The organism is Aliterella atlantica CENA595 (assembly GCF_000952155.1).
Classification (GTDB): domain Bacteria; phylum Cyanobacteriota; class Cyanobacteriia; order Cyanobacteriales; family Chroococcidiopsidaceae; genus Aliterella; species Aliterella atlantica.
On record NZ_JYON01000003.1, the window covers coordinates 1 to 230,686 of the forward strand.

The window sequence follows — 230,686 nt, forward strand, 5'->3', positions numbered from 1 at the left end:
GGACTATGAGCTGCTAGTGGAAATGAGTGAGGCAATGATTTATGGCGCAATGATTCACACCATGTTGCGTCGCTTGGCGAAGCTGAAACCGAACCATTCATAATTGTTTAGAAACAGGCTCTAAGAAATATTCAGCATTGCTTATATTGGTATTTTAAAATGCTAGACAAGATAAGAATACTTAAGTATAAGTTGTTTTATTGATATGCATAAGCTAAGATTTTAGTCACAAATTATAGAAAACTTAGCTCTAATAATTACTGCTGTTTTTTCAAGGATTGACTAAAATAATTCGTAATTCGCGCACTACAAAAAATTAATAATTAATTCATTTAAGTTTCAAGCCTCTCTTAATTTATTATCAGAGAAGGTAAAAAATGCATAGCATCCTTGTTTCAAACCCACGCCTAAAGGCAGGGTCCATTGATGCGCGAATGCGCGAATTGCCGCTTTGCGGCAGCTAGTAGGGACAATTTGAGCGAGAATTGTTAGAGAAACTCAGTTGTAGGGGCTAGGTAGTGGTAGCTTAAGTATTATGTATGACGAGGAAGATTTAAGCCTACTTGATGGGGAATTCGATTTAGAAAGTCCCCTCGATCGTCTAGAACCCCTAACTGCGGAAGTTGAGGCTTCTAGACCAAATCCGGATGCAATGTTGGCGCTACTAGAAGATCCGCAAACCCAACAAAGGATGCTAGCAGCACGAGCTTTTTGCGAATTAGAGGACGAACGAGCTACTCCCCATCTGATTCATCTATTGACCGATACTTGTCCTTTAGTCAGGGTCAGCGTAGCCTACGCCATTGGACGCAACCCCCACCCCGATGCTGTAGAACCACTGATCGCCCAGCTAAATAAAGATTGGAATGGTTATGTCCGTAAAGGGATAGTCTGGGCTTTAGGCAACTGTCGCGATCGCCGCTCGTTAGTACCTTTAGCAGAAGCATTGAAAACTGATATTCCTGCGGTGCGCCTGTGGGCAGCTAGCGCTCTTGCTCAAATGGCAAGCGTAAGCTATGAGGCAGTTTTAGGAGCAATACCACCGCTAATTGAAGCTTTGGTCAGCGATCGCGTAGCAGCGGTACGAAGCAACTGCGCTTGGTCTATTGGGCAGCTATGCCGTGAATTGCCATCTAACGTTGTTTACGCTACAGCTATTGATGCTTTAATTCAAGCTTTTGCTGAAGACGAAGACTTGGGAGTGCGCGAGGATGCCAAAGCTGCCCTTTTGGGAGTAGGCGATCCGCGCGGCTTGCAACTGATTGAGACGTTAGAGCAAGAAGGCTGGTTTTAACAGTGACCAGTGACCAGTGACCAGTTTTGAGTGGGCTTTAGGTGCTATGGGGATAAGGGGGACTACAGGGGGATCTGCCAATAAGTAACCTCCCAGCCTTTGCCTTCTACTGCTACTGTGGCAATGTAATTAGGAGCAGGCGTAAAGCCTTGGAGGAACCAACGATCGCCTGTCCCCTGAATTTTTGCCTCCTCGCTTGCTACCGAGGCATCAAAGCGATCGCAATTGGCACTTAAGCCTTCTCCTTCAGCTTTTAGGTATGCCTCCTTGCGCGTCCAGTGGTAGAAAAAGCCAGCTTGCTTGTCGCTATTTGGCAGTGCTTGAAAGCTAGCATTTTCTCGCGCTGAAAAGTAGCGTTTGGCAATTTGTTCGGCTTCGGTAATCGGGCGGATGAATTCGACATCAACTCCAACTTCGCGATCGCGCGTTATTGCACATACAGCTAGTTCCTCGGAATGAGATAAGTTAAAGCACAGCCTAGATTGAGCGTGAGTTTGGGCTAAAGCTGGTTTGCCACGATGTCCGTAGCAAAACTGTACTTTGTCGGCGGCAATACTCAAATAGCTACCTAAAATAGCTCTGAGTGCAGCGCGAGCAACGATAAATCTATTTTTATCCCGCTCGAAGTAAAAGCGTTCAGCCCTCGCATACTCGTCAGCAGACAGAGTTTGTGCCAACTGGTTAATCGATCCTGCTGGGCGATCGAGGAAAACGCGCCAGATATGAACTTCACTTTGGGAAAGCGATAATTTTTGGGGTGGCATTTGCCACATGAGATCGACCTTGCTTGTGACCATTGCCTAGCTTACCTCAATCAAGCTGTCGCTATTCTCTATAGCCATACCTGATGAAGGGGCCAAGACGCGATTTTGAGTTGCACGCTTGAGACAGCCACTACGCGCCAAGTAAGATAAGTAGGTAAAGAGCAAGCGCCCGTCTAAAGTAGGACAAGCAATGTCACTATTGGCAACTCCAGCAAGAGTATTTTGACAGTCGAAGACTTGCAACACCATTGAGGATAATTCAAAGTAAGTTTGTTGAGCTTCAGTTACTTTTTCTGTAAACATAGAAGCGATTGGACTTAAAGCATTATCTTCAGAATTGGCATTAACTAATTCGACTTGCCAGCGATCGTAAGCCATTTGCTGGACTGAATAACCAAACTTGTCGATCTGCGCTATTAGTTCGCTTAAAGGCAGTGGTTGAAGATTGACTAAGTGGAAAGCTTTACCTATAGATGATGGCTGCCTAGACAAATGTACGATCGCGCTGCTGACGTAATCTACAGGTGTGAGACTGAGCTTTACATCTAAATCTGGAGCGCTACCCATGTAGACAAAACCCTCAATCATTCTACACGCCAAGTCATCAGTTTTAGAAGCACCTGTTTGGCTGTGTCCTGTAATCATCCCTGGTCTGTATATACAGATAGGTAGACCTCTAGAGCGTGCTGCCATCATTAACTTCTCTGCTACCCATTTACTTTGAGAATAACCATCGCTAAGTCCTTCACAGCTTGGTAATTCATCTGCTTCCCAGATTTGATTTGCCTGAGCGTACATTGAGGCTTGGAAGACATCAAGAGTAGAGATGAAATGTACGGGCTTGATTTTGATTGACGCAGCCAATCTCAAAATTTCTTGAGTACCAATAACATTAGCTGCACGCAGCGCAGTGTAAGGATAAATTAAGTTAACAGATGCGCCAGCATGATAAATAACATCGAGCATACCAGCCAACTGTCTAAATTGTTGTTCCGCTAGCCCGAAGAACGGCTTGGACAAATCTCCCAGGACGGGAATAATTCTCGGATCGAGCTTGCGATCGCTAAGTAGGTAGCGCGTGAGGTTATTGCAGATTTTCTGCTTGCCTTCCTCTAAGCTAGCAGCACGGACTAGGCAATAAATATTTGCCTGGGTTTGCTTGAGTAAATCGTCCAGCAAGAAAGCTCCCAAAAAGCCAGTAGCTCCAGTCAAGAAAATTTGTTTTGGTTCGCTAGGAAGCTGATAAGCAATCGAACCAGGGCAAATCGTCGGATCTAGGTTAGCATCGGCGTACAAATCAATGCTAGTGGTGCTATCAATAGTAGCGTCTACTCCCAAACATCTAGCAACATCAATTGCTTTAGCAAGTCCAGCTATAGTTGGTGCTTTGAATAAACACAGCAGCGGCAAATCTACTTGAAAAGTTGCTTTGATACGGCTAAGTAACTCGACTGTGAGTAAAGAGTGTCCTCCCAAATCGAAGAAATTATCGTGTATTCCTATTGGTTCTACACCAAGAACTTGGATCCAAATTTGCGCTAATTGCTCCTCAACAGAGTTGGTTGGGGCAACAAATTGCCCTATGTCGGGGCGGAAGCGATGGGGAGCAGGTAGCGATCGCCGATCGACTTTACCATTGGGTGTCAGTGGCAAACTATCGATGACAACAAAAGTGCTGGGAACCATGTAGCTAGGCAGGCTTTCTGTTAAGAAAGTACGCAATTGAGGTATGAGAGTATTAGTAGTTTGTGCTACTCCAGGCGTATTAGCATAAGCACTCCAAGGTTTGATTTGAGTAGGTATTGCTGGGATAAAAGCTGGGAGCGCTTGACTGTGGCGATCGCCTTGCTTGTAGAAAACAACATTGTAATTGCCATTAACGCCGCTTGACCAATTGATATAGACGGTATATGGCAGTTCGTTGCTTAAGTTCCAGAATTCTTCTGGATCGATACCTATAGGATTAAATTCAACTTCTGCCAAAACGGCACGCAAGTCGCCTACTGTAGCTATGCCGCTATTTTGATGAAGTAATTCTACGGCTTTTGCCTCGAATGCAACTCGTGGATTAGAAATATTGGCAATTCCGACAACATCGGATTCTGCATCTAATAATAGTTGGCGAATTGCTGGAATTGTCATGTGCTGCCAATCTTGCCATGTAGGTAAAGCAGGGCTAACCTCTGCTCCAACGTGCAACACTACATCGTAACGGAACTGATTTAGCTCGTTACGATACTGACCGCGCTTGAGTTGAATTTCAACGTTGTTAATTTGCGGTATATGCTCAGCTAAAGCTGTAAAGAACTCTGGAGCAATAGATAGTTCGTTATCTTGCGCCATGCGCTCTTGAATGCGCTGTTGTAGCTCGCTGGTAGTTAAAGAATTAGGAGCTTTATGCAGTTGCACGGCGGTATGGAAAGCAGCTAATAATGGCAGGCTGCGGACATCGCCAACAAAAATGCGACCGCCTGGCTGGATTTTTTCTACGGCGCTTTTTAAGACTTGCACTAGATAGTCCATACTGGGAAAGTATTGGACTACCGAATTCAACACTACTGTATCAAAAGAACCTGGTGCTTGCGCTGCTAATGATTCTACAGCAGCTTGATTTGCCAGTTGAACTTGAGTCCAATCTTGAGGATTGGTTTGCAAATTTTTGCTGATATAGTTTACCGCTTCGGCAGAGATGTCAGTCCCCATGTAGCGATCGCAGTAAGGAGCAACTCTAAACAGTAGCAAACCCGTACCGCAACCAATTTCTAGCAAGCGCTTGGGTTGCAGAGCTAAAATTCGTTTGACGGTATAGTTAACCCACTCGCGCATTTCCTGCATGGGCGTGAGCGAACCTGTATAGCTATTATTCCAACCATTGATATTAAATGTCGGATCTACCATCTGTGTAGGCTCTTTGTACGCAGCGTTCCAAATCTCTTGCCACTGCATAGCCCGCTCGTTGTTAGTTTCGTGCGACGATTCTGGCAACTGTAGTTCTGGCACTACATAGGCAACTAAACTTTTTTCCCCAGATAAATCTTCACGAGCAATGACTACAGACTCTCTGACGGTATGATGAGAGGCGATCGCAGTTTCAACGTCTCCTAACTCAATGCGGAAGCCGCGAATCTTGACTTGGTTATCAATTCTGCCAATAAATTCAATTGTGCCGTCTGGTAGATAACGAGCCAAATCGCCAGTTTTGTAAAGGCGGGCATCAGGATCGTCGCTAAAGGGGTTAGGAATAAATTTTTCCTGGCTCATTTCTGGGCGGTTGAAGTAACCGCGTGCTAAACCAGTGCCGCCAATGTACAGTTCTCCAGGTACGCCGACGGGGACAGGCTTGATTGGGTCTGACTTGCGGCGCAACAGGTGATCGATTAAATATATTTGGGTATTGGCAATTGGTCTGCCAATAGAAATTGCTTCTTTGCCAGGTTTGACTTGGGCAACTAGCGACCAAATAGTAGTTTCTGTAGGACCGTACATATTCCATAGCGAACCAACTTTGGCTAATAACTGATTTGCTAGTCCTCTACTGAGGGCTTCGCCACCGCAGAGAATTTTTAGTTGTTTATTGCCATGCCAACCAGATGCTAGGAGCAATCGCCAAGTTGCGGGAGTTGCTTGCATAATTGTTGCCCCAAATCGCTCGATGCTTTGGGCTAGCTGCACTGGATCGAGCGTCACTTCGCGGCTGACTAAGACAACGCTAGCGCCTACAATTAAGGGCAAGTAGATTTCTAAAGCTGCAATATCAAAACAGATTGTAGTTACAGCAAGTAACGTATCTTGCTGTGTCATTCCTGGTTGCTGACGCATGGAATAGAGAAAGTTGACTGCAGCTTTGTGTTCGATTTGTACGCCTTTGGGTTTGCCAGTAGAACCGGAAGTGTAGATTGTATAAGCTAAGTTGTCGGCAGTTACATTGCTGCGCGGATTTTGGTCGCTAGCTTGAGCGAATAATTGTTCGTCGCTGCCCAATAGCACAACATTTGCCTGGTGTTCGGGTAGCCGTGTGAGGAACTGTCTTTGAGTAATTAGTACAGGCATTTGCGAGTCTTCTAGCATAAATGCCAAGCGATCTAATGGATAAGCTGGATCTAATGGCACGTATGAGCCGCCAGCTTTGAGGACTGCCAATAGAGCGATGACTAAATTAAGCGATCGCTCTAAGCAAATTCCTACCATTACGTCAGGTTTGACATTAAGCGTTTGCAGGTGATGGGCTAACTGATTTGCTCTTTGATTTAGTTGCTCGTAAGTCAGTTGTTTGCCTTCAAAACTGACAGCGACTTTATGCGGGTTTTTGGCTACCTGTGCTTCAAATAACTGATGAATGCAGATGTTTTGGGGATAATCAACTTGAGTGTTATTCCATTCTCCTAATAGTTGCTCGACTTCGCGCTGGCTCAATAGCGATAAATCTAATGATTGTTGTGTATCTGTATTTTCGTGGCGTGTAGAGTTATGCATTGAAGTATTCCCTAGTATTTGTAGATAGAAAAATTTGTAGTTGTAAGCTGTAGATGAGAGCGACAAGTTATTTGCTGTCTCAATTTCTATAAGATCGATATGCGCGATCTAATTTGTTGCCTTGCAATCAAGCCCGATTGACATTAAGGCTGTAGCGGCATCGCTATTTAAAGGCTTAGAAAATAAATATCCTTGCCCTAAATATTCCTGACTGGTACTGGATTTAAGAGCGTTGAGTTGGGTTATTTGCTGTTCGGTTTCTACACCTTCAGCCACTACTTCCATTCCCAAGTTCCAGGCAAGGTTAACTATTGCTCTGACGATTTCCACTCCATCACCGTCTAAGCCGTTGATAAACGAGCGGTCAATTTTTAACGTATCGACAGGAAAGCGATGTAAATAAGCTAAAGAAGAGTAACCAGTGCCAAAGTCATCAATAGCTACTTGAATACCCAAAGCTTGCAGGTTTGACAGCATGGTTGCTGCAGATTTGATATTTTCAACAACGCAGCTTTCAGTGATTTCTAACTTCAAGCTGCTAGCAGCTAAACCTGTTTCTTGGAGTATTTGTTGCACTTTCTCAATTAAATTTACTTGCGTAAATTGCTTGCCTGATAAGTTGACGTTGATAGTTAAAGGTGGCTCAACTACAAACTGCAACTGCCAAGCCCGCATTTGCCGACAAGCTTCTTTAAGCACCCACCAGCCTAAAGGAACAATTAGTCCTGTATCTTCGGCGACAGGGATAAACTCTGCTGGTGAAACCAGTCCTCTTTGGGGATGCTGCCAGCGGACTAGCGCCTCAAATCCAGTAACAGTTTGATCTTTGAGGGATACTATCGGCTGGTAGTGCAACTGAAATTCTTGATTTTCTACCGCTCGGCGCAAATCGTTTTCTAGGTGCAATTGAGCGATCGCTCGATCGCGCATATCGATGTTGAAGACTTCGTAGCAGCCTTTACCTTGGGCTTTGGCTCGATACATGGCTGTATCGGCATCGCGCAAGAGTTCTTCTGGGCGATCGTAGTCGTTTGAGCCTAAGAGGATGCCAATACTAGCGGCGGCAAATACTTCGTGTCCGCTGAGGTTAAAGGGTAACTTCAACTCTTGACCGATCCGCTCGGCTACATAAGTTGCATCTTCTTCATTCTGCACGTCCTCAATTAGAATGGCAAACTCGTCTCCACCTAGACGGGCAAAAGTATCGCTAGCTCGCAGGCATACTCTTAATCTTTGGGCGATCGCATTGAGTAACTGATCTCCAATAGAGTGTCCTAAGCTATCGTTAATAACTTTAAACCTGTCTAAATCGATAAAAAGAACGGCAAAGTTGTAGTCGCGGCGGCGTTTGGCAAGGGAGAGGACGTGAGCTAGCCTGTCTGAGAACAAAACGCGATTGGATAAACCTGTCAATGAATCGTGCAAGGCATCGTGAAGCAATTGCTGTTCGGCGGCTCTTCTTGCTGTAACATCAGTTTGCGACCCAGCAACGCGGTAAGCTTTACCTGCAGCATCGCGTACTACCTGCCCGCGACTGAGCATCCAACGGTACGTGCCATCTTTATGCAACAAACGATGTTCGTTCTCAAAGTAAGGTGTCAATCCTTCCAAATGAGCGGATAGTTCTACTCTGACTTGTTCTAAGTCGTCGGCATAAACGCGGTTGAGCCACTCGTAGAGATTGTTTTGAATTTCGTCTTCTTGATAACCTAGCATCGCCTTCCAACGCACCGAGTAATAAATTTCGTTAGTTTGCAAGTTCCAATCCCACAGCCCATCATTTGCACCTCGGACTGCTAGGGCATAACGTTCTTCGCTTTCGCGCAGGGCTTCTGCGTGCTTGCGCTCGGTAACATCGCGCAAAATTATTGTGTATTCTTGGAGCGTTTGATTGGAGTTTCCAGAAACAGATACTTCAAGAATTCGGGATTTGTCGGTATGGGAAAATAAAGTTTGTTCGCTGCGGCTAGACCACTGCTTGGGCATACCAACTAAATGCGAGCAGAAGCTTTGTAAGTGTTGTCCAACCAAAGCCTCACCAGACATATTTAACAGAGCAGCGGCAGCAGGGTTAGTTTTGACAATTACGCCAGTGTCATCCACCACCACAATAGAATCTAGAGCATTGTTAAATAGATTTTCAGCTTGTTCGCGGGCATCATCGATACTGGAGATTTGCGGTAAAGTAGTCCAGCAAGCGATCGCAACTCCCACAAAGGAGAGCGTTACTAGCAACACCACTAACAGGTCTAAGCTGTGCTGAGATGCAGATTTAACTAATTCATAGCTAAACAACCAGCCAATACCAGCAGAACTACAGATTAAGAGCAGCAGCACTACTACTTGGAGAAAGACAAAGTCTTGATGATAAACTTTGCTCCTACTGTAATAAAGCTTAATCCACCACTGGGGCTGAAACACGGGCAATTTAGCGCGGCGTATTACCCGATCGATAGCCAAAATTGCTAGAGGCAAAAGTAAGCCAATAACTAGCTCTTGCCAGCCCCAGGTAAGTCCCCCGACGAGCAAAACTGCAATCTCTACAAGCAAGAAGCCCAAAGACCAGTTAGACCACAATACTTCGGGGCTACCCCGACGCAACCACAACCCCAAATGCAAGCCCATGATTGAGATTAGATAGCCTGTGCCTGTAACCATCACGACGTGAGATAAATTGCCGATCGCCAGACACAGAATGCTGAGAATAAAAGTAAAGAGCAAAGCTGGCCCCAAAACTCCGCGTCTGGAGACAACAGCAAAGAGCGGGGAGAGATGTCCATCTAAGGACAATTGATACAAAATGCGCGAGGTATTAGAAACTGTAGTTGCACAACTAAGCAGACAACAAAAGGAAATTAATAAAGTAATAATAAACGAGGCTGATTTACCCCAAAATGGTGTAGCTGCTGTCAATAAGTTGAGATATAAGTTATCGCCTACTTGCCCGTCTGCTAGCTGCATCAATACCCAAGAACCACCTAAGAAAACTACTGGAATTAGCCAAGCAGCAAATTTAAGAAACTGGGTAGTTTTAGCTGGTTTGCGGCTATCGGCAACAAAGGAAGAAGCAGTTTCGCAAGAGTAAACTGAGTAGGTGGAGATGAAAAACCACTTTGCCCATTCACTAAAGCTAGGAACTGAAAGCTCGGTAGGAAAAAAACCAGGGCTTTCAGGAGATATGGCTAACCAACCGATGCCTTGGATGCAAAAGGCAAGTAGGGAGACAACAGCAGGGACAACAAAAAATAAGTGGAGAATTCCTAATGTGCGGGTTCCGCTCAAGCCGACAATAAAAGCGATCGCTGTAAAGCCAAATTTTAAAGCTGTTTCTGGGCAAGGAATACCTGAATATTCCAAACTTGTTTTGATTAAGTCCGTTAGGACGATCGCATACACAGCCGGAGCCGCTACCCAACCGAGAAAGTAACCAATTGCTGTATAGCGAGCTAATAATGGATATTTACTTAATAATCGCGCCGCATAATTGGGCGTACCACCTGCCATATTAGACCAGCACATTCCCAAGCGCTGCACTTGCAAATTCAGCACTACGGAGACAAATACTCCAGGTAGCCACACAAATATTGCTTTAGGTCCTAAAGCAGCATGAATTACTGGCGCTGTACCAATCCAGCCGACATGACCTGTAAGACCAAAACCCCAAGTTTCTAAGACTCCCAAGCTCCGCTGTAGATGCATTGCAGGGTGTTGTCTATCCTTGGCAACAGTATTTAGTTTTAACGCTCTACCTAAGTTAGAAAAATTTATAGACATTATGGCTCGCTACATATATCAAACAGGCAATAAAAGCTAAATCTAGGTATAATTTTTTCTACTCATACAGATTAGCTGTACGAACATTGCTAGTTTTTTATTTTTAGATTTAGAGTAGTTCTGCTAATGAATGCCATCTTTAGCTACCTACATTAGCTTTGTAGCAAACATTTTGAGACAGCCGCAATTGGTACAATTACAGACTTTCAACCGCTATTTTGCGATTTTTTTCCTAATGTCCAGTATTTTTCCTGATATTTATCTGTCGCTTAAACTTTAAGTAAAAATAGTGTAAACTTAGACCAGTTATTTATAAACTTTTAACAAAACTGAAGTATCATAATATACACTGATACTATCTCTACATCAAATCTTTAGATATTCTCAGTAGATGAATAGCGATCGCTAACGCTCGAATGCAGTAAGATTTGCTCTAACTGAGTAGCTGCAGCTTTGACAAGCTCAATCAATTGTGGATTTTCTGCCTGAGCTTGGCGCATAAAAAAGACTATTACTGCAATAACTTCATCATTAGTAGTAATTGGTATGCCAAATCCCGCCTTCACGCTGCAAGCTTTAGCAATTTGATTGCGTAAAAAGTATGTTTCTGATGTAGCTCCGACATCTTCTATCCATTCTGGCTGCTTTGACGACCAAACTCTACCTGGCAATCCTGTATTTGCAGATAAAATAAATGCTTCGCTACAAAGGCGAAATTTCTCTAAGGCTTCTATATCGGGGTCGCTATACCAAACTGGGCTAAGTGCTAAAATACCGTCTGAAGTAGGAATCCAAGCTTCTCCATATTCCCAAGCGCTAGATTCACAAACTTTTTGGAGCGTAACTTGCAATGCATCCTGAAAATCTGATGCTTCCCTAATAGCCGTCTCGATTGTTTGTAGCTGATTAGTTTTTGCTTTGCTCTGGCTCATATTAAGTCTGCTGACTAAATAATTCGTAATTCGTAATTTAAGAAACTTACAAGCCCCTTAATTTATTAATTGATAAACAAAATGCGTATCTTATTGTTCCAATCCCCTATATTCATGCATATATGAAGCATTAATGCGCGAATTGCCGCTTTGCGGCAATAAATTTCAAATCAGGTGAAATTCTTGCAGCGCAGGGAGAAAATTTTTATTTTCATGACTGGGGCGACTGAGTTTAATTAAGGCAAAACGTTGTAAAGGTGTTAATGCTATCCACTGTTGCAAGCTGATTTTAGCACCAATTTCCTCAGCCTTGATTTGCAAATCTGCTGGAATGCGATCGCTCTCTAACCAAGCTGGATTTGCTGATACCTCCAATTCTTTAGCTTTAGCACCTGCATACTTTTCTACTAGCTGTTGCAGCAAGTCTCGATAAGCTTGAATGTCGGTTGGTGTAGTGCAGGGGTGTTCTACAACTACTTGACGTTCGCTAGGGCTAAAACAATTCCAGTCACTTAGCTTGAGCTTGATTCCACAAGTATCTAGCTTAAAACGTACTTGCATAGGGATACAGCGGAGGTTATCGACAAAATCTGCTTCAAATTGAAAAAATACCATATTTTTTTTAAGGCGATTGTCTAGTATTGCTGCGACGTACAATCCAGTAACTAACAGATAAAGCAAAAATTGCGATCGCAAGTCCAATAAGCTGAATACCCGAAGTTTTGGTTAAATCTAAAATAATCAGTTTACGAGCAACTGCAATTAATGAAGTAACTATAACAAGTTCTACTTGAATAATATGCTTTTTTAAATACGCGCTGATATTTTCTAATAATTCTAATGCAATTAAGATATTTAAAAACAATCCAAAAAGTTCAATTAATGTGGTGTCAAAAAAACCAACTGGTTCGCTAAATAGCTCTTTAGATAATAAGATAGCGAGGTCTACTACAGAAACTATAATTACAATCAACATGGCAATAGAGAGGACTTTGGAGATAACCCCCTCTAAGATGTGAACTAAGTTTAAGAAGTTTTCATCTCTACCTGCTGCTGTTATTTGCCTAAGTAAGTTTTTGATGGGCATATATTCAGATCTGCCATAATTAGCAAGATTATGATGAGAATACTAGATTAGGGCTAACAAAACAATAGATTTTTGATAGCTTAGACTTCATGCAAAGGCAGGCAATAGGGTCTTTTTCTACCTCATCTATCAAACTACGAACTTATGCAAGAGGTTTCTTGTAGATAGGCAAGTGCTTGTTTCTGCTGTGCTAGCGTGCAGCCTCAAAGCCAAGTTAGTTAGCCTCTTGGATATTACCTAAGTTAAATAGAAATGGTACGCTGCTATTAGAGTCTTTATCCATTACTAAAACTTTGGGCATCTGTGCGCCACCCGTTCGCCAAGCCTCGATAGCTTCTTTTTGTAAAACAAGCTGTCCTCCTTGTGCCTTAAGAGTTTCCGCTAATAATCTTTGTGCTTCTGCTCTACCTTTAGCTCGGTTGATATCTGCTTGCGCTTCTTGTTCGGCTTCTTGCGCTACATATACCGCTCTTTGCGCTCGTTGTTCGGCAATTTGCTTTTCTTCGACTGCTCTGGCAAATTCTGGGGAGAATGTTAAGTCAACAACACTTGTATCTAATACCAGGATGCCGTATTTATCTAATCTATCGCCCAAAGCTTGGTCAAAATCTTGCTTGAGTTCGTTCCTTTTGGTAATTGCTTCTTCTACAGTTCTTCTCGCTGCGGCAATTTTAAATGATTCTTGAGTCTGGGGAGCAATAATTTTGGAGACAATATTTTGCAAAGTACCTTGTTTTCTTCTGACTTCTACTACTTGAGTAGGATCGAGACGAAAGTTAATTGCAAATCTAGCTGATAAATCTTGTAGATCCTTAGTAGAACTTTGTGCTGGAACTTCAAACTTTTGGACTGTCAAATCGTATATATCAACCACAGAGACAAAAGGCGGCTTGATATGGATACCTTCTAATAGCGCTCCATCTCTAGCTTTACCCAAAATGCTCAAAACTCCCGCTTCACCTGGGTTGATGATAATAAAACTGTTGAGAGCAATCAACAGGACTATAGCAGCGATCGCACCTCCAACTATACCTTGCCAATTTTGAAGATCGTCTTTCACTTTTCGCTTCCCCAACTGCTAACCACTCAATCTATATCTTCCCGCACAACATCAGGAAATTCTAAAATGAAGTCTGCACCATAAGCCAAAGATGGTGTTTGAAATCCGCAAGTATATTCTCCTGCTAGTACCTTTTGGGCGACTTTTAAAGCAGTTAAAGTTGTAAGTGTATAACCTTCTGAGCATTGCAACCTAGATACCAATCGTTTACCTGTAGTATCTTTTACTTCTCCCCATAAATAGCTTTTACCTTGAGAACGTTCAATTTCCGTAGGTCCTGGGGGTTGGTTTTGAATTAGACTTTGTTGTAAATTCTGTACGGCTGGTAGTTTCAGCAACCAGCCAAGATAGCGAAGTGCGATCGCGCCTACACGCATAAATGTCCCAAATGCAGCATAGACTTCTATATCAGGAATACCCGTACTGTAAAAAGCTGTAGAGACATCACCCCAAGGAATTGTTATTGCCTGCACCGCCCCTTGTCCAAAATCAATAGAGCGAGTCTTAAAAGCGGCAGGAACAGGGGTCAAAGCTCCATTACTACGAATTAGACCTCCTCGATCTTGAGCCTCTAGCATTGTCTTGGCAGTGCCTCTAGAAACTCGTCCTAGTGCTTGAAATCCTAGCGCCAACCGCGTTGCAGTTGGCAATCGTCTTTTGAGATGTGCGGCTAGACAGTCAGAAGGTACGACATCAAAGCCAACCCCAGGAAGCAACATTACGCCTGCTGCTTTTGCGGCGGTATCTTGAGATGCAACCTCCTCAAATACGGCAACTTCGCCTGTAATATCCAAGTAATGCGTTTGAGTTCGCAAGCAACTAGCAACCATTGGGGCGGAAGTTTGGGAAAATGGACCAGCACAGTGCAAAACTACTGTTATATCTGCCAAAGCTGCATCTATAGCAGTTTCATCATCTAAAGCAAAAGCACGATAGTCTAACCCTAGTTCGCTGGCAAAAGGAGCAATTTTTTCTGGCTTGCGTGCTGCTAAAATTGGGCGCAATCCTCGCTCTACAGCTAACCTAGCAATCAAATTACCTGTATAGCCATTAGCACCGTACAACAAAAATTTTGCAGACATATATATTATCGTCGCAACTATTTTTAGTTTTAACTACTACGATCTTAAGTATTCTACGTTTGCTTACAGTTTCTCATGCGATCGCCCAAAAAGCACTCAGCCAAAGCTGCAACTCGTTCCAATCAACCGCTTCAACGTCTACTCAACTACAGCAGCAACTATCGACGGCAAATTTGGCTAGCAAGTATCTACTCAGTTCTCAATAAACTCTTCGATCTCGCACCACCAGCTTTAATCGGGATTGCGGTTGATGTAGTAGTCAAGCAACAAGATTCAATTATTGCCCGTTTTGGAATCCGCGATGTCTTCCAGCAATTTTTAATTCTCTCTATTTTGACGGTAATTGTCTGGATACTAGAATCAGTGTTTGAGTATGCTTTTGCGCGTGCGTGGCGCAATTTGGCGCAAAATATTCAGCACGACTTGCGTTTAGATGCTTATCAGCATTTGCAAGAATTAGAACTTGCATATTTTGAAGAACGCAGCACTGGCGGTTTGATGTCGATTTTGAGTGATGACATCAACCAACTAGAGCGATTTTTGGATGTAGGTGCAAATGACTTGATTCAAGTTACAACCACAGTAATAATTATTGGCGGTGCATTCTTTATTTTGGCTCCTAGCGTAGCTTGGATGGCGATGCTACCAATGCCATTTATCTTATGGGGTGCTGTGGCTTTTCAACGCCTATTAGCGCCGCGTTATGCTGTTGTACGGGAAAAAGTAAGTTTGCTCAACGCGCGACTGACAAATAATCTTACAGGTATTACTACAATTAAAAGCTTTACTACCGAAGAGTATGAAGCGGCTAGGCTAAGAAAAGAAAGTAATGCTTATCGGCAAAGTAACCGCCATGCGATCGCACTTAGTGCTGCTTTTGTACCATTAATTCGCATGATTATTTTAGCTGGTTTTACGGCTTTACTTTTATATGGCGGTTTGGCAGCAGTCAGAGGCGATATTTCTGTAGGTACTTACAGTACGTTGGTATTTCTCATTCAGCGCTTATTGTGGCCCTTAACTAGATTAGGCGAAACCTTCGACCAATATCAACGCGCAATGGCATCTACTACGCGGGTAATGAATTTACTCGATACGCCGATTGCTATTCATACAGGTAATGTTTCCTTACCCTCTGTACGAGGTGAAGTTGCATTAAATAATATAACTTTTGCCTACAACGACCGCCACCCAGTAATTGAAAACCTGTCTTTACATATTCCAGCGGGAAAAACAATCGCTATAGTTGGTTCTACAGGTTCCGGTAAAAGTACGTTAGTCAAGCTGTTATTGCGGCTATATGAGGTGCAATCGGGAACTATAACTTTAGATGGAATTGAGTTGCGCCAATGGAATTTGCGCTCTTTGCGATCGCATATTGGTTTAGTTAGTCAAGATGTATTTTTATTTCACGGTACGGTAGCGGAAAATATTGCTTACGGTAGTCCTGACGCAACCGAGCATGAGATAATTGCCGCAGCTAAAGTAGCAGAAGCGCATACATTTATTACCGAACTGCCCCAAGATTATGAGACGATTGTAGGGGAGAGAGGACAAAAGCTATCAGGCGGACAAAGACAAAGAATTGCGATCGCTCGTGCTGTACTAAAAAATCCGCCTATCTTGATTTTAGATGAAGCAACATCGGCAGTAGATAATGAAACTGAAGCTGCTATTCAGCGCTCTTTAGAGAAAATTACCGTCAATCGGACAACAATTGCGATCGCTCATCGTCTCTCTACAGTCCGCAATGCCGATCGCATATATGTAATGGAATATGGCAAATTAGTAGAACAAGGAACTCACGAGCAACTATTAGAGCAACAGGGAATTTATGCTAGCCTTTGGCGCGTACAATCTGGTTTGAAATATATTGAGCAGTAACGGAACAATTGCAGCATGATGTTTGGTAACAATCAACCCGATGGGGAAGAAAACAACTGGCGTTACCAGTTAAATAGATTTGTCAAAGCAAACCAGCAAGAATTAGCTGCCTTAGCTTGGGGGTTTTGGCAGACAAATAGCGATCGCCAAGAGGTATTACTAATCGATCTTAAGCCAACGCCACATTTTATCGCTTGTCCCAAACAAGAGTTAGAAAAACTCAACGAAAAAATCGATAATCACATTCAGGAAATTTTGGGAGTAGTAGACAACTATCAAGCTGAAAAAGAAGTTGTCATGATTGGCGTTGGTAACAGTCAGCTAAAACTCATCCAATTTGCACCAGAACCACCGCCACCTATATGTTACGAACAATTAGCAGCAGATATGAATGCCTTAGTTGAGTTGTTAGAAAAGCGGATGTTCGAGCAAATTAAAGTTTAGTAGTTTTGGGGTTTGAGGCGATCGCACTGGGCGAGTAAATATAATTAAAATAAACATCAATTATGCGGATTCTTCAGATTGCTTTGCCAGATGATGTCGCTCATACTTTAGAAACAAAGTGGGGTAGCCTAGAGCGAAAACTGCTAGAAACGATTGCGATCGCTGCGTACCAAGAAGGCTCAATTAGTGCTGGTAAAGTGCGGGAACTTCTGAGTATGGCTACTCGCTTAGAGGTCGATGCGTTTTTGCAAGAGAAGGGCGTGTACTTACATTACGATGAAGCTGATTTTGCGGAGGATCGTTCTGCTCATCAGCAATTGCGACAATCGGGAAAGTTGAAGTAGTTTATATGATTGTCGTTGCGGACACTTCGCCTATTTGTTATCTATTGCTAATTGGAGAGATAAATCTGCTAAACCGTTTGTATGGGCAAGTGTTGATTCCCCAAGCCGTACAATATGAGTTGTCCAATGAAAGAGCGCCCAATGTAGTACGAGATTGGATTAGCCAGTCTCCCCAATGGTTAGTAGTTCAACCAGTAGATATTCCATCTGAAAACGATTTAAACGACCTAGATGTAGGTGAAAGAGCCGCAATTGCGTTAGCCGAAAAATACTGAGCAGATTTGATTGTCATCGACGATTTAGCAGCCCGAAAGATTGCCAAGTCTCGTAAGCTGATAGTTACTGGAGTGCTTGGCATTTTAGATGAAGCAGCTAGGCAAAATTTGCTAGATTTTCCAGAGGCGATCGCTCGTTTGCAACAAACTACATTTCGAGCTTCATCAAAGTTAATTCAATCGCTCTTACAGCAATACCAGCAAAAAGAGTTATGAGTTTAGTTGACTTAAATTCCCGAACCATCAAAAAACTGCTGAATTGCCTTATCTCTAATCTGACAACTTGAAGCAATTTTGTCCGAAACATCTTTTGCCTGCAAAATCACAGCGTGAGAAGATGACTGTTGCTGCTGGAGATTTTCCACGTGTTGTTCTAACATTTCAATCCGATCCAACAAAGCACGAATCACTTCCGCTTCCGAATCTGGCAAACTGCCGTGTTCTAGCGGATCTACCCTTACGCCAGAACGATAAATAATTCTTCCTGGTACGCCTACAACTGTGCAATTAGATGGTACATCTCGTAGCACCACCGAACCCGCACCAATTCTGACATTACTGCCAACTTCAATATTACCTAGTACCTTAGCGCCAGCACCAACGACAACGTTATTACCTAATGTGGGGTGACGCTTCCCGCTTTGTTTTCCCGTACCGCCAAGGGTAACGCCTTGATAAAGTAGCACGTAGTCACCAACGATCGCTGTTTCCCCAATTACAACACCCATCCCGTGATCGATGAAAAATGCTTTGCCTATAGTTGCGCCAGGGTGAATCTCAATTCCAGTGACGAATCTGGCGATAAATGAGATAAAGCGCGGGATAAAGGGGATACCAAGGCGATAGAGAAAGTGAGCTACACGGTGCAACAAAATTGCTTGCAAACCAGGATAGAAAAATAATACTTCTAACCAGTTACGCGCAGCAGGGTCGCGCTCAAAGATAATGCGAAAATCAGCTTGCAGTGTTGATAGCACGCTACTATACCCACCTTGGGTAAAACACATTATTTTTTATTTTAGCGCTCAATTGCTACTCTGTTACAGAGAGAGTGTATTTATGCTTTTCACCAGCATTAATCGTACCTACCCAAACGCGATAAGTCCCAGATTGCCACTTTGTGCCTTCCACACTAGCATCTTTGCTGTTGCCGCTATCATCGCCGCAAGCAACTATATTGTCTTTTGGTCCTTGAATGACTAAGGTAGTGTCATTTCCGCCGCTGTCTACTTGCACTTTTAAGCGCGTAAAGTCTCTTTCCAGCTTGATAATATGGTCGGGATTGGTATCGCCAAAGCCGATGCAAGAATTATTATTGCGATCGCGGTTAGAAATAGTAGATAAGGAATAAGAACCGCCTGTATAGCCTGTAACTCTACCTGCTGACGATGCAAAGCCAGGCGCTAATGATACAGAACCAAAATTAGGTTTTTGTGCAGCTACAGGTATGGCGATAATTACACTTGCTATTGCCAACAAATAGCTGCTTTTAAATTTAGTTAAGGGGCGAATAAGTTTTAGCATAGCTGTGTTGTTAATTAATAATAGATTTTTTAGCTATCTTTACTCTAGCTAAGACATACAGCCTTTAGCTTTTGGCTGTGACACACCTTTAGCTGACACACATTATTGTTTAGAAAGCAACCTTTTTTTAAAAGGTAAAGGCTAAAGGAAAATTCGTACCGCCGATTAGCTATTTATGGTAATAAATAGACGGAAATTGAACGATTGTTGTTCCTGTTTGTAAACTACAACAGAACTTGGGCAAATTTCTGAATTGTTAAAAAATAGGACTTTTAGCTGATGTAACTTGCGATCGCGTAGGCGATGACTATCAAATAAGTCTCTTAGAATAAAAAAGGCGCACGTAAGTACGCCCATACCCTAACTATACTTTAGTTTCATGCCTCCATTTATTTTAATTATTCTGCTACTAATCGTAGGTACTTTCTGCGTGCAAGAGTTTGTCCTACTTCCCCTAGAATTAATTAGAAACTTTAACTTGCCAAGCAGTCTAACTATGGCTTTGCTAGTGGTAGTAATAGCTTGGTGCTTTGGAGAATAATTATTTAAGAGTTGAGTTTGAAGAAAATACCGCCCTTAAGTAGATTATCTTCGTTGCCGTAACTACTAATAGTAAGCGATCGCAAGTTACTGAAAAATGGCTTACCTGCAATTTCCAGCAGCCGAATAACTGGTAATTGGCGTTCTAACATAGGCTGATTTGCCAGCCAATCTACATAAACATATCCCTCATTAGGTTGCGGAATCGCATTTACACTAGCTTTGAATTTGCCGTCGTTAACTAAAGCACCATTTTTGCTAGCTTTAAAGGCTTGTTCCATTGCGTCAATTGAAGTTGCAAAAATCTCGTAATTATCTACAGTAGTATGCAAACCTTGGACTTTTGCTGTGAGGTTAATTGCAGCTTTATCTGGATTTTTAGGATCGGCTGGAATAGTAGTTAATTGCGTCCAAGCTGAGGTTTTTTGCTCTTGTAAAGGTAGGGGTGTAATGCTAAGTCCTTTGGTAGACGCGATCGCATCTAACTGACTAATTCCTTGTTCTGCGGTGGGTGACTTTTCGACGACAAAAATCCAATCGTTGTTAGGTAACATTCCTAAAGCATATTCGCCCTGTACCCAACTAAATACGTCAGATTGCAAGTCAAGTCCCCAACGTTGTTGGATCTCAGTTACAGGTTGTTTGATTAAGTTAGATACAGACAGCGCTGGCGAAACTTGCTGCCACAATTGCTGCAAATTACTATTTTCCAACTTACTCAAATCGCTACCAACAATTGCTAATCTTACACTTGCAGGTAAATATTGCAACGTCTTAGGGCTTTGCGGTAATGCAGGCGGGGAAGGCAAAATTTCTTTTTCTGGTGCTGCGACAAGGGTAGTTTCAGCGAATATCCCTTGACGATTTAGTTCTAAAGCTACAATTTGGCTTTCATAGGTTTGTGGCGGTGGTTCTAATTCCTTCCAACCAGACAAACTAGGATAATTGAGAAAAGCTAAACCAATTTTCTGGGCGGGTAATTGCGTCAGCGCTTGCTGGTACTTGCTAGAACTACCCAAATTGAGTTCTGGCGCTTGAACGTTGGTAATTGCTTCCTTGAGAACTTGGGGATGATTGGCAAATAAAACAAAGCTATCGCCAACTACTGCACCAGAAAGGGTTGTTTTTGCAGTGCTATTTGACGATTTTAGTTGGGGACGTGGGTTTTCGCCAATTAGTTTTATGCCGTTGTACTGTTCTATTGTTAATTCTGTACCTGCGATCGCCCGTTTGGTAAATAATAACTCCAAAAACTCGCGGCTTTTTTGAGCGTCTTTAGTTGCTACTGCCATTAAATACCCTGGCTGTTGCCCATTTTTAGCATCGCGGTCAATATCTAGGGTAGTTACAGCAGCAGTAATTTCATCGCCTACCCAAGGCTTGACATCGCGATCGTAGTCGAGGCTAGTGTTAGCAAGTACGCTGGTTTTTAATTGATTTAGTTCGCTGCGCGTTTTGCGTCTGTCTTGAGGGCTAGCTAGTACCTGCGCCAATTTATCTAAGTTTTCTGGATTTACTAGCATCGATACCATTAAAGGCGCTTGTTTGGAGACAAATATCGCCGCTTCTGGAGTTTTTTGGCTACCACCCAGCAAATTGTTGCTGGTACAACCGCTGATGCTAGTTAGCAAAAAGATTATAGTTGCTGCGATCGCAGCATAAAATGACCTTTGATTCATAATTAATTTACACAGGTCGCCGTTCTAACGATTTATCTTGACAACAAACCAACACTATACAATCCCATATAAGAGAGATATAGCAGCCTCCAGGAACGCTAAACCTTAAGTCCATTATCCCAGTAATAGGAAAATGTCAGCCCAATACCAACCGATCGCTCAAATTAGTGTCGAAGAACTTGCCCAACGTCTCAATGATGGGGATACCGAAAGCTTACAGCTTATTGACGTGCGGGAAATACCGGAAGCTGCGATCGCTCATCTTCCTGGTTTCGATATTCTACCTTTAAGTCAGTTCGACCAATGGGCAGCCCAAATCCAAACTCGTTTCGACCCTCATGCCGAAACATTAGTCCTTTGCCATCACGGTATTCGTTCCGCCCAAATGTGTCAATGGTTAAGCTTGCAAGGTTTTACTAATGTAAAAAATATTACTGGTGGCATCGCTGCTTACGCAGAGCGCGTAGATGATAGTATTGCTCAGTATTAGCAGAATAGGTAATAAGTCACTACCAATATAGATAAGTTATTTGTTATCTTGTATAAATAAATTCAAATCATTCGTGAATTTATATGCAAAATCTTTAAATTAGATTGTGCTGTACTTTTAATTGACTATGCAAGTTCAGCTTACTAACAGACAACAACACATACTTTGGGCAACGGTACGCCACTACATTGCTACCGCCGAACCTGTGGGTTCTAAAGCTTTAGTAGAAGAATACAAATTGCGTGTCAGCCCTGCAACGATTAGAAACGCTATGGGCGTATTAGAGAAAGCTGGCTTACTCTATCAACCCCACACGTCAGCAGGTAGAGTTCCGTCTGATTCTGGCTACCGCATTTATGTCAACGATCTAATTAGTCCTTCTGACGTATCAACGCGCCAAGTAGAACAAGTCTTACACGATTTGCGGAAATGGGAAGATTGGAGTTTGGAAGCTTTGTTGCATGGCGCAGCCCAAATTTTGGCAACAGTTAGCGGCTGCATTACTCTCATTACTATGCCGCAAACTAATACAACTACTTTGCGTCACCTGCAACTGGTACTGGTAGATCCAGGAAGGGTGATGGTAATTGTCGTTACCGATGACTACGAGACGCAATCGGCGTTGATGCAATTACCCTCTGTTGAGGATACTCAGCCCGATCCAGAAGTAGTAGAACGAGAGTTGCAAATTCTGTCTAACTTTCTAAATAGCCAACTGCGCGGGCGGAGTTTGGCAGAATTAGCCGTACTAGATTGGACGCAATTGGATCGAGAGTTTCAAAGTTACGGCGATTTTTTAAAAAGCTTTTTGGCAGATTTGACTCGGCGTAACAAGCCAACGGCTACTACGCAAATTATGGTGCGCGGTGTGTCGGAAGTATTGCGCCAACCAGAATTTTCTCAGTTGCAGCAGGTACAGACGATTATTCACTTATTGGAAGAAGAACAAGACCAACTTTTGCCTCTGATTTTTGAGGAACCAGAAGTAGGTAAGCGACGAGTAACGATTAGAATAGGCTCAGAGAACCCCTTAGAACCTATCCGTAGTTGTACTTTGATTTCGTCTACCTATCGTCGGGGTGCTGTTCCTGTAGGGAGTGTGGGAGTATTGGGACCTACGCGGATGGATTATGAAACGGCGATCGCAGTAGTTGAAGCGGCGGCTGATTACTTATCGCAAGCTTTAAGTTAATCGAGCGTTTGCAGTTATTAGAAATTATATCTATAAACATAAGTCAATACACAGATAGACTAATTTGTTACCAGCTGCGAATTATAAAATAAGTTAGCCCATTTGATTTATTAATTTCAAAAATAATAGTAGGCATGATTAAAAAAATTGGATTTATAGTTTTGTGGCTGGGATTTGTTACTTATGCTTTCTTTCTATCACCCCCAGAGCAACCAGGTACATTTGAATTAATTAAAAATCTATCTACTGGGAGATGGGAAGGCATTAATCCTTTAATAGTGTCTTTATTCAATATTATGGGCGTGTTCCCCATGATATATAGCTGTGTATTATTTATTGATGGTAGAGCGCAAAAAATATCTGCTGCACCTTTTGCTTTAGTATCTTTTGGCGTTGGAGCTTTTGCAATTTTACCTTACTTATTTTTGCGAGAACCGAATGCAGAGTTTCCTGGACAAAAAAATTGGTTAATTAAGATATTAGATTCTCGCCTAACTGGAGTATTACTGTTTATTGGAGCAGCAATTTTAGTTAGTTATGGCTTAGTAAATGGTAATTGGGGAGATTTTGCCCAGCAGTGGCAAACTAACCGTTTTATTCACGTTATGAGTTTAGATTTTTGCTTGCTTTGTTTATTGTTTCCTGCACTTTTGGGGGATGATATGGCGCGTCGAGGGATACAGAATCAAGCGTTATTTTGGACGGCAGCATTAATACCGCTTTTTGGTGCTTTGTTTTATTTGTGCGTGCGATCGCCTCTACCAGAAAAAAACCAAATATCCACCCCACAACCAGCATCTACATAATTAGTCTGACGTTGTTTGAGTAGGTTCTTCGCTTTAATTGCAGTAGCCTACTTACACTCTCAAATTTATGCTCAGAAAATTTGCTCTATGGTCAATATGGGTAGGATTTATTGCCTATATCTTACTGCTATCTCCACCGCTCCACTTACCAGAAACGATCGCTTTACTGGTAAAGATATTAACTTTCCAGTGGGGAGATGTTAACGCAGTTATTCTCTCTTTATTTTCTTTAATTGGCGTGTGGATCGGGATATACAGTTGTCTGCTGTTTTTTGATGGCAGAATGCAAAAAATACCCTTTTGGGCTTTTGCTGTAGCTTCATTAGGATCGGGAGTAATTGGCTTAATCCCTTATTTGGCGCTGCGCGAGGCAAATCAGGAGTTTAGGGGGGAAAAAAATAGCTTTCTCCGACTGCTAGATGCTCGCTCTACGGGTATAGCTATCACCTTATTTACGATCGCAGTAGTAGTTTATGGCATATTCGCTGGAAACTGGGCAGACTATATCCAGCAATTTCAAAGCGATCGCTTTATTCACGGTATGAGTTTAGCATTCTGCTTATTTGGCTTATTATTCCCTACTGTGCTGGGCGATGATATGGCGCGTCGCGGTTGGCTAAGTAACTCGCAACTATTTTGGATAATCGCCTTGATACCGCTGTTTGGACCTTTATTTTATCTGTGCATTCGTCCTACTTTGCGTGCGGATACGGCGTAAACAGCGATCGCTTTAGTACCTGTGTACTATGAATATAGGTAGATTGAGGAAATGCGTAAAAGTGACCAGTCAAAATAAACGAAATATTGCAAGCGTAATTAGGCAAAGCCTGCGTTCGGTATTTGCAGTATTTCAGTATAGTGGGAGGGCGGTAGGATTGGTGTGGGACACCAGCCGCACTCTTACAGTAGTCTTAGCAATTTTGACAATACTTGCAGGTTTATTGCCTGCAGCGATCGCCTACATTGGTAAATTAATTGTTGATAGTGTAGTTTTAGCTTCTCAATCTGGATTAGCAAGCGATCGCCATCGAGCTTTTCTTTACCTTGGATTAGAAGCAATTATAGTTGCCATTCTTGCAGGTAGCCAAAGAGGGTTAACTATTTCTCAGTCTTTACTGCGGGTATTACTAGGGCAAAAAGTCAACGTCTTAATTTTAGAAAAAGCTTTAACATTGGATTTAGCTCATTTTGAAGACTCCGAATTCTATGACAAAATGAGTCGGGCGCGGCGTGAAGCTTCTAGTCGTCCTTTGAGTTTAGTTAGCGGCACATTTAAGTTAGTCCAAGATACTATTTCTCTAATCACCTACGGCGGTTTGTTGCTGCAATTTTCTGGATGGGTGGTAGTAGTGCTGATTTTGGCTGCTGTACCTGCTTTTATTGCTGAAACTAAATTTGCTGGCGTAGCTTTTCGCTTATTTCGTTGGCGTGCGCCAGAGACGCGAGAACAAACTTATCTAGAAACTTTAATTGCTAGAGAAGATTTTGCTAAAGAAGTGCAGCTATATCAATTAGGTCCGATGCTGCTGCAACGCTACCGGAATATATTTAATCGCCTTTACGCCGAAGACCGCGATTTGACTCTAAAACGGGGTGTATGGGGATATTTACTAGGCTTACTTAGCACTGCTGCTTTTTACGTTGCTTATCTGTGGATTATTACCGAAGCGATCGCCGGACGCATTTCTTTGGGCGATATGACAATGTATTTAGTCGTATTTCGCCAAGGACAAACTACTTTTGCCAGTTTCCTAAGTTCCATCGGCGGGATGTATGAAGACAACCTATATCTATCAAATCTCTACGAGTTTTTAGAACAAGATATTCCTCAACCCCAAGGTAAGCGCACGCAAGGCTTAATTCCTGGCGATGGATTGCGGTTTGAGAACGTTTCATTTACATACGCAGGTAGCTTGGAACCTGCCCTAAAAAACGTCTCGCTGCACCTAAAACCAGGGCAAAAGCTAGCTATTGTGGGGGCAAATGGTTCGGGTAAAACTACGTTAATTAAGCTGCTCACACGCTTATATACCCCTAGTAGCGGACGCATTCTCCTAGATGGGTTGGACTTGCAGGATTGGGATATGGACGCGCTGCACAAACGTATTGGGGTAATTTTTCAAAACTTCGTCCGCTACCAATTTACAGTTGGTGAAAATGTCGGCGTTGGCGACGTGCAACACTTAGATGATGCAGCAAGATGGAATGCAGCCGCCGAAAAAGGCATGGCGTTACCATTTGTGGAAAAAATGCCCGATAAATTTCACACTCAATTAGGGCGCTGGTTTAAAGATGGACAAGAACTATCAGGCGGTGAATGGCAGAAAATAGCTTTGTCGCGGGCTTTTATGCGGACTAAGGCTGATATTTTGGTGCTAGATGAACCCACAGCAGCAATGGATGCTGAAGCTGAAGTCCAAATATTCGATCGCTTCCGCAGCTTGGCAAAACATCAAATGGCTATACTCATTTCTCACCGCTTTTCTACAGTGAGGATGGCAGATGCGATCGCAGTTTTAGCAGATGGCGAACTGATCGAACAAGGAACTCACCAGGAGTTATTGGCTGCTAATGGGCGTTATGCGCGGCTGTTTTCGCTGCAAGCAGCAGGATATCACTAAATATTTATACTAATTGTTTAAATACCTTGACTAATTGCTTGTTGAGTCGCTCGATATCGTGATAATTTTGGACAAATTCCCTGCCTGCTTTGCCCATTTCTCCCCAAATTCGCGGGTGTTCGATCAGATATTTCAGCTTTTGCGCTAAAGCATCTACATCTCGTTCGGGGACTAAAAACCCCGATACACCATCTTCAACTAATTCGGGAATACCACTGTGCAACGTGCTTAAGATTGGCAAACCCATAGCCATTGCTTCCATTAAAACAACGGGTATGCCTTCTTTATCTCCTTGTCTACTTGTAACGCTGGGAGCTAAAAAGATATCTGCTGTATCTAATATTTCCTTTACTTCTTCTTGCTGCTTCCATCCTAGTAGCTGCACTTGGCTAGCAACGTTTAGTTCGTGTACGAGTTCTTCTAGTTGAGTTTTCAACATTCCATCGCCGACAATTTGATATCTAATGTTGGGATAGAGTTTGGCTAGCTTGGCAACAGCACGAATACCGTACTCTACACCTTTTTTTTCCACAAGTCGGGCGATCGTTACAATCCGAACTGAGTTATCTGCATGGGGAACTCGCAAAGTAAACGCAAATTTTTGACAATCTATGCCCATCCGATGCACTAAAATTTTGTTGGGAGCGCAATTTAATCTAATTAGTTGCTGTCGCCAGAGTTCGCTGATAGGTAGTGCTAAATCTAATTTTTGCAGTAAATCGTCGTAAACGCGATCGCCAGCTTCTTGCAGGTACAAGCTAATATCTATACCATGAAAAACTGTAATTATTTTGCCGCGAATCGCACCAATGTCTTTTAATCCAGCAGCTTTTAATCCGCTCCAACCAAAATGACAGAGCAAAATATCATAAGATGAGCCTTTCTTTAGCCAAGGTCCTACTTCATAAAGTAGCGTGAACGGTCCTAGTCGTTTACCATGCTTAAAAACGTTTAATGCTCTAAGAGTAATACCTGGAGCTTTAAGAAAATTGGTTGCAAATAAATTAATAGCTTTGAGGATGCGCGGTAAGCGAGCTTTTGGCATTGGCACTGCGTAGTGAGTGCGTGCTAGCAGATGATATTTTTCTACATCTGGATGCACTTTAGGATCGCTTCTGCGCGTAGATGAATAAATATCAACCTCGTATCCTAACTCGATCAGTCCGACTATTTGGTTCAAGATGAACGTTTCGGACAAAGTTGGAAATTCGCTAACAACAAAAGCAATCTTCATTGATTTGGGTTGAAATTTATTAGTAAACTGCTTGCAAGCATGGATAATTTAGTATTTCCTAGTCAAAGAGGGCATTTGGGCAATTTTTCCTGAAGCAAGTAAAGATTGAGCCGAGCGCTTTTTAAAACTTTACGTGCAATCTTGACTTAGTTTAATATCGTTCCTCTGTGACAAGTAAAATTTATCTTTGATTACAGCTTTGAGAGATTAATGCTTTTATCTCCTATTTTTTAAAAAATGCCAATAAACTTTTAGGCTACATCGGCTGAAATTGTTAACTGGTAAATTTGCAATCAGTCTAGCTTTCCCAAACGATACAGACAAAACTCAGCGATCGCAACTCCTAAACTAAGTAATCATAAAAAAAGAGGCATTTTGCCTCTTTTGGAAACATCTAAGTGACACGCAGTCTTTTATACAAGTTTTAGGTCAGAATACTCTGCAATCAAGTCATCTGCCGTAAGAGTATCGCCTTCTGCTTGTGGTGTCCACAATACTTCAATTGCTAGCAATCTATCGCTCGATATGCCACCTAAAGCCCGCAATGCTTGATGCAAGTCATCAGCGCTATTGATAGGTGGTAGATCCAAATTACCCAAAGTAGCAGCTAAGAGAGTAACAATAATGTATTCTCCAGGTCCTTCAGTAATTAGGCGAGTCGGATTATCTAACGCGCCACCTTCACTAGATGCAGGTAAAGCAGCTTGAGGATTTGCAGATTTTAGCTGATTGTTGACGTTAGAAAGAGTTTCACCGCTAAACTTGCTCCGTTCAGCTAAAGATAAACGATTGAACTGAGATTCAGCAGCACCTAATAAGCTTTTTTGGGTATTGCCTCCAGCATAAACCCAATGTTCGGGGTGGCGTAGCAGCGCTAAAGAGGTTTCTTGGAGAATTTCTGCTCTACCTTCTGGAGAATTGGTATCAGCAGTTTCAGCAATGTGGTTAAGTTCCGCTTGCAGTTCGCGAGCATTTGCTAGCATCCCCACTTGTAAGCGAGTAATAGATACATTGGGATTGCTGCTATAACCTGCGTCGTCTACATCAGAGCTACTAGCACGACGGAAACTTTGCAGGAGGAAATTACCAACTGCTAAGAAAATCAAGATCGTAAATAAACCGCCAAATCCGCCGCCAATCCCAAAGAAGGGGAACACAAAGGGAAACCCAAACCCACCACCAGGGTAGCCATAGCCATATCCACCAGGATAGCCATATCCACCACCAGGAGGTGCATAAGTCCGGCTAGGAGGTGCATAAGTCCGGCTAGGCGCTCTAAACGAACCACCACCAATGCGTCCTCCACCAGCACGAGCCGCTAATGCTCCATCAGCGTGACCTAGTGCTAAAGTAGCGACAAGACCGAGGACAAATAATGGTTTTAACAGGGGTTTTATTGCCGAAAGCAGTTTGTTACGCATAACAGAGTTCCTAAAAAACAGTTTGTCGGCTCTAGTCGATTCCGATATCGGAAAGACATTTTACTTACTTGTGTCTACAAGTAGAATCAAGCCTAATTGCGATCGCTTCTTTGTAGAGCTACTGCAACTACATTTACCTTTTCTTCATAGGCTACTCTTATAATCTATCGCTTCTCATCCCTCCCAAGCAGCAAGCTAAAAGAGGGATTGCTGGGCGAGATAACCGAACATGGGAAAAGAGAGCAAGGGGGTTAGGGGGATCGACCGCCGCCGACGATGGTTACTACTTCTAAGCGATCGCCTGCTTGTAATATTGTTTCTGTCCAATACTGACGGTGTAAGATTTCGCCGTTGTATTCTACTGCTACTAAACGCGGATTAAAGCCTAGTTGTGCTAGTACGTCTGGGAGGTTAGTTTGTGGAGGACAAGTCGCAACTTCGCCGTTTACTTGCAGAGCGATCGCATCAGCCATGATTGTTGTTGTAATCTCCTTGCAATGCTTTGACGCTTTGACGGCGATTCAGTTGGGCGAGAAAATATTGGACGATTAAGGTAGGATGCTGTGCTTGCATCAAACTCCGTACTACTGCTACGCGCTCTGCGCCTGCACCAATTACATCGTTAACATTATTGACACTAATTCCCCCAATTGCAAACCAGGGAACTGTGGCATATTGAGCCGCATAACGCACGTAATCTAATCCTGCTGCTGCTTTACCTGCTTTAGTTGGTGTCTCGTAAACAGGACCAACGCCAATATAATCTGCTCCTTGTTCGAGGGCTTGCTGCATTTCTTCAGGGTTGGTGGTAGATGAGCCTACAATCCGCTGTCCTCCTAGTAGTTCTTTAGCTACACTTACAGGCATATCTTGCTGCCCTAAATGTACGCCATCGGCATTTGAGGCGATCGCGATATCAATGCGATCGTTCACTATAAATAGCGCCTCGTATTGATGGCACAATTGACACAATTTGGCTGCTGTCGCTAAACGCAGGCGATCGTCTGTATTTTTGTCTCGGTACTGAACGAGCGTCAATCCTCCTTGTAACGCCGCCTCAACTACGTTAAACAGCTGATTGGAGGGAGAAGTAACTAAATATAATTGCGCCGCTGCTAAGATTTGTTGCCGTTGGTTGCCCAAAAGCTGACTTTCTAAGGTATAAACTCGATAGCGCATTTGCTTGAATGCGCTGCCCATTGTCGGATGGTATAACTTGCCGTATTCTTCTATCACCCGCAACGCTTCTTGAACGCGCGAGAAATTTGCTTGTAATAACTGCTCAATACTGGCGCGTTGTTCTTCTTGAGGATGAGTCAGTTCTGTTCCAGGATCGCCTGGTGTATCTCTTGCCGAGCGTAATTCTAGGCTATGCCAACTAGCTAGCTCTTGACGTAATTGCTTGCACTCATCAGTGAACGGGGCGCTATTGAGTCCAAAGCGACACCATTCTTCTACTATTCGCAGCCCTTCGCGGGCGCGATCTAAATTGGCATCCAAGATGCGACAAACAGTTGCCTGCACTTGTACTCCTTGGTTATACAATCTGACCACCGGAACCAACGCATTGATTTTTTAATCGTATCAGTCAGCGTTCATATTTTCCCAATGTAACTATTACTTGACAAAAAGAAAGTAATAGCTGCTTCAAATTATCAGCTAGCCAGCAGTAAAGACAAGGCAAAATCTGTCTATATATAAGTTTTAATAATTGCTGGCTTCAGCCATTGATTTTAGGCAACATCGGCTGTATAACCGAAGCAAAATAGGTTGATTAGTACGTGAATTTGTAAAACTAGAGTGTGGTGGGAGGCTTGCTGTGAGGGAGACAAGGAGACAAGGAAACGAGTGGACAAGGGGGATATGGGGGATCGCGATCGCTTTGTTGTGTTTTAGCGATCCGGGGATGGCACAATCATCGTTAGGCGGTACAGTAGTTCCCGTCAGCACAACTACTTCGTCAGCTAGCAATCGGCTATTTGTTAATTCTGGTGGCAATAGTGCCAACGCTGATGGCAGTCAAAACGCACCTTTTAAGACTATTACTCAAGCTCTCCAGGTAGCACCGCCAAATAGTGTAATTATGCTTGCTAGCGGCACTTATAGCGCTGAATCTGGCGAGAAATTTCCCTTATTACTCAAGCCTGGTATATCTATTCAAGGCAATCCCCAATCAAAGGGACAGGGCATTATCATCCAAGGGGGCGGTACTTATATGAGCCGTACCTTTGCCAGGCAGAATATTACAATTTTAGGCGCTAATAATGCGGCGATTTCTGGGGTCACAATTACCAATAATAATCTTCGCGGTTACGGTTTATGGATTGAATCTACTAGCCCTGTTGTTACTAACAATACTTTTACAGGCAACAACCACGACGGGATCTCGATTACAGGCAGTAGTTCGCCTCAAGTTAGCAACAACTACTTTTATCAAAATGGCGCTAACGGGATGACGATTTACGGCACATCTCAACCCAAAATCCAGGAAAATGTATTTGAAAAAACTGGTTTTGGAATTAATATTGCTCAAAAATCAGCCCCAATCATTATAAATAACCGCATAGTACAAAATAGGTCAGGAATAGTAACTCAAGCTAGCGCCCGTCCCATATTACGCGGAAACGTAATTGAAGGAAATACTGAAGATGGGATAGTTGCGATCGCCCAAAGTCAGCCAGATTTAGGCACTCAAGCCGAACCAGGCAAAAATGTATTTCGCCAAAACGGGCGCTATGACATTAACGGTAGTGCCTCAAAACAAGTATTAGTAGCATTTGGCAACCAGCTAGCTAGCGATCGCATTAGTGGCAACCTAGACTTAAGCGGTACAGTTAGTCCACGCACCCAAATTGCCCAAAATATACCTGTAGCGCCACAGACACCGAGGATTGTACCTACAATCAATCGCTCGGCTGCTATGCCCAAATCGCCAAGGATTGTACCTACAATCAATCGCTCGGCTGCTATGCCCAAACCACCTGTAGTTAGCAACCCAATTGTCACGCCTAAACCACCAAGCAGCAATTCTCAACCTATAGTTGTGGTAAGAAATCGCCGCAATCCTATCGCGCCCACTGCAACTACTAACAACACAAGCGAGAGCGCAATTAATATTCCTGTTCCCCTTCCAGACTCAAATAGCGAACTACCAAGTGCAGAACCAGTTGAGATTGCAACTGTTCCCCAAGGTAGCAATTTAGGTAGCGTTGCTATTAACGATCTGCCCCCACAGCCAACAGTATCAGATCCACTTTCACCCCCGCCCATAGATAGAAATCTACCAGTGCTGGAGTCGGCACAAATTAGCGAAGCTGAACTTTTACCTGTTCCTGGAGGCAATATTCCAGTAGGAAACAGCCGCAAGTTACCCAAACCTACAGTAAATCGCAGTGCGCCAACTTCAACAGCCGGAGGTCCTCCTACACCCCCTACACAGGCGACTATTCTTGGTTTTCGCTATCGAGTAGTAGTAGAAGCAGATAGTAAAAGCAGGCAAGATTTCGTGAGATCGGTTGTTCCTGGCGCTTTCCGCACTTTTGCTAATGGCAAAGTGTTGATGCAAGTAGGAGCATATAAAGATCGCGCTGAAGCTGATGCCATGATGCAACTTGTTGGTAGTAAGGGCTTGAGAGGTGTTCTTGAGGAGTTAAATTAACTCGCAGGTATGGAATTAGTGATATTCACTGGCTTACAAGCCTCTGGAAAGACTACTTTCTACCGCGATCGCTTTGCTGCCACTCACGAACACATTAGTAAAGACTTATTTCCCAACAACAAAAATAAAAATAGAAGGCAGGAACAGTTAATCAAAGCCGCATTAGATGCAGGAAAATCGATAGTAGTTGATAATACTAACCCTACACCTGTAGAGCGTACGCCATTAATTGAACTTGGCAGCAGTTACGGCTGTGAAATTATTGGCTACTATTTTGCATCGCAATTAAGCTGTTGTTTGCAGCGAAATTCTGCGCGTACTGGTAAAGCCAGAGTACCGGATGTAGCTTTGTATGCCACTGCGAAAAAACTGGTAGTTCCCTCATATAGTGAAGGATTCGATCGGTTGTTTTGCGTCAAATTCAATCAAAACTCTCAGCAAGTTGAAGAGGTAGAACGTGGATAGCGATAGTTTTGATAAGAAAATGCGATCGCTAGAATATTTTCACAATCTGCGGCTGTTACCTGGCGCTTGGGTAGTTATTCGCGTCGATGGCAGAAGTTTTTCTAAGTTTACCGAACCGCGCTTTGATAAACCGTTCGATCTTAAATTTCATCAAATGATGGCTTTAACGGCTGAGGCGTTGCTGCAAGAACTTCAAGGCATTTATGCTTATACAGAGAGTGACGAAATTTCTTTGCTATGTGCGCCAAATTGGGATTTTTGCGATCGCTCTTTAGAAAAAATAGTCTCAATTTCTGCTGGTATCGCTAGCGCTACATTTACTCAAGCTTGTCAGCATATAGTGCATTTTGACAGCCGCGTTTGGTTAGGTGCAAACAAATCTCAAGTAATAGATTACTTCCGTTGGCGACAAGCAGATGCTACGCGCTGCGCCTTAAATGGTTGGTGTTACTGGACTTTACGCAAAGCAGGTAAAAGTATCGGACAAGCAACAGCTATGCTAGAAGGCAAGTCAGTAGCTTTTAAGAACGAGTTATTATTTCAACACGGCATCAATTTCAACGAATTACCAAGCTGGCAGCGACGTGGAATCGGCTTATATTTTGAGGAGTATGAAAAAGAAGGCTACAACCCTATTTTGCATCAAGCTATTGTAGTTAAACGCCGCCGGATTAAATGCGATCGCGATTTGCCGATGAAAGAAGCTTACGGAGAATTCATTAGTCAGATTTTAGATTCTGAGTCTAGCTCGTAGGGTGCGTTCTGCAGAACGCACCCTACAGTGCGATCGCGCTCTAGCTATATTTTGGGGTTAATAACTGAGGCACAGAATGCACCGCTTTTATAGAGATGCTTTAGCTAGATGGTAGGGTGCGTCTTCAAAACGTACCCTACAAACATACCTAGTTAGCCGTTGACTAAAACTGAATCGCCTTCAATTTTGGCTTGATAAGTTTTTAAGGGTTTAGCTGCTGGACCGTTGAGTACCTTACCATCTGCGCCAAATCGCGAACCGTGACAGGGACAGACGAATTGTTGCGATTTAGCTGCCCAGTTTACAGCACAACCTGCATGAGTACAGGTAGGATTTACCGCACTTAGCTTGCTGCCTGAAGTTGTCCGAACTACTAATACAGCACCTACAGGCGAATTTTTATTTAGCAATTGCTTATTTTTGTCCAACTGCGCCACAGTCCCTACAGCTTGGAACCCGCCTTTGTTAGTATTCGACTCTGCTTGCGTTGTATCGGACGAACAAGCCGCGATCGCAACAGGTAAAGAACTCGCCAACCAACCTACACCTACCCAGTTTATAAAAGCCCGACGGTTCATAGATTGCTTTACTTAACTTGCTTACTAACTTAATACTAATGCTGCTATTTCTGGCTACTTCAGCTTTTCATCTGTCTTTTGAGCGATCTTCATGAAAAATTCACATAACTTCTATGCATTTTCTTCATGTAGCGCAACAATTTGTTACTTAAGATACGAATTTACTTGCTAGTTAATCATAACTTGAATACTAACAAAGCATCCAAACTAGGCACGAGCGGTTGACCAAACTGGTATAACATCCTCCCCACAAGTATCTCCGTTAGCCAACATCAAATCTAAGTTAAGTGTTGGTGTAGTCAAAGATACGAATTTAGTTATCAAAGTTGAATAACGTAGCAAAACACAGCAACTTTATTTACTTCACTAATCTTTACCGAATTTATTCCTATACCCAGTCAAGTCCATGACAGAAGCAACTACTAAAGTAAGTCAAAATAAGTTTGAGAAATTTAAGAGTGAAAAAGATGGTCTTGCTGTCAAAGCAGAGTTAGAACAATTTGCGTCTATCGGCTGGGAAGCTATGGACGAAACAGATAGAGAACATCGGCTTAAATGGTTGGGCGTGTTCTTTCGTCCGGTGACACCAGGCAAATTTATGATGCGCCTGCGTTTACCTAACGGAATTATTACCAGCGCTCAAATGCGGGTACTAGGTGAAGTAATAGAACGTTATGGTGATGATGGTAGCGGCGATATTACAACTAGACAAAATATTCAACTGCGCGGTATACGGATCGAAGACTTGCCCAATATATTTAATAAATTTAAGGGCGTTGGTTTAACTAGCATTCAGTCAGGGATGGATAATGTCCGCAACATTACAGGCGATCCGGTTGCTGGGCTTGATGCAGACGAACTATACGACACGCGCGAATTAGTCAGTCAAATTCAAGATGCGATTACCAATAACGGCGAAGGTAATCCAGAATTTACTAACTTACCGAGGAAGTTTAATATTGCGATCGCAGGCGGACGCGATAATTCAGTTCATGCTGAAATCAACGATTTAGCATTTATTCCCGCTTATAAGAGGGTAGGGGAAGCAGGAGCGCAAGAATTTGGCTTTAACGTGCTAGTTGGCGGCTTCTTCTCAGCTAAACGCTGCGATGCTGCTATTCCTCTTGATGCTTGGGTAGCACCTGAAGATGTAGTTGCTGTATGTATAGCAGTATTGGAAGTTTACCGCGACAACGGACTGCGGGCTAATCGGCAAAAATCGCGGCTGATGTGGCTAATAGACGAATGGGGTGTGGATAAATTCCGCACCCAAGTAGCAAAGCAAATGGGTAAACCCTTAGCTAATGCTGCCCCAGAAGATGAAATAGATTGGGAAAAACGCGATCATATCGGCGTATATCGGCAAAAACAAGCGGGACTAAACTATATTGGCTTGCATATCCCTGTGGGTCGCCTTTACGCCCAGGATATGTTTGAACTAGCGCGGATGGCAGAAGTTTATGGCAGTGGTGAAATTCGCTTGAGCGTCGAGCAAAATGTAATTATTCCCAACGTTCCCGATTCGCGCTTAGAAACGTTGCTCGCCGAACCACTATTAGAAAGATTTTCCATCAATCCCGATACTTTGACACGAGGCTTAGTTTCCTGTACTGGCGCACAATTTTGTAACTTTGCCTTGATTGAAACAAAAAATCGTGCCTTGGAAGAAGTCGCATCTTTAGCCCAAGAAGTGCAACTAACGCGCCCAGTCCGCATTCACTGGACAGGTTGCCCCAACTCTTGCGGACAACCGCAAGTTGCAGACATTGGATTGATGGGAACCAAAGCCCGCAAAAACGGCAAACCTGTAGATGGAGTTGACATTTATATGGGCGGCAAAGTCGGCAAAGATGCCCATTTAGGTACTTGCGTCATCAAAGGCGTTCCCTGCGAAGACTTGCAACCAGTATTGCGTGACTTATTAATCGAGCATTTCGGCGCAACCCTCAAAAAATCTGAAGCTTTAGTTGCTACCTAACTATAGGAACTACTGTACCAACGCCCTCACCCTCACAACAATCATCAAATTCTCCCCAAGAACATGAACAAGTTTTCCAGACGGCAATTCATTATTACAGCAGGCGCGGCTACAGCAGGTTCTCTTCTAGCTCACGGCTGTAGTTCCGGTTCGACGAATACAGCTGATGGCGGCGGTAGTGCTAGCCCTGTTGCCAATGTCAGCACCGCAGCTAATGCTCCCAAAGTAGAAACAACCAGCGCTAAATTAGGATTTATTGCCCTCACTGACTCTGCTCCCTTAATTGTTGCTTTAGAAAAAGGCATCTTTGCCAAGTACGGCATGACTGATGTCAAAGTTGAAAAACAAGCATCTTGGCCCGTAACCCGCGACAACTTAGTATTAGGTTCTGCTGGCGGTGGTATTGATGGAGCGCATATATTGTCGCCCATGCCTTATTTGATGGCATTAGGTACGATTACTCAAGGCAAACCCGTACCAATGTATATCTTGGCGCGGTTGAACCTCAACGGGCAAGGAATTTCTGTTGCCAATGCATATAAAGAGATGAAGGTAGGGACAGATAGTGCGCCTTTAAAAGAAGCTTTTAGTAAAGCTAAAGCTTCTGGCAAAGACCTTAAAGCTGCAATGACCTTTCCTGGCGGTACTCACGACCTGTGGATGCGCTACTGGTTAGCAGCAGGTGGAGTAAATCCTGACTCAGACATCTCTGTAGTTCCCGTACCACCTCCACAAATGGTTGCCAACATGAAAGTAGGCAACATGGAAGCATTCTGCGTAGGAGAGCCTTGGAATGGTCAACTTGTCAACCAAAAGCAAGGTTACTCGGCGATAGTTACAGGCGAACTGTGGAACGATCACCCCGAAAAAGCTTTCGCCATGCGTGCTGATTGGGTAGATAAAAATCCTAACGCTGCTAAAGCAATGTTGATGGCAGTCCAAGAAGCTCAACAGTGGTGCGAAAAGGCTGAAAACAAAGAAGAGATGGTAGACATCATCTCCAAGCAAAAGTGGTTTAAAGTTCCAGCCAAAGATATTATTGAGCGCTCCAAAGGTAATATCGACTACGGCGACGGTCGTACTGTCCAAGACTATCAATACAAAATGAAGTTCTGGGCAGATAACGCTTCTTATCCTTATAAGAGCCATGACTTATGGTTCTTAACTGAGAATATCCGTTGGGGAACTTTGCCCGCAGATACAGATACCAAGAAGATTATCGACCAAGTAAACCGCGAAGATTTGTGGAAAGAAGCAGCTAAAGCGCTTGGCGTTCCCGATGCCGAAATTCCTAAGAGTACCTCGCGCGGCGTTGAGAAGTTTTTTGATGGTGTTACCTTCGACCCAGAAAACCCCCAAGCTTACTTGAAGTCTTTGAAGATTAAAAAAGCCTAAGTACATACAGGGGAAAGGAAAACGCTTCTTTAACCTTTCCCCTTTATCCAGTGTCTAAGAAAATACTCCAGGAGAAATTAGAGAATGACCGCAACGCTTGCCAGTCGTAGTAAAAAGAAAGCTTCCCAAAAGGCAATTTCTGCAATCGTAACTAAGAAGATTATCCCGCCCGTAGCAGCGATCGCTATATTTCTAATTATCTGGCAGTTACTTACTTTAGGCGAAAGTCCCAACATCCCCGCACCTTTAACTGTGTTGCAAGAAACTTGGGACCCATACATCATCAATCCTTTCTTTGACAACGGCGGTACAGATAAAGGACTCGGCTGGCAGCTATTTGAGAGCTTAAAACGGGTAGCAATTGGCTTTTCCTTGTCAACTATTGTCGGGATTACACTAGGTATTTTAATCGGTGCAAATGTCTGGGTATATAACGCTGTAGACCCCCTATTTCAAGTATTGCGGACTGTTCCACCCTTAGCATGGCTGCCAATTTCTCTAGCAGCATTTCAACAGTCTAACCCTTCAGCAATTTTTGTAATTTTCATTACCTCGATTTGGCCAATTATCATCAACACAACTGTAGGCGTTCAGCAATTACCCCAAGACTACAGAAATGTCGCCAGAGTGTTGAAACTGTCTGGTTCTAAGTATTTCTTTAAAATTCTCTTTCCTGCTACTGTTCCTTACATATTCACAGGCTTAAGAATTGGTATCGGGTTATCTTGGCTAGCGATTGTAGCTGCGGAAATGTTAGTCGGCGGTGTTGGTATTGGTTTCTTTATTTGGGATGCCTATAACAGTTCTCTTCTTAGCCAAATTATCTTGGCACTGATTTATGTCGGCATTGTCGGACTACTCTTAGATCGCTTAGTAGCATTTATTGCTAGCAAAGTAGTTCCTGAAGAACAGAAATAAATACCAATTGTGAAGTATGAAGGATGAATAATTCAGCCTTCTATCTCTTGCCTTTATCCTTCAGCCTTAAACTAAATCATGTCAGTATTTGTTGAAGTAGACCACATCGATCGCATATTTCCGCTGCCCAACGGCAATACTTACACTGCGCTAAAAAATATCGATCTCAAGATCCAGCAAGGAGAATTTATTTCCTTAATTGGACACTCTGGTTGCGGCAAATCTACCTTACTCAATATTATTGCTGGACTAGATCGCGCTAGCACTGGCGGCGTAATTTTAGAAGGGCGCGAAGTCAAAGAACCAGGTCCCGATCGCATGGTAGTGTTTCAGAACTACTCTTTGTTGCCTTGGCTAACCGTATCAGAAAATATCACCTTGGCAGTAGATGAAGTATATAAAAACAAACCCAAGGGCGAACGCAAAGGCATTGTCGAACATCACATCGACTTAGTAGGGTTGCGCCCTGCCTCAAACAAGCGTCCTGGCGAATTATCCGGCGGGATGAAGCAACGAGTAGCGATCGCGCGGGCGCTGGCAATTCGTCCCAAGTTATTGCTCTTAGACGAACCATTTGGGGCGCTAGACGCTTTAACGCGCGGTGGTTTGCAAGAACAACTAATGAAAATCTGCAACGAAAGCAACCTGACTTGCGTGATGGTAACGCACGATGTCGATGAAGCATTGCTACTAAGCGATCGCATTGTTATGTTAACCAACGGACCAGAAGCGCAAATTGGTCAAATTCTCGACGTTCCTATTCCTCGCCCCCGCCAAAAACTAGAAGTAGTCAATCACCCTAGTTACTACGGCTTGCGGAACGAAATTATCTACTTCCTCAACCAGCAAAAACGCGCCAAGAAGCGCCAACAAGTAAAGCAGCCAGCAGTTATCGCCGCCAATGGTTTAGAGAAAGTAAACCTAGAACTTGGTTTTATTCCCTTAACTGATTGCGCCCCTCTAGTCGTAGCCAAAGAAAAAGGCTTCTTTGAAAAGTACGGTTTAACTGAAGTAACCTTAAGCCGCGAACCGAGTTGGAAAGAAATAGCTAAAGGTGTAGGCACAGGTAGACTAGATGCGGCACAAATGGTTGCGGGAATGCCCCTTGCCCTAACATTAGGCGCTGGTGGGAAAACGCCAATTCCAGTAGTTAGCGCCATGAACTTATCGCGCAACGGTAACGCCATTACATTTAGCAAGAAACTGTATATCGAAGGCGTAAGAACGCTGGCAGATTTTAAAGCTGCGATCGCCCAAACTCCCGATAAAATTCATACATTGGGCATGGTACATCCTGCTTCAATGCACAACTTACTGTTGCGCTACTGGTTAGCTTCTGGCGGTATCGATCCCGATAAAGATGTCAGCCTCACTGTAATTCCCCCGCCGCAGATGGTATCTAACCTCAAAGCTGGTAATATTGACGGGTACTGTGTTGGTGAACCTTGGAACTCCCGCGCCGTTTACGAAGACCTCGGCTTTGTGATGGCGACCGATTTGGAAATTTGGGCAGGACACCCAGAAAAGGTACTAGGCGTAACTGAAGAGTGGGCAAACAAATATCCTCAAACTCACCTAGCATTAGTCAAAGCCCTACTAGAAGCCTGCGAATACTGCGACGACAGACGCAACCGCGACGAAATTATCGAACTTCTCTGTCGTCCTGAATATGTAGGTACTGCGCCAGAATACACTCGTCCTGGATTTATCGATCCTTACAATCGCGGCGATGGTTCCGAACCTGAGCAATTATTCTCCTTCAACCAGTTTTATGTCAATAAAACTAATTACCCAGACCGTGCCGAGAAGTTGTGGATTATGACGCAGTTAGCACGTTGGGGATTAGTACCCTTCCCCAAAAACTGGGTGGAAATCTTAGGTAGAGTTTGTCGCCCTGACATATTTGGCGAAGCAGCAAGAGAGGTAGGTTTCTTAGATATTGGACGCGACCCGAAAACAATGATCTTCGATGGCATCGTCTTCGACCCCGACGAACCAATTACATACCTCAAGAGCCTAGAAATCAAGCATCCCCTCCGCATCGAAGAAGTAGGCATAGATTTAGTCGCCAGTCGGTAGGCAATTCCGTAGAGACGTAGCGGTGCTACGTCTCACCCACCACATCTAGCAGAGAAAAACAAATTAAATCCATCTCCAAAATTCCCGTTTTTGTCAATAAGCAATATTTCCATTAATCATCACCAAAACTATGCAAACATTAGGCACAACCACCGCAGTTAGCACATCAACAAAATCAACTTACAAAAACGATCCATTCCTCGTAATTGAAAATGTATCCAAAATTTACCCCACGCCTACAGGTCCTTACACAGTATTAGACGGCGTAGAACTTACCGTTCGTGAAGGTGAATTTGTTTGCCTGATCGGTCACTCTGGTTGCGGCAAATCAACATTGCTAAACATGGTTGCAGGATTTAATACTCCCTCAGATGGCGAAGTGAGACTGCAATCAAAAGCAGTCAAAGAACCTGGTCCCGATCGCATGATGGTGTTTCAAAACTACTGCTTGCTGCCTTGGCTAACAGCATTTGAAAATGTCTTCTTAGCAGTTGATTCCGTTTTTCCAGACAAACCTACAGCACAAAAGAAAGCAATTGTCAAAGAACATTTGGCAATGGTAGGGCTAACAGAAGCCGCCGATAAAAAGCCTACTCAGCTATCGGGAGGGATGAAACAGCGGGTAGCGATCGCTAGAGCATTATCAATTCGTCCGCAAGTATTGATTCTAGATGAGCCTTTCGGTGCTTTAGATGCGATTACCAAAGAAGAATTGCAAGAAGAACTATTAAAAATTTGGCAAGAGCATCAAGTTACAGTCTTGATGATTACTCACGACATTGACGAAGCCTTATTTTTAGCCGATCGCTTAGTAATGATGACCAACGGACCATCAGCAAAAATCGGTGAAGTATTAAATATTCCCTTCTCTCGTCCTCGCAATCGCGCTCGGATTATGGAAGATCCTGAATACTACAACTTGCGTAACTACGCCCTTGACTTTTTATTCCGCCGTTTTGCTCACGAAGACGAAGTATAAAACTAATGGCAATTTTAGAACTTACGCAAAAGTTATTAGCTGCCAAAAAAGCTAAAAACATCAGCTTCGACGACTTGGGAAACTTACTCGGTCGCGATCGCGTGTGGGTAGCAGCATTAATCTACGGTCAAGCTAGCGCTTCGCCAGATGAAGCCAGCAAGTTAGTTCATGCCTTAGATTTACCTGAAGAAATCGCTGAAGAATTAACTCAATTTCCCCTCAAAGGCTCGTTAGAACCTGTAATCCCCACAGATCCATTAATTTATCGGTTCTATGAAATTATGCAGGTTTATGGAATGCCCTTAAAAGCGGTAATTCATGAAGAATTTGGCGACGGGATTATGAGCGCCATTGATTTTACAGTCAATGTCGAGAAAGAAACTGACCCGCAAGGCAATCGCGTCAAAATCGTCATGTCAGGTAAATTTCTACCCTACAAAAAGTGGTAGTGCAAGCGTAGAGGGGTTATAAGACGGTGACAGATAGTAGTATCAAAACGCAATGTCCCTACTGCGGTGTCGGCTGCGGTTTGGAAGTGTCGCCGCCCGCCGCTCCTGGAAAAGCAGTTAATCGCGATAGCCAAGGCAATCCAGTGTGGAAAGTCAAAGGCGATCGCCATCATCCTTCTAGTCAAGGGATGGTATGCGTCAAAGGAGCAACAGTAGCCGAATCTATAGACCGCGATCGCTTGCGCTACCCAATGCTCCGCGAGTCTCTAGACCAGCCTTTTCGCCGCGCTAGTTGGGATGAAGCCCTAGATTTAATCGCCAATCGCCTCAAAACTGTATGTGACGAGTCGGGAGCGAATGCTACTTGTATGTACGGTTCTGGGCAAATGCAAACAGAAGAATACTATGTTGCCCAAAAACTGCTTAAAGGCTGTCTTGGTACGAACAACTTTGATTCTAATTCCCGCCTGTGTATGTCATCAGCGGTAGCAGGTTACGTGCAAAGCCTCGGTTCTGACGGACCGCCCTGCTGTTATGAAGATTTGGATTTAACTGATTGTGCTTTTATTATTGGCTCTAACACTGCTGAGTGTCACCCAATAGTATTTAACCGTTTGCAAAAACACCACAAACGCAACCATCACGTCAAGCTAATAGTTGTCGATCCTCGCCGTACCCCTACAGCGGAAGTTGCAGACTTGCATTTAGCCATTCAACCAGGTACAGATATTGACTTGCTCAATGGCATTGGTTACTTACTATTGCAATGGGGAGAAATAGATAGAAGTTTTATCGACGAATGTACTAGCAAATTCTCAGATTTTGCTGAAGTTGTCCAGCACTATCCACCCCAGGAAGTTGCTAAACGCTGCGGCATTTCTGCTAAAGAAGTTGAACTTGCAGCGCGTTACTGGAGCGAATCTAAGCGCGTTTTATCCCTGTGGTCGCAAGGAGTCAACCAGTCCTCTGAAGGTACTGCCAAAGTATGTAGCTTGATTAACTTGCACTTGCTTACAGGACAAATTGGTAAGCCTGGGTGCGGTCCTTTCTCCCTTACAGGTCAGCCGAATGCTATGGGCGGAAGGGAAGTAGGCGGGTTAGCGCACTTATTACCTGGGTATCGCTCGGTAAGTAATGCCCAACATCGGCAAGAATTAGAACACTTGTGGCAACTGCCCCCCGGACAAATTTCCCCATCCCCTGGTCGCACTGCTTGGGACATAATTAGAGGGCTAGAAACGGGCGAAGTACAATTTCTGTGGGTTGTAGCGACAAATCCAGCAGTTAGTTTGCCCGATTTAGAACGAGTAAAAGCAGCGCTTGCTAAGTCGCCTTTTACAGTTTGTCAAGACGCTTACTACCCTACTGAAACTACAGCTTACGCCCATGTTTTGCTTCCTGCGGCACAATGGGGTGAAAAAACTGGGGTAATGACAAATTCAGAGCGAGTAGTAACGCTATGTTCTGCTTTTCGTTCTCCTGTCGGCGAAGCAAAACCCGACTGGGAAATTATTTCTCAAGTAGCTAGGCGAATTGGATTTGGCAATAAGTTTGCCTTTACTAGCTCCGCCCAAGTATATGCCGAGTACGTGCAAGTAACGCGCGATCGCCCCTGCGATATGACTGGACTTAGCCACGAACGTCTGTTAGCTGATGGTCCGACTCAATGGCCCTGTCCCGATCGGGGCAATGCTTCCCCAAAAAGGCTTTATACAGACTTGCGTTTTCCTACTGCTGACGGACGCGCTAAGTTTTCAGCTTGCCACTCTCAGGGACTTGCAGAACCCGCCGATCCAGAATATCCTTTTGTCTTGACTACAGGCAGACTTTACGGACACTGGCACACGCAAACTCGCACCGGACGCATTGATAAAATTAAGCAAATGCATCCCGAACCATTTATGGAAATTCATCCCCGCGATGCACGTACGCTAGGAATTGAAGACAATCAATGGGTAGAAGTACGCAGTCGTCGAGGTATAGCCCAGTTTCCAGCTAAAATTACCAGTGCGATCGCTCCTAATACAGTTTTTGTGCCTATGCACTGGGGTTATTTATGGGCAGACAAATCGGAAGCCAACGCCCTAACTCATCCCAAGTCTTGCCCTCATTCTCTGCAACCAGAGTTGAAAGCTTGTGCTGTGCAAATTGTGCCTTTAGCTGTGAAGTCAACTGACGAGCGTCGCCTGAGCGTCCTGCAAAACTCTTGATGGAAAATAGACAATATCAGATTTAAAATGCTGTCTTGAATAACTCATAATTTATATAGTATGGGTTTGCACTTACTACTACTTGAAATCTGCATGGGCGTAAAGATTGTTGTGAGGGCTTGTAGCAAAAATGTCTGCGATCGCTATTAGTACCGAAAATCTCAGCCGCAGTTTTGGCAGCATCCAAGCTTTGGAAAATTTATCTTTAGAAGTACCTAGAGGCATTGTTTTTGGCTTTTTAGGTCCCAATGGGTCGGGAAAAACGACGACAATTCGGCTACTATTGGGTTTATTAGAGCCGACAAACGGACGCGCTGAAGTATTGGGATTTGATACGCGATCGCAAGCTCGCAAAATTCGCCATCGTACAGGTGCTTTATTAGAACATCCAGGATTGTACGAAAAACTCAGCGCTGCAGATAATTTAGAATTTTATGGGCGCGTGTGGCGAATGCCAACAAATCAAAGGCGATCGCGCATTAAAGAATTGTTGAGTAATTTGGGATTATGGGAACGCCGTCACGAAAGTGTCGGTAGTTGGAGTCGGGGAATGAAGCAAAGACTCGCAGTAGCAAGAGCAATGCTACACTATCCACCGCTAATATTTTTGGATGAACCTACAGCAGGACTAGATCCCATTGCAGCGGCGGCTTTACGCGACGAGTTGCAACAAATAGTAGCAAGAGAAGGTGTAACTGTATTTCTAACTACCCATAACTTGGCAGAAGCAGAAAAATTGTGCCAGCAAATAGGAGTAATTAAGCAAGGAAAATTACTTGCAATTGGTCATCCTGACGAGCTACGCAATCGAGCTAGCACCCCGCGCATAGAGGTAGTAGGGAGTGGTTTTACTCCTAAATTGCAAGATTACCTAAAAGCAGAGCCATTCGTTAGTAATGTTACAGTGGCAGGCGATCGCCTGACAATTACATTGCACAAACCCACTAGCGCCGCACCATTAGTTAATTTATTAGTGCGAGAAGGCGTACAAATAGAAGAAGTCCGTAAGGGTAGCGCCACTTTGGAAGAAGTTTTCCTGACTTTGATGGCGAATTAGTAGAGTTGGGGACAAGGGGGATAAGGAGGGACAATATATAAATTTTTTCTTTTCTCCCCCCTCTCCCTTACTCCCATAGTGCTTTAGCCGTTGTATTGGATGCGATAGATGCGTCCGTTGGCTTCTTCTGTTACCAGCAAACTACCGTCGGGTAGTACGAGTAAGCCTACTGGTCTTCCCCAGGTGGTAGGTCCAGCAGGATCGGTTAAAAACCCTGTCAGGAAGTCTTCGTAGTAACCTTGAGGTCGTCCGTTATTGAAAGGGACAAATACTACTTTATATCCCGTACCGCGATCGCGATTCCAAGAGCCGCGAAAGGCTACAAATGCCCCGTTGCGGTATTTTTGGGGGAAAGTTTGGCGATCGTAAAATTGCAGCCCTAAAGCTGCGGAATGTGCCTGAAATAGCACGTCTGGAGTCTTAGTTTTACTAGCTAAATCTGGACGTTTGCTCTTGCCGTTATTTACTTGCCGGGGGTCGAGATTATTCGGTGTCAGGTAAGCGTATGGCCAACCGTAGAATTCGCCTTGTTGGATGCGCGTCAAGTAATCTGGAACTAAATCGTCGCCAATGGCATCGCGTTCGTTAACTGTAGTGTAGAGTTCGCCAGTTTGGGGATGAAAGTCTAAGCCGATAGGATTGCGTAAACCAGCAGCAAAGGTTTGGCGATTGGAACCATCTAAGTTCATGACCTGAACTGAGGCGCGGGGTAAAGGTTCTTCATCAACGTTAGTCTTGGAACCAACAGAGACATATAACTTTTTGCCGTCAGGCGACGCAACAACATTGCGCGTCCAGTGTTGATTGTAACCGCCACCAGGAAGTTCGGTAATTTTTTGACCTTTGCCGCTAATTTGCTGTTGTCCTTGCTGGTAGGGAAAACGCAATACAGCGTCGGTATTGCCAAGGAAAAAGGAACCACCAGCAAAGGTCATACCGAAGGGAATATTTACGCCATTTCGATTGGTAGCAAAGATTTTATTGGTATCGGCTGCGCCATCGCCGTTAGTATCGTTTAGCAGGCGAATGCGGTTCCACCTAGTTTCAGTTACTAATACTTCTCCACTAGGGGTTAGAGCTAGCCAACGGGGACTATCCAAATTATCAGCAAAAACGTTGACTGTAAAACCTTGAGGAACTTGCAGCGTTGGGTTTTGCGGGATGGGTACGACATTAGGTGACTTGGAAGCACTATCGCTAGCAAAGGGTTCGGGTAGGCTAGCTACGTTGATACGGATAGGTTCGGGTGATAAGTTTTGAGTTCTCAGCGCATTTTTTGGCTGGCTAGGACTTGCAGCTACTTGGGTAGGACTGCTTTGTGAGGCGCTAGGTGCAGGTTCTTCAAGAGCAACGCTAGTAGTGTTACAAGCTGCGATCGCACTCATCAATAACGGTAGCAGCAATAAGTGTAGGAATTTCATATTCATTTAGTTAACCTAAGCTATCTCTAGAGTAGTCAATAGCTGCTGGTAGTTGCTAAAAGGTGCGGCTTAGGTTAACTGCTTTAGGCTAGATATTCTGCTAAAACTCAACATTTTCATATAAGTCTGCAAGGTTAATTTCTACTGCAACTGTCGCCAGTGAAATTGCCTCTTGACCGTTGTACTCGGTAAATAGCCATTGATTGGCGCTTTGTTTCACGTATTGTTCTACGTGCAAACGCGATTGGTCGATGAGCAAATATTCTCCAAATGTAGCAATTGTCCGGTAGGCGGCAAACTTCTCATCGCGATCGTAGGCTTTGGTAGAGTCAGACAGTACCTCAGCAATTAAAATTGGATTGATGACTGTATCTTTGCGCCCTGGTTGTAGTTCTATAGGGCGCGGTACAATCATCGCGTCAGGATATGCGTATATATTGCGCTCTGGAATCGAAAGCCTTTGATCGGTAACAAATATACTGTATGGTTTGCCCTTGAGAGCAGCCTTGAGTATAAAAATCAGATTGCCTATGATTTCATTATGAGCAGGTGTACCGCCAGTCATGGGGACAATTTCTCCGTTGCGATATTCATTGCGAGTTTCTGACTCTACCTCCAAAGCTAGGTATTCTTCAGCAGTATAGATTTTGGGTTCTATTACAGTAGCAGTCATTTGGCGATCGCTCCTTTCTTAACAACATTCAACCAGCGAAACTGATAAGGACGCTCTTTTGCTCCCCATATTTGCTTCCCAGCAGCATCATAGCCGCGATCTAAAGTATCCATACCTGTTTGATGCAGAATGATGCGATTGGTAATTCTCGCTGCACCGCGAAACTTGCTCGGACAACCGCCTGCTGCTGTTTCGCCCACATAGTTTTTACCCGTACGTTGCAAATATACGCTACAGGTAGAAGGTGATAAATCGCCTTTGCTGATAACTCTCTCTTGGTGAGGTTTACTACATAAACCAGTCCAATTTTCCGGCGTTCTCGGTCTAAATGCTGCCGATTCAACTTGACGATTATCTTGTGTAGGCGCAATTCGCAAAAATCGCTGGCGGTAAGGCTTGTTAAGTTGCTTTGTTAATGCTTGTTCTTGATAAAGAAAAACAGCTTGAGGACGGTTGATATCTGCGGCTTGCAGTTGAACTTGACAAGTTGTAATGCGGACATTGGGAGCGCCTGGAGTTGCTGTTGCTTGTGCTGATGTATCCATTACGCCTACTAAATGCGTTACTACCTCCTTTACTTGCTGCCCAATAGGAACGCTAACATTAGCTTGAGCGTAACTAGGTGTTGCTGTAGCTACTAAGAAAGTACCGATTAATATAGTTGTCTTATTCACAAGTGCTGAAAAATTGCTTTATTCCATACTAGACACTTCTACCTGCTAAATTGGCGATCGCAACAGCTAATTCTGCTGGATCTACAGGCTTGGGTACGTGCAACCCAAACCCTGCAAGTAAAGCTTTGGTGCGATCTTCGGCTCTAGCATAAGCCGTTAAAGCAATGGCGGGAATTTTTCCTTTTTGTGCTGGGTTTAGCGCCCTGACTTTTTGCATTAAAGTATAACCATCTTCCTCTGGCATCCCAATATCGCTAACTAATACATCAAAGTTGGATTGGGTAATTTTTTCTAATGCTTCGCTTGCTGATGCTGCTGTTGTTACTTCTGCTCCATACTCTGATAGGGCGATACTAATTAAATCTCGCGCATCCGCTTCATCATCTACAACTAATACTTGCAACTCACTTAACGAAGGTAAACAGAATATTGGCTGTTCTCTAATGACAATTGGTTGTTCCTGCTCTAACTCTTGGCTAGGATTGAGCATTGCTCTAATTGGCAAATTGACAATAAAAGTCGCTCCTTTGCCTACACCTGGGCTTTCTGCTCGTACTGTACCGCCATGTAGTTCTACCAAGTGACGGACAATTGACAAACCTAATCCCAATCCGCCATAATTTCTTGTTGTTGTGCCATCCTCTTGGCGGAAACGCTCAAATACATACGGCAGAAAGTCGGGTTCGATCCCTTGTCCGCTGTCGCTAACGCGAACTTGGATGCGAGATTCTACTATTTCTAGTTTGACTTTAATGCGCCCATTATTGGGTGTAAATTTGACAGCATTAGATAGTAAGTTCCAAAATACCTGTTGCAGGCGACTAGCATCGCCAAATACTTGTTTGATGGCAGGATCGAGAATTGTTTCTATCTGAATTTTTTTCGCTGATGCTGCTGGTTGTACCGTTTCAATCGCTGCGGCGATTACTGGCTGAAGTTCTATCGTTGAGAAGTTTAAGCGAATTTTTCCAGTAATAATCCGCGATACATCTAAAATATCCTCAATTAGTTGCTTGAGCGATTTTGTATTGCGGTCTATCGTCTCCAAAGCGCGGGCTGTAGTATTTTCATCAAATTTGCGGGTGCGTAATAATTGCACCCACCCTACCATTGCATTTAAAGGAGTACGCAGTTCGTGAGAAAGAGTAGCTAAAAACTCATCTTTCATGCGATTTGCTGCTTCTGCTGTAGCACGTGCTGTTTGTTCGGAGCGCAAAAGCTGTTCGCGTTCCATTTCTGCAGTTTTGCGATTAGTAATATCGTGGGCGACTGCATACAACAAACCTGCTTCTACTACAGGTACAACAGTCCATGCTAGCCATTTATAACTGCCATCTTTACACTTGTAGCGATTCTCGAAATAGGTAGTAAGTTCGCCAGCAGCTAGCTTTTCTGCTTCGGCATGGGTTGCATCTCGATCTTCAGGATGAACGAAATTAATATACGGTTGCGTCAATATTTCTCGTTCGCTATAACCGAGGATTTTTTCAAAGGCGGGATTGATGCGTTTGAAATAACCATCAACTCCAACTATACAAAGCAAATCGAGCGAAAGCGTAAAAAAGCGATCGCGTTCTTCTTCGGCTAGTTTACGATCGCTTATATCTAAGGTAATGCCTACTAATCCCGTAACTTCTCCTTGGGAGTTTACATAGGGAGTTTTGGATGTTGACATCCACCTTGTTTTACCATCTGCGCCTGTTACTGCTTCTTCAATATTCCATTTGGGTTTGCCTGATTCTATAACTTCGCGATCTTCTTGGCAAAATGCTGTTGCTTCTGCATAGGGAAAAAAGTCGTAGTCTGTTTTTCCCACAATCTCATCTTGCGATCGCTCGATTAGTTCCGCAGCTTTGCGATTCATAGCAATGTATTTTAAATCTACATCTTTGTAATAAACCATTGCTGGAATAGAACTTAGTAAGACTTCTTGTTCTACTGCTTTTTGTTTTAGTGACTCTTGGAGTTGTTTGCGATCGCTTATATCTAACTGGGTTCCCCAAGCTCTTACTAAATACCCATTTTCGACAATTCCCACCAGATTGTTTAAAAAATACTTTGCTTTGCCTTGGGCATCTACCTCACAAGACTCTGCGGCATTTAGCTTGTATCCCGAACGAATAAAGCTCCGCAGGTATTCAATATTTTGTGTTTCTGATTGTGGTAATAATTCTCCTAGTTTTACTCCTACAAGCTCTGCAGCAGAATTAAAACCATACATCTGCGCCATGACATCGTTGCATTCAGCTAAATAGCCGTATTGATAAAATTGCTCGATCTGCTCTTCTTCAGGAGTTTCTATAGTAATTGGCTGTTTTAGTTCAAAACGCCAAATCCCTTCTGAGCTTTGGCTAATAAATGCTCGATAGCGTTCTTCGCTAGCTTTGATAGCAGCTTCAGCAAGCTTGCGATCGCTAATTTCCTTGACTATTCCGATCAGCCGAATGGGATTACCATGAGCATCGCGATAAACGCTTCCTGTTGCCCAAATCCAATGAATGCTTTTATCTGCCCAAATTACTCTACACTCAAAGTTCCAATCTTCATTGGTTGCTAAGGTATGTTGAAACTTGCGATCTACATACTCGCGATCTTCAGGATGGACGTGCTGTAAGAAAATTTCATAGCTCCAATCTGGTAGTAATTCTTCATGACCAAAGACGCGATCGTGCCTTAAACTGCGTTTGGCAGTTTGCGTTGCTAATTCTAGCTCCCAGTCGCCTAATTGTGCCGCATCAAGGGCAAATCTCAAACGGGTACTGCTTTCTCTGAAGGCTTCTGTCGATGATTCTGCGGTGTTGCGGGCGGTGACTAGACTGCGAGTGATACCAAACAAAATTAAAGCGATCGCTATACCAGCAAAGCCAATATAGGGTACGAACCTGCTTTCCGAACTTGAGGCAAATTCTGGTAGCGAATTAAAAACAATACTCCAAGCAGTTCCAGCTATATCTATGGTTTCTACTGCTTGAAAAGATGGTTGGTAAGAAGAGTTATCAACATTTGCTGTTGAGCGATGCAGCAAATTTTCGGAGTTAATATCTTTCCCTGCATAAATTTCCAAGGCAATTCCCTGATATTGTTTGGCTGGAATAACCCCTTGGATCAAATCGTCAGCGCGAAACGGGCTATAAACGAAACCAATTAAATTTGCGCGTCGTTCGGCTACTGTGTTAGGTACGTCGCCATTGCGATAAACAGGTACGTACAGTAAAAACCCAGCTTGTTTTTGTTTGTCAATTTCTTGTACGAGCGTGACTTTACCGGAGGCTGCGGCTAAACCAGTGTCGCGGGCGCGTTCCATTGCAGCGCGGCGCGTCCGTTCGGTAAACATATCGTAGCCGATCGCTACTTTGTTGCGCCGATCTTGCGGTTCTAAATAAATAATTGCATGATACTCGCTGCGGGGATAGCTAGGGCGGAGATTAAAATTAGCAATGCCTTGTTGTCTCATCGCGGCAACTAATTTATCTTTATCTTGAGGCTGTATCCGCAGCGAATAACCTATTCCTTGAATCCCAGGATAGCGCTCTTGCAATTTGAGACGATTGACAAAATTACGAAATTGGCTGCGGCTAATGTTACTATCAGCAGCAAATAAACCACTACCAGCACGCAGTAAAGTTATATAAGTTTCCGAGCGATTGATAATATCGTCTTGAGCGCGGGCGATCGCATTTTCAAACCTCAATCTATCTTTGGTTCTGGCTGTTCTTGTTACATAAGAAGTAGTCGCTGCTGTGAATGACAGAGCGATCGCTAATACAAAGTAAGGAATCCACGCCCGATTTTTAAGAGGTTTAGATGGTAATTTTGGCTCCATTGAAATTAGCGATTTAGCTGGTGTTACAGTTGCAAAAGACTTTTAGACTACACTTAGATGAACTGTTGCTCAATCAATATTGTGGCTTCGATTCTCACTTATTTTGCAGCGCTTTACTCATGAATCTATCTAAAGGAATAGATACAAATACTTAAAAACTCCTATAGAACGATCTGCAAGAGTAAGGGCGCAATGCATTGCGAAGGCATCTTTTGGGATGAATCCTTCTTCCCAAAAATGCCGCCCCTTACGTACCCCTTACTGTTACTGATGGCTCGTATTCCTACACTATCTTTCGATCGCGGTACTTTAATCGTGCATCCGCCGCCTAAAGGTAAAGCTTGGGTGGATTATGCGACTTGGGACGATCGCGTAGAGAAGTTTCGCATACCTGCTATCTACTACCGCCCATTTGTGGAAGTATTGCAAGCAGAACAAACCAATTTTGTCGATAATGCTAGAGCTTTTGAAACTATAGAACTTTTTGCTAGCACAGATAGAGAACCTTATCCCCATCAAAGCGAAGCGCTAGCAGCCTGGAAACAAGCGGGGCGTAGAGGGGTGGTTGTACTACCTACAGCAGCAGGGAAAACTTACTTGGCGCTGCTAGCAATGCAGGCTACTCCGCGCAGCACTTTAATAGTTGTGCCAACTATAGATTTAATGCATCAATGGTACGCGCAATTACTGGCAACATTTCCTCATGCGGAGGTGGGGCTATTAGGCGGAGGATCGCGCGATCGCACTGCAATATTAGTTGCCACCTATGACAGCGCGGCAATTCATGCTGAAGCTCTCGGCAACCGCTTTGCGCTGCTAATTTTTGATGAGTGTCACCACCTGCCCACAGATTTTAATCGAGTAATTGCTGAATATGCGATCGCACCCTACAGATTAGGACTATCAGCAACGCCAGAACGTACCGATGGCAAACACGCAGACTTAAATACCTTGATTGGCAAAGAAGTTTATCGCAAAACAGCAGAAGAATTAGCCGGAAAAGCCCTAGCAAATCATGAAGTCGTGCAAATTAAGGTAAAGCTGTCCGAGCAAGAGCGCGACAGATACAATCAGTTAATCTGCGATCGCAATACATTTTTAAAGCAGTCCAAAATTTCGTTAGGCAGTCTCAAAGGCTGGCAATTATTCGTGCAAGCCAGCGCCCGTTCTGCTGCTGGACGTAGGGCAATGCTAGCACACCGAGAAGCAAAAGAGATTGCTTTGGGAACTGATGGCAAAATGCGGATTTTAAGCGAGTTACTAGCCCAGCATTACCCTGAAAGGACGCTAATTTTTACAGCAGACAATGCCACAGTGTATCGAATTTCTCAAGAGTTTTTGATTCCAGCTATTACTCACCAAACTCCAGTTAAAGAACGCCATGAGGTTTTGACTAAGTTCCGAGAGGGAGAATACAAAGCTTTAGTTGCTTCTCACGTTCTCAACGAAGGTGTAGACGTACCAGCAGCAAAAGTAGCAATTATTTTATCTGGTACAGGTTCAGTGCGGGAGTACGTGCAAAGATTAGGGCGAGTGCTGCGTAAGGGACATGGCGATAAATTAGCCCTGATGTATGAAGTAATAGCAGAAGATACCAGCGAAGAGAGGACATCAACAAGAAGGCGCAACGCACACCGTAGAGACGTAGCACTGCTACGTCTCCCACAGCCAGAAAACCCATCAGAAATTGTGCCTATTTACGGAGTAGGGGGAAATGTTACCAAGCGAGTTGCTGATGCATCGGTTGAGTGGAGAAGCGATAATTCCGAAGAGGTTGAAGATTGATGCCGAAAATTTAGCTATTGCTTCGCAATTAATTAATTGTTTTGGCTCGGCGCGGGGTGGTACTCAAGGCGAACTAGATCGGCTGTTGCAAGAATTAGAAGGTGATAGTCCTGATTATCGCCTCAAACGGGGACTAGCTCATCTGCTCAAAAGTGCTTGCGAGTTTGAAGTTGTCAGTCCTTTAGAACCTTCATTGCTGAGAGAACGAGTATTTAGTTTATCGGCGTTAAGCGTTCCTAGTATTGCTCAAAGCAGTCAAACTCTAGATAAATTAGCTTTGCAACTTAGCCAGGAATTAGATAGAGAAGTTATACCTGCACAAATTCAGGACGGACTTTATGCAGACTTGGCAGAAAATAAGGTGTTGACTAACTTTGATGAACCTACACCAGAAGAATTGCTGCACAAATACAATCTTTCTCAGGTGCAAGGCGTATTTTATCGAGCAAGTCAGTTAGTCTTAAATGCTCATCGTAATGTACCAGGAGAGTATAAGCTGTTGTTTCGCTATCTGAAGTTGTTTCAGTTGATGGCTTATATTGAGGGCGAAGCCGATCGCGGGTTTACAATTACAATTGATGGGGCTACTAGCTTGTTTAAACCTAGTACGCGCTATGGGCTGGCGATCGCTAAAATGATTCCAGCACTTTTACACGTTACTAAGTGGAGTCTAAGCGCTACTTTACAAACTCGCGATTTTTACACGAATAACTGGAAAACTGGCAGATTTAGCCTCGATTCTGAGTGCAATTTGGTGTCTCACTATCCGCCAGGTAAGCCTTATGACAGTATGTTAGAAGAAGCTTTTGCTGGGCGCTGGGATACTTTAAAGTCAGAATGGGTGTTAGAGCGGGAAGTCGATTTAGTGCCGATTCCTGGGAGCGTGATGATTCCTGATTTTCGCTTAGTGCATCCTGACGGACGAAGTTTTTTATTAGAAATTGTCGGTTATTGGCGACCAGAATATCTGCAAAAAAAGTTCGCTCAAGTACGTCGTGCTGAACGTAACGATCTAATTTTGGCTATTTCCGAGCGCTTGAATCTAGAAAAAGCTGGCGTAAACTTAACAGACGTTCCAGCAAAAATTATCTGGTTTAAAGATAAGTTATTGCCTAAAGCTGTACTGGCAGTATTAGATTAAAATGAAGGCGGATCGAAGTTGCGATCGCGCCGCATTAAATAATCGAGAACTCGGTCTTGGCGCTCTATTGTTGCATTGATAGAAGCTAAAGTAGCATTAGTATTGCTAGAGAGGGCAACAATCGTTTCAACTGTAATTTCAACATCTGCCCTTAGATGGTCAACATCTGCCCTTAATTGGTCGAGTTGACTTTGCATCCTTTCCTGAGTTTCTACCAGCCTGTCTACTCGTGCATCCGTCGCTTCAGCACGTCTAGCAACTGCTACTAATATATCTGTAACGGTTTGCAAGTTATCTTCAACTCTGTTTAGGCGATCGACTTCCATTTGTTTTATCTGATTGCTGCTTTATTAGACTTGTGAGAATAAATTTTAGGCAAAATACAGATATTCCATCTGTCACTAACTATTTAACCACTCCATGATGTAATTTTCCATAAACAAAATTATTTTGGCTTTTTCTTTCATAATAAACTAAAGCTTGTTAAGCCAACTTTGCAGTGCTAAATCAATAAGTGTATTCAAATCGCAGTCAGCTTTATTTAATATAAATGGATCGAATGATTTCATGCTGTAGCTACCTATTGAACTTCGCTTACCAGGCGGAATATATGCAGCAACACTAAAATCTAGAGGCAATGTCTTCCAGTCTTTACTAGAAGAACAAATTTTCATTCTACCTAAAGAATGTCTATGCGATTTATTAGAGCCGTCATTACTCAAAGTACGCGATGTTCTACGGTCTGGTATGGGCAAGTATAAATATAGTGTAGGATTAAAACCCATATTTCGCATTTCAACACTATTATTTGCCCGTATCTCAGCACATATTTTAGTTTTGCCTCTACCATACTGAACAAAGGTTGCTCCTTTGATCTCTTGAATACGCTCATGAAAACATAAAATTCTTTCCCTAACCTGCAATATTATTTGCTTTTGTTCAGGCGAACACGGTTCAATCATCTTCGCCAATACGCTAGGAATAGGTGGTAGATGATCTTTAATGTTATGTACTCCCTCTGAAGAGTAAGCAATCTGAGATTCCCAAGTTTGTCCTGTATCTACATTTTTTAACTCAAGGTATAGTTTGTCATCTCTTTTTATGGCAATCTTAAACTCAATGAACTCAAATGATAGCTTGCTATATTCTCTGTCGATATAATTGTGTTTATGAAAATTTGGAGTAACTGCAATCAACTTAACAGGCTGATTGTAATCTGCATCAAATAATTTCTCTTTAACAAGATTGGCATAGTATCGAGTTAATTGCTGGACAATTCCCCTATCCTGAGAGTTTTTAAGCTCAAATATTACTAGCTGCTTGTTTTGAGAAACTGAGATAATATCGCATCGTTCACCATTAATAGAACGTTGGCGCTCAAGAGGTATTAAATCGAAAATAACGTTCAAGTTATCCCAAATAAAGTCTTCTAAAGCTGTTTCGTTGGCAAACTGCCATGTATTGCCTGATATCTTAACTAATTTATTTAATGGAGGCATTCTAATTGCTTGTCCATTTACTGCTCTTTGTCTCGCTTTAGCGTGCAAGTTTTCTTGTTGTGCAACTATATGGCGAATATCTTTCGCTATTTTGCTGTAACGAATTTGACGGGGCATTTAATCACTGTGCTGTATTGCAATTCTATTAAGCCCTGTTTATATAAAAAACTAACAGTATTGAGTCACGAGCTAATACAGATAAATTTTTTAGGATTTTGAGCAGTTAGAACGACAGATTCTATCCAACATGACTTAAGGCAGTTTGTTAGACTGAGTTCAGCCAGGCTTTATAAGTCAATTTTTAGCAAGGACGCACTAGACCTGATGATGCTATCGACCTACCCAAGTACCCTACTATCGAAAGAACTACTTGACCTGCACTATAATTCCACAAGCGATCGCTTTGATGAAACCTGGGAAGCTCCCTTATCTACTCTGCTGGGTTTGGGACGTGCAGCGGGTGCTGATTTTATCGAATTTTTCTTAGAGCGAACCAACTATATCAATTGTCAAGCAGAAGAAGACGCAATTACGAGCATCTCGCCGCGATTGTCTACGGGTGCAGGAGTAAGAGTATTTCGCGGTCAAGCTGACTGCTATGTTAGTACCAACGATTTATCATTCAACGGACTGAAAGCTGCTCTCGAAAAAGGTCTATCTATTCTCGGACTGCAACTACCTAGTCCCAATGCTTACATCCCAGAAATTAATCTAGAGATTCTTAGAGACTACGCTATTAAAAAAAATAAAGAAACTTGGCTTTCGCAATGTAGCTCTATGCGTGAAATGGGCGAAGTATTGCTAGATGCTAACGCCCAGCTAAAACTCAAAGCAAATCATGTCCAATCGAGAAGGGCAGTTTATTTTCGCGATTGGCAAGAAGTTTTGATTGCTGCTAGTGACGGTACTTTTGCAAGAGACATTCGCCTCAGCCAATCAGTAGGATACAGTTTGTTGTGCGCTGATGGCGCAAATCGCGCCGCAATCAACCAGCGCGTCGGCGATACTAGCAAGCCAGATTTCCTCAGAACTTGGAACTACGAAGCAACAGCCCAAGAAGTAGCTGAATCCGCCGGAAAAATGCTGTACGCCGATTATATAGAATCGGGCAATTATCCGATTGTGATGGCAAATCAGTTTGGCGGCGTAATTTTTCACGAAGCTTGCGGACACTTATTGGAAACTACGCAAATTGAGCGAAAAACTACACCCTTTGCTGATAAAAAAGGGGAAAAAATTGCCCACGAAAGCCTGACAGCTTGGGATGAAGGACTGTCATCAGAAGCTTTTGGCACAATTGATATGGACGATGAAGGAATGCCCGCCCAACGTACCTTATTAATTGAAAAAGGTATATTAAAGAATTTTATTAGCGATCGCACAGGTTCTATGCGTACCGGACACCCCAGAACTGGCAGCGGTCGTCGGCAAAATTATACCTTTGCGGCAGCGTCTCGGATGCGTAATACCTATATTGCTCCTGGCGAATATACGACAGAGGACTTGTTTGCTTCTATCGATAAAGGCATTTACTGCAAGAAAATGGGCGGCGGTAGTGTCGGCGCGACAGGGCAATTTAACTTTGCTGTAGACGAAGCTTATCTAATTGAAAACGGTAAAGTAACCAAGCCCCTCAAAGGCGCAACTTTAATCGGTGATGCCACAGAAATCATGAATAAGATTTCGATGTGTTCTCAAGATTTAGGGTTAGCTGCGGGTTTTTGCGGTTCAGTCAGTGGCAGCATTTACGTAACAGTTGGGCAACCACATATCAAGGTAGATGGTATCACCATAGGCGGCAGATAAATACAGTGACCAGTTACCAGTGACCAGTTACCAGTTTAAAACCGTCAACGTTATGTAGAGACGTAGCACTGCTACGTCTCTATATCTGGCGGGTAACGCAAAAATTATCAATTGCAAAAACGCGCCGACAAATCGAAAATTATCAATTTCCAACAGGTCTAATAGCATGGCAAATATTACCGAACTTGCAAATTACGCCCAAGCAAGTGCCGAACAACTTGGCATTAAAAAATTTGATATCTACGGTTCCTCAGTAGACGAAACTAGCGTCCAAGTAGACACCGGAGAACCAAAACAAGTCAAAGCCTCAAACCGTTCTAGCGTTATGGTGCGCGTGTGGAATACCGATAATACAATGGGAGTCACAAGCACAACCGATGTAGACCCCAAAGGCTTAGAACTAGCATTAAAGACAGCCTACGAAGCTAGCTTCTTTGGAGTTAAAGACAATATCCCAGATTTTAGCCCCGAAGCAACTACACCAATTGCTGCCAAAACTGAAGAAACTGCACCCCAAGCGCCTGTATCGGAGCTAATTGAGACGCTAATCAAAGCCGAGAAAGATTTACTTGCAGCCCATAGTGCGATCGCAAGCGTACCCTATAATGGCTTATCTCAAAGGGATGTCAATAGATTTTACCTCAATAGCGGCGGTGCAAGACGTAACGAAGCGCGTTCATACGCGTCAGTTTATCTTTATACTAGAACCGAGCAAGAAGGCAAAAAACCACGTAGTGCTGGCGCTTTTCGCATCAGCCGTTCTCTCCCTCAGCTTGATATTTCATCTTGCTTGCAAGAGGCGGCAGATAAAACAGTTAGTCATTTAAACTACGAAAAAGTCAAGACAGGCAAATATCGGGTAGTTTTCTCAGCCGATGCTTTTCTGAGCCTATTAAGTGCCTTCTCTAATTTATTTAACGCTCAAAATATTCTCGACAAACAAAGCTTATCTACACCCGAATCTTTAGGCAAGCAAATTGCTTCGCCACTATTGTCCTTTTACGACGATCCCTTGCATCCAGACAACGTCGCCGCCGAAACTTTTGATGGGGAAGGTACGCCCACGCGCAGATTGCCAATAATTACCAATGGCGTATTGAGCAATTTTATTCACAGTGCGGGTACAGCCAAACGCATGAACGCTCAACCTACAGGTCACGCTAATATTGGCGCTAAGGTGTCTGTAAGTCCCCACTTTTATCATGTCACAAGTGAAACTCCAGCCGAACGGGAATATAGCTTAGATAACGCCGAAAATGTCATATTCATCGACGATTTACAAGCTCTGCACGCAGGCGTAAAAGCCTTGCAAGGCTCTTTCTCACTGCCTTTTGATGGTTGGCTCGTCAGCAATGGTAAACTAACGAGTATTGAGTCAGCAACGGTAGCTGGAGATATTTTAGAACTGTTCCAATCGATTATTTATATCGAAAAGGAAGCAGAACTAACTCCAGGGGGAATTTGCCCTAGAGTCTGGGTTGATAACTTATCGATCGCTGGCGAGTAAACTTAGATTTGTTGTGGTGTCCAGGTAGGACCATTACAGCGAGGACCTGCTGCCGTCCAGAGCAAGCGATCTATGCACATCCGGCGTGCCTCCATGCCGATATCCCAGGCATGATAAATTATGTATTCTTGACCGCCTGGACTTACTGCAATCGAGTTGTGACCAGGACCTAATACGCGATCGCTTATCGATCGCAGCACTCGCGGTCCCGATTCATTTCCCGCATCCGAGTAGGAACCCATCACCCGATCGGCAACGCCATAATCAACTCCGTAGGTGTCCGTTTCCCAACGCCCACCACTGTAAAAGCAGTAGTATTTGTTTTTGTGTTTGCGAACGCAAGGTCCTTCTAAGGTATGCCAATCGTACACGCCACCATACATCGGGCGATCGCTTAAAAACCGTTGCCAATCATGACGGGCGCGTAACACCACCTTTGTTTCCCCTGCTAACTTCGTCATAGTTAGCAGGCGATCGACTACCAGTGCGGTTCCCGCCCGTACGCCATTTTCTGTATCGAGAAAATCTTGGGCAAAGAACAGATACCACTGCCCGTCATCGTCTTGGAAAGGGCTAGGATCGATCGCAAACGGACAAGTTTCGAGAGCGACTAATGGCTCACCTAGATCCTGATACGGTCCTAAAGGTTCAGAACTGGTAGCAACCCGTAGCTGATGATTTTTATCCTCATGCCCAACGGAGTAATACAGGTAAAAAAGCCCTTCGTGGTAAGCAACTTCAGGCGCCCAAAAGTTATTTCCTAGTGCAGGATCGGGGCGTAGCATCGCGTTTCCAGCAAATTGCCAGTTGACTAAATCTGCCGATTGCAGTACGGGAAATACTCGCTGCTTAGGACTATCATCTACCTGCCCCGCAGCTTCCGCCGGACCTGTAGCGATCGCGTAATATATACTTTGATGCTGCCAAACAAAGGGATCGGCAAAATACTCTGGATAAACTGGATTGGTGTAGGTTGACGCTACCATCAATACTGGAAATTCACGTAGGTTTCTCTCGCTTCTTCAGGCAACTGCTCTACGGTTTGACAGCGAAGCAACTGCTGAAGTTGAGGCGATAAGTTATTGTAATAATCTTGCCCCAGCGTTAAATCTACCTTATGGGTATGAAGCCAATGCATGACATAACCCATCACAATCATCGGGCGTGGCTGCGGTGTCCTGTTGGGCGTACCTCGATGCAGTGCTAGGGGCGATCGCACCATTACATCTCCAGGCTGCATGAAAAACTGCTCCATCGCAATTTCCCTTGCCCGAATTTTGACCAATCCCTCCTCACGCGGCATAACGTGCGTTCCTCGCGCCATCTCAAAGGGACCATTGTCAGCAGTCACTTCTACCAAGGGAAAATTAACTGCTAGCGCATACAAGGGCGTGACAATGCGATCGCAAAATAGCGGACGAAAATCGCGATGGATCTCTTGATACTCCGATCCTTGCATGGGAATATCTGCCGCTAGCTGAACTAGCTTGTATTCTTGATAAAACACGCGCTCGAGTATGCCTAAAATGGTCTGATTGGCAAATACCGCTGTGTTGGCAAACGGAGCCACCCAAGGCAATGTCACATAGCCGCGAGCAGTCCCTCTAGGAGCTACTCCACCTGGTTGCTGTTGCCGCTTTTGAAATAAAGCATCAAAGGCAACTGCCCATTCTTCAATTAGTTCGCTATCAAATAGTCCGCGAATTACACAAATTCCGTCTCGATTCAAATCTTCTGCAAACCGATCGATATCGACCTCTGTGAAGTTTGCAGTACCTAGCTTGCCAACCATTTTGCTGCTTGCTCCAATTCTGGATGCTGGGGCTACATTTTGCATTTAAGCAGAGCAAAATGTAGCTTGCTATACTTTTCTATTCTGCCCAAAGTTATAAGCACAACAGCAAAATTAGTATCAAGTCTTTAAAAATCGCAATCTTTTTGCTCAAAAACTCCATCTGGCATTGCGCGACCTTAAATTACGAATTACGAATTACGAATTACCTTCTACCCTGCGCTGCGCGACTGTCCGCTATGCAAGCGCGGATCGTCTGAATTTGGTGCAGCAGGGGCAGAAAACTTAGAAACTTGACCTCTATTACTTTGAGCGTACGGTAAAGGAGATTCGGCAATCAAAGCATCTAAATTGCTGCTCATAATCGTGCGGGGTTGCTTACCTACAGTTTGAGCGATCGCATTTCCATCTTTGCCCATAAATACAAAATGCGGAATCCCATCTACCCGATACTTTAAAATCTCTGGCAGCCATTTAGTGTTATCTACGTTCAGCATGACAAAATTTACTGACTTATCGTAGTCTTTCTCTAATTGAGCAATATCAGGAGCCATCGCCTGACAGCTACTACACCAATTAGCATAAAATTCCATCAAAGTCGGCTTACCATTACTTAGAGCAACTTCCAATGGGGTAGATTGCTCGTCCAAAGTAGCTAAAGAAACTGTGTTACCTTGAGTTTTCAAGCCTAAAAACAAAGCTACACTCAAAGCAACAGCTACTAAAACAATTAATAAATTTCTAACTTTTGCTCCCACACTTACCTGCGCGGGTTGCCCTACATTCTCTGTCATAAATTTAAATTATTAAGCGTAGATAACATTTTCCACAATTTTAGTCTAACTTTAACTTCCTCTTTAGACTTATGAAAAAACGAGTAACTCTAACTTTTCCCAAGCGTACTATTCAAATGCCAGTCACTTACAGACTAGCTAAAGATTTTAACGTTGCTGCTAACATTATCCGCGCCCAAGTAGCGCCCAACCAAATCGGCAAATTAGTTCTAGAATTATCAGGAGACATCGACCAACTAGAAGCTGCTATCGATTGGATGCGATCGCAAAACATTGGTGTATCGCAAGCTTTAGCCGAAATTGTCATCGACCGCGATATTTGTGTAGACTGCGGTTTATGTACGGGAGTATGCCCTACAGAGGCTTTGACATTAAACCCTGAGACATTTCAGCTAATATTTACGCGATCGCGCTGTATCGTCTGCGAACAGTGTATCCCTACTTGTCCGGTGCAAGCAATCTCAACTAACCTCTAATCCAACTTAAATACATCTGCAACAACATCGCTATCGCTTTGCAATCTTGCTTCAGCAGGCGAATCGTACAATACTAATATCGACCGAGTTTGAGTAAATTCAGTAAACAGCGTCATTCCCTCAGCATGGTCATCGCCATTACCATAAGGAATTTCTTTGATTATTTCTGGTTTTGATAATACATCTTCTCGGATATTTACGCCATTTTCTAATTTATAAACTCTAACTGGACCATCTAAATCCATTGTTGGTCCTGCTAAAATTAATAAATCTTCTCCATCCAAACACAAATCTCTAATGCCTAAACCATTTAAGTAGATAAAATGCTTTTTATACAATTGGTTGGCGGATAATTGTTTTAATTTTAGTAAGTTTGGAGCGCTCGATTCTAGTTCTATTTCTAACATTACAGCCCAACCGCGCAATACTGGACCGCGCAAACCTAGAAAAATTCGCTCTTGATATACAGCTATACCTTCAATATCAAAACCATTTTCTTTACCAGGAATTGTTGCTTTTACATACGCTCCTAAATGTACGTCATTGAGTAAAGCTTCCATCAGAAGATTGCCTTGTTGGCTAACTTCTAATTTGGCTGCACTTATTGTTTCACCTGGTTTATCTGGATGCGGGCAAGATTTTACTAACTCTCCATTAATTAACGGGATTCGCCCAATTATGTAACGATTTGGTTCTGCTTGAAGTTTAGTTAGTCTGTCAATATTTTTTTATCAGTTTTATCAGGTTTAGGCTTTTTTCGCTTCCAACTATGAGAACCTACAAACCACAGATAAGGAGCGCTATAAGCAAATCCTTCTATGTCAATTTCCTCTTCAGGTAGTGCAGGTAAATCGATAAAATCTGTGACTTCAAAATGTTTGTGTTCGGCAAAAGTTTTGTCGTCAATATATGATAGTCGTTCAATAGTTGATGTTTCATCCGAACCTAACCATAAATGCTTATCTGGAGTAAGGCGTACTGCCGAGACATCTTTATGGTGTTCTTTAAAACTATCTGTGAATTTAAGTAACACTTGCTTTAATAAAGATGAATTATTCATATTTTATTTAACACTTATTGAAAACTAAGAAATGATATTATATTATAAAGACGAATTAAGCCTAAGTAAAATTTTTGTAGGAAGATTTAGTATGGGTGACGCTAATTCATTTATGCCTTTGGAAATGATGATAGCACCGCAACATCCGCTAGCGACTAATTTAGAACTATTATTGCCCGATATTCAACATTCTTCTTTAGCAGAAATTATAGCTATTCAAAAGCGCGATCGCATTCCTGGCATTGTCAAACGTATTATACCTTGGGATACTAGCACTTCTTGGGAATATTGGTGGTGCATCCCCGATCGAATATTGTTACCTGAAGATGTGGAATTGTTGCAGAGTGATTTGCCAAGAGTTACAAGTATTTTAGCTAAATTAGTTTGGCTGTGGGGCGGACGCTGCATTGATGCAAATACAAAGCAAGCATCAGAACTTAAATTAGTTCATGATTGGCAAGAGATACTTAAATTTGTGCAAAATACCAACTTAAAACCCGACATATTTGACATAGATTTTTTGCCGTTAACAGTTAAGGAAGATAGCGAACAACCGCAATATATAGCTGTCGAACCTCCTCATTGGCATATTGAATTTTTCCAATTACAGGCGGTAGGTGATACTTATCAGCTTCAACAACACGAAAATCTTTGTAGCTGTCAAGTCTGGACTGGCAAGCCCTTCTTGCGCCATCTAGACACCGCAGAAGCAACGATTCGCTACGATATGTGGATATCTCAACCTTTGGATATGACAAGTCCTCCTTGGCGATCGCTCTCCATTGTAGGGTTATGATACTTTAAGTCGTTAGTTAGATCGCTACTGTACTTAACTTAGGCACAATAGTTAGCAAAGCAACTAATGCCTCTCTACATTGAAGATAGGCAAAACTTTTATGATCGTCACTGATAAAAAAACTCAGACAAATACATTAGGCGACTGGGCAGCTATTGCTATTGATAAACACTTAGAAAAAGTCATCAAGCACGAAGCCAACGTACTTAAAGATAAAAGCCCAGAAGATTTGCATCAGATGCGCGTAGGGATGCGTCGCTTGCGTAGTGCGGTTACAGGATTCGCCCCAGCTTTAAAACTACCCAAAGCAGCCCAAGAAAAAAAGATTGGTAAAATTGCGCGAATTTTAGGAACTTTGCGCGATTTAGATGTATTGCAAGCAGCACTAGAAGGCGAATATAAACCAAGTTTACCTTCAAACGAACAGAAAGATTTGGCAACAGCGCTAGATGATTTAGACAAACAACGGCGTAACGCTGTAACAGCAGTCAAAGAAACTTTGCATAGTAAAAGCTATAAGTCTTTAAAGCAGTCATTAACTAAATGGTTGCAGCAGCCCAAATATCAAGCTATTGCTCAAATGCCTATAGAGGAAGTATTGCCAGATTTGCTGTTGCCTGAAGTAAGTAAATTATTGCTGCATCCTGGTTGGTTATTAGGTAAGGAAATTAAGCAAGCAGAAATAGAAACAGTAGAGCAATTATTAGCAGCAGAAGGCGAAGTTTTGCACAGTCTACGCAAACAAGTTAAGCGCACTCGCTACCAAATGGAAGTATTTAGCGACTTTTATGGCGAAGCTTACACAGCTTATTTAGAAGATGTAAAAAGTATTCAAGAAATCTTGGGCAAAATTCAAGATGGGGCAGTTTTAGCCGATTTTCTACTGGAAGTATCAGATAAGGAGATAAAGCATTCTTCTCCTACTTTGGCAAATCAATTAGCGCAAAAAAGTTACGAAGCTTGGCAACAGTGGCAAAATTTACAGCAGCGGTATTTGAATATAGATGTCAGAAAAGGCTTTCATGTAGCCATACTTGAGCCTAGTATTGGCAGCAGGTAAGGAGCAAACACAAATTAATTTTATTATCCTTGGGAGACTGCGATCGCATTGATATCAATTTTGCGATCGAATAATACTCGCGGTTTGAGTAAAATCCTAAATAGTAGCAATAGCGAACTAAATTCTCCTGGTGTGTCTTGACGCTTCCATTGTCCTGGACGACAGAATAACATTTCTACTAAGCATCTGTGTTGAATGAGATTAATTTGCTCAAATGTGACTCTAACTCGCGGAAATTCGTCTTTATAGCCTATTTGGACTATATTTACAGGCAATATTAGCTCATCTTCGACAATTTCCATTGTTACGGGTAAATTGCTATCTAAAGTAATTCCAGCTTGTGTTAGGGCAATTTCTGCCCCTACTTCAGAAATTGCTGTAGTAACTCCCCAATACTTTTGCGCGCCAACTTGTAGCTTTATTACTCGCCGTAAATTGAACCATTCATACAAATCTGGTTTGGGTACATCTAACAAAATAAGTAGCGCTACGCCTAGCAAAATTAAATTGTAGGCACTCCACAGCCACCCTAAACCAATACCCTTAATTGCTTGTGCAACTTCAGGGGAAACAGTTGTCGCCCACATTGCTTTTACCGCGCACATTCCCAAATTGCGCCACAAGCTGACAGCAGTAGCCACAAATATAATTATTAATGGTAAAGCTAAATGCCAGTTAAATGCAAAGCGATCGCTTGCCGTACCTTTGGGCGTGACTTTAAATCCTTGCGAAAAAGGATTTAGCATTACTTGGATGACTGTCACAGCTAGGGGAAAGCATAGCACCAAAGAATATATATCAGATAACAAAGCCGAACGCGATCGCAAATTTAGCCAGCCGAATGCTGTTAGCTGCACTAAATAATAAGGCAAAAAGAAATACAATAATTCTAGTGTTGTTGCTCGAACCGGAATTACTCCTAAAAATGAGTAAGCTAAAGGTATAAGTAAAAATCCTACACGGGAAATACTGCTAAACCAATGCAATAATCCTTCTAAATGAGCTAATCTTTGGATTGGTCTTAAGCCTTTAATTGTTAATGGATTAGACTCAATAAAAAATGCTTGTAAAGTACCACGCGCCCAGCGCAATCTTTGCGTAGCATGGGCGGCTATATTTTCAGCGGCTAAACCTGCGCTTAACTTTTCATCTAAATAAATCAACCGATATCCTAGAGCAGATAAACGAATACCTGTAAAGTAATCTTCACTGAGTGAATCAGTCACAAAACCGCCTGTAGCTTGCAATGCAGTCCGTCTGACTATAAAAGAAGTACCCGCACAAATAACGCTATCAGCGCCATCTCTGATCGGTTGAATTTGCCGATAAAATACTTCTTCTTCTGAGGTGACGATATTTTCTAAGCCAAGATTGCGGGCAATAGGATCGGCATTATAAAAGCTTTGTGGTGTTTGTACTAATGCTACCTTTTCGTCTACAAAAAAGCCTACAGTACGAGTAAGAAAGTTTTTTGTTGGGATAAAGTCAGCATCAAAAACTACAAGTAATTCTCCAGTAGTATGATGAAGCGCGTGATTTAAGTTGCCTGCTTTAGCATGACTGTTGTCAGTTCTAGTTAGATATTTGCAGCCTAATTTATCTGCTAATTCTTTTATTTCTTCTCGTTGTGTATCATCAAGTAAATAAATAGTTTTATTATCATAATCTAGCACTTGGCAGCCGATAATAGTGCGGCGCAAGATAAAACTTGGTTCGTTATAAGTAGGAATAAAAATATCAACATTTGGGTTAAAAGTACCATCAACTACTAAAGCAGATTTTTGGTCTGCTTCGCGGCGACGTTCTTTGACATTTAGCATTAAAAATAGCCCAATAGTACCGCTAACTAGCATCAACAGTTCTAGAAAAAATAAACCTAGACTGAATACACCGTTAAGAGGATCGCTAAGATTTAGAGTAGAAAGCGATCGCCATAATACATAGCGTACAGTCAAAATTATTAAAATTCCCACCACTAACCGCCGCGACCATAACCGAGGCTGTGGCGAAACCTTCATCACTGCTAACACTAGCACTAACAGCAATACTGTAGGCGCAAGCAATACTTCCCCCATCACCATTGGCACTTGTAGCCACATGGGCGGATTTTCTTGAAAAGTATGGAGATAAGCGAAAATGCCCTCAATCGTACCTTCGCCAGCAAACCAAAGCGCAACTATAAGGCTGGCGCAGGCGATAATACCTACCAATACTATAGTTGCCGTCCGCGACCTCTGAACTCTTTTGAGTTCGCTACGTTCTAAATTTGGGTTGCCAAACTGAGAAATAGTCATATTTATGGTGTTGGTAGGATTCCCAGGCTATATAAAGCAAAAAAGTCAATTTTAAAGTGATTGTACTAAGTTACTACAGCAGTTGTTAAACAAATTACCAGCTTTTTCTAGTGCGAAGATGATTTTTTGCCGAAGCTAAGATGAGATTTTCCTGAAAAATATGACAACTAATTTACAAGTTGATAACATCTTGCCTAACTTTACACTGCCAAATCACCAAAACGAACTGGTGCAGTTGTCTGACTTTACTCAGCCTAGTTTGATGGACAAAAAGCTGGGATTTTTGGACGGTTATCCGCTAATTTTAGTATTTTACCGAGGTTTCTTCTGCCCGCGCGATCGCCAGCAGATGACGCAATTAGTCCAATTTCAGCAGGAATTAGCAGTTAACTACTGTCAGTTAATAACTGTTAGTACCGATGCACCCTTAGTCCAAGCTGCTTTTCGGGCTGGGTTGGGGGCGCAGTGGACTTTTTTAGCTGACGAGAAACGCCACGTTATTAAGCAAATAAATATCCTCGATGAAACTGAAGGCGAGTATGCCAATCTCGCACAGCCTTATACATTTGTGCTACGTCCCAATTTAACTATTTACAAGATTTATAATGGCTGGTTTTTTGTCGGGCGACCAACTTTAGAAGAATTACGCCAAGATTTACGTGCGATTATGCAAACTACGTCTAACTACAGCTATGAAGCTTACAATACAACCAAAGTTAAACAAATTCGCATCCCAGCACAAGAATGGTCTAACGGTACGCCACCTTTAGGTGCAAACGGGCTACCAGTAGCGCAGGGCGTGGTACGCTGGTTTGATTTTAAAACTGGTAATGGAGCGATCGCACGTCAAGACGATTCTGAAGAAATCTTTTTTAATTTCACAGCCATTCCTGGCGAGGGTTATCGGACGATTGCACCAGGGACAAAAGTCAAATTTGAAATTATTACCAGTGAATTTGGGATTAGCGCCCGAAACGTGCAACCTTACCAGTGAATAATAATACTAAGTATCTAGGAGCTTTGCACTCATGAAACTGAACTATTTGCTAATTTTGGGCGCAATTACTTTAACTTGCGGTTGTGCAACACAAGCTTCATTGACTCAACCTCAACTACAACCGACTACAGCAAGTCCAGTTAGTTCTACTCCGAAACAAAGTATTAAATCTGGCACTTTTGTTGCTGGCGAACACGAAACTACAGGTGGCGCTCGGATTGTGAGGGAAAATGGTAAATACTATCTAGAACTAGATAAAACATTTAAAACTTCGCCTTCAGGTCCCGATTTATTCGTAATTCTGCATCGTTCTGATGACGTACTGGCTACTACTCAACCACCTGTCTATCCGCTCAAAAATGGCGATTACGTAGTTCTTGCTCGCTTACAAAACTACAGTGGCGCTCAACGTTATGCGATCGCAAGTAACATCAACTTAGCAAATTATCAATCGGCTGCTATTTGGTGTCGTCAATTCAACGCTACTTTTGGGACTGCAAAACTCAGCGTTTCGTTGCCTAAAAAGTGATTTTTGTCAATAAGAATTTGCTAAGAAAATTCTGAAAATTAGCTAGCTTACTTCTTAACTTGGATTAATTCTACATCTAACAGACGCTTTTATAGTGTCTGTGATGTTATTTCAGAAATTGTTGCTATCGAAACTTAAATTGTGTCGCATTAACCTACATCTTTTGCACAGAGGTTTTATATGGTAGAACTTAGAGACGCTTTCACTCTGTTGCATCCAGCGATCGCTATTTTCTTCGTTTTTCCGCTAATTGGGATGGTTGTCAACTTAGCTTGGCAAACTCGTCAGCGTCGCTTGCAAACTAAAGCTGGAGATAAAAGCAAAATTCCGCCTGTAGTTGGTGGCGAACACAATCGCTTAGGAAATTGGCTAACAGCAGCAGTTGTAGGTGTTGCATTACTAGGGTTAGCGCACCCGATTATTAAAAACATCTTGACTAACCAATTAATTAGCAAAGAGCCTTTTCAAGTGCTATTTATAGCCTTGATGTTCTGCTTAACTATTGCCTCGTTAGTATTTCTTTACCAAGCAAAACAGCGATTGTGGCGAGGAGTTTTTGCAACTTTAACAGGTGCGGGATTAGTTATCTTAGGCTGCCAAGATGGAGTTTTTCGGCGCACGAATGAGTGGTATTGGTCGCATTATTACATTGGGCTTACTGCTGCAATGTTAATGATATTTTCGTTAGCGATCGCACCTGCAATTTACAAAGATAAAACCCATCGCTGGCGCATTGCTCACACAGTTTTAAATTGTATTGCTCTATTACTATTTATCGGACAAGGAATGACTGGAACGCGGGATTTATTAGAAATTCCTCTCAGTTGGCAAGAACAGTATATTTATCAATGCGATTTTGCCAACAAAACCTGTCCTACCCCGACACCACCAAAAGGATAAATTTTCATGACGTTGCATATATTTTGTAGAGACGTAGCAATGCGTTGTAGAGACGTAGCAATGCTACGTCTCTACGGGGGGTGGCGATGAAAAAAATCGATCGCATTTGGCAAAAAATCGATCCATTTTCCTTACGGGTACGATTAACTGTAGGCATTGCTGCCGTCTCTGCTGTAGGAGTAGGTAGTATAGCCCTGTGGACAACGTGGCAAATGCAGCAGATTTTAGTTAACAGTCACAAACAAAATATCGAACTAATTGCCGATCGCTTGCCAGGCGATATCAAACTTTATAGCGATATGTTCTCTACAGAAACATCATTGCGTAAAGCGATCGCCAATCTTACTACTAACAAAACAGTTATTTGGGTAAAACGTCCTGATGGCACAATTAACGACAAATCGGTAGTTCCCCTAGATAGCGCAGCGATAAACTTAATTTCACAGATGCAATCGCCTCTTAGCACTCAAGTGTATGAGATCGGCGATCGCTATTTTGTTGTCAGTGGTAAGGTTTTGCAAGTTAAGGCAGAGAAATTAGGACTATTGTTTGTAGCGCAAGATATATCCTACGAGCAAACAATGTTTTTGGCATTGGTGAGGAGTTTAGCAATTGTCAGCTTACTTGCCTTAGTCATTATTACAGTAGCGATCGCCTGGTACATTCAGAAATCCTTGCAACCCTTGCGGCAAATCAGTCAGCTAGCAGGAACTATATCAGCTAACGATCTTGCTCAAGCCAGGTTAAATCTCGAACGCGCACCTACAGAAGTGCAAGAATTAGTACATACCTGCAACATGATGTTAGATCGCCTGTCTCAATCTTGGGAACAACAGCGCCAATTTGTCGGTAATGTTTCTCACGAGTTGCGTACACCCCTAACTATAGTTCGCGGTTATTTGCAAAGCGTTCTCAAACGAGAAAATAACCTCACACCACCGCAAAGGGAAGCACTAACAACCGCCGCCTCAGAAGCAGAAAGTACGATTCGTTTATTACAAGATTTACTCGATTTAGCAAGGGCGGATACTGGTTACTTGCATATGCATCTCGAACTATTGCTGCTAAATGATTTGGTGGGGGAAGTTGCAGCAATGGCGCAACAATATAGCAATCGAGAAATTACACTCGAAACAAGTAATAGTAAAATCGTTGTGAAAGCCGATCGCCACCGTCTCAAACAAGTGATACTAAATTTGATTGATAATGCTGTTAAGTATTCTGACTTGCATAGCGCGATCGCGATTAAATTAGATACAAGTGACCAACGAGCAATAATTCACGTATGCGATCGCGGGTTGGGTATTCCCTTACAACACCAACAGCGTATTTTTGAACGTTTCTACCGCGTAGATGAAGCCCGCAATCGTGCTACTGGTGGCTGTGGTTTGGGTTTATCGATCGTCAAAACTTTAGTTGATGGCATGGGTGGTAATGTTACAGTTCGATCCAAACTAGGAGAAGGCAGCATTTTTACTGTAACTTTACCTAGTGCGGCATAAACCATGACAGCGCATATTTTGTTAGTAGAAGATGAAATTAAGCTAGCTAAGTTTATCGAATTAGAGCTAGGTTATGAAGGCTACCAAGTCAGCGTCATGCACGATGGATTGGCTGGATTAACGGCAGCGCGGGAGTTGCAGCCAGACTTGATAATTCTAGATTGGATGATGCCTGGTTTATCGGGCATAGAGATTTGCCGCCGTTTGCGGACTACTGGCGATAAAGTGCCAATTATATTATTAACTGCTAAAGATGAAGTAAGCGATCGCGTAGCTGGTTTAGATGCAGGCGCAGACGATTATTTAGTTAAACCTTTTAGCATTGAGGAATTGTTAGCTAGGATTCGGGCAAGGTTAAGGCAATTACAAGAAGTTGATGTCGATATATTAGAGTTTGCTGACCTCAGTTTGAATCGACGCACAAGGCAAGTATTTAGGGGCAAAAGGTTAATTGAATTAACTGCTAAAGAGTTCGATTTACTGGAATACTTATTAATGCATCCCCAGCAAGTGATTACGCGCGATCGCATTTTACAGCAAGTTTGGGGCTACGACTTTATGGGCGACTCGAATGTTATTGAAGTCTACATTCGCTATTTGCGCTTGAAGTTGGAAGCAACAGGCGATGCGCGGTTAATTCAAACAGTGCGAAGTGTTGGTTATGTTTTACGCGATTAGATATAGTACGAGCTAATTTTGGCTGGCAATATCTCTGTTTAAGGCTCGTGTTATCCTGCGAGCAGAGCCAGAGAAAAGGCTATGTGCTGTGCGATTAAGAATAGAGCATTGAGAAACTGTTCGCTTTTTGCTAATATCAATCTCTTGGAACAATATCTTGCAGAAACTTCAAAACTGCTGCTGTAACTACGCTTGCCGCACCAAATGAGGCATCGTGGCCGCAATTGGGGATAATTTCTAACTTAGAATTGGGGATGCGATCGCGTAATTTTTTCCCATCGCTATAAGGATACCAGCTATCTTGTTCGCCCCACAATATTAGCGTTGGACACTTAATCAGACCCAAAGCACTTTGAATTTTACTAATTAAATTGGGTTTATTTGCTTGTAAATGCTCAATTTCCCGCGCTGCTATTTGCACTTCTTGAGCGGCTTTAGCAATAGTGCCAGGTAACTGGGTAAACGGGTAGCAGATCCAGTCTAAATCCTCCGCAGTCAAGATTGAAGGGTCATACAGTACGCTGCGCCGTTCTACAGCCATAACTTCTTTAAACAAGGGTGCAAACAAATAAGTCAGGCGCAAAGAATCAATTGTCTGTGCAAGCTCAAACGGTATTTGCGAGAGCAACAACATTCCCCAATGCGGCAAGCTTTCGGGAAAAATTGGTACGTTTACTACCACTAATGCTTTAACTAACTTAGGGTACGCTTGAGCAAGTCCTAAGCTAACTAATGCCCCTAGAGATTCGGCAACAATTACAGGCGGTTCATTGCATAAGGCGTTAATAACTCGCTGCATTTCAATAATTTGATGGTCGGATCTTTCAGGGTACATCGGCTTATCGGAAAACCCATAGCCTTTAGCATCAAAACAAATTACTCGAAAATGTTGCGATAGCGGCTCAACACAGTGCCGCCAATTATAACTCCAACTACCCAGCCCATGCACCAAAAGTAGCGGTATTCCTACTCCTTTTTCGCCATAAGCAATTTGAACGGGATAACCGTTAGCATCAATGATTGTTAGGGATTGTCTTCCTTGGGGAAATGTCGCTTGCCACCAGTCTCGCATTAGTTTTGTGAATGTCAAAATTAACTATTTTAAGCTTGCCATGTCAGGCAGATATATTTGCACCTGTTTAAAAGCGCGAAACGTTTCGCGTTCTTGCTTAACAGTTTTTACGCCTAGCTAGCTGCTGACAGATTTAAAATTAATTCCATCCTTAGATAAGCGACCGATCATTGCCCAATGCTTGGTAAGCTTACCGAGACTGCGCCCTTGTAGTAGTCAAATCGCTCAACTTTTCTACAGTCAGAAATAGGGACGTAATAGAAAGGTAATAATTTAACAAAACAACTTAAGTAATCATACAGGTTTTAAACTGTGAAAATTTTGGTAACTATAAATAAATTTTGTTATTAGACGCACGGGAGTTCTACTTTCATGTTTTTGTTATTCTTAACCAAGGTTGAGAATAAATTTTTCACATACTTAGAATAGTTGGTTATATATCAATTTAACTTGGGAGTATTATTCATGAATAATATAACATCAAAGTTTACTCATGTTGTCAAGGTAAACACTTTCAAAGCGTACAACATAGGCAAGCAAAAATATGATTGTCCAGTTTGTAAATACTATGGTCCTTTTCGGGATATAAATCCTCCTACAGGCTTTAGGAAAAATGTGTTTTGTCCAAACTGTTATTCAGCAGAAAGGCATAGATTACAAAAATTAGTTTTAGATAAATTAATTGAAAGTAATGATTTTCCCCACAAAAAAATGCTACATTTTGCGCCTGAGCCTTTCTTTCAAGACCTGTTTAGGAATACATTTAAGGAGTATGTAACTGTCGATTTATACATGGAAAACGTAGATGTCAAAGCAGATATCATTAATCTTCCCTTTCAAGATGAAGAATTTGACTTTATATTTGCGTCTCACGTGTTAGAGCATATTCAAGATGATTTCACTGCTTTATCAGAAATAAAAAGAGTAATTAAACCAACAGGTATTGCAGTGCTGCCTGTCCCTATTCTTAGTAATGAAACTATCGAATATCCTGAGCCAAATCCTTTTGAAGCAGATCATGTAAGAGCGCCAGGATTTGATTATTACGAGCGTTATATTAACTACTTTCAACATATAGAAAAGTATTCGTCTAAGGATTTTTCAGAGAAATATCAACCATTTATTTATGAAGATAGAACCACTTGGCCAACTAAAGAATGTCCTTTACGTCAACCAATGGTTGGAGAGAAACATCTTGAAATAGTACCCGTATGTTATGCCTAAGACTAGGCATTTGCAGCTTGACTATTGTTACAATTTCGCTAGTCTAAGTTATTAACAAAGGAAATACGCTCACAATGTTCGAGGTTTTCTTTTAAGCCTTTTGCGGCACAGCTTTGAGTGTCTTTTTACGATCGAATGTCAGGCTGTCATCTACATAATCAACGTAAATGGTATCGCCTTCAACAAAGGTATTTTCTAGCAACTTAGTTGCCAAGGGGTTTTCAATTTGCTTTTGAATAGCACGTTTGAGCGGACGAGCGCCGTATGTAGGGTCGTATCCTACATCAACAATGAAATCTTGCGCCGCAGAAGATAATTCTAAATTGATCTTTTGATCGGCTAACAAATTCATCACGCGCTTGATTTGGATACTAATGATTTGCCGTAGTTCGCTGCGCTTGAGAGTATGGAAGAGGATAATATCGTCAACGCGATTGAGAAACTCTGGGCGGAAATGCGATCGCAATGCGTCTAATACTTTAGTCTGCATCTTGTCATACTTGCGATCGTCCCCTGCTACATCAAGGATATGCTCGCTACCAATGTTACTTGTCATAACGATGATAGTATTGCGAAAATCTACAGTTCTACCTTGAGAATCTGTAATTCGCCCGTCATCTAAAACTTGCAAAAGGATATTAAATACATCTGGGTGAGCTTTTTCAACTTCATCTAACAGTACAACCGAATATGGACGGCGGCGCACAGCTTCCGATAATTGCCCACCTTCTTCAAAGCCTACATATCCTGGGGGCGCTCCTACCAATCGCGATACCGAGTGCTTTTCCATGTACTCAGACATATCCAAACGCACGATCGCGTCATCCGCATCAAATAAAAACTGTGCCAAAGCGCGGGCTAACTCAGTTTTGCCTACTCCTGTAGGTCCCATAAAGAGAAACGAACCAATCGGACGACCGGGATCTTTCATCCCCGCGCGGGCGCGACGAATAGCAGCAGAAACAGCCTCTACAGCCTCAGATTGCCCGATTACTCTTTGATGTAGGTGGCTTTCTAATTGGAGTAATTTTTGCCGTTCTGATTCTAGCAGGCGATTTACAGGTATTCCCGTCCATTTGGCGACAATTTCGGCAATATCCGCTTCCGTTACTTGTTCGCGCAGTAATGTCGAACCTTGGTTTTGGATTTCTATTAGCTTAGTTTCTTTGGCTTCTCGCTCTCGCTGCAATCCTTCCAATTGTCCGTATTTCAATTGAGCAGCTTTATTTAAGTCATAGGCGCGTTCTGCTTGCTCTATCTGTACGCGCAAATCATCTTCTTGTTTCTTTAATTCGCTAATTGCCTCAAGTAACTGTTTTTCACCTTGCCATTGACTGTTAAATTCTTGCTGTTTTTCAGTTAAGTTAGAGATTTCTTGCTGGATTCGGGCTAATCTCTCTTTGGTAATTGCGGCTTTTTGGTCTTCGCCTGCTATGGATAGTTTTTCCATTTCTAGCTGCATCAACCGCCTGTCGATCGCTTCTAACTCAGATGGCTTAGAAGTAATTTCCATCTTTAATTGGGCGGCGGCTTCGTCTACCAAGTCAATTGCTTTATCTGGCAAAAAGCGATCGCTAATATATCGACTAGATAAGGTAGCCGCAGCAACTAAAGCAGAATCGGTAATTTTGACGCTGTGATGTACTTCGTAGCGCTGTTTTAAGCCGCGCAAAATCGAAATAGTGGTTTCGACAGTAGGCTGATCGACAAGTACCTGCTGGAAGCGCCGTTCTAAGGCTGCATCCTTTTCAATGTACTTGCGGTATTCATCTAAAGTAGTTGCCCCAATACAGCGCAATTCTCCCCGCGCTAGCATGGGTTTGAGCAAGTTTCCCGCATCCATGTTGCCTTGGGTTGCGCCTGCGCCTACTACGGTATGCAATTCGTCAATAAATAGCACGATTTGCCCGTTAGATCCGGTAACTTCCTTTAATACCGATCGCAGTCTATCTTCAAATTCTCCTCGGTATTTTGCCCCAGCTATCAAGCTACCCATATCGAGGGAAATTAACTGGCGGTTTTTTAAAGATTCGGGTACGTCGCCGTTGATAATTCTTTGCGCTAAACCTTCGGCGATCGCAGTTTTGCCTACTCCTGGTTCGCCAATCAAGACGGGGTTATTTTTGCTGCGCCGCGATAATACTTGAATTACTCGTCTAACTTCGTCATCTCTACCAATTACAGGGTCGAGTTTGCCCAATTTTGCTTGTTCGGTAAGATCGCGCCCGAATTTTTCTAAGGCTTGATAACGCGATTCTGGTGCTTGATCGGTAACTTTTTGGCTGCCTCGCACCGATTGAATTGCTGCTTCAAGTTTGGGAGTATCAATGTTAAGAGTTTTGTATAAGCGGCGACCGAGGCGTTCGTCTTGGGCAAATGCTAGTAGTAAGTGTTCGACGGAGATGAACTCATCTTCCATTTTGGCTCTAGCTGCCTCTGCGCGGTCGAGCATGGTGTCTAAACTGCGCCCTAAGTATAATTGTTCGCTTTTGCCTATTCTGGGCTGGCGTTGGGTAAAAGCTTCGATTTGTTGGCTGAAGCGGCTAGTGTCGATGCCTGCTTTGTTTAAAATGCGATCGCCTAGTTCGGTTGGTTCTAATAAGGCAAGCATGACGTGTTCTACGTCTAGTTGCTGTTGGAGGTAGTTACGCGCTATGTCCTGAGATTTGACGATTGCTTCCCAGGCTTTGTCTGTAAACTTGTTAGGGTCGGTAGGCTGCATTTTGAGAGGTGTTTGGGGCGGATTTATGTTTGCTTAAGAAGTGCCTTTACTTTCACAGTTTAATCTTTATTTAGATTTAACGAACCGCAGAGACACGGAGAACGCAGAGCGAAGGGTGGGAAGATGAAGCAGGGGAGGAGAGATGTTTTAGGTTTGGTGGAGGTATTAAACTAGGTTTAGTGCTAGTTTCTGTTGAATTTACGGTCTTTGACATCTAACCTTACGGTGAATAAATTTTCATGCTACTGTCACTTTTAATTGAAAATTTTGCTTTGATCGACCAGCTAGATTTGGAGTTTGGCACTGGGTTAAATGTGCTGACTGGCGAAACTGGTGCTGGGAAATCAATTATTTTGGATGCGATTGATGCGGCTTTGGGGGGTAAGGTTTCTAGTCGCGCGATTCGTACTGGCACAAATCGGGCAATGGTTGAAGCTACTTTTAAGCTCAATCGCTCTTTGGCGGCTTGGTTAGCCGAACAGGAAATCGATTTGCTTGATGATGAGTCGATTGTCTGCTGTCGGGAAATGACTGTTGGTGGTGGTAGTCTCCGCAGTCGTTCGCGGATAAATGGGGTATTGGTAAATCGTCAGGTGATGGCGGGATTGCGCGATCGCTTGGTGGAAATTACGGCGCAAGGTCAAACTGTGCAGGTAGGACAGTCGGCGCAGGTGCGGGAATGGCTCGATCTTTATGGCGGTGATGACCATTTTAAGGAGCGGGGATTGGTGGCGAGTGTGTTTGCCGATTATCAGGTGGCAAAGGCTAATTTGGAAAGGCGGAGACAGTCAGATCGGCAAAGGTTGCAGCAGTTGGATTTGCTGAAGTATCAAGTGCAAGAATTAGGTGCGGCAAATTTAAGCGAACCAGATGAGTTTGAGCAGTTGGAGCAAGAACGCCAGCGTCTTAGTCATGTGGTGGAGTTGCAGCAGTTGAGCTATCAGGTGTATCAGGCTCTATATCAAAATGATAACGATGCTCCTGCTAGTGCGGATTTGTTAGGTCAGGCGGAGTCGGTTTTAACTGATATGGTGCAATACGATTCGCAGTTGCAACCGATGTTGGATTTGGTGAGCGAGGCTTTGGCTGCGGTGGTAGAAGCAGGTAGGCAAATTAATGTCTATGGTGATGGTTTGGAGGCAGATCCGCAGCGTTTGGCAGAGGTAGAAGAACGTATTCGAGAACTCAAACAAATTTGTCGTAAGTATGGTCCTACTCTAGCAGAAGCGATCGCCTACTACGATCGCGTCCAAGCGGAACTTGCAGAATTAGATGGCGGCGAACAATCAGTAGAAGCTTTGGAACAGCAAGAAAGAGTCTGCGAAAATAAGCTGATGCAAGCAGCAGCGAGATTAACTAAGTTGCGTCAAGCTACAGCAGCGCTGATGGAGGCGCGGTTAATAGCAGAATTGAAGCCTTTGGCGATGGAGAAGGTGCAATTTCAAGTGAATATTGAACCGAGTGCGCCTTCAGCTACAGGTTGCGATCGCATTACTTTTCTATTTAGTCCCAATCCTGGCGAACCTTTGCAACCGCTAAGTGCGATCGCTTCAGGTGGGGAGATGAGCCGCTTTTTATTGGCACTGAAGGCTTGTTTTTCTCAAGCAGATCCGGCGGGTACTTTGGTATTTGATGAAATCGACGTTGGGGTTTCGGGTAAGGTAGCGCAGGCGATCGCCTTAAAGTTACATCAATTAAGCGATCGCCAACAAGTATTGTGCGTAACTCACCAGCCTCTAGTTGCTGCTATGGCAGATCGTCATTTCCGCGTCGATAAGTTAGTTGTCGATACAACTTCTGCTCCTGATGTGCGGACTGTAGTACGGGTGAAGTCTTTAGATAATGTTTCTACTCGCCGCGAAGAATTGGCTTCCTTGGCTGGCGGACATTCGGCGACAGATGCGATCGCTTTTGCTGACTCTTTACTAACTCAAGCTGCTAATCGCAGACAACAAAAGGGGCGCAAGGCATTACACCCGCACTAAAAACTTTTGATTAATCAAATAAGTCTCCGTAAAATTGCAATCTGCCATAACCGAGAAATTGACTGGCTGTTTTCTCTCCTGGAGGAAATCCTCTTAACCCAAACAGATAAACGCCTGAAGTTCTCGGATTTTGCACCGGACGCAAACCTATTGTGATGATTTTGCCTGGTGCAACTGGTGGATCGAATACCACTGAGATTGTTCTTGTTTCTTTATCTCTAGTTACTGCGCCTAAAGGTATTTTTTCTCCCCTATTTTGGCGCGTACCTTCAAAAGCACGAGTGTCTTCTAAGTCGAAGCGAATCCGATCTACTCCCTCGCTCTGGTCGATTGTAACTTTTTGCAATGGTTCGTCTGCCTGTGCTGGGAGAGAGATTGTAAAGTAGTAGGTTGCATTCCAGACGTTTACATCTTTGTATGATGTCGTTGCAGCTACTAAACGCGGCGGCTGGACAAAAGATACTGTGCCATCTCTTAATTTTGCTGCTTGCGCTAATTGTGGGGTAATTCCACCGACTACTGCGATCGCGGCAAATGTTGTAACTAATTTACTGACGGGCATTGTAAATATTTTTAATTAAAACTTAATTTTCGAGCAGTTGTAATTAGTAATTGTTGCTACTAAAGTTTATTTTAACAATTCCTATCAAGCTCTGCGGTTTACAAAACTTACTTTTATCTAGCTGATTACTTTAAAAGATATTTCGCAGTTGTTAATAACTAAATTAGTTAAGCTAAAAATATAGAATACATCAGAGGAAATTATATGACTGCTGTTTCTAGCCTTCAATCTAAGCGACCGATCTGGCAAACAATTCTCATGCTCACTTTAGGTTTGTGGCTTGGCGGCAGCTTGCTTTTAGACTGGGTAGTTATGCCTAGTTTATATGTATCGGGAATGATGACTCAAGCTGGTTTTACAACAGCAGGATACGTAATTTTTTGGAATTTTAATCGCCTTGAGTTAGTGGCTGCGGCTATAGTGCTGACAAGCGTACTAACTTTAAATCAAACAGCATTTGTTACTAATAACTGGCGGCGTGGCGCGGTTATCTTATCATCACTATTGCTAGCTGTAGCGCTAGTTAATACTTATTTGCTCACGCCGCAAATGTGCGCCATTGGCGCACAGCTAAATTTATTTGAATCAGTAAGAGAAATTCCCACAACAATGAATCAACTGCACGTTGCTTACTGGTTTATGGAAGCATTCAAGCTAGTTGTAGGAAGTACATTACTAGGCTGGAGCTATAAACAGTGACCAGTGACCAGTGACCAGTGACCAGTTGAAGAATATACTCTATTACTGTTTGAACTTCTACTTTCCCTGCTCGAAAAGCGGGGTTTTTAATTGGGTGGTAGTTCAGATTCGTCGTCTCTTAGCCATAGCAAGCGTACTGCTAAGATAGCAAAGCCGATCGCGGCGATCGCTTTGACTAATTTTACTGGCAATAATTCAGCAATCCATTCCCCAGCTAATACGCCTATTAAAGTTGTTAGCAATAGTGCTGCGGCTGTACCAAAGAACACGGCGCGGGGAGAATTTGAACGTCCGCTAAGAGCGATCGCTGCTAGCTGGCTTTTGTCGCCTAATTCCGATAAAAATACAGTAATAAAACTCAGTCCTAGCAAATGCCAGTCCATTTTCTTGCCTCCTAAGCTGCAATGATGTCTAATAGCAGCATTCCCGATATAAATAGCAAACTCACACCTGCGGCTATTTCTACGGTTTTGGGAGCAAGTCTGCTAGCAATCCAGCGTCCTAAAATTACGCCCAATAAGCTTGTAGTTATCAACGCTGTTGCTGCACCTAAAAATACTACCCCTGGCGCTTGCGATTCTGCACTCATGAGCAGCGTTGACAGTTGAGTTTTATCGCCCAATTCTGCCAAAAATATCGTGATGAATGTGGAACTAAAGACTGCACCAGTAGACGATGACTTGTTCGTTGCGGTTTGCGGACGGGCATCTTTAGGCTTGTCTGGAGCGATCGCTACATCAAAGTTTTCTGAGGGAGATTTAAAAGTTGATGCAACAAGGCTTAAAGGTGCAGAATAAATTTTCACAAGGCAGCAGGGTTAGGTTTTCATATTCTTTTCATTTTCTCGGTTTTCGTAATAAAAATCAACTGTCTTATACAAATTTTGACACTTTATTAAGCAAAAGCACCTGGTAGTGTTTGAGAAAACCAGCTACTTTCGTTGTACTGCTGGTGGAAATTACCCCCAATTTTCAACAGTTAAAGCCCAGCGTTCGTGGTCGCGCCATTCGCCATTGATTTTGAGGTATCTTTGCGAAAAGCCCTCTTTTGTAAAACCTAACCGTTTGACCAAATTGATTGATGGCTTATTTTCAGGTTGAATATTGGCTTCAACTCGATGTAGACCGAGCGTATAAAAGGCGCGCTCGATAGCCAAACGAATACCCTCTGACATCAATCCCTGACCAGCAAAATCTACATCAATGTAATACCCCAGATAAGCATTTTGAAATGCTCGGTAGAAAATTTGCCTGAGGTTTACTACACCGATAATTTTGTTTTGGCTGGCGTGACAAATCAGTAGCCCTTCAAAGTCTTCATTTTGGCAACGAGTAATGTAAGCTTTGCATTCCTGTTCGTTTAGTGGTGGACAAACCCAGGGAAAGTGAAACTCTTCGCTTCTTTGATGAAGTAATAGCAATTCTTGCCAATCATCATCAGTTGGTTTTCTGATAAAAACGCGCAGTGACGCAGAATTTCCTAACTGTGTAGTTGCCATAAAACATCAATTTAGCTATAGACACTAGACTTTACTCAGCGTCTATCTATTTTCAACCAGTCAAAAACTTGCTCAGCGCTCAGCGTCAGATCGATACCTGCGATCGCTATAAGCTGGCGATCGCCTCTACATACTTCGGGTTCCTGATGAGGAGCGAATATTATAATCGAGCGATCGTCTGGGTCGAGCATCCAACCTAGTTTACAACCATGTCGCAGACAGTGCAGGATATTATCAATTACTCGATTTGCTTGTTGTTCGGGTGAAAGAATTTCGATAGTCCAATCGGGAGCTTGAGTAAAGTTATCTTCCGGTTCTCCTGCTTGGTTAATTTGAATGCGATTCCAAGCAATAACTGCAACATCAGGGACAATAGAGCGCCCGCCGAACGTGCATCGCAGTTCGGGTAGTGCTGTATATTGATTACTGCTGTTGTCGATCGCATTGAGCAATCGTTTTTGTAAAAAAGAGTGTCGAGTCTTAGGCATGGGTTTTTGTAAGGCAACCCCGTCTACATACTCCCATGCGGGGGATTCTTCTAGATATGGAAGTTTAAGGAAGTCTTCAAGAGCGAGGGTTTGAGTAGGAGAAGCTGGCATAGTTTCAGTACAGAAGATTGCTCTTAATTCCAGTATATGGGCAGTAAAAAAAGATAAGCACCAAATAACTGCTTACAATTCAGGACGCGCTAAGGGACTGATACCTACAGCCCGTTCAAACCGTAACATTTCTAAAGATAAGTTGCCGTAAACTCCGGTGATTTGTTCTTGGCAACATTCAATCGCAAAATCGTTTAGTTCTTCTGGTTCTATCCCGTACATATCTTGAAATATCTCCGACTCTACCCGACAAAAACGGGGTCTATCGGCATATATACGGCATTCACGATTGAGGCGATCGTAATTGATACACCAGCCATCCTCGCCTACCATACTCATGTAAACTTCTAATTCTTCTGGTAATAAATACTCATCTAAATCTGGGCGATCGCTAGGGGTAAGATTGCAGCAGGCTCCACATTGCTTTACACATTGCCAAGTTGCCATAGTTTAATATTTGTGATGAATGTTTGCGCTTTTTGAGCTTAACTATATTTGGTTAAGAACAGCCAGTATGAGAAAATATGCTTAAATGTTTGCGCTCTTTTGTAGATTTATTAACTTACTTAAATTAAGCGATCGCTCTTTGGGGTAAGATAAAATGCGGATTTGCCAGCGCAGTCAGATAATTGCTTGGGTTAACTCGGAGGAAAAATGGAATCTTTATTTGATGGTTTAAGTAGCATTAACTGGTTAGTAATTGCTCAATTAATCTCGGTAGGGCTAATTATGATTGCTGGTCCAGTAGTAATTTTTATACTCGCTTTTCGTAACGGCAACCTTTAAGAGTCAAAATTTTTAGAGTGGGGAGATAGTATATCTCCCTATTTTGCTGCGTTCAAAGCACTAAGAGCCGCTTGCACCAAGGGATAAAAGTCTGGATGAGATAGATCGACTACAGAAGCATCGTCGCGTCTAGTACCCAGCAAACCTGTAGATTGTCCCGATTGAATAGCTAAAACTTTGCCTTCAGGATTTTTGATTCTAAGTTCTAGCAACGCGCTGGTAGGAAAGAAGCCACAAGAGTATTGCCGTTGTTTGTAAGCAAATTTGGCGCTTGAGGGTGCAGTAGGCGAAAATAGTAACTGCGATTGAGTCGGAAGTCTGAAGCCCAACAGTTCAAGTTCTACTGTAGTATTGCCGTTCCAGCTATTTTCCCGCAATTTATAGGCAATATCAACTCTAGCAGGCAAAGGATAGTAATCGCGCCACCGCCAAGCGATCGCTTTAATCTTCGTTACGCCATCTGGAGATAGGGTAACTTTGACGTGATATTTACCGACAATCTGTTGATCGACTATTTGGACGTTTGGTGTCCAAAATACCGGATCGGGGTTGTCGATACCGCAAGGATGCAGGGCGTTAAGTTGTTGGTAAAGTTGGAGATCGATGCGATCTAAGCTAACTTGAGTATCGATTTTTAGTAACGGTTTGAGGTGTTCTGGCTGCAAGCATTGGTTAGCAAAAGTAGCTAAACGCGATCGCAATGCGTCTAAGTTGCTAGCCAAAAGTGAAAAACCGCCTGCTGCTTTGTGTCCGCCAAATTTGCCTAACAAGTCTTTGGCAAATTCTAAAGCTGCAAATACATGAAATTCAGGAATTCCCCGCGCCGAACCGCGAATGTGTTGTTCGTCTTCATAAGTACCAATAAATACGGGTACGCCGTAGCGTTCTAGCAAGCGAGAAGCGACAATCCCAATTACGCCGTGATGCCAATTTGGTTGAACGATGACTAAAACGCGGTCTTGGGGTAGAGATGTTTTATATAATGTTTCGACAACAGCGATCGCTTCTTGTTCGATTTGCTGACATAATTGCTGGCGTTGTTGGTTGATTTGTTCGCATTGCATCGCCCGTTCTAAGGCAATTCCAGGGTCATCTGTAGTTAGTAGTTCGATGACTATTTGGGGGTCGGCGATGCGTCCTACAGCGTTGATTCTGGGACCGAGACGAAAGCCAATATCATCTGGTTTGAGAGTTTTTTCCTTTTTATCTCCACTTACGCCAGCTACTTGAATTAATGCTTGTACCCCAGCTAATTGAGACTTAGGTAATTGATTCAACCCGCGTTTTACCCAACGACGGTTTACTCCAGTAAGCGGCGCAAGATCGGCAATTGTACCAAGGGTAAATAGTTCCAGTAGCGGCTTAACTAAGCCTTGAAGTTTACCTAGTTTTTGTGCTAAGGAAATAGCCAGAATATAAGCAACGCCAACACCCGCAACACCGCGATAAGGCGAAGATTCAGCGATTAATTTGGGGTTGAGAATAGCATTAGCAGGTGGTAGTTGTTGGGGAATATCGTGGTGATCGGTGACAATGATATTTAGACCTAGTTCTCTAGCTCTGGCGATCGCCTCATAAGCTGATATACCGTTATCTACAGTAATAATTAGCTCAAAACCTTCGCTTTTGAATTCTTCTACTATGCGTTTGTTAATGCCGTATCCTTCATGCATCCGGCTGGGAATAGCATAATCTACTTGTGCGCCTAACCAGCGCAAACTTCTTAGCAATAAAGCTGTGCTAGTCATTCCGTCAGCATCGTAATCGCCACAAATAGCAATTTTCTGGTTGGTGGCGATCGCCTGAACCAACAACTCTACACTCAAACTTAGGTCAGGAAATTCATCTATAGGCGAAGGTAAAACTGGCGATTCTGGCTCTAAAAAGGCTTGGAATGCTTCTAGAGTATCTACACCCCGATTGATCAGTAATTGGCTAACTATCGGCGATATATGACTAGATTGAGCAAGTTCTAGCACCCGTTCTGCTTCTGGGTAAATTTGCCAGCGCTGATTGGGAAATCTGGAGGAACGATCTGATTGCTTTTCCGGTGTAGGGCGTAGCACGAGTTACGACAGAAGAACAGGGCGATCGTATTGTATCCTTGCTAGTTGTTAAAACTTTGGTAATAGTCTGATTTTCTTAGCCAGCTTTCTATAAAGAAAGGTTAAGGAGATTAATTTCCCCTTAACCCTTTAGCGATTTAAGTTAAATGCCTACCAACCTGATTACATTTTGGCTTGCTCCAGACCTTCTTTAACCCTTGTCCCGTATTCTGCATCGCATTGCATTAAGTGTCCTACCATGCGCTCTTGAATATCTGGGTTACAGGTTTTGAGTGCTGTAACTAAGTTCAAAATCAAGTCGTCGCGCTCCGAGTCTTGAAACGTCCGATAGCGCTCTCCAGCTTGCTTGTAGTCGTTAGTACGGCTAATTTTCTGCCGCACTACTGGACCTTGAACGTAAGGAGTACGATCCTTACCAGCTTTGGGCGCTTCCTTAAGTCCGCCCATGCTGCTTGGTTCGTAGTTGACGTGGGGGTTCTCGCCTGCTTCAACTCCATCTACGTGATAAGCCATTTGACCATCGCGGAGATTGGTTGCTACCTGCGCTTTTGCTCGGTTAATGGGCAATTGTAGGTAGTTTGTCCCTACTCGGTAGCGTTGAGTATCAGAGTATGAGAAAGTCCGACCTTGCAATAGTTTGTCGTCAGAAAAGTCTAACCCATCAACTAATACGCCTGCACCGAATGCTGCTTGTTCGACTTCTGCAAAGTAGTTAGTAGGATTTTTATCTAACACCATGCGTCCGATTGGCAATAAGGGGAATTGCTCTGGCGACCAAATTTTGGTGGGATCTAATGGATCGAAGTCAAGTTCGGGATGCTCGTCATCTGACATGATTTGCACGCAGAATTCCCATTCTGGATAATCGCCTCTTTCAATGGCTTCGTACAAATCTTGCGTAGCATGGTTGAAGTTCTTCGCCTGAACTTCCTCAGCTTGAGCAAGCGTTAAGTTTTTGACTCCTGCTTTTGGAACCCAGAAATACTTAACTATATGTCCTACTCCATCGGCGTTCACCATTTTGTAGGTGTTTACGCCCGAACCTTCCATCTGTCTGTAGTTAGCAGGGATTCCCCAAGGACTAAATAGCCAGGTAATCATGTGCATTGCTTCCGGTATATGACTGATGAAGTCAAATATCCGGTTAACATCTTGGCGGTTTGTGACTGGATCTGGCTTAAAGGCGTGTACGAGATCGGGGAATTTGATTGGATCTCTGATAAAGAAGATTTTGAGGTTATTGCCAACTAAATCCCAGTTGCCATCTTCAGTGTAAAACTTAGTAGCAAATCCACGCGGATCGCGCAATGTCTCAGGAGAATGTCCGCCGTGAATTACGCTAGAAAAACGGACAAATACTGGTGTAATTTTGCCTTTTTCTTGGAAAAGTTTGGCGCGGGTGTATTTGCTTGCAGGTTCGTTGCCGATTGTCCCATAAGCTTCAAAATATCCGTGTGCGCCTGCACCTCTAGCGTGAACTACTCGCTCTGGAATACGTTCGCGGTCGAAGTGGGTAATTTTTTCTAAGAAATTGTAGTTTTCCAAGACTGTAGGACCGCGATCGCCTACTGTTCTTGTATTCTGATTGTCGGAGATGGGATGACCCTGACGGTTTGTCAGCGTTTGGTCTTGATTTCCTGAATTCTGCTGTTGCTCGTCTGTCATATATAACCTAAGTCTGCTCTTAATTGGGCAGTTCTGCTTTGAGCGATAACAAGTTCAGTTTGCTCTAAACCAAACTCATTATGATTTCGACATATCTACATCGTAGTCGTTACGACTAGCATTTCCCCACTAATTTGCAGCGAAAAATACAGTTTTTTGTCAGGTTATGTGATATTGCGATCGCTAATACAATCGGCAGCAATCAAGTAGCTAATTGTCAAAATACTTAAGCAAAACATTTTGAATTTGTGCTGCTACGGCTACTTCACTTAGACTTGCATCTATGCGCTCGATTCTCTGAGGATTAGCTGCGGCTAACTGCGTATAACCTGCTTGTACTCTTTGATGAAATGCTAAGTTTGCTTGCTCGATGCGATCGCTTGCACCTCTGCTTTTTATTCTCAGCAAACTAATTTCTACATCAACGTCTAACCATAGAGTTAGATCGCTTTCTAGTCCGCCTGTAGCCAATAAGTTAAGTTGGTCAATTATCTTGCGCTCTAAACCCCGTCCGTAGCCTTGATAAGCAATAGTAGAATCAGTGTAGCGATCGCATAAAATTATCGCGTTGTCTGCTAAATTAGGCTTTAGCACCTGGGCAACGTGTTGAGCGCGATCGGCTGCATATAATAACAATTCTGCTAGTTCGCTGATGGGATGCTCTGTTGTTTTGGCTAGCAGTATTTGACGCAACTCTAGTCCTAAATGAGTATCGCCTGGTTCGCGGGTAACAACGACTTTGGCTTGAGGAAAGGTAGTTTGCAACCACTGGTGCGATCGCACTATTTGGGTTGTTTTCCCGCAGCCTTCTACTCCTTCAAACACAATTAATTTGCCAGTCATCTTAGAACTATCGCTTTAACTTGAATAATTTTATGTCATCTCCAGACGATTAAGACTAATAGTGTTATTTACTACTTCTTTACAAAACTAATAAGTGATATCACTGGAACTTTTTGTTACTTATTTTATGATGGAAGTAATAGATAGATTTGAGGTAAATAGTAACAATGGCGCGTTACACTGGTTCTTTTACTTTAGCAGTGACAAATAATCCTAATCTGCGCCAAGCAATTATTGAAGTGCTAAAAGCCTGTGGTTTAGAGCTAATCTACGATCGCCGAGAATATATTATGGCGCGGGAGGCTCCCGGAAAAGTTGCTTTGTCTAAATTGGTAGCAGTAGAAGTATTAATCGATACAATTCGCTCTACGCAAGCAGAAATGCGGATGAGTATGGTAGTAAAAAATGAAGAATTACCGCTGCAATTTGACAATCACTGTCATCAAATATTCGAGCAGGTAAATCAGGCGATCGCAGATAATCAAAAGTGGCAGCTTATAGAAAGCATAGCGAGTTAATTTACTCGTCAAAATCAGGCATCATATTCGGACCTATAAGCGTAACATCATACTCATCAGTAGGTGCTGAAGGCATAGTATCGCGGCTGAGTAAGTAATATATAGCGCGGACTTGGGGACCAAAAATAATTTCATCTTGATTCCGTAGATCGTGCGCGAGAATTTTGCGCCCGTTAATGAGCATACCGTTGGCGCTAGGCTTGCCTTTAGAATCGCCATCAACAATGCGATAGTAAGAACTACCATCTTCTCTAGGAAGTTGAACGAGCGTCGCATGACGGCGCGAGACAAACTGCGAGAATAACCGAATGTCACAGCGGGTATCTCTGCCAATAGAATAAACAGAACCGTCAAGTAGAAATTGCTTGCGTCCCTGATCGTCCTCAATAATTAGTAAATGCCTCTGATTGTTTTGGGAAGCCATTGAAGAACGGATAAGTAACTAAATGGGGGCATTGCAGACTGATAGTTTTCACCAGATTGCATTGCTAATGAGCGAACTACAGTATTTATTTTATCTTGACTTAGTTTAACCTCAATTGAGCAAAAAAATAGCAGTCATAATGAGGAGAATAGTTTTGAGCTAGTAAGTTTTAAGTTATCGCTCTCCTTACTAACGCAAAACTATTTAAATCGGCGTAGTAACAGAGAGTTGGTAACTACACTTACTGAACTAAATGCCATCAATGCACCAGCAGCAGCAGGACTAAGGACAAAATCAAGACTGGGTAATAGTACGCCAGCAGCAATCGGAATCCCTAATGTATTGTAAGCAAATGCCCAAAATAAGTTTTGACGAATTTTTTGGAAAGTTGCTTTACTAAGCTCAATTGCTGCGACAACATCAGTGAGGCGATCGCGCATTAAGACAATTTGCGCTGCTTCCATTGCGACATCTGTGCCTGCTTTGAGGGCAATCCCTACATCAGCCTGGGAAAGAGCAGGTGCGTCATTAATCCCATCTCCTACCATTGCTACGCGCTGCTGCTGCGCTTGTAATTGTTGGATGGCGGCGGCTTTACCTGCGGGGCGAATATCAGCAATAATATCTTCGTCGCTGATGCCTAACTGGGCTGCTACAGCCTTGGCTGCTGTTAATTTATCTCCAGTTAGTAACATTACTTTCAAGCCTAGCCCTGCTCTTAAGCTTTCTACTACTTGACTGGCATCTGCTCTTAAGGTATCGCTAGCAGCAATCAAGCCGATTAAGCAATCGCCTGTGGCGACAAAAACTACTGTTTTTCCGGTGGCTGCCAATGTTTGCGCTTGCAAGGATGCAGTATCGCTAATATTAACTGCATTTTGGCTCAACCACTGAGCGTTACCCACTAAAACTGTAACTCCATCTTTTAGTTGCGCCGATACTCCTAACCCTGGTTCGGTGTAAAAATCCTTGGCTGCGGGGATTGATAAGTTCTGTTTTTGCGCTGCTTGAACAATTGCTGCTGCTAAGGGGTGAGAAGTACCGCTTTCTACGGCTGCGGCTATTTGGAGGAGATCGCTAGGCAATACATCATCTGCTACCAAAATACAATCTGTAACTGTCGGATGCCCGCTTGTGAGAGTGCCAGTTTTATCAAAAACTACTGTATCTAACTGGTGTACCCTTTCTAAAACATCGCCACCTTTAATTAGCAATCCCTGTTCTGCGCCTACTCCTGTACCGACTAAAATTGCTGTAGGCGTAGCTAATCCCATCGCGCAAGGACAAGCAACTACCATTACTGATATTGCTAACTTCAAACTTAACAGCAAAGGTGAAGGTGCAAGAATTTGAGCGTTGGCTAAGTGTTGGGTATGGAGTGAAGCGTGTTCGCTCATTGCTGGATGAGCGATAGTTAACACATCAGTCCAAATATGAGTGCCAATAAAATACCAAAATAAAAACGTCAGCAAAGCTGCTGCTAAAACCCCGTATGTAAAGTATCCAGCTACGGTATCTGCTAGTTTTTGGACTGGAGCTTTGCGAGTTTGGGCAGCTTCTACTAAGTCAACAATCTGAGCTAATGTAGTGTCGCTACCAGTACGAGTTGCCCGCAAAGCGATCGCACCTGACTTGTTTAACGTACCTGCAGTAACTACATCGCCGCTTTGCTTTACTTGCGGCATTGCTTCCCCTGTCAGCATCGATTCATCTACTGTAGTTTGCCCTGCTACGACTTCACCATCAACGGGGATCTTTTCACCTGGTAATACTTGCAACCATTCGCCTACGCGCACGCGATCGGCAGGTATTTCGACGCTCGATTGGCGATCGCTAACTGCAAATTCTCCTTGAGGTTGAGCGATCAACCTTGCTACTTGTGGCTGCAATGCTAATAAGCGTTTGAAGGCTGCTGCTGCTTTACCTCTTGCTTGTTGTTCTAGAGTTCTCCCTAGTAAGATAAAACCCAACAGCATTACAGGTTCGTCAAAAAAGCATTCCCAGCCCAATTGCGGAAATAATAGCGCTACTACACTGGTTGTATAAGCTGTTAGCGTTCCCAATGCTACTAAAGTATTCATATTGGGGGCGTTGCGTTTTAAGCCGCGCCAGCCGTCTAGTATAATCTCTCGCCCTGGTAGAAGCAATGTGATGGTTGCAAGTCCCCAATGCAGCCAGATATTTTTGAGCAGAGCAAATCCTAGTAAACTTTCTGGCAGATGCCCCAAGCTCGATAATATTAGCAATACCGCAGATGTAATTATTTGTCTGCGTGCCGATCGCATTTCGCGTTGCTGCTTTTGCTGCGGATCTTCTAGAGCTAAGGTAGATTCCTCTTCTAAATGCGGTACTTGAGCAAATCGAGGCTTTGTGGGATATCCAGCGTTAGTTAATTTTGCGGCTATTTCTAAGGGATCTGTATCCGCTTGACACTCTACTACTGCTACTTCTGTAACTAAGTTAACGCAAGCTGCGATCGCTCCTGGTTGCTGTAATATAAGTCTTTCTACTGTTTTTACACACCCTCCGCACTTCATACTACCTACGTCTAAAGTAATCTTCTTCGTCGCCAAAGTTGAATTAGACGCAGTTAACGGTACGGTTTTAGGAACGAGTTGCATATTATTCTAGAGACGTAGCACTGCTACGTCTATCAAGGGGACAGAACATACAGAGAGGTAACACTACTACGTCTAGCAGGGGGCGCAATAAAAAAATACTCGCCTACGCAAGTATTTTTTTAAGTGTTATTTCAATTATCTAAGAAATATTTAGTAATGACACTAGGAAATCAGCCAAAAACCATTCTTTTGCCAATATTGCTTCTTAAGAGTTATTTCCAGTTCTTCTTGAGTAAGCATTTTTCTTTCTAGCAATAGCTCGCCTAGTTTCTTATTTTTTGTATCTTGTTCTACCAAAACTTGGTTTAGCTGCTCTGGTGATATGTATCCTTGCTCGATCAAGATTTCACCTAAGCGAACTTTTTGCTCTGTCAATGCTCGGTTTAGCTTATCTGGGGAAACTAATTTCTTTTCAACTAAAACCTCTCCTAGCTTTTTGCCACTACGGTCTTGATCCACTAGCGCTTCTTGCAGCTCGGATGAAGAAATCAATCCTTTACGAAGTAACATTCTACCTAGCATAGGTTTTTGAAGTTGTTTTAAGATTTTTGTGTTCATGAACCGCCCCATAACAGCATACAACTGGTTATTCGGAAAACTTTAGTATTTCTGCAAGATTTACATAAATATCTCATTAAGACAACCCCAAAGTTAAATATCTATATAACTTTTTATTTATATTTAACTATTCAACATTAGCTATTTTAGTTATTATTTATACTTAGGTTGCTGTTGATATTTCGGCTTCAATCAGGTATTAAACAACACAAGTTGCCCAAGCACATCTACAAAAAGACAGAAGCAAATTGTGCTATTTACAATTTTATTGTGTTTCAGATTACTCATCAAGTAGAACTACTACCCAAGATAAATAAACTAATCAGCGTGCCGCTATTCCAGAGGCTATGAAGGAGCATAGGAGCTAAAAGATTGCGCGATCGCGTGTAAACTACTCCTAAAACTACCCCCAGTACAGCCAAAGGCAAAATCTCCGAAAGACTCAAGTGAGCGACAGCAAAGAGCAAAGAACTAAGTAAAATAGCTTGCCAGACGGAGAAATAGCGAGTTAGAGAAGGTAACAAAAAGCCACGAAACAAAAATTCCTCAAACAAAGGAGCAGCGATCGCTGCTGTAAAGAAAAATATAGCTAGAGCAATTCGATCTTGCCCTTCTAAAACTAAGGAAAGTAAGGGGTTGCTACCTCCTTGTCCTTGCCAAATGCGCTGGTTAATTAACGACACAATGACAACTAAAGGTAAAGCCGCACAGTATCCGCCTATACCCCATAAAAACCAGCTTCCCCGCAACTTGAAGCGAAACCAACCTGTAGGTAAAGGGAGAAATTGCCTAATTGAAAAATATAGAACTGTTACAGCCCCAGCAGCTAAAAATAGATAAGTTGCCAAAGTAGATAGTGCTTGCACTCTAGCAGTGGTAACTTCAGGCTTAGGAATCAAGGCAAATAGTAGCGGGACAACAAATTGCCCCATCAGGAAAAAGCCGACGATAAATACTTGCCAAACAGTTTCCCAATCCCAAGGAGTTGACCATCTTAGTTCGCCATTTTGGGATATTAAAGCTTCTTTACCTTTAGTCAAACGCCCGAAAATTAAATAAATTAACAAAGCCAAACCAGTCAAACCAGCGATCGCTGGAATAGTGCTAATAATAGCTAACTTAAATAAAGCTTCCTGTGCTTGCTCTTGCTCTGCAGCTTGCAGCGTCTGTAGGGCATCAGGGCGCTGCTGAATTTGATATAGTTGGGCAAAGGCACGCCCCTGAAACCAACCGTCTAAATTGGCTTGAATCAGCCTTTCAGCATCAGGAAAGACTTTGGGTGGATTGCTCCACAGCCCGATTAAGACATTAGCAGTATCAGTTAGCGATGATGGCGGTGAGTTCTCAACGGTATTTTGCCAAGTAGTCAAAGCTACCTCTGGCTTTTGTTGTTGGGCTTGCAGAATACCTAAGCGCAAATCTAATTCGCCAATTAACTTTTCGATTTGATTTAGGGATTTTTGCAGTTGTTTTTGTTGTCCCCGACGAGAATTGTTAGTAATCGGGGCAATTTGTTCTTGAGGTTTGGGCGGTGCTGGAGTAGTGCTAGGTTGCTGCGCCAACAAAGAGAGTTGATTTTTAGCTTTGGCTAAATTTTTTTGGGCTGACTCTCGCGCTTCTTGATACTGCTTTGTTGCTGCGGCTAGAGGTTCTTCGCCTACCAAAGTTTTGCTTGCTTTGGTAAGGTTTGCGTCGTTCTTATCGCCCTGCAACTGCCCCGCGCGTAGTAAAAGGTTAGTTTGGGATAGTTCTAGGCGACTATTGATTTGGGGTTGCTGCCAACTTGCCCACAGTGAAGTACCAGTAAAGAAAATTACTACCAACGTCAGCAAACTTAAAATTACGCGCTTAATCGTCATGAATACTCGTTAGAAAATGCGATCGCCACAAGTTGCATTATGACATTTTCGGGGAATGGACAGAACGATCGCAAATAAGCAAAGTCACCCTACAGATAGTACCACTTGCTCTGGAAAGATGATATTTGGTTTTGTATGCCGAATTTGCCTGATTAACTTGGGAAAAAAATAAATTGTAGTCATCTGTGCCTAAGTATTTTTACACAATATTGTTAAATGTCTGCGCTCCAGTTTTTGTTGCTCGAACCAAATATCTCTGATGCCGAGGCAGTAAACGCTGTGCTGCAAGCAAGTGACATTGACTGTAATGTATTGCGAGTAGATAGTTATGCCAACTTTGTCCAGGCATTAGAAACAAATACTTATGACATAATTTTGTCAGATTATGCCTTGAGCGATCGCGATGGCATTTCTACATTAGAAATTGCCCGTAAACTGCAACTTGAAACTCCATTTATCTTTGTCTCTAACAGTATTGGCGAAGAATTAGCGATCGCCGCACTAGAAGCGGGAGCCGCAGGTTTTGTACTCAAGCACCGATTAGAAAAATTAATTCCTTGCGTGCAAAGGGCATTAAAAGCAACCCAAGCAAGCCGCCAACAGCACCAAAAAATAGCAAGACTAGAGGCGCAAACAAGTCATCTGGCATTGTTTGAGTCAATTGATGAAGGCTTTTGCATTTGCCAAATGCTGTTTGATGACAATGGAGAACCGGAAGATTATCGATTTATCAAAGTCAATTCTCTGTTTGAAGAGCTAACAGGACTTGAGCAGCCAACAGGGAAAACGGCGCGAGAATTAGTTCCCAATCTCGAAGCCCACTGGTTTGAAATTTATGGCAAAGTTGTCAAGACAGGCGAACCGATACAGTTTGAAGAACACTCAATCGCCATGAACCGTTGGTTTAATGTCCATGCTTTTCGGATGGGCGAGCCGCAAAATCATCAATTTGCTATTTTATTTACTAATATTAGCGATCGCAAACTTGCCGAAGCAGCTACACGTCAAAGCGAAGCCCGCTTGCACGCAGTAGCAAGTAATTTGCCTTATGGAGCAATCTTCATTGTCGATCGCAATTTGCGCTATCTGCTGGCAGAAGGTCAAGCGCTGGAGGATGCAGGCATGGCATCCAAAAGCTTAGTCGGAAAAACGCTCTGGGAAGCTCTCGATCCAGCATTAGCAAACAGCTACGCACCTTATTACCGCCAAGCTCTTAAGGGCGAACCATTTGGGCTAGAGCATAGCAGCCACGATCGCTACTACGTCTCGTATGGTACGCCGTTGTATAACGAAAACGGTGAAATCTATGCAGTATTAAGCGTTTCTTACGACATTAGCGATCGCAAAAAAGTTGAACAAGAAAGAGAGCGATTTCTTACCGTTGCTTCGGATTTGCAAGCGATTACGAGCAGTAATGGTTATTTTCAATGGGTAAGCCCAACTTTTGAGCAAATGCTAGGGTGGACGAACAATGAAATGCTGTCTCGTCCTTGGGCAGATTTTGTCCACCCCGACGACATTAGCCAATCTTTAATAGAATTTGAGAGCCTCTTGTCTGGCAACGAAACACTTGCATTTGAAAACCGTTACCAACACAAAAATGGCTCTTATCGCTGGTTGTTGTGGAAGGCGCAGCCGCACCTCAAAGAGCGGGTAATTTATGGAACTGCCGTTGATATTAGCGATCGCAAGCTTGCCGAAGCATCGCTACATCAAAGCGAATCGCGTTTCCGCCTCATGGTCGAAAGTGCTAAAGATTACGCTATTTTTACCCTCGATCTTGATGGCATCATTACAAGTTGGAATTCTGGTGCGGAAAACTTGCTAGGGTATGCAGAAGCAGAAATTATTGGTTGCAACGGTTGCATCATCTTTACGCCAGAGGATAGAGAACAGGGACAAGACAAGCGCGAACAGGAAATTGCTCTCACTCAAGGACGGGCAGAAAACGAACGTTGGCACGTACGCAAAGACGGCAGCTACTTTTGGGGCAGTGGATTGATGATGCCGTTGCAGGATGAAGCAGGGATTAGGCAGGGATTTATTAAAATCATGCAGGACAAAACTGCCCAAAGACAAACCCAAGCCCAAAGAGAGCAACTTCTGCAACGAGAACAAGCAGCACGAGCAGCAGCAGAGTATGCCGATCGCGTCAAAAATGAGTTTTTGGCAGTGTTGTCGCACGAACTAAGATCGCCCCTCAATCCAATTCTTGGTTGGGCAAAGCTGCTGCAGAAAGGTACTCTTAGCCCAAATCGTCAAGCTGAAGCTTTAAAAACAATCGAGCGCAATGCAACTTTGCAATCGCAGCTAATAGAAGACTTGCTCGACATCTCCCGCATTATGCAGGGCAAACTGTCATTAAATGTCGTGCCGATTAAGTTGAAGTTTGTCATTTCTGCTGCCGCAGAAACGGTGCGTTTGGCAGCAGAAGCAAAAAGTATTAGCATCTTGCTCGCTCTTGATGATGTTTCGCTTGTATTAGGTGATGCTGCCCGCTTGCAACAAGTAGTATGGAACTTGCTTACCAACGCTGTCAAATTCACTCCTAAAGGCGGTCAGGTGACTGTAGAACTGCGGCAAATTGAACAATTGGCGCAAATTCAGGTAATCGATACTGGCAAGGGTATTCAGCCGCAATTTCTCCCCTATGTGTTTGAGTATTTTCGCCAAGAAGACGGCTCAACTACTCGTAAATTTGGCGGCTTAGGATTGGGGCTGGCGATCGTGCGGCAAATTGTGGAAATGCATGGAGGAACAGTCAAGGCAGAAAGCTTAGGCGAAAATCGAGGTGCAACTTTTACAGTGCAATTACCTATTGTGCAACAAGCTGCTGCGGCTGTGGAGCTATCCCGCGCCAAAGCAGGAAATGCAGCAAATCCTTTAAGCAACGTGCAAATTCTCGTTGTGGATGATGATGCCGATAGCCGCGAGTTTCAAGCGTTTTTACTAGAACAAAATGGCGCTAGGGTAATCACCGCTAGTTCTGGCTTAGAGGCATTGCAAGCAATAGAGAGAGCCGTTTTTGATGTATTAGTCAGCGATGTAGGCATGGCGCAAATGGATGGCTATATGCTGATGCAACAAATTCGCTTGCGATCGCCCGACCGCGGCGGCGAGGTAAAAGCGATCGCTGTGACTGCTTACGCTAGAGACTTCGATCGGCAACAAGCATTGCAAGCAGGATTTCAGGCTCATATTTCTAAACCAATCGATCCCGAAGAATTAGTCAAGGCGATCGTCAATCTGCTTGAAGTTCGCTAAAAACTTACTCAGAAAGCTTTACATTTTGCTAAAATGACCAAAATAATTCGTAATTCGTAATTGTTATCCCCCGACTTTAGGCGTGGGATTGAAACAGGATGCTATGCATTAAACCTGAATGAATTAATTTTATTTGTAATTACGAATTACGAATTACGAATTACGAATTACCGCCTTGGGAGGATAAAAAGCTTGACCACTCGCGCGATCGTTGTACGTCACGGTCAAAGTAGTTATAACATCGAGCGGCGCGTTCAAGGGCGTAGCGATGTCTCAACTTTGACTCAAAAAGGTCGTGATGATGCTTTTAAGGTCGGTGCTGCCCTCAGTCACCTCAACTTTGCCGCGATCTATAGTAGCCCCTTACAACGAGCCAAACAAACTACAGAAGTTATTAGCGAGTGTTTGCTAACTTCCTCGCCCGTCCAAACTGCCGATAAGTTGATGGAAATTGACTTGCCTTTGTGGGAAGGTATGTTATCTCAAGATGTCAAAGCAAAGTTTCCCGAAGCTTATCACCTTTGGAAGCACCGCCCAGAAGAATTAATGATGGTAGTGCCACAAGCAGGAGGAGGAGAGAAAAAGCATTTACCAATTTTGGCATTGTACGAACAAGCGCGGCAGTTTTGGACAGAAGTATTGTCCCGCCACCAAGGGCAAACAATCTTGATTGTTGGGCATAATGGCATCAATCGCGCCTTAATTAGCACTGCATTAGGAATTGCTCCCGATCGCTATCATTCGGTGCAGCAATCTAACTGTGGCATTAGCGTGCTGAACTTTTCTGGTGGATTGGGGGATAGCGTTCAACTAGAGTCTTTGAATCAGACAGGACATTTAGGCGAAGTTTTACCATCACTGCGTCCAAATCATCAGGGAGTGCGGTTATTACTGGTACGTCACGGCGAAACAGAGTGGAATCGCCAAACAAAGTTTCAAGGGCAAATAGACGTTCCTTTAAATGATAATGGGCGATCGCAAGCGCAGAAGGCAGCCGAGTTTCTCAAGCAAATTAAGTTAGATTTTGCCGTATCAAGTCCGATGCTGCGTCCCAAAGAGACAGCCGAGATTATTTTGCAATATCACCCCAATATTCAACTGCAATTGCAAGATGGATTGAGAGAAATCGGTCATGGCTTGTGGGAAGGCAAATTAGAGTCAGAAATCGAGCAAACTTTTCCAGGGGAATTGCATCGCTGGCGCACAGTACCAGACGAAATACAAATGCCAGAAGGAGAAAACTTGCAGCAAGTACGCGATCGCAGTATTGTAACTTGGCAGCAAATTGTCTCATCAGCCTTAGAAAAGCAGTTGCAAACAGGCTTAGTAGTTGCTCACGATGCGACTAATAAAGTCCTACTTTGTCACGTTCTTGGCTTGGGGGGCAAAAACTTTTGGAACTTCCGCCAAGGTAATGGAGCAGTTAGCGTTATCGATTATCCTCAAGGTTTGAATGGTTTACCTGTATTGCAAGCAATGAATATCACCACTCATTTAGGAGGAGGCGTACTAGATAAAACAGCCGCAGGCGCACTATAGCGAGTCGGTAGTTAAACCAATTACTAGCAAAAAAGCCGATCGCCAAATTATGATAAGCCAAGTGCTGCAACAAGTCCGAGTCATAGACCCAGTTTCGCATACAGACCGAATAGCTGATGTCTGGATTGCCAATGGTGTAATTAAGGCAGTAGAAGACAAAATTGACGATGTTTCTGCGGAAACTCAGCTACGCGATTGTCAAGGCTTGGTATTGGGACCTGGACTTGTAGATTTATACAGTCACAGTGGAGAACCAGGATTTGAGGAGCGAGAAAACATCGCATCTCTGATGGCGGCGGCGACGGCTGGCGGTTTTACGCGGTTGTGTATTTTGCCTGATACCACACCGCCGATAGACACCCCCGCAGGCGTAGCAAGCATCGATCGCATCAAGGGAGGGGTAAAATGCATTGCACCTCTACCCCTCCATATTTATGTTTGGGGAGCGCTCACAGCAGGCATTCAAGGGCAGCAAATGACCCAATTAGCAGAACTTGCGGCATCTGGAATTGTCGGGTTTAGCGACGGTCAGCCAATAGAGAATTTAGCTTTATTAAGACGCTTGTTAGAGTACCTTCAGCCTTTAAATAAACCGATCGCTTTATGGTGCTGCGATCGCCGTTTGGTAGGTAATGGTGTAATTAGGGAATGTGCAGACTCAATTATTTTAGGTTTACCAGGAAATCCAGAAATTGCCGAAACTACAGCGATCGCAGCTTTACTAGAATTAGTAGCAGCAATTGGCACTCCAGTCCATATTATGCGCGTTTCTACAGCTAGGAGTGTAGAACTGATTGCTCAAGCGAAACAACGAGGTTTACCAATTACAGCTAGTGTTAGTTGGATACATTTATTACTCGATACGCGATCGCTTGACAGTTACAGTCCTGACCTGCGAATTGAGCCACCACTAGGCAATCAGACTGATAGAGTAGCAATTATAGAAGCGGTGCGCTTAGGGGTTATAGATGCGATCGCGATCGATCACTCGCCTTATACTTACGAAGAAAAAACAGTAGCTTTTGCAGAAGCACCACCAGGCGCGATCGGTTTGGAGTTAGCTTTGGCTTTATTGTGGCAAAATCTGGTAGAAAACGGGCAGTTGTCTGCGTTGGAACTATGGCGCTGTTTGAGTATGAATCCAGCAAAGTGTTTGCAGCAAAATGTAGTGGCAATTTCTGCCAATAGTCCTGCTGAATTAACTCTATTCGATCCTCAGCTAACTTGGCGCGTCGAACATCAAGCATTAAAATCCCTTTCTACTAATACTCCCTGGCTAGGACAGCAAATTACAGGTCGGGTCATGCAAACTTGGGTAAGCAACACAAGATTATAACAAGTTATTAATTAAATGCGGAAATTAGAAGTTGCCTTGTGAAAAGGAACCAGGAAGCAGTTGTTAGGAAAGATGGCAACACTTCCTTTACCAATTTGCAAACGCAACTTTAATATGCTGAAAAAAATTAATAACTCGATTCAGTCTCGCCAGCTTAGACAAGGATCGCTGTCATGCTGCTTATTTTTGGCGCTCGCTTTAGGATTGACTATCGACGTTTCTAGTACGCAAGCGCAGACAGTACCTCTATCTCTGCGTTCTGATATTACAGTTCGTAACGTTTTAAACACATTAACCACTTCTGCATCTATTCGGATTGCCAAAGATCCGCGCAATCAAACTCTTTATTACCTCAAACAAAACGGTGATATTTATCGCGTCAATTTAGGGACTACCAGCACCGCTACCCGCGTCTACACATCTACAGACCACAAAGCAGTTGGCGTTCAAGGGATGGCAATTGGACCTGATGGCACAATTTACTTAGTTGGTAACGCTGATGTGGGAACCGTTCAGACTAGGGCAACTATTGTTAAGGGTGTAATTAATGCAACCACAGGTCAGCGCGTTTGGTCAACTTTAGCGCAAACAGCTAGCTATCCGAGAAGCGCTACAGCCTACGATCATCGTTTCAATGGCGCGATCGTCGATCCAACTAATACCTACTTATATGTCAATAGCGGTTCGCGTACCGATCACGGGGAAGTTCAATCAGCTAATGGTCTGTACCCAAATACCCGCGAAGTAGGATTAACAGCTTGTATTCTGCGCCTACCGATTAGCGGTCAAAATATTTCCCTACCCAACGATCGCAATAGCTTAAAAGCATCTGGCTATATCTTTGCCGAAGGAACGCGCAACACCTTTGATTTTGCGTTTGCAGGCAATAACGACTTATTTGGCACAGAAAACGGTCCAGACCGCGATATGCCAGAAGAATTAAATTGGTTGCGTCAAGGCGGTCATTATGGTTTCCCTTGGCGGATAGGTGGCTTAGACAATCCTCAGCAATACTCAAACTACAATCCAGCAAGCGATCGCTTATTAGATCCTCGATTTAACGCAGTGAAGCTAGGTTACTACTATAACGATCCAACATTTCCGCCCCGACCTGCCAGAGATTTATTTGGCTCGATTTACAACTTAGGACCAGATGCCGATAGTTTCCGCGACGCGGTAGACGGTCAAGTTAAAGATGCTAGCAATCTCGGACTAACGATCAGAACTTTTACTTCTCACCGTTCTCCTTTAGGGATAGTTTTCGATCGCCAAAACACGATGAGTCCCGCTTTTCAAGGCGATGGTTTCATGCTGAGTTGGACTAAAGGCGATCCCACAGGTGAAAGCGTACCAGGTCCTTTTAAAGATCCGAGCGAAGATTTGCTGCACCTAGATTTAACTAAAGTTACCATCAACAACAATCTTACGTATCAAGTGCGGACTACACGCATTGTGCGAGGTTTTAACCAACCCATAGATGCGGAAATTATCCGTAACAAAATCTACGTGCTAGAATACGGCGGCAATCAAGGTATTTGGGAAGTTACCCTACCCCCGCGAACCAATTAAATAGAACAAATATTGCAGGATATGGACATGATGTAGTAGACGTAGCAGTGCTACGTCTCTACAGGGGGTGCTACGTCTCTACATCGTACAGGAATGTTAATCTAATTCGCCTACGCGGTTAGGGGGCCAAAACCTCACAACAGCCCGCCCAATGATATGGTCTTTCGGGACAAAACCCCACATATGGCTGTCGCAGCTATTATTACGATTATCGCCCAGCATGAGATAAGAATTTGGCGGTACGGTAATAGGTCCTAACTCGTAGTTAGGAGCATCGGCGATATACTCTTCTGACAAAGCTTGGTTATTAATGTAAACCTTACCTTGCTTGACTTGAATCTTGTCTCCTGGCAAGCCAATTAGCCGCTTGATATATGCATCTTTGATTTCTGGAACTTCTGACTTATTGGGATCTACTTGCCAAGGATCTACTGTGTCGCCAGGAACTAATTGCGAACAAATTTTCGCAGTGTTAGGGGGCATAAATACAACAATATCTCCCCGTTGCGGTGAATGGAGGCGATAACTTACTTTATCAATAATCAATTTGTCATTGATCTGCAGAGTTGGTAGCATTGAGCCTGTAGGAATCCAACGAGCCTCAGCTACGAAGGTACGGATGCCTAGAGAGAGAATAATACTTAACGCGATCGTTCTCCCTAACTCACCTATCCACGAACCTTCCCGCTCTTTTGATGCTTTGCGATCGGACATATATGTTTAACAGCTACAGTAAAAATAAATCGGTTAACTAATTTAACTTGTTAAGGAAATATACTTGCTAAATTCTAACTTCAAAACTATCTAATTTAAGAGTATTGAATCAGGAACTTTGCAGTACGGCAAAAACCTATAGTTGAAAATTTTTCCACTCGCGAAATCCGGTATAATTTGCGATCGCCCTTGTCCCCTGTCTCTTCATATTTGCTATGTCATCTCATCCTAGTCTGCTCATCCGCCACGCGACAATTTTGTTACCAAATGGAGAATTCTTAGTTGGGGATGTATTAGTAAGCGATCGCCAGATTGCCCAAGTTGCCCCAGAAATCCCTATTCCATCAGGTGTTAGAGAAATAGACGCAACTGGACTTACTTTGTTGCCTGGAGCGATCGACCCGCAAGTACACTTTCGCGAACCAGGTTTAGAACACAAGGAGGACTTGTTTACAGCTAGTTGTGCTTGTGCTAAGGGGGGTGTAACTTCCTTTTTAGAAATGCCCAACACGCGCCCTTTAACGACTACGCAGGCGGCTTTAGATGACAAGTTACAGCGGGCGGCGGCTAAGTGCGTAGTTAATTACGGCTTTTTTATCGGCGCAACACCTGAAAATTTGCCTGACTTGCTTGCGGCTAACCCAGCTTGTGGCATCAAAATCTTTATGGGTTCGATGCACGGGCAGTTGTTAGTAGATAGCGATACGGCATTAGAGCATATTTTTGCCCAAGGTAAGCGCTTAATTGCAGTTCATGCTGAAGATCAAGCCAGAATCAACCAGCGCAGGCAGGAATTTGCAGGCATTCACGATCCCAAAATTCACTCGCAAATTCAAGATGATGTCGCAGCCTTATTAGCTACACAGCAAGCTTTGGGATTAGCTAAGAAGTACCAACGCCGCTTGCACATTTTACATATGTCTACTGCCTTAGAGGCTGAGTTGTTGCGGCAAGATAAGCCTAGTTGGGTGACAGCAGAAGTAACGCCGCAACATTTGTTGCTCAATACCAGCGCTTATGACAAAATTGGCACTTGGGCGCAGATGAATCCGCCTTTGCGATCGCCTCACGATAATGAAGTTCTCTGGCAAGCTTTGTTAGATGGGGTAATAGACTTTATTGCCACAGATCACGCGCCTCATACTTTAGAGGAAAAAGCCCAAGAATACCCCAATACTCCTTCAGGAATGCCTGGGGTAGAAACATCGCTGCCATTAATGCTAACTGCAGCAATGCAAGGGCGTTGTACGGTGGCGCAAGTTGTTAACTGGATGTCAACTGCGGTAGCAAAGGCGTATGGAATTGCTAATAAAGGTGCGATCGCACCTGGATATGATGCAGATTTGGTGTTGGTTGATTTAAATAATTATCGCCCAGTTGTGCGTGAGGAGTTGTTAACTAAGTGCGGTTGGAGTCCTTTTGAGGGCTGGGATTTGACTGGTTGGGCTGTATATACGATTGTTGGTGGTGAGGTTGTGTACGAACAGGGGAAAGTTAATACTCAGGTACGCGGTACGGCTTTGCAATTTGCTCAAGAAAGTTAGCGAACGCAGATGGACGCAGATGGACGCAGATGAAGACGATAGGGACTAATTATTTTGCGCTTGATAAGGCTACTTTGATGCCTAATGCTATTAAAATAGCTCCCATTGTCTTTTCGATGTAGTGAGATGCAGATAGGAAGCGATTTTTGATTATTGGGTGGGAAATGGCGATCGCAACTAGCGTAAACCAGCTTAATGTGAGGATAAACATCTGCACTCCGTAGATTATTCTGATCCCTACGGGCGTAATAGGACTAATAACTTGGGTAAATAAGCTAAAGAAAAATAATGTAGCTTTAGGGTTGAGGATATTGGTGATAAAGCCAATTTTGACGGCGTTGAATCTGCTAATATCTTGTCTTACTTTTTGATTGTCTAAGTTATTTTTGGCTGGTTTTGCTTGCCAAGATTTATATCCGATATAAATTAGATACGCTGCACCTAAAAGTTTGATAATCGAAAATAAAATAATCGATCTAGAAATGAGTAACCCTATACCCACTAGCGAGTAGGCAACATGAACTAAAACTCCTAATGCTATGCCAAATGCGCAATAGACTCCAGTGCGGCGCGAATATACCAAACTATTGCGACAAATCATGGCAAAATCAGGTCCAGGACTCATAATTCCTAGTAACTGAATAGCAGCAATAGTCAGCAATTGGGCGATAAAAGGCATAGTTTTAATAGAAATTTGCTAGCAAATTCTCTAATTGTAATTGTCCGCCTACGTTTGCGAACTCAACTAAGCGGCGATCGCCTGCGTAACTAAGAGCTATTTTTAGATAAGTTGGTGGCATTTCTGGCAATCTTTCCGCCCACTCAATGGCAACAATTCCCAAGGGATATTCAGCGTCATCCCAGTAATTTGCTAAGTTTAATCCTTTAACTTCTTCAGGTTGCAGGCGATATAAGTCTAAATGGTACAACGGTAAGCGTCCGCCTTCGTACTCGTTTATCAGGGTAAATGTTGGGCTAACAATCGGTTCGGTAATGCCTAATCCTTCACCAATCCCTTGCACTAAGCAAGTTTTACCAGCACCTAAATCTCCAGTTAGTAAAAGTATGCTACCAGCAGCTAGAGTTTGCCCTAAATGTACTCCTAAAACTCTTGTCGCTTGAGCATTTGCTAGGTTAATTTGCAATCTCTTCTCCTCATGCGTAGGCGCGACTGTACCAACGTAATAACACTCCTGCTAACCGTTGGGGATTATGCCTCACTAAGCCTGTAACTTCATCTTCATCCATCACGTTAGCGATGATGATTTTTCTACCTAACTTGGATACTACTTCGCGATCTAGATATACAGGATGGGAGTTTTCTTGAGCGTAACGTTTTAAACTGCGGGGTGAGGGGGCTGTTTTGTGGACTAATACGGCGTTAAATAACTTTTCCCCGCAAGCATTATCGATCGCCCGAATATGATCGGAAACTGTATAACCTTGCGTTTCTCCTGGTTGCGTCATGATATTGCATACATAAATGCAAGGTACGGGCGGGTTTTTGCTGCCGCCTTTGCGTCTTGAGGCGATCGCTGCGGCAATTTCTGGTACTAATAAATTGGGAATAACGCTGGTGTAGAGGCTGCCAGGACCGATAATAATACAGTCAGCTTCTTCAATTGCTTGCACTGCTCTAGGTAAAGCTGGAGGATTAGGAGGCAAGCAGCCAATTTTGAGAATACTGCCCCCAGCTTCGGTAATATTTGACTCGCCTTCAATTGTGCGCCCATCGGCTAATTCTGCCCACAAGCGCATATCGCTCAGAGTTGCTGGCAAAACTTGCCCTTTGACGGCTAAAACATCGGAACTCGCCGCGATCGCTCTTTCTAAGTCTCCGGTAATATCGCTCATAGCCGTTAAGAACAAATTACCGAAACTATGACCTGTCAAACCATCTCCGGCTGTAAACCGATATTGGAATAACTCAGTTAGTAGTTTTTCTTCTGATGCTAGGGCTGCCAAACAGTTGCGGATGTCTCCAGGCGGCAACACGCCAATTTCGCGCCGCAAGCGCCCAGAGGAGCCGCCATCGTCCGCTACGGTGACGATCGCAGTGATGTTATTGCTGTAACTTTTTAGTCCTCTGAGCAGCGTTGATAGCCCAGTTCCACCGCCAATGACGACTATTTTTGGTCCGCGATGCAAGCGGCGATACGTTAGCAGCACATCGATTAATTCTTCATCGCCTTCTGGTCTGAGGACTTCGGTAATTGAGCCTACTGTACGGGTTTGTCCCCAGAAGATTAATAATATGCCAAATAGCAAAATCAGCGGACCACTAACGTAGTTGGGGAGGAAATTAGCGATCGCGCCTACAAGTTGTTGGATAAGCTGGATAGCATAAAAAATTGGTGTGAGCTTGATCCAAATTGCCAATCCTAACGCCGTCAAAATCACGCCGCCAGCGCTAATTAGCAACCAGCGCTTGACTGATAGCCCAGGCGAAAGCCATTTAAACCATTGGTTAACTCTATATTGAGTCCGATTGCGCGACTCTTGCCTAAACAGGTTTATGGCTTTCTTCAAATAACTGATTGACATAGGCGGCGTTGGACAACAGCAAAATACGGCTTTGAATTTAAGGGAAACTACTCTTGTTTTCAACCGTGCATGACTAAAGTCTAAGGGTAAAGGGGGAAAAGACGCTAAATTGCGCTATTAGTTGCCAATGTAGTTTATACCTTAATTTCGCGCTTTGCAGTTAACATGAGCGATCGCTATAGTTAGATACCGATGGCTGTAAGCTGTTATTTTGAAAGAAAACAGCTATCTCTAGCTGTATTGTTGGGTAATTCCCTATGGAAAAGCGCATTCTAGGTTTAGATCCAGGTTTAGCAATCTTGGGATTTGGAGCAATTTGCTACCAAACTCCGGCTTGTCATCTTACACCTAGTTCTGTTCCGTTAGCTGTGCAAGTAGTCAACCAGCCGATAACTTTGATCGATTTTGGCATTATTAAGACTGCGGCAAATATGGAAATGGGCAAGCGACTTTGCACAATTTATGAGGATTTAAACTCATTGATGCAACAATGGCAACCCGATCTAGTGGCGATTGAAAAGTTATTTTTCTACCGCATGGCTAGCACTATTAGTGTAGCCCAAGCGCGAGGCGTGTTGATGTTGGTACTTGCTCAACATAACGTTCCTTTTGTCGAATTTACTCCTGCCCAAATTAAGCAAGCGCTAACAGGCTGGGGAAATGCTGATAAAAGAGAAGTTCAAGAAGCTGTAGCTAGAGAATTGAACTTAGATTATATTCCTCGCCCTGATGATGCTGCTGATGCTTTGGCTGTGGCGATCGCTGCTTCTTTTGGGTTAGATTAGCTAAAATTGGTTGGATATACAGCATTTCAAAGCAACAAGCGTAGAGTTATCGCTTGCACCTCTAGTTAATATGCGATTAATTGTGTTGTTGACTGCTAGCTTGAGATTTTGATGTTCGGTAAAAATCTCTGCTAACTCTGCAGGTGGAACTAAATCCCACACTCCATCAGAACACAGTAGCAAAATATCGCGATTTTTTAGAGCTAGAGATAAGTCCGTACCAAATGAACTTAAAGTTTGTACGTATTCCCGCTCTATAGTTTTCTTCGCACCCAAGCATTTAGTAATGACGTTGCGTTGCGGATGATCTTGACTGTCTTGGTAGGTAATTTCGCCGTTAGCAAGCAGGGAAGCTACTAACGAATGATCTTCGCTCAATTGACAAATCATACCATTTCTAATCAAGAATATCCGACTGTCGCCAACATGAGCGATCGCTAATTGATTTTCTATAGCTAGAACAACACTTAATGTAGTTCCACCTCTTCTCACTTTTTCTATTACATTAGCATTGGCTTTTTCTACTACAGATATTAGCCAATTTTCTCTACTTTTTTCATCTTGTAAATTTGTAATTAAAGGCATTGATAATACAGTATTTACAGCCAACTTACTTGCTACCTCGCCTTCAGCCATTCCTCCCATTCCATCAGCTAACGCTCCTACTAAAATACTCTCATCTTTTGTAGAATACTGCTGAACGCCATAGCAATCTTCATTTTGCAGGCGGTGTAACGATAAGCCAATTGTTGAATAACTAGCTATATCCCACTGAACTTTATATTTACTAATTGTATTTTGGCTCTCTATTAATGCTTTTCGCAATTGATTTAAGCCAATTCTGTCTTGGGTAATAGGTTGGAGACAAAGATTAATAATTTGATAAATACCAGGAATTAGCTGAATACTTGAGTAAAGATCGTGTCTTGTATTTGGTAGTGACTGGTGGATTGCTTGATAAAGTAGAATACCTACAACATAGGTACTCATTTCCTCACTTACATGACAATTACAAGCAACTTCAGGCGCACAATATTCAGTTACCATTCCAGATTCAACTTGTCCGCCTAATAAATGCACGTTAGTTAGGTCATAAAACTTAATTTCATTATTTATTTGGATAAATTGGGGCATAATTTGGCAAAAACACCACCCATATTCGTATGCATCATGAAATAACTGACAAATTTGACTTGCCAGCATTATTGCTACTTGAGGAGGGTGTTTTTTTTGCAACCAAGTATCTAATGTTTGTTCTGTTTGCGGTAGATAACTTAGTAATAATAATTTCTGGGTATTTAAGTTAGTTGTTTCTGCTGGCGAATCCTCCTCTAAATACTCGTAATCTCCACTGAACTCTAAATAATCTTCATCAGATAATACTTCAGCTAAATTAGACTTTGACTTTGTAGTAAGTGATGAATTATCTACTGGTATCGTTAATATTTCTTCTCTAAATAATTCGCTATTAACAACTTTGTCTGTAGATATAATATTTTGAACTGCAGCAGAATCAAAAGACAAATCTACCTGCTTTTCCAGCCCTACAAATAATAACTGAGAAAGCATTTTGCTATCAGCAAGAGCATGACGTACTTGCAACTCTCGACTTAATCCGCCATCTGAATTTCCAATTCGCAATAAGCCTAATTTATCTATAATTTGTGCGTTGTTCGCTAGCAATTTTTCGTCATCAATTTGCTGGATGCTAACCCTAAAATAGTCAACGTCCGCAAACTTTCCTAAATGCGCTTTGATAGTTACGCGAAAGTTGTTAACTTGAAAACAAGTGCCTGATTGAATAATTAAAATCGGATCGGTTAACGAACTTAACATATAAAAGATGAGTCAGATTGAAAATGATACTTGTGCTTAGGCGTTTTAAAGCTTTTGATTTTAAGGACGACAAAAAGGCAGCAAATTCTCTAATCCAGAATATAGCCTAGTTTCATCGGGATTTTTCTGTAGTTGAGGCTGGAAGAATTTTCTTTATAATGTATTTGCAAATATTTGGATTTATATGAATTTTTGACATTTTTTAACGATAAGATCTTGCCTTCTCAACCAAACACGCAAAAAAGGCTTCTATGCTGCCACAGAAGCCGAAAAAGTTATCTTAACTAGCTAAAAACTGCCCTGCAATTAAATTACCTTTGCCATAGCCCTTTCTAGCGCTTGCAATGCTTGGCTTACTTCAGCTTCAGAAACAATCAACGGCGGTACAAAGCGGATAACTTTAGGACCTGCTGGCACGAGTAACAAACCTTCATCAATGGCTGCTTTAACAACGTCGATAGATGTCAAAGCTATATCTTGTGAAAGTTCCATCCCATCGATTAAACCCCAGCCGCGCACTTCGGTAACTACCTGCGGATATTTAGCGGCGATCGCATTTAAGCCATTTCTTAGCTGTTCGCCGCGCTGATAAGCATTTTGGAGTAAATTGTTCTTTTCTATAGTTTCTAGCACGCTCAAAGCCGCCGCACAAGCAAAAGGATTGCCGCCAAAGGTACTAGCATGATCTCCAGGCTTAAACACATTGCAAAAAGACTTGCACATTACAGCACCAATCGGAATCCCACCGCCCAAACCTTTAGCACTGGTAAAAATATCCGGTTCGATGCCTAAGTTTTCGTATCCCCACAATTTGCCCGTTCTACCTACACCTACTTGCACTTCGTCTAGCATCAATAAAATGCCCGTTTCATCGCAAATATCGCGGATGCGTTGGAAGTAAGCAAGATCGCCAGGACGCACGCCGCCTTCTCCCTGCAAGGGTTCTAGCAAAATAGCAGCCACGCCGCGATCGCCTGAATCTAATTCGGTAATTGCTGTTTCTACAGCTTTAACATCGTTGTAGGGGACGTAATGAAAACCAGGCACTAAAGGACTAAAATCTTTTTGGTACTTCGGTTGTCCTGTCGCCGTAATTGTCGCTAAAGTCCGACCGTGAAAGCTAGCATTAGCTGTAAGAATAATCGGTTCGTCAATTTGTTGAACAGTATGAGCGTACTTGCGAGCAAGCTTAATTGCACCTTCATTTGCTTCTGCACCAGAATTGCAGAAAAATACTCTTTCCGCACAGGAATGGTCAATTAGCCATTTGGCTAGCTGCCCTTGGACGGGAATGTAGTACAAATTAGAAACATGGTGCAGCGTTTGAATTTGCTGCGTTACCGCCTCTACCAAGGCGGGGTGAGCGTGTCCTAGAGTACAAGTAGCAATTCCAGCTACAAAATCTAGATATTCTCGCCCTTGAGTATCCCAAACACGACAAAGCGCACCTTTTTCCAAAGCCAAGGGAAAGCGCCCGTAGGTTGTCATGACGCAATCATCAAAGCTATTAGGATCGTAAGCCTCGCCTAAGACAGCGCCGGATTCCGCAGGTATAGAGGCATCTACTAAAGTTTCTATACTCACTACTTACTCCTTATAAAGATTATTTATGTTTATCTAGCAAGTTTAATGGCAACTAAAGAAAACTTGTATCTGAAAGTTTAATGGCAACTAGAAGCAATTTCTGTCCGATTCGATTCAACTGGCACTTACTTTTAGCTGAAGTAAGGCTATTCTCAAACGAGTGTCCGTCATAACTAACGCCTGTGTACTCTACATTTGAACAAAGATATCGTCGCATCCGTAAAGAGTTAATTGGTGGTGCTATAGCTTTAGTAGGTGTCTTTCTCATCGGTACTTTGTGGTACTGGTTGGTTGAGGGTTGGACTTGGGAAGACGCGGCTTACATGACGGTGATTACTCTTGCTACTGTAGGCTTTGGCGAAATCAATCCTTTGGGCAACCGAGGGCGTTTGTTTACCATCACCCTGATTTTAATGGGAGTGATTAGTATTGGCTACATTGTTAATCGTTTTACAGAAGCTCTCATTCAAGGTTACTTTCAAGAAGGAATAAGACGCAGGCAACTTAGGCGAGTGATGGAATCACTAACAGGGCATTATATTATTTGCGGCTGCGGGCGCACCGGACAGCAAATTGCTTTAGAGTTTAAGGCTGAGGGCGTGCCGTTTTTAACTGTTGACTTGGATATCAATTCTGTCCAGATTGCTCAAGAGTCAGGACTTGTGGCGATCCAGGGAGATGCTACTTTAGATGAAACTTTGCTGAAAGTAGGCATCGAACGGGCGGTGTGTTTGGTGGCGGCGTTGCCTTCTGATGCCGAAAATCTGTATACAGTTTTGTCAGCTAAGACGTTAAATCCGCAAATTCGGGCGATCGCTCGTGCTAGCACTCAAGAAGCTTTGCAGAAGCTTCAGCGGGCTGGAGCCGATGCTGTTGTCTCTCCATACATTACGGGCGGCAAAAGGATGGCTGCTGCTGCTCTCAGACCCCAGGTAATGGATTTTGTAGACGGGATATTGACAGGTGCAGGCAGAGAATTGTATATGGAAGAGTATCGCCTCGATCCAGCAGTTTGTCCTTGTGTTGGGCAAACATTGCGGGAAGCAAAGTTGCGATCGCAAACTGGGGCTTTGGTGCTAGCTATTCGCCGCGTGGATGGGACTTTAATTGGCGGTCCTACGGCAGAAACTAAGTTAATGGCTGGAGATTTGTTGATTTGTATGGGTACGGCGGAACAATTAAGGCAAGTTAACCAAATATTAGGACCAATTCGCTACCGGATGCCACGTCCGCCTAAGCATAATTAAGATCGAAGGAAAAAAGAGGTTTTTATTTTTGTGCTAACGATGAAACATATCGAAAAGGACAATAAATGATAGGGGATCGTCGATCTATGGCTTTTTTTCAAAATTGCGCTCTACCTTAAGATGTATTGTTATTATCTATACAAAGTCATTGTTTGTTTACTTCTTAAGATAGAGCAGTATCGCTAATTTCAGTTTTAACCTGGGAAGATAATTGACAGGGGAACAAAAAGATATTAATGCAAATCATTAGATAAATGCGATCGCTTTTTATGAAGCGAAATAGTAACCTAGGATACCAAAGCCCCCCAACTAGAAAGGAAATATCATGGAAGCTAGCGAACTTCTCAAACGTTACGCCGCAGGAGAAAGAGATTTTAGCGGTATTGACTTAAGTAAAGCTGATTTGAGTTGGAAAAATTTGCAAGGGATTAAGTTACATTCAGCTAATTTGAGCGAAACAAACTTAATTTCTACCGACTTACGGGCGACAGACTTAAGTAAAGCTAATCTCAACTGTGCTAATATGCGCGGCGCAGATTTGAGTGGTTCGTACTTGCGCGATACTAGCATGGTGGAAGCCGATTTACGGGGAGCTTATTTGAGTCAATCTAAAGTAGCTACCTGGTTAGTAGGAGCAAATTTAAGTAGAGCTAACCTGAGCGGCGCAGATTTACAAGGATTGTATTTACATAAAACGCAGCTAACCGATGCTTGTTTTTGCGGCGCAAGAATGCCTAATGGTGGATTTCACGATTAGATGAGTCAAGCCGCAAAGCGGTGATTCGTAAGTGAACTTTGTAATTACGAATTACGAATTACGAATTACGAATTATTTTAGTCAATCTAGCTTTAGAGCATTGACTGGTACTTCGTCCCAATTTGTAACAGTCCGCATTTGAGCAATCCAACCTGCTAACTTTTGAGCATCAGTTAGATTTTGCTCGAATGACTCGTGACAAGCCTCAGCCTGCGATTCGTTACAACAAGCAATACAAGCATGAATCATGCCTGAAGGATCGATTTGTTCGTTTACCCAAATAGTCATCATAAAGTTAGAAGGGACGCAATGCATTGCATCCAGACAAAGGATAAAAAAGACTTCTTAGACTAAGTTTAGGATTTTATGGCGTTTTTTGAGGTTAAGGTCAGAGATATTGATGTTTTTTCACACTTATCTCCCTTTACCCTTCATCAAGCAGCAAAGCGGCAATTCGTAATTGAAGTCTGTAATTACGAATTACGAATTATTTAGTCATTTGCTCGATTGCATCGCCAGTAATTCGGCAAATTCGCCAGTCTGGTAATACCATAGCGCCTATTTGCTCGTAAAATGCGATCGCATCTGCGTTCCAATCTAATACGCTCCACTCCAAGCGTCCGCAACCGCGTTCGACAGCCAGGTTGGCTAAGTAAGTCAAAATTGCTTTGCCAATACCTTTACGCCGATATTCAGGCAAAACAAACAAGTCTTCTAGATATATGCCTGGCTGAGTCAAAAAGGTAGAATAGTTAGGGAAAAATAGTGCAAAGCCAACAACTTCCCCGTCGCACTCAGCTAATATTGCTTCTACACAAGGATGAGAACCAAATAAATGCTCGTGTAGTGCATCAGCATTACCTGTAACTGCATGAGATAGCTTTTCATACTCAGCTAGCGCTTGAATCAATTTAAATAAAACTTGTACGTCAGCAGGCTCAACTGGACGTAATTTAAGAGCGAAAGACATAGACACTATTTACGGCAGCTTTTAGATTCTAAGGCGTAAATAGTGCTTGTTGACTCCAAACTTCTAAATCAGCCAACCTTTTAAGCGTTTGGCAATTTGCGGTCTGCGTAATTTTCGCATAGCTTTACTTTGAATTTGTCGCACTCTTTCGCGGGAGAGATTGAATAAGCAGCCGACTTCTTCCAAAGTACAAGGCTCGCTTGTCGTCAAACCATAACGCAGAGAAATTACGTCTTTTTCTCTGGGAGTTAGCACATCACCCAATACATCCCAAATTTCTTGACGCATCATAGTTTCGTTCATTTGCTGTTCTGGAGATTGTCCGTCTTCATCTTCCAGCAAATCTACCAGTTCTGTATCTTCTTCTTTACCGACGCGATGGTTGAGGGATAAAGATTTACGGCGCAATTGTTGCAGTTGGCGCAGTTGTTCTGGAGCAATTTCTAAAGCTGCGGCTAGTTCTGTCTCTGTAGCGTTACGATGCAATTTTTGCTTGAGTTCTCTTTGTGCTTTTTTGAGCTTGTTGAGCTTTTCAACAATATGAATCGGTAATCTTATAGTTCTAGCATCATTAGCGATCGCTCGCGTAATTGCTTGTCTAATCCACCAGTATGCGTATGTAGAAAATTTATAACCTTTATCTGGGTCGAACTTTTCTGTTGCTCTGTTCAATCCCATTGCGCCTTCTTGAATCAAATCTAGAAACTGTACTCCTCTATTTAAATATCTTTTAGCAATAGAAACTACCAAGCGTAAGTTAGAACGAATCATTTTTCGCTTTGCTACTCTTCCTTGATACAAGCGATGTTCTAACTGGCGTTCTGATATATCGAGAGCAGCAGCTATTTCTACTGGTGTTGAACTGCGATTTAGTTCGTTTTGCAAGCGTTGCTTAACTTCGTCTACTTCAACGAGGAAACGGACTCGACGTGCTAATTCTACCTCTTCATCAGCCTTTAGCAACGGATAACGCGCCATTTCTTTGAAAAATGCACCTACTGCGTCATCTGACTCAGTTTTACGATAACCTGATGGTCTAGCCGCTGCTAAATTATCTCCATCTCTATCTTCTACATCTAAATTTTCTATATCTGATATTTCTTCGACTGCTGCTAAATGCTCGAAGGATGGTTCTTCTAGTTCTTCAACTGCAGAATCATTTATTTCTTGTGGTGGTAGCAAGTTATCAATTGGCTCTAATTCAGTAATATTCATACTTATATTTGGTTCTGATGGGGATAATTCAAACTGACGCTCCATTTGACTTTTTTCGTACATAACACTACTAACTGCTAATTAATTTTATTTAGTCTAGTAAACTGCGTCACCTGCAAATTTATCTGTTGTCAATTGGCTATGTACTAATTATTTTTATTGGCTTGCTCAATTGGATGTCTTATACTTGCTACTTAGTCTTATTATCTAAACAAAAAATTGGATTTTATCCTTACTCCCAACTTGTACAACCTGAAAAAAGCTTATAATAAATAATTCTAGACAATCTAACTGTAAATTCAACTATCTTCCTGAAACAACATTAAGATGGTTAAATACTTATGTATTTTTTAAAATCCTCTTGAAGTTATTATAAGAAAATAATTGAAAGACTAGATAAAAACTCATTTTTGAACGCGCGATCGCAAACAGATAAAACTATCTCCTATACACACCTAAATGTTTATACTCAAAAATTATTAATTTATTAATTAGTCTTGAGAACAGGATCTCATATATACAAAGGCTTTGCTCTCTACCAATGGGGAGAAAATAGTAATTTTTGGAAATAACAGATGACACGAGCAAGTGAATTTCTGCACGAGCGATCGTTAACAAGTTAAATTGATACAAACAAAAGTACCTGTATATAGATTGATATCCACTGAAAATCAGCCGCAAGAGCAGGTATAAAATGTAACTTATGCAGATCGTATAAAGATTTGATTTTTAGCTAAAGCGGACTATGTATATTCCTGGGTTAGATTGGTCAAATTTAATAGTAGCCGAGCCTGGCGCAGCTTATCAGTTCGAGGCGAGCCAGAGCAAGCGTTGGATAGAAGTATTGGTAGACTGCCCAGGCGCTACGGGCATATATACGTACAAACTGCCCAAAGAGATGTTATCGATACAACCAGGCGATATTCTCAGCGTGCCATTTGGTACGCAGCAAGTGGGAGCGATCGCAATTCGGTTATTAGAGCGCCCGCCAGCCAATCTAGCAACCGATAAAATCCGCGAAGTAGAAGATATTATCAGTGCAGGTTTTTTCTCTTCAATTTACTGGGAATTGCTGCAAAAAGTAGCCGAATACTACTACACGCCGTTGATGCAGGTAATTAAAGTTGCATTACCACCAGGATTATTAGGCAAATCGCAACGCCGTATTCGTTTAAAACCAGAAATTACATTAAGTGCTGATGTATTAAGCACCACAGCAAGACAAGTATTGCAGCTATTACAAGCTCAAAGCACTGGTGACTACAGCATTACCTACTTGCAGCGCCAAGTTAGAGGAGCAAATCGGGGTGTAAAAGAGCTATTAAGACGTGGTTGGGTAGAAAGCTATTTAGAAGCACCCAAAGCGACTAAACCCAAGCTCCAAAAAGCCGTTACCTTGGTAGGAAGTGGGTTTGAGACTGATGTTACCCCCCGTCAAAGGGAAATTTTAGAAATATTGCGGCGGCGAGGGGGCGATATGTGGTTGAGCGAGTTATTGCAGGTAAGCAACGCTAATTCTTCTACAGTCAAAGCATTAGAACAAAAAGGCTATGTTGTCATCCAAGAGCGGGAAATGCTCAGAGCCGAAAATAGCCCGCAATTAGCCGCCGATGCACCCAAAACATTAACACCAGCCCAAACACAAGCCTTAGCAGCTATTACAAGCTTAAATGGTGCAGCCCAAGTATTGTTGCATGGAGTAACAGGATCGGGAAAAACAGAAGTATATTTACAAGCGATCGCACCTTTATTAGCACGAGGACAATCGGCATTAGTATTAGTTCCCGAAATTGGACTAACACCGCAGCTTACAGACCGCTTCCGCGCTCGTTTTGGCGATAAAGTATGCGTTTATCACAGCGCCTTATCCGATGGCGAACGTTACGACACTTGGCGGCAAATGCTAACAGGAGAACCCCAAGTAGTAATTGGCACTAGGTCTGCTGTGTATTCACCGCTACCAAAACTCGGCATCATAATTTTGGATGAAGAACACGACAGCAGTTTTAAACAAGATTCACCAATTCCCACCTATCACGCCCGTAATGTTGCTCAATGGAGAGCAGAATTAGAAAATTGTCCCCTAGTTTTAGGTTCGGCTACGCCCTCGTTGGAAAGTTGGGTAGGTTTGAAAGACAAGGAGACAAGGAGACAAGGAGACAAGGGGGGTAGGGGGGATCGGTACTATCTTTCGTTACCCGAACGCATTGGTGCGCGTCCTTTACCGCCTGTAGAAGTGATAGATATGCGCCATGAGTTGCATCTAGGTAATCGCTCTATATTTAGTCGCTCGTTGCAAACAGCACTGCAAGAAATTCAAGCAACGCAGCAACAGGGAATTTTATTTATCCATCGGCGCGGACATAGTACATTTGTTTCTTGTCGCAGTTGTGGCTATGTCGTTGAATGTCCTAACTGCGATGTCTCCTTGGCTTATCACCATGCCGAAATTGGTGCTAGTCAAATGTTGCAGTGTCATTACTGTAACTACGTGCGATCGCATCCTCGCAGTTGTCCCGATTGCGGTTCGCCTTATTTAAAATTCTTTGGTAGCGGTACTCAAAAAGTCGCCCAAGAATTGGCGCAACAATTTCCCCAGTTACGCATAATTCGGTTTGATAGCGATACAACCCGTACCAAAGGGGCTCATCGGGAGTTATTAACTCGATTTGCCAACAAAGAAGCTGATTTGTTGGTAGGAACGCAAATGCTAACTAAAGGTTTAGATTTGCCTCAAGTAACGTTAGTAGGAGTTATTGCTGCTGATGGGTTGCTGCATTTAGCAGATTACAGAGCTAGCGAAAGAGCATTTCAAACTTTAACCCAAGTAGCAGGTAGAGCCGGAAGAGGCGAAGATTCAGGGCGCGTTATCATTCAGACTTACACGCCAGAACATCCAGTCATTCAAGCTGTAGCCAGACACGAGTACGAACCTTTTACAGCCGCAGAATTAGAACAACGGGCGGCGTTAAATTATCCTCCCTACGGGCGGCTGATATTGTTGCGCCTTAGTAGCACCGATGCAGAGCAAGTAGAGCAAGTAGCGCTAAATATAGCTTCTATATTGCGATCGCCAGAGGCAACCTATGAAATACTAGGTCCTGCACCAGCAAGTATTGTACGAGTTGCTAACCGCTATCGCTGGCAAATTTTAATCAAGCTCGGCGATGCAGCTAATTTGCCTAACTGGGATGAAGTGCGATCGCATTGTCCTCCAGTAGTTAGCCTGACTATTGATGTAGATCCGTTGAATATGATGTAGTTGGGGGCGATTGTCAGCGAGATGTTTAAATCGAGAGTTGATTATGACACAAGCGCCTAAATCAAAAATAGAAATTGCTGGCAAGTCGCTCAAACGCTTTAGTGCTGGAGCAGTTGTCGGGTTGCTAATTTCTGCCAGCCAATGGGGCGGCTATACTTATTTTTTTGGGGAGCCAATACCTTTAATTAGAGGAATTGCCTTTTGTTTGGCGCTCTCTTTTGTCTGTGGATTGCTGACACTTAGATGGGGTTATGAAACAATAGAAAAATTGCTGCAATTATTGGGGTAAAGGTAATTGGCTCGTCTTAAAGCCTATCCAATTAGCTGTTTGTGCTGGTTTCGAGGTTAAATGTTATGCAGCCCTTGAGCCAATTACCAAGTAATAATATTTGTGTCCAAATCAAAATCTTCTCGTTCATTAGCTGGAATTGCTGGCATTGTTGGCGCAGCAACTTTAATTAGTAAAGTTTTTGGCTTAGTACGCACCCAAGCGATCGCTGCTGTATTTGGTGTAGGCGTAGCTGCGGATGCTTTTAACTACGCCTATGTTATCCCTGGGTTTCTACTGGTTCTTCTCGGTGGGATAAATGGACCATTTCACAGTGCTATTGTCAGCGTCTTAGCCAAGCGCCCAAAGTCTGAAGCTGCGCCTTTGGTTGAAACTGTAACAACTTTTGTCGGTGGGTTGCTGCTATTAGTAACGATCGCCTTAATATTTTTGGCTCCAGGAATTATCGATTTAGTAGCGCCTGGCTTAGATACTACTACTCATGGCACAGAAGTACGAGCGATCGCCATTCGCCAAATGCAAATTATGGCTCCTATGGCACTTTTAGCAGGGCTAATTGGCATTGGTTTCGGTACGCTCAATGCTGCTAATCAATACTGGCTACCCTCAGTTAGTCCTTTATTTTCTAGCATTACCGTCATTATTGGCTTAGGCGTTCTAGCTTTGCAGTTAGGAGAAAAAGTTACTAGCCCCCAATACGCGCTTTTAGGTGGAGTAGTTCTAGCCTGGGGAACTTTGGCTGGAGCAATTTTGCAGTGGTTAGTCCAAGTTCCGGCGCAATGGCGTTCTGGTATGGGTACTTTACGCCTGCGGTTTAACTTCAATCAGCCTGGAGTGAGTGAAGTTATGAAAATTATGGGACCTGCAACCTTTTCTTCAGGCATGACCCATATTAATCTATATGTGATTTTAATTTTGGCTTCTTACATTCCCCAAGCCGCCGCCGCCCTACAGTATGCGGGTTTGTTAGTACAAACTCCTTTAGGCATTCTTTCTAACGTCATATTAGTACCGCTTTTACCTATCTTTTCTCGACTAGCAGATCCGGCTGACTGGGATGAACTAAAAGCTAGAATTCGTCAAGGCTTGCTGCTAACTGGAATTACCATGCTACCTCTAGGAGCGCTGACGATCGCTTTAGCAGTACCAATTGTCCGCATAGTTTACGAACGCGGAGCCTTCGATCGCAATGCTTCGCAATTAGTCGCCTCGTTGCTGGTAGTTTACGGCATTGGGATGTTTGTTTATCTAGGACGCGATGTATTGGTGCGAGTATTCTACGCTTTGGGCGATGGTGATACGCCTTTTCGAGTCAGCGCCGTTAGTATTTTTTTTAATATGATCTTTGCCTATCTATTTTTCAAAATCTTAGGCGCACCAGGGCTAGTGCTATCAACTGTCGTAGTAAACTTAATTTCCATGCTGCTGCTATTTTGGTTGCTAGATCGCAAGCTGCATGGATTGCCTTGGCAAGAGTGGTTTCTACCACTTGCGGCGTTAACTGGTAGCAGTTTTTTAGCCGGAATCGCCAGTTGGCTGACTCTTTGGGGCATACAACAATTTTGGCAGGGAAATGGATTGCTCGGACAATTGCTGCAACTTACCCTAGCTGGAATAGTAGGTTTGGGTATTTTTGCGGCGATCGCCATGCGAATGAACTTGCCAGAAATTGATATTTTCTTATCTAGGATACGCCAGCGTTTTAGCAGATAATCAGCTTACACTTCGCGCTGGTATTTTTCGAGAATATCCATCAAATTGACTTGACACTGCATCGGGAGAAACTCAAGCAAAGGTACTTCTTTCTTACCAGCGCCAATCTTAATCGGGATAGATTGCAAAATGTGCAAAACTCGATCTTCATCTAAAGATTTAGCTGTTAATATCGGATAAAGTTGCTCGGCAAGCAGCGTATGTAGATGAGCATCAGATAAATACAAATGCCATTTGGCAATGTCCATGTAGACGTTTTCGCCAATTTCTGAAGCCATTGCTTCTAATACTTCTGTAGTTCTATTAGCCATAGCGCTTGATTTTGGGTATCTAAGTAAATATTAGTCCTACTTTCTAATATTACTTAGATACATAATTTTATTTGCTTTTAGCCGTCTATCTTTAGGTGGATTTGGGTGGTGTTTGCTCGGAGTAATCAGCGATCGCTGCTATATAAAGTAAATGCGACAGTAACACTCCTAGCCAGCCGAGGGTTAGCCAGGGCAACCATTCCCAGCTAGCAGATTTGAAATTATGGAAGAACCATAAGCCAGAATTGCAGGCAGCAAAAACTGCTACATGAGTAGCAAAATTCATTCTATCGTCTAGCTTACGGTAAGCAGGGTCTTTACGGTCTGGTTTGCGGGGCCAACGAGGAGGCATGAATAGTTTTGAGTGTTGAGTGTTGAGTGTTGAGTTATTAAGACTAATAACTAATTTAATTTTAGAGGCGATCGCACTACAATTAATCAGCTTGGTAGTCGCCTGATTTGCCGCCTGTTTTACTTACTAGGTGGATAGATTCGATAGAGATTGACTTTTCTAAAGCTTTTGCCATGTCGTACAAGGTGAGTGCTGCAACCGAAGCGGCTGTTAAGGCTTCCATTTCTACACCTGTTTCGGCTTTTGTTTTGACTTCTGCTTGAATTTGGTAGCCAGGTAATTGAGGATCTGGGTTAATTTGTACTTCTACTTTAGCTATTGGCAAGGGATGGCACAGAGGAATTAATGTTGATGTTTGTTTTGCTGCCATAATTCCCGCTAGTCTGGCTGTACCTAACACATCGCCTTTGGGCAAGTTTCCCGCTTGGATTGCTTGGAAGGTTTTTAGTTGCATTCTCACTCTAGCAGCCGCTACAGCATGGCGAACAGTTGCCGTTTTGCCCGACACATCTACCATCTGGGCTTGTCCTTGGGGATCTAGATGAGTCAACTTAGCAGACTTTTGCGGAAACTCTTGCATTATTTTTCCATTGTGTTAGGATAGTAATTCTGCGAGGGCGTGTAGCTCAGTGGACTAGAGCACGTGGCTACGGACCACGGTGTCGGGGGTTCGAATCCCTCCTCGCCCGTATTTTGTAAATTTAACATCGCGGTATATGTAGAGACGTTGCACTGCAACGTCTCTACATGGGTTGACGTTTTGATATTACATTTTTGTGGCATACACGTCACGACCCTTACCTAATGCGAACCGTAGGGAATGGGGCAAATCTTTACTAGATTGGGTGAGAAAAATAATAATTGCTAGGAACGTCAAGACGCTAGCAAAGCCGAAAATATGGCGATATCCCACATATTGCGCGACTGACCCAAGCACCGGACCTGCGATCGCAATTCCCACATCAAACCCTACCATACACACGCCAAATATTTTCCCCCGTTCTGAAGGCATTGCTCTATCTGCCATCATCGCTGCAATCATCGGAATCAGCGTACCAGCCCCCGCCCCTTCTATTACAGCGGCAATTAGGAAACTGCTAGGACTATTTGCCTGCCACAATAACAGCATCGATACCGTATAGAAAATCAAGCTAATAGTGACAAACAATCCGCGCCCATAGCGATCGCTAGCACGTCCGGCAATTAATCGGATGCTAAAACTAGCGATCGCTGCTGCTGTATAGAATAAACCTGCATTCAAATCTACGCCAGCAGACTTAATAAATAGCGGCACAAACGTACTTAGAGTCCCAAACGCCAAACCCACCATCAACAGCACCAAAGCCGGAATGCGGACGCGGGGACTAAAAAGCAACGACCAAAATATATTACTCTGAGTTTTACCGCGCAAATCAGTAGTTATTTTGGGATTGATAACTTGCGCCGTACAAATTAGCCCCAAAATTCCCAAACCTGAAGACAGCAAAAATAAAGGCGTGTAACCAGCACCAGCTTGCAAAAATCCACCCAAAGCAGGACCAATAGCTAGCCCTACCGGATTAACAAGACTCATATAGCCAATAACTTCACCGCGATTTTGGGGAGGAGCAATATCAGCAATTAAAGCAGAGTAGCCAGTAGTGAAAGCAGCAATACTGATACCGTGAAACGCTCTAATTACCATCAATAGCGGAATTGACTTTACCACCAAATAGCCCAAAGGAGCGATCGCAACTGCTGCCATCCCAATCAACAAAACAATCTTACGACTATGTTCGTCCGCGAGTCTCCCCAATGCCGGACGAAACAGCAACAAACCAATCGCAAAACAGCCCATCACAAAACCAATTTGCTGCTCCGATGCCCCTAAATCTGCAACATATAAAGGCAAAGTAGGTAATAAAGCAGTCAAACTAGACCAAAATAATAGCCCAGCAGCGAACAAAATAGCTAAATTCCGCCGCAGCTTAGAATCGAGCGCCAAAAAAACGTTCAAAGTTAAATTTATTTAGAACACTAATTATCCTATTGTTACTTTACTTAATATTTTTGCCGATAACCTCTCGCACGCGATAGATAGGTCGACCTTGAGACTCGTGATAAGTACGCATCAGCAACTCAGCCAAAAGCCCAAAACAAAATAACTGAACGCCAGCCACCACAAGCAAGACAGCCAAAATCAGCAAAGGGCGATTGCCAATACTTTGACCCAAACCAAGCTTCAAAAAAGTCAAATAAAGACCAATAATTGTACCCAAAGCAGTAGAAAGCAGACCAAACAGCCCAAAAACGTGCATCGGGCGAGTTAGGAAAGTTTTCATAAAATAGATAGTCAGCAAATCCATCACAACCCGAAAAGTCCGTCCTAGCCCATACTTACTTTGCCCAAAACGGCGAGCATGGTGACGTACCGGAACCTCAGTAATTTTCGCGCCTTCAATATAAGCCAAAGCAGGCAAAAAGCGGTGTAACTCCCCATACAGATTCATATCCGCCACCACTTCAGCCCGATAAGCCTTCAAAGAACAGCCATAATCGTGCAACTGCACCCCAGTAACCCGTCCGATCAGCAAGTTAGCAAGTTTAGAAGGTAAAAGCCGAGTCAAAGCCGCATCCTGACGATGCTTGCGCCAACCACTAACCAAATCGTAACCCTCATCCAACTTAGCTAGTAGCATCGGGATATCAGCAGGATCGTTTTGCAAATCGCCATCCAACGTTACAACAGAATGCGATCGCGCATAGTAAAACCCCGCCGCCATAGCAGCAGTTTGCCCGTAATTGCGCCGCAGTAGCACAGAGCGCAAATCGTTTCTCCGTAAAGCCTCAGCCTTCAGCCAACGATCCGAGCCATCCTTCGAGCCATCATCAACACAAATAATCTCATAACTAAGCCCAGCATCCGCCAAACTAGAAGAAATCGCCGCTAACAAATGGGGCAAACTTTCCACCTCATTATAAACAGGCACAACCACCGAAACAGCCAAACCCTCATCCCGCGCATCTCGTCCATTTTCCCCAACACCCGCAACAACTAACCCATCTTTCATTCTTAACTCCTCCACCTCTTACTCTCTGCGCCTCTGCGGTATGCGCTACGCGCAAGCTTCGCTAACATAACTTCCTACAACTCTCCCACACCCACGCAACTGCCGATAATAAGATCGACCAACCTCCTCCCCAAGTTCCGAAAGCAGATCGATCCCAATCCCATCGCGCCCAATTTTCTGCCCAGAACTATGAATATAAAAACCCTCACCCAAATACAATCCCACATGAGTAGCCTTATGCTCTGACCCAAAAAACACCAAATCCCCCACCTGCAAATCCTCAACAGCAACAGCCAAACAAAAAACTTCTTGCTGATAAGCATCTCTAGGTAGCCAAACCCCCACAGCAGCGAAAGCTGCCTGCATCAACCCCGAACAATCATAATTAGGACCAACAGTTCCACCCCAAAGATAGTAATTGGGTTGTTGCATAGCTAGCTTAGTAAACTCAACCGCAGCCGGAATCCGCGCTTGAATTTCTGCTTCAGTAACAGAATTTGCCTGATAAACTCGATCTGCAACCTGCAAAAAAGCCAAATCATCAGCTAACAGCCAACCAGGATAATCATCTTCACACAACCGCACCTTAACAGCGCGATTTTCCTGCCCAATAACTTGCAAATGTCGTCCTCTAGCCGCCTGAGTTGCCAAAGTCGAGCAATTAGAGTTGTCATAAAGATTTAAATTAGTACAGCACAAGTATTCTGCGGCTAAATTTTGCTGTAATTGAGCGAGAGAAACCATAAAAAAGTGTAAGTTAGCAATACTGATAGATTCTTTTTGCCTGCTTATGACATTTTTCCGTAAAGACGAACAACTCGATAAGTTAGGCGATCGCATTTTAGAAGCAACTTGGGCAGAATTTCCAGCTTTGAAGCGCAACGCGATCGCTATGACGTGGATTGTCTACGATCCGCCCATACCCGTCAATACAGGAGGAGCATTAAATCCGCAAGCATTTTGGAGTCATCCGATTAGAGGCTTTAACTATCGCGGCGTAGAACGAATTTATCCAGCCAGCGTTGTTAAATTATTTTATTTGGTAGCGATGCAGGAATGGCTAGAAAAGGGCATGAGCCAGCCTTCTAGGGAACTAGAACGAGCGATGAAAGACATGATTGTAGATTCTAGCAACGATGCTACTAGCTTAGTTGTAGACGTTCTTAGCGGCACTACTAGCGGTCCAGAATTGCCCCCAGGACCATTTGAAACCTGGAAAATGCAGCGCAATATAGTTAACCGCTACTACCAATCTTTAGGTTGGGCAGAAATGGAATCAATCAACGTCAACCAAAAAACTTGGGGTGATGGTCCCTACGGGCGAGAACGGATGTTTGTTGGCGAGTTGATGGACAACCGCAATATGCTGACAACTAATGCTACAGCGCAGCTATTACACAGTATTATTGGCGGCGTAGCCGTATCGGCAGCACGCAGTCAAGCGATGATGGCATTACTAAAACGCAGCCTCAATCCTGAAGAATTAAATGATGAAAATCAAGTAACTGGATTTTTGGGTAGTGGATTGCCGCCTGATGCTCAATTATGGTCAAAAGCAGGTTGGACTAGCCAAGTGCGCCACGATGCCGCATATATAGAAATTCCTGGCAAGCAGCCTTATTTGCTAGTAGTATTTATTGAAGGTACTTACAGTCAAAATCGAGCTATTTTACCGTTTATTTCCCAGCAAATCGCCGCATCTGTGGATAATTTACCTTAATTGCTTGCATAAATTGGGCGATCGCTACAACAGATCGAGTTGTCCTATAACTAGGCTGAAGATGAAATTAATAGTAAGTAGTAGTATGAGCTTTTTGCTAGCAGCAATCTATATTTTGGGTAGCGTCAGTAAAGAATCAGTTATCGCTGCGGAAACAATTGCCACTTCCCGAACGGCTCAAAGTACAGCCGCTCGATTAGAAGCTGCTCTCAAGCGCGGGAATGTGCCAGCAGCAGTACCGCAAATTGAGACAACGTGGGAAAGGCAATATGAAGGCTACTTTAAAACAAATTTTGGCGATCGCTCAGTCAGCCAAAGAGAAATTTCCGCTGTTCTCGCAAGAATTGCCCGCTTAACAGGCAAAAGAACTGCTTTAGTTTATTTAATTCCAGGCAAACAGCAACTAGATGTTGTCGCCATATTTCCTGATGGCAAACCCGTTCATAAACGCATTCCTCAAGCTAACAATCAAGCATTGCAACCAAAAGTCAAAGAATTTAGGCAAACGCTGACAATTCCTAGATTTAGAAGTAATACGCGCTATCTACCTGTATCTCAACAACTTTATCAGTGGGCGATCGCCCCTATTGAAGCTGATTTAAAAGCGCGGAAAATAGACACGCTGATGTTTTGTGTCGGAGTTGGCTTGCGGACATTGCCCTTAGCTGCATTACATGACGGACGACAGTTTTTAGTAGAAAAATACAGTATTGGGCGCATACCTGCTTTCAAACTGACTGATACGCTGTATGCCAATCTCAAAAACGCTCCTACTCTAGCTATGGGAGCATCAGAATTTGCAAATCAAAACCCTTTACCTGCTGTACCAGTAGAGTTGTCTGTCATTACCGAAATTCAAAGGCAAAGTAGAGCTTTTCTCAACCAAGCATTTACTTTAGCCAATCTACAAAATCAACTACGACAGCAGCCATTTAGAATCATCCACCTTGCCACCCATGCTAACTTTCAATCAGGAGCGCCAAGCAACTCCTACGTGCAGTTTTGGAATACCAGATTGCAGTTAAATCAAATTAGGCGATTGGGTTGGTATAGAGTACCAGTAGAATTGTTGGTACTAAGTGCTTGCGAGACGGCAATAGGCGATCGCGAAGCAGAGTTAGGTTTTGCTGGATTAGCCGTTCAAGCTGGGGTAAAGTCAGCATTAGCTAGTTTGTGGTTCGTCAGCGATGAAGGCACTTTGGCATTGATGTCAGAATTTTATCGAGATCTAAGAACTGCTCCTATTAAAGCAGAAGCGCTCAGGCAAGCCCAAATAGCCATGCTTAAAGGACAAGTAAGGTTAGAAAATGGTCAGTTGCGTACACCTACAGGTAATATAAAATTGCCTCCAGAACTAGCCCAGGTAAGCAATAGAAGTTTATCTCATCCTTATTATTGGTCTGCTTTTACAGTAGTCGGCAGCCCTTGGTAATAGTTTGGAGTAATATGCTTCTTGCAAAAGCCTAAATGTATATCCCTCTTTTATGACTCTGAGCATAAACTAATTAAAATATAGTTATTTGTGACTGTTTGCAAGTAAATATGTTAGTCGCTAGAAAAGCTCGACATCTATCTGAAAGCTTTTCAATTACAGGCGGAGCAAAAACTTGGGCTATAGAATATACAGAAAATGATAAGCTTGTTGGAAAATCGTTAAATTCCGATTTATAAAATAGGGAGCAAATAAAATTCGCGTCCGCACAAACGCGCATTTGTGCAGGCGGAATAATAAGATTTTTAAGTATTTATAACTCGTGCAAAAAGTCAGAAATTACGAAGTACGAATTACGAATTATCCATAGTAGCTAGGCTCATTCCCCTGTTTCCATTTGATATTGCATCCTACACTGGGTTGTTGCTCAAAAGTAATATCTTTACCTGCTAATACTGCGTCAATCGCTGCGCGTAAATCTTTACCCGTTACTGGTTTGCCATTACTTGGACGGCTATCATCAAGTTGTCCGCGATATACCAACTTTTGGCTAGCATCAAATAAAAAGAAGTCTGGCGTACACGCTGCTGTATAAGCTTTGGCTGTCTCCTGACTTTCGTCATAACAAATAGGATAGGCTAAGTTTAGCTCTTGCGCCATTGCTTTTAACTTTTGGGGTGCATCATCTGGGTAGTTAACGACATCGTTTGCACTAATCGCTACAATGCCTAAATTGCTACCAGCGTAGTCTTTACCAATTTTTGCTAACTCTGCTTTTATATGCTTGACAAAAGGACAATGTTGGCAAATAAACATGACTAACAATGCCTGCTTATCAGCATAGTTTGATAGCGCGATCGCGTTACCCGAAACTACATCTGGTAAATTGAAATCTGGAGCCTTAGTACCCAAAGGCAACATAGTCGAAGCAGTCAATGCCATAGTATCTACCTGTAAGATTTTCACTTATTTTATAAATAATCGCTCATAGCAGCAGATAAAAATGCTGGGCAGACTAAATTGTAAGTTAGAGAATGATGCTTACTGCTAGCAAAGTATAGTTAAGCCGGACTTTGCTCGTAGATAAATATTTGTAATTTGCCATCTAGCAACTGTCAATAGAATTAACCGCTAAAAAAGAGGTATATTCAAACTCATAGCGCGATGCCTAATTATAAAGATATTTGCTAGATGCGCTGACGTGCAACTACTTTGGAAGGAGATTAGTTTGTGAAATCATCGTCCCCCCCGACAAAAGTCATCGGCGTATTAAACGGGAAGGGAGGAGTAGGCAAAACTACGACAGCTATTGCCTTATCAGGTATTTTTGCTGAGAAATACAAAGTTTTAGCTGTAGACGCTGATATTCAAGGTAGTTTTACGTGGTGGACTGAACGCAGCGAACAAAACTTAGGTTTTGACTTAACTCAAGAAACAAATGCTCAACTATTAAGCAATTTACGCAACGTAGAAGGCTACGATTTAATTGTAGTAGATACCCCCCCAGCGCTAGGTTCCGATGCCCTAGCTGCTGTAGTATCATCTGCAGACTACCTAGTTTTGCCCACGCCGCCAGCACCGATGGACTTGGCTGTACTGATTGAAACAGTAAAAAAAGCTGTCATCCCTGTAGGGATAGCTCATCGGGTGTTGCTAACGCGGGTAGACTCGCGTAGGGTAGGAGAAGCAAAAGAGGCTCAAAACACCCTAACAGCACTCAAAATTCCTACTTGTAAAGCGTTTGTGCGTACTTATAAAGCTCACGAACGCGCGGCGCTAGAAGGAATGCTGATTACTCAATGGCGCGGCAAAAATGCACGAGAAGCTCAGTTAGATTACCGTCGAGTAGCACAAGAGATACAGCAGGATTGGAGAAAATAATGGCTAAAAAGGATTTAGGAGACTTACTGCGAGAAGAAGTCCAAAAAAACTCATCAGCAGATATAAATTTAGGTGAACAAATGTCACAAGAAGATAACTCTATAGCAGAAACAGAAGCAGCGGATGATACCAATAATCATCGTGCTAAACGCGCTTTGACTAAAGCCGATTTAGAAGCGTTAGTCAACGACTTAAGAGCAGCTTTAGAAGAAAGTCAAAAATATAGCAATTCCCTAGAACAGAAAGTAGCTGATTTGCAATCAGATTTACAAACTCAAAAGGCATCAGTACAAAAACTAAAAGCTGAATTAAAAGAAGCAGAACAAAATAGTTCAGAAATAAAAACTCTCCGCTCGGAAGTAGGTAAAATCGACAAAATTAAAGCCGAGCTTGAAGATGCAAAAAACTTTATCTTGCAGCTTTCAGAAACTAACACTAAAAGTAGTAAAAAACCCGCTACTCCCAGCAAACAAAGTCAACAAATTGTACCTAGTAAAAGTAATGAAGTTTTGACCACACCTACAGATAAAGTTATTCACTCGCACCTACCATCTACTACTCTTACCAATTCAGACATTGGCTGGGTTGATTAAAACCCCTTCTTGGCAGGTTAAAGGGGAAAAGGGGATTCAACTGCTACTTTTTCCCTTAAGTAGTCAGCATTTAGCAGTATTCGTCATTAGAAACTGCAGTCAGCTTGAGCTAGGTAGATTTATCTTAGTTCTATCTTTTAACATAGAAATTATTATTAAAGAATGTAACAATTAAAGCTAGTGTTGCAATGCAGGATATTTAACTATGGATAACAAAAATTACTCTTGGAAAGGTAGCCCTAATGCTGGGTTAGTGTTAACAATTGTTGCCCTAGTCGGTGCTGTAGCTGTCTTTTTGGTTGGTTTTGCGGGATAAATAGCTGCTTACTTGCGGGAGGATGCCAAATCCTCCCATTTGCGAACAAAATATTATTAGCATCAATGTGCTTGCACCGTATTCCATCCGATAAAAATTTATAAAATTAAGAGCGAGTATTTATTACTAAATTTTTCAGCAATAGGCAATGACAGAGGAACCATCCGTCTTTCAGGACGCAGCAATGGGTGATAACCTGGAGCGATATACATTAGAAGTGTCTGCCCAATGGGGAATGATTCTCCTCTCAGCAGATGGCACTATTCAAGCTTGCGATCCTACAGCAGAACGCATATTAGGATACAGTGCTGATGGCTTAATTGGAATAAATTCATTTAATCTACCCTGGCAGACAATTTATCCTGATGGCTCCCCATTTCCAGCAACCGAATACCCCCCAAGAGTAGCACTGCGAACGGGCAAGCCCTGTGCCAATGTTGTGTTGGGTTGTTATCGGGCTAATGGCGAACTGGTGTGGTTGCAAATCAACTCAAATCCTTTATTCCAAAATGATGATACAACTGCTTATGCAGTCGTCACTTGGTTAAGAGCGCTGGGAAAAGTGGGCGAAGAAAAGGACACAATAGAAGATAAAGCTAATTCTCCTATTAAGGAGGCGCTTCCCTACTATGAAGATGAAGAATTATTGCCTAATTGCGTTGATTTATTTAATCTTTCCCCCGATATGCTGTGCGTGCTGAGATTAGATGGCTGCTATCAACGAATCAACTCAGCCTTTAGCAAAATTTTGGGATATTCTAACGCTCAAATTAGCGATCGCTCATTGTATGACTTCATTTATCAAAGCGATCGCCAAGCAACTATAGCAAAACTCACCCAGCTAAGTCCAGAAACCCCCACAACTTGCTTTGAGAACCGCTACCGCGCTAGAGATGGTTCTTACAAATGGCTTGCCTGGACGGCAATTTTACTCGCAGACAAGCAATCAATTTATGCCATAGCAAGAGATATCAGCGATCGCGTCCAACTAGCAAGTGCTTTGAAAACTGTAAATCAGAAACTAACCCAACAAATCAAAAGGCGTACCAATCAATTAAAACAAGCTAATGATACTGCTCGCCAACAATTAGCAGAACTCGAAGCTATTTATGCAACTGCGCCAATTGGATTGTACTTTATAGATACAAACTTGCGTTACCTGCGCGTCAACGAACACCTTGCCAAAGTCAACGGCGTACCAGTAGAAGAACATATTGGATGCACTGTGAGCGACGTATTGCCAGAATTGGCAGCAAAATTAGAGCCAATATATCATCAAGCGATCGCCTCTGGCGAACCAATTTTAGATTTAGAAATTAGCGGCACAAATATTGCCGAACCTGGTGTAGAAAGAACTTGGCTATCTAGCTTTTACCCGCTCAAACAAAAAGGGCGAGTTATTGGCATCAATGGTATGGTACAAGAAATCACCGAACGCAAGTCAATCGCTCGAGCTCTGCAAGATACAGAAGCAAGGCTAACACGCTTTGCCCAGTCCGATTTAATTGGGATTTTGTTTGGCGACATCTACGGCAAAATTCAGTATGCCAACGATGAATTTTTACGCATTATTGGCTACTCGCTCCCAGAATTAATATCGGGGCAAATAGACTGGACAGAAATCACGCCGTCAGAATGGTTGCCATTTGACACTCGCGCTATTGCCGAAGCCCAAGAACGCGGAGCTTGTACTCCTTATGAAAAACAATACATTCGTAAAGACGGCAGCCGTGTTTGGGTGTTAGTTGGTTATAGCTTGCTAGGCGATGCTAGAGAAGAATCGGTAGCATTTATTCTCGATATCAGCGATCGCAAACGCACAGAAGTAGCTTTGCAAGAAAGCGATGCCCGTTTGAAATGCTTTGTTGATTCTAATATTGTCGGCGTACTTTTAGCAGACCTCAAAGGCAACTTACTAGAAGCCAACGATGCCTTTTTGCACATGGTTGGTTATACGCAAGCAGACGTGCAAGTGGGTAATATGCGCTGGCGGGAAATGACACCGCCCGAATGGATCGACGCAGACAATCGCTCAATAGAGCTAATTCGTGCTACAGGTTCTTGTCCGCCTTTTGAGAAAGAATACATCCGCAAAGATGGTTCGCACGTACCTATTTTGATTGGGGTTTCTATGCTGCCAGGAGAGCAAGAAGTCTGTTTTTGTTTTGTTTTAGACTTGAGCGATCGCAAAGTAGCAGAACTTGCCTTGCGTGATAGCGAAGCTAGAGCGCATCAAATCGCCGCCCAAGAGCAAGCAGCAAGAGCCGAAGCAGAAGAAGCTAACCGTCTAAAAGATGAATTTTTGGCAGTGCTATCTCATGAATTGCGATCGCCCCTTAATCCGATTTTGGGATGGACAAGACTGCTGCAAACTCGCAAATTAGACGAAGCTAAGGTATTAGAGGCATTAACAACAATAGAACGTAATGCCAAACTGCAAGCCCAACTGGTTGAGGATTTGTTAGACATTTCGCAGATCGTGCGCGGTAAATTAAGCTTAAACGCGACTCCTGTAGATTTAAACTTCGTTATCACCTCTGCTTTGGAAACAGTTCGCCTCGCGGCGGAAGCAAAGTCAATTCAAATTCAAGTTATTCCCAATCCCAATATCAATCTTGTATATGGCGACGTTGGTAGGTTGCAGCAAGTAGTGTGGAATTTGTTATCGAACGCTGTTAAATTTACCCCAGCACAAGGGCAAGTTGAAGTCAGACTGGCGCAAATAGATAATGAAGCGCAAATGCAAGTAATTGATACGGGAAAAGGAATTAGTCCTCAATTTTTACCCTATATATTTGAATATTTCCGCCAAGAAGATAGTTCGACAACTCGTAAATTTGGCGGGTTAGGATTGGGACTTGCGATCGCTCGGCAAATAGTCGAATTGCATGGCGGTAGAATTTGGGCAGAGAGTGTAGGGGAAGGGCAGGGGACAACCTTCACCGTTCGCCTACCATTATTGAAAGATAGCAGCCTATAAAGAGTTCAAATCTAACTTCCAGCTTTAAGCCAAGCAAACATTTGGGCAACTGTTAACTGCAATTCTAAAAATGCTGGTACAGGTAAAAGATCCTCACCAGTTAACTCCCTTGGTTGTTGTCCTGGCTGAAATGCAATCGCAATTTTCTCACCTGGATCGACAAACCACCCCAATTGAGTACCATAATTTAGACAATGCAATATATTACTGATAACTTTAGTTGCATTCTGGTCAGGGGAAAGGATCTCTACAGTCCAATCTGGATAAATTTTAAAAACATTAGCAATTTCCCCATCAGGATCGAAAGGTATGCGTTGCCAAGAAAATACTGAGACATCTGGCACAATTGACCTACCGCCAAAAGTACAGCGCAACTCTGGAAAAGCCAGGGCTATTTGTTGCTCCTCAGTTACTTGATTTACAGCATTGCAAAGCTTGAGTTGGAGCCGTGAATGCTTACCTTGAGGCATAGGTTTTTGATAAATCCGACCATCAATAAATTCACTAGCAGGCTGAGTTTCTGGCAAGTTTAAAAACTCATCTAAAGTAATTACTTGAATACTTGCAGCCGTCATAATCCGATCGCCTCCTTTGATTGAGGCTTTCATTAACTATCTATAAACTATAACAGGCATAAATCAGCCCTACCTGTGGTCCCCCTTGTCCCCTTGTCTGTTGAATTATGGACTAATGCCAGAGGTCTATTATCGATGCCAAGCGGGTAATTTCAAAGTAAACGTAGTCCGCTCGGATGAAGTTGAATCGAGAATCAAATCGCCGCCATGCGCTCTAGCGATTTCTCGTGATAGGCTAAGTCCTAATCCTGTACCTTCAACTTTGCGCGTGCGAGCAGGATCGCCGCGATGGAACCGTTCAAAGATCCGCTCTTTATCGCTGATAATTATACCTTGAGAAGAATTAGTAATTGAGATCGATATAGTTGCTTGCTGTTGCCTAGCATAAATATGTATCCAGCCATCAGCAAGATTATATTTAATTGCATTGCTGATGAGATTTTGCAAAACTTGGGTAAGCAAATCGCGATCGCCAAGCACCCGCAATCGCTCGGCTATTTCTGTTTGCACCTTTAAGTGCGGCGCGAGCAATTCTATATCTTCCTCTACTTGAGCGAGAATTTCTGACAAATTTACTTCAACTCGATGCAAGTTCATCCTACCTGCATCGGCTAAAGAAAGTAATAGGAGTTTGCGGACAATTCCACTAAGGCGACGAACTTCATCTAATAAACTACTTAGGCTTTGCTGAATTTGGGATTCAGGTTCAGCTTGTTGCAAGGTGCGTTCTAGTTCTCCTTGCAATATTGCCAAAGGTGTTTTTAGTTCGTGAGCAGCATCACCACTGAAGCGAGAAGCCTGCTTAAAGCTACGTTGTAGGCTCTCCAACATTTGGTTAAACACTGCAATTAATTCCACAAATTCAACATCAGTTTCGCCAATGGGAACCCGCCGCTCTAGTCCTTTGACCGTTACTTGCTTAATTTCCTCCGTCAATTGCCCAATGGGGCGTAAAGCATTACCAGATAGCCACCACGCACCCCCAGCAATCAAAAATAGGACAATAAATATAGAAATTAGGAAGATATTGCGAATCACTGCCATTTCGCCGTCAATAGTTTCGAGATTGACAGCGATCGCAATTCGATTAGACGGAAAGCTTGCAACACCAACACGCCAAGTTGCTGTTGATGTCCGTTGGGTTACAAATCGAGGTGCTGGGGGTAGCCTATTAGGTGAAGCATTATCTACTGGCGGTATGTTTGCATCTTGTTTTGGTTCTGTAGCAGATAAGAGCAAGCCACCAACTTTAAGCTCAGACGACCAATTAGCAGATTTATAAACAGTATTACCATCTAAATCGTTGACTAATACAGCAATTGGGGTATCCTCATCAATGCCAAATATGCGCGGTGAAGGCGGAAAATGCCGCCTGGGGCGACTTGCTCTGATTAACTGGTTGGCGATCGCTTCGTCAAGACGACTAACTTGAGCTTGATAAATCAGCCACCAAGAAGTCATCCCAAATCCTACTAGCGCACTACCTGCTAGAACAGCCGACGCTAGCGCCAGACGAGTACGAAATGAGCGCATTACATTCATCAACCCTCCACTTGGCGAAACCGATATCCCACACCCCGCACGCTTTCCAACCAAGGCGAACCGCCAATCGGATCGAGCTTTTTGCGAATTCTTTGCACGCAGACATCGACAACATTTGTCGTCGGGTTGAAATCATAGCCCCAAACGTGTTCTAAAATTTGCGTACGGGTAAAGACTCGTCCTGGAGAGCGCATCAGGTACTCTAGCAGATTGAATTCGCGAGTAGTCAGTTCTACTACTTGGCGATCGCAAGTAACTTCGCGCTTGATACAATCTAGTTTCAGCGAACCTGCACTGAGGATATTTTGGCGATCGCCGTTGCTACGACGTACTACGGCATGAATGCGAGCAACTAATTCTTCAACAAAAAATGGTTTGGCAATATAGTCATCTGCACCCAGATTTAGTCCTGCTAGGCGATCGTCTAATTCGTTGCGAGCAGTTAGCAAAATTACCGGAACGTTGCGTTTGGCTTGGCGCAAGCTTTTGAGCATCGCCAGCCCATCTTTGCCCGGAACCATAATATCCAGCACAAGAGCATCATACTCATTATTTATGGCACGACTATAGCCTTCGTCGCCATTGTCGCAGTAATCGACAACAAACCCGTATTCTTTCAGTCCAGCGGTGACAAAGTTGGCGATCTTTGCCTCATCTTCAACAAATAGAATATGCATAGTATTAATTGTATATTTCGCACCTCCTGGCTGAAATTACAAAAATGTAATTTAGATAAGGGTCAAGCTGTAATTTTCATTGGGCTAAATAAAAACATCACCCTTATATACAAGTTTGACGCTCATGAAATTCAATCGTTTGTTAGTAGCTTCTGCTCTATCTGCTCTAGTTGGTGGTGGTTTTGTCGCCAGCAAAGCTATAGCTGACCAATCTAGCTTAATTGCCCAAACTCCGTCCCCATCTACCGAGCAACGCCAGCCAGGAGAAGGACGACGGGGAAGAGGTGCAAAGTTTGACCGGATTAGCGGCTTAACTGAAGCCCAAAGGACTCAATTGCAACAAATTCATGCTGCTAGTCATCAACAGATTGAAGCTATCCCCACAGCCGAGCAAAAAGCTCGCATGGAAGCAATTCGCAACGATACTAGAACTAAGATGGAAGCAGTTTTAACCGCCGAACAAAGGCAACAATTACAACAATCATCACCCGCTAATGGAGAAAGAGGTCGTGGTTTTCCAAGAGTTGCTGGACTTACCGATGCTCAAAGAACTCAAATGAGAGAAATTCGCTCTGCTGCGCGTCAGCAAATGGATGCAGTTCTTACAGCCGAGCAAAAAGCCCAGATAGAAGCAATTCGCAATGATACTAAGACCAAGATGGATGCAGTTCTTACAGCCGAACAAAGGCAGCAACTAGAGCAATTCCGCCAGCAGAAGCAACAAAATCGCCCACAACAGCAGTCATAAATATTAGCTTGGGGTAAGTAACACTACCCCGAAGCTAAAGCTTTGCTGCTGAGACTAACATCCGAAACGTTGTCATAGTCTCAGCATCTACCTAACTATATGCAAAAACATAATATGAGCGATCGCCAACATAGCAAAATTATTCGTCGTCGAGATGTACTAGCTCTATTGAGAGCAACTGGAACAGCTATATTTGTCGTTGGCTGTACGTCTAGAAAATCTACCTTGGCACAAACAACTAATTCAAGTACATTACCTAAGTGTATCGTCAGCCCAGAGCAAACCGAAGGACCTTATTTTGTCGATGAAAAGCTCAATCGCTCTGACATCCGCTTAGATCCTAGTGATGGCGAAGTTAAAGCAGGCGTACCATTGCAACTAACGCTCCAAGTTTCTAGTGCAAGCAATACTAGCTGTACGCCTATTGCTGGCGCAATTGTTGATATTTGGCACTGCGACGCACTGGGCGTATATTCGGACGTAACAGACAGAAGTTTTGATACTGTCGGCAAAAAGTTTTTACGCGGCTATCAAGTTACAGATGCTAATGGCAATGTGAGATTTACAACTATTTATCCTGGTTGGTATCAAGGTAGAACGCCGCACATTCACTTTAAGGTGCGTACAAATCCCACATCAGGACAAAGCTATGAGTTTACATCGCAACTATACTTTGATGATGCAGTAAGCGATCGCGTATATACACAAGCACCATACGCCAGCAAAGGACAGCGTACAGAAGGTAACGAGCAAGATGGTATATTTCGACGCGGTGGCGAACAATTGCTGCTCTCACTAACAGAAAACCCCCAAGGCGGCTATACAGCAACTTTTGATATTGGTCTGCAACTGGTATAGAGTGCGATTGGTAATTGTCAGTTAAGATTGCTGCTATTGTGGTGCGATCGCTTTAGTTGTCAAAAAGACTTAAAGATTTTTGGATTCTCTGTAACCTCTGCTGACGAATTTCCTCATCAAACCTGGCAAGCACTTCATCAAACTGCAATCCCAACGCCTCAATTTCTAGGCGATTGCGACGTAAGTTACTTAGTAGGCGTAGATCGACTGAAGGGTTTGGCATTAATGGTTGGTTGTTCATGGCAGATTCCACTCAGTCTTGATTTCCTGAATACTTTGTTCTAATGCTGGCAGTCTAGCTTCCGTATTCGCTATAACCTGCATTACTAGCTCTAGCATATCTGCTGGAATTAGAGGTTGAATATTAAAAATCCGAATTTGCAAACTTGAAAATTGGGAAAATCTCTCAGTAGCTTGTTCTGCAACATTTTGTACTTCATCAAGATAGATAATTGTCCTTTCTGTTTCACCAAATCTCTCAAAGATCGCAAACTCAGACTCTCTAGAGTTGGTGATAACATCCGCTAATTGCCTTTTCAATCTCCAAATTGTCTCAGATAAGTCGTTTGGGAGTTTTGCCATAACAGTACATACTACAAAAGTTAATTGTTTGCTACCACCTGTAAAGTAGCAGCAGCAGATCGCCCAAATTCTTCCGGTGCGTACTGTAAATGCACTTCTGCGCCAGAATACAGGAATGTACCAGGAGTAACCGAACGAACTAAATAATGCAGGCTATATACTCCAGGTTGCAAGCTATTACCATAGGCAACAATGCGATCGCTATAAATTGTTTGATAGTCAATTTCCCAGCTATCTTGCGATGCTTGGAAGTACGGCGTAGCAGTTTGGAAACTTGTATCTACAGCCTCAAAGCCTGCTGGTATGGGGTCAGTAATTATGACATTATTTACCTCATGGTCGGTAGTAATTTCTAACCCAATATCAAATACTTGTCCGCTACTTACCTTAAATGGCTCATCATTAGCATACAGTCCATAACGCTGTAGCAATTTTTCTTCATTAGCTGCCCTAATTTCCCGCACCACGCGCAACCCATTAAGAGCGCCGCTCTGGTTTCCCTGCAAGCGATAGCGGTAAGCAACTAAGTAATGCAATAATCCTTGACCAGATTTTTTGAGAATTAGATCGTGTTTACCGCGTGGAAGTTGAGCAATTGGCACTTTTACATCTAGAGTAGAATTGCCATTGCTTGCTAATTTCGCCGAGGCTAATTGTTTGCCAGCTAGTTGCACTGTAGCCGTCAAATTATTAGGTTTAGGCTGAATTTGACTGTATTCTACGACCGCTGTTAGAGCTTCAGCGTTGTCATAAGTGCTTGCCCAAGTCCCCTGTCGTCTTTGTGCCAAAAGTCCTTGTAATAGGCGATCTATAGCTTCTGGTTGGCTATTTTGGGCAATAAATAAGCGCAAAGCTTGAGCTTGGGCTGTTGTCGGTGAACCGATCCATTCCCAACCTGAAGGTAAATTAACTGTAGCGCTGCGCCCTGTCTGATAAATAGTTTCCTGCAATTGACTAAACAGCGCTTGAAATTCTTGTTGCCATTGGGGAAACTGGGAGAGGTAACGGGCTAATTTAATTTGGGTAACGGTATCGAATTGACTTCTAGATTCATAAATATCTGCTAAAAAGTCAGTACGTTTATCTCCTAATGCAGCTAATCCTATTAAAGCTTCTAGTCTTACTTGGTTTTTACACAACTGTTGCTTGCAGAAATCGTATTGACCAGGATTAGAGAGAATTTTAGCTAAATAAGTCTCCAAACGACTCACCATCGCCGAATTTAGCGTAAATCCAGCCTCCTTAGCTTGAGCGATACTGTGCGCCGCGTAGGGAGAAATAAAAGGATCGGAAGATTCTTGTTTGGGGAAAGCTGCAAAACCACCGTCCGACTTCTGTAGTTTCTGCAATACTGTTAATGCTTGGCTAGCTTGGGTTACAGGGTTAAATTCTGGGTTTTGCGAGTAGAATCCGCCTAATTTAGCTAAATTAGCAGCGATCGCTAGTTTACTTGCAGCAGGTTCCAAAAATGGCAGTTCGTTATCTGCCAAAACTTGCTCGGCGGGTGCGGTAATTTGTCCAATTAATGTACTTGCTGCCGAAACTTCTAAGCCTCCAGTACCGTTAACAACATTTTTGTCTACATTTACAGGAATTTTTACCTGCTTGTTAGTTACGCCTGTTTCTACTACTTGTTCGGTGACTTCTAACGGCTTTACTTCCAAAGGTACGGCAAAAGCATCGCTTGCACCGTTTAATTGAGTTGTAAATTGAATTTGGGTAGTACCGATAGTATTTGCAACCATCGGAAAACGATAAGCGCTAGTTCCCGATTGTGCCTGAGTTTGCAATCTTCCAGAATTATTAGCAAAGGCTATGCCATCGCTGAGATTGCCATTAATAGCTAGATTTGTCGATTGTCCGGTATTGTTAGTAATTGATAAACCACCTTCAAAGCGATCGCCTGGGCGCACAAATTGCGGTAATACTGGATTAGATAGCAAAGGTTTGGTAGTTATAAACGTTGTTTCGCCATTACCAAAGTGCAAATTGCCATCAGTAGCAACAGCCATCACACGCCAAGTTGTCAAATCGTCGGGTAATTTGAAAGTGATATTAGCTTGCCCACTTTCATCAGTTAAAACTGAGCCATTGTAGTAAGCCAAGGCTTGAAAATCTTTCCTAGTACGGGTATTAGCTGCCCCATTGGAAAATCCGCCCCCATATCCCCAACCTTTTTGTAATGGCGATGAAAGCGGTTGTAAGACTACATCTGGGCGATTGTCTGCAAAACGAGTTGCGATCGCTTGTTGTGCATATACTGTTGATACAAGATCCGGTGGTCGATAGCCGCTTAGTTGCAATACAGCCTCATTTACCACCATGACAGTAAATTGTCCTTGGATTGGGCGATTTTGGCTATCTCTAAGTTCTAGTTTTACTGTTTGTTCGCTACTCGGTGCGAGTGTTTGATTGCTAGCTGTAGCCCCTACTTTTAAGTATTTATCGTCTAAATTAGTAGAAAACGGTGCAAAACCAACTCTGACTAATTTATCTAACTTTCCTGGTTCTACTTGCGCCAAAGGTTCGCCTTGACGGACTAAAACCGCTTCTACGGCTGCATTCGGCAGCATATCTTCAGTAACTTGGAATTGAATTTGTGGCGCTGCACCTTTAACTTGAACTATGCGGCGTTCGATAAAGTTGTGACGGATAATTGCAAAATGCAACTCAGCTTCGGGATAAGGCGACTGAATTAAAACGGTTGCTGTTTCACCAGGCTTGTAGGTATCTTTATCGAGTCTTAGTTCTAAACGATTGTTGCGATATCTACTTCCCCAGTCTACCGGACTATCACCCGCTACCCATATCTGCGTATCTGTAGCAGCGAGATCGTTTTTAGCATCAGCAAAATTAGCGCGAATGCGATAGGAACCCGACTCAGAAGGCGTTAGAGTAACTGTTTGCGGAGTCTGTGCTGACCTAATTTCTGTGGTTGCGACAGTTTTGTACTCTAACTGATTTTTAGGCGTTTGGCTGCCTTCTATCACTTGAGTTACGCTGCTGTAGATAATTTGTTGCAATTCTAATCGGACTGGTTGCCCTGTTATTACCTTTCCGGCGCGATCGCTTACAATTACTTGTACTGGTAAAGATTTACCTGCATCGGCTACAAAATTGCTTTGCAAACCAATCAGGCGATCGCTCGGTAATACTGTAAATGTCTGCGAATCTGATACTGATAAATTAGACACATCTGTAACTTCTGCGTCTACTTGATAAGTCACTGGATAAGGTACATCTTTTGCTACTGGGATAACTTGACTGCTTTTCCCTGCTGCATCTAATACCTGGTTGGCTTGCAGCACATCTGTGGTAATTTCTGGCGCTTCCTCTGGCCAAAACCACTTGCGTCCAAAAGTGAATTTATCCCAGCCTTGGGGTGTAAAATCTGTTTGGCGGCGCGTGACATAGTATTGAACTTTACCCCCTTCTACGGGAGAACCAAATAAGTAGTTACTCACTGCTTTTGCTTCTACCTTATCGCCAATAGCCGCGAATTCTTTATCTAGAGCGAGTGCGACTTTAAAATTAGGCGGTTTAAACTGGGCAACGCGAAATTCTCCTGATATTTCCGCACCATTATCAGCTTTTGCCCGAATTGAGTAGTAACCTAAAGCTTGACTGGGTTTAATAGGCAATTCTACAGAAAACGTGCCAAAGTCGTTAGTTGTGCGATCGCCTAAATTAGTCTTTTTACCATCAGGATCTTCTAAAGTAACTGCATAGCGGGTATTTTTATCTTGCTGGAGATTTCCTGCTTGCAGATAGTACGCCATCGCAGTAAACCAAGCTTTTTCGCCTGGCTGGTACAACTGTCTATCGGAAAAAATTACGCCTCTAGATTCTGGTTTGCCATTATCCCAACCTGCATCAATACCGTAATCGTAAGCACCGCTGTATTGCAAGGAACGAGCAAAAGCCCAATCATTACCTTCTTTAGCGATCGCAAGTAGTTGTGGTGCATCATCAGAATTGGGATAACATTGCTGCAAATCTGAGCGATTGAATAATACTGTACCAGTGGAGTCAGTTTTGGCGATCGCGCATGGTTGAGGTTGGATTCTAGTTTTTGCTTCTAACTTTGACTGATAAATCTCTACTGCTGCATTACTTACAACTGCACCATCGCTGAGGTGATGCACTCGCACTAAGCCAGAATCGGGAAACCACTGTGCAAATATGCCTAAATTAGTTAGCTGTACTAATCCATAATTAACAGGTTCGCGCCATTGCTGTTTGCCATTTTCTTCGTAGCGATTAGTTCGTGCTTGCACTCCGTAAGCTAGCATTCCTGTAGCTGCGTCGAGTTTTTCCCGTAAAGGTACAGCAATATCTTTATACTGATTTTTCTTACTAGATACTTTAAAACTTTGCCAACTAGCAAGATTAGGTAGTAAATCGTTCCCTTCACCTCTAGGATAAGCGGAATCTGTATAAACTAAATCTGTAGGCTGTACTACCTGATAAGCTGCTTTGTACCTTGATTCTGGCAAATTGACTGTAGAAATATTTAGTTGCAAATCCTTACCAGAGGGAAAAATATTTAAGTCTGATGGAACCCAAATATCGCCTGTCAAATCTCCGGTTTCGTACTTTAGCTTTAGTGGTTTACCTAAAGTTTGCCCAAATTTATCCTTGAGGTTTGCATCTAGGGTAATTGTGTAAGTAGTTGCAGGTTCTAAAGCATAAGGATTGAGATTAACAACTCTATCGCCTTCATAAACTTGGACTAATCGAGGAGATTGCTTAGGTGTAGGAGTAACTGTAATATGTTCGTTAGCTGCTGCTACCAAACCATTGTTAAATTGCAACTGAGCGATACCTTTAACAAAACGTGCATCTGGTTGTCCGAAAAATTGGATATTCTCAAAAGCTAGTGGTGAATAAGTTGCAACCTTACTTATAAATGGCATTTCGGTAGGTAAATTACCATTAATAGGGCGCAAACCAGAACTTGCTTCCCACTGGTATTTAGTTGCTTTGTTCAGAGTTTGACGCGGTTCTAAGGTATAAACCCAATTATGAGTAGATGGATCGAAGTTATCTTGCGGTTGAGGATCTTCCGTCTTATCTTCTAATGCAACATTAAATGCAATACTTTGTTTTTTTCCTTCAGGGATCAGCTTGACGCGCTCTTTGAGAGAGTCTATATCCAGTTCTACATTTGAGGTAAACTTCAGCTTGGGATTGATATCAATGGGTTCAACTTCGCCACTCTCGCTAGTTCCAGGCAGATTAGTTAGCTTAATTGCTTCGGTGTTAAAAGTCCAAGCTAAATCTTGCTCTAAACGATGATTTTTTAAGTCTGCAAGTCCTGCTTTCAGCGTAACTCTAACTCGCGTTGCTTTCGGTAATGCTGATTCGGCTTGAAAACCGATCATTCGGGGAGTAAGAAAGCGAAATTGACCCTTTAAAGGCGGAAAAACTGCTAATTTCTGTAAAATTTGCTGTTGGTTAAGGCTATCGATACTTTCAACTGGAATTAAAGCTTCCTTAAAACGGATGCGAATTTGCGATCGCACTTGGGTTTCCCCAACTGGACTAATTTGTTCGATCCAGTCTGGTAATTGCGGTGTAGGAAGAGGCGCAACTGCTGGTAAAGGTTCGTTTCTAGAGAGATTGGCAACATTACAGCTTGCTATGCCAAGTAGGATAGAAACTGCTAATAATATCTGTATTCCACATCTAACAATAGCTTGCATATATGCCCTTTACCACACCTAATCGATTAAAGCCTACAAACTAGACTAATTAGGGCGATCGCAAAGTTCCTTAATCAAGCGGTGGCACTTTATACTAATAAACTAGAGTAGGAAAAGAACATGGCTAGAGACGAACGAGACTTAAGAAAACTCAGCCTCAGAAAGTTGGACAATTTACGACAGGAAGTAATAGCTGAAGAAGTCAGAAGAATTGAGGAAGATCCAAAGGTTTTTGTTGTTTCTGCTACCGCACCCATCGAAGAAGATTTGAAAATAGTAGATGCTATCCTTGCTAATACCGACTCCAGCAAATAGACATAAAGATAGCTTGTTTTTCTCAACTATAAGACTGCTAGGGTAGTTAAAGCGACTAAGCAACCTAGCTGGATGGCAAAACTGAGAACACGAAATTTTGGATCGAACCCAGCGATGTGAATGATTGAGTGTACGAGTCGAAATACAATGTACGCCATGACAAGTAGATTTATCGCTGTTCCTGAAACGCCGCGCACTGTCAGCAAAAGTACAACTGCTGCATACAATGATAGGTTTTCTATCAAGTTTGCGTGTACTCGCAATAGTCTCCACAGCAAACTTTCCTCATTTTGGATGCCAAAATCTTTGACTGCACCACCAGTAGATAGATGCCGAATTCTGACTGCAAGTAGCAGAATGACGATAGCGATCGCCCATAAAATAAAAATAGCTAAACCCCAAAGAGGCGGAGTCATTTCAATAGCCATTATTGCTGTTTGTTGCATAGCTTTCTCTACTAAAAACCTACTAACAGCTTAGAAAGAACTTTGGCGATCGCTCTAGAATAAAGTTGCGGTATTTTAGTAAATTCTTGCGTTAGGAAGCACTGCACTACTTGTTATCTCTTGCTTGCAACAGTTGTTTAGGGGTAATGCCAACAGCGCGTTTAAAATATCTTGTCAAGTGACTTTGATCGCAAAACCCTACTCGATGAGCAATTTCTGCAATGCTAAGTTCGCTGTGTTGCAATAGATATCTAGCTTTCTCAATCCGACACTGCAAAATGTACTGATGAGGTGTTATACCCATACTTTGCTTAAATAAACGCAAAAAGTGATACGAACTTATTTGAGCGACTTCTGCAAGGTCAATTAGCTTCACATCTTGAGCGAGATTAGTATTGATATACTCTCTTATCTGTTGCAACTTCGATCGCGATAATCCATCTACATAGCTAGAAAGCTTTGGTTTGGTGGTGCAATATTGCCGTAATAAGTGAATGGCTAATGTTGTTTTGAGACTGTCAATCAGCAAATCGCCACCGATTTTGTCAGACTCTACTTCTGCTCTCAATGCTGAAACGATACCTTGAATTAAGGCATCTTGCTCGGTCATATAATGAGGAATAAGTTCAATGCGATCGCTATCTACCCAATCTTGACCTATTTGTTTGAGCAGCAATGGATCGAACGCTACAATTGCAAACTGAGATAAAATCTGCCAATTGCAGCGCTGTGAAATACCAGCAGGAATAATTGCAACATCGCCTTGATTGCGTACTTCCATTTTGCGCTTGTTATCCAACCATCGCTCACCTGTGCGATCGCCTGATGTATAAAAAGGCGGACAATGAGCAATAACGTGCCAAGTACCTTGATGTTCGGGTGTATCGAACTTTGGTTGTTGGTGAAGCTCAAAATAGATACTATCCCATCCTGAGCTTTTCAAGATAGCAGGTTGAGGCAGCAAAAAATCTGTTGCCTTTTCCTGACTGAAATCCAGTATTTTGATTTCTTGCTCTTGCCTTCCCATCTTGGCTCAAAATGAAGTAGAGATGCTTCTATTTATAACAAGCATCTATCAAACAGCTAAAATTCAAGCAGTAGAGTCCAAGAGTAACCCGTTATGCTACAGTACGATCCTCTGCAATACTTACCATCTGCTACAGAACTGCCGGATTCTGACGATACACCTGTGGATAACGAATTTCAAGAGCTAATTCCTGGTTTATTACGTTCAATTTTGGCTTTATTGTGGAAAGACCGCCAAGATTGGTTTTTTGCTATAGATATGGGTATTTACTACAGCTATACTCCTGGAGTTCGTCCAACCCCTATAGTTCCTGATGGTTTCCTCAGTATTGGCGTACCAAGGCGCAGAAACAATAAAGGACGCTTGAGTTACGTACTGTGGGAAGAAAATAATATTGTTCCCTTAATAGTTTTTGAAGTAGTCTCGCAAACTTACGGGGGCGAGTACGATACTAAGATTGCAAAATACACTCAATTAGGAGCGCCGTACTACATAATTTACAACCCTGACTATTCTAGAAGAGACAAGCACGAAGTTTTAGAAGTTTATCGCCTAGTAGATGGGGTTTATGTTAGACAACCAGGCGATCCTGTATGGATACCCGAAATTGAGCTAGCAATTGGTACGGGGCAAGGCAATTATCAAGGATGGAATCGGCAATGGTTATACTGGTACGATCGCCAAGGAAATAGATATCCATCTCTTGAGGAACGAACCGAAGCTGCCCTGCAACAAGCCGAAGCCGCCCAGCAACAAGCCGAAGCCGCCCAGCAACAAGCCGAAGCCGCCCAGCAACAAGCTAATCAAGCTGAACAAGACTTGCAATCGCTAAGAGCTAAGTTACGCGCACAAGGAATAGATCCAGATACTTTATAAGAAATGCGATCGCTGGCTCAAACCTTGCTTGTAAAGTGATGATAAACTTTTTTACGAACGTAAATGAACGCAGATAAACGCAGATGCAAGCTGGAAATCGCTGTAATGTTACGATGAGCGATCGCTAGTTTAATCGGCTATAGATTTAACTGTATTGCGTCTTCTGCTACTAAATAATACTAATAATCCCAGAAAGATTGCTGCTAATACTGCTGTAATCCAGATAATCGGGCTATTTAACTGTCGAATCGCGATCGCTATATATGCCCAAATAAATACTAAGGTAAAGGCGATGTCTGCACGTTGGATAGCAACAACAGATGCGATCGCTGTAGCTACTACTAGCATAATTGCCGTCCAGTTCGCGCTACTAATACCCCAACCATACCAGTTAGATACATAAAGAGCAGAAGCAACGTTGACAATTGTGGCTACAGATATCCAGCCTAGATAAATACTAAAGGGTACGTGCGCCAGCCATTTGCGATCGCGTAATACTCTTTCTTTTCCGATACCTAACTGCAAGTAAGCACCAATCAAGGCAAGCAAAATTGCTAACATTGCTACTACAGATAGCCAAAATAGCTGCATAGTGAACAGATACACCCAAGCAATCTGAGCGATACAAGCAATAATTAGTAAAATATTTACACCCTGTATTGTCGGATGGCGACGCTGCGAAGGACGCAGTTGGTAAATACCATAAGCAATTAAGCCTAAATAAATCAAGCCCCAAATAGCAAAGGCATAATTAGCTGGAGTAATCATTACTCCTTGCAAAGTAGTATTAGCGATTTCCCCTATATTTGCGCCTCTAGGTGGAAAAAAATTCGAGAAGATGTTTACAGTCAAAGTAGCGAGGATAGCGATAAAAGTTGCGATCGCAAGCCCCATACCCGAACTAGACTTTGTTGTAGATGCTTTCATCTGATTTTGGTTACAACGCCTAAGCTAATTTTTGCTGCAAACGTAGCCAAATATCCCCTAGCTATAGCTAGATAATTTTGTTGTGTCAGCGATCGCATTTTTAGTTGTAAGCTACTTTTGCCTATTTAACCGAATACCTTTTTTCTAGCCAGTTAAATACTTGCTCTAACTGTTCTAAACTTAATATCCCCTCTTGCCACAATATCATTGGCAGTAAAGTTTTGTCTTCTAATTGGTTTTGGGCTTTGGTTATGCACTCGCTAGAAACGCCCATCTCTTCTTGGAGAAATCTTATTAAGTTTATCTGTGTTTTAGATAACATTAAGTTACTTAAAATTGACTGTCGAATAATCTAGCAGTAATTTTTCGATTTTCTTACTTGTTAACAAAAAATTAATATAAAATTTAGGTAAATATTCTATCAATAAAATAATACTGTATAGTTAATTGCCTATTTAGATGTGTTGAGAAGGAATTTAATGCTTTGAGCGATCGCCAAAATAAAAGCCTAAAACAGTTCCCAGGATAACTGTTTCTGCAAATAAGATCGAAGTTACTATATCTTTAAGCGTTTCTTTATTACTGCTAGGAAATATAATTTCTAAAGCCACTAAAACAAAACAGCAGCCGATTGTACTACCAAAAATAATTATTAGCGCTTTAACAATCCAAGCTTTAGCTTTTTCTACTTCACTTTGCGTACCAACTAACTTGTTATGCTTAGGCAATAGATTTTTATCGCTATCAACTACGTCGTTTTGTTCAACATTATCTAACATCAGCACAGTATTACTCTAACTACAACTGAGATTTTAACTCCCGTAGCATTTTACTTGTTCCTTCGTCAATTGCTTTTTGTACCAGTTGAGGAATAAGTTGGGTTATGGGTAAATCGGGAAAAACTAAGCTATTAGGAGACTGAACGTAGCTATTTTCATTGAGAATATTAATACTAAGTTGCCGATTTTCGTAGATCCACACTTCAGGAACGCCTATAGCTATATAAGCATCCAGAGTATTCTTTGAAGTAACGTCAGCCTCAATTGCTAAATCGGGTGGTGGATAAATAGATAGATTCATATTGGTACAGCCTTTCACGCTATTAGCATTTTGGATGTAGAAACAAGTATCGGGTTCAATACCTGCAATTTGCGGACGTTTCAAGGTAGTCGAACCGAAGTCATCCCATTCGCGCCCTTGCGAATCTAAAATTGCTGTAACAATATAGGCAATAATTCTATGAGGTCTTTCGTGAAGTGCTAGCGGAGACACAATTTCCAAAGTTCCGTGATAATAAGCTACGCGGGTATTGCGCTTCTCTCCCAAATTAGTCAATATTTCCTCAAAGTCCTGCCAGGATATGTTATTGATGCTGATGTGGCTACCAGGAGTAAGTTCGATAGCCTGAATAGGAATAGTGACACTCATTTTTATGCCTCCTAAAGACATGAAAGATGCGATCGCATTTTTTACCCCGAAATCCTACTCAAAAACGGTACATCAACTACTTCACCTGTAGTTTCGCCTACTTGTACTTTTAACCCTGCGCCGCCAGCTTTAGTGCGAATGTAGCCTAAACCAAAAAATCCGCGATCGCTCTCTACAATACTGGTAAGTTTGCCTACTTTCTCTTCTCCTACCATAATTGCACTACCTACATCGGCAGAAGCATCGAGACTAATACCCCATAAATGCTGTTTTACGCCTTTGTAAGTATTTAAACGCGCGATCGTTTCTTGTCCGATATAGCAGCCTTTATCGAAGGATATAGTTTGTAATAATCCTGCTTCTAGAGGGTTATAATCTTCAGTTAGTTCTTTATCGGGAACTGGACGACCTTGCTGGATTCTTAACTGTTCCCAGATGCGATCGCCCATTGGTACTGCACCTGCTTCTACAAGCATTTTCCAGATATTTGCAGCATTTTCGGTAGGAATTATTAGAGTATATCCAGGCGTTGCAAGTCCGCTACCTACAGCTATACGCACTTGGTTTAATAATTGGTGAGTTCCGTAAGGTTGTCCGATAATTTCAGTTGCACCTAATTTGGTGACTAATTCACTACTTTTACTGCCAATTAAGCTAAATATTGCTATTTTTCCAGTAATATCTGCTAATTCCACCTTGTCAGCAAAGAAAATATAGCGATCTAGCCATTCCATCAAATACTCATGACGATTAGGCGAAACTATTAGCAATACAGAATCATCTGTAACGTATGCTGTAGCTAAATCAATAGTACGGGCAGTAGAAGTGACAAAAACTGTATCGCAACCTTCACCTGGTTTTAAACGCTCGAAATTATTGGTACTTTGATTGTGTAGAAAGCGAATGCGATCGCTACCAGTTACTTGAATTATGCCCCAATGAGAGCGATCGCATATTGCTACTCCATTTTGCGCCGCTTCTAGTGCGTCTGCATCGTTGCCAAAACTGACGGGGATTGTCGCGTCAAAAGTTGCCCCCACTGCTGCCTGGATGTCGTGTAATTGCGTCATAAAGTTTATCCTAAGTTGGCAAATATGCGATCGACTAATGCTGCTGCTTTTTCATCTAACAACTGCCAATCTACATCGCCAGTTTCATCTATTAAGTTAGTGTCGATCTCAACTGTATAATTAGGCGACTCTGCTAATAAGGCGCTGTAGCCAAGAAAACACACCTGATAGCATAGTTCCCAAAGATCGACTTTGACTGTTTCCATCCCTTCACGCTGCAAATTTAACTGATATCCTGGCGTGGGAGTTGGCAATTTCATTAAAGCTTGTTCGATTTCGTCTGCTTGTTTGGGTGGTGCAGATTCTAGCTGTAGCACTAGATTCTCCACAATAGCTTTTGTTTCTTCTGTAGTTCCTGGTTGCCAAATTAGCACGTTTTCATAAGTTCCCTTCCAATTAGAAGCATCGAGTTGTTTGCGAATGCGATCTAAGATGCGAATAAAAGCAGGCTGCATGATTAACTCTGCTTGTTGCCATGCAGCAGTATTGGCAAATTTCGGCGGCATGAATCTAACCTTTATTACCTAGGCTAGCGTTACTTTTTGGGAGTTGTAGCTGTTGATAATGGTTGAAGTAATGTATCGAAGAAATAAACGCGATCGCAATACCTTGTCTGAGTAGAACAAACTGCCTCTATAGTTACGTTTGTCGCTTTACTCACATCTAGCAACACTAACTCTTTTTGTCCTGGGGCAATATTTTTTGTTTCAGCTTTATTGCTATCTACATAAAAATTTACTGCTACAGGCGGGCTAGTTGTATTGTTGTCGCGCATCCCAAAACCCAACCTGAGAGTTTGAAATAGCGGCTTATTTTCATCGCGCCTAATTTTACAAGTTACGGCAGCAGAACGAGAACCAGCACCTAAATAAAATGGGCTAGTATATACTGCTTTAGCGATCGCTACATCTAAAGGAGTTTGGCGAAAACTGCCAATACCGCTATTTATGCACTTTGCCTGTGTGAGCGAAACTAAGTTATTTTGTGCTTGAATACTTTGTCCGCCAAGGGTTGCTACAGCAAAAGATAGGCTAGTAGCGATCGCTTTACTATTGAAATTGAATTTTTGCATTACGATCTTAGTTACTAAGTACGGGCGTAGAATGCAGCAATAAACCATATTCCAGTCCTTCTACTACCGCATGATAAGAAGCTTCCAGAATATTAGTTGATACGCCTACCGTAGTCCAGCGCTGAAAGTTATTTCTACATTCGACTAATACGCGCGTTTTCGCCGATGTACCGCTGTATTCGTCCAAAATTCGCACTTTATAATCAGTTAGTTCAAACTCGGCAATTTGGGGATAAAAGTTGACCAAAGCTTTTCTTAAAGCTGCATCTAGCGCGGCGACTGGTCCATTTCCTTCGGCTGCTTCTAAAATATTTTGACCGTTTACAGTTAATTTCACAGTTGCTTGAGCATTGCTGCAATAACTAACTCTACCTTGAACTAAGTCGCAATGGACTTGAAAGCCATGTATTGTAAATAATTGCTGGCGTTTGCCTAATGCTTCGCGCATTAGTAAGTCAAAACTCGCTTCTGCTGCTTCAAATTGATAGCCTTGACTTTCCAATTCCTTCAGGCGTTGGAGTATTTGCTTGGCTGCTGGGTTTTGCTTATCTAGTTCGATGCCAAAAGTGCGGGCTTTGGCTATCACGTTACTTAATCCAGCTTGTTCGGAAATCACGATCCGGCGACTATTACCAACTTTATCTGGTTGAATATGTTCGTAAGTTAGCGGGTTGCGTTCTACAGCCGAGACGTGAATACCACCTTTATGAGCAAAAGCCGAACGTCCAACAAATGCAGCGTGTTCGTCAGGGGCAAGATTGACAACTTCGCTAATTAAACGGCTAGCTTGAGTAAGTTGAGTTATTCTATCTTTTGGCAAGCAGTTATAACCTAATTTGAGTTGCAAGTTAGGAATCAAAGAACATAAGTTTGCATTGCCACAGCGTTCGCCATAACCGTTTATCGTCCCTTGCACCATGCTTGCGCCTTCTCTAACTGCTGCTAAGGCATTAGCGACGGCTGTATCGGCATCGTTGTGAGTATGTATGCCTAATTGAGTATGCAGCGGCATTGCCTTTAAGACATCGCCGACAATTTGACTAATTTCGTGCGGTAAAGTGCCGCCATTGGTATCGCATAGAACTAACCATTCTGCGCCTGCATCTGTAGCTGTTTGCAAAGTTTGCAGGGCGTAATTTGGATTTTGCTTATAGCCGTCGAACCAGTGTTCGGCATCATAAATTACCCTACGCCCAGACGATCGCAAGTAGGCGATCGTATCGGATATCATCTCTAAATTCTCTTCTAAGCTGGTTTTTAGCCCTTCTGTGACGTGTAAATCCCAGGATTTGCCAAAAATCGTTACCCAGCGCGTTCCTGCTGCTAGAATCGCTTGCAGCATCGGATCTTCGCTGGCTTTTACATGGGGGCGACGAGTCGAACAAAAAGCAACTATTTCTGCTTGTGTTAGCGGTTCTTCTTGCAGTTGCCAGAAAAATTGTACATCTTTAGGATTTGCTCCTGGCCATCCGCCCTCGATAAATGGAATGCCTAACCTATCTAGTTCTCTGGCTATTCGCAATTTATCTTCTATGGATACAGATAACCCTTCGCGTTGGGTTCCATCTCGTAGGGTGGTGTCATAAATCCAAAGCTGATGTGAGGAATCGGTGGTCATAAGCAAATTAAACTAAGAAAAGCTCGAAACAGTGACTAAAGTTATGCCTGATGTTTTTGCCCAAAGCAAAGTTATAAGTTGCCATCGCGGCGATAATCTCCGCAAATTATTACTTGATAATGATATTAATCTCTACAACGGTAAAGCCTCTGCAATCAATTGTCAGGGAATTGGTACGTGTGGCACTTGTTCCGTCATGGTAGTAGGAGAAGTTTCGCAAGTAACTTGGCAAGATAAAACTCGAAGGTCGCTTCCTCCTCATTCTCCTACAAAAAATCTGCGCTTGGCTTGTCAAGTCAAAGTTTTAGGTGATGTCAGAGTTACAAAATTTAACGGTTTTTGGGGACAAGGAGAGGAAATAGTCTGGCAAGCAGATTAATACAGTTGTTTGCTCGTTAGTCTAGAGATAGGGATAATTTTGGTTTGGTATGACGGCAACAACTGACGTTTTGATTATTGGTGGTGGTGTAATTGGTTTAGCGATCGCTGTTGAACTAAAATTGCGCTCGTTATCCGTAACTGTACTGGTGCGAGACTTTCCTGCTGCTGCAAGTCACGCGGCGGCTGGTATGCTTGCTCCCCAAGCCGAGCAAATTCCCCCCAGCGCAATGTTAGACTTGTGCTTGCTGTCGCGATCGCTTTATCCACAGTGGATAAGTAAAATAGAACAAATTAGCGGCTTAGATACTGGCTACTGGCGCTGTGGCATTTTAGCACCCAGATATACTCAAGAAAATCGCGATAATTGGCTAAATCAAGCCCAAATTCGGCAATATCAGCCAGGATTATCTACTGAGGTTGTCGGTGGCTGGTGGTATCCTGAAGATGCTCAAGTAGACAATCGCGCTTTAACTTTAGCATTGCGGGCAACTGCCCAAGCTTTAGGTGTTAATATCCGTGATGGGGTTGCTGTAAAAGCTATTGAATGCGAGCAAAATAGAGTTACTGGCGTTCGTACCAATGAAGGGATGTTATCTAGCGATCGCTATATTCTAGCGACAGGTGCTTGGTCGGGTCAATTATTGTCTATACCCGTTTACCCCAGAAAAGGGCAAATGCTCTCTGTGCGCGCCCCTGATGATATACCCTTGCAACAAGTATTATTCGGCTCGGATATTTACATCGTCCCGCGTCAAGATGGCAGAATTGTTATCGGTGCAACTAGCGAGGATGTAGGATTTACACCGCATAATACCCCCGCAGGTATGCAAGCTTTATTGCAAAGGGCTATTCGCCTTTATCCACAATTACAGCATTATCCTATTATCGAGTTTTGGTGGGGTTTTCGTCCGGCAACACCTGATGAATTGCCAATTTTGGGCGCTAGTCCTTACTACAATCTGACTTTGGCGACAGGTCATTATCGTAATGGTATTTTGCTTGCACCAGTAACAGCTAATCTAATTGCAGATGCGATCGCTAACCAAGATCGTCCTCTACTAAAACATTTCCATTATTCTCGGTTTCTTACCTAATATACGCCGACAAGGGTGCAAAACCGCCGCACCCCTACCCTATTACCTTTCCCTTTTGAAAATGCAAACACTTAAATCTCCTGTAGAACAATCTTTAGATCGTCCTTTAACTATTGCTGGTAAAACTTTTACATCGCGCTTGATGACTGGTACTGGCAAATATCGCAGTATCGAAGAAATGCAGCAAAGCATTATTCACAGCGGTTGCCAAATTGTTACCGTTGCGGTGCGGAGAGCCCAAAATAAAGCCCCAGGGCATGAAGGTTTAGCTGAAGCTTTAGACTGGAATAAAATCTGGATGCTACCGAATACTGCTGGCTGTCAAACTGCTGATGATGCTATTCGCGTTGCTCGTTTGGGACGAGATATGGCAAAGTTATTAGGGCAAGAAGATAATAACTTCGTCAAATTAGAAGTAATCCCCGATCCTAAATACTTATTACCCGATCCAATCGGCACTTTGGAAGCTGCGGAAAAATTAGTTAAAGAAGGTTTTGCCGTTTTACCTTATATCAATGCCGATCCGCTTTTGGCTAAACGCTTAGAAGATGTTGGCTGCGCTACTGTTATGCCTTTAGCATCGCCTATTGGTTCGGGACAAGGACTGAAAAATGCGGCAAATATTCAAATTATCATAGAAAATGCCAGCGTACCTGTAGTTGTAGATGCAGGTATCGGTACGCCTAGCGAGGCGGCGCAAGCAATGGAAATGGGCGCAGATGCTTTACTTATTAATAGCGCGATCGCACTTGCCCAAAATCCTCCGGTAATGGCGCAGGCTATGAGTTTAGCGGCTGTTGCTGGTAGAATGGCGCATTTAGCCGGACGCATCCCTGTCAAAGACTATGCTAGTGCTAGTTCTCCTTTAAGTGGCACAATTTCCAGCTAACTAACAAAGTAAAGACGTTCCTACCTAACTTAACGTCTTTACATTCTTGTAAAGATTTATGTCTGAATTAGGAGAGTATAATTACTAAGCTTCTGTTACAATTGGTAAAGTTTAAGTAAAAAAGGATGGAATTATGCCATATACAACAGAAGAAGGCGGGCGGCTAAATAACTTCGCTAAAGAGCCAACAGTTTACCAAGCAGAAGATCCAACTGGCACGCAAAAGCGCAACTATGTATTCTTAGGCATAGCTGCTGCTGTATTAGTTAGCGGGTTGGTGTTTGTCGCCGTTTCCGTATCTTCTGTAAGTTAAAGCAGAATTTAATAGTCTATTGACTGTTGCTTGGCGATCGCACTAAATAGTGATGAGTAGTCAGAATCACCAAACCCGCTATTTGTCGCTATTTCCAATATTTTTTTCACCCCTTCAATACTGCTGACATTAAGTTCGGCGGTTTTTGCTTCACTGATAAATAAGTCTGCATCCTTCAGTAAGTGCTTCGTGGGAAAATTAGGATTTGCGTAGTCGCCATCTAGCATCCGTTGCAATTTCTTGTCAAAAGTCGGAGCATAGAGAGCGCTTTGTCTGAGGATTTGCATAAAAAGCTCGACATCAGCCCCTTGGCGCTGCACGAAACCAAGACTAAGTCCAAAAGCTGTACTCAAAGAAGCAATTAATTGATTCAAGGCAAGTTTAATCGCTGATGCAGAACCGACAGCGCCAATTAACAGCGGTTCGGAACCAAAATTTTTGAGTAAATCTTGCCACTTATCAAATTGAGCTTGCGAACCACCAACCATAACTATCAATTTACCCGCTTGGGCTTCGGGAATACTGCCTAAAACTGGTGCTTCTAAATAATCACCCCCAGCAGCAACAACTTCCTTAGCTATCTCTTGACTTTCACTAGGGGCGATCGTACTCATTTGAATTACAGTCTTACCAGATAAATGCTGTTTAGCTATATCTGACAGTAATACGCTGGTAATAGCTGCTGCATTAGTCAGCATGAGGATAATACAATCGCTGTCTGCGATCGCTTGGTATGGCTGCTCGGCGATCGCACATCCTGCTATGTTTAGCGGCTCTAACTTAGCTGGCGTGCGGTTGTAGGCAATTACTTCAATTTGGGCATCTAGCAGCCTTTGCGCCATCGGTAGCCCCATCAAACCAGTCCCGATAAAACCAACTTTCATATCCTTCTTCCTACTGCAAGCGATCGTACTTAAGCTATTAATCTTGCTACTAACCCTACCAAACCTCCAACCAAAACTAACCAAGCAGAGTTGATTTGAAAACGAAAGACAATAACCGTACTAATAAATGCCAACGATATAGTTACCCAATCTATCAGCGCCGTACGTCCAAGAGTATAAGTTACCGCTGCCATCAAGCCTAGCGAAGCTGCATTTACCCCATCTAAAATACCGCCAAACCACTTAGAACTTCGCAACTTTGCCACCCAAGGGTTTACAGCAAAAACTAACACAAAAGCAGGTAAGAAAATGCCAATTGTAGCAGCGATCGCTCCTGCATTACCCGCTATCAAGTAACCAATAAATGTCGCCGTAGTAAATACCGGACCTGGTGTAAACTGACCGATTGCAACAGCATCTAATAGTTGTTGCGAAGTGAGCCACCCATTGCGTTCTACCAAATCGCGCTGGAGAAAAGCAAGCAAAACATAACCGCTACCATATAGAACTGAGCCAACTTTGAGAAAAAATAAGAATACACTCTGCCAAGTAGGTGAAGTGAAAAGCGAGTTACCACTTCTTTGTGCCAGAATGCCAGAAATAGGCAACAATAATGCGCCCCCAAACCTACCCTGACTGCGCCCTAATTTTGCTAGTAAAACTGCAATTCCTGCTAACAGCAGCAACAGTAACTCATTTAACCCTAGAAAGTAGCCAACAATTACTCCCAATCCTGCTACGTTAGTCGGAATATCTTTAATTGCTTTTTTGCCTAAATTCCACAACGCCTGTAAGACATCGCAATAATAACAGGTTTAATTCCATACAACAGCCAGTCGAGTTGTGGTAGTGCTTGATAGCGCACGTAAATTGCTGCTAGCAACCATACGATCGCCATTGCAGGCAAAATAAAGCAGCTTCCAGCTACCAGCAACCCCCGCCAGCCAGCACGTTCGTAACCGATGTGGATAGCTAACTCAGTAGAATTAGGACCAGGTAGCAAATTTGTAACACCTAGCAAGTCAAGTAATTGCTCGTGAGTCAACCACTGACGGCGTTTAACTACCTCATCATTCATTAAAGCAATATGAGCCGCAGGTCCGCCAAAAGCGATCGCTCCCAGTCTCAAAAAGACGATTGCAAGTTCTTTTAGCCGTTGTTTTTGTTCTAGTGGGGTTAGTTGTCTGTAGAGGAGATGCTGCTCTTTTGCTGATTGAGACATCTGCAGATTTTAATTATTCCCGATCTAGCCTACTGAAAAATCGCGGATATATTGATTGACTAACTGCGGCTGTTCTTGGTGGACGAAATGCCCAGCATTGGAAATGTACTTGATTTGCAAGTTTCTTACATAAGCATACGTGTTGTAAGTCAATTCCTTGCCCAAGGCTACATCACCTTCACCCCAAATTAGCAGGGTAGGAACTTCTAAAATACTCCAATCAGAACTGAGCATTCTTTGATGCGTAAGATTGCGGTAATAGTTCAACATTGCTGTCAAAGCACCGCGTTTTGAGGCAGCATCTTTGTAGGCTTCCAAATCGGCTGGAGTGAAAACATTTTTATTTACAGTTGCTTGTTGCAGCGTCCTTCCTAGTAGTTCGTAGTCTCCAGCTTGAATTAGGGCTTCGGGAATCTCTGGTAATTGGAAAAAGAACATATAAGAACTGCGTAATAATTGCTGCGGCGATCGCAATCCTTCCGCCATTTTTGCTGGATGTGGCAAATTAATCACAATTAAGCGCTCTACCATTTGCGGGCGAGAGTAAGCAAAATTCCAGGCGATCGCTCCGCCCCAATCGTGTCCTACAATGATGGCGCGATCGTATCCCAATCCTCGAATTACACCTTCAATGTCTTTGATAAATTGGTCCATAACATAAGCCGATCGCTCTTTGGGCTTATCGCTATCGTTGTAACCGCGTAAATCGAGCGCTACTACTTTGTAATTTTGAGCAAATTCTGGAATTTGATGCCGCCACGAGTACCAAAATTCAGGAAATCCATGCAACATTAGCATCAATTCGCCGCTGCCTTGCGTCACATAGTGCAATTTTATGCCATTAGTATCGATATATTCATGCTGCCAAGAACCTGTTAATACTGACATAATTGATACTCCTTAAGATTGTTGGATTTTCAAAACTCTTGCTCTTTCAAATTTCACTTTGCAATCAAGGTTACAACTTATACACTTAGGCAGATATATTGTTAATTGTTTTTTGCTAAATACTATATATATAAATGTATTTATGACGATGACCCAACAATTAACAAGGCAACGTTCTTTATGGATAGAACGGTTGGCTAGATTTGGCTATGCTGCTAAAGGTGTTGTTTACGCTACTGTTGGACTATTAGCAGCACAAGCAGCATTTGGAGCAGGCGGACAAACAACTGATACTAAAGGTGCTTTGAGTGCGATTGTAACGCAACCTTTTGGTAAATTTTTACTTACTTTAGTTGCAATTGGCTTAATTGGCTATGTAGTTTGGCGCTTTGTGCAAGCAGTTAAAGATCCAGAACGCAAAGGTAACAATGCCAAAGGTTTAGCACAGCGGGTTGGATATGCAGCTAATGGTTTAATTTATGCAAGTTTGGCTTTAACTGCAATTGGAATTGTCATCGGTTCGGGAAGCGGCGGTAATAATAACTCCACGCAAGATTGGACAGCAAAATTACTTTCGCAACCTTTCGGACAGTGGTTAGTAGGAATAGTAGGAGCTTTTGTAATTGGCTTGGGTTTTTACCAATTTTTGAAAGCTTATCAAGCTAAATTTCGCAAAGAAATGGATTTAAGTCAGTTGAGCGATACTCATAAAAAATGGGTAGTTGGAATTGGTAGATTTGGGCTTGCAGCTAGAGGAATTGTCTTTTCTGTAATTGGATTTTTTTTAATTCAAGCTGCACGTCAGTACGATCCTAGCGAAGTAAGAGGATTGGGTGAAGCTTTGCAAGTATTAGCACAACAACCATACGGGGCTTGGATTTTGGGTATAGTAGCGATCGGTTTGATTGCCTATGGGATGTTTATGATAATTCAAGGGCGCTATCGTCGGCTAAATACTAATAAAATTTAAAGTAAATCTGCTTTAATTGACCAAATACGCGATTTATTAGAGAATTAACTCGACCAATACCTGCAATACCGTTGAGTTTCGACAATATCTGTAAATACCTAGCAACAGAATATCCTGCTGCATTCGTCCGCTGGCTGCTTAATTACGATGCTAATGATATTCAGATTCTCCCAACAGAACTAAAATTAGATCCTATACGTGCAGATACACTGATTTTGTTACAAACAAACAATCAAATCTTGCATTTAGAGTTTCAAACTTTGCCCACATCTGTGCCATCTTTACCTCTACGGATGCTAGATTATTGGGTAAGACTACACAGGCAATATGACCGTCCTATAGAACAAGTTGTAATTTTTTTAAAACAAACTAATTCGCCCTTAGCTTATGTTGAGCAATTTAGTTCAGCTAACACTCAACACCGTTATCGAGTAGTTAGGTTATGGGAACTCGATCCTACTCCATTGTTATCAAACCCTGGATTGCTGCCTTTTGCAGTTCTTGCTCAAACAAATTCACCGAGCAGTTTGCTCCAACAAATTGCAGAAAGGGTAAATAGGATTGAATCAGTACCAATACAAGGAAACATTACTACCTGTATAGAATTATTGGCAAGACTAAGATTTGACCAAAACTTAATTCACCAATTTTTGAGAGTAAATGCTATGCGAGAATCACCACTTTATCAAGAAATTATTGAAGAAGGGCTACAACAGGGAGAACAACGGATCGTTTTTCGCCTGCTGACGCGCCAAATTGGCGAAATTCCTCCAGAAGTACGATCGCAAATCCAACAATTACCTATCCCCCAAATTGAAGAATTGAGCGAAGCATTATTAGATTTTTCCCAACTAGAAGATTTGAGCGCATGGTTACGATCGCACTCTTAAATGGAAAAAGGTTGAAGGATCTGTATCCTTCAACCTTTATTTTTTCGCTCTGACCAATTATTAATGGTTGCGGCGATCGCCTAACCACTTAGCAGCAGCAATTCCGACTACCGCAGCTACTAACGGATTGCTCATAAACTTGATAATTCCTGGCTTCTCAGCTAGCACTTCTTGGAAAATATCAGGGTGACTATGATATGCAAAGGAGGCAAGCTTGCTCACATCATCAACACTCATCTTGCTAGGGTGATGAGTAGAAAGCCCTAATTGCTGCTCTAGAGCGCGATCGCTTAGTCCTCTACCATGCAGGTGCTTGAAGAAAGCCCGTGCTACGTCATCTCTCTCGTTAGGCTTGATCTGGGCGATCGCTTTTTGCAACTCTGGTTCCATTTGGGTTGCAGGTAGGCGATCGGGGTGCAGAGAACGACCGAATAATTTGCGGCGTTCTTCATGGGATGAACGTTGAGCAAAATCATCGAAGTTTTCGTACTGAAGCTCTGAACCCATTGAAGCGTCGTCTAGGCTTTCAGTGTTACCTTGAGCCAAATCGTTCATAATTTGGCGTTTGTACTGGTCGCTGCTACTCATAATATTTCTCTCCTTGCTCAAACTTATTTGTACTCAATCTGATTCGATTGCACGTCATACCGAGCAGTCAAAATTAACTTTTTGTCGGGAGCGTACATTAATACCGTCAAATCTCGATTGGGGAAGTTTTTGTGAAAACCTTGAGTTAGTGATTTAGCTAACGGCTTAACGTCATTTGGGCGCACTTGGGGCGTAATTACAACTCCCAAATAGTTGTTGTCTCGTACGTAAGCATCTTGAACTAAACCTTTACTTTTTTCTACAACCCAGTTACCGAAGTTTTGTCCGCCTGCACTATTGCCTCGCTCTAACTGTGCGTAGCGATCGCCGCTAGTAATTGCAGGTGCATTTGTTACTGGTTGTCTGGCTTGAACTGCTCCACCGCTACAAGCTGCTGTTGTTGTTAAAACTACAACTAAAACTAAAGCGGTCAAAATTCTGCGAATTTGCTGAATCATGCTAACTTTAATTCCCTCCTATTTTTATTTATGTTTGAGATTATATTAAAAGCAGAATATTTAGAGTTATCTGCTTTCTTATTATAAAAAAGGTAAGAAAAATGCTATGATATATTCTTACCCTTTTACTTTTATTTAATCCTAATCTAGCTTCTCTTTGATGTTGTCTTTTACGTCTTCTACACCATGACGTACTTCGCTTTCAGCTTGCTTGGCTTTGCCTTCTGCTTTATCTTCAGGATCGCCTGTAACATTACCCCAAGCCTCTTGAGCTTTACCTTCAATGTTTTTAGCAGCAGCTTTAGCTCTGTCATCTAGTCCCATGATATTTGTCTCCTTTTTATTAAACAAAGAAACTCAAAATCGGTTAATAACTATTGAAGTTATTTTGTGATTCTTATAACAATCTAACGGTCAAAATAGAAACTAGACTTCTGTCAGAAGACATATTAGTTTTCTATGCTAAAAGATGGAAAAAGCAAAAATATGCAGCATCTGGTAGCAAGAGAACACATTAAAAGCGTGCGACCAAGTATAACGCCAGCAGTTGGATCTTGACGCATTCAAAAGCTGAAAATTTAAGTAGAAATTAGCAAAGTGGTAAAGAGTTAATAATGGAAAACAAGTCATCGTTTCATCTTCATGCACCGTTTAAAGCGACTGGAGATCAACCGCAAGCGATCGCCCAATTAATAGCAAACGTCGAAGGGGGGGCGCAATATCAAACACTATTAGGCGCAACTGGAACGGGAAAAACCTTTTCCGTCGCCTCGACAATTGAAAAAGTCGGCAAACCAACATTAGTCTTGGCGCACAACAAAACCTTAGCCGCCCAGCTTTGTAACGAGTTGCGCGAATTCTTTCCAAACAACGCCGTAGAGTATTTCGTTAGTTATTACGACTACTACCAGCCAGAAGCTTATATTCCAGTTACAGACACTTATATAGAAAAGACAGCATCAATCAACGACGAAATTGATATGTTGCGTCACTCAGCCACGCGATCGCTATTTGAACGCCGAGATGTAATTGTAGTTGCCTCAATTAGCTGTATTTACGGCTTGGGTATCCCGTCGGAATATTTAAAAGCTGCAATTCCGTTGCAAATGGGCAAAGAAGTCAATCAGCGAGAAATTTTGCGCGATTTAGTCTCAGTCCAGTATAGTCGCAACGATTTAGAACTAAGTCGAGGACGCTTTCGAGTACGCGGCGATGTCTTAGAAATTGTCCCAGCTTATGACGATCGCATTGTTAGAATTGAGTTTTTTGGCGATGAAATAGATGCAATTCGCTTTGTCGATCCGGTAACAGGAGAAATTATTAAGAGCATCGAAGCAATTAATATTTACCCAGCGCGTCACTTTGTTACGCCAGAAGAACGCCTAGAGGTAGCTTGCAACGATATCGAGCAAGAATTAAGAGATCGCAAAGCTCAGTTAGAGCAGGAAAATAAGCTATTGGAAGCGCAACGACTAGACCAGCGCACGCGCTACGATTTGGAGATGCTGCGGGAAGTTGGATATTGCAACGGCGTAGAAAACTATTCGCGGCATTTAGCAGGGCGCAAACCTGGACAAGCACCAGAATGTTTAGTTGATTATTTTCCTAAAGATTGGCTGTTAGTAGTTGATGAGTCTCACGTTACAATTCCCCAAACGCGGGCGATGTACAATGGCGATCGCGCGAGAAAAAATGTCTTAATCGAGCATGGTTTTCGTTTACCTAGTGCGGCTGATAATCGTCCTTTGAAAGCTGATGAATTTTGGCAAAAGGTAAATCAATGCATCTTTGTCTCAGCTACACCTGGAGATTGGGAAATAGAACTATCAGAGGGTAAGGTAGTTCAACAAGTAATTCGCCCAACAGGAGTAATCGATCCCGAAATCTTTGTGCGCCCGACAGAAGGACAAGTTGATGACTTGTTAGGGGAAATCAAAGATCGTGTCGAACTGCGCGAACGAGTGTTGGTTACGACACTAACTAAGCGCATGGCAGAAGATTTGACTGAGTATTTGCAAGATCGCGGGATTCGAGTAAGATATCTGCACTCAGAAATTAACTCAATTCAACGCATTGAGATATTACAGGAATTACGGGACGCTACTTTTGATGTCTTAATTGGCGTGAACTTGCTCAGGGAAGGTTTAGACTTGCCGGAAGTGTCATTAGTAGCGATATTGGATGCAGATAAAGAAGGGTTTTTGCGAGCAGAGCGATCGCTAATTCAAACAATCGGACGGGCGGCGCGTCACGTTAGAGGGCAAGCAATTATGTATGCCGATAACCTTACTGACAGCATGAGCAAAGCGATTGAGGAAACAGAAAGGCGGCGGGCAATTCAAACAGAGTACAACGAAAAGCATGGAATTACGCCTCAGCCGATTATCAAAAGATCGACTAACTCGATTTTGTCTTTCTTAGAAGTATCGCGGCGACTGAACTCTCAGGAATTGGAGACAGCTTACGAACAAATCAATGAATTACCGCTAGATACAATTCCTGACTTGATCGTGCAGTTAGAAGCGCAGATGAAAGACGCAGCGAAGAACTTGGAATTTGAGGAAGCAGCTAAGTTGCGTGATCGCATTAAAAATCTGCGCGACAAATTACTCGGTCATTAACCTCAAAAACTTAGCTAAATTGGTAGGGTGCGTTTTCAAAACGCACCCTACTATTTTGGGCAATACTTATGCAAATACCCAACGTCATTAGTTTAAATATTCCCCACCTAACAGCCAAAGACTTTGTTGAATTATGCCAAGCCAATCAAGAACTGCGGTTAGAAAGGGCTGCTAGTGGAGAAGTAATTATTATGCCACCGACTTTTCCTTGGACGGGTAAACAAAATTTTGGTCTTATCGGTCAACTGTGGGCTTGGAGCGATCGCACAGCCTTGGGAATAGGTTTCGATTCATCTACAGGCTTTACAATGCCCAATGGCGCAGTTATTTCCCCTGATGTTTCGTGGGTAAGCAAACAGCGCTGGGAAGCACTAACACCAAGCCAACAACAGCAAGAATTTTCGCCTTTAGTCCCTGATTTTGTTGTCGAGTTGCGATCTAGTAGCGACACAATAAAAAAGTTACGCGACAAAATGCAAGAGTACATCGCCAATGGCGTGCGCTTGGGTTGGCTAATTGATTCGCAAAACAAGCGCGTAGAAATCTACCGCCCGATGCAGAACGTAGAAGTATTAGATTCGCCAGCTAACTTGTCTGGTGAAGATGTGTTGCCAGAATTTGTCTTAGATTTGAATAAAGTTTGGTAAGGTGCGATCGCGCTTGTTGTTCTTTACTGACACGGGTAGGAATTATGTACATAACAAATACCATTACATTAAGTATCCCTCATTTAACACCGCAGGATTTTGCCGAACTATGTCAAGCAAATCAAGAACTACGGTTAGAAAGGGCTGCTAGTGGAGAAGTGATTATTATGCCACCGACTTTTCCTTGGACGGGTAAACAAAATTTCAGTTTGTACGTACAGTTAGGAATATGGATTGAAAAAACAGGCTTAGGTGTTGGGTTTGACTCATCTACAGGCTTTACAATGCCAAACGGTGCAGTTATTTCCCCTGATGTTTCCTGGGTAAGCAAACAGCGTTGGGAAGCACTAACACCAAGCCAACAACAGCAAGAATTTTCGCCTTTAGTACCTGATTTTGTTGTCGAGTTGCGCTCTAGTAGCGACACGATGAAAAAGTTACGCGACAAAATGCAAGAGTACATTGCCAATGGCGTGCGCTTGGGTTGGCTAATTGATTCGCAAAACAAGCGAGTAGAAATTTACCGTCCGATGCAGAATGTAGAAGTATTAGATTCGCCAGCTAATTTGTCTGGTGAAGATGTGTTGCCAGAATTTATCTTGGATTTGAATAAAGTATGGTGAGGTGGGATATTAAAAAGATGGTATTAATCTCGCCGCATCAATCCTAACATCGGACCGAGAACAGCCCCGACTACAAACCCCCCAGCGTGCGCCCAATAAGCGATTCCGCCGCTTTCCATGCCTACATTTGTGCGGACTCCTAAGCTGGCAAAACTGAAAAAAGCTTGCTGCAAAAACCAAAATCCTAGAAACAAGTAGGCGGGGAGTTGGAAAGTAGTCAGGAAAAATCCCAAAGGGACTAAAGTTAAAACTTTGGCGTGAGGGAAACGGAGAATGTACGCACCCATGACACCAGCTATAGCCCCACTTGCACCCAGCGAGGGAATGCATGAACCCTGGGAAAAGAACCACTGCGCTAAAGCTGCCAAAGCACCGCAAGTTAGGTAAAAAAATAGAAACTTAAAATGACCTAAGCGATCTTCGATGTTGTTGCCAAAAATCCACAGAAACAGCATATTACCTGCAATGTGCAAAAAGCCGCCGTGTAAAAACTGCGAGGTAAACAAAGTTGCCCATTCTGGGATTGGTTGAGCCAAAAAAGAGCGAGGACAACTACCACCAGATAATTCGCGTGGAACCATTGCCGCAATTTGGAAAAACCCTGCTAACTGTGGCTCTGACAAACTTAGCTGAAATATAAATACAGCAATATTTGCCGCAAATAGCCCATAAGTTACATAAGGGGTAATAGTCGTAGGGTTATTATCTCGTAGTGGAACCACAGATTATTGTCCTAAAAATTAATAGAAAGCAACTTTTACCATTTATATCTTGACTTAATAGATTCTTTCCAACAGGATAGGCAGAAACCTGTATTGCTAGCTATGGTAAAAATTACCAGAAAAAGGAGATAAACAAATGGTGCAGGGAGTCATTTTAGATGTAGACGGGACATTGGTCTTGAGCAATGACGCTCAAGCTCAAGCCTGGGTTGATGCCTTTGCTGCATATGGCTACATAGTAGCATTTGAGCAAGTACGCCCGTTTATTGGCATGGGCGGCGACCAATTGATGCCGAAAGTTATGCCAGGACTTCCCAATGATGAGAATGATAGCAAAGCTATCTCCCAACGGCGCAAAGAATTGATAATGAAGCGCTACGGACCAAAATTAGCGCCAGCTAATGGCGCTAGGCAATTAGTTCAACACATGAAAGACGCTGGCTTGCAGCTAATTATCGCTAGTTCGGCGACCAGTGAAGAATTAGAAATTTTGCTAAAAATTGCTCAAGTTGACGATTTGTTAACAGAGAAAACAACATCAGATGATGCCAAAGCGGTCTTACCAGCACCAGATATTGTCGAAGTAGCATTAAATAAGTTGCAAATTGCCCCCGAACAAGTTGTGATGCTCAGTGACACTCCTTATGACGTTAAAGCTGCAAGTGCTGTTAAAGTTGGGGTGATTTCGCTGCGTTGCGGTGGATTTGAAGATAGCTCTTTGGCAGGAAGTTTAGCAATTTATGACGATCCGGCAGATTTGTTAGCAAATTATGATACTTCTCCATTGAATGCTTGAGTAGTTTGAAGTGCGATCGCTAATTAATTGAAAAATATGCAGCAAGAAAAAGTTTTGTGGTTAACTAAAGGCGTTGCGGGATTACTCTGCATGGGCTTGGGTTTGAGCATTTTTGGCGAAGCATTGAGCCGCAAAATCAACGGCGATGGTTGGTTTTGGATTGGCACATTGAGTTTAGTAATTATTAACTTTGGTTTGTGTTTGATGTTTGACAGCCACAACCATCAAGCCAAAATGGTTAAGCTTAAAGAGCAACAAGGCGAATAAAAAATACCTACTGCAATAAGCAGATGTAGGCTTATGGATGCAGACATCACATCAAGCGCACTGACCGATCCGCTGTCAGAGAAAGACGAGCAAACCCCCGATTTAGGTGGTGGTTTGCCCATTATTGGTTATTGGGCGAAACATACGCTTGCACCAGAAGGAGCCAAACTTTGGCAGACATTACTACATAAAAGTGCTTGCTTATCTTGTGCGTGGGGTACAGGCGGTCAAAAAGGCGGATTTACTAACGAAACAGGCGAAAAGCTGCAACGCTGCATGAAAAGTGTAGAGGCGATCGCATCGGAAATTCAACCACCTGTCCCTAGCGTAGTGTTTGCCCAACCGATTGCAGAATTACAACAGCTAAATTCTTACCAAGCAGATAAATTAGGGCGGTTGAGTTTCCCCATGATTCTGCGTGAGGGTAAATCTCATTACGAGCATATTTCCTGGGCAGAGATTTATGACATTGCAACATCTGCATTTAACAAGTCACCCGCACGAGTAGCATCTTATAGTTCTGGGCGTTCTTCCAACGAAGCTGCGTATTTGCTGCAATTGATGATGCGAGTTCTCGGTTCCAATAATTTAGCCGACTGTTCGGATTTGTGCCACGCGCCTTCTACGTTCGGACTCAAGCAAATGTTTGGTTCTAGCACATCGATGGTGAGCTTAGAAAACTTGCAGCACTCTGATTGTGTAGTATTGTGCGGTGCTAATCCAGCTTACAATCATCCGCGCTTGATGAACGAGTTGATTAAACTGCGCGATCGCGGTGGTAAGGTAATTGTCATTAATCCTGTAGTGGAAATTGGCTTAGTTAAATTTGGTTCGCCTGCTTTCCCTGTAAAATCTTTACTTCCAGGATCGGAGATTGCTTCTATTTACCTGCAACCGATGCCAGGTAGCGATGTAGCTTTGTTTGTAGGTATCCAAAAAGCTTTGCTAGAAACAGGTAAAATTCAAACTCAATACTTGCAAGCGCATACAGAAGGCTGGGAAGCAGTAATTGCTAGTGCCAAAGCCACTAGCTGGGAGACAATTACGCAAACGTGCCAAGTTGCTAAAGCAGACATAGAACTTGCAGCAGAAGCGATCGCCAGTTCCCAAGCTGTAGTATTTGCTTGGGCAATGGGCATTACCCAACAGGAAAATAGTGTAGATAATATTTTTAGTATTGCCAATACTGCTCTATTAACTGGGAATGCAGGCAAAGTAGGCGCAGGTACGATGCCAATTCGCGGACACTCCAACGTCCAAGGCTTTGGCTCGATGGGCGTAACAGTGCAATTGAAAAAAGAAATTCAAGCAGCCTTGGAAAAGTTGATAGGGCGATCGCTCAGTCGCGTTCCTGGCTACGATACGCGCTCTTTGATTGAAGCAGCAGATGCGGGTAAAGTTGATAGCTTGATATGTGTAGGTGGCAACTTGTATGCAGCTAATCCCGATTCAACTCAGGCAAAACGTGCTTTATCTAAAATCGAGACAATTATTTATCTTGCTACCAAACCGAATTTAGGACACTTTCACGGTTTAGCTCAGAAAAACACGATTATTATTCCTGTATTTGCTCGGTTTGAAAATCCCCACAAAACAACTACCGAATCAGGTAACAACTTTGTGCGGTTAAATGACGAAGGTAAAACCCATCTCAAAGATGCCGATTTAATTTCTGAAGTTGAATTTTTGACTGAGCTTGCCTATCGATTGCATGGCGATACACCGATTGACTGGCGACAACTCCAAGATACTAAATACGTGCGCCAACTAATTGCCCAGACAATTCCTGGCTATGAGAAGATTGGTGAAATTGATGCTACAGGCGAAGAGTTTACAATTTCGGGGCGCATTTTCGAGCAACCCAAATTTGCTACCCCATCGCAAAAAGCCGCAATGTTTGTTACGCCTATACCGCAGCTAGAATTACCAAAAGCGCAAGATTTTGGCGTACCCAATACAATTCCTAGTATCGTTGTTGCTTTAATTACTGGGCGTAGTTATTCCCAGCACAACACAGTAGTTTATCAATTAGATGATAAATATCGCGGCATACCGCACCGCAACTGTATTTTGATGCATCCCCAAGATGCGGAAAGTGCAGGACTAAGCGATCGCTCCTTAGTTACAGTCCAGGGAGATGCTGGCAAACTAGAAAATGTAGAGCTAATTTACGGTAGCATTCGCCTGGGAGCCGCTTTGATGTTTTACCCCGAAGCCAACGTGCTATTCAAGGCAAAAATCGATCGGCGTTCGGGAACTCCAGCTTTCAAACGCGTACCTGCGATCGTTTACGCTCAAGTTAACTCGAAAGTTAGTTAAAGGGCAAACAAAATTGCCCTACAATTGTCCTCAATTTAACGCTTGCGCTTGTACTTGAGAGCAAATGCACCCAATCCGAACAAAACTATAGCCGGAGTTGCTGAAGGTTCGGGGATAGGCTGGTAACTAAACTCTTCTCCTGGTAGTGCAGGTACAAGTGCAGGTGGTTGATAAAGATTGGTTGCTGCTTCGTAGTCGTAGGCGTAACCCAAAATTTCTGCCTCGCCATAATAGTTACCCAAAAATTCTAGTGACATAGGAATGCCTTCTTCTGAATAACCCATTGGCACTGTAATCCCAGGAACGCCAAGAATGTTCGCCTCAAATCGAGCAGGTAAACTGCCGTATAATTCGTACACTTCGCTTGCTTCCTCTTCATCTTGGGGTGGAGCAAGATAGTTAAGACTGGGAAAGACAAAAGCATCAATTCCTTCCTCTGCCATAAACTCCTCATATTCTTCCGTTCGTAGCTTGGCGATCGCTTCTAGTGCTTGGTCTACTTCTGGCAGTTCTTCCCAAGGTTTAGCTTCTCCTGCGGCGATGATATCGGCAATTTCTTTGACGTATTCGTAGTTTTCGTTATCTTCGGGGATAATGTCTACCAAATCGACAAACGATTTAATCTCGTCGTCGTTGTAGCCCTTAATAAGTTCCTCATAGTAATAAGCTCTACTTTGCAAGTTCCGCGTACTTTCTGGCGAAGGATAGCCGTTTGGCAAATTGCCTTCAACTAAATAATCGATAAACCAAGTTTCATGAGCGGGAATATCGACTTCAATTAAAGTTGCTCCTTGAGCTTCTAACACTTCTTTAGCTTGCTCGAAAGCCTCTGCAACCTGCGGATCGATAGGAAAGCTCTCACCCTTAGCGGGATCGCCTTTACCAATATAAGGTCGCGGTAGTGCCAAAACTTTGCCTTGCAGCGAATTGTCGTCTAAATAAGCAGTATAAGAAGTAGGGCGCGGATTATCGGGAATATATGGGTTCCAAATATTATTTGGATCGTAGGCAACTAAAGCATCCATGCTAATTGCTACATCTGTAACTGACTTAGCCATCGGACCAACTACATCTCGCTCAGTTGTTAGCGGCCAAGTACCAGCAACGGAAATTAGCCCAGCACTAGGTTTAAGCCCAACTAACGAGTCGTGAGTGCTAGGTACGCGGATAGAGCCGCCAGTTTCTCCACCCATTGCGAGTAATGCCATGCTAGAAGCTACAGAAACGCCCGAACCGCTGCTAGAACCGCCTGGAGTGCGATCGTCGGGTGCGTAAGGATTAATTACAGGTCCGTAAGCTTCACTCACGCCATCGTAGGAAAAAGCCCAGGTACTCATGTTTGCCTTACCCAAAATAACTGCGCCAGCATCCCGAAGTTGCTTGACAGCAAATGCATCGTCTGTAGCAGTTAGTGACTTGAGCGCTTCTACTCCGTTACTTGTAGGTAATCCTTTGACGTTATACGAGTCTTTAATTAACACTGGAATGCCATGTAAAGGACCGAGAATAGTGCCTTTGCGCCTAAGCTCGTCTAGCTCTGCTGCTTCTGCTAGAGCGTTAGGATTGAGGTAAGCAACAGAATTTAAGTTGGGACCTGCGCGATCGTAGGTATCAATTCGGTTTAAGTAGAGTTGCGTTAATGTGCTACTTGTTAATGCACCTGCATCAAATGCGGCATTGACATCTGCAATACTTGCTTCTTGTAAGGAGAATGTTGCTGCTTCGGCAATACCAGGGATAAGTGCCAAAGTTAAAGATGAAGTTGCAAGCACGTTTTGCTTCCAGCGATCGCTCAAGGGACACACCTCTTTAAACTTTTGCTAGCACAGATAGTAATTTGGATCTATCTAAATTTTTGTCACTTTTGATATAAATTTTGGTTTTAAAATGTGAGCTCTATCAAAGCTATTTACCCGATCGCCTTGAGTGCAATAATATCGATTAGTTTAGGAGCAAATGCGATCGCCGCCAACTTTGCTCAAGTAAAAGGCACGTTGAGCTATCCAAAATTATCTTCAGCACCAGAAGCAATTATTTACATCACATTGGTAGATGTATCGCCTCGTCAAGATAGTTCAGGGGATATTCTGGCTAGAGTTGCGATCGCAAGCCCTAAGCGATCGCCAATTAATTTTGCCCTAAAATACAACCCAGCCCAAATTAATCCCCAACATACTTACGTCATTCAAGCCCGCATGACTAATCAAGGCAAAGTTACTCATACTCACACCTCACCTTATCCAGTAATTACACGCGGAAATCCCAACACAGTTAATATAGTTCTAACCAAAAAGTAATTACGAATGCGCGAATTACGAATTACGAATTATTGTAGTTTAGCTACCAGCAGGAATATAGTTTTGATGACAGCCGATGCAAATCCAGAAGTAATTGTTATTGGTAGTGGCATTGGCGGTTTGAGTTGTGCGGCGTTGTTGGCACGTTATGGCATTGATGTTGTAGTTTGCGAAAGTCACTCAATTGCTGGCGGTGCTGCTCACGCTTTTGAGCGTCAAGGCTTTAAGTTTGATTCAGGTCCATCTCTCTATTCGGGAATGTCGTACAGCCCTTCTGCCAACCCTTTGCGGCAAGTATTAGATGCCATTGGGGAAGATATATCATGGGCAACTTATGACACTTGGGGTTGCTGCTTGCCAGAAGGAGACTTTGATACATCAGTAGGATCGGAGCAATTTTGCGAGATTTTAGCAAGATTTTGCGGTAATGATGCTGTGCGCGAGTGGCGCGGACTTCAGCGCGTGATGGAACCTTTGGTTAAAGCTGTGCTTACTTTACCGCCTACTGCTGTTCGCTTCGATTTGGGTGCATTGGTATCTGTAGGCAAATTTGCGCCAGCACTGCTTACTCATGCTGTGGATATTGCCAAGCTAACAGGACCGTTTGCGCGGATTATGAACGACACGGTAAGCGACCCTTTTATCCATAACTGGCTCAACTTGCTTTGTTTTCTGCTTTCTGGGCTACCTGCTGACGGCACTAGCGCGGCAGAAATGGCTTTTATGTTTGCTGACTGGTATCGAGGGGGAACGGTACTAGACTATCCCATAGGGGGCAGTGGTGCTTTAGTAGATGCCTTGGTAAGAGGGCTAGAACGACACGGCGGCAAACTCATGTTGAACGCTCATGTTGAGCAAGTGTTAGTAGAAAATAACCGCGCTGTGGGCGTGCAATTACGAGGAGGCAATGTTGTACGGGCGCGGCGAGCGATCGTATCTAATACTTCTATTTGGGATACTCTCAAGCTGCTACCATCCGAGGCAATTCCCAAATTACAGGCAAGGCAAGCAACTCCAGAGTGCGATAGCTTCATGCACCTGCATTTAGGCATCGATGCTACAGATATCCGTTCCGATCTAGCTTGTCACTATATCGTCGTTAATAACTGGGAATCCGGCGTTACAGCACCGCAAAATGTTGTAGTTGCGTCGATCCCTTCTGTATTAGATCCATCGCTAGCACCTCCAGGCAAGCACGTAGTCCATGTTTATACGCCTGGTAATGAGCCATATTCTGTTTGGCAAGGCATGGATCGCAGCAGCCAAGAATATAAAAAACAAAAGCTTGAGCGTGCTGAAGTAATGTGGCAAGCTTTAGAGCGATTTATTCCCGATATTAGGTCGCGCACCCAAGTAACTCTTGTCGGTACGCCCCTAACTCACGAGCGCTACTTAAGGAGGCATCGGGGTTCTTATGGTCCAGCTATTCGGGCGGGAAAAGAACTGTTTCCTGGACCTAATACGCCTATTTCTGGGTTAATGTGTTGTGGCGATTCAACTTTTCCAGGCATTGGTTTACCAGCAGTTGCCGCTAGTGGGGCGATCGCAGCAAATACTCTAGCACCTCTGCACAAGCACTTAGAAATGCTTAAAACTATTGGTTTTTAGCCTATTTTGGTTTATTAGGTTTAAAATCTTGCAATATTGCTGATAAAGATAGATATTGGCGAATATCCATCATTTCCACTAGCGATCGCGTACTAGGATCTACAGGTTGCTCGTCTTCTGGCGGTAATATGGTAACTACAGCTTCAGTAGGGTTATATATAACTTCTGTTTCTGCTGGCGGTGGCAATTCGTCAACAACCAAATCGTCTAGAGATAATACGAATAATTCTGGCTCAAGGTCGCTTGTTGAATTATTATCCTCGCTAGTGACAATATCAGTAATTATGGGCGGTTCACTAGCTGCAACAACATCGTTAACTATGGGCAGTTCACTAGCTGCAACAACATCAGTAATTGTTTGAGGTTCACTAGCTGCAACAACATCTGTAGCTGGTATAGGTTCGCTAGCTGTAACAACATCTGTAGCTGGTACAAATTCACTAACTAGCTGCGGTTCTACTGAAACAGTAGATTTACTTTGTTGTAATAGTAACTTGCGCTGTTTGCGGCGCATAAACCTATTTCTAGCAGTTTGCCAGGTATTTCTGGCAGTTTGCCAGTTCAAATCGGGCATTGCCGATGTTTTGAACCGCCGATAAACTATTACTCCACCAGCAGTACCAGCACCCAAGAGAAAAATTACCAACAACCAATTTGTCGATTTAGGGCGTTGTGGCTCGCTAAATTGAGTAGTCTCATCGGGATTTGAGCTTGTTTGTGCAGTATCTACTCGCCCGATGTTAACTAAACTAGAAACAGCTAAAGCTGCGATCGCAACTGACAAGGCTGCCACTATCACCAATAACAGCCAGGGATGATTTTTGAGCAACTCAAGTTGTCGGCGACTTGGTTTTGGCGGTTCCTGTTGACTCAATTGCGGTGATTGCTGCGTACTTTGATTGTTGTTCACGGCGATCTTCACCAATTAGTACAGCGATGGGGAAATATTACTAACATTATTGATTACTTGTGCTGTGTCTTTCTAGAGCAAATTGAATCAATTGGTTAACTAATTCTGGGAAAGAAATACCGCTGTTTTCCCAAAGTTGCGGGTACATACTGGTTGCTGTAAAGCCTGGGAGCGTATTAATTTCATTAATCAATACTCTTCCTGTCGCTTCTTCGTAGAAAAAGTCTACTCGCGCCAAACCTGCTGCATCTACAGCCAGAAAAGCTGTTACAGCCATTTCTTGTACTTGCTGCGCGATCTCTTCTGGTACTTTTGCTGGAATAACCCAGTTAGCTTTGCCTTGGGTATACTTAGTCTCGTAATCGTAAAAATCGCTATTGTACGTAATTTCTCCCACTACGGAAGCTTTGGGGTTATCGTTTCCCAATACTGCACACTCTAGTTCTCTACCCACAACTGCTGCTTCAACAATTATCCGGCGATCTAAACTAGCAGCGCGATCTAAAGCTGTTTCTAGTTCCGAACGCGATCGCACTTTAGCAATTCCTACTGACGAACCCAAATTAGCAGGCTTGACAAAACACGGATAGCCTAAAGTTTCTTCAATGCGATCGCCTATTTTGGGAAATATGCAAGGATTCGACCAAATTTGAGCGCGATTGAGGGCAACATATTCTACCTGTGCTAATCCCGCTTGAGCAAAGGCAGTTTTCATGGCAATTTTATCCATTCCCAACGCCGAACCCAATACCCCCGATCCGACAAAGGGAGCTTGCATCAAAGTTAGTAACCCTTGGACTGTACCATCTTCGCCATTAGGTCCATGTAATATGGGAAACCAAACATCTACTTCTGCTACTTGAGAAGGAGATTGCCAAGGGCTGTTTTGGATGTTACTTGTTGTTTTTACAGCTAGGTTGGCAGCAGAATCTTCAGCTTCTAGTAAAGGTACGCCAGCTTCTAAAACTTTTTGTGGCGCTTGTCCTGCTAGCCACTTACCATTTTTTTGAATGTAGAATGGCAGCAGTTCGTATTTATCTGCGTTTTGACTGGTACTCAAAGCTTTGGCGATCGCTTGTGCCGATTTTATAGAAACTTCATGCTCTCCCGATCGCCCACCAAATAGCACCCCTACTTTCAGCTTCGTCATCCTCAACACCTTTGACTCTCTGCGCTGGGCATAGCGTACCATAATCTGCTGTAAATACTTGTGTTTTTGACTTACAGAGCCAATATATTTAAGAAAGTTACAGATTTTTTAAATTTGTTGGATTAGCTCTTCTAGGCGAATTAATTTTTACTTAATCGCGTCATACATTTCCTGCGTTTTTGGACAAATTCTAACTACACTAGCTTTTCGGATGTTTGTGCTGTTGTTTTTAGATTTAAAAACTTCATAAAAACTGTATTCTTTGTTGCTATTCAAGCAATCTATATTATTACTTAAACTTTCTGTATTATTTACTCTCAATAGCAAGCACTTACGTATAATCGCGGTTAACCTATAAACTAATCTAAGCTATTATTAACATTTTAACGGTCGAAAGGCAGGAGAAAGCTAATAGCTTTACTGTATTGCTCAAATAAGAGTTTTTTATTAACTTAATAATACTTGTAAAGCTTAGTCAACTTTTGCTTTTAATTTAAAACAATACATCGAGATAGTTTTTTAAACATTTATTAATAGTATATGTTTTTCAAATCCTTAAAGCAAACTACAGCCAAAAGTTTTAATAAAATTCCCCTGCAACTTATCTCAATTGCTCCCTTTGTGCTGCTAATATTTGCTGCTGTGGGATTGACAGGTTACTTATCATTGCGTAATGGCGAAAAAGCAGTCAAAAAATTGTCTGCTCAACTCCGAGTAAACGTTACTGCAAGAGTACGCCAGCATTTAGATGTTTACTTAGCTATCCCTCACCAGATCAATCAAATTAACGCTAATGCGATTGAGCAAGGAATGCTAGATACCAAAAATCTGCGTAGTGTAGGGCGTTACTTTTACGCGCAAATGCAGACATTTAACGAGTTTGGCTACATTAACTTTGGCAACCCTCAAGGTGATTTTATTGGTATTTATCGCGCTCCTGATGGTAACTTGCGGATGGATATAATCGAGCAAGCTTATCTTGGTGAATATCATGGTTTCGCTACAGACAAGCAAGGAAATCCGACTAAGCAAATTATCGTTGATAAATTCGATTTTCGTAGAGATAGCTGGTATATAGATGCAGTAAAAGCGGGACACCCATTATGGAGCGAAATTTATACATGGGATGACGATCCTTCAATTCTTTCTGTTTCTGCAAGCTATCCTTTATACGATACAGATAAGCAATTAATTGGGGCAATTGGTATTGACTATATCTTGTCACTTCTAAGTAACTTTTTAAGTCAAATTCAAGTTAGTCCATCAGCAAAGATATTTATTTTAGAGCGGAACGGCTTAATCGTAGCGACTTCAACTCAAGAAGGATTTTTTAAACTAGACAATGGCGAAGCACAAAGAATTAAAGCAATTGACAGTCAAGATCCGGCAATTAAACAAACAACCAAGTATTTAGTCGATCGCTATAAAAACTTAAGTCAAATTCAGAGCAGCCAACACATAGACTTAAATATTGCTGGCGAAAAAACCTTCGCTCAAGTTACTCCTTGGCAAGATAAATATGGTTTAAATTGGCTGATTGTCGTTACTGTGCCAGAATCGGACTTTATAGCAGAAATTCAAGCAAACACTCGCCATACTATATTTTTGTGCCTATTAGCTTTAGCGATCGCCACATTAATTGGTATTTATACTTCTAGCTGGATTGTGCAACCGCTATTGCATCTAAGTCAAGCATCCGAAGCGATCGCATCAGGAGAACTAGACAAGCAAGTAGAAGTATCAAAAATTGAGGAATTAGGGATTGTTGCCCAGTCTTTTAACCGGATGGCGCAGCAATTGCGCGAGTCCTTCAATGCCTTAGCAACAAGCAACGAACAATTAGAAAGCAGAGTAAAAGAACGTACAGCCCAATTAACTAAAGCTAAAGAGCAAGCAGAAGTAGCTAGCCAAGCTAAAAGCGAGTTTCTTTCCAATATAAGTCACGAACTGCGGACTCCGCTCAATGGCATTTTGGGTTACGCGCAAATTCTCAAACGCGATCGCACTTTAAGTTCCGAACAGCTTAATGGTGTGCATATTATTTATAAAAGTGGCACTCACCTATTAACTTTAATTAATGACATTTTAGATATTGCTAAAATCGAAGCTAGAAAAATGGAACTCAACTGCACAGAATTTCATTTTCAAACATTTATGCAGGGAGTAGTAGAGATCGTCCGCATGAGGGCTTTAGAGAAAGATATTGACTTTAAATATGAAAATCATAGCAATTCAATTGCGATAATTCGTGCAGATGAAAAACGATTGAGACAAATTCTGCTCAATCTATTAAGCAACGCTGTTAAATTTACAGAACGCGGACAAGTCATCCTCAAGGTAAGTGGCGATCGCCCCCTAAAAGAAGTATCATCGAATTCCTTTGTACAGCAGGTAATTTGCTTTGAGGTTATTGATACAGGTATGGGCATGGATGCCGAACAGCTAGCAAAAATTTTTCAACCTTTTGAACAAGTTAGCTCTGCTGGGCAGCGGGTAGAAGGAACAGGCTTAGGCTTAGTAATTAGTCGGCAACTTGTTGAACTAATGGGCGGCAAACTTAACGTCAGCAGCCAATTAAATAAAGGATCTACCTTTTGGTTTAAAGTTACTTTACCCTCAACAAATATATTAGAAGAAACAAAACAAGAACAGCCACTTCAAGTCAAGGGTTATGCAGGAAAACGGCGGAGAATTTTAGTAGCAGACGATAAACTAGAAAATCGCCTAGTATTGCTCGATATGTTAGAGCCTTTGGGTTTCGATCTAGTAGTAGCAGAAAACGGGCAGCAGGAAATTGAACTTGCCCGTACAACTCATCCTGACTTAATTTTGACCGACTTAGTAATGCCAGGCAAAAACGGTTTTGAAGCAGCAGCCGAAATTCGCCAGATGCTTGAACTTAGCGATACAAAAATTATTGCTGTCTCTGCTAGTAGCTTGAGTATAGAACAGCACAACTGGCAAGAAGCAGGATTTACAGCTTTTTTGTCTAAGCCAATTAACGAGCAACACTTACTAAGCCTGTTACAACAACATTTGCAATTAGAGTGGGTTTATGCAGAAGATCCTAAGATGGAAGTAACCCCAAAGTCGGTAGCATCATTAGTCACACCCCCACAAGCAGAGATGGAGGTACTATACGAATTAGCAATGCTCGGCAGTATGCGAAAAATTTGCGATCGCGCTAACTATTTAGAAGCATTAGATGCAAAATATATTCCTTTTGCCCATACCCTCAAAGAACTAGCTGGAGAATTTCAAGAAAAAGCAATTGTCTCCTTAATTAAAAAATATTTGCCTTCCCAATTCCTATGATGAGCGCAAACCCCATTATTAATAGCGAATCTGAGTCAGCAGAGGCAACAATTTTGGTTGTTGACGATAGCCCAATTAATTTGCGGCTAGCTGCCGAATATCTAGAAGCTAAAAATTTTGTTGTTTTAGTCGCTCAAGATGGTGAAAGCGGTTTACAAAGGGCAAAGTATGCACGTCCGCAGATGATTTTGCTAGACGTACTCTTGCCAGGAATAGATGGCTTTGAAACTTGTCGTCAACTCAAAGCCGATCCTCAAACTCAAGCTATTCCGATAATTTTCATGACAGCTTTGACAGATACGCAAGATAAAGTCAAAGGATTTGAGTTAGGAGCAGTAGATTACATCACCAAACCCATTCAACAAGAAGAACTTTTAGCTCGAATTAATACTCACTTGCGGGTTCAGGCATTAACTCATCAATTGCAAAAGCAGAACGAATTATTGCAGCAGCAGGCAACAGAACTCCAAATTGCCAGGCAAAAAGCAGAATCCGCTTGCCGCGAACTACTACGTTTAGTCAACATAGATGGCTTAACCGAAGTTGCTAATCGGCGCTGCTTCGACCAACATCTACAAGCAGAATGGCGACGGCTAGCGCGCGAGCAAGCGCCGCTATCTTTAGTTTTGTGCGATATCGACTACTTCAAAAGCTACAACGACTTCTACGGGCATCAGGCGGGCGACAATTGTTTAAAGCAAATTGCTCAATTAATTGCTCGACTTGCCAAGCGTCCAGCAGATTTAGTTGCGCGTTATGGCGGAGAAGAGTTTGCAGTTATATTGCCTAATACCGATGCTCAAGGAGCGATGCAGGTAGCCAAATTAATTTGCTCTGGAATTGAACAACTTAATATCCCCCATGCAAAATCTCGCGTCAGTACAGTTGTAACTGCAAGTTTAGGCATTAGCTGTCAAGTACCGAATCGTGAAACATCCGTTGAATCGCTAATTGCTGCTGCCGATCGCTCGTTATATACTGCCAAAAAGCAAGGACGCAATAATTACAAGCTATACGATGCCATCTTTTCCTGTCCTAAATAACCAGGTTGCACGATTTCTCCTGTCAAGCTGAAAGCACGAGCGTCTGTAATTTTGACTCGGACTAATTTGCCTCTTAATTGGCTAATATTGCCTGTAAAGAAAGTCAGACGATTTCCCCGCGTTCTCCCCATGACTTGAGAGGGATCTTTAGGATTTTGGTCTTCTACTAATACTTCTTCTGTGCGGTTGAGATATCGCTGATTGCGCCTTTCTGCTTGGACATTAACCAGGTGATTGAGTCTTTGTAGGCGATCGCTTTTTACTTCTTCGCTCAGTTGATTATCCCACAAAGCCGCAGGAGTTCCAGGACGAGGCGAATAGGCAGCAGTATTGAGATGATCGAATTCGATATCTGTAACTAATTGCAGCGTATTTTCAAACTGCGCCTCAGTTTCCCCAGGAAAACCGACAATAGTATCGGCGCTAATAGATGCATCGGGCATATAGCGACGTACAGTATCGATAATCCGGCGATATTTCTCCTGAGTATATCCCCGCGACATTTGTTTTAATATTTCGTTATCCCCTGATTGAAAGGGAATATGGAAGTGTTCGCAGACTTTAGGCAGTTCGGCACAAGCTTTAATTAGTCGCTCGGTAAAATAGCGCGGGTGACTGGTAGCAAAGCGAATCCGCTCAATTGTTGGCACGTCATGCACGTAATAAAGTAAATCTGTCAAAGTATGCAGGTGACGACCTTCTGGCGTAGTTCCTGGCAAATCTCGCCCGTAAGCATCGATATTTTGACCGAGTAAAGTTATTTCCTTATAACCCAATCTGCCTAGCTGTTCCATTTCAGCGCGGATAGCTTCAGGCGTGCGCGATTGTTCCACGCCGCGTACGTTAGGAACCACGCAATAAGTACAGCGTTCGTTGCAGCCATAAATTACATTTACCCAAGCTGTAACCGTACTATCGCGGCGTGGCTTAGTAATATCTTCAACAATATGGACTGTTTCTGTCGCTACTACTTGGTTGCCATCAAAAACTTGTTGCAACAAATCTTCCAAACGGTTAGCGTGTTGAGGTCCCATAACTAAATCTAGTTCGGGGACTCGTCTTAGCAGCGCTTCTCCTTCCTGCTGCGCTACACAGCCAGCAACTACCAAAGTAAGGTTAGGTTCGTTGTGTTTGCGCTTGGCTTGTCTACCTAAGTAGGAATAAACCTTTTGTTCAGCATTATCCCGAATCGTACAAGTATTATAGACAATTAAATCGGCTTGATTTGGGTCGGGCGATCGCTCGAAACCCATATTTTCTAAAATACCAGCCATGCGTTCGGAGTCAGCTTTGTTCATCTGACAGCCAAAAGTAACGATATGGTAGAGGCGGTTAAAAGCGATCGTGTCCATTTATAAACTAAATAATATAGTAAAAAAGGTTATGCCAATCTTTATTATAGTTTTTGGCATTATGTAGAGCGACCTTTAGTTTACTATGAATGACTCCTTAAACTTGGATAAGTTCAAACAGCAAATTGCCGATATGTACTCGCAAAGGAGTAGCAACTACGACGATGAAGGCGATTTTCATCCATCAATTGCTCATCATCTAGTTGAATACGCCAACATCCAAACAGGACAAAAAGTATTAGACATTGCTACTGGGACAGGTTTAGTTGCCATTGAAGCCGCCCAACTTGTAGGTTCAAATGGTCGAGTAGTAGGAGTAGATATTTCTACTGGGATGCTCGATATGGCAAATACCAAAGCTAAGGCAGCAGGACTAGATAATATTGAGTTTAAACTAGCCGATGCTGAAACTCTAGACTTTCCAGATAGCAGCTTTGATACGATTTTATGTTCTTCAGCACTAATTTTGCTGACCGATATTCCCAAAGCTTTGCGCCGATGGCATCAATTTCTCAAAGTAGGCGGATTAATTGGTTTTCATGGCTTTGCCGAAACAGCTTTCATTACTGGCGTTATCTTGGGGAAAGTTGCCCGAAAACACGGCATTGGGCTAAATTTTCACGGAATAACTGGTACTCAAGAAAAATGCTCCACTTTGCTAACTGATGCAGGTTTTACCGATATTGAAATAAAAAGCGCACAATATGGCAGCTATATCAGCTTAGAGCGAGCAAAAAATATTTGGGCAATCAGCTTAAAACATCCTCTCAGCAGTTCTTTACGGCAACTCTCACCAGAGCAATTAATCCAGGCTAAAGCTGATTATGACGCAGAACTAGAAGCATTAGTTACAGATAAAGGCATTTGGGACGATGTTACTATCTTCTTTACTTTCGGACGTAAAGGAACAAACAATAAATCTCTGTTATGAATATCCTAGAGGTCGCGCTGCGTACCCCACAGCAAGACTACGCCTACATCTGCGTTCATCTGCGTGCATCTGGGTTCGTTCTTACTTTATCTACTCAACACAGGTAACATGAATTATTACAGTTAGTTACTTACATTTATGTCTCCAAACAATCTAACGCTCAACTTGGTTGAAGGTTCAGTATCCTTTAGGTTCCAAGCCGAGTCAGCGCGAGATTTGCAAGCAGCGATCGCTCAATTAATGACAAGACTCAAAACCTCCAGTGTCAAAACTCCTGGCGTTAAAGCTACCCCCCAACCTCCCCTAGAATACCGTTATACAGGAGATGTATTTTTAGAAATCTTCTGCAACCCTAATATCTGGGCTACTCCTTTTGCAGCGAAAGTTTTAATTACCGTTCGCGATACTAATATTCGCCTCACAACAGAAGCAGAACTTACTCGTTTAATAGAAGACCTCAATCAGTATCTAGAACAATTTTAAGCCCCAATATAGCAAAGCAAGCAAGTTTAAGTAATGGCGTAAAACTCGCTTGCCTTGCTGCAACTTCATAAATTGCTAATAATTTTGATTGTTTTTGGCTTTGTTGTTGACAGGCTTGATATGTACCAAATCAACTCATTTTTAGATTAAGATTTCTGTCGCCCTTCACAAAAAATAACATCGCTCAAGGGCTATTATTACTCAATTTCAGCAAATTTATTTTTTAAATCGTCTTGTTGCCAATAAAGCTAGTCGTTATCCCATTCTTCCCGACCGATCAAATCGGCGATGCGATCGCGCAGTAAAAAATCACATTTTTCTAGTTCGCATTCTACGCAAACCCATTCACGGGGCGGGATGTACTGACATAATGTATAGATCGGCTGCTGCCGACTAATGACTCCTTTTTCTACTAATTGACGAGCTTCGTCTTGAATTACATCCAAAGAATATCGAATTGATGGCAACGTATTCACACTCATGGTTTTTACCTAAGAAATTTACCTTTTATCTTGTGCTGAACGCTCACCAGGCTAACAAATCTTTTAGAAATCAGCCTCAGTAGCAATGCATTTGTAGCTGGCTATACTGAATTGATTTCATTGTGGCGCTATATTATCTGACTCTATATTAATATATATTGCGATTGCTAGCAAATCTTGACAAAGTAGTTAAAAAATAACTTGGGGTAGATTTTCTCTATAAACTCAAGCAAACGCCTGTTTTCGCTTGTTTTCTGTTTAAACTATAAAGGGAAAACTAATTTAGATAGGTCATCAATTGCTGAAAAAAGCAAAAATTATATCTAAAGATATAGAAGGTTATACACCAAATAGCGATTGCAAAGCGATCGCTTGAGCATCAGGCATTTGTCCGTAAGAAAAGACGCAAGGAGTTGACGAATTAGCCGCAGGCATAAACTTTTCCAGCACATAAGGACTACCGTAAATAACTAAAGCTTGCAGATTGTTAGAGCTTAATAATTTCTTAAACCAGCTAATTGCGACATCAGTCAAACCCGTACTATCTTGAAATGGATTGCTACGAATAAATAGTTGCAGTAAAGTAGGGCGATCGATCGCCAGATCGTTGTTTAAGGGCGTATGGCGATCGCAAAGCCAAGTAGTATAACCGAGTTGTTGGGGAATAGCGATCGCTGGTGCTTGAGGATTTAAGAACTTGTTGCAAGTCAGCAATTGGTCTACAACAACGACATTTAGCAATTCTTCAGTTGGAGATGATAGCTGCAAGGGTACTTTGCCATAAACTTGCCCGCTTGCTTGCAAAATACTCATAACTGTATCGCTAGCTGCGCTTTGTGCTAATTGCGTGGCAATTGTGTCAGGCGCAACTGTATGACTAACTTTGGCTTTGGCGTGCCAAATTCGCTCTACCGAGTCACGAATTCTATAAGGTGAGATGCGCCCGCTTTCTACCGCACTACATACTGCTTTAATTGCACCTTCAGGATCTAAAGGCATTAACAAGATATCTGCGCCAGCTTCTACCGCTAAAACTGGGGCTTCATTTGCACCGTAGCGATTAGCGATCGCTCCCATTACTAAAGCATCGGTAACAATTAAGCCTGTAAATCCTAAATTTTGCCGCAATTGGTGAGTTAAAATTTCTGCTGATAGCGTGGCTGGATTTTCGGCATCCCAACATTTAATAATTAGGTGAGCGCTCATAACAGCATCTACACCTGAAGCGATCGCCGCTTGAAATGGCGGCAATTCTATTTCTGCTAGGCGCTGGGGCGAGTGCGGTATTATAGGTAAGTCAAAATGAGAATCTATGCTTGTATCGCCATGACCAGGAAAATGTTTGGCGGTAGTTAAGGCGGGATAGTTTTTCGCCCCTTGAATAAACGCAGTTGTTAATTGACTAACTTCGGCTGGATTTTCCCCAAAAGCTCTAATGTTGATGACAGGGTTATTGGGATTGTTGTTGACATCTACAGTTGGTGCAAGTATCCAGTTAATGCCAATAGCTAGGGCTTCTTGAGCGGTAATTGCGCCCATTTGCTGGGCATATTGTTGGGCGAGGCTGGGATTTTGCCGCGCTATAGAGCTAATTGCCATTGGTGGCGCAAACCAAGTTGCACCCGAAAACCTTTGTCCTACGCCTTCTTCGATATCAGCAGAAATTAGTAAGGGAATTTTTGCCCAATTTTGGACTTGTTGCGCTCTTAGAGTTAGTTCTACTGCACTCCCACCCAAAAAAATTACCCCACCTACCCCTAATTCAATTAAATGCTGCAACTTTGCTGCTGTCGGTTCCCATACGGGATATTGAATTTGGCGATCAAATAAGTAGCCAGAAGCACGAACTACAACCATCTGTGCTACAAGTTCTGCTAGGGTGAGGGTATCTAGATCGGGTAGCGTAGTCACAACTTGCACTTAAAAGCGATGGGACTTAGGCATTCTAAACTAGATTTAGTTGTAGCAGTGTTTAGTTTTCTTGAGCGTCTACGTAATCGTCTTCGGTGTCTTCTGCTGGGCGATTTTGGTTTAACTGATTAATTAGGGACAAAACTCGCGTCCCTCTTTCGATGGAAGTATCTTCTTGGAAAATTACTTCCGGCGTTCGGCGCAGGCGTACTCTTTGCCCTAATTCGCTGCGAACGTAGCCTGTGGCTGATTTTAAGCCTGCCATTGTCTCTTGTTTAGCTTCTTGACTGCCATAGATACTAACGTATATTTTGGCGTGTTGGAGGTCGCCTGATACGTCTACGTCAGTGACGCTGACCATTCCTGCTCCTACTCTGTCATCTTTGATGCCGTTTAGTAGCATTTGGCTAACTTCGCGTTTGATTAGTTCGGCGACGCGAGAAATTCGACGGCTTGTAGCCATAATTATTTTGGTTCCTGTTTCTGGTTCAAATTGTACTTAAACCCAGCATTGCTCGAAGGGTGAAGATAGTGAAGACTATTATGCCGACAAATAGGCTGATTGTAGCGATCGCGCTGGCTGGATTTTTAAATAATGGTGCTAGTGGGGAGAAGGTGTTTAGTAGTACGCCTAGTATGATTGTAATGAAGTAGCGGGGGTAGCGCGAGACGTTTTCCCAAAATCCGTCGAACATAATCTGTTTTTAAGTCTAGTTTTTAGATATGTTTATTGTAATATGGCGGTTTTTGTTTTGAACGAACCGTTGAGACGCTGAGGATGCAGAGAAAAGAGAAGTTGGAGTTGTTTGCTTTTTTGTTAAATGCTATCTGTAAATGCTAGGTTGGGTTGCGCTCGTCCTTTTTTGAAGTGGGCTGGTGGAAAAGGTAAGCTGATTGAGCAGTTTGTTACTTATTTTCCTGATGGGTTCGATCGCTATTATGAGCCTTTTTTGGGCGGTGGGGCTGTGTTTTTTTATTTAGGCGATCGCTTTCCTCATATTCCTAAGTTTGTTTCCGATGTTAATCCCGATCTAATTAATGCCTATTTGTGTGTTCGAGATGATGTTGACTTATTAATTAGTTTGTTGAATGAGCATCAGCTAAAACATAGTAAAGAGTATTATTATCAGGTTCGTGCTAATAAGTTTAAAAATGCTTTTGAGCAGGCAGCACGTTTGATTTATTTAAATAAGACTTGTTTTAATGGGTTGTATCGAGAAAATTCTAAAGGTGAGTTTAATGTACCTTTAGGCAAGTATAAAAATCCTAATATATGTAATGTTGAACTGTTGCGTTGTGCCGCGATCGCTTTGCAAGATACTGATATCTCTGTCAGACATTTTGTTGATGTTTTAGATCGTGCTGAAATAGAGCGGGATTTTGTATATTTCGATCCGCCTTATTATCCTTTAAATTCTACTAGCAATTTTACGTCTTATAGTCGCGATTTTTTTGGTGAAAGCGAGCAAACAAAGCTAAGAGATACGTTTAAATTGTTAGCTGAACGTGGTGTAAAAGTTATGTCATCTAATTCTGATTGCGCTTTTGTCCGCGAACTTTACGCTGAGTTTAATATTCATGAAATATTAGCAGCAAGAGCTATTAATTCAAGAGTCAGTAAACGCGGCAAGATTACAGAACTTTTAATAACATCTTACTAAGATAGAGAAACTTGCTTAAAATGTTCAACTGTTGGAAATGGCTCGTAGAAGTGATGTAATAAATTTTTCCACTGTTGATATTCAGCAGAGTTTCTAAAACCAATTGTATGAGCCTCTAAAGTTTCCCATCTAACAAGTAGTAGATACTTCCCTTGGACTTCGATACATTTATGAAGTTCATGAGATAAATATCCGTTCATAGAGGCGATTATACTAGAAGCTTGTTGAAAAGCAGATTCAAAATCATTCTCTAGGTTAGGCTTAATACTAAGCATTACCGCTTCAAGAATCATCAGTGTCTTATTAAAATTTAAACTGTTCTCAATTTAACCACACTTCGATCGAACACGGTAGAGTTGGCATCTATACCGCTAATTTCTATGCGATCGCTATACACTTCATAAGCTGCAAAACTTAGTTCGCTGGCTGAAAGTTCCGTCCACTCGGAACGCCCCACTGAACGGGTTCCTGCACCTGCACCGCATACTATATAAGTAGTTCCATTAATAGAGCGGGTACGTTCGTAGTTGTGATCGTGTCCGTTTATGTAAAGCTGCACGCCGTATTTTTGAAATAATGGGGTCAGGGTTTTGATAAATGGTTGGTTTACACCATAACTTCCTGATGAATATATTTGATGATGTCCAAATACGATCTTCCAAGGTGCTTTGCTGCGACTGAGTTCTTTGTCTAGCCACTTTAGTTGTGTTTTCCAGTCGGCGTTGTCGTTGGTGTCTAAAGCAAAAAATTGCACTGAGTTGCGGCGGAATGTGTAGTAACGTTTTCCTTGCATATTAAAGCCAGCATAACGGACTTGTGGTTCGCCGTTGGCGGTGCGGATGTCGTGATTGCCTAAACAAGCTTGGAATTTAACCTTTTTTTGGAGTAATGCTTGATAAGGGCGCTCGAATACAGTGTTGATTTTACTAATCTCGCCGTCGTTGTAAATATTATCGCCAGCTAAAATTACTAAGTCATAAGGGTTTAACTGGTGATGGCGAGTCATAGCTTCAGCCACAGCATACTGTCCTGCTGCTCCTGTACCAGTATCGGCGACAGAAACAAAACGAAAAGGAAGTAATGGCTTGGAAGCGATCGCAGGTGCTATATTGACGCTGGCAGAATTTCGCCGTAGCTTGTTACTCAAAAAAGTTAAACCAAAAGCACCGAAGCTACCTAATGCAAGAAAATGACGACGTTTGAGAGGCATAAGGGTAAACCAGAAGTGATAAATTAGGGCTAAAGAGACAGCACTCGTAAAAATCTAGCCTATTTGTATATCATTTGCTGGCTTGTAGGAAAACTTTAATGTCACAAGAAGAGCAGCCATCACCACCATCAGAAAATCAGCCAAATCACCCTGCAAAACAAAGTCAGTCTGCGATTAAAACTCAAAGTATCAAAGTCTTACGCGGAACAATTCGGCTGCTAGAAGGAGCGGTTTCTAAACTAGAAGCTGAACCAGTAGCAGGTGAGTCCAGCCTTTTTGATGGCGTACAACAAGGTTGGCGCGGGCTATTAGCAACTATCCGCTCGTTCTTACCAGAAAACCTGTCTACTAAGCTTTCAGACTTAGGTTTAACGGGGATAATTGCGACGTTATTAACAGTTGTGGTGTGGATAAGTGCCAATTTGTTGTCTAATAAGCTTCCAGTAGTAGCAAATCTCCCTACCGAACCAGAACCTACACCCACGATAGTTACTCCAATTGAACCAACGATCGCCCCCGAAGAACCAACAGATGCGATCGCGCCTGTAGAAGAACCAGAATCAACGCCAACACTTGAAGAACCTGCACCCGAACCAACGATTCCTACTCCACCAGAATTATCAGCACCCGCTGAACCCGAACCAATTGCTGTTACTCCTCAAAGCGAACCAGTTATCGAACTTACGCCAGAACAAAGTTTGATTGCGTCAGTTCAAGCACAAATTGCTCAAGTTAGCGATCGCTTTGCTGATGGTTTGATTCAATCTGTACAAGCCAATTTTGAGGGTGGTAGTTTAAGTATTCAACTCAAAGATGATTGGTACACTCTCAAGCAAGCCGAGCAAGATAAGCTAGCAAATCGGATGTTTAATGAAGCCGAACAATTAGATTTTACTCGCCTAGAACTTACTGATGCTCAAGGAACTTTGTTAGCTCGTAGTCCAGTTGTCGGCAAAAATATGATAATTTTCAAGCGCCAACAAGTTGCTAGCCAGTTATCTTAAGGATTATTAGGGCGATCGCTTTGCTCTAATAACTTTTTGATAGCTTCAATATGTTCTGCTTCTGAAGCATCTGGCTCTAGCACAATTGTATTAGGATTGCTCATTATCCGTCGAGACTGTTCTTGCAAAATCTGCTGTTCCAGTAATAATTCATCGCTGCTTGAAGAGTTGGAATCGAAATTAGGGTCCATTATGTGTTTCTCCTTTTATTTAGCGATCGCTTTTTGATAAGCCTGTACCTGTAAATCAATGCCTGTAATTGCTGTACCGACAACTACAGCATACGCACCCAAGTCTAAAGCTTGACGCGCCATTTGTGGCGAAGCAATACCGCCTTCACAAATTGCGGGAATATTTAATTTGACTATTTCTTTTAAAAGTTCAAAGCCTGGGGGAGAAAACTTGCTAGTTTCTTCGGTGTAGCCGTAGAGAGTAGTTCCGACTATATCCGCACCAGCATTTATAGATGCGATCGCATTTTCAATCGTATCTACATCTGCCATTACAGGTTTACCTAGTTCGTTATGAATCCACTCAATTAAATTAGTTATTGTTTCGCCTTCAGGACGTTCTCTCGTAGTAGCATCTATAGCAATAATATCTGCTCCTGCTTGGGCGATCGCTTGTGCGTGATGAAACTGCGGCGTGATATATACTTGATAGCCTGGTATTTGCTGCTTCCACAATCCAATAATCGGCACTTGACAGCGCTGGCGTACTGCTTGAATATGAGCGGGTGTATCAATTCTCAGTCCAACTGCACCTCGATTTACAGAGGCTTGAGCAATTGCTGCAATTACATTAGGTTCGTGCAATGGCGAATCTACAGGCGCTTGACACGAGACAATTAAGCCTTGATACAAAGGTGCGATCGCACTCTGGAAATCAACTGACATAGTTAGGAGAATAAATAAGGACGTTAAAACATAGCATCTTAACGTCCTCTACTCTATTAAATATATTTACTTGATTATTTGCTATCAAGCGTTGGTTGTTGCTACTTCTCTAGGCGCATCAGCTTCGACAATTGGCTTTCTTGCTGCTAAATCGAATTTGTATCCATCAGGGAGAACGTGCAGTTTGGCTCCACAAATTGCGATCGCTTCATCTTTTAAGATGTCATCTATATTAGTGTGAATTATATCGGCAACATCGACTACAGTAACCGCGCCTTCGCCAACTACTTCAAACTTGTTGTCTTGCACTACTACCGCAGTATTTTCGTCAATCCCAAATCCTAAAACTGCTGGTTGTTGGGATAAAGCAGAAAGCAAACGCCCCAAACGTCCGCGTTGCAAGAAATGCTGATCTACTACTATGCCTGGTAGAAAACCCATTCCAGGACCCATTTCTACCACATTAACGCGCGGATTGGTTTCTGAGTCGCCTTCTACTATCATCACATCTGGCATCATGGCTGCACCTGCACTCGTACCGCCAATGACAATACCTTCTTGATAGCGTTGATGAATTGCCGCATCAAGTTCTGTATCTTTAAGGATGCTAGTAATCCGCGCTTGATCTCCACCAGTAAAAAAGACTCCGGTAGCCTTGTTTACAGCTTCTATGTAAGTTGGAGAGCTAGCATCATCCCTATGTACTGTGTCAACTATACGGACATTTTCTGCACCCAATCTTTCAAATACTCTTATATAGTCTTCTCCAACTTCTCTAGGCATCTCGGTTGCTACTGTCATCACTACAATCCGAGCGTTTACACCTCCAGCGCGGCGCACAAATTCGCGCAGCACTTTACAATCTCCTTCTTTATCTTCTGCACCGCCAATAATTACCAGTTGCCCTTGGCTCTGACTCATGACGATTATATCCTCTAGCTCTTAATTAATAGTTCTACTAAAGCATGACCAAACAAACTAATAAAAGAGCTATTCGGTAGATGTTTATACAGAAACGAGCTACTCAATTGGTTTTATTTCCAAAGTTTTGACTATGAATTATTCTTGTTATAGCTTGCATTAAAAAGATGAGTATTTATAGTGAATGAATACCCAAACAAATTTATTATGTTTTAAATCTATTTAAACGAATTTGATTTTTAAATTAAATTCCGTACATAGCAGCTTGACAATTTCAATCATCTAGTTGGTAAGATCGCTTAATTAAGTCATTAAGAAAATCGCGAGCGCGGACTAAGGGTAGGTGTCTTGGTTTACCCTCATAGACAATTTGATACTCGTCGCTATCAGGTCCATCACCATAGCCAGCAATTAACTTGAGGTGAAAAGCTTTTTCGGCAAGCTCTCTTATTTCATTTTTGAGTTCAGCTTCTTCGTGTGATATATGCTGCTGGCTCATAAATGTTTTTTATAAACTGTTAAACACATTGTCAACCAAAATTGTGATGTAAGACACCTTTCAAAAGTTATATCTTCAAGAAGGACGATTAAATAAAAAGGAGATTTTATGGTTCAAGCTCGTAGTCAAGATACTGTGCGCGTCAACGCGAGAAAGTCTGATGCCTTCGATATTTTCAATCTCAAGCATTACGAAGGAGCAAACCCGTACTTAAATGTAGGGGCGTTGATATTTGAGTTTGCGCTGACAGGGTACAAAGAGCCTTTACCCATAGAGGAGTATGTAGAAATTATCGGCGATCGCTATCCACAAATTCGTTTACAGCAAAGTTACGATTCCTACGCCCATCTATTTGCCCATACAGTTGCCGAAGTAGGACAACTAGACATGGATTTGCATCTAGATCGTTGGAGCTATCAGCAAAATGGAGATGAGGCAATAATTAGCGTGCAATCGCTGCACGCCCGCACGAGCAGAGCCGTAGTTTACTTTGTTTGGGACTGGTTTGAAGCTATTACCCAAAATCAAAAAATTGTATTTGAAGAGCAAATTCGCGCAATACAGGATATATTTAGGCGATCGGTTTACGGTGGTCCTACTGTGTACGCGCTCCTACGTACAGCGGCTCAAAAAGGTATTCCCGCTTTTTATCTGTGGGATGAAGGGTTGATGCAGTACGGCTATGGCAAAAAACATATACGCGGTATAGCGACAACGTTTGACTGCGACAGTCACTTAGATTCAGACTTTACTACTCGTAAAGATGATTGCAAGGCATTTTTACATACTCTGGGCTTTCCCGTACCTCAAGGGAGCATTGTTACCAACCGCGAGGAAGCAATATCTGTAGCTAAACAAATCGGCTATCCCGTCGCCGTTAAGCCAGTAGTAGGTCATAAAGGTATTGGCGTAACAGCAGATGTGCAAAATGCTGAAGAATTAAAAGCAGCTTTTAATAGAGCAGTTAAAGCTATACCCGAAGAACAACCAACGCGAGTAATTGTTGAAACAAGTATTTCGGGAGCAGATTTTCGCTTGCTGTGCGTCAATGGTAGATTCGTTGCTGCTACCGAACGCCGTCCGGCTTGGGTGGAGGGTGATGGTAAATTAACTATTGGTGAATTGATCGATCGCGAAAATCGCACCAAAGCCAGAAGAGATACACCTACTTCAGCTTTAAGCAAAATTCAGTGCGACGACGCAATGGATATGTTTCTAGAAGAACAAGGATTAACGCTCGATAGCGTTATCGAAAAAGGGCGGACTGTGTATTTACGCAAAGTTGCTAATTTATCGGCTGGTGGCGTGAGTATAGATGCAACTCCTACAGTTCACCCCGATAATATAGTGCTGGCGCAAGATATAGCTCAACATTTTCGCCTAACTTGCTTGGGGATAGATGCGATCGCTCAGAGTTTAGCCCAATCTTGGAAAGATGGTGGCTTTGGCATTTTGGAAATCAATGCTGCACCAGGAATTTTTATGCACCTCAATCCTGCTACGGGTGACAGCGTTGACGTACCTTCGCATATTCTAGAAACATTTTTCTCCTCAAGTGCAGAAGCAAGAATTCCGATAATTACTTTTAATAACGTGTCGGTGGAAGACTTAGAAGAAATTATCGACTACATTCTTTTGCAGCATCCTGATTGGACGATTGGCGCTGTTTGCAACAATGGCGTGTTTGTCAATCGCGCTCAAAAGCACCTCAACAAAGACTACAACAGCAACGTCCAAAACTTGCTTCGCAATCCCAAGCTCGATTTGCTGATTGCTGAATACAAGGGAGACACCTTAGAGCGAGAAGGAATGTTTTATCAAAGCAGCAATTTAGTATTTTTGGACAATCCAACAGAGACAGAGAAGATGCTATCGCGTGATGTTTTTGACGATTCTATAGTAGTAACTAAAGAGAACAATACTATTTCTATTCGCCGTCAAGGATTGATCGAACAGTACGAACTTGGAGAACACGAGCCATTTTCGCGCGTTTATCTCAAGGAAATTGCTACGATTTTGTAGTTCGATATATTAAATCCCAGACAGAGGCTACTTATTGTCGCCTCTGGCTACCCCAATAATTATGCATCGCATCAATGCTACTCCTGGAGGCTGGAATCCTCAAGCGGAGGGAGTGATTTTTTTAAATCAAGATCCTGCGCCAATTATCTTTCTAACTGCTGCTGATACTGATATTCAAACTCTAGCTGCCGCAGTTACAAAGTTACCACCCAATTTTCCAGCCTTGAGGGTTGCCAATTTGTTGCACTTGCAGCAACAGCTAACTATTGATACATACGCTGAAGAAGTCTTAGAAAAAGCTCAAGTTATAATTCTACGGCTACTGGGCGGACGCTCATACTGGAGTTATGGCTTAGAAGTAGTCCAAGAAATAGTTAAGCAAACTGGCACAGCACTGATTGTTATGCCTGGAGACGATCGCTTAGATCCAGATTTGGTTAGTCATTCTACGGTTTCTTTGTCTATTGTTAATCAGTTGTGGCGCTACTTTACCGAAGGCGGGGTAGAAAATACTATTCATGCTCTGCAATTTATTAGCGATACTTGTCTGCAAACAAAGTTCAATCCGCCACCACCTCAGAGCGTTCCGCGTGTCGGGCTATATCCTTGGGATTCTGGAAAGAGCGGTTTTCCGCAAGTGGGCATATTGTTTTACCGCGCTCACTATTTAGCAGCAGATACACTCCCAATTGATGCACTTTGTCAAGCTTTGGTAGCAAGAAATTTAGAGCCAGTGCCGATCTTTGTTTCTTCGTTGCGCGATACGGAAGTGCAAGCTGAGGTGCTGATGCAATTGCGATCGCAAGCTGATATTCAAGTGTTGCTCAATACTACTAGCTTTTCTCTGGCTAAATTGGATGCAGATATGCCGCAGTTAGATTTGTGGCAAACGTTGGATGTACCAGTATTGCAGGTTATTTTGAGCGGCGGTACTGCTGAGAGTTGGACTTCTGGGCTGCAAGGGCTGTCGCCGCGCGATATGGCGATGAATGTAGCTTTGCCTGAAGTGGATGGCAGAATTATTAGTCGGGCAATTTCGTTTAAGGCTGTGCAGGCTGAAAACACCGAATTGCAAACAGATGTGGTTGTTTACGAACCAGTGAGCGATCGCGTTGAGTTCGTAGCGCAGTTAGCAAAGCGTTGGGTAAGTTTGAAAATGCGATCGCCCAAAGAGCGTCGAGTAGCTCTAATTTTGGCAAATTATCCCAATCGCGACGGTAGGTTAGCTAATGGTGTGGGGTTAGATACCCCAGCTAGTTGTGTGGAGATTTTGCAAGCTTTACAAGCAGCGGGGTACAGAGTAGATAATTTACCTGCAACTGGAGATGAATTGATAGCGTTACTAGCAAGCGGAGTAACCAACGATCCGCAAGGGCAATTTAGAGCAGTACGGCAGTTTGTAAGTGTAGAGGAATATCAAAAATATTTCGATGGTTTACCAGAAAATGTCATCAAAGGAATTAGCGATCGTTGGGGTTCCCCCCACAATCATCATTATGTAGAGACGTTGCAGTGCAACGTCTCCAACCCATCCCCACCCCCCCACAACACCACTCCCCACAGCCCAAATTACGCAATTTCCGGCGTGCAGTTTGGCAACATATTTGTTGGAATTCAACCATCGCGAGGCTATGACATCGACCCTAGTTTGAATTACCATGCCCCAGACTTAGAACCTACTCACGATTATCTAGCCTTTTACTATTGGGTACGGAAGGTATTTAGTGCTGATGCAGTAGTTCATGTAGGCAAGCATGGCAATTTAGAATGGTTGCCAGGAAAAAGCATAGCTCTATCAAATCGGTGTTACCCAGAGGTAGCTTTAGGTGCTTTGCCCCACTTTTATCCATTTATTGTTAACGATCCAGGGGAAGGCTCGCAGGCTAAACGTCGCTCTGGGGCGGTAATTTTAGACCACTTAACGCCGCCGATGACTCGTGCCGAACTTTACGGTAATTTGCAGCAGTTGGAGGGTTTAATTGATGAGTATTATGAGGCGCAAAGTTTAGATCCAGGTAGGGTAAAAGCGATCGCATCTCGGATTACCGATTTAGTTATACAAGAAAATATTTATCAAGATTTAGGAGTTGAGCCAACAGAAATTTTTACTTATCTCGATGGCTATTTATGCGAACTAAAGGAAGCCCAAATTCGCGATGGATTGCACATTTTTGGGCAATGTCCTCAAGGTAGACAATTAAGAGATTTGATAGTAGCGATCGCTCGTCAGCCTAGTAACGGCAGAATCGGACTAACTCGCGCTATTGCTCAAGATTGGGGTTTAGATTTTGACCCGCTGACAGCCGATTTAGGCTTGCAGCTATCAAATAAAAACCAGCAAATTCTAAATAACAAAACTCAAAATCCCTGTCGCACTATCGGCGACGCTGTAGAAATCCTAGAACAACACGCCGCCGACTTGGTAGATCCCCCCGTAGCTCCCCTTACTCCCCCAACTCCCCTATCCTCGGAACTATCTTGGATATGCGATCGCCTTCTACCTGCACTACAATCTACTAACTTAGAAATTACTAATCTACTTCGCGGCTTAAATGGGCAATACATTCCTAGCGGTGCTTCTGGTGCGCCTACGCGGGGTCGCCCAGAGGTTTTACCTACAGGTCGCAATTTCTATTCGGTAGATATTCGCGGTATTCCTACGGAAACAGCTTGGGATATTGGTAGGAAGGCAGCAGAGGCTTTGATTGAGCGTTATACGCAAGAAAATGGCGAATATCCGCAAACTTTGGGCTTATCTGTCTGGGGTACTTCTACTATGCGGACTGGGGGCGACGATTTGGCTGAGGCTATGGCTTTGCTGGGCGTTCAACCTGTCTGGGATGGTGTTTCGCGGCGGTTAGTAGATTTTGAGATTTTGCCGCTATCAATTTTAGGTCGTCCCCGTGTGGATGTGACGCTGAGAATTTCGGGATTTTTCCGCGATGCTTTTCCTAATCTAATTGATTTATTTAGTTCTGCTGTAGCTGCTGTAGCTGCTTTGGACGAACCAGCACAGCAAAATCCTTTGGCTGCACAAGTAAAACAGGAAACTCAACAGTGGCAAAATGCGGGGTTAAGTCAAGAGGCGGCGCAAGAGCGATCGCAATACCGCATTTTTGGCTCTAAACCTGGCGCTTATGGTGCTGGACTCCAAGGCTTGATTGAGGCGCAAAACTGGAATGATGATGCAGATTTAGCCCGCGCTTATATCAATTGGAGTTGCTATGCTTATGGCACGACAGTTCGTTCTGCACCAGAAGCTTTTGCCCATAGGCTCAAATCAATGCAAGTTGTTCTGCACAATCAAGACAACCGCGAACACGATTTATTAGATTCAGATGATTATTATCAATTTCAAGGCGGTTTAACAGCGGCGGTAAGAGCGTTAACTGGCAAAAATCCCCAAACTTACTTTGGCGATAATTCTATCCCTGCCAATCCTCGCATTCGGCAGTTAAAAGAGGAAATAGCTAGGGTATATCGTTCTCGCGTTGTCAATCCCAAATGGATTAGCGGCGTAATGCGTCACGGCTACAAAGGTGCGTTTGAAATGGCGGCGACGGTAGACTATTTGTTTGCTTATGATGCTACGGCTGGATGTGTAGAAGACTATATGTATCAAGGAATTGCTTCTGCATATTTGTTTGAGGCGCAAGTGCAGGATTTCGTGCAAGCAAAAAATCCTTGGGCTTTACGAGATATGGCAGAACGCTTGTTAGAAGCTCATCAGCGAGGTTTATGGGCAAATGTTGATGCAGAAGTATTAGATAAGTTACGCGCGATCGCTCTCCAAGCTGAAGCGATCGTCGAGGAGAAATAGCTAACAAAACTCCAAAATCATAACTTTGATGCGATCGCAGCAATTCGTATAGTATAAATGTACTATAAGCATTAAAAATTGCCGCTATCAAATGGAAGGATATATAAGTCATGAGTGAAGAATTTGAGCAAACTATAACTACAGGACTAAGAGCGATCTACAAACTCCTGCATGAAAACAATCGATTGCTAGAGCGAATAGCCAATTCTCTAGAAGCATCAGCACCAAAGGAAGCACCCAACTTCCAGTTACGCTTGGAAGAATTTGCAACATTTGATTGGGCATCAATAGATGCAACAGTAGAAAGACACGACGCTCAAGGCGCAGCAATTGTTACATGGAAAGGCAAACAGTTCGTAAGGCGATCGCCTACTAACAAATATAGCCCTGTAGTTTTCTTCAGCCGTTGCATTGGCAAAGACGAGCAAGGCGAAAATCAATACGAGCGCCTATGCACCTTCAAATCAGTACAGCAAGTAGAAGTAGAACCAATCCCCGAAAAAGTAACAAGACTAATCCGTTCAATCCCCCTCTAATTACGAATTATCAAAATTCCTACTCCCACTCAATCGCTCCCCCTGTAGTCCCCCGTATCCTCTTGTAATTACGAATTACGAATTACGAATTACGAATTATCAAAATTCCTACTCCCACTCAATAGTTCCAGGTGGCTTAGAAGTAATATCCAAAACTACCCGATTTACGCCCTTGACTTCGTTAACGATGCGGTTAGAAATTGCTTCCAATATATCGTAAGGAACGCGCGACCAATCAGCAGTCATGCCATCTTCGCTAGAAACTAAGCGCAGGACAATTGGGTAAGCATAAGTGCGCTGATCGCCCATTACGCCTACACTACGGATGGGTAATAGGACAGCGAAAGCTTGCCAGAAATCGTGATAAATGCCGCGTCGATTGATTTCTTGACGCACAATTAAATCGGCATCTCGTAAAATGTCTAAGCGTTCTGCGGTAATTTCGCCGATAATGCGAATGGCTAAACCAGGACCAGGAAAGGGCTGTCTTTGCACGATTTCTTCTGGTAGACCAATCGATCGCCCAACTTTCCGCACTTCATCTTTAAATAGTTTGCGTAATGGTTCGACTAGCTTGAAGCGCAAGTCTTTGGGTAAACCGCCGACGTTGTGATGGCTCTTAATTTTGACTGCTACTCGTTCGCCTGTTTTGGGATCGACGTTAGTATCTGCTGATTCAATTACATCAGGGTAAAGCGTACCTTGGGCTAAGTAATCAAAAGGTCCGAGTTGTTTGGATGCTTCTTCAAATACTTGGATAAATTCGTGTCCGATCCGGCGGCGCTTTTCTTCAGGATCGGTAACGCCTGCAACCAATGCCAAAAAGCGATCGCGGGCGTTGACATATTCAACCGGAATGTGAAACTGTTCTTGAAATAGCTTGACTAACCTTTCTGGCTCTAATTTACGCATAAAACCTTGGTCGATAAAGACGCAGGTTAGTTGGTCGCCAATTGCTTTATGCAACAAAAAAGCTAGTGTAGAAGAGTCAACACCGCCTGATAGTGCTAGTAATACTCGCTTTTCTCCTACTCTTGCCCGAATTTCTCTAATTGCTTCTTCCACAAAAGCATCAGTTGTCCAAGTAGGTTCGCAGTCGCAAATGTGATAGACAAAGTTGCGAATTAATGCAAGTCCGCCAATTGAATGCACGACTTCGGGGTGAAATTGCACGCCGTAGAGCTTTTTGTCGTAATTAGCGATCGCCGCGCAGGGGGTGTTTTCTGTATGTGCTAGCACTTCAAACCCTTCTGGCAACTCAGCGCAGGAATCGCCATGACTCATCCACATTGTTGTGCCATCTTCTACGTTGGTCAATAAGTCTGTAGGATCGTCGATTAATAATGATGCTTTGCCGTATTCTCGTTTTTGGGCTGGCAAAACTTTTCCGCCTAATTGTTTGACCATTAGCTGCATTCCGTAGCATACACCTAAGACGGGAATGCCTAAATGCCAAATTTCGGGGTCACACTCAGGGGCGCGATCGTCATATACTGAGCTAGGTCCGCCAGAGAAGATAATTCCTTTGGGATTGAGTTGTTTTAGCTGTTCGGCGGTAGTGCGATAAGAGAGAACTTCAGAATATACTTGAGTTTCGCGTATCCGCCGAGCGATTAGTTCCGAGTATTGAGAACCGAAGTCTAGAATGACAATCATTTGGCGATTCAACTGCGCCAATGCGTCCGATTGAGGCAGTGTTTCTGTCTGTACCACCGATTTATTCCTAATTTAGTGCAAGTGTAGTTCTAGAAATAGAAAAATTGAGGCAGAGCGATCGCTTACCTTGAGATGAATACTTATTTGTTGGTATTTGAATATTCCTACTAAATTAACATAAGAATGTGTTAGCTGTTTGGCTTTGCGTGATAATCGCTCGATCGCGGTCAAATAATATAGAACCAACTCGAATGTGGCGATCGCTTAAGGAAAATATATATTCCTGGGCGCGTTTGTCAATAGTGTTGGCGATCGCGCTATACAGTTGTTGTACCCAGTTACTATTAGTTTCTGTATCTAATGCCTGTAAATATTTGAGGGCGGATTCTGTTGTAGAACTTGCCAAAATAGTTTGTAATACTGGTGTTGGTAAGCCTATTTGTGCGGCATAAGCTGTAAGAATTTCTAAGCGTCCGTCAGCTAGATGATGGTGAGTGTGAAAAATTCCTCCAGCGAGTTTAATTAGTTTGCCATGATAGCCAAATAACAATATTTCTTTGACTTCTTGGCTAGCTGCTTCTACTAATACAGGTCCTATCCAATTGGCTGTCTTCACTATGTGTTGAGGATTAATACCTAATTGCTGGGCTAAATCTAAACCATTTTCACCGATACAAAAGACTAAGCGATCGCTCGTTTTTGCTTTAATCCGTACTTGTTCTAAGCAAGCCTCTAATTGTCCTGGGGCGCTAAGTGGTTGAGAAATGCCCGTTGTACCGAGTAATGACAGCCCCTCGACTACCCCAAAAGCAGTGTTAGAGGTACGTTCAGCTAACGCTCTACCTTCTGGCAAAATGATTGTAACTTTAATATTTTCTGTAGGCTTAAGCAGCCGTGACAGATTTACTTGGAATAATTCTTGAGCGTAGGTATAAATAGCAGCTTTACCGTCACTAGAAAGAATTCGCCCCACACCTTCACCGCCAACAATATTAATTTGCTGTTGTGAATTTTCTTGCCACTCAACTACTGCCCAAATGGGGGTATTGCGAGTAAGATCTAAGTTATCGCCAGGATCGCTGTAAGTGATTGCTAGAGCCATGTTCTGCTGCAATCCTGCTAATTGGGCGATCGCAATTTCTACTTGCCTTGCAGGTTTAACTAAATCGATTGTTACAGTCAAAGGAGAAGATTTTTCACGCAGCCAACCCAAAGCCGCAACCGCCGCAGCACAAGCAAAGACGGGTAAGGTATAGCCTGAACGAGGCGAAGTAACAGTCATGTGTAGCTATCTATGCACTGAGCTAATATCTAAAATCTTATTTCCTTTCCTTTGTACCTAGAGAATTTGTGCGCCATTGGCGCACAAAAAAATCCCAAAAATGCCGCCCCGTACATCCATGCTTCCTTTTCTAGAAAACTAACATCTGCTTTAAGAAGAATGTTGCAGATTTTTTGTTTGAATAGATTAAGAAAGTTCTATTTCTGTTGACTGTTGTTTAGTATCGTAGTTTTAGCCTATTGTGCAATACAGTTGGCTCTAACTCAACTCGCTGATAGTTTAAATATTTTTGTTCATTACTCAACAATTATTGGATTTTGTTTTGGTAGACACTATTACTCAACCAGTTGTAGATATAGTCGAACCCCTCGCCGCCACAACAGCAGGTATTTTACCCGACAGTCAAAATCAACCATATAGCAAGCAAGCGATTCGTAATAGCTTAAAAGCATCTACGATTGACGGTGTATTTGCGGCTATTTTTACCAGCATCACGGGCGGCGTGTTACTTACCAACTTTTTGTTGCAGCTAGGAGCAACGCCTGTAGAAATTGGGATGCTCTCATCAATCCCCATGCTATTGAATCTGCTGCAACCATTGGGGGCGTATTTTGGCGATCGCACTAATAGCCGCCATAATTATTGTCTGTGGATATTTGGGACAGCGCGACTGCTGTGGCTGGTTTTAATTGTCGGTATTGGCTGGATTAGTTGGTCGGGCGATAATCCCCATCAGCTAGTTAGTTGGACTCTAGCAATGGTTGTAGTTACTCACCTACTAGAGTCTTTGGGTAGTTCAGCTTGGCTAAGTTGGATGGCGGTATTAGTTCCCCATCGCTTGCGCGGGCGGTATTTTGGGTTTCGTAATAGTGCTGCTAGCTTAACTAACCTGATTGGCGTACCCCTACTTGGCTTTGCTGTCTCAGCTTGGCCCAGTGGTACGATTGAGGGTTACGCTGTGGTGCTATTTTTGGGCGTTGTCGTGGGGTTAATTAGTCTGGCTTGTCAGTTCTTTATGGTAGATGTTAACCCGCAATTGAAAGCAAAAGAACAAGCACAAGCAAAAGATAGCGATTCACCTGCGGGCTTTCACTTTTCTGCTAATTTTTTGATGTTTCTGCTCTATTTTGGTCTATGGATGTTTGCTGTTAATCTCAGCCTGCCCTTTTTTAATCTTTATTTATTAGACAACTTACATTTAGATTTAAATTGGGCAACTCTTTACGGCAGTTTGACGGCTGCGGCTAATTTAGCATTGCTGATTTGGTGGGGTAAATTAGCAGACAAAATTGGTAATCGTCCGTTGTTATTAGCGTTGGGCATTTTAGGAGCAGTTACGCCTTTATTTTGGTTGGGAACTAGCAATGATAGTTTCTCATTATGGGTATGGCTGCCGTTAATTCATCTATTTACTGGGGGAATTTGGGCAGCACTCGATTTGTGTAGTAGTAATATTCAAATGGAAATTGCGCCGATGGATCATCCTTCTGCCTATTTTGCTGTAGCTGCGGCTGTAGCTGGAGTTAGTGGCGCTTTGGGAACAACAGCAGGCGGATTTTTGAGCGAGTTACCTTATATTGGTGGTTTACCAGGATTATTTGCCCTTTCTGCTGGCGTGCGCTTATTTGCTTTGATACCTTTAGTATTTGTCCGCGAACCGCGCAGCCAAAGTATTAGCCACATTGTAAGTAATATAATTAATTTCAAACAGCGATCGCCTGTACCTCAAACCGTAACTGTGACAAATACCCCAAAATAGAGTAAGAGGCTAGAAAATCGCTCTTGGGTAAAGTCCCAACAAAAACGGCATGAATACAGTTGATTATCTCCGTATCAGTTTAATTGACCGCTGCAATTTTCGCTGTCAATACTGTATGCCGGAAGGAGCCGAGTTAAACTATATTCTCCGCCAGCAAATGCTAACTGATGAGGAATTGCTGACTCTTATCAAGGAAGTGTTTATTCCTGTCGGCTTTAACCGTTTTCGCTTGACTGGAGGCGAACCATTACTGCGTCCAAGCGTGGTAGATATAGTCAGAGCAATTGCTGCAATTGACCACACTCAGGACCTCTCAATGACTACCAACGGCTTTTTATTAGCTGGAATGGCAAAGTCGTTGTACGATGCAGGACTGAGGCGAATTAATATTAGTCTCGATTCTTTGGACGCAGATACATTTAACCAAATTATCGGCAATCGTGGGCGATCGCAGTGGCAAAAAGTCTGGGATGGTATTTTGGCAGCTTATCAAGTAGGCTTCGACCCTTTAAAGCTGAATGTTGTGGTAATTCCTGGTGTAAATGACAGCGAAATCCTCGATTTAGCTGCTTTAACGATTGACAAGCGCTGGCACGTCCGGTTTATTGAATTTATGCCCATTGGTAACGATCGCTTATTTAACGAGCAAGGCTGGGTAAGTTCGGCACAATTGCGCGATCGCATTGCTGGTAAATTTGGTCTAACAGAGTCGCAAGTACGCGGAAATGGTCCTGCTGATGTATTTCAAATCCCTGGCGCACAAGGGACTTTAGGCTTTATTAGTCAAATGTCAGAGTGTTTTTGCGATCGCTGTAACCGGATGCGTCTTTCTGCTGATGGATGGTTGCGTCCGTGTTTATTAAATGAAAGCAATCAAATTGATTTAAAAACAGCGCTCAGAAGTGGAGTAAGTGTTGAGGAATTGCGATCGCACGTTAGCGAACTACTTGCGCTCAAGCCAGAGATTAATTACAAAGCCAGAGTTTCAGGTGTTACAGGCGCTTATAGCCGTACTATGTCCCAAATTGGCGGATAGAAAAAAGCGTAAGTATTTACTACTTACGCTCTCACCTTGTCTAGAGGTCATATTTCTAACTGAGAGAATCAAAATAATCCCGTACGCGGTTGCGGCGCTTGGGTTGGCGTAACTTTTGCAGGGCTTTTGATTCAATTTGACGTACTCGTTCCCGCGATAAGTCTAAAGCGCGTCCAATTTCTGCTAGCGAGTAAGCATGACCGTCTCCTAAGCCAAAACGCATGAGAATTACATCTCTTTCGCGATCGGTAAGATCGGTTAATAGATACTGCAAGTCTTTTTGCAATGATTCCCTCATCAAGACTTCTTCAGGCGATACGCTGTCAGTTTCTAACAAGTCGCCTAGTTCTGTATCTTTATCTTTGCCAACTTTGGTTTCCAAAGATACCGAGCGAGGTACGCGCAACAAAACGTCTCGCAGTTGTCTCGGTGTCATTTCTAGTTCTGCTGCAATTTCGTCAATTGTCGGCGTGCGACCTTTTTCTTGAGCAATTTTGCGTTGGGCTTTTTTGATTTTGTTCAGTTTTTCGGTAATATGGACGGGTAGGCGAATCGTACGGCTTTGAGTTGCGATCGCTCTTGTAATCCCTTGACGAATCCACCAGTAAGCGTAGGTGCTAAAACGATAACCTTTCGTCGGGTCAAATTTATCTACTGCTCGTTCCAAACCTAAAGTACCTTCTTGAACTAAATCTAATAGTTCTAAACCGCGATTTTGATACTTTTTGGCAACTGATACTACCAAGCGCAGATTTGCTTGGATCATGTGTTCTTTGGCGCGAATACCTTGATTTTGAATTTGCTCTAATTCTTCTGTGCTGATATTAGAAATTTCTGCCCAGCGCCGTTTGCCTGCCGATAAAATTGGCTTGAGTTCGGTGATATTTATGCCAGCAGTAGCCGCCCAGCGCTCTAAAGAAGGGCGATGTCCTAGTTCGGAGGTCAAGCGCTCTTGAATTTCAATCAAGCGAGTGTAGGGTGCGAGGATTTCGTCGCCATTATGAGCCGCTTTAGAACATTGCGCTCGCAAGCGGAGGTAACGCTGAACTTTTTGCGCTTCGGCAACTTCTTCGTCTCGCTCTAATAAATCGACTCGACCAATTTCTTGTAGGTACAGACGAACCAAATCTGTAGTGCGACGATTGGGAGTTTGCGTAGAGCTAGCAGGTTCGGCAGATGAAGCATCCAAGCTATATAGGTCATTTACTAGGAGATCCGGTTCTTGGTTCATCTCCTCTAGCGAAAATTCACCAGATAACTGGAGGTCGTCGTTGGTGGCATCTGCGTAAAAAGATAGTGCTGGCATAGTAATCGTCTCAATGGCTCTCGGTGACAATTGACTGAATCAATGTTGCTTGTTGTTGCTATTGTTCCCGTCATTTAGGAGGAAATAACATCATGAGCAAATTTCCTTGCTGACTTTAGTTAAATAATGGAAAGATCGGTAAAACTTTCCTTTGTTCGCCAACATCGATAGGGTGTTGAGAAGCTATGTATAGCTACACTAGGGCGCAGATCCATTCCTGAAGAGTTGTTGCCCAGGTGGAAAATGTTGAAGGGAGGACGAAAAATTTTTCTTGGGTATTTCTTGCTAGCAATACCAATTTCACATATCATTTAAGGCTAACGACGAGCGCAATTGCTTAAATTCTGCTCTGGTACTGGCAAACGGAGCAATAACCGCCAGAATGCAGACTTACAGGAGCGCGATCGCTAAGTATTTATTTCTATATATGACAGAGATTGTCAAGATATAATTCGCATTATTAAGTATTTAGTAACTCTTGTGTAATCTTGTGATTTACCTAGTTAGTTGGCTAGATATTTGGGTATATTCTTAAAAGATAAAGAAATTCTTAAGGAAGGGTCTTATGACTCCGACAATTCTACGTCAACTCTGGTCTGTAGTAGAAACTACTCAATCTCATACACTGCTAAAGCTTGATGATGCCAGCTTAGTCCAGTGGTTGCTCAAGCAAACCAAAAATAAAGCATCTCTAGACGGTGACGAAACCAACGTTCTTACCAACTACATTGAATCGCGCTTAACTTTGATTCGCGATTTGGCACAACAACGATAATTAAGGCTTGTGAAATAAGCATCGCTTCTCCACAGCCATACTGGCAAAAATCACCTACAAATTTTAATTATTTGCTTGGCATCGCTCTAGGATCAATGTGGAGACGGTTGCTTTAGGGACGGAAAACTTTGCAACGAAGGAGTAGTTGCAGAAGTAAGCGCTTGAGCGACTAGAGTATAGCCAAGGTAGGCAGGGACAACTATGGCGATAGCTACAGCGATCGCACTAATTACCGTAGTAATAGATATCCCTGTAGAACCGTAAGATGAGCGGTAAGGGTCAAAAGAAAGAAATTCAGGTTTGATAATTTCTCGTAGAGCAATTGGTCGCTTGAAGCGCACGCGGCGATCGTCTAATTTTTCTAGCAAAATCCAGCCTGCCTCTGCTTCTTCTACACATAAGGCTTGAAACTCTTCTGGATCTCGAAATAAATCGCGCTTTGCCCTGACTATTTTAAATTCCCAGCCTACTAAGCGGGGGTCTTTGATTGTCTCTAGTTGCTCGGTATCATGAACTAACGTGCCATGAGCTTCATAGGCTTCATAAGGAGTCAAAATTTCTTCTTCTTGTGCTTGCTGTTGTGAATTCATATATTTCGTTAATTTTTCCAGCTACTAATAATCGTCGATCGAAATCCCCTATAACTGAGTGCCAGATTACAGAATTATTAGACTTCTTGCAAAAGTAGGCAACGCTCTGTAAATTAGCAATCCTATTTTCTTCTTCCTTGTCCCCGATCCCCCTGTAATCCCCCTTGTCCGTTGAAATTATGGACTTATGCAAGAGGTCTATTGTGGTAACTCAATAGTTGGTTTCTGCTCTATAGGAATATAACCTTCTACCAAACAGTCATCGCCTACGCTCCGCCACCGCAATCGCTCTAAAACAATAGCTTGAGTCATGCTAGTAAAACCTAGTTCGCCTACAGGTGATGGAGCCATACTACCGCCGATAATTTTCGGAGCAATAAAGGCAAGAACTTTCTGCACAGCGCCTTGAGAAATCGCACTAGCAGCTAAAGTACCGCCACACTCCCATAGCACTGACATCAAACCCAAAGAATACAAATAGTTCATTGCTTCTTTTGGCGATAGTGGTGCTAATTCTACTACCTTCACCCCCTTTGCCAGCAATCGCTGTTGAAAATCTGGCTTAGCGCCGACTGTAGTTAAGACTAACGTTGGTGCTGCCGTAGTTTGCCATAGGTAAGCTTGTTCTGGCAAGTCCAATGAAAGGCTCATAACTACTCGTAATGGCTGAGGCGCATCTGTTTGTCTGGTAGTCAACTGAGGGTTATCTTTCCTTAAAGTATTGCCACCAATAATTACCGCATCGCAAGCCGCCCGTAGTTGATGGACTTCGTTGCGGGCTAATTCTGCTGTAATCCAAGCACTATGACCGTTATTCGTAGCAATTTTGCCATCTAAAGTCATGGCGTACTTCAAAATTCCTAATGGCTGCTGATAAAGAATTCTATGGATAAAAGCTTCATTTAACTGACGGCAATCAGCTTCTTCTACTCCGACAACAACTTCAATTCCCGCTGCTTGCAATCTAGCAATTCCACCACCCGATACCCTAGGGTCAGGATCGACCATGCCAACTACTACTTTTGCTACTTGAGCCGCAACTAAAGCCTCACTACAAGGGGGAGTACGCCCATAATGATTGCAAGGCTCTAGATTGACATAGATTGTCGCTCCTTGGGCGCGATCGCCTGCTGCTCGGAGGGCAAAAACTTCGGCGTGGGGCTGCCCCGCACCAGGATGAAAACCTTCACCAACAATCTGCCTATCCTGCACAATTACAGCACCAACTAGCGGATTAGGAGCAGTTCTTCCTAAAGCTTTACGGGCTAGCGACAAGCAGCGTTGCATCATATCGCGATCGACATCAGTGAAGGTGCTGGAGGGCTGGTTTTTATCCAAATCGTTTGGTTGATTCACATCAAGTTACTAATAATAAAGTCGTACCGACAAAAGCGCTAGCGCTAATTAAAAGGTTTCGATCCCTCTATAGTCCTCTTTACAATTACGAATTACAAATTATTCAAATTACCCTGTATCCCCTCTTACAATTACGAATTACGAATTACGAATTACGAATTACTGCTATATTGCCACCAACGGTTAAGAGGATAATAAACCACAGGACCCCACAGACTGCTAACAATTGCTTCGCAAAGAATAATTTGCTGCCTTTGCGTCCAAATGTCTACTAAATTTAGTGCCAATCGATCTACTAAGTCAGTTATTCCAGTAACGTTGCTAGGAATGGCAAATTGAAAGGCAGTTATTGTTTCTGCTACTACTGTCATGCCAAAGACAATTAGAGCAATAGAAATAAAATCTTCTTGAATATATCGTTGCTTGTTCAAACGTGCTGTTAATACACCTACACACGCCAAACTCAGCACGTGAGTAGGAATAGCCGCAGTCATACTGTCTTGCAATAGTCCAATAATTAAGCCAGCAATAGCACTAATAGCGATCGCGCGTTTGACACTCCACGTTACTACCCAAATCAACGCCCAGTTAGGAGCAATACCCAACAGTTCCATTCCTGGCAAGCGAATTGTCAGCAACAGCAGACATAACATCACCGAGCTAGCAGTTACCACCCAACTGCCCAGCAAACTGCTAAAAAAACGCCCAAACATCTGCCGCAAAAATCTATTTGAAGCTTGCACGCGTTTCTCACTCCTGGGCTTGACTAGGTTTAGGTTGAACAAAAACCCACTCCAAAGAGTTGAGGGGAGATGTCAGGACAATTGTGGCTTCTGGAGCAGGGCTTTTCTGCAAGTTTACAGATTCTACCCTGCCAACAGGGATGCCATTGGGAAATATTTGACTATAAGGAGATGTAGCCACAAAGTCGCCAGGGCGGACATCGGGGACTTTTTCAAAAAATTGCATCACAGCGCGAGTAGAGGAGCGTCCTTGCAAAAAACCAGTGTAGCGGCTGCGACTAATAGTAACGCCTACTTGACTTGTGCGATCGCTAATTAGCAATACGCGACTTGTATTTGCCGTAACGCTAACAATTCTCCCTACCAAGCCACCAGGAGCAGTAACTACAAAGCCGACTTTAATGCCTGCACGCTCGCCCCGCCCTAAAGTTACTTGCTGCCACCAAGCGTCAGCACTGCGCCCAATTACAGGCGCGAGAGTCATTAGGGAATTTTTCGCTGTTGTACGGTAGTTCAGTAGCTTTTTTAGCTGTTGGTTTTGGCTTTCTAGTTCTGCCAAACGCGATTTTAGCTCTATAGTCCTGGCATCGCTTAACCGCTCGTCTTGAGTAGGATGAGATTGAAACGGACGCGAGATAGTGTTAATCAACTCAGAAACCGCCGCTCCTTGAGTTTGACGAATTATCCACGCCGCAACCAGAGCTAAACCAATGGCGATCGCACTCCATCTATTTTTATCCCACCAGCGCCGAATAATATACATACGATCCCCCTAACCCGCTGATAATTACGAATTACGAATTACGAATTACGAATTACTGATGCTGAGAGCGTCCAGCAAAAACTCGTTCCATTTTGCTAAAGTTTTCTAAAACTTTCCCCGTACCTAAAACTACGCAGTTTAAAGGCTCGTCGGCTACATGAGTAATAATTCCCGTTTCGTGACTGATTAATGTATTTAGCCCTGTTAGTAATGCTCCGCCTCCAGCTAGCATAATGCCGCGATCGACAATATCAGCAGCAAGTTCTGGTGGAGTTCTCTCTAAAGTTCGCCTGATGGCATCAATAATTATTGATAGAGGTTCTGATAGGCTTTCACGAATTTCTGGACCTTTGATTGTGACAGTTCGCGGCAATCCCGAAAGCAAGTGCAGTCCGCGTACTTCCATGATTGATTCATCGTCATCGCGGCTAGGATATGCCGAACCGATGCGAATTTTAATTTCTTCTGCCGTACGTTCGCCGATCGCCATGTTATGAATCTTTTTCATATATTGGGCGATCGCATCATTTAGTTCGTCTCCTGCTACCCTTACTGATTCGCTCTCTACTGTGCCTTGATAGCTCAACACGGCAATTTCTGTAGTCCCGCCACCTATATCGACAATCATGTTGCCAATTGGTTCAGTTACAGGTAAACCTGCGCCGATTGCTGCTGCCAATGGTTCGTCAATAACGTGAACTTCTCTAGCTCCGGCTCGCAGTGCAGCATTCATTAGTGCTTGTTGTTCAACACCTGTAACGCCGCTAGGAATACCAACTACTATGCGCGGATTGATTGCTCTACCACCATTTGCCCGTTGCATAAAATGCTTGAGCATCATTTCTGCTGTGTCAAAGTCAGCGATTACGCCATTACGTAAAGGACGACTAACAATTACACTGCCAGGAGTTCTGCCTAACATTTTTTTGGCATCTTCTCCCACTGCTAGCGTTGCTTTTTCTTTGCGATCGACTGCAATTACTGAAGGTTCTTGCAGAACAATACCTTTACCAGATACAAAAACGAGGGTATTGGCAGTACCGAGGTCGATACCCATGTCCCTAGATAAGGAAGACTGACTAAAAAAACCAAAAAGACCCACGCGCCTAGCCACCCCAAGTTTAACGAGTTCTACTGTCACAGCAAAATGATAACGTGCTGGATTTTATTACGTCTTGGCTCTTGCGTCTAGTGGAAAAAGGAAGATAGTAGGGGACAAGGAAGACTATAGGGGAACAAGCCAATATATATGCTTCAATCAGATTTTCTTGTCTGCTCGGATTTGCAATTTTTGAAGATTAGAGGCACGATGTTAGAGTACACCTGTACTGTATATAAATAGATATGAGTCTTAACGTTGTGCATTTAGTCGGGCGCGTGGGTGGGGAGCCTAAAATTCAGTATCTACCAAGCGGTAAAGCAGTTTGTAAAATGACACTGGCAGTTAACCGCCAATCGCGCAATAGCGATGAACCAGACTGGTTTAACTTGGAATTGTGGAACAAGACAGCCGAGGTAGCAGCTAACTACGCTCCTAAAGGCAAATTAATTGGCGTAAAAGGTTCTTTGCGCTTTGATACTTGGAGCGATCGCAACAATAGCGGAACAACTCGTTCTACGCCAGTTATCCTAGTAGATAGATTGGAGCTATTAGGCTCTAAGCGCGATAATGAATCTCCTACTGGTAATGGTAGCGACGGATTTTAAAGTTAGGGACGCAATACTGCAGCGTCCCTACGGAGATTAATAGCTAATTTGCAAGGTAACTGATGCTTCTACCTTTTGTTCGCCGCCGACTACTGGCGTTGCTACCTTGGCATCAGCAGCAAGACTTGTAGCCCGCTCGGCTTGGAATAATGGCTGTGGTGGGGGTACGTTGGCATCGTTCACTTGAATACTGACAATTTCTTTAGGTGTCAAGTTAAGCGAACTCAATACGGAATTTGCTTGCTGTTGTGCGTCTTGAGTAGCTTTTCTTAACGCTAGTTGTTGCGCCGCAGAGACGGCGCTATCTGTAGCGACAAAATTAATCCCATCTATGCGCGTTGCCCCTACTTTGACGGTTTCATCTAATAACATCCCAATTTTTTCAGTAGGAACCCGAAAACTTACGGTATTTGTAGCGATATAACCCGTTAATTTTTGGGTGTTGTTGTTGTAGCTGTAAACAGGATTGAGCGTGATTCCCGTAGTTTGCAGCTTTTCAACTTGGGGACGGGCTTTTAATAGCGATACTACAGCATCAGAACGCCGCGCTGCTTCTTGTTGGGCTTCTGTAATTGTCTTGCGTTGAACTTCTACTCCTAAACGTACCTCTGTTAAAGTTGTCGGAATTGATTCCACACCGCGACCGCTCACAGTAAGAGTTCTTACCAGCATATTTTGGATTTGCCCTCTATCTTGGGCTAAAGCAGAATTTGTAAAAGTTATACATACAAGACCTAAGTATAAAGATAGTAGCACAAAGCGATCGCGCACTCTGTCCCAAGCAATTGATTTTCGCCCATCGCTCTTATCGTCGTTTTTAATACTTTTTCTTTGCCAAGCAGCGTCAATCGACTTAGTTTTCATAGCACTCTTCACTCACCAAAAATATTTTCTGTAACTGCTCAATCGTTCTGGCTTCTACCTTTTATCTTCTAACTTCTTGCTAAAAACTCAATTTCTCAATGCCACAGTTATAGCAAGCTTGTACAGTAAAAAAGATGATTTCGTGGGTAGCCAATGGATTTAGATGCAACTGCCGCTCTTGACTTGCTGACTTCGGCTCTTGTTCCCGTTTGGGGAACAGTAGCAACTACTACAGAACCCGAAAGCGCTCCTTTGGTACTTGCTGGGGTGCTGCTAAGTTTAGTTGCAATTTACCTTGCTAGCAAAATTGGCGGGGAATTATCTAACTCAATAGGTTTGCCTCCTGTACTGGGCGAATTAGTTGGCGGTGTTGTAGTTGGGGTCTCTGCTTTGCATCTTTTAGTCTTTCCTGAAGGTGGAGGAAATAGTGCTAATTCTGCAATCGTGCATTTTTTGCAAACTACTGCGGGATTGACTCCTGATGCTGCTGTGACAACTTTTCAAACTCAGTCGGAAGTAGTCTCAGTTTTGGCAGAACTTGGTGTGATTGTGCTGCTGTTTGAAATTGGACTGGAATCAAATTTAAAAGAACTACTGGAAGTAGGCTATCAAGCTGCCATAGTAGCAGTTGTAGGTGTTATTGTCCCTTTTGCTGCGGGTACTGCGGGATTGATGACTTTATTTCACGTCGCAGCAATTCCGGCTATTTTTGCGGGAGCAGCTTTGACGGCTACTAGCATCGGCATTACTTCTAAGGTGTTGTCTGAACTTGGTACGCTCAATTCTAAGGAAGGGCAGATTATTTTAGGCGCGGCGGTGATTGACGACGTGCTGGGAATTATCGTTTTGGCTGTAGTTGCTAGCTTGGCAAAGACGGGGGAAATCGATGTCAGCAATGTGATTTATTTAATTATTAGTGCCAGCGGCTTCTTACTTGGGGCGATTTTGCTGGGAAATGTCTTCAATCATTCTTTTGTCACGATCGCAGATAAGCTGAAAACTCGCGGACGAATTACAATTCCGGCGTTTATTTTCGCTTTTTTGATGTCTTACTTGGCTGCGGCGATTCAATTAGAAGCTATTTTAGGTGCTTTTGCTGCTGGGCTTGTGCTTGATGAAACTGATAAGCGCAAAGAATTGCAAAAACAAGTTTGTCCAATTGCCGATATGCTAGTACCGATTTTCTTTGTTAGCGTCGGCGCTAAAACAGATTTAAGCGTACTCAATCCATTAGTACCTAGCAACCGCGAGGGTTTGATTATTGCTTCGTTTCTCATTGCGATCGCGATCGTTGGTAAGGTAGTCACAGGGCTTGCTGTATTTGGTCAACCCAACATCAATCGTTTAGCGATCGGGGTAGGAATGATTCCTAGAGGTGAAGTTGGGTTAGTGTTTGCTGGTGTAGGTTCAGCTAGCGGCGTTCTATCTAAACCCCTAGAAGCAGCAATTATTGTCATGGTCATACTCACAACTTTTCTTGCTCCTCCTTTGCTAAGATTTGTTTTCCCTGCATCAACCGAACCATTAGGTAGTGATACCCCAACACCTGCTACCGAGTCTTTTGGTTCAACAGATGCCAAATAGATAGGGAAATTTCGATGCCCCTGTGGTTCCCTTGTCCTTGATATCCCTTGCATAAATCCATAATTGCGATGGACAAGGAGGAGTTCGGGAGAAGATAAGATTGCTAATTTACAGAGCGTTGCCTACTTTTGCAAGAAGTCTAATAAATAGCTAGAGGAAACTTGAGAGCATAGTTATGCGTCCTCGCAATCTATAACTGCTTTAAGAGATACTTATGCTAAATTTCTCTTTCGCTTACAAATACACTTTTTACTAATTGTGGTGTATTTTTAGGGAAATCGATCGCTCAATATTGATTTCGGTGCGATCGTGGTGTAAGCTGACCCCTTTATAGAGTACCTAGCTTTTGATTCTGGCTCGCTCCAGCAAGACAGATTTTAGTAGGTTTTTTCAGCTTAGGATGCGGATGTTTACTTATACTCAGCTATACTCAAAGTCGGCATCTAACCCAACATTACAGCAGATGGTGGAGTGCAAATTAACTCATAGTTAAGAGCAGGCTTTAACGGCTGGGATGAATGCGAATTAGGAGAAAAAATTGTGAAATTTCACTGGCTACTACCCAGTATTTTAAGTGTTTTTGTCTTATCCTCTGCGGCTGAGGCTGCAAAGCTAAAATCTTGGCGTTTTGATGCTGGTCAAAATCAGTTGTATTTCAAAACTGAAGGTGGAGTTCAACCTCAAGCCAAGTTAATTTTTAACCCAACTCGCTTAGTCATTGACTTACCAGGAACGACTTTAGAGCGCTCGACTGTAAAGCAAGAATATAGTGGGGCGATTCGTAGTATTCGTGTAGGACAATTTGAAGAAGGTACAACTCGTGTAGTTGTAGAAATTAGCCCAGGTTATCAACTCGATCCTCAGCAAGTTAAAGTCCGAGGTACTTCGCCAACTTACTGGATAGTTAAGATACCTAAGCCGCAAAAAATAGCTTCTAATCCACCAGCACCTAGTAGTAACCGTCCGTTATCTCGTTCTTTGAGCCAAGCTAGTACGCCCTCTAGTCCCAGAAAATTATTTTCAGTTGTCACCACCAATAGCAGCTTACAAAATAAAAGACCGATTTTAAGTAGAAATACAGTTAGTAGATCGGAAACTGGGCTGCAAATTCAAAACGTGACAGTTACAGCTGACGGCTTGTTCGTGCGTACTCGCGGGAAGGGAAATCCGCAAGTTAATGTTAATCGCAGCCGCGATCGCGACACAATCAATGTAGACTTCAAAGGGGCGACGCTATCAAATCTAGCGCCAGCAAATATTAGCGTCAATCGTCTCGGTATCAATAATATTCAGCTAAATCAAGTGCAGTCTTCGCCGCCTGTAGTGCGAATGACGATGCAAGTAAGAGCAAATAGCCCCGATTGGCAAGCATCATTTAGTCGCTTTGGTGGCTATACAGTTCTGCCTTTAGGCAGAACTAGCGTTGTTGCTACTAACAATCGTACCAACGACGATCCAGATGTATTTATTTCTAGTTCTTCTACCAAACAGTCGGCTAATGTAGCAACTATTGAGGCGGTAGAACTAAATGGCGATCGCAATCAACTACTGATTAGAACCGACCAAAGCTTGACTTATACTAGCGGTTGGGACCGATCTTCGGGAATGTATCGCATCACTTTTGCTGATGCCCAGTTATCGCGCTCAGTTAAAGGACCAAATTTAGATAGTGACGATCCTTTACTGCGGGTGCGAGTACAGCAGCCAACTCCCCGCACCGTGATAGTTTCAGTTTTACCAGCAGCGGGAGTGCGCTTAGGAGAACTCAACCAACCTTCTCCAGAACTATTTGCCCTGCAATTGCAGCGTTCGACTATCGTTTCAGCACCGCCGATTCCGCCACAAAAGCAGCCTGAAGTAGTTACTATCCCGACAATTGAACCGCCACCGACTCCAGCAGCTTCGCCCAAACCGCGCCGCGTCGGACAAGGGCGAATTGTTGTAGTTATCGATCCAGGACATGGCGGTAAAGATCCTGGGGCAATTGGGTTGAGGGGATTGCAAGAAAAAAACGTAATTCTGCCGATATCCAAAAAAATTGCCGATATTTTGGAGAAAAAAGGCATCCAAGTAGTAATGACTAGAGATAGCGATTACTTTGTCGATTTAGCGCCGCGAGTAGAAATTGCAGACCGCGCTAATGCAAATTTGTTTGTCAGCATTCATGCTAACTCTATGCCAGCAAATAGGACTGATGTAAATGGCTTAGAGACTTATTACTATAGCAGCGGTCAAGGTCTGGCGCGGGCAATTCATAGTAGCGTACTCCAAGATATTAATATCCGCGATCGCCGCGTGCGAAAAGCCAGGTTCTACGTACTGCGAAAAAGCTCTATGCCTTCAGTTTTAGTCGAAGTTGGTTTTGTGACAGGTGCAGTTGATTCTCCTCGTTTAGGAACTGCTGCATATCAAAATCAAATGGCAGAAGCGATCGCTCGTGGTATCCTGCAGTACATCCAACAACGTTAATCTTTTAGCCTGTGTCTCAATCTTTTGCATCTTCTAGTACATTGTCCAACCCACCTATTGCTAAATCGCCTTCAGCTTGTATTGGCGTTTTTGATAGCGGTGTGGGCGGGTTGACTGTCCTCAACCAGCTTTATCAGCAATTGCCAAACGAATCAATTATTTATTTTGGCGATACAGCGCGAGTCCCTTACGGTACGCGCTCTCCTGCGGAAATTTTGCAGTTTGGGCGGGAAATAATTAGCTGGATGTTACAGCAACAGGCAAAGATGGTAATTATGGCTTGCAATACCAGTTCTGCAATTGTTTTAGATATCGTACAAGCTGAATTTCCGATGCCGATTGTCGGTACAATTGCCCCAGGAGCGATCGCTGCGACTAAACTAGGTCGCCGGATTGGAGTAATTGCAACTCCAGCTACAGCGGCTAGCAATGCCTACAAACGGGCAATTTTAGCGGTCGATCCTAGTGTTGAAGTTTGGCAAGTAGGTTGTCCTGAGTTTGTCCCTTTAATCGAACAAAACCGGATTTACGACCCCTATACAACTGAGGTTGCTAAAGGCTATTTGGAGCCATTATTAGAGCGAAACATCGATACTTTAGTATATGGTTGCACCCATTACCCGCATCTTGCACCTATATTGCGAAGTCTTTTGCCACCTACAGTACAGTTACTAGATCCTGCTTTTGCAGTGGTAGAAACTGCTGGCGACTGGCTCAAATTTTTGGGATTGGCAAACCCTCAGCCCTCTTTACCCACTCGTTTTTGTGTCAGCGGTTGTCCCCAAGACTTTGCTCAATCTGCCCGTCAATGGTTAAACTGCATACCCTCAGTAGAGAAAGTCTGTTTAACCCCATAAAAGTGCTACGCGTAGCTTAAAAGGAAAAAAGAAAAGTACACATCACTCTTACACTAATTTGCTCTACCGCAGCACTGAATACTTAGGTAAAGACATTAGGCATACTTGCTCGAAATTCACGATTTGTAGCGATTTCTACTGCATAGCATTTTGTAGTTGCTGCATAAAGCTGCTAACTTTTCGATAACTTTTAGAATCTAGCCTACTTTTGATTGCCGTTAGCAACAGCAACCTGAGACAACTTTTTGAGAATGCTAACTGTGGATAGTAAGCTAGTGCTTGATGGGAGTAGGATTTAGCACCTGGGTAATCTTTGTTTTCTAAAGCTCTCCAACCTATGTAAAGATAAGAACGCCCATAGGATTGCTTTTTAAGATATAATAATTCGGCAGGTAAAGAGACAAACATCTTCTCAATTAATTTGTGAAAATCTGGTGTCATCTCTTGCGACTTTTTAGACACATTTTTAGTATGCTGGCGATAGCTAACTAAACATTCTTCTATCAGCCCAAAATTGTATCGTGCAGCAATGCGCGTCCACATTTCCCAGTCTTCACCAAATTGTAAATTTGGATCGAATAAGCCAACGGTTGCAAAGCAATCGCGACGCACCATCGGTACGCTACCACATGATATTAGACATTGCTCGATCATTTGTTGCCAAATATTTTTTGATTTAAACCGCAGCTTTGCTTCTGACAAAAAATCCCCTTTTTCATTAACAAGAGTTACCCAAGTAGAAACTAACCCTACCGCTGGATGAGTGTCTAAAAACTCTACTTGTTTTGCTAATTTTGTTTGTTCCCATGAATCGTCAGCATCCAAAAAGGCAATGTATTCTCCTTGTGCATTACTAATTCCTGTATTGCGAGCTACTGATACACCTTTGTTGGTTTGAGAAATTATTTTGACTCTTCTATCTACTAAAGATTTAGCCCATTGCAGTATGTTATCGGAACTACCATCGTTGATAATTAATACTTCAAAATCTGTGAAAGTTTGTGCTAAAACACTTGCTAAAGCAGTTGGCAAGTAAGCCATTGCATTATATGCAGGAATAATTACAGAAATTTTTGTCATAAAAACCTCATAAGACTTTATCTACCAATACTTGCGAGTTTTAAAATAGTAACTGTGCAAATTGCAGGTTAGTCAAATTTCACTAATAAACAAACTACAATATGTCTTTAATAACCTGTCTTCCTGTTTCTCCAGCTACCGCCCAATTTAAGCGAGTTTGATATTCATGGAATGATGAGTAAGCTAACTTTTTGTAGTCACTATAATTATCAATCGCTGCACTAATGTAACTGCAATAGTCTGAAATAGTAGATTTGAGCGCAAAAGTTTTGCCGTTCAAATTATCTCTAATCAAAGTAGGAATCCCACCTACTTGAGTCGATATACAAGGAAGTCCAAAAGAGTTAGCCTCACAAAACACGTGAGGAGAAAAGTCCGCTCTCGATGGTAATATTAAAAAATGAGACTCGCTAAATAATTTATTTATTTGTGCTGCACCTTCGCGGGTATTCTTGTTAATAAAACCTAGGTTTTTTACATATCTAGGTAAGCTTCCATCGATTGCAGGTTCGCAACCAACTACGGTTAATTCTGTTTTTATACCGCTTTCATTCAAGTTTTTGGCTACCTCAAAAGCTATATCTCCTCCTTTCCTAAACCAGTCTACGCCAATAAATAATAACTTACAGCGATCGCTAGCTTTGGATTCTACTATTGCCTGAATATCATCGCTATTTCTGTGATTATCTAAATTTGCTCCCCAAGGAATTACTCTAATTTTTGCCGGATCTATTCCGTAGGTTTCAATAGTATTTTGAGCAGCCCATTGAGATAAAAATATAATTAATTTACATTTATCTAGGGCAAGTTTCTCCATCTCATAGAGATGTTTAGTAGTTTCATCAGATAAATTATTTAACCAAGCATATAAATTGACTGATGCTGATAGCGGTGCGTCTGTCCATAAAACTATAGGCTGTTCGCAGTTAAGATGAGCTATAGGTAGAGTATTTTCTGGACATAAAACTACATCTGAATTAGATTTAGCAATTTTTTGAGAAATCCGCTTGCCGTATTCTTCGAGAACTGATGGCTCTAGAAAATAGAAATAATCTTTTTTGAACAGTTGGCGATTAAAATGCCATTTGAGTTTATGAATTAGAGATGGAGAATTGTAGTTTATTGGTCCAATGTATTCTAAAGGAACAAGTTGAGATTCTAGAGTTTTAGCTAGGTGATAACCTGCGCCATACAATCCTACTTTTTTCTTTGTCCACTGCGAAGAATCTAAAACGTCATAACTCGTAAGATAAGCAATTTTCATGAACTATGTACTAAATTTTCATTCAGTTAAGCGAGTGTTCTCAATTAATTATAAAAAATGATTTAATAACAAAAATATGTAATAACGATTATTATTTAAAATGAATTAAATACAATCTCACTTTTTGGCATGAGAAATGCTAGTAAAAACATAGACATAAGGTACTGGTATATGAATTACACACTTATTAGAGCTTACGAGCTATTAATAATACAATGATGAATATTTAGTTAAATTTATTCCAACAGTTAGAGATTGAACAATTTATAGGAAAATATAAAGAAAGTTCAAGAAAAGCAATATTTTAAGTAAAAAGTTTAGATAGATTTGATTTATATTTAGATAATTAAGCAGCAAGATTCCCGATCGAGGCAAATACTTGAGCTTGGTTTCAATACATGAAGCGTAAAAAGTAGCACACAGCTTGCAGACCTTAGCAGAGGCGATCGCAAATGAATGTATTAGTTACAGGAGTAGCTGGATTTATCGGCTATCACTTAGCAGAGCGTTTGTTAGCAGAGGGTATAAATGTTTATGGAATTGACAACCTCAATAACTACTACGATGTCAGCTTGAAGAAAGATAGACTCGCTCAACTCCAGCCCCAGCCTAAGTTTACGTTTCAATTACTTGACTTATTCGATCGCCAAGGGCTAAGTTACTTATTCCAAGAGCAGAACTTTGATTGTGTCGTCAATTTAGCCGCGCAAGCAGGCGTGCGTTACTCAATTGAAAATCCCTTTGCGTACGTAGATAGCAACCTTGTAGGCTTTGTCAACTTATTAGAGGCTTGTCGTCAGCATCAAACCAAGCACTTAGTATTTGCCTCTTCTAGTTCAGTTTACGGAGCTAATACCAAAGTCCCTTTTGCTACCAGCGATAACGTAGATCGCCCAGTCTCTTTGTATGCTGCAACTAAAAAAGCCAACGAACTAATCGCTCATACATACAGTCACTTATACAAATTGCCAATTACAGGACTGCGCTTTTTTACAGTTTATGGTCCTTGGGGTAGACCAGATATGGCTTACTTCAAATTTGTGCAGGCGATCGCTCAAGATAAACCTATTGATGTTTACAATTTTGGGAAGATGAAGCGCGACTTTACCTACATTGATGACGTAGTTGAAGGTGTATTTCGGGTCATGTCTAAGCCTCCTCAAACCAGCCTCGATCCTACAGCAAATACTGCTCCCTACAAAATTTATAACATTGGCAACAACCAGCCAGTAGAGTTAATGGAGTTTATCGCAGTTATTGAAAAAGCTCTTGGTAAAACAGCAATCAAAAATTTACTACCAATGCAGCCTGGCGATGTTCCTGCTACCTATGCGGATGTAGATGATTTGATCCAAGATGTAGGATTTAAGCCGACTACATCAATAGAAGAAGGGCTAGGACGCTTTGTTAAGTGGTATCAAGAGTATTACGCAAAAAAATAAGAATGCCACTGTAATTTTGTGTACTGAGGATGAATTAGGCTAGAAGCGATCGCTCACAATAGAAAGAGCAGCTAAAACAAGTTTTCATGGTTAGTATTCCCAAAAATCTCCAAACTCCTCATAGTGGCTATCAGTGGGATGGTAGCAGTCGCCGCTTTTTTGAAGGTTGGTATTATCGCGTCACTTTGCCTCAAATCGGTCAAACTTTTGCTTTCATGTACTCAATAGAAGACCCGATTGACAATAAACCCCACAGCGGAGGCGCAGCCCAAGTTCTGGGCATTGATGACGAGTATCTCTGGCGCACTTTTCCTGATGTCAAACGCTTCTTTGCTAGTCCCCAGAAGCTAGAGTTTGGTCATTGGGGCAAAACAAATTTATCTACTCAACCGCAGTGGTTGCAACCAGCAGAATTTGACCGTGATATATTAGAAGGCTATCAAGCCTCGGCTACCTTAAATCAAGGTAAAATTAACGATCCTGGGGGTATGGGCGCTTGCAGTTGGCAGTACGAAATTCAGCCTATATACGGTTGGGGAAGTAGTAATAAGCCTCAGCAATCTACCGCAGGTTTGCTGTCATCTTTACCAATTTTTGAACCAGGTTGGCAAATTTTGATGGCTCACGGCTTGGCAACAGGCTGGATAGATTGGCGGGGAAAACGCTATGAATTTACTAACGCCCCCGCTTACGGCGAGAAAAATTGGGGCGGTGCTTTTCCGCAAAAGTGGTTTTGGCTAAATTGCAATAGTTTTGATGACGAACCAGATTTAGCATTAACAGCAGGCGGTGGTAGGCGCGGCGTGTTGTGGTGGATGGAATCTGTAGCAATGATTGGCTTGCACTACGAAGGCAAATTTTACGAGTTTGTCCCCTGGAACTCCCGTGTTAGCTGGAATATTGAGCCTTGGGGTAAATGGCAAATGCAAGCAACTAATTCTGAGTTTGAGATTAGTTTAACTGGTACAACTAATTTGCCTGGTACTCCTTTGCGTGCGCCGACAGAAAATGGATTAATGTTTGTTTGCCAAGATACAATGCGAGGACAACTTAGCTTAGAATTGCGATCGCGCCATCAAGGTAAATCAAATGTAATTCTTAGCGCCCATAGTTCGCTATGCGGATTAGAGACAGGCGGAAGTAATTGGGAAGGCGCATGGTTATCGAGTTAAAAGTTATGTTCTAGCTGAGTAATGCTAGGATAATAACTGTTTGATAACTGGGGCTGTAGCTCAGTTGGATAGAGCGAGCGCCTCCTGAAATATCGGGCATCATAGAGGAAACTTTATGTATGAATGCGATCAAAGTCGGTGAACCCTAAAAAGCAAAAACTTTATGGGAATACCGAGCCAAGCCTAAAATTGATTTGTAGATCGAACTACAGAATTATTTCAGGAAGGTGTAGAGACTAAACGGTTGCCACCTAAAGGTTAAAAACCTATGGTGAAGATATAGTCCAGAGAGTGGGGAAACTCACACAAATCTGAAGCGCTAGGTCGTGCGTTCGAGACGCACCAGTCCCGTCCAATGCCTGTTAATCTAGATTATCGTGCCATAGCGCGAGATTATGTTACGAAGCAGGCAAAATCGCAAATCTACCAAAAAACGACGCTCCCAGGGCAAATTCTCTCGGTGGATAATTGTCCTAGCTGTGCCAGTTTTTTTCTGGTTGGGCTATAAACAAGTGAGAGGCTTAGAACAACCTCAAGCTGTATTAGTATTAGGCGGCTCGTCAGTAGATTTAGAGCGAGAGCGTTTTGCTGCTAAGTTAGCGCTGGAACATCATAATTTGCCAATTTGGGTTTCTTCGGGTAGCACCAACAAAAATTACGTTACGCGGGTTTTTACCAACGCCGGAATTAACCCCAGTCGCTTGTATTTAGATTTTCAAGCAGTAGATACAGTAACAAACTTCACTACCCTTGTAGATGATTTTCAAGCGCGGGGAATTACTAAAGTGTACTTGGTTACATCCCAAGAGCATATGCGCCGCGCTCAAATTGTTGGTGAAATCGTTTTTGGTAGCAGAGGGATAGACTTTGAACCTGTAATAGTGCCAAGTAAGCGATCGCCCGAACCCTTAAGAAAAGCTTTGCGTGATGGCGCTAGAGCCTTGCTGTGGGTAGTTACCGGGCATACAGGTTCAACTTTTGCCAAAGACAAAAAATAGCTAGCTTGCAGGCTCTTGGACGAGGACAAAAGGTTGGACAATCAGGGTATTAAACCGCCTTTGGCGATCGCCATTCCAATCACTTAACTGATTTTGCGAAGGTTTTTGAATTAGTTGTTCGCTAATCCAATGCTGCACTGACGGTACGTTATCGCTAGCTAGCGCTACACCTACATCAAGCAAATCTAACTCATTTGCTACCACTAACACGCTATCGCGTTGGACATGAGGAATTAGCCATTCCCATTCTGCTTCGTCCAGATTTTCGGCTAAGTCTGCTCTAATATCTGCCATATTTTATTATTTGTATTCAATAACTTTATTCTAGATTTGTTTGCCAGCTATGCGATCGGCGAAATTGTAACTAGAAACTAACGTGTAACATGAAAATTGAACTGTCGCCAAAAACATACAACTTAAATAACTTAAGAAATTAGTACCCTATAGCTCAATAACTGGTAATTGTTACCCCATTACTGAAATCAAGGGTTTGAAATTACGAATTACGAATTACGAATTACGAATTATTTAGGCTTCTGCTTTCATCTCGTCTATTTCAAATAAACTAACTAATACTCCTGCAATAGGAATAGAAATAAATACGCCTAACAATCCTGCTATTTTCGCTCCTACTAATAAAGCAAAAAACACTACTACTGGATTGAGATTGAGGGAATCTTGCATGACTCTAGGCGAAATTAAATTATCTTGAATTTGTTGGAGTACAATGCAAGCAATCAATACTTGTGCTGCTAAAAAAACGTTTTGAGATAGGACAACTAGAGTAACTATACTAATTCCTAATGTAGCCCCAATTCCAGGGACAGCGTCAAAAATAGCAACTATTAAAGCTAAAACTAGAGGAAAAGGTACTCGCAATATCAAAAAGACTAAAAAGCTAGTTGTTGACAAAAATATCATCAGCAATAATTGCCCTTTAAAAAAACCAAGAAACTTGCGCTTTACAACTGCATTTAATCTATTGCGTAATTGTCTTGGTACAGCCTTCAGGGCTAGATTCCATAACCTTTCACCATCTAGCAACATAAATAAAGCGACAACAGCAATCAATATTAGCGTTACTAAATTAGCTAGAAATATTTGCAACGTTGCCAAACCAGAACCAATCAACCCCAAAGCTTGCGTGCGTAATTGTTCTTCAATTCCCTCTAAGTTTACCTGCAAATTTCTCGTCCGCAGAAAGTCTTCTATTTGTCCAACTACAGGTGCTAAAGAATTTAGAAACGCAGTAACACTATCAATTAATTGTTGTCCTTGATATAAAATAGCTAAACCTACGGTAGCTGTAAGCCCACATAAAATCAGAATGCTAGATAGGAAAACTATAGCAACAGCTAAACCGTGAGGTAAAAAACGACGCAACCAGCGTACAGGAAAGCTAAGTAAAAAAGCGAGAATCGCTGCTGAGGTAAAAATTACAATAACTGTTTCAAAATAGGCTAAAAGGGTAACTGCAGCCCAGCCAGACAGAAATAGTAATAAAAAGCGAACTAAAGCTAAATTATTTAATTTATCCCAAAAATCTTTATTAGATAATTCATTCATGTCCGCTCTCGTCAAACATTTATATGCCTAAAGGTATGACTAAATTAGACGCGATCGCTACTCTATCGCTACTCTCGCGCGGTATATTTTCCCTAACTACATTTAACGCCCTAAATCGTGGAGTTCTTTAATTGCTAAGGCACATTTTTGCGTCACAGCTTGCAATTCCAGCTTATCTGTAGAACTAGGCGCAGCGATCGCTTCACCAATCCTAACTGTAACGGGGACAGAATGAGGAATAGGCGAACCTCTATGCAAAATTCCTTGAGTTCCCCACAAACTAACTGGTAAGATGGACGCTTGCGCCTTAGCAGCAATCAGCGCTGCACCGAGTTTAGGTTCGGTAATGCGTCCGTCTGGGGTGCGAGTACCTTCTAAAAATAATCCCGTAGCCCAACCATTATCTAAAGACTTCAGCGCCGAACGGATAGCGCTACGGTCTGCTGCACCTCTACTTACTGGATAAGCACCATACAATTGAATTGCTTTACCCAAAATAGGAATATCAAAAAGTTCCTCCTTTGCCATATAAGCCACAGGGCGACGTAAAGCACAAGAAAGAATCGGCGAGTCGAAGTGACTAGCATGATTGCTGACAACTACCAATGGTCCGCGCTTGGGGACATTTTCCACCCCATAAATGCGCCCTCGCAGGTAAAGATGCAGCGTAGGGCTAACAACTGACCATTTAAATAGGTGATAAAGAAACAGACTAATTGCTGGTTCGCGGCTTTTGCCCATTTGGGAATAGGTTTGAGTTTTGAGTTGGATTTTTAGTAGGTTTAAGTTGCTTAGTTGGGTAGGTTTTCGATAGTGCTGATGTTTTCTAGGGCGATGTTGGGGCAGGTACGTTTGATTAGACCTGTTAGCACTGTCCCAGGACCGATTTCTACTACTTTTTCGATACCTTCAGATGGTAAACGCTCGCAGATTTCGCGCCAGCGGACGGAACCTGTCATTTGCCCGATGAGACGCGCTTTTAGTACCTCTCCCTCTGTAGAGGGTTCGGGGTCTACGTTAGATAGTACCGGAATTTGAGCTTGAGCAAATTGGACAATTTCTAAAACTGCCTCAAATTGAGTTGCAGCTTGAGCCATTAAGGGCGAGTGAAATGCACCCGATACATTTAAAGGCACAGCCTTTTTTGCTTTTACTTTAGATAATATTGCTTCTACCGCTTCTGGAGTGCCAGAAATGACTACTTGAGCCGAACTATTGTCATTGGCTAGGACAACATCAGGAGTTTGAGCAATTTGCTCGTTTAATTGTTCGCGGTTAAAACCAATTAGTGCTGCCATCATGCCACCAGCAGCGCTATCCATCAATTCGGCTCTGTGCTTGACTAAACGCAACCCTGTCAGCCAATCAAATACACCAGCAACGTAGAGGGCTGTATATTCTCCCAAACTGTGTCCGGCGACTAAGTCGGGCTGACTTGAGCGATCGCGCGTTGCATCAGCTAATATACTCTCTACTACATACAAACAAGGCTGCGTATATACAGTACGAGATATTTTATCTTCTTGGCTTTGGCAAATTTCCGGCACAGACCAGCCCAAAACATCCTCAGCTTGGGCAAGCTTGTCTTGGGCTGCACTCAAAGTAAATAAATCGCTGCCCATCCCCACTGCTTGCGAACCTTGCCCTGGAAATACCCACGCTGTTTTAGTCATTGATTGGTTTTTAATTGTTAAAGTCAAATTTTATTTATCCGCCCGTGTAGAGACTTAGCACTGCTATATGAAGTGGAGACGTAGCACTGCTACGTCTCTACACACCCCATTGAAAAATTACTGCCCCCCAGGTTAAACCCGCACCGAATCCTGATGCAGCAATAATATCGCCATTTTTGATTTGACCAGTACGCACTACATCATCCAAGGCTAAGGGAATAGAGGCGGCGGAGGTATTGCCGTACTTAGCGAGATTGCTAATAATTTTATGACTGGGAATATTCATGCGATCGGCGACAGCATCGAGAATCCTTTGATTTGCTTGATGTAGGAGCAACCAATCGATCGCATCTACGCTCAAGTTCGCTCTAAATAAGGCTTTGTCAATGACTTCTGGAACTTTTTGGACGGCAAAGCGATAGATTTCTTTACCGTTCATGGTAATTGGTTGAAAATTCCCCTTCCCTACAGCCACACCAGGCATTAATTGTTGCGATTGAGGACTGTAGGATAAGTTAAGGGAGCTATTTTGCGTGCCGTCGCTTCTAATTTCAAAACCTAGCAAGCGATCGCTTTGATGCGCTTGCAGGACTACTGCTCCCGCACCATCGCCAAACAAAACGCAGGTACGCCTGTCTTGCCAATCTACCCAGCGAGACAAAACATCTGCGCCAATTAACACTACATTTTGATAAACGCCTGTTCTAATATATTGGGCAGCAGTAACTAGCCCAAATATAAATCCAGAGCAAGCCGCTGTTAGGTCAAAGGCAACTGCATTGATTGCTCCTAGTTGAGTTTGAATTTGACAAGCACTGCCAAATAAATCGTCGCTGGTAGAAGTTGCCAAGATAATTAAATCTACATCTAGGGGGCTAATCCCAGCCATTGCGATCGCCTCTTTTGCTGCGGAAGTTGCGATCGCGCTCAGTGACTCTGATGCTTGGGCTAGTCGCCTTTGGCGAATTCCCGTCCGCGAAGCTATCCACTCGTCAGAGGTTTCGACTAGCTGGCTGAGTGTCTCATTGTCCAAGCAAGTGCTTGGTGCTGCCGAGCCACTTCCTGTAATTGCTACACCTAAATTTTGCAAAATAATTCTCCCAACGTGAGGGGCAAACTAGATATCAGGCGATTAATTAAGTTCATTCCTCAATCATCGCTATTTGCTTCACTACTACCAATTGCCGATTGTCGATTGTTGCGTTCTTGTGACTGGATGCGCTCCAATACTTGATGGTCAATTGCTTCTTTTGCCATCCGAATTGCGTTAAAAATTGAAGGCGCTTGCGAACTACCATGACTGATAATGCAAATTCCCGCAACTCCTAATAACAACCCGCCACCATGTTCGGCATGGTCTACACGCTGCTTGATCCGTCTGAGGTTAGGCTTTAGGATTGCCGTACCAAGTTGACCGTGTAAGCCTTGAGGAAGTTCTTCTCGCAAAATTTGCAACATCACCTCGCCCACTGCTTCAGCAAACTTCAACAGCACGTTGCCTGTAAAACCGTCGCAAACAATCACATCGAAACGACCAGAAAGCACGTCGCGCCCTTCAGCATTGCCAATAAAGGCGACTCTAGGATTTTTTTCTAGCATTTCGTGGACGCGAATTGATAGGTCGTTCCCTTTACAAGGTTCTTCCCCAATATTCAACAATCCAACTTTTGGCTCGGAAATTCCTAGCACGTACTGACTGTAAACGCTTCCCATCACAGCGAACTGATCTAAAAATTTGGGGCGACAGTCAACATTTGCACCAACATCCAGAATTAACACTGGTTTACTAGCAATTGTGGGCAGTACCGCACCAATAGCTGGGCGATCGATGCCTTTGATTCGTCCCAAGCGCAACAGCGCTGCTGCCATTGCCGCGCCTGAATGCCCTGCCGATACTACAGCGTCGGCTTGCTGGCGCTTGACTAAATCCATTGCTACGTTGATCGAAGCTTTGGGCTTGCGCTTGATCGCACCCAAAGGCTCCTCATGCATTTCAATTGTCCCTTCGGCAGGTACAATTTCTATTTGCCCTAAATTAGGCTGCGGCGGGAGGGCAGCTTGGATCTGCTGGGGGTCGCCCACCAGCAATATATCTACCCCTAATTCTTCTTTTGCTCGCAGCGCCCCTGTAATAATCTCGGCGGGGGCATGATCCCCACCCATGGCATCAATTGCGATCCGTGCGCGAGTAGCTCCCATTGATTAAAGTTGTAGAAACCTTCAAAATTTTACCAGATGCTTTCCAACATACTTGCAATCTTACTTTGAATTAGCTAGAGATTGGCAAACAAAATTGCCCGAAGTTGCGGTAATTTTAGTCAATAACGCTGTGTAATACGCTCTTTAGAGCCTGGAATTTTTTTTAGGGCGCTAAACTGTGATTGATTTATAGCGAGAAAACTACTTGCAAAAGAGGCATAAACCATGCTGCAGTTATTTGGTTCGGGGTTGCTTTCCTTGTGGCTGGATATGGCTGGGGTGAAAAGTCCAAAGTTCGATCCTATAGAAGCTCTATCATTGCAAAGCAGCCCTAGTCTAGTCCTCGCTCCCGATCGCACGCCTGTGGGGGCGACGGTGGTACAGCAGTACATTGAGCAATTAAAAGCTGCAGGGCGAGTAGAGGCAAATCAGGGAGTATGGATACAGTCAGGACCGATTTTGCTGGCAAATCATCAGGGAACAGTGCCTTTGCCCGCTGCTTCGCTCACTAAAATTGCTACGTCTTTAGCTGCTTTAAAAACATGGGGACCAGAGTATCAGTTTCAAACGCTAGTTAGCGCTACAGGTCCGATAAAAAATGGCGTATTGCAAGGAGATTTAGTCATTCAAGCTGGGGGCGATCCTTTTTTTGTATGGGAAGAAGCGATCGCTCTTGGTAACAGTTTGCAAGCAATGGGTATTAGCCGCGTTACGGGCAATTTGATTGTCAGTGGCAACTTTGTCATGAATTACAAATTCAACCCTATAGCATCGGGGGAGTTGCTCAAGCAAGCTTTAAATGCCGCTAATTGGTCGCAATTAATAGAAAATCAATATTTAACTTTGCCTCAAGGTACGCCGCGCCCGCAAGTTGCGATCGCAGGTTCGGTACAACTAGCAACTATAAATAACCCCAAACAAATTTTACTTTTGCGTCATCGCTCTTTGCCGCTAGCACAAATTCTTAAGGAAATGAATGTCTATAGCAACAACGAGATGGCGGAAATGCTAGCTTACAATCTAGGTGGGGTGCAGGTAGTACGAAGCAAAGCAGCGACTACAGCAGGAGTGCCAATCGCCGAAATTGAGTTAGTCAATGGTTCGGGCTTGGGGATGGGAAATCGCATTTCTCCGAGGGCAGCGTGTGCGATGTTGATGGCAATTCAACGGCAATTGTCACCTTACCAGTTAACTGTTGCTGACTTATTTCCCGTATCGGGACGCGATCGTCGAGGGACGTTACTAACTCGTCAAATTCCCTTACATACAGTAATTAAGACTGGTACGCTTAATGAAGTTAGTGCTTTAGCAGGAGTTATGCCTACGCGCGATCGCGGTTTGGTGTGGTTTGCCGCAATTAACGGGGGATCGGATATCGAACGCTTCCGCCAAGGACAAGATCGGCTGTTGCAAAATCTATTGCAGCAATTGCAAGTCGCCCCTAATCTTCCGGCTGCTATAACTCCTAGTTCGCTGCAAGATACTCCTGCACCTTTAGGGGCGGCTAGTCGCAATGAGATTATGTACAAAGGCTAATGCTGGAAAGCGCTCGTGCTGGTGCTTCCTGCGATCAAACAGACTTTACTTGCGATCGTTTTCCTTTGCTTGCGGGTAAAATCTCCTTAATCAGTGTCCAATTCTTGTAAACCGTTGTTCCGAGTTCTAAATTCTTCCACGTCAATTAATGAAAGATATTTCCTAATTAACTCTTCGTCAAACTCGGCACGGCGATTCATTTTATTAAGCAAATCTCGTCGTCGCTCCAGCATTTCTAGGTAAATGGAGCGATAGCCTTTTAATGAATTTTGCCAAGCAAAATCTGATTCTTCAAGTTGCCGATTGAAAAACCTCAGTTCGATTTCGAGCTTCGAGAACAGATTATCCAAGTATTCATTTCGCGATCGCTCTTGGCTGTATTTTTCTTCTAGGAATCGCAGCGAAGCCAGCGCTAATTTTTTTTGAATAATTATCTCCTGCTTTTGTTCGGGGATGATAGTGAATCTATCTTTGAGTTTCACTTTGCGGATCAGCAAAGGAAGCGTTAATCCTTGAAAAACCAGGGTCACTAGAATGACGATAAAAGTGATAAACAAAATCAGGTTGCGATAGGGAAACGGCTGTCCTTCTTGAGTGAGTATCGGGACGGAAAGTGCGGAGGCAAGCGATACCACGCCGCGCATTCCCGCCCAACCGAAAATCAGCGGACCTCTCCATCCTGGATTAGGATCTGACACGGCGATAAAGCGGCTCATGAATCTCATCAAAACAGAAGTTCCTAACGTGCAAAGCAGCCGCGTCACGATCAGCACCAAAGAGATAATTAATCCATACCAAATAGCACTACCTAAACTAATGTCTCCAAGCTGCCGGATGACAAACGGCAATTCGAGTCCGATGAGCAAAAAAATCAACCCGTTAAAGACAAAGACCAGATTATTCCATACATTTAACCCTTCAATCCGGCTTTGGTAACTAAGCATACTATTGCGCTTGCTGGATAAGAAGAGTCCACCACTGACGACCGCTAGCACGCCCGAATAATGAAAGTGTTCGGCAAAATAATACATACAGTAGGGCGTAATCAGTGTTAAAACGATTTCTATGCTGGACGTTGTAGGTAATAAACGATGAATGCCGTAGAAAATCAACCCCACAAACAGTCCGATTGATATTCCCATTAAAATAACGAGAATGAAGTTGACTTCTGCTTCCTGAAGATGGAACTGTCCTGTGAGGACTGCCGCCAAAGCAAAGCGAAACACGATCAGCGACGAGGCATCGTTAAGCAGGCTTTCGCCTTCAATAATGCTGACCAGCGATTTCGGCACGTTTACCTGCTGCATGATAGTTGTTGCGGAAACAGCATCAGGTGGTGAGATAATGCCACCCAAGAGAAAGCCCAGCGCTAAAGTAAAACCTGGAATCAGCGCACTTGAGACAAAGGCGATCGCGCACGAAGTTAAGATGACGATGGGAAAAGCAAAACTGATGATTATCCCTTTCCATTTCCAGAACTCTTTCCACGAGACTTGCCATGCTGCTTCATAGAGCAGGGGTGGAAGAAAAACCAGGAAAACCAGTTCTCGATTGATGGTGATATTTGAAAACGGAGCAATGAAACTAAGCGCGAGTCCGCCCAATACAAGCACAATTGGGTAAGCCAGTTGCAGCTTATTGGCGATCGCGACCAGCCCAAGAACGATTAAGATGATGTAAATATATTGAATGAAAATGCCTTGCATGAAGTGAATGTTGCAGAAAAGAGTAACATCTCTAACGACCTCCTACTCTCCTTTATATTAGGT

General features: G+C 42.9%; 201 protein-coding genes, 1 tRNA gene and 5 pseudogenes. 94 read left to right on the forward strand and 113 right to left on the reverse strand.

The window, feature by feature from the left end; translation table 11 throughout:
• Positions 1 to 535 precede the first annotated feature (535 nt).
• Positions 536 to 1,294, forward strand: coding sequence for a HEAT repeat domain-containing protein (locus tag UH38_RS03970; RefSeq protein WP_045053346.1), 759 nt, complete (start codon positions 536 to 538; stop codon positions 1,292 to 1,294).
• Positions 1,295 to 1,356: 62 nt separating this feature from the next.
• Here UH38_RS03970 and UH38_RS03975 read toward each other — a convergent pair whose 3' ends face one another.
• From UH38_RS03975 to UH38_RS04010, 8 genes are all read right to left on the reverse strand, one after another.
• Positions 1,357 to 2,091 carry a 4'-phosphopantetheinyl transferase family protein gene (locus UH38_RS03975; RefSeq protein WP_045053347.1) on the reverse strand — a complete coding sequence of 245 codons (735 nt, stop codon included), beginning with the start codon at positions 2,089 to 2,091 and terminating at the stop codon, positions 1,357 to 1,359.
• Between the two features lie 3 nt (positions 2,092 to 2,094).
• Complete coding sequence (locus tag UH38_RS03980) at positions 2,095 to 6,531, reverse strand: amino acid adenylation domain-containing protein (RefSeq protein ID WP_082065299.1); 4,437 nt, start codon at positions 6,529 to 6,531, stop codon at positions 2,095 to 2,097.
• 108 nt (positions 6,532 to 6,639) lie between these two features.
• A complete protein-coding gene (locus tag UH38_RS03985; RefSeq protein ID WP_052672248.1) occupies positions 6,640 to 10,305 on the reverse strand; it encodes an EAL domain-containing protein in 3,666 nt (1,221 codons plus the stop codon).
• 374 nt (positions 10,306 to 10,679) lie between these two features.
• Positions 10,680 to 11,237 carry a GAF domain-containing protein gene (locus tag UH38_RS03990; protein ID WP_045053348.1) on the reverse strand — a complete coding sequence of 186 codons (558 nt, stop codon included), beginning with the start codon at positions 11,235 to 11,237 and terminating at the stop codon, positions 10,680 to 10,682.
• A gap of 165 nt (positions 11,238 to 11,402) precedes the next feature.
• Entirely contained in the window at positions 11,403 to 11,852 is a 450-nt protein-coding gene (locus tag UH38_RS03995; RefSeq protein WP_045053349.1) for a nitrate reductase associated protein, read from the reverse strand.
• 7 nt (positions 11,853 to 11,859) lie between these two features.
• A complete protein-coding gene (locus UH38_RS04000; protein WP_200892279.1) occupies positions 11,860 to 12,324 on the reverse strand; it encodes a phosphate-starvation-inducible PsiE family protein in 465 nt (154 codons plus the stop codon).
• Positions 12,325 to 12,538: 214 nt separating this feature from the next.
• Positions 12,539 to 13,384 (reverse strand): prohibitin family protein, encoded by an 846-nt coding sequence (locus UH38_RS04005; protein ID WP_045053350.1) that lies wholly within the window; start codon positions 13,382 to 13,384, stop codon positions 12,539 to 12,541.
• A 26-nt stretch (positions 13,385 to 13,410) separates the two neighbouring features.
• A complete protein-coding gene (locus UH38_RS04010) occupies positions 13,411 to 14,466 on the reverse strand; it encodes a saccharopine dehydrogenase family protein (RefSeq protein ID WP_045053351.1) in 1,056 nt (351 codons plus the stop codon).
• Positions 14,467 to 14,541: 75 nt separating this feature from the next.
• Between UH38_RS04010 and UH38_RS04015 the strand changes: the two genes are divergently transcribed.
• From UH38_RS04015 to UH38_RS27060, 5 genes are all read left to right on the forward strand, one after another.
• A complete protein-coding gene (locus UH38_RS04015) occupies positions 14,542 to 16,350 on the forward strand; it encodes an ABC transporter ATP-binding protein (protein WP_045053352.1) in 1,809 nt (602 codons plus the stop codon).
• A 15-nt stretch (positions 16,351 to 16,365) separates the two neighbouring features.
• Entirely contained in the window at positions 16,366 to 16,794 is a 429-nt protein-coding gene (gene ccmS, locus UH38_RS04020; RefSeq protein WP_045053353.1) for a beta-carboxysome assembly chaperone CcmS, read from the forward strand.
• Between the two features lie 62 nt (positions 16,795 to 16,856).
• A complete protein-coding gene (locus UH38_RS04025) occupies positions 16,857 to 17,138 on the forward strand; it encodes a UPF0175 family protein (protein WP_045053354.1) in 282 nt (93 codons plus the stop codon).
• 5 nt (positions 17,139 to 17,143) lie between these two features.
• A complete protein-coding gene (locus UH38_RS27055) occupies positions 17,144 to 17,413 on the forward strand; it encodes a hypothetical protein (RefSeq protein ID WP_200892280.1) in 270 nt (89 codons plus the stop codon).
• Between the two features lie 6 nt (positions 17,414 to 17,419).
• Entirely contained in the window at positions 17,420 to 17,629 is a 210-nt protein-coding gene (locus UH38_RS27060; RefSeq protein WP_200892281.1) for a DUF3368 domain-containing protein, read from the forward strand.
• A gap of 11 nt (positions 17,630 to 17,640) precedes the next feature.
• On the opposite strand, the gene cysE is transcribed toward UH38_RS27060, so the two are convergent.
• From cysE to UH38_RS04045, 3 genes are all read right to left on the reverse strand, one after another.
• Entirely contained in the window at positions 17,641 to 18,390 is a 750-nt protein-coding gene (gene cysE / locus UH38_RS04035) for a serine O-acetyltransferase (protein WP_045053565.1), read from the reverse strand.
• Positions 18,391 to 18,445: 55 nt separating this feature from the next.
• Positions 18,446 to 18,937 carry a hypothetical protein gene (locus tag UH38_RS04040; RefSeq protein WP_045053355.1) on the reverse strand — a complete coding sequence of 164 codons (492 nt, stop codon included), beginning with the start codon at positions 18,935 to 18,937 and terminating at the stop codon, positions 18,446 to 18,448.
• Between the two features lie 545 nt (positions 18,938 to 19,482).
• Entirely contained in the window at positions 19,483 to 21,156 is a 1,674-nt protein-coding gene (locus tag UH38_RS04045) for a DUF3352 domain-containing protein (protein ID WP_045053356.1), read from the reverse strand.
• Between the two features lie 133 nt (positions 21,157 to 21,289).
• On the opposite strand from UH38_RS04045, the gene UH38_RS04050 reads away from it, so the two are divergent.
• The 5 genes from UH38_RS04050 to UH38_RS04070 all read left to right on the forward strand — a co-directional run bounded on the left by UH38_RS04050 (position 21,290) and on the right by UH38_RS04070 (position 26,265).
• The gene (locus UH38_RS04050) at positions 21,290 to 21,646 is read left to right on the forward strand and encodes a rhodanese-like domain-containing protein (protein ID WP_045053357.1); all 357 of its coding nucleotides are present in this window, start codon (positions 21,290 to 21,292) and stop codon (positions 21,644 to 21,646) included.
• 127 nt (positions 21,647 to 21,773) lie between these two features.
• Positions 21,774 to 22,838: a heat-inducible transcriptional repressor HrcA gene (gene hrcA / locus UH38_RS04055; protein WP_045053358.1), complete on the forward strand. Its 1,065-nt coding sequence runs from the start codon at positions 21,774 to 21,776 to the stop codon at positions 22,836 to 22,838.
• Positions 22,839 to 22,972: 134 nt separating this feature from the next.
• The gene (locus tag UH38_RS04060) at positions 22,973 to 23,644 is read left to right on the forward strand and encodes a hypothetical protein (protein ID WP_045053359.1); all 672 of its coding nucleotides are present in this window, start codon (positions 22,973 to 22,975) and stop codon (positions 23,642 to 23,644) included.
• A 67-nt stretch (positions 23,645 to 23,711) separates the two neighbouring features.
• The gene (locus UH38_RS04065) at positions 23,712 to 24,362 is read left to right on the forward strand and encodes a hypothetical protein (protein ID WP_045053360.1); all 651 of its coding nucleotides are present in this window, start codon (positions 23,712 to 23,714) and stop codon (positions 24,360 to 24,362) included.
• 61 nt (positions 24,363 to 24,423) lie between these two features.
• On the forward strand, positions 24,424 to 26,265 hold the full coding sequence (locus UH38_RS04070; protein WP_235355060.1) for an ABC transporter ATP-binding protein: 1,842 nt from the start codon (positions 24,424 to 24,426) through the stop codon (positions 26,263 to 26,265).
• Between the two features lie 4 nt (positions 26,266 to 26,269).
• Here UH38_RS04070 and UH38_RS04075 read toward each other — a convergent pair whose 3' ends face one another.
• The 4 genes from UH38_RS04075 to UH38_RS04090 form a co-directional block, all read right to left on the reverse strand.
• A complete protein-coding gene (locus tag UH38_RS04075) occupies positions 26,270 to 27,499 on the reverse strand; it encodes a glycosyltransferase (protein ID WP_045053362.1) in 1,230 nt (409 codons plus the stop codon).
• Between the two features lie 413 nt (positions 27,500 to 27,912).
• Positions 27,913 to 28,920 carry a DUF1517 domain-containing protein gene (locus UH38_RS04080; RefSeq protein WP_045053363.1) on the reverse strand — a complete coding sequence of 336 codons (1,008 nt, stop codon included), beginning with the start codon at positions 28,918 to 28,920 and terminating at the stop codon, positions 27,913 to 27,915.
• 251 nt (positions 28,921 to 29,171) lie between these two features.
• Positions 29,172 to 29,393 (reverse strand): sulfur carrier protein ThiS, encoded by a 222-nt coding sequence (gene thiS / locus UH38_RS04085; RefSeq protein WP_045053364.1) that lies wholly within the window; start codon positions 29,391 to 29,393, stop codon positions 29,172 to 29,174.
• Positions 29,386 to 30,444, reverse strand: coding sequence for a thiamine phosphate synthase (locus UH38_RS04090; RefSeq protein WP_200892282.1), 1,059 nt, complete (start codon positions 30,442 to 30,444; stop codon positions 29,386 to 29,388). The genes thiS and UH38_RS04090 overlap by 8 nt, the downstream gene beginning before the upstream one ends.
• Positions 30,445 to 30,739: 295 nt before the next feature.
• Here UH38_RS04090 and UH38_RS04095 point away from each other — a divergent pair, with 295 nt between their 5' ends.
• Genes UH38_RS04095 through UH38_RS04105 form a run of 3 tightly spaced genes read left to right on the forward strand, consistent with a single transcriptional unit; the run spans position 30,740 to position 33,797 of the window.
• On the forward strand, positions 30,740 to 32,578 hold the full coding sequence (locus UH38_RS04095; RefSeq protein WP_200892283.1) for a DUF1565 domain-containing protein: 1,839 nt from the start codon (positions 30,740 to 30,742) through the stop codon (positions 32,576 to 32,578).
• Positions 32,579 to 32,587: 9 nt separating this feature from the next.
• Positions 32,588 to 33,043, forward strand: coding sequence for an ATP-binding protein (locus tag UH38_RS04100; RefSeq protein ID WP_045053367.1), 456 nt, complete (start codon positions 32,588 to 32,590; stop codon positions 33,041 to 33,043).
• Entirely contained in the window at positions 33,036 to 33,797 is a 762-nt protein-coding gene (locus tag UH38_RS04105) for a tRNA(His) guanylyltransferase Thg1 family protein (protein ID WP_200892284.1), read from the forward strand. The genes UH38_RS04100 and UH38_RS04105 overlap by 8 nt, the downstream gene beginning before the upstream one ends.
• Positions 33,798 to 33,949: 152 nt before the next feature.
• On the opposite strand, the gene UH38_RS04110 is transcribed toward UH38_RS04105, so the two are convergent.
• Complete coding sequence (locus UH38_RS04110) at positions 33,950 to 34,375, reverse strand: QcrA and Rieske domain-containing protein (RefSeq protein ID WP_045053368.1); 426 nt, start codon at positions 34,373 to 34,375, stop codon at positions 33,950 to 33,952.
• A gap of 406 nt (positions 34,376 to 34,781) precedes the next feature.
• Here UH38_RS04110 and UH38_RS04115 point away from each other — a divergent pair, with 406 nt between their 5' ends.
• From UH38_RS04115 to UH38_RS04150, 8 genes are all read left to right on the forward strand, one after another.
• The gene (locus UH38_RS04115; protein ID WP_045053369.1) at positions 34,782 to 36,353 is read left to right on the forward strand and encodes a ferredoxin--nitrite reductase; all 1,572 of its coding nucleotides are present in this window, start codon (positions 34,782 to 34,784) and stop codon (positions 36,351 to 36,353) included.
• Between the two features lie 63 nt (positions 36,354 to 36,416).
• Positions 36,417 to 37,748, forward strand: a complete 1,332-nt coding sequence (locus tag UH38_RS04120; protein ID WP_045053370.1) for a CmpA/NrtA family ABC transporter substrate-binding protein — start codon at positions 36,417 to 36,419, stop codon at positions 37,746 to 37,748.
• 84 nt (positions 37,749 to 37,832) lie between these two features.
• Positions 37,833 to 38,666: a nitrate ABC transporter permease gene (gene ntrB / locus UH38_RS04125; protein ID WP_045053371.1), complete on the forward strand. Its 834-nt coding sequence runs from the start codon at positions 37,833 to 37,835 to the stop codon at positions 38,664 to 38,666.
• Positions 38,667 to 38,744: 78 nt separating this feature from the next.
• Positions 38,745 to 40,745, forward strand: coding sequence for an ABC transporter ATP-binding/substrate-binding protein (locus UH38_RS04130; protein ID WP_045053372.1), 2,001 nt, complete (start codon positions 38,745 to 38,747; stop codon positions 40,743 to 40,745).
• Between the two features lie 130 nt (positions 40,746 to 40,875).
• Complete coding sequence (locus UH38_RS04135; protein WP_045053373.1) at positions 40,876 to 41,724, forward strand: nitrate ABC transporter ATP-binding protein; 849 nt, start codon at positions 40,876 to 40,878, stop codon at positions 41,722 to 41,724.
• Positions 41,725 to 41,729: 5 nt separating this feature from the next.
• A complete protein-coding gene (cynS, locus tag UH38_RS04140) occupies positions 41,730 to 42,173 on the forward strand; it encodes a cyanase (protein WP_045053374.1) in 444 nt (147 codons plus the stop codon).
• 26 nt (positions 42,174 to 42,199) lie between these two features.
• Complete coding sequence (locus tag UH38_RS04145; protein WP_045053375.1) at positions 42,200 to 44,383, forward strand: molybdopterin oxidoreductase family protein; 2,184 nt, start codon at positions 42,200 to 42,202, stop codon at positions 44,381 to 44,383.
• Positions 44,384 to 44,513: 130 nt separating this feature from the next.
• On the forward strand, positions 44,514 to 45,440 hold the full coding sequence (locus tag UH38_RS04150) for an ABC transporter ATP-binding protein (protein WP_045053376.1): 927 nt from the start codon (positions 44,514 to 44,516) through the stop codon (positions 45,438 to 45,440).
• An 83-nt stretch (positions 45,441 to 45,523) separates the two neighbouring features.
• Here UH38_RS04150 and UH38_RS04155 read toward each other — a convergent pair whose 3' ends face one another.
• From UH38_RS04155 to UH38_RS24645, 4 genes are all read right to left on the reverse strand, one after another.
• Positions 45,524 to 46,861 (reverse strand): PQQ-dependent sugar dehydrogenase, encoded by a 1,338-nt coding sequence (locus tag UH38_RS04155; RefSeq protein ID WP_045053567.1) that lies wholly within the window; start codon positions 46,859 to 46,861, stop codon positions 45,524 to 45,526.
• 100 nt (positions 46,862 to 46,961) lie between these two features.
• Positions 46,962 to 47,534 carry a Uma2 family endonuclease gene (locus UH38_RS04160; RefSeq protein ID WP_045053377.1) on the reverse strand — a complete coding sequence of 191 codons (573 nt, stop codon included), beginning with the start codon at positions 47,532 to 47,534 and terminating at the stop codon, positions 46,962 to 46,964.
• Positions 47,531 to 48,208, reverse strand: a complete 678-nt coding sequence (locus UH38_RS04165; protein ID WP_052672249.1) for a chromophore lyase CpcT/CpeT — start codon at positions 48,206 to 48,208, stop codon at positions 47,531 to 47,533. The genes UH38_RS04160 and UH38_RS04165 overlap by 4 nt, the downstream gene beginning before the upstream one ends.
• A 28-nt stretch (positions 48,209 to 48,236) precedes the next feature.
• Entirely contained in the window at positions 48,237 to 52,031 is a 3,795-nt protein-coding gene (locus UH38_RS24645; RefSeq protein ID WP_052672250.1) for a CHASE domain-containing protein, read from the reverse strand.
• Positions 52,032 to 52,301: 270 nt separating this feature from the next.
• On the opposite strand from UH38_RS24645, the gene UH38_RS04175 reads away from it, so the two are divergent.
• A complete protein-coding gene (locus tag UH38_RS04175) occupies positions 52,302 to 53,816 on the forward strand; it encodes a DEAD/DEAH box helicase (RefSeq protein ID WP_045053378.1) in 1,515 nt (504 codons plus the stop codon).
• Positions 53,746 to 54,957: a DUF790 family protein gene (locus tag UH38_RS04180; RefSeq protein ID WP_045053379.1), complete on the forward strand. Its 1,212-nt coding sequence runs from the start codon at positions 53,746 to 53,748 to the stop codon at positions 54,955 to 54,957. Before UH38_RS04175 ends, UH38_RS04180 begins: the two co-directional genes overlap by 71 nt.
• Here the strand turns inward: UH38_RS04180 and UH38_RS04185 are convergent.
• Complete coding sequence (locus UH38_RS04185; RefSeq protein WP_045053380.1) at positions 54,954 to 55,283, reverse strand: hypothetical protein; 330 nt, start codon at positions 55,281 to 55,283, stop codon at positions 54,954 to 54,956. The two genes, UH38_RS04180 and UH38_RS04185, sit on opposite strands and share 4 nt — an antisense overlap.
• Before the next feature lie 147 nt (positions 55,284 to 55,430).
• A complete protein-coding gene (locus UH38_RS04190; protein ID WP_052672251.1) occupies positions 55,431 to 56,573 on the reverse strand; it encodes a PDDEXK family nuclease in 1,143 nt (380 codons plus the stop codon).
• Between the two features lie 207 nt (positions 56,574 to 56,780).
• Here UH38_RS04190 and UH38_RS04195 point away from each other — a divergent pair, with 207 nt between their 5' ends.
• Both UH38_RS04195 and UH38_RS04200 read left to right on the forward strand, forming a co-directional pair.
• Positions 56,781 to 58,262 carry a TldD/PmbA family protein gene (locus UH38_RS04195; protein WP_200892285.1) on the forward strand — a complete coding sequence of 494 codons (1,482 nt, stop codon included), beginning with the start codon at positions 56,781 to 56,783 and terminating at the stop codon, positions 58,260 to 58,262.
• 166 nt (positions 58,263 to 58,428) lie between these two features.
• A complete protein-coding gene (locus UH38_RS04200; protein WP_045053381.1) occupies positions 58,429 to 59,769 on the forward strand; it encodes a TldD/PmbA family protein in 1,341 nt (446 codons plus the stop codon).
• Between the two features lie 2 nt (positions 59,770 to 59,771).
• Here the strand turns inward: UH38_RS04200 and UH38_RS04205 are convergent, their stop codons facing one another.
• From UH38_RS04205 to UH38_RS04215, 3 genes are all read right to left on the reverse strand, one after another.
• A complete protein-coding gene (locus UH38_RS04205) occupies positions 59,772 to 60,755 on the reverse strand; it encodes a glycoside hydrolase family 43 protein (protein WP_045053382.1) in 984 nt (327 codons plus the stop codon).
• Positions 60,755 to 61,561, reverse strand: a complete 807-nt coding sequence (locus UH38_RS04210; protein ID WP_045053572.1) for a phytanoyl-CoA dioxygenase family protein — start codon at positions 61,559 to 61,561, stop codon at positions 60,755 to 60,757. The genes UH38_RS04205 and UH38_RS04210 overlap by 1 nt, the downstream gene beginning before the upstream one ends.
• A gap of 212 nt (positions 61,562 to 61,773) precedes the next feature.
• Entirely contained in the window at positions 61,774 to 62,355 is a 582-nt protein-coding gene (locus tag UH38_RS04215) for a thioredoxin family protein (protein WP_045053383.1), read from the reverse strand.
• A 71-nt stretch (positions 62,356 to 62,426) separates the two neighbouring features.
• Here UH38_RS04215 and UH38_RS04220 point away from each other — a divergent pair, with 71 nt between their 5' ends.
• Complete coding sequence (locus tag UH38_RS04220) at positions 62,427 to 62,831, forward strand: NIL domain-containing protein (protein WP_045053384.1); 405 nt, start codon at positions 62,427 to 62,429, stop codon at positions 62,829 to 62,831.
• Here the strand turns inward: UH38_RS04220 and UH38_RS04225 are convergent.
• Positions 62,828 to 63,891: pseudogene (locus tag UH38_RS04225) on the reverse strand (DUF3616 domain-containing protein). The gene UH38_RS04220 and the pseudogene UH38_RS04225 sit on opposite strands and share 4 nt — an antisense overlap.
• 91 nt (positions 63,892 to 63,982) lie before the next feature.
• Here UH38_RS04225 and UH38_RS04230 point away from each other — a divergent pair.
• Together UH38_RS04230 and UH38_RS04235 are read left to right on the forward strand one after the other, a co-directional pair.
• On the forward strand, positions 63,983 to 64,687 hold the full coding sequence (locus UH38_RS04230; RefSeq protein WP_045053385.1) for a hypothetical protein: 705 nt from the start codon (positions 63,983 to 63,985) through the stop codon (positions 64,685 to 64,687).
• A 100-nt stretch (positions 64,688 to 64,787) separates the two neighbouring features.
• Positions 64,788 to 65,747 (forward strand): CHAD domain-containing protein, encoded by a 960-nt coding sequence (locus tag UH38_RS04235; protein ID WP_045053386.1) that lies wholly within the window; start codon positions 64,788 to 64,790, stop codon positions 65,745 to 65,747.
• 23 nt (positions 65,748 to 65,770) lie between these two features.
• On the opposite strand, the gene UH38_RS04240 is transcribed toward UH38_RS04235, so the two are convergent.
• Positions 65,771 to 68,041, reverse strand: a complete 2,271-nt coding sequence (locus UH38_RS04240; protein WP_045053387.1) for a glycosyltransferase family 2 protein — start codon at positions 68,039 to 68,041, stop codon at positions 65,771 to 65,773.
• Positions 68,042 to 68,201: 160 nt separating this feature from the next.
• On the opposite strand from UH38_RS04240, the gene UH38_RS04245 reads away from it, so the two are divergent.
• From UH38_RS04245 to UH38_RS04265, 5 genes are all read left to right on the forward strand, one after another.
• Positions 68,202 to 69,035, forward strand: coding sequence for a redoxin domain-containing protein (locus UH38_RS04245; protein WP_045053388.1), 834 nt, complete (start codon positions 68,202 to 68,204; stop codon positions 69,033 to 69,035).
• A gap of 34 nt (positions 69,036 to 69,069) precedes the next feature.
• Complete coding sequence (locus UH38_RS04250; RefSeq protein WP_045053389.1) at positions 69,070 to 69,567, forward strand: DM13 domain-containing protein; 498 nt, start codon at positions 69,070 to 69,072, stop codon at positions 69,565 to 69,567.
• 180 nt (positions 69,568 to 69,747) lie between these two features.
• Positions 69,748 to 70,467 carry a DUF4079 domain-containing protein gene (locus UH38_RS04255; RefSeq protein WP_045053390.1) on the forward strand — a complete coding sequence of 240 codons (720 nt, stop codon included), beginning with the start codon at positions 69,748 to 69,750 and terminating at the stop codon, positions 70,465 to 70,467.
• An 86-nt stretch (positions 70,468 to 70,553) separates the two neighbouring features.
• Positions 70,554 to 71,969 (forward strand): sensor histidine kinase, encoded by a 1,416-nt coding sequence (locus tag UH38_RS04260; RefSeq protein ID WP_045053391.1) that lies wholly within the window; start codon positions 70,554 to 70,556, stop codon positions 71,967 to 71,969.
• Positions 71,970 to 71,972: 3 nt separating this feature from the next.
• Positions 71,973 to 72,647, forward strand: coding sequence for a response regulator transcription factor (locus UH38_RS04265; protein WP_045053392.1), 675 nt, complete (start codon positions 71,973 to 71,975; stop codon positions 72,645 to 72,647).
• A 136-nt stretch (positions 72,648 to 72,783) separates the two neighbouring features.
• On the opposite strand, the gene UH38_RS04270 is transcribed toward UH38_RS04265, so the two are convergent.
• A complete protein-coding gene (locus UH38_RS04270) occupies positions 72,784 to 73,719 on the reverse strand; it encodes an alpha/beta fold hydrolase (RefSeq protein WP_045053393.1) in 936 nt (311 codons plus the stop codon).
• 465 nt (positions 73,720 to 74,184) lie between these two features.
• Between UH38_RS04270 and UH38_RS04275 the strand changes: the two genes are divergently transcribed.
• Positions 74,185 to 74,943 carry a class I SAM-dependent methyltransferase gene (locus UH38_RS04275; RefSeq protein WP_045053394.1) on the forward strand — a complete coding sequence of 253 codons (759 nt, stop codon included), beginning with the start codon at positions 74,185 to 74,187 and terminating at the stop codon, positions 74,941 to 74,943.
• Positions 74,944 to 75,034: 91 nt separating this feature from the next.
• On the opposite strand, the gene clpB is transcribed toward UH38_RS04275, so the two are convergent.
• Entirely contained in the window at positions 75,035 to 77,665 is a 2,631-nt protein-coding gene (gene clpB, locus UH38_RS04280; RefSeq protein WP_045053395.1) for an ATP-dependent chaperone ClpB, read from the reverse strand.
• A 239-nt stretch (positions 77,666 to 77,904) separates the two neighbouring features.
• Here clpB and recN point away from each other — a divergent pair, with 239 nt between their 5' ends.
• Positions 77,905 to 79,650, forward strand: a complete 1,746-nt coding sequence (gene recN / locus UH38_RS04285) for a DNA repair protein RecN (RefSeq protein ID WP_045053396.1) — start codon at positions 77,905 to 77,907, stop codon at positions 79,648 to 79,650.
• A gap of 10 nt (positions 79,651 to 79,660) precedes the next feature.
• Here the strand turns inward: recN and UH38_RS04290 are convergent, their stop codons facing one another.
• Positions 79,661 to 80,212 carry a DUF2808 domain-containing protein gene (locus tag UH38_RS04290; RefSeq protein WP_045053397.1) on the reverse strand — a complete coding sequence of 184 codons (552 nt, stop codon included), beginning with the start codon at positions 80,210 to 80,212 and terminating at the stop codon, positions 79,661 to 79,663.
• Between the two features lie 204 nt (positions 80,213 to 80,416).
• Between UH38_RS04290 and UH38_RS04295 the strand changes: the two genes are divergently transcribed.
• Positions 80,417 to 80,911 (forward strand): DUF4149 domain-containing protein, encoded by a 495-nt coding sequence (locus UH38_RS04295; protein ID WP_045053398.1) that lies wholly within the window; start codon positions 80,417 to 80,419, stop codon positions 80,909 to 80,911.
• 86 nt (positions 80,912 to 80,997) lie between these two features.
• On the opposite strand, the gene UH38_RS04300 is transcribed toward UH38_RS04295, so the two are convergent.
• From UH38_RS04300 to UH38_RS04320, 5 genes are all read right to left on the reverse strand, one after another.
• Positions 80,998 to 81,294 (reverse strand): TMEM165/GDT1 family protein, encoded by a 297-nt coding sequence (locus tag UH38_RS04300; RefSeq protein ID WP_045053399.1) that lies wholly within the window; start codon positions 81,292 to 81,294, stop codon positions 80,998 to 81,000.
• 11 nt (positions 81,295 to 81,305) lie between these two features.
• Complete coding sequence (locus UH38_RS04305; RefSeq protein WP_045053400.1) at positions 81,306 to 81,716, reverse strand: TMEM165/GDT1 family protein; 411 nt, start codon at positions 81,714 to 81,716, stop codon at positions 81,306 to 81,308.
• Between the two features lie 153 nt (positions 81,717 to 81,869).
• Positions 81,870 to 82,409: a GNAT family N-acetyltransferase gene (locus UH38_RS04310; protein ID WP_045053401.1), complete on the reverse strand. Its 540-nt coding sequence runs from the start codon at positions 82,407 to 82,409 to the stop codon at positions 81,870 to 81,872.
• Between the two features lie 35 nt (positions 82,410 to 82,444).
• Positions 82,445 to 83,008: a Uma2 family endonuclease gene (locus UH38_RS04315; protein ID WP_045053402.1), complete on the reverse strand. Its 564-nt coding sequence runs from the start codon at positions 83,006 to 83,008 to the stop codon at positions 82,445 to 82,447.
• 72 nt (positions 83,009 to 83,080) lie between these two features.
• Positions 83,081 to 83,455, reverse strand: a complete 375-nt coding sequence (locus UH38_RS04320; protein ID WP_045053403.1) for a YkgJ family cysteine cluster protein — start codon at positions 83,453 to 83,455, stop codon at positions 83,081 to 83,083.
• A 207-nt stretch (positions 83,456 to 83,662) separates the two neighbouring features.
• On the opposite strand from UH38_RS04320, the gene psb30 reads away from it, so the two are divergent.
• Positions 83,663 to 83,794, forward strand: a complete 132-nt coding sequence (gene psb30 / locus UH38_RS04325) for a photosystem II reaction center protein Ycf12/Psb30 (protein WP_045053404.1) — start codon at positions 83,663 to 83,665, stop codon at positions 83,792 to 83,794.
• 38 nt (positions 83,795 to 83,832) lie between these two features.
• On the opposite strand, the gene recJ is transcribed toward psb30, so the two are convergent.
• The 3 genes and pseudogenes from recJ to tmk all read right to left on the reverse strand — a co-directional run bounded on the left by recJ (position 83,833) and on the right by tmk (position 88,368).
• Positions 83,833 to 85,860: a single-stranded-DNA-specific exonuclease RecJ gene (gene recJ / locus UH38_RS04330; RefSeq protein WP_045053405.1), complete on the reverse strand. Its 2,028-nt coding sequence runs from the start codon at positions 85,858 to 85,860 to the stop codon at positions 83,833 to 83,835.
• Between the two features lie 174 nt (positions 85,861 to 86,034).
• Positions 86,035 to 87,525, reverse strand: a pseudogene (locus UH38_RS04335) (catalase); the annotation flags it as partial.
• Positions 87,526 to 87,735: 210 nt separating this feature from the next.
• Entirely contained in the window at positions 87,736 to 88,368 is a 633-nt protein-coding gene (tmk, locus tag UH38_RS04340; protein ID WP_045053407.1) for a dTMP kinase, read from the reverse strand.
• A 167-nt stretch (positions 88,369 to 88,535) separates the two neighbouring features.
• Here tmk and UH38_RS04345 point away from each other — a divergent pair, with 167 nt between their 5' ends.
• Positions 88,536 to 88,886: a hypothetical protein gene (locus UH38_RS04345; protein WP_045053408.1), complete on the forward strand. Its 351-nt coding sequence runs from the start codon at positions 88,536 to 88,538 to the stop codon at positions 88,884 to 88,886.
• A 1-nt stretch (position 88,887) separates the two neighbouring features.
• On the opposite strand, the gene UH38_RS04350 is transcribed toward UH38_RS04345, so the two are convergent.
• The 4 genes from UH38_RS04350 to UH38_RS04365 form a co-directional block, all read right to left on the reverse strand.
• Positions 88,888 to 89,310 carry an FHA domain-containing protein gene (locus UH38_RS04350; RefSeq protein WP_052672252.1) on the reverse strand — a complete coding sequence of 141 codons (423 nt, stop codon included), beginning with the start codon at positions 89,308 to 89,310 and terminating at the stop codon, positions 88,888 to 88,890.
• A gap of 200 nt (positions 89,311 to 89,510) precedes the next feature.
• Entirely contained in the window at positions 89,511 to 91,931 is a 2,421-nt protein-coding gene (locus UH38_RS04355; protein WP_045053410.1) for a heavy metal translocating P-type ATPase, read from the reverse strand.
• A 162-nt stretch (positions 91,932 to 92,093) separates the two neighbouring features.
• Entirely contained in the window at positions 92,094 to 92,489 is a 396-nt protein-coding gene (locus tag UH38_RS04360; protein WP_045053411.1) for a hypothetical protein, read from the reverse strand.
• A 287-nt stretch (positions 92,490 to 92,776) separates the two neighbouring features.
• Positions 92,777 to 94,348 (reverse strand): CPBP family glutamic-type intramembrane protease, encoded by a 1,572-nt coding sequence (locus UH38_RS04365; RefSeq protein ID WP_045053412.1) that lies wholly within the window; start codon positions 94,346 to 94,348, stop codon positions 92,777 to 92,779.
• A 216-nt stretch (positions 94,349 to 94,564) separates the two neighbouring features.
• Between UH38_RS04365 and UH38_RS24650 the strand changes: the two genes are divergently transcribed.
• The 4 genes from UH38_RS24650 to UH38_RS04385 all read left to right on the forward strand — a co-directional run bounded on the left by UH38_RS24650 (position 94,565) and on the right by UH38_RS04385 (position 102,056).
• Entirely contained in the window at positions 94,565 to 97,612 is a 3,048-nt protein-coding gene (locus UH38_RS24650) for a PAS domain S-box protein (protein WP_052672253.1), read from the forward strand.
• Between the two features lie 192 nt (positions 97,613 to 97,804).
• Positions 97,805 to 99,151, forward strand: coding sequence for a histidine phosphatase family protein (locus UH38_RS04375; protein WP_045053574.1), 1,347 nt, complete (start codon positions 97,805 to 97,807; stop codon positions 99,149 to 99,151).
• A 49-nt stretch (positions 99,152 to 99,200) separates the two neighbouring features.
• Positions 99,201 to 100,487, forward strand: coding sequence for a dihydroorotase (locus UH38_RS04380; RefSeq protein WP_045053413.1), 1,287 nt, complete (start codon positions 99,201 to 99,203; stop codon positions 100,485 to 100,487).
• 72 nt (positions 100,488 to 100,559) lie between these two features.
• Positions 100,560 to 102,056 carry a PQQ-dependent sugar dehydrogenase gene (locus UH38_RS04385; RefSeq protein WP_052672254.1) on the forward strand — a complete coding sequence of 499 codons (1,497 nt, stop codon included), beginning with the start codon at positions 100,560 to 100,562 and terminating at the stop codon, positions 102,054 to 102,056.
• A 96-nt stretch (positions 102,057 to 102,152) separates the two neighbouring features.
• Here UH38_RS04385 and lepB read toward each other — a convergent pair whose 3' ends face one another.
• Positions 102,153 to 102,770, reverse strand: a complete 618-nt coding sequence (gene lepB / locus UH38_RS04390) for a signal peptidase I (RefSeq protein ID WP_045053414.1) — start codon at positions 102,768 to 102,770, stop codon at positions 102,153 to 102,155.
• Between the two features lie 215 nt (positions 102,771 to 102,985).
• Between lepB and UH38_RS04395 the strand changes: the two genes are divergently transcribed.
• Positions 102,986 to 104,314, forward strand: coding sequence for a dihydroorotase (locus tag UH38_RS04395; RefSeq protein WP_045053415.1), 1,329 nt, complete (start codon positions 102,986 to 102,988; stop codon positions 104,312 to 104,314).
• A gap of 49 nt (positions 104,315 to 104,363) precedes the next feature.
• Here the strand turns inward: UH38_RS04395 and UH38_RS04400 are convergent, their stop codons facing one another.
• Genes UH38_RS04400 through UH38_RS04410 form a run of 3 tightly spaced genes read right to left on the reverse strand, consistent with a single transcriptional unit; the run spans position 104,364 to position 106,858 of the window.
• Positions 104,364 to 104,993, reverse strand: coding sequence for a LysE family transporter (locus UH38_RS04400; protein WP_045053416.1), 630 nt, complete (start codon positions 104,991 to 104,993; stop codon positions 104,364 to 104,366).
• A 4-nt stretch (positions 104,994 to 104,997) separates the two neighbouring features.
• Positions 104,998 to 105,459 (reverse strand): tRNA (adenosine(37)-N6)-threonylcarbamoyltransferase complex ATPase subunit type 1 TsaE, encoded by a 462-nt coding sequence (gene tsaE / locus UH38_RS04405; RefSeq protein ID WP_045053417.1) that lies wholly within the window; start codon positions 105,457 to 105,459, stop codon positions 104,998 to 105,000.
• 10 nt (positions 105,460 to 105,469) lie between these two features.
• The gene (locus UH38_RS04410; protein WP_045053418.1) at positions 105,470 to 106,858 is read right to left on the reverse strand and encodes a gluconeogenesis factor YvcK family protein; all 1,389 of its coding nucleotides are present in this window, start codon (positions 106,856 to 106,858) and stop codon (positions 105,470 to 105,472) included.
• A gap of 257 nt (positions 106,859 to 107,115) precedes the next feature.
• Between UH38_RS04410 and ruvC the strand changes: the two genes are divergently transcribed.
• Positions 107,116 to 107,643, forward strand: coding sequence for a crossover junction endodeoxyribonuclease RuvC (gene ruvC, locus UH38_RS04415; protein ID WP_045053419.1), 528 nt, complete (start codon positions 107,116 to 107,118; stop codon positions 107,641 to 107,643).
• On the opposite strand, the gene UH38_RS04420 is transcribed toward ruvC, so the two are convergent.
• On the reverse strand, positions 107,644 to 109,479 hold the full coding sequence (locus UH38_RS04420; RefSeq protein ID WP_045053420.1) for a PP2C family protein-serine/threonine phosphatase: 1,836 nt from the start codon (positions 109,477 to 109,479) through the stop codon (positions 107,644 to 107,646).
• A gap of 306 nt (positions 109,480 to 109,785) precedes the next feature.
• Complete coding sequence (locus tag UH38_RS04425) at positions 109,786 to 111,063, reverse strand: aspartate aminotransferase family protein (protein ID WP_045053421.1); 1,278 nt, start codon at positions 111,061 to 111,063, stop codon at positions 109,786 to 109,788.
• A gap of 182 nt (positions 111,064 to 111,245) precedes the next feature.
• Between UH38_RS04425 and UH38_RS04430 the strand changes: the two genes are divergently transcribed.
• Positions 111,246 to 112,310, forward strand: a complete 1,065-nt coding sequence (locus UH38_RS04430) for a potassium channel family protein (protein WP_045053422.1) — start codon at positions 111,246 to 111,248, stop codon at positions 112,308 to 112,310.
• Positions 112,311 to 112,635: 325 nt separating this feature from the next.
• Positions 112,636 to 113,067 carry a pentapeptide repeat-containing protein gene (locus UH38_RS04435; RefSeq protein WP_045053423.1) on the forward strand — a complete coding sequence of 144 codons (432 nt, stop codon included), beginning with the start codon at positions 112,636 to 112,638 and terminating at the stop codon, positions 113,065 to 113,067.
• Positions 113,068 to 113,148: 81 nt separating this feature from the next.
• Here UH38_RS04435 and UH38_RS04440 read toward each other — a convergent pair whose 3' ends face one another.
• From UH38_RS04440 to UH38_RS04450, 3 genes are all read right to left on the reverse strand, one after another.
• Positions 113,149 to 113,355 (reverse strand): hypothetical protein, encoded by a 207-nt coding sequence (locus UH38_RS04440; protein WP_045053424.1) that lies wholly within the window; start codon positions 113,353 to 113,355, stop codon positions 113,149 to 113,151.
• A gap of 199 nt (positions 113,356 to 113,554) precedes the next feature.
• The gene (locus UH38_RS04445) at positions 113,555 to 114,037 is read right to left on the reverse strand and encodes a GNAT family N-acetyltransferase (protein ID WP_045053425.1); all 483 of its coding nucleotides are present in this window, start codon (positions 114,035 to 114,037) and stop codon (positions 113,555 to 113,557) included.
• 63 nt (positions 114,038 to 114,100) lie between these two features.
• Positions 114,101 to 115,252 (reverse strand): RpoD/SigA family RNA polymerase sigma factor, encoded by a 1,152-nt coding sequence (locus UH38_RS04450; protein ID WP_045053576.1) that lies wholly within the window; start codon positions 115,250 to 115,252, stop codon positions 114,101 to 114,103.
• Positions 115,253 to 115,997: 745 nt separating this feature from the next.
• Here UH38_RS04450 and priA point away from each other — a divergent pair.
• The 3 genes from priA (at position 115,998) to murJ (ending at position 120,516) form a co-directional block, all read left to right on the forward strand.
• Positions 115,998 to 118,514, forward strand: a complete 2,517-nt coding sequence (gene priA / locus UH38_RS04455; protein ID WP_045053426.1) for a primosomal protein N' — start codon at positions 115,998 to 116,000, stop codon at positions 118,512 to 118,514.
• Between the two features lie 43 nt (positions 118,515 to 118,557).
• Positions 118,558 to 118,803, forward strand: coding sequence for a hypothetical protein (locus UH38_RS04460; RefSeq protein WP_045053427.1), 246 nt, complete (start codon positions 118,558 to 118,560; stop codon positions 118,801 to 118,803).
• Positions 118,804 to 118,905: 102 nt separating this feature from the next.
• Positions 118,906 to 120,516 (forward strand): murein biosynthesis integral membrane protein MurJ, encoded by a 1,611-nt coding sequence (murJ, locus tag UH38_RS04465; protein ID WP_045053428.1) that lies wholly within the window; start codon positions 118,906 to 118,908, stop codon positions 120,514 to 120,516.
• 5 nt (positions 120,517 to 120,521) lie between these two features.
• Here the strand turns inward: murJ and UH38_RS04470 are convergent, their stop codons facing one another.
• The 3 genes from UH38_RS04470 to moaC all read right to left on the reverse strand — a co-directional run bounded on the left by UH38_RS04470 (position 120,522) and on the right by moaC (position 121,759).
• Entirely contained in the window at positions 120,522 to 120,827 is a 306-nt protein-coding gene (locus UH38_RS04470) for a DUF3181 family protein (RefSeq protein WP_045053429.1), read from the reverse strand.
• Between the two features lie 91 nt (positions 120,828 to 120,918).
• A complete protein-coding gene (locus UH38_RS04475; RefSeq protein WP_045053430.1) occupies positions 120,919 to 121,179 on the reverse strand; it encodes a 2TM domain-containing protein in 261 nt (86 codons plus the stop codon).
• Between the two features lie 82 nt (positions 121,180 to 121,261).
• Entirely contained in the window at positions 121,262 to 121,759 is a 498-nt protein-coding gene (moaC, locus tag UH38_RS04480) for a cyclic pyranopterin monophosphate synthase MoaC (RefSeq protein ID WP_045053431.1), read from the reverse strand.
• A gap of 35 nt (positions 121,760 to 121,794) precedes the next feature.
• On the opposite strand from moaC, the gene UH38_RS04485 reads away from it, so the two are divergent.
• Positions 121,795 to 121,868 (forward strand) — tRNA-Arg (locus tag UH38_RS04485).
• Positions 121,869 to 121,945: 77 nt separating this feature from the next.
• Here UH38_RS04485 and UH38_RS04490 read toward each other — a convergent pair.
• The 3 genes from UH38_RS04490 to UH38_RS04500 are packed head-to-tail and all read right to left on the reverse strand — an operon-like array spanning position 121,946 to position 124,973.
• Complete coding sequence (locus UH38_RS04490; RefSeq protein WP_045053432.1) at positions 121,946 to 123,175, reverse strand: MFS transporter; 1,230 nt, start codon at positions 123,173 to 123,175, stop codon at positions 121,946 to 121,948.
• A 40-nt stretch (positions 123,176 to 123,215) separates the two neighbouring features.
• Entirely contained in the window at positions 123,216 to 124,229 is a 1,014-nt protein-coding gene (locus UH38_RS04495; RefSeq protein WP_045053433.1) for a glycosyltransferase family 2 protein, read from the reverse strand.
• A 45-nt stretch (positions 124,230 to 124,274) separates the two neighbouring features.
• Positions 124,275 to 124,973 (reverse strand): C40 family peptidase, encoded by a 699-nt coding sequence (locus UH38_RS04500; protein WP_045053434.1) that lies wholly within the window; start codon positions 124,971 to 124,973, stop codon positions 124,275 to 124,277.
• 46 nt (positions 124,974 to 125,019) lie between these two features.
• Here UH38_RS04500 and UH38_RS04505 point away from each other — a divergent pair, with 46 nt between their 5' ends.
• Positions 125,020 to 125,949: a serine hydrolase gene (locus tag UH38_RS04505; protein ID WP_045053435.1), complete on the forward strand. Its 930-nt coding sequence runs from the start codon at positions 125,020 to 125,022 to the stop codon at positions 125,947 to 125,949.
• 85 nt (positions 125,950 to 126,034) lie between these two features.
• Positions 126,035 to 127,381: a CHAT domain-containing protein gene (locus tag UH38_RS04510; RefSeq protein WP_235355069.1), complete on the forward strand. Its 1,347-nt coding sequence runs from the start codon at positions 126,035 to 126,037 to the stop codon at positions 127,379 to 127,381.
• Positions 127,382 to 127,741: 360 nt separating this feature from the next.
• Here UH38_RS04510 and UH38_RS04515 read toward each other — a convergent pair whose 3' ends face one another.
• Positions 127,742 to 128,323 carry a thioredoxin family protein gene (locus UH38_RS04515; RefSeq protein ID WP_045053437.1) on the reverse strand — a complete coding sequence of 194 codons (582 nt, stop codon included), beginning with the start codon at positions 128,321 to 128,323 and terminating at the stop codon, positions 127,742 to 127,744.
• A gap of 288 nt (positions 128,324 to 128,611) precedes the next feature.
• Between UH38_RS04515 and UH38_RS04520 the strand changes: the two genes are divergently transcribed.
• The 3 genes from UH38_RS04520 to UH38_RS24655 all read left to right on the forward strand — a co-directional run bounded on the left by UH38_RS04520 (position 128,612) and on the right by UH38_RS24655 (position 133,151).
• On the forward strand, positions 128,612 to 129,262 hold the full coding sequence (locus UH38_RS04520; protein ID WP_045053438.1) for a ParA family protein: 651 nt from the start codon (positions 128,612 to 128,614) through the stop codon (positions 129,260 to 129,262).
• On the forward strand, positions 129,262 to 129,855 hold the full coding sequence (locus UH38_RS04525) for a hypothetical protein (protein ID WP_045053439.1): 594 nt from the start codon (positions 129,262 to 129,264) through the stop codon (positions 129,853 to 129,855). The genes UH38_RS04520 and UH38_RS04525 overlap by 1 nt, the downstream gene beginning before the upstream one ends.
• A 464-nt stretch (positions 129,856 to 130,319) precedes the next feature.
• Positions 130,320 to 133,151, forward strand: a complete 2,832-nt coding sequence (locus UH38_RS24655) for a PAS domain-containing sensor histidine kinase (RefSeq protein ID WP_052672255.1) — start codon at positions 130,320 to 130,322, stop codon at positions 133,149 to 133,151.
• Between the two features lie 11 nt (positions 133,152 to 133,162).
• Here UH38_RS24655 and UH38_RS04535 read toward each other — a convergent pair whose 3' ends face one another.
• The 3 genes from UH38_RS04535 to UH38_RS04545 form a co-directional block, all read right to left on the reverse strand.
• Positions 133,163 to 133,726 (reverse strand): Uma2 family endonuclease, encoded by a 564-nt coding sequence (locus UH38_RS04535; protein ID WP_045053578.1) that lies wholly within the window; start codon positions 133,724 to 133,726, stop codon positions 133,163 to 133,165.
• Positions 133,727 to 133,855: 129 nt separating this feature from the next.
• Positions 133,856 to 135,259: a sensor histidine kinase gene (locus UH38_RS04540; RefSeq protein WP_082065306.1), complete on the reverse strand. Its 1,404-nt coding sequence runs from the start codon at positions 135,257 to 135,259 to the stop codon at positions 133,856 to 133,858.
• A gap of 8 nt (positions 135,260 to 135,267) precedes the next feature.
• A complete protein-coding gene (locus tag UH38_RS04545; RefSeq protein ID WP_045053441.1) occupies positions 135,268 to 135,945 on the reverse strand; it encodes a response regulator transcription factor in 678 nt (225 codons plus the stop codon).
• A 124-nt stretch (positions 135,946 to 136,069) separates the two neighbouring features.
• On the opposite strand from UH38_RS04545, the gene UH38_RS24660 reads away from it, so the two are divergent.
• Positions 136,070 to 136,693 carry a hypothetical protein gene (locus tag UH38_RS24660; RefSeq protein WP_052672256.1) on the forward strand — a complete coding sequence of 208 codons (624 nt, stop codon included), beginning with the start codon at positions 136,070 to 136,072 and terminating at the stop codon, positions 136,691 to 136,693.
• 99 nt (positions 136,694 to 136,792) lie between these two features.
• Positions 136,793 to 137,551: an intradiol ring-cleavage dioxygenase gene (locus UH38_RS04555; protein WP_045053442.1), complete on the forward strand. Its 759-nt coding sequence runs from the start codon at positions 136,793 to 136,795 to the stop codon at positions 137,549 to 137,551.
• Positions 137,552 to 137,603: 52 nt separating this feature from the next.
• Here the strand turns inward: UH38_RS04555 and UH38_RS04560 are convergent, their stop codons facing one another.
• From UH38_RS04560 to UH38_RS04570, 3 genes are read right to left on the reverse strand one after another with little or no spacing between them, the layout of a single operon-like run.
• On the reverse strand, positions 137,604 to 137,792 hold the full coding sequence (locus UH38_RS04560) for a hypothetical protein (RefSeq protein WP_045053443.1): 189 nt from the start codon (positions 137,790 to 137,792) through the stop codon (positions 137,604 to 137,606).
• Positions 137,789 to 138,133, reverse strand: coding sequence for a hypothetical protein (locus UH38_RS04565; protein ID WP_045053444.1), 345 nt, complete (start codon positions 138,131 to 138,133; stop codon positions 137,789 to 137,791). The genes UH38_RS04560 and UH38_RS04565 overlap by 4 nt, the downstream gene beginning before the upstream one ends.
• Before the next feature lie 20 nt (positions 138,134 to 138,153).
• Complete coding sequence (locus tag UH38_RS04570; RefSeq protein WP_045053445.1) at positions 138,154 to 143,838, reverse strand: alpha-2-macroglobulin family protein; 5,685 nt, start codon at positions 143,836 to 143,838, stop codon at positions 138,154 to 138,156.
• Between the two features lie 120 nt (positions 143,839 to 143,958).
• On the opposite strand from UH38_RS04570, the gene UH38_RS04575 reads away from it, so the two are divergent.
• A complete protein-coding gene (locus UH38_RS04575; RefSeq protein WP_045053446.1) occupies positions 143,959 to 144,153 on the forward strand; it encodes a hypothetical protein in 195 nt (64 codons plus the stop codon).
• A gap of 26 nt (positions 144,154 to 144,179) precedes the next feature.
• On the opposite strand, the gene UH38_RS04580 is transcribed toward UH38_RS04575, so the two are convergent.
• Positions 144,180 to 144,599, reverse strand: coding sequence for an MAPEG family protein (locus UH38_RS04580; protein WP_235355071.1), 420 nt, complete (start codon positions 144,597 to 144,599; stop codon positions 144,180 to 144,182).
• A gap of 106 nt (positions 144,600 to 144,705) precedes the next feature.
• Positions 144,706 to 145,626 carry a helix-turn-helix domain-containing protein gene (locus UH38_RS04585; protein ID WP_045053447.1) on the reverse strand — a complete coding sequence of 307 codons (921 nt, stop codon included), beginning with the start codon at positions 145,624 to 145,626 and terminating at the stop codon, positions 144,706 to 144,708.
• A 93-nt stretch (positions 145,627 to 145,719) separates the two neighbouring features.
• Here UH38_RS04585 and UH38_RS04590 point away from each other — a divergent pair, with 93 nt between their 5' ends.
• Positions 145,720 to 146,502 carry a Uma2 family endonuclease gene (locus UH38_RS04590; protein ID WP_045053448.1) on the forward strand — a complete coding sequence of 261 codons (783 nt, stop codon included), beginning with the start codon at positions 145,720 to 145,722 and terminating at the stop codon, positions 146,500 to 146,502.
• A gap of 129 nt (positions 146,503 to 146,631) precedes the next feature.
• Here UH38_RS04590 and UH38_RS04595 read toward each other — a convergent pair whose 3' ends face one another.
• The 8 genes from UH38_RS04595 to cimA form a co-directional block, all read right to left on the reverse strand.
• Positions 146,632 to 147,429: a tryptophan-rich sensory protein gene (locus UH38_RS04595; RefSeq protein ID WP_045053449.1), complete on the reverse strand. Its 798-nt coding sequence runs from the start codon at positions 147,427 to 147,429 to the stop codon at positions 146,632 to 146,634.
• A 121-nt stretch (positions 147,430 to 147,550) separates the two neighbouring features.
• The gene (locus UH38_RS04600) at positions 147,551 to 147,751 is read right to left on the reverse strand and encodes a DUF2949 domain-containing protein (protein ID WP_045053450.1); all 201 of its coding nucleotides are present in this window, start codon (positions 147,749 to 147,751) and stop codon (positions 147,551 to 147,553) included.
• 154 nt (positions 147,752 to 147,905) lie between these two features.
• Positions 147,906 to 148,208 carry a hypothetical protein gene (locus UH38_RS04605; RefSeq protein ID WP_045053451.1) on the reverse strand — a complete coding sequence of 101 codons (303 nt, stop codon included), beginning with the start codon at positions 148,206 to 148,208 and terminating at the stop codon, positions 147,906 to 147,908.
• Positions 148,209 to 148,227: 19 nt separating this feature from the next.
• Positions 148,228 to 148,857, reverse strand: a complete 630-nt coding sequence (locus UH38_RS04610) for a Uma2 family endonuclease (protein ID WP_045053452.1) — start codon at positions 148,855 to 148,857, stop codon at positions 148,228 to 148,230.
• Positions 148,858 to 148,898: 41 nt separating this feature from the next.
• Positions 148,899 to 149,927: a CAF17-like 4Fe-4S cluster assembly/insertion protein YgfZ gene (gene ygfZ, locus UH38_RS04615; protein WP_072044879.1), complete on the reverse strand. Its 1,029-nt coding sequence runs from the start codon at positions 149,925 to 149,927 to the stop codon at positions 148,899 to 148,901.
• Positions 149,928 to 149,932: 5 nt separating this feature from the next.
• Positions 149,933 to 150,433: a hypothetical protein gene (locus UH38_RS04620; RefSeq protein WP_045053453.1), complete on the reverse strand. Its 501-nt coding sequence runs from the start codon at positions 150,431 to 150,433 to the stop codon at positions 149,933 to 149,935.
• Positions 150,434 to 150,462: 29 nt separating this feature from the next.
• Positions 150,463 to 150,999 carry a hypothetical protein gene (locus UH38_RS04625; protein WP_045053454.1) on the reverse strand — a complete coding sequence of 179 codons (537 nt, stop codon included), beginning with the start codon at positions 150,997 to 150,999 and terminating at the stop codon, positions 150,463 to 150,465.
• A 7-nt stretch (positions 151,000 to 151,006) separates the two neighbouring features.
• Positions 151,007 to 152,617 carry a citramalate synthase gene (gene cimA, locus UH38_RS04630; RefSeq protein ID WP_045053455.1) on the reverse strand — a complete coding sequence of 537 codons (1,611 nt, stop codon included), beginning with the start codon at positions 152,615 to 152,617 and terminating at the stop codon, positions 151,007 to 151,009.
• A gap of 43 nt (positions 152,618 to 152,660) precedes the next feature.
• Between cimA and UH38_RS04635 the strand changes: the two genes are divergently transcribed.
• The 4 genes and pseudogenes from UH38_RS04635 (at position 152,661) to psb34 (ending at position 155,294) form a co-directional block, all read left to right on the forward strand.
• Positions 152,661 to 152,996, forward strand: coding sequence for a 2Fe-2S iron-sulfur cluster-binding protein (locus tag UH38_RS04635; RefSeq protein WP_045053582.1), 336 nt, complete (start codon positions 152,661 to 152,663; stop codon positions 152,994 to 152,996).
• A gap of 49 nt (positions 152,997 to 153,045) precedes the next feature.
• A pseudogene (thiO, locus tag UH38_RS25830) lies at positions 153,046 to 154,077 on the forward strand (glycine oxidase ThiO); the annotation flags it as partial.
• Positions 154,078 to 154,186: 109 nt separating this feature from the next.
• Positions 154,187 to 154,981, forward strand: a pseudogene (locus UH38_RS25835) (thiazole synthase); the annotation flags it as partial.
• A 133-nt stretch (positions 154,982 to 155,114) separates the two neighbouring features.
• The gene (psb34, locus tag UH38_RS04645) at positions 155,115 to 155,294 is read left to right on the forward strand and encodes a photosystem II assembly protein Psb34 (protein ID WP_045053456.1); all 180 of its coding nucleotides are present in this window, start codon (positions 155,115 to 155,117) and stop codon (positions 155,292 to 155,294) included.
• A gap of 8 nt (positions 155,295 to 155,302) precedes the next feature.
• On the opposite strand, the gene UH38_RS04650 is transcribed toward psb34, so the two are convergent.
• From UH38_RS04650 to UH38_RS04660, 3 genes and pseudogenes are all read right to left on the reverse strand, one after another.
• On the reverse strand, positions 155,303 to 156,202 hold the full coding sequence (locus UH38_RS04650; protein ID WP_407640442.1) for an NAD(P)-dependent oxidoreductase: 900 nt from the start codon (positions 156,200 to 156,202) through the stop codon (positions 155,303 to 155,305).
• A gap of 5 nt (positions 156,203 to 156,207) precedes the next feature.
• Positions 156,208 to 157,400: pseudogene (gene chrA, locus UH38_RS28070) on the reverse strand (chromate efflux transporter).
• Between the two features lie 24 nt (positions 157,401 to 157,424).
• Positions 157,425 to 158,288, reverse strand: a complete 864-nt coding sequence (locus tag UH38_RS04660) for an alpha/beta fold hydrolase (protein ID WP_045053458.1) — start codon at positions 158,286 to 158,288, stop codon at positions 157,425 to 157,427.
• Positions 158,289 to 158,436: 148 nt separating this feature from the next.
• Here UH38_RS04660 and UH38_RS04665 point away from each other — a divergent pair, with 148 nt between their 5' ends.
• The gene (locus tag UH38_RS04665; protein WP_045053459.1) at positions 158,437 to 159,258 is read left to right on the forward strand and encodes a DUF1206 domain-containing protein; all 822 of its coding nucleotides are present in this window, start codon (positions 158,437 to 158,439) and stop codon (positions 159,256 to 159,258) included.
• A gap of 71 nt (positions 159,259 to 159,329) precedes the next feature.
• A complete protein-coding gene (locus UH38_RS04670; RefSeq protein ID WP_045053460.1) occupies positions 159,330 to 160,148 on the forward strand; it encodes a DUF4351 domain-containing protein in 819 nt (272 codons plus the stop codon).
• A gap of 60 nt (positions 160,149 to 160,208) precedes the next feature.
• Here UH38_RS04670 and UH38_RS04675 read toward each other — a convergent pair whose 3' ends face one another.
• From UH38_RS04675 to UH38_RS04685, 3 genes are all read right to left on the reverse strand, one after another.
• Positions 160,209 to 160,736 (reverse strand): hypothetical protein, encoded by a 528-nt coding sequence (locus UH38_RS04675; RefSeq protein WP_045053461.1) that lies wholly within the window; start codon positions 160,734 to 160,736, stop codon positions 160,209 to 160,211.
• A 23-nt stretch (positions 160,737 to 160,759) separates the two neighbouring features.
• A complete protein-coding gene (locus UH38_RS04680) occupies positions 160,760 to 161,194 on the reverse strand; it encodes a hypothetical protein (RefSeq protein ID WP_045053462.1) in 435 nt (144 codons plus the stop codon).
• A gap of 141 nt (positions 161,195 to 161,335) precedes the next feature.
• Positions 161,336 to 161,518, reverse strand: coding sequence for a CsbD family protein (locus UH38_RS04685; protein WP_045053463.1), 183 nt, complete (start codon positions 161,516 to 161,518; stop codon positions 161,336 to 161,338).
• 290 nt (positions 161,519 to 161,808) lie between these two features.
• Here UH38_RS04685 and uvrB point away from each other — a divergent pair, with 290 nt between their 5' ends.
• From uvrB to UH38_RS04700, 3 genes are all read left to right on the forward strand, one after another.
• Complete coding sequence (gene uvrB / locus UH38_RS04690; protein WP_045053464.1) at positions 161,809 to 163,815, forward strand: excinuclease ABC subunit UvrB; 2,007 nt, start codon at positions 161,809 to 161,811, stop codon at positions 163,813 to 163,815.
• 68 nt (positions 163,816 to 163,883) lie between these two features.
• A complete protein-coding gene (locus UH38_RS04695) occupies positions 163,884 to 164,462 on the forward strand; it encodes a Uma2 family endonuclease (RefSeq protein WP_045053465.1) in 579 nt (192 codons plus the stop codon).
• Between the two features lie 44 nt (positions 164,463 to 164,506).
• Positions 164,507 to 165,085, forward strand: coding sequence for a Uma2 family endonuclease (locus UH38_RS04700; RefSeq protein WP_045053466.1), 579 nt, complete (start codon positions 164,507 to 164,509; stop codon positions 165,083 to 165,085).
• Between the two features lie 23 nt (positions 165,086 to 165,108).
• On the opposite strand, the gene UH38_RS04705 is transcribed toward UH38_RS04700, so the two are convergent.
• On the reverse strand, positions 165,109 to 165,807 hold the full coding sequence (locus tag UH38_RS04705; RefSeq protein ID WP_045053467.1) for a rhomboid family intramembrane serine protease: 699 nt from the start codon (positions 165,805 to 165,807) through the stop codon (positions 165,109 to 165,111).
• 136 nt (positions 165,808 to 165,943) lie between these two features.
• Between UH38_RS04705 and UH38_RS04710 the strand changes: the two genes are divergently transcribed.
• From UH38_RS04710 to UH38_RS04720, 3 genes are read left to right on the forward strand one after another with little or no spacing between them, the layout of a single operon-like run.
• Positions 165,944 to 166,603, forward strand: coding sequence for an HAD family hydrolase (locus UH38_RS04710; RefSeq protein WP_045053468.1), 660 nt, complete (start codon positions 165,944 to 165,946; stop codon positions 166,601 to 166,603).
• Positions 166,604 to 166,639: 36 nt separating this feature from the next.
• Positions 166,640 to 166,870 (forward strand): hypothetical protein, encoded by a 231-nt coding sequence (locus UH38_RS04715; protein ID WP_045053469.1) that lies wholly within the window; start codon positions 166,640 to 166,642, stop codon positions 166,868 to 166,870.
• Between the two features lie 33 nt (positions 166,871 to 166,903).
• Complete coding sequence (locus UH38_RS04720; protein ID WP_045053470.1) at positions 166,904 to 169,189, forward strand: FdhF/YdeP family oxidoreductase; 2,286 nt, start codon at positions 166,904 to 166,906, stop codon at positions 169,187 to 169,189.
• 35 nt (positions 169,190 to 169,224) lie between these two features.
• Here the strand turns inward: UH38_RS04720 and UH38_RS04725 are convergent, their stop codons facing one another.
• Positions 169,225 to 170,985 (reverse strand): amidase, encoded by a 1,761-nt coding sequence (locus UH38_RS04725; RefSeq protein ID WP_045053471.1) that lies wholly within the window; start codon positions 170,983 to 170,985, stop codon positions 169,225 to 169,227.
• Between the two features lie 93 nt (positions 170,986 to 171,078).
• Between UH38_RS04725 and UH38_RS04730 the strand changes: the two genes are divergently transcribed.
• On the forward strand, positions 171,079 to 171,486 hold the full coding sequence (locus UH38_RS04730; RefSeq protein ID WP_045053472.1) for a YbaY family lipoprotein: 408 nt from the start codon (positions 171,079 to 171,081) through the stop codon (positions 171,484 to 171,486).
• Positions 171,487 to 171,552: 66 nt separating this feature from the next.
• Complete coding sequence (locus UH38_RS04735) at positions 171,553 to 173,094, forward strand: phytoene desaturase family protein (protein WP_045053473.1); 1,542 nt, start codon at positions 171,553 to 171,555, stop codon at positions 173,092 to 173,094.
• A 1-nt stretch (position 173,095) separates the two neighbouring features.
• Here the strand turns inward: UH38_RS04735 and UH38_RS04740 are convergent, their stop codons facing one another.
• Together UH38_RS04740 and UH38_RS04745 are read right to left on the reverse strand one after the other, a co-directional pair.
• Positions 173,096 to 174,004 (reverse strand): hypothetical protein, encoded by a 909-nt coding sequence (locus UH38_RS04740; protein WP_045053474.1) that lies wholly within the window; start codon positions 174,002 to 174,004, stop codon positions 173,096 to 173,098.
• Positions 174,005 to 174,050: 46 nt separating this feature from the next.
• Positions 174,051 to 175,154, reverse strand: a complete 1,104-nt coding sequence (locus UH38_RS04745; protein WP_045053475.1) for a D-alanine--D-alanine ligase family protein — start codon at positions 175,152 to 175,154, stop codon at positions 174,051 to 174,053.
• Positions 175,155 to 175,694: 540 nt separating this feature from the next.
• Here UH38_RS04745 and UH38_RS04750 point away from each other — a divergent pair.
• Together UH38_RS04750 and UH38_RS04755 are read left to right on the forward strand one after the other, a co-directional pair.
• On the forward strand, positions 175,695 to 178,469 hold the full coding sequence (locus UH38_RS04750) for a hybrid sensor histidine kinase/response regulator (RefSeq protein WP_045053476.1): 2,775 nt from the start codon (positions 175,695 to 175,697) through the stop codon (positions 178,467 to 178,469).
• Positions 178,466 to 179,512 (forward strand): diguanylate cyclase domain-containing protein, encoded by a 1,047-nt coding sequence (locus UH38_RS04755; RefSeq protein WP_235355074.1) that lies wholly within the window; start codon positions 178,466 to 178,468, stop codon positions 179,510 to 179,512. Before UH38_RS04750 ends, UH38_RS04755 begins: the two co-directional genes overlap by 4 nt.
• Here the strand turns inward: UH38_RS04755 and miaB are convergent.
• A complete protein-coding gene (miaB, locus tag UH38_RS04760; protein ID WP_072044880.1) occupies positions 179,473 to 180,864 on the reverse strand; it encodes a tRNA (N6-isopentenyl adenosine(37)-C2)-methylthiotransferase MiaB in 1,392 nt (463 codons plus the stop codon). The genes UH38_RS04755 and miaB overlap by 40 nt on opposite strands.
• Before the next feature lie 85 nt (positions 180,865 to 180,949).
• Between miaB and UH38_RS04765 the strand changes: the two genes are divergently transcribed.
• Both UH38_RS04765 and UH38_RS04770 read left to right on the forward strand, forming a co-directional pair.
• Positions 180,950 to 181,795, forward strand: coding sequence for a class I SAM-dependent methyltransferase (locus UH38_RS04765; RefSeq protein WP_045053479.1), 846 nt, complete (start codon positions 180,950 to 180,952; stop codon positions 181,793 to 181,795).
• 138 nt (positions 181,796 to 181,933) lie between these two features.
• A complete protein-coding gene (locus tag UH38_RS04770) occupies positions 181,934 to 182,278 on the forward strand; it encodes a hypothetical protein (RefSeq protein ID WP_045053480.1) in 345 nt (114 codons plus the stop codon).
• Between the two features lie 248 nt (positions 182,279 to 182,526).
• On the opposite strand, the gene UH38_RS04775 is transcribed toward UH38_RS04770, so the two are convergent.
• The 4 genes from UH38_RS04775 to UH38_RS25270 all read right to left on the reverse strand — a co-directional run bounded on the left by UH38_RS04775 (position 182,527) and on the right by UH38_RS25270 (position 185,366).
• Complete coding sequence (locus UH38_RS04775; protein WP_045053481.1) at positions 182,527 to 182,760, reverse strand: DUF4327 family protein; 234 nt, start codon at positions 182,758 to 182,760, stop codon at positions 182,527 to 182,529.
• Between the two features lie 339 nt (positions 182,761 to 183,099).
• Positions 183,100 to 184,671 (reverse strand): glycoside hydrolase family 3 protein, encoded by a 1,572-nt coding sequence (locus UH38_RS04780; RefSeq protein WP_072044881.1) that lies wholly within the window; start codon positions 184,669 to 184,671, stop codon positions 183,100 to 183,102.
• Positions 184,672 to 184,732: 61 nt separating this feature from the next.
• Complete coding sequence (gene rbfA / locus UH38_RS04785) at positions 184,733 to 185,134, reverse strand: 30S ribosome-binding factor RbfA (protein WP_045053482.1); 402 nt, start codon at positions 185,132 to 185,134, stop codon at positions 184,733 to 184,735.
• A 25-nt stretch (positions 185,135 to 185,159) separates the two neighbouring features.
• Entirely contained in the window at positions 185,160 to 185,366 is a 207-nt protein-coding gene (locus UH38_RS25270) for a DUF751 family protein (protein ID WP_072044882.1), read from the reverse strand.
• 126 nt (positions 185,367 to 185,492) lie between these two features.
• Between UH38_RS25270 and UH38_RS04790 the strand changes: the two genes are divergently transcribed.
• The gene (locus tag UH38_RS04790) at positions 185,493 to 186,332 is read left to right on the forward strand and encodes a DNA adenine methylase (protein WP_045053483.1); all 840 of its coding nucleotides are present in this window, start codon (positions 185,493 to 185,495) and stop codon (positions 186,330 to 186,332) included.
• On the opposite strand, the gene UH38_RS04795 is transcribed toward UH38_RS04790, so the two are convergent.
• Both UH38_RS04795 and UH38_RS04800 read right to left on the reverse strand, forming a co-directional pair.
• The gene (locus tag UH38_RS04795) at positions 186,329 to 186,625 is read right to left on the reverse strand and encodes an antibiotic biosynthesis monooxygenase family protein (RefSeq protein WP_045053484.1); all 297 of its coding nucleotides are present in this window, start codon (positions 186,623 to 186,625) and stop codon (positions 186,329 to 186,331) included. The genes UH38_RS04790 and UH38_RS04795 overlap by 4 nt on opposite strands.
• A 17-nt stretch (positions 186,626 to 186,642) precedes the next feature.
• The gene (locus UH38_RS04800) at positions 186,643 to 187,542 is read right to left on the reverse strand and encodes a metallophosphoesterase family protein (protein ID WP_045053485.1); all 900 of its coding nucleotides are present in this window, start codon (positions 187,540 to 187,542) and stop codon (positions 186,643 to 186,645) included.
• A gap of 98 nt (positions 187,543 to 187,640) precedes the next feature.
• Between UH38_RS04800 and UH38_RS04805 the strand changes: the two genes are divergently transcribed.
• Positions 187,641 to 188,546 carry a hypothetical protein gene (locus tag UH38_RS04805; RefSeq protein WP_045053486.1) on the forward strand — a complete coding sequence of 302 codons (906 nt, stop codon included), beginning with the start codon at positions 187,641 to 187,643 and terminating at the stop codon, positions 188,544 to 188,546.
• On the opposite strand, the gene UH38_RS04810 is transcribed toward UH38_RS04805, so the two are convergent.
• The 4 genes from UH38_RS04810 to UH38_RS04825 form a co-directional block, all read right to left on the reverse strand.
• A complete protein-coding gene (locus tag UH38_RS04810) occupies positions 188,543 to 188,737 on the reverse strand; it encodes a hypothetical protein (RefSeq protein WP_045053487.1) in 195 nt (64 codons plus the stop codon). The genes UH38_RS04805 and UH38_RS04810 overlap by 4 nt on opposite strands.
• Positions 188,738 to 188,752: 15 nt before the next feature.
• Positions 188,753 to 189,442 (reverse strand): N-acetylmannosamine-6-phosphate 2-epimerase, encoded by a 690-nt coding sequence (locus tag UH38_RS04815; protein ID WP_045053488.1) that lies wholly within the window; start codon positions 189,440 to 189,442, stop codon positions 188,753 to 188,755.
• Positions 189,443 to 189,526: 84 nt separating this feature from the next.
• Entirely contained in the window at positions 189,527 to 190,363 is an 837-nt protein-coding gene (locus UH38_RS04820; protein ID WP_045053489.1) for a cyanophycinase, read from the reverse strand.
• Positions 190,364 to 190,637: 274 nt separating this feature from the next.
• The gene (locus UH38_RS04825; protein ID WP_045053490.1) at positions 190,638 to 190,862 is read right to left on the reverse strand and encodes a hypothetical protein; all 225 of its coding nucleotides are present in this window, start codon (positions 190,860 to 190,862) and stop codon (positions 190,638 to 190,640) included.
• A 108-nt stretch (positions 190,863 to 190,970) separates the two neighbouring features.
• Between UH38_RS04825 and UH38_RS04830 the strand changes: the two genes are divergently transcribed.
• The 3 genes from UH38_RS04830 (at position 190,971) to UH38_RS04840 (ending at position 197,240) form a co-directional block, all read left to right on the forward strand.
• A complete protein-coding gene (locus tag UH38_RS04830; RefSeq protein WP_045053491.1) occupies positions 190,971 to 192,884 on the forward strand; it encodes an ATP-binding protein in 1,914 nt (637 codons plus the stop codon).
• 61 nt (positions 192,885 to 192,945) lie between these two features.
• Positions 192,946 to 196,704 (forward strand): cobaltochelatase subunit CobN, encoded by a 3,759-nt coding sequence (cobN, locus tag UH38_RS04835; RefSeq protein WP_045053492.1) that lies wholly within the window; start codon positions 192,946 to 192,948, stop codon positions 196,702 to 196,704.
• A 110-nt stretch (positions 196,705 to 196,814) separates the two neighbouring features.
• Entirely contained in the window at positions 196,815 to 197,240 is a 426-nt protein-coding gene (locus tag UH38_RS04840) for a single-stranded DNA-binding protein (RefSeq protein WP_052672257.1), read from the forward strand.
• Between the two features lie 108 nt (positions 197,241 to 197,348).
• Here the strand turns inward: UH38_RS04840 and guaA are convergent, their stop codons facing one another.
• Together guaA and cbiD are read right to left on the reverse strand one after the other, a co-directional pair.
• Positions 197,349 to 198,896 (reverse strand): glutamine-hydrolyzing GMP synthase, encoded by a 1,548-nt coding sequence (guaA, locus tag UH38_RS04845; RefSeq protein WP_200892298.1) that lies wholly within the window; start codon positions 198,894 to 198,896, stop codon positions 197,349 to 197,351.
• A gap of 172 nt (positions 198,897 to 199,068) precedes the next feature.
• Complete coding sequence (gene cbiD, locus UH38_RS04850) at positions 199,069 to 200,178, reverse strand: cobalt-precorrin-5B (C(1))-methyltransferase CbiD (protein WP_045053494.1); 1,110 nt, start codon at positions 200,176 to 200,178, stop codon at positions 199,069 to 199,071.
• A 289-nt stretch (positions 200,179 to 200,467) separates the two neighbouring features.
• Here cbiD and UH38_RS04855 point away from each other — a divergent pair, with 289 nt between their 5' ends.
• Positions 200,468 to 201,937 carry an MFS transporter gene (locus UH38_RS04855; RefSeq protein ID WP_235355075.1) on the forward strand — a complete coding sequence of 490 codons (1,470 nt, stop codon included), beginning with the start codon at positions 200,468 to 200,470 and terminating at the stop codon, positions 201,935 to 201,937.
• A gap of 49 nt (positions 201,938 to 201,986) precedes the next feature.
• Positions 201,987 to 202,973 carry a GTP 3',8-cyclase MoaA gene (moaA, locus tag UH38_RS04860; RefSeq protein ID WP_045053495.1) on the forward strand — a complete coding sequence of 329 codons (987 nt, stop codon included), beginning with the start codon at positions 201,987 to 201,989 and terminating at the stop codon, positions 202,971 to 202,973.
• 55 nt (positions 202,974 to 203,028) lie between these two features.
• On the opposite strand, the gene sigC is transcribed toward moaA, so the two are convergent.
• Entirely contained in the window at positions 203,029 to 204,279 is a 1,251-nt protein-coding gene (gene sigC / locus UH38_RS04865) for an RNA polymerase sigma factor SigC (RefSeq protein ID WP_045053496.1), read from the reverse strand.
• Positions 204,280 to 204,844: 565 nt separating this feature from the next.
• On the opposite strand from sigC, the gene UH38_RS04870 reads away from it, so the two are divergent.
• Positions 204,845 to 205,054 (forward strand): hypothetical protein, encoded by a 210-nt coding sequence (locus UH38_RS04870; protein ID WP_045053497.1) that lies wholly within the window; start codon positions 204,845 to 204,847, stop codon positions 205,052 to 205,054.
• A gap of 92 nt (positions 205,055 to 205,146) precedes the next feature.
• Here the strand turns inward: UH38_RS04870 and UH38_RS04875 are convergent, their stop codons facing one another.
• The 5 genes from UH38_RS04875 to UH38_RS04895 form a co-directional block, all read right to left on the reverse strand.
• Positions 205,147 to 205,644, reverse strand: coding sequence for a hypothetical protein (locus UH38_RS04875; protein ID WP_052672258.1), 498 nt, complete (start codon positions 205,642 to 205,644; stop codon positions 205,147 to 205,149).
• A gap of 198 nt (positions 205,645 to 205,842) precedes the next feature.
• On the reverse strand, positions 205,843 to 206,934 hold the full coding sequence (ribD, locus tag UH38_RS04880; protein WP_082065310.1) for a bifunctional diaminohydroxyphosphoribosylaminopyrimidine deaminase/5-amino-6-(5-phosphoribosylamino)uracil reductase RibD: 1,092 nt from the start codon (positions 206,932 to 206,934) through the stop codon (positions 205,843 to 205,845).
• Positions 206,935 to 207,152: 218 nt separating this feature from the next.
• Positions 207,153 to 207,713, reverse strand: a complete 561-nt coding sequence (mreD, locus tag UH38_RS04885) for a rod shape-determining protein MreD (RefSeq protein ID WP_045053586.1) — start codon at positions 207,711 to 207,713, stop codon at positions 207,153 to 207,155.
• Between the two features lie 37 nt (positions 207,714 to 207,750).
• A complete protein-coding gene (gene mreC / locus UH38_RS04890) occupies positions 207,751 to 208,506 on the reverse strand; it encodes a rod shape-determining protein MreC (RefSeq protein ID WP_045053499.1) in 756 nt (251 codons plus the stop codon).
• A 52-nt stretch (positions 208,507 to 208,558) separates the two neighbouring features.
• On the reverse strand, positions 208,559 to 209,608 hold the full coding sequence (locus tag UH38_RS04895) for a rod shape-determining protein (RefSeq protein ID WP_268748863.1): 1,050 nt from the start codon (positions 209,606 to 209,608) through the stop codon (positions 208,559 to 208,561).
• Positions 209,609 to 209,850: 242 nt separating this feature from the next.
• On the opposite strand from UH38_RS04895, the gene UH38_RS04900 reads away from it, so the two are divergent.
• A complete protein-coding gene (locus tag UH38_RS04900; protein ID WP_072044883.1) occupies positions 209,851 to 210,213 on the forward strand; it encodes a single-stranded DNA-binding protein in 363 nt (120 codons plus the stop codon).
• Positions 210,214 to 210,249: 36 nt separating this feature from the next.
• Here the strand turns inward: UH38_RS04900 and UH38_RS04905 are convergent, their stop codons facing one another.
• A complete protein-coding gene (locus UH38_RS04905; RefSeq protein ID WP_082065302.1) occupies positions 210,250 to 211,077 on the reverse strand; it encodes an SIMPL domain-containing protein in 828 nt (275 codons plus the stop codon).
• Between the two features lie 153 nt (positions 211,078 to 211,230).
• Between UH38_RS04905 and UH38_RS04910 the strand changes: the two genes are divergently transcribed.
• The 3 genes from UH38_RS04910 to murI all read left to right on the forward strand — a co-directional run bounded on the left by UH38_RS04910 (position 211,231) and on the right by murI (position 215,987).
• Complete coding sequence (locus tag UH38_RS04910) at positions 211,231 to 212,661, forward strand: cation:proton antiporter (RefSeq protein ID WP_045053501.1); 1,431 nt, start codon at positions 211,231 to 211,233, stop codon at positions 212,659 to 212,661.
• A gap of 540 nt (positions 212,662 to 213,201) precedes the next feature.
• Entirely contained in the window at positions 213,202 to 215,130 is a 1,929-nt protein-coding gene (locus UH38_RS04915; protein ID WP_045053502.1) for an N-acetylmuramoyl-L-alanine amidase, read from the forward strand.
• A gap of 41 nt (positions 215,131 to 215,171) precedes the next feature.
• Positions 215,172 to 215,987, forward strand: a complete 816-nt coding sequence (murI, locus tag UH38_RS04920) for a glutamate racemase (protein WP_045053589.1) — start codon at positions 215,172 to 215,174, stop codon at positions 215,985 to 215,987.
• A gap of 135 nt (positions 215,988 to 216,122) precedes the next feature.
• On the opposite strand, the gene UH38_RS04925 is transcribed toward murI, so the two are convergent.
• Positions 216,123 to 217,067, reverse strand: coding sequence for a glycosyltransferase family 2 protein (locus tag UH38_RS04925; protein ID WP_045053503.1), 945 nt, complete (start codon positions 217,065 to 217,067; stop codon positions 216,123 to 216,125).
• Positions 217,068 to 217,161: 94 nt separating this feature from the next.
• Complete coding sequence (locus tag UH38_RS04930) at positions 217,162 to 218,331, reverse strand: glycosyltransferase family 4 protein (protein WP_045053504.1); 1,170 nt, start codon at positions 218,329 to 218,331, stop codon at positions 217,162 to 217,164.
• A 452-nt stretch (positions 218,332 to 218,783) separates the two neighbouring features.
• Between UH38_RS04930 and UH38_RS04935 the strand changes: the two genes are divergently transcribed.
• The 3 genes from UH38_RS04935 (at position 218,784) to UH38_RS04945 (ending at position 221,943) form a co-directional block, all read left to right on the forward strand.
• A complete protein-coding gene (locus tag UH38_RS04935) occupies positions 218,784 to 219,773 on the forward strand; it encodes an NAD-dependent epimerase (RefSeq protein ID WP_045053505.1) in 990 nt (329 codons plus the stop codon).
• 86 nt (positions 219,774 to 219,859) lie between these two features.
• Positions 219,860 to 220,945, forward strand: coding sequence for a tocopherol cyclase family protein (locus UH38_RS04940; RefSeq protein WP_045053506.1), 1,086 nt, complete (start codon positions 219,860 to 219,862; stop codon positions 220,943 to 220,945).
• Positions 220,946 to 221,340: 395 nt separating this feature from the next.
• Entirely contained in the window at positions 221,341 to 221,943 is a 603-nt protein-coding gene (locus tag UH38_RS04945; protein ID WP_082065304.1) for a YdcF family protein, read from the forward strand.
• Here the strand turns inward: UH38_RS04945 and UH38_RS04950 are convergent, their stop codons facing one another.
• The 6 genes from UH38_RS04950 to plsX all read right to left on the reverse strand — a co-directional run bounded on the left by UH38_RS04950 (position 221,944) and on the right by plsX (position 227,381).
• A complete protein-coding gene (locus UH38_RS04950) occupies positions 221,944 to 222,237 on the reverse strand; it encodes a DUF2288 domain-containing protein (RefSeq protein WP_045053507.1) in 294 nt (97 codons plus the stop codon).
• Positions 222,238 to 222,471: 234 nt separating this feature from the next.
• Positions 222,472 to 223,509 (reverse strand): AI-2E family transporter, encoded by a 1,038-nt coding sequence (locus UH38_RS04955; RefSeq protein ID WP_045053508.1) that lies wholly within the window; start codon positions 223,507 to 223,509, stop codon positions 222,472 to 222,474.
• A 102-nt stretch (positions 223,510 to 223,611) separates the two neighbouring features.
• Positions 223,612 to 224,250: a lysophospholipid acyltransferase family protein gene (locus tag UH38_RS04960; protein ID WP_045053509.1), complete on the reverse strand. Its 639-nt coding sequence runs from the start codon at positions 224,248 to 224,250 to the stop codon at positions 223,612 to 223,614.
• A 50-nt stretch (positions 224,251 to 224,300) separates the two neighbouring features.
• Complete coding sequence (gene fabD, locus UH38_RS04965; RefSeq protein WP_045053591.1) at positions 224,301 to 225,182, reverse strand: ACP S-malonyltransferase; 882 nt, start codon at positions 225,180 to 225,182, stop codon at positions 224,301 to 224,303.
• A 97-nt stretch (positions 225,183 to 225,279) separates the two neighbouring features.
• A complete protein-coding gene (locus tag UH38_RS04970) occupies positions 225,280 to 226,272 on the reverse strand; it encodes a beta-ketoacyl-ACP synthase III (protein ID WP_045053510.1) in 993 nt (330 codons plus the stop codon).
• A 59-nt stretch (positions 226,273 to 226,331) separates the two neighbouring features.
• Complete coding sequence (plsX, locus tag UH38_RS04975; RefSeq protein WP_045053511.1) at positions 226,332 to 227,381, reverse strand: phosphate acyltransferase PlsX; 1,050 nt, start codon at positions 227,379 to 227,381, stop codon at positions 226,332 to 226,334.
• A gap of 225 nt (positions 227,382 to 227,606) precedes the next feature.
• Between plsX and UH38_RS04980 the strand changes: the two genes are divergently transcribed.
• Positions 227,607 to 228,917, forward strand: coding sequence for a D-alanyl-D-alanine carboxypeptidase (locus UH38_RS04980; RefSeq protein WP_045053512.1), 1,311 nt, complete (start codon positions 227,607 to 227,609; stop codon positions 228,915 to 228,917).
• Positions 228,918 to 229,003: 86 nt separating this feature from the next.
• On the opposite strand, the gene UH38_RS04985 is transcribed toward UH38_RS04980, so the two are convergent.
• Positions 229,004 to 230,623: a Na+/H+ antiporter gene (locus UH38_RS04985; RefSeq protein ID WP_045053513.1), complete on the reverse strand. Its 1,620-nt coding sequence runs from the start codon at positions 230,621 to 230,623 to the stop codon at positions 229,004 to 229,006.
• Between the last annotated feature and the right edge of the window lie 63 nt (positions 230,624 to 230,686).

Bases quoted from the DNA above. Each gene is read 5' to 3' on its own strand.
- UH38_RS03970 (WP_045053346.1), top strand. From the start codon at position 536: ATGTATGACGAGGAAGATTTAAGCCTACTTGATGGGGAATTCGATTTA.
- UH38_RS03975 (WP_045053347.1), bottom strand. From the start codon at position 2,091: ATGGTCACAAGCAAGGTCGATCTCATGTGGCAAATGCCACCCCAAAAA.
- UH38_RS03980 (WP_082065299.1), bottom strand. From the start codon at position 6,531: ATGCATAACTCTACACGCCACGAAAATACAGATACACAACAATCATTA.
- UH38_RS03985 (WP_052672248.1), bottom strand. From the start codon at position 10,305: ATGTCTATAAATTTTTCTAACTTAGGTAGAGCGTTAAAACTAAATACT.
- UH38_RS03990 (WP_045053348.1), bottom strand. From the start codon at position 11,237: ATGAGCCAGAGCAAAGCAAAAACTAATCAGCTACAAACAATCGAGACG.
- UH38_RS03995 (WP_045053349.1), bottom strand. From the start codon at position 11,852: ATGGTATTTTTTCAATTTGAAGCAGATTTTGTCGATAACCTCCGCTGT.
- UH38_RS04000 (WP_200892279.1), bottom strand. From the start codon at position 12,324: ATGCCCATCAAAAACTTACTTAGGCAAATAACAGCAGCAGGTAGAGAT.
- UH38_RS04010 (WP_045053351.1), bottom strand. From the start codon at position 14,466: ATGTCTGCAAAATTTTTGTTGTACGGTGCTAATGGCTATACAGGTAAT.
- UH38_RS04015 (WP_045053352.1), top strand. From the start codon at position 14,542: ATGCGATCGCCCAAAAAGCACTCAGCCAAAGCTGCAACTCGTTCCAAT.
- ccmS (WP_045053353.1), top strand. From the start codon at position 16,366: ATGATGTTTGGTAACAATCAACCCGATGGGGAAGAAAACAACTGGCGT.
- UH38_RS04025 (WP_045053354.1), top strand. From the start codon at position 16,857: ATGCGGATTCTTCAGATTGCTTTGCCAGATGATGTCGCTCATACTTTA.
- UH38_RS27055 (WP_200892280.1), top strand. From the start codon at position 17,144: ATGATTGTCGTTGCGGACACTTCGCCTATTTGTTATCTATTGCTAATT.
- UH38_RS04040 (WP_045053355.1), bottom strand. From the start codon at position 18,937: ATGCTAAAACTTATTCGCCCCTTAACTAAATTTAAAAGCAGCTATTTG.
- UH38_RS04045 (WP_045053356.1), bottom strand. From the start codon at position 21,156: ATGAATCAAAGGTCATTTTATGCTGCGATCGCAGCAACTATAATCTTT.
- UH38_RS04050 (WP_045053357.1), top strand. From the start codon at position 21,290: ATGTCAGCCCAATACCAACCGATCGCTCAAATTAGTGTCGAAGAACTT.
- hrcA (WP_045053358.1), top strand. From the start codon at position 21,774: ATGCAAGTTCAGCTTACTAACAGACAACAACACATACTTTGGGCAACG.
- UH38_RS04060 (WP_045053359.1), top strand. From the start codon at position 22,973: ATGATTAAAAAAATTGGATTTATAGTTTTGTGGCTGGGATTTGTTACT.
- UH38_RS04065 (WP_045053360.1), top strand. From the start codon at position 23,712: ATGCTCAGAAAATTTGCTCTATGGTCAATATGGGTAGGATTTATTGCC.
- UH38_RS04075 (WP_045053362.1), bottom strand. From the start codon at position 27,499: ATGAAGATTGCTTTTGTTGTTAGCGAATTTCCAACTTTGTCCGAAACG.
- UH38_RS04080 (WP_045053363.1), bottom strand. From the start codon at position 28,920: ATGCGTAACAAACTGCTTTCGGCAATAAAACCCCTGTTAAAACCATTA.
- thiS (WP_045053364.1), bottom strand. From the start codon at position 29,393: ATGGCTGATGCGATCGCTCTGCAAGTAAACGGCGAAGTTGCGACTTGT.
- UH38_RS04100 (WP_045053367.1), top strand. From the start codon at position 32,588: ATGGAATTAGTGATATTCACTGGCTTACAAGCCTCTGGAAAGACTACT.
- UH38_RS04110 (WP_045053368.1), bottom strand. From the start codon at position 34,375: ATGAACCGTCGGGCTTTTATAAACTGGGTAGGTGTAGGTTGGTTGGCG.
- UH38_RS04115 (WP_045053369.1), top strand. From the start codon at position 34,782: ATGACAGAAGCAACTACTAAAGTAAGTCAAAATAAGTTTGAGAAATTT.
- UH38_RS04120 (WP_045053370.1), top strand. From the start codon at position 36,417: ATGAACAAGTTTTCCAGACGGCAATTCATTATTACAGCAGGCGCGGCT.
- ntrB (WP_045053371.1), top strand. From the start codon at position 37,833: ATGACCGCAACGCTTGCCAGTCGTAGTAAAAAGAAAGCTTCCCAAAAG.
- UH38_RS04130 (WP_045053372.1), top strand. From the start codon at position 38,745: ATGTCAGTATTTGTTGAAGTAGACCACATCGATCGCATATTTCCGCTG.
- UH38_RS04135 (WP_045053373.1), top strand. From the start codon at position 40,876: ATGCAAACATTAGGCACAACCACCGCAGTTAGCACATCAACAAAATCA.
- cynS (WP_045053374.1), top strand. From the start codon at position 41,730: ATGGCAATTTTAGAACTTACGCAAAAGTTATTAGCTGCCAAAAAAGCT.
- UH38_RS04150 (WP_045053376.1), top strand. From the start codon at position 44,514: ATGTCTGCGATCGCTATTAGTACCGAAAATCTCAGCCGCAGTTTTGGC.
- UH38_RS04155 (WP_045053567.1), bottom strand. From the start codon at position 46,861: ATGAAATTCCTACACTTATTGCTGCTACCGTTATTGATGAGTGCGATC.
- UH38_RS04160 (WP_045053377.1), bottom strand. From the start codon at position 47,534: ATGACTGCTACTGTAATAGAACCCAAAATCTATACTGCTGAAGAATAC.
- UH38_RS24645 (WP_052672250.1), bottom strand. From the start codon at position 52,031: ATGGAGCCAAAATTACCATCTAAACCTCTTAAAAATCGGGCGTGGATT.
- UH38_RS04175 (WP_045053378.1), top strand. From the start codon at position 52,302: ATGGCTCGTATTCCTACACTATCTTTCGATCGCGGTACTTTAATCGTG.
- UH38_RS04180 (WP_045053379.1), top strand. From the start codon at position 53,746: ATGTTACCAAGCGAGTTGCTGATGCATCGGTTGAGTGGAGAAGCGATA.
- UH38_RS04185 (WP_045053380.1), bottom strand. From the start codon at position 55,283: ATGGAAGTCGATCGCCTAAACAGAGTTGAAGATAACTTGCAAACCGTT.
- UH38_RS04190 (WP_052672251.1), bottom strand. From the start codon at position 56,573: ATGCCCCGTCAAATTCGTTACAGCAAAATAGCGAAAGATATTCGCCAT.
- UH38_RS04195 (WP_200892285.1), top strand. From the start codon at position 56,781: ATGATGCTATCGACCTACCCAAGTACCCTACTATCGAAAGAACTACTT.
- UH38_RS04200 (WP_045053381.1), top strand. From the start codon at position 58,429: ATGGCAAATATTACCGAACTTGCAAATTACGCCCAAGCAAGTGCCGAA.
- UH38_RS04205 (WP_045053382.1), bottom strand. From the start codon at position 60,755: ATGGTAGCGTCAACCTACACCAATCCAGTTTATCCAGAGTATTTTGCC.
- UH38_RS04210 (WP_045053572.1), bottom strand. From the start codon at position 61,561: ATGGTTGGCAAGCTAGGTACTGCAAACTTCACAGAGGTCGATATCGAT.
- UH38_RS04215 (WP_045053383.1), bottom strand. From the start codon at position 62,355: ATGACAGAGAATGTAGGGCAACCCGCGCAGGTAAGTGTGGGAGCAAAA.
- UH38_RS04220 (WP_045053384.1), top strand. From the start codon at position 62,427: ATGAAAAAACGAGTAACTCTAACTTTTCCCAAGCGTACTATTCAAATG.
- UH38_RS04230 (WP_045053385.1), top strand. From the start codon at position 63,983: ATGGGTGACGCTAATTCATTTATGCCTTTGGAAATGATGATAGCACCG.
- UH38_RS04235 (WP_045053386.1), top strand. From the start codon at position 64,788: ATGATCGTCACTGATAAAAAAACTCAGACAAATACATTAGGCGACTGG.
- UH38_RS04240 (WP_045053387.1), bottom strand. From the start codon at position 68,041: ATGACTATTTCTCAGTTTGGCAACCCAAATTTAGAACGTAGCGAACTC.
- UH38_RS04245 (WP_045053388.1), top strand. From the start codon at position 68,202: ATGACAACTAATTTACAAGTTGATAACATCTTGCCTAACTTTACACTG.
- UH38_RS04250 (WP_045053389.1), top strand. From the start codon at position 69,070: ATGAAACTGAACTATTTGCTAATTTTGGGCGCAATTACTTTAACTTGC.
- UH38_RS04255 (WP_045053390.1), top strand. From the start codon at position 69,748: ATGGTAGAACTTAGAGACGCTTTCACTCTGTTGCATCCAGCGATCGCT.
- UH38_RS04260 (WP_045053391.1), top strand. From the start codon at position 70,554: ATGAAAAAAATCGATCGCATTTGGCAAAAAATCGATCCATTTTCCTTA.
- UH38_RS04265 (WP_045053392.1), top strand. From the start codon at position 71,973: ATGACAGCGCATATTTTGTTAGTAGAAGATGAAATTAAGCTAGCTAAG.
- UH38_RS04270 (WP_045053393.1), bottom strand. From the start codon at position 73,719: ATGCGAGACTGGTGGCAAGCGACATTTCCCCAAGGAAGACAATCCCTA.
- UH38_RS04275 (WP_045053394.1), top strand. From the start codon at position 74,185: ATGAATAATATAACATCAAAGTTTACTCATGTTGTCAAGGTAAACACT.
- clpB (WP_045053395.1), bottom strand. From the start codon at position 77,665: ATGCAGCCTACCGACCCTAACAAGTTTACAGACAAAGCCTGGGAAGCA.
- recN (WP_045053396.1), top strand. From the start codon at position 77,905: ATGCTACTGTCACTTTTAATTGAAAATTTTGCTTTGATCGACCAGCTA.
- UH38_RS04290 (WP_045053397.1), bottom strand. From the start codon at position 80,212: ATGCCCGTCAGTAAATTAGTTACAACATTTGCCGCGATCGCAGTAGTC.
- UH38_RS04295 (WP_045053398.1), top strand. From the start codon at position 80,417: ATGACTGCTGTTTCTAGCCTTCAATCTAAGCGACCGATCTGGCAAACA.
- UH38_RS04300 (WP_045053399.1), bottom strand. From the start codon at position 81,294: ATGGACTGGCATTTGCTAGGACTGAGTTTTATTACTGTATTTTTATCG.
- UH38_RS04310 (WP_045053401.1), bottom strand. From the start codon at position 82,409: ATGGCAACTACACAGTTAGGAAATTCTGCGTCACTGCGCGTTTTTATC.
- UH38_RS04315 (WP_045053402.1), bottom strand. From the start codon at position 83,008: ATGCCAGCTTCTCCTACTCAAACCCTCGCTCTTGAAGACTTCCTTAAA.
- UH38_RS04320 (WP_045053403.1), bottom strand. From the start codon at position 83,455: ATGGCAACTTGGCAATGTGTAAAGCAATGTGGAGCCTGCTGCAATCTT.
- psb30 (WP_045053404.1), top strand. From the start codon at position 83,663: ATGGAATCTTTATTTGATGGTTTAAGTAGCATTAACTGGTTAGTAATT.
- tmk (WP_045053407.1), bottom strand. From the start codon at position 88,368: ATGACTGGCAAATTAATTGTGTTTGAAGGAGTAGAAGGCTGCGGGAAA.
- UH38_RS04345 (WP_045053408.1), top strand. From the start codon at position 88,536: ATGGCGCGTTACACTGGTTCTTTTACTTTAGCAGTGACAAATAATCCT.
- UH38_RS04350 (WP_052672252.1), bottom strand. From the start codon at position 89,310: ATGGCTTCCCAAAACAATCAGAGGCATTTACTAATTATTGAGGACGAT.
- UH38_RS04355 (WP_045053410.1), bottom strand. From the start codon at position 91,931: ATGCAACTCGTTCCTAAAACCGTACCGTTAACTGCGTCTAATTCAACT.
- UH38_RS04360 (WP_045053411.1), bottom strand. From the start codon at position 92,489: ATGAACACAAAAATCTTAAAACAACTTCAAAAACCTATGCTAGGTAGA.
- UH38_RS04365 (WP_045053412.1), bottom strand. From the start codon at position 94,348: ATGACGATTAAGCGCGTAATTTTAAGTTTGCTGACGTTGGTAGTAATT.
- UH38_RS24650 (WP_052672253.1), top strand. From the start codon at position 94,565: ATGTCTGCGCTCCAGTTTTTGTTGCTCGAACCAAATATCTCTGATGCC.
- UH38_RS04380 (WP_045053413.1), top strand. From the start codon at position 99,201: ATGATAAGCCAAGTGCTGCAACAAGTCCGAGTCATAGACCCAGTTTCG.
- UH38_RS04385 (WP_052672254.1), top strand. From the start codon at position 100,560: ATGGCAACACTTCCTTTACCAATTTGCAAACGCAACTTTAATATGCTG.
- lepB (WP_045053414.1), bottom strand. From the start codon at position 102,770: ATGTCCGATCGCAAAGCATCAAAAGAGCGGGAAGGTTCGTGGATAGGT.
- UH38_RS04395 (WP_045053415.1), top strand. From the start codon at position 102,986: ATGTCATCTCATCCTAGTCTGCTCATCCGCCACGCGACAATTTTGTTA.
- UH38_RS04400 (WP_045053416.1), bottom strand. From the start codon at position 104,993: ATGCCTTTTATCGCCCAATTGCTGACTATTGCTGCTATTCAGTTACTA.
- UH38_RS04410 (WP_045053418.1), bottom strand. From the start codon at position 106,858: ATGTCAATCAGTTATTTGAAGAAAGCCATAAACCTGTTTAGGCAAGAG.
- ruvC (WP_045053419.1), top strand. From the start codon at position 107,116: ATGGAAAAGCGCATTCTAGGTTTAGATCCAGGTTTAGCAATCTTGGGA.
- UH38_RS04420 (WP_045053420.1), bottom strand. From the start codon at position 109,479: ATGTTAAGTTCGTTAACCGATCCGATTTTAATTATTCAATCAGGCACT.
- UH38_RS04435 (WP_045053423.1), top strand. From the start codon at position 112,636: ATGGAAGCTAGCGAACTTCTCAAACGTTACGCCGCAGGAGAAAGAGAT.
- UH38_RS04440 (WP_045053424.1), bottom strand. From the start codon at position 113,355: ATGACTATTTGGGTAAACGAACAAATCGATCCTTCAGGCATGATTCAT.
- UH38_RS04445 (WP_045053425.1), bottom strand. From the start codon at position 114,037: ATGTCTTTCGCTCTTAAATTACGTCCAGTTGAGCCTGCTGACGTACAA.
- UH38_RS04450 (WP_045053576.1), bottom strand. From the start codon at position 115,252: ATGAATATTACTGAATTAGAGCCAATTGATAACTTGCTACCACCACAA.
- priA (WP_045053426.1), top strand. From the start codon at position 115,998: ATGTATATTCCTGGGTTAGATTGGTCAAATTTAATAGTAGCCGAGCCT.
- UH38_RS04460 (WP_045053427.1), top strand. From the start codon at position 118,558: ATGACACAAGCGCCTAAATCAAAAATAGAAATTGCTGGCAAGTCGCTC.
- UH38_RS04470 (WP_045053429.1), bottom strand. From the start codon at position 120,827: ATGGCTAATAGAACTACAGAAGTATTAGAAGCAATGGCTTCAGAAATT.
- UH38_RS04475 (WP_045053430.1), bottom strand. From the start codon at position 121,179: ATGCCTCCTCGTTGGCCCCGCAAACCAGACCGTAAAGACCCTGCTTAC.
- moaC (WP_045053431.1), bottom strand. From the start codon at position 121,759: ATGCAAGAGTTTCCGCAAAAGTCTGCTAAGTTGACTCATCTAGATCCC.
- UH38_RS04495 (WP_045053433.1), bottom strand. From the start codon at position 124,229: ATGAAAGATGGGTTAGTTGTTGCGGGTGTTGGGGAAAATGGACGAGAT.
- UH38_RS04500 (WP_045053434.1), bottom strand. From the start codon at position 124,973: ATGGTTTCTCTCGCTCAATTACAGCAAAATTTAGCCGCAGAATACTTG.
- UH38_RS04505 (WP_045053435.1), top strand. From the start codon at position 125,020: ATGACATTTTTCCGTAAAGACGAACAACTCGATAAGTTAGGCGATCGC.
- UH38_RS04510 (WP_235355069.1), top strand. From the start codon at position 126,035: ATGAGCTTTTTGCTAGCAGCAATCTATATTTTGGGTAGCGTCAGTAAA.
- UH38_RS04515 (WP_045053437.1), bottom strand. From the start codon at position 128,323: ATGGCATTGACTGCTTCGACTATGTTGCCTTTGGGTACTAAGGCTCCA.
- UH38_RS04525 (WP_045053439.1), top strand. From the start codon at position 129,262: ATGGCTAAAAAGGATTTAGGAGACTTACTGCGAGAAGAAGTCCAAAAA.
- UH38_RS24655 (WP_052672255.1), top strand. From the start codon at position 130,320: ATGACAGAGGAACCATCCGTCTTTCAGGACGCAGCAATGGGTGATAAC.
- UH38_RS04535 (WP_045053578.1), bottom strand. From the start codon at position 133,726: ATGACGGCTGCAAGTATTCAAGTAATTACTTTAGATGAGTTTTTAAAC.
- UH38_RS04540 (WP_082065306.1), bottom strand. From the start codon at position 135,259: ATGCGCTCATTTCGTACTCGTCTGGCGCTAGCGTCGGCTGTTCTAGCA.
- UH38_RS04545 (WP_045053441.1), bottom strand. From the start codon at position 135,945: ATGCATATTCTATTTGTTGAAGATGAGGCAAAGATCGCCAACTTTGTC.
- UH38_RS24660 (WP_052672256.1), top strand. From the start codon at position 136,070: ATGAAATTCAATCGTTTGTTAGTAGCTTCTGCTCTATCTGCTCTAGTT.
- UH38_RS04555 (WP_045053442.1), top strand. From the start codon at position 136,793: ATGCAAAAACATAATATGAGCGATCGCCAACATAGCAAAATTATTCGT.
- UH38_RS04560 (WP_045053443.1), bottom strand. From the start codon at position 137,792: ATGAACAACCAACCATTAATGCCAAACCCTTCAGTCGATCTACGCCTA.
- UH38_RS04565 (WP_045053444.1), bottom strand. From the start codon at position 138,133: ATGGCAAAACTCCCAAACGACTTATCTGAGACAATTTGGAGATTGAAA.
- UH38_RS04570 (WP_045053445.1), bottom strand. From the start codon at position 143,838: ATGCAAGCTATTGTTAGATGTGGAATACAGATATTATTAGCAGTTTCT.
- UH38_RS04575 (WP_045053446.1), top strand. From the start codon at position 143,959: ATGGCTAGAGACGAACGAGACTTAAGAAAACTCAGCCTCAGAAAGTTG.
- UH38_RS04580 (WP_235355071.1), bottom strand. From the start codon at position 144,599: ATGCAACAAACAGCAATAATGGCTATTGAAATGACTCCGCCTCTTTGG.
- UH38_RS04585 (WP_045053447.1), bottom strand. From the start codon at position 145,626: ATGGGAAGGCAAGAGCAAGAAATCAAAATACTGGATTTCAGTCAGGAA.
- UH38_RS04590 (WP_045053448.1), top strand. From the start codon at position 145,720: ATGCTACAGTACGATCCTCTGCAATACTTACCATCTGCTACAGAACTG.
- UH38_RS04595 (WP_045053449.1), bottom strand. From the start codon at position 147,429: ATGAAAGCATCTACAACAAAGTCTAGTTCGGGTATGGGGCTTGCGATC.
- UH38_RS04600 (WP_045053450.1), bottom strand. From the start codon at position 147,751: ATGTTATCTAAAACACAGATAAACTTAATAAGATTTCTCCAAGAAGAG.
- UH38_RS04605 (WP_045053451.1), bottom strand. From the start codon at position 148,208: ATGTTAGATAATGTTGAACAAAACGACGTAGTTGATAGCGATAAAAAT.
- UH38_RS04610 (WP_045053452.1), bottom strand. From the start codon at position 148,857: ATGAGTGTCACTATTCCTATTCAGGCTATCGAACTTACTCCTGGTAGC.
- ygfZ (WP_072044879.1), bottom strand. From the start codon at position 149,927: ATGACGCAATTACACGACATCCAGGCAGCAGTGGGGGCAACTTTTGAC.
- UH38_RS04620 (WP_045053453.1), bottom strand. From the start codon at position 150,433: ATGCCGCCGAAATTTGCCAATACTGCTGCATGGCAACAAGCAGAGTTA.
- UH38_RS04625 (WP_045053454.1), bottom strand. From the start codon at position 150,999: ATGCAAAAATTCAATTTCAATAGTAAAGCGATCGCTACTAGCCTATCT.
- cimA (WP_045053455.1), bottom strand. From the start codon at position 152,617: ATGACCACCGATTCCTCACATCAGCTTTGGATTTATGACACCACCCTA.
- UH38_RS04635 (WP_045053582.1), top strand. From the start codon at position 152,661: ATGCCTGATGTTTTTGCCCAAAGCAAAGTTATAAGTTGCCATCGCGGC.
- psb34 (WP_045053456.1), top strand. From the start codon at position 155,115: ATGCCATATACAACAGAAGAAGGCGGGCGGCTAAATAACTTCGCTAAA.
- UH38_RS04660 (WP_045053458.1), bottom strand. From the start codon at position 158,288: ATGTCAGTATTAACAGGTTCTTGGCAGCATGAATATATCGATACTAAT.
- UH38_RS04665 (WP_045053459.1), top strand. From the start codon at position 158,437: ATGACCCAACAATTAACAAGGCAACGTTCTTTATGGATAGAACGGTTG.
- UH38_RS04675 (WP_045053461.1), bottom strand. From the start codon at position 160,736: ATGAGTAGCAGCGACCAGTACAAACGCCAAATTATGAACGATTTGGCT.
- UH38_RS04680 (WP_045053462.1), bottom strand. From the start codon at position 161,194: ATGATTCAGCAAATTCGCAGAATTTTGACCGCTTTAGTTTTAGTTGTA.
- UH38_RS04685 (WP_045053463.1), bottom strand. From the start codon at position 161,518: ATGGGACTAGATGACAGAGCTAAAGCTGCTGCTAAAAACATTGAAGGT.
- uvrB (WP_045053464.1), top strand. From the start codon at position 161,809: ATGGAAAACAAGTCATCGTTTCATCTTCATGCACCGTTTAAAGCGACT.
- UH38_RS04695 (WP_045053465.1), top strand. From the start codon at position 163,884: ATGCAAATACCCAACGTCATTAGTTTAAATATTCCCCACCTAACAGCC.
- UH38_RS04700 (WP_045053466.1), top strand. From the start codon at position 164,507: ATGTACATAACAAATACCATTACATTAAGTATCCCTCATTTAACACCG.
- UH38_RS04710 (WP_045053468.1), top strand. From the start codon at position 165,944: ATGGTGCAGGGAGTCATTTTAGATGTAGACGGGACATTGGTCTTGAGC.
- UH38_RS04715 (WP_045053469.1), top strand. From the start codon at position 166,640: ATGCAGCAAGAAAAAGTTTTGTGGTTAACTAAAGGCGTTGCGGGATTA.
- UH38_RS04720 (WP_045053470.1), top strand. From the start codon at position 166,904: ATGGATGCAGACATCACATCAAGCGCACTGACCGATCCGCTGTCAGAG.
- UH38_RS04735 (WP_045053473.1), top strand. From the start codon at position 171,553: ATGACAGCCGATGCAAATCCAGAAGTAATTGTTATTGGTAGTGGCATT.
- UH38_RS04745 (WP_045053475.1), bottom strand. From the start codon at position 175,154: ATGACGAAGCTGAAAGTAGGGGTGCTATTTGGTGGGCGATCGGGAGAG.
- UH38_RS04750 (WP_045053476.1), top strand. From the start codon at position 175,695: ATGTTTTTCAAATCCTTAAAGCAAACTACAGCCAAAAGTTTTAATAAA.
- UH38_RS04755 (WP_235355074.1), top strand. From the start codon at position 178,466: ATGATGAGCGCAAACCCCATTATTAATAGCGAATCTGAGTCAGCAGAG.
- miaB (WP_072044880.1), bottom strand. From the start codon at position 180,864: ATGGACACGATCGCTTTTAACCGCCTCTACCATATCGTTACTTTTGGC.
- UH38_RS04765 (WP_045053479.1), top strand. From the start codon at position 180,950: ATGAATGACTCCTTAAACTTGGATAAGTTCAAACAGCAAATTGCCGAT.
- UH38_RS04770 (WP_045053480.1), top strand. From the start codon at position 181,934: ATGTCTCCAAACAATCTAACGCTCAACTTGGTTGAAGGTTCAGTATCC.
- UH38_RS04775 (WP_045053481.1), bottom strand. From the start codon at position 182,760: ATGAGTGTGAATACGTTGCCATCAATTCGATATTCTTTGGATGTAATT.
- rbfA (WP_045053482.1), bottom strand. From the start codon at position 185,134: ATGGCTACAAGCCGTCGAATTTCTCGCGTCGCCGAACTAATCAAACGC.
- UH38_RS25270 (WP_072044882.1), bottom strand. From the start codon at position 185,366: ATGTTCGACGGATTTTGGGAAAACGTCTCGCGCTACCCCCGCTACTTC.
- UH38_RS04790 (WP_045053483.1), top strand. From the start codon at position 185,493: ATGCTATCTGTAAATGCTAGGTTGGGTTGCGCTCGTCCTTTTTTGAAG.
- UH38_RS04795 (WP_045053484.1), bottom strand. From the start codon at position 186,625: ATGATTCTTGAAGCGGTAATGCTTAGTATTAAGCCTAACCTAGAGAAT.
- UH38_RS04800 (WP_045053485.1), bottom strand. From the start codon at position 187,542: ATGCCTCTCAAACGTCGTCATTTTCTTGCATTAGGTAGCTTCGGTGCT.
- UH38_RS04805 (WP_045053486.1), top strand. From the start codon at position 187,641: ATGTCACAAGAAGAGCAGCCATCACCACCATCAGAAAATCAGCCAAAT.
- UH38_RS04810 (WP_045053487.1), bottom strand. From the start codon at position 188,737: ATGGACCCTAATTTCGATTCCAACTCTTCAAGCAGCGATGAATTATTA.
- UH38_RS04815 (WP_045053488.1), bottom strand. From the start codon at position 189,442: ATGTCAGTTGATTTCCAGAGTGCGATCGCACCTTTGTATCAAGGCTTA.
- UH38_RS04820 (WP_045053489.1), bottom strand. From the start codon at position 190,363: ATGAGTCAGAGCCAAGGGCAACTGGTAATTATTGGCGGTGCAGAAGAT.
- UH38_RS04825 (WP_045053490.1), bottom strand. From the start codon at position 190,862: ATGAGCCAGCAGCATATATCACACGAAGAAGCTGAACTCAAAAATGAA.
- UH38_RS04830 (WP_045053491.1), top strand. From the start codon at position 190,971: ATGGTTCAAGCTCGTAGTCAAGATACTGTGCGCGTCAACGCGAGAAAG.
- cobN (WP_045053492.1), top strand. From the start codon at position 192,946: ATGCATCGCATCAATGCTACTCCTGGAGGCTGGAATCCTCAAGCGGAG.
- UH38_RS04840 (WP_052672257.1), top strand. From the start codon at position 196,815: ATGAGTGAAGAATTTGAGCAAACTATAACTACAGGACTAAGAGCGATC.
- guaA (WP_200892298.1), bottom strand. From the start codon at position 198,896: ATGATTGTCATTCTAGACTTCGGTTCTCAATACTCGGAACTAATCGCT.
- cbiD (WP_045053494.1), bottom strand. From the start codon at position 200,178: ATGACTGTTACTTCGCCTCGTTCAGGCTATACCTTACCCGTCTTTGCT.
- moaA (WP_045053495.1), top strand. From the start codon at position 201,987: ATGAATACAGTTGATTATCTCCGTATCAGTTTAATTGACCGCTGCAAT.
- sigC (WP_045053496.1), bottom strand. From the start codon at position 204,279: ATGCCAGCACTATCTTTTTACGCAGATGCCACCAACGACGACCTCCAG.
- UH38_RS04870 (WP_045053497.1), top strand. From the start codon at position 204,845: ATGACTCCGACAATTCTACGTCAACTCTGGTCTGTAGTAGAAACTACT.
- UH38_RS04875 (WP_052672258.1), bottom strand. From the start codon at position 205,644: ATGAATTCACAACAGCAAGCACAAGAAGAAGAAATTTTGACTCCTTAT.
- ribD (WP_082065310.1), bottom strand. From the start codon at position 206,934: ATGATGCAACGCTGCTTGTCGCTAGCCCGTAAAGCTTTAGGAAGAACT.
- mreD (WP_045053586.1), bottom strand. From the start codon at position 207,713: ATGTTTGGGCGTTTTTTTAGCAGTTTGCTGGGCAGTTGGGTGGTAACT.
- mreC (WP_045053499.1), bottom strand. From the start codon at position 208,506: ATGTATATTATTCGGCGCTGGTGGGATAAAAATAGATGGAGTGCGATC.
- UH38_RS04900 (WP_072044883.1), top strand. From the start codon at position 209,851: ATGAGTCTTAACGTTGTGCATTTAGTCGGGCGCGTGGGTGGGGAGCCT.
- UH38_RS04905 (WP_082065302.1), bottom strand. From the start codon at position 211,077: ATGAAAACTAAGTCGATTGACGCTGCTTGGCAAAGAAAAAGTATTAAA.
- UH38_RS04910 (WP_045053501.1), top strand. From the start codon at position 211,231: ATGGATTTAGATGCAACTGCCGCTCTTGACTTGCTGACTTCGGCTCTT.
- UH38_RS04925 (WP_045053503.1), bottom strand. From the start codon at position 217,067: ATGACAAAAATTTCTGTAATTATTCCTGCATATAATGCAATGGCTTAC.
- UH38_RS04930 (WP_045053504.1), bottom strand. From the start codon at position 218,331: ATGAAAATTGCTTATCTTACGAGTTATGACGTTTTAGATTCTTCGCAG.
- UH38_RS04935 (WP_045053505.1), top strand. From the start codon at position 218,784: ATGAATGTATTAGTTACAGGAGTAGCTGGATTTATCGGCTATCACTTA.
- UH38_RS04940 (WP_045053506.1), top strand. From the start codon at position 219,860: ATGGTTAGTATTCCCAAAAATCTCCAAACTCCTCATAGTGGCTATCAG.
- UH38_RS04945 (WP_082065304.1), top strand. From the start codon at position 221,341: ATGTTACGAAGCAGGCAAAATCGCAAATCTACCAAAAAACGACGCTCC.
- UH38_RS04950 (WP_045053507.1), bottom strand. From the start codon at position 222,237: ATGGCAGATATTAGAGCAGACTTAGCCGAAAATCTGGACGAAGCAGAA.
- UH38_RS04955 (WP_045053508.1), bottom strand. From the start codon at position 223,509: ATGAATGAATTATCTAATAAAGATTTTTGGGATAAATTAAATAATTTA.
- UH38_RS04960 (WP_045053509.1), bottom strand. From the start codon at position 224,250: ATGGGCAAAAGCCGCGAACCAGCAATTAGTCTGTTTCTTTATCACCTA.
- fabD (WP_045053591.1), bottom strand. From the start codon at position 225,182: ATGACTAAAACAGCGTGGGTATTTCCAGGGCAAGGTTCGCAAGCAGTG.
- plsX (WP_045053511.1), bottom strand. From the start codon at position 227,381: ATGGGAGCTACTCGCGCACGGATCGCAATTGATGCCATGGGTGGGGAT.
- UH38_RS04980 (WP_045053512.1), top strand. From the start codon at position 227,607: ATGCTGCAGTTATTTGGTTCGGGGTTGCTTTCCTTGTGGCTGGATATG.
- UH38_RS04985 (WP_045053513.1), bottom strand. From the start codon at position 230,623: ATGCAAGGCATTTTCATTCAATATATTTACATCATCTTAATCGTTCTT.